The organism is Solimonas flava DSM 18980 (assembly GCF_000426685.1).
Taxonomy (GTDB): Bacteria; Pseudomonadota; Gammaproteobacteria; order Nevskiales; family Nevskiaceae; genus Solimonas; species Solimonas flava.
This window is the reverse complement of sequence record NZ_AUFV01000002.1, coordinates 169588-395999: the sequence shown is the minus strand read 5'-3', so window position 1 is coordinate 395999 and position 226412 is coordinate 169588. Positions and strand designations below refer to the sequence as shown.

Annotated in this window: 218 protein-coding genes and 3 tRNA genes (2 of these 221 only partly in view); 79 read left to right on the top strand and 142 right to left on the bottom strand. The window is 69.6% G+C overall.

Annotation, left to right across the window (positions count from 1 at the left end):
• A protein-coding gene (locus tag K343_RS0104555; RefSeq protein WP_028007042.1) for an efflux RND transporter permease subunit crosses the window boundary here: on the top strand, positions 1-605 show its 3' end. The gene continues 2506 nt to the left of window position 1, outside the view; only the last 605 of its 3111 coding nucleotides appear in the window; its start codon lies off the left edge, out of view; the stop codon is at positions 603-605.
• Between the two features lie 136 nt (positions 606-741).
• Here K343_RS0104555 and K343_RS0104550 read toward each other — a convergent pair whose 3' ends face one another.
• Positions 742-1194, bottom strand: a complete 453-nt coding sequence (locus K343_RS0104550; protein ID WP_028007041.1) for a helix-turn-helix domain-containing protein — start codon at positions 1192-1194, stop codon at positions 742-744.
• Positions 1195-1433: 239 nt separating this feature from the next.
• Here K343_RS0104550 and K343_RS0104545 point away from each other — a divergent pair, with 239 nt between their 5' ends.
• Both K343_RS0104545 and K343_RS0104540 read left to right on the top strand, forming a co-directional pair.
• Positions 1434-1745, top strand: coding sequence for a hypothetical protein (locus tag K343_RS0104545; RefSeq protein WP_028007040.1), 312 nt, complete (start codon positions 1434-1436; stop codon positions 1743-1745).
• Positions 1742-3001, top strand: coding sequence for an NAD(P)/FAD-dependent oxidoreductase (locus K343_RS0104540; protein ID WP_028007039.1), 1260 nt, complete (start codon positions 1742-1744; stop codon positions 2999-3001). The genes K343_RS0104545 and K343_RS0104540 overlap by 4 nt, the downstream gene beginning before the upstream one ends.
• Before the next feature lie 238 nt (positions 3002-3239).
• Here K343_RS0104540 and K343_RS0104530 read toward each other — a convergent pair whose 3' ends face one another.
• The 11 genes from K343_RS0104530 to K343_RS0104485 all read right to left on the bottom strand — a co-directional run bounded on the left by K343_RS0104530 (position 3240) and on the right by K343_RS0104485 (position 14247).
• Positions 3240-3638: a hypothetical protein gene (locus K343_RS0104530; protein ID WP_028007037.1), complete on the bottom strand. Its 399-nt coding sequence runs from the start codon at positions 3636-3638 to the stop codon at positions 3240-3242.
• A 53-nt stretch (positions 3639-3691) separates the two neighbouring features.
• Positions 3692-4648: a quinoprotein relay system zinc metallohydrolase 1 gene (locus tag K343_RS0104525; RefSeq protein ID WP_028007036.1), complete on the bottom strand. Its 957-nt coding sequence runs from the start codon at positions 4646-4648 to the stop codon at positions 3692-3694.
• Entirely contained in the window at positions 4645-5397 is a 753-nt protein-coding gene (locus K343_RS0104520; RefSeq protein ID WP_043112116.1) for a quinoprotein dehydrogenase-associated SoxYZ-like carrier, read from the bottom strand. Before K343_RS0104520 ends, K343_RS0104525 begins: the two co-directional genes overlap by 4 nt.
• A gap of 11 nt (positions 5398-5408) precedes the next feature.
• Positions 5409-6284, bottom strand: coding sequence for a substrate-binding periplasmic protein (locus tag K343_RS0104515; RefSeq protein ID WP_028007034.1), 876 nt, complete (start codon positions 6282-6284; stop codon positions 5409-5411).
• The gene (gene pedF, locus K343_RS0104510; RefSeq protein ID WP_028007033.1) at positions 6274-6711 is read right to left on the bottom strand and encodes a cytochrome c-550 PedF; all 438 of its coding nucleotides are present in this window, start codon (positions 6709-6711) and stop codon (positions 6274-6276) included. The genes K343_RS0104515 and pedF overlap by 11 nt, the downstream gene beginning before the upstream one ends.
• A gap of 86 nt (positions 6712-6797) precedes the next feature.
• Positions 6798-8585, bottom strand: coding sequence for a methanol/ethanol family PQQ-dependent dehydrogenase (locus tag K343_RS0104505; RefSeq protein WP_051277947.1), 1788 nt, complete (start codon positions 8583-8585; stop codon positions 6798-6800).
• A gap of 238 nt (positions 8586-8823) precedes the next feature.
• Positions 8824-10041 (bottom strand): porin, encoded by a 1218-nt coding sequence (locus K343_RS0104500; protein ID WP_028007031.1) that lies wholly within the window; start codon positions 10039-10041, stop codon positions 8824-8826.
• Between the two features lie 214 nt (positions 10042-10255).
• Positions 10256-10450 (bottom strand): hypothetical protein, encoded by a 195-nt coding sequence (locus tag K343_RS24745; protein WP_161628856.1) that lies wholly within the window; start codon positions 10448-10450, stop codon positions 10256-10258.
• A 63-nt stretch (positions 10451-10513) separates the two neighbouring features.
• Positions 10514-11926: a histidine kinase gene (locus K343_RS20975; RefSeq protein WP_051277946.1), complete on the bottom strand. Its 1413-nt coding sequence runs from the start codon at positions 11924-11926 to the stop codon at positions 10514-10516.
• Positions 11923-12552 (bottom strand): response regulator, encoded by a 630-nt coding sequence (locus K343_RS0104490; protein WP_028007030.1) that lies wholly within the window; start codon positions 12550-12552, stop codon positions 11923-11925. The genes K343_RS20975 and K343_RS0104490 overlap by 4 nt, the downstream gene beginning before the upstream one ends.
• Positions 12553-12729: 177 nt before the next feature.
• Complete coding sequence (locus K343_RS0104485; RefSeq protein WP_028007029.1) at positions 12730-14247, bottom strand: aldehyde dehydrogenase family protein; 1518 nt, start codon at positions 14245-14247, stop codon at positions 12730-12732.
• A 399-nt stretch (positions 14248-14646) separates the two neighbouring features.
• On the opposite strand from K343_RS0104485, the gene K343_RS0104480 reads away from it, so the two are divergent.
• The 8 genes from K343_RS0104480 (at position 14647) to K343_RS23870 (ending at position 23922) form a co-directional block, all read left to right on the top strand.
• Entirely contained in the window at positions 14647-16683 is a 2037-nt protein-coding gene (locus tag K343_RS0104480; RefSeq protein ID WP_028007028.1) for a sigma-54-dependent Fis family transcriptional regulator, read from the top strand.
• 235 nt (positions 16684-16918) lie between these two features.
• Positions 16919-16996 (top strand): pyrroloquinoline quinone precursor peptide PqqA, encoded by a 78-nt coding sequence (pqqA, locus tag K343_RS25265; protein WP_084615702.1) that lies wholly within the window; start codon positions 16919-16921, stop codon positions 16994-16996.
• A 172-nt stretch (positions 16997-17168) separates the two neighbouring features.
• Positions 17169-18098, top strand: a complete 930-nt coding sequence (pqqB, locus tag K343_RS0104475; RefSeq protein ID WP_028007027.1) for a pyrroloquinoline quinone biosynthesis protein PqqB — start codon at positions 17169-17171, stop codon at positions 18096-18098.
• 1 nt (position 18099) lies between these two features.
• A complete protein-coding gene (pqqC, locus tag K343_RS0104470; protein WP_028007026.1) occupies positions 18100-18864 on the top strand; it encodes a pyrroloquinoline-quinone synthase PqqC in 765 nt (254 codons plus the stop codon).
• Positions 18865-18899: 35 nt separating this feature from the next.
• On the top strand, positions 18900-19178 hold the full coding sequence (pqqD, locus tag K343_RS0104465; protein WP_084615677.1) for a pyrroloquinoline quinone biosynthesis peptide chaperone PqqD: 279 nt from the start codon (positions 18900-18902) through the stop codon (positions 19176-19178).
• The gene (gene pqqE, locus K343_RS0104460) at positions 19168-20325 is read left to right on the top strand and encodes a pyrroloquinoline quinone biosynthesis protein PqqE (protein ID WP_028007024.1); all 1158 of its coding nucleotides are present in this window, start codon (positions 19168-19170) and stop codon (positions 20323-20325) included. Before pqqD ends, pqqE begins: the two co-directional genes overlap by 11 nt.
• A 100-nt stretch (positions 20326-20425) precedes the next feature.
• The gene (locus K343_RS0104455) at positions 20426-22804 is read left to right on the top strand and encodes a TonB-dependent receptor (RefSeq protein WP_028007023.1); all 2379 of its coding nucleotides are present in this window, start codon (positions 20426-20428) and stop codon (positions 22802-22804) included.
• A 497-nt stretch (positions 22805-23301) separates the two neighbouring features.
• Entirely contained in the window at positions 23302-23922 is a 621-nt protein-coding gene (locus tag K343_RS23870) for a YdeI/OmpD-associated family protein (protein WP_084615701.1), read from the top strand.
• 356 nt (positions 23923-24278) lie between these two features.
• On the opposite strand, the gene K343_RS24740 is transcribed toward K343_RS23870, so the two are convergent.
• The 4 genes from K343_RS24740 to K343_RS0104435 form a co-directional block, all read right to left on the bottom strand.
• Positions 24279-24596, bottom strand: a complete 318-nt coding sequence (locus tag K343_RS24740; protein WP_028007022.1) for an EthD family reductase — start codon at positions 24594-24596, stop codon at positions 24279-24281.
• 124 nt (positions 24597-24720) lie between these two features.
• Positions 24721-25644 (bottom strand): M48 family metallopeptidase, encoded by a 924-nt coding sequence (locus tag K343_RS23225; RefSeq protein WP_028007021.1) that lies wholly within the window; start codon positions 25642-25644, stop codon positions 24721-24723.
• 304 nt (positions 25645-25948) lie between these two features.
• Positions 25949-26035: transfer RNA gene (locus K343_RS0104440), tRNA-Leu, on the bottom strand.
• A 321-nt stretch (positions 26036-26356) separates the two neighbouring features.
• Positions 26357-27118, bottom strand: coding sequence for a putative outer membrane beta-barrel protein (locus tag K343_RS0104435; RefSeq protein WP_028007020.1), 762 nt, complete (start codon positions 27116-27118; stop codon positions 26357-26359).
• Positions 27119-27342: 224 nt separating this feature from the next.
• Here K343_RS0104435 and K343_RS0104430 point away from each other — a divergent pair, with 224 nt between their 5' ends.
• The 3 genes from K343_RS0104430 to fdxA all read left to right on the top strand — a co-directional run bounded on the left by K343_RS0104430 (position 27343) and on the right by fdxA (position 29643).
• Positions 27343-27942 (top strand): NUDIX hydrolase, encoded by a 600-nt coding sequence (locus K343_RS0104430; protein WP_028007019.1) that lies wholly within the window; start codon positions 27343-27345, stop codon positions 27940-27942.
• Between the two features lie 127 nt (positions 27943-28069).
• On the top strand, positions 28070-29209 hold the full coding sequence (locus K343_RS0104425) for a hypothetical protein (protein ID WP_028007018.1): 1140 nt from the start codon (positions 28070-28072) through the stop codon (positions 29207-29209).
• Between the two features lie 110 nt (positions 29210-29319).
• Entirely contained in the window at positions 29320-29643 is a 324-nt protein-coding gene (gene fdxA / locus K343_RS0104420; protein ID WP_020649802.1) for a ferredoxin FdxA, read from the top strand.
• Between the two features lie 99 nt (positions 29644-29742).
• Here fdxA and K343_RS0104415 read toward each other — a convergent pair whose 3' ends face one another.
• The 19 genes from K343_RS0104415 to lpdA all read right to left on the bottom strand — a co-directional run bounded on the left by K343_RS0104415 (position 29743) and on the right by lpdA (position 48532).
• On the bottom strand, positions 29743-33150 hold the full coding sequence (locus K343_RS0104415; RefSeq protein WP_028007017.1) for a UvrD-helicase domain-containing protein: 3408 nt from the start codon (positions 33148-33150) through the stop codon (positions 29743-29745).
• 67 nt (positions 33151-33217) lie between these two features.
• Complete coding sequence (locus K343_RS0104410) at positions 33218-35947, bottom strand: PD-(D/E)XK nuclease family protein (RefSeq protein ID WP_161628855.1); 2730 nt, start codon at positions 35945-35947, stop codon at positions 33218-33220.
• A gap of 98 nt (positions 35948-36045) precedes the next feature.
• A tRNA-Pro gene (locus tag K343_RS0104405) sits at positions 36046-36122 on the bottom strand.
• 29 nt (positions 36123-36151) lie between these two features.
• Positions 36152-36227, bottom strand: a tRNA-Lys gene (locus K343_RS0104400).
• A 49-nt stretch (positions 36228-36276) separates the two neighbouring features.
• Entirely contained in the window at positions 36277-36951 is a 675-nt protein-coding gene (gene queC, locus K343_RS0104395) for a 7-cyano-7-deazaguanine synthase QueC (protein WP_028007015.1), read from the bottom strand.
• A gap of 128 nt (positions 36952-37079) precedes the next feature.
• The gene (gene queE, locus K343_RS0104390; RefSeq protein ID WP_028007014.1) at positions 37080-37748 is read right to left on the bottom strand and encodes a 7-carboxy-7-deazaguanine synthase QueE; all 669 of its coding nucleotides are present in this window, start codon (positions 37746-37748) and stop codon (positions 37080-37082) included.
• Positions 37749-37767: 19 nt separating this feature from the next.
• Entirely contained in the window at positions 37768-38664 is an 897-nt protein-coding gene (gene ybgF / locus K343_RS0104385; RefSeq protein ID WP_084615670.1) for a tol-pal system protein YbgF, read from the bottom strand.
• A 46-nt stretch (positions 38665-38710) separates the two neighbouring features.
• Positions 38711-39229 (bottom strand): peptidoglycan-associated lipoprotein Pal, encoded by a 519-nt coding sequence (gene pal / locus K343_RS0104380; protein ID WP_028007012.1) that lies wholly within the window; start codon positions 39227-39229, stop codon positions 38711-38713.
• A gap of 60 nt (positions 39230-39289) precedes the next feature.
• The gene (tolB, locus tag K343_RS0104375) at positions 39290-40585 is read right to left on the bottom strand and encodes a Tol-Pal system beta propeller repeat protein TolB (protein WP_028007011.1); all 1296 of its coding nucleotides are present in this window, start codon (positions 40583-40585) and stop codon (positions 39290-39292) included.
• A gap of 52 nt (positions 40586-40637) precedes the next feature.
• The gene (tolA, locus tag K343_RS20965; protein WP_043112115.1) at positions 40638-41594 is read right to left on the bottom strand and encodes a cell envelope integrity protein TolA; all 957 of its coding nucleotides are present in this window, start codon (positions 41592-41594) and stop codon (positions 40638-40640) included.
• Complete coding sequence (locus K343_RS0104365; RefSeq protein ID WP_245585118.1) at positions 41594-41995, bottom strand: ExbD/TolR family protein; 402 nt, start codon at positions 41993-41995, stop codon at positions 41594-41596. The genes tolA and K343_RS0104365 overlap by 1 nt, the downstream gene beginning before the upstream one ends.
• A gap of 43 nt (positions 41996-42038) precedes the next feature.
• Positions 42039-42719 (bottom strand): protein TolQ, encoded by a 681-nt coding sequence (tolQ, locus tag K343_RS0104360; protein WP_028007009.1) that lies wholly within the window; start codon positions 42717-42719, stop codon positions 42039-42041.
• 75 nt (positions 42720-42794) lie between these two features.
• A complete protein-coding gene (gene ybgC / locus K343_RS0104355; protein ID WP_028007008.1) occupies positions 42795-43238 on the bottom strand; it encodes a tol-pal system-associated acyl-CoA thioesterase in 444 nt (147 codons plus the stop codon).
• Positions 43235-44266, bottom strand: a complete 1032-nt coding sequence (ruvB, locus tag K343_RS0104350; RefSeq protein ID WP_028007007.1) for a Holliday junction branch migration DNA helicase RuvB — start codon at positions 44264-44266, stop codon at positions 43235-43237. The genes ybgC and ruvB overlap by 4 nt, the downstream gene beginning before the upstream one ends.
• A gap of 130 nt (positions 44267-44396) precedes the next feature.
• Positions 44397-44984, bottom strand: coding sequence for a Holliday junction branch migration protein RuvA (gene ruvA / locus K343_RS0104345; RefSeq protein ID WP_028007006.1), 588 nt, complete (start codon positions 44982-44984; stop codon positions 44397-44399).
• Positions 44981-45505, bottom strand: a complete 525-nt coding sequence (ruvC, locus tag K343_RS20960; protein WP_043112114.1) for a crossover junction endodeoxyribonuclease RuvC — start codon at positions 45503-45505, stop codon at positions 44981-44983. Before ruvC ends, ruvA begins: the two co-directional genes overlap by 4 nt.
• A gap of 150 nt (positions 45506-45655) precedes the next feature.
• On the bottom strand, positions 45656-46375 hold the full coding sequence (locus K343_RS0104335) for a YebC/PmpR family DNA-binding transcriptional regulator (RefSeq protein ID WP_028007005.1): 720 nt from the start codon (positions 46373-46375) through the stop codon (positions 45656-45658).
• Positions 46376-46408: 33 nt separating this feature from the next.
• The gene (locus K343_RS0104330) at positions 46409-47011 is read right to left on the bottom strand and encodes a YfaZ family outer membrane protein (RefSeq protein ID WP_028007004.1); all 603 of its coding nucleotides are present in this window, start codon (positions 47009-47011) and stop codon (positions 46409-46411) included.
• 75 nt (positions 47012-47086) lie between these two features.
• The gene (lpdA, locus tag K343_RS0104325) at positions 47087-48532 is read right to left on the bottom strand and encodes a dihydrolipoyl dehydrogenase (RefSeq protein WP_028007003.1); all 1446 of its coding nucleotides are present in this window, start codon (positions 48530-48532) and stop codon (positions 47087-47089) included.
• 152 nt (positions 48533-48684) lie between these two features.
• On the opposite strand from lpdA, the gene K343_RS0104320 reads away from it, so the two are divergent.
• Positions 48685-49557, top strand: a complete 873-nt coding sequence (locus K343_RS0104320; RefSeq protein WP_028007002.1) for a class I SAM-dependent methyltransferase — start codon at positions 48685-48687, stop codon at positions 49555-49557.
• A gap of 9 nt (positions 49558-49566) precedes the next feature.
• Here K343_RS0104320 and K343_RS0104315 read toward each other — a convergent pair whose 3' ends face one another.
• The 15 genes from K343_RS0104315 to ccmA form a co-directional block, all read right to left on the bottom strand.
• On the bottom strand, positions 49567-50439 hold the full coding sequence (locus tag K343_RS0104315) for a metal-dependent hydrolase (RefSeq protein ID WP_028007001.1): 873 nt from the start codon (positions 50437-50439) through the stop codon (positions 49567-49569).
• Positions 50440-50642: 203 nt separating this feature from the next.
• Entirely contained in the window at positions 50643-51674 is a 1032-nt protein-coding gene (locus tag K343_RS0104310; RefSeq protein ID WP_028007000.1) for an AraC family transcriptional regulator, read from the bottom strand.
• Positions 51675-51842: 168 nt separating this feature from the next.
• On the bottom strand, positions 51843-53069 hold the full coding sequence (gene odhB / locus K343_RS0104305; protein ID WP_028006999.1) for a 2-oxoglutarate dehydrogenase complex dihydrolipoyllysine-residue succinyltransferase: 1227 nt from the start codon (positions 53067-53069) through the stop codon (positions 51843-51845).
• Between the two features lie 91 nt (positions 53070-53160).
• Positions 53161-56013 carry a 2-oxoglutarate dehydrogenase E1 component gene (locus tag K343_RS0104300; RefSeq protein ID WP_028006998.1) on the bottom strand — a complete coding sequence of 951 codons (2853 nt, stop codon included), beginning with the start codon at positions 56011-56013 and terminating at the stop codon, positions 53161-53163.
• 96 nt (positions 56014-56109) lie between these two features.
• The gene (gene galU / locus K343_RS20955; RefSeq protein ID WP_020649826.1) at positions 56110-57015 is read right to left on the bottom strand and encodes a UTP--glucose-1-phosphate uridylyltransferase GalU; all 906 of its coding nucleotides are present in this window, start codon (positions 57013-57015) and stop codon (positions 56110-56112) included.
• Between the two features lie 25 nt (positions 57016-57040).
• A complete protein-coding gene (locus K343_RS0104290) occupies positions 57041-57907 on the bottom strand; it encodes a MaoC family dehydratase (protein ID WP_028006997.1) in 867 nt (288 codons plus the stop codon).
• A gap of 71 nt (positions 57908-57978) precedes the next feature.
• Positions 57979-59199 carry a c-type cytochrome biogenesis protein CcmI gene (ccmI, locus tag K343_RS20950; RefSeq protein WP_154662438.1) on the bottom strand — a complete coding sequence of 407 codons (1221 nt, stop codon included), beginning with the start codon at positions 59197-59199 and terminating at the stop codon, positions 57979-57981.
• Positions 59196-59699: a cytochrome c-type biogenesis protein gene (locus K343_RS0104280; protein WP_028006996.1), complete on the bottom strand. Its 504-nt coding sequence runs from the start codon at positions 59697-59699 to the stop codon at positions 59196-59198. The genes ccmI and K343_RS0104280 overlap by 4 nt, the downstream gene beginning before the upstream one ends.
• The gene (locus tag K343_RS0104275; RefSeq protein WP_051277943.1) at positions 59696-60220 is read right to left on the bottom strand and encodes a DsbE family thiol:disulfide interchange protein; all 525 of its coding nucleotides are present in this window, start codon (positions 60218-60220) and stop codon (positions 59696-59698) included. The genes K343_RS0104280 and K343_RS0104275 overlap by 4 nt, the downstream gene beginning before the upstream one ends.
• On the bottom strand, positions 60220-62202 hold the full coding sequence (locus K343_RS0104270) for a heme lyase CcmF/NrfE family subunit (RefSeq protein ID WP_028006994.1): 1983 nt from the start codon (positions 62200-62202) through the stop codon (positions 60220-60222). The genes K343_RS0104275 and K343_RS0104270 overlap by 1 nt, the downstream gene beginning before the upstream one ends.
• Before the next feature lie 23 nt (positions 62203-62225).
• A complete protein-coding gene (gene ccmE, locus K343_RS0104265) occupies positions 62226-62690 on the bottom strand; it encodes a cytochrome c maturation protein CcmE (RefSeq protein WP_028006993.1) in 465 nt (154 codons plus the stop codon).
• Complete coding sequence (ccmD, locus tag K343_RS23860) at positions 62687-62833, bottom strand: heme exporter protein CcmD (protein WP_245540505.1); 147 nt, start codon at positions 62831-62833, stop codon at positions 62687-62689. The genes ccmE and ccmD overlap by 4 nt, the downstream gene beginning before the upstream one ends.
• Positions 62823-63584 carry a heme ABC transporter permease CcmC gene (gene ccmC, locus K343_RS0104255; RefSeq protein ID WP_028006992.1) on the bottom strand — a complete coding sequence of 254 codons (762 nt, stop codon included), beginning with the start codon at positions 63582-63584 and terminating at the stop codon, positions 62823-62825. The genes ccmD and ccmC overlap by 11 nt, the downstream gene beginning before the upstream one ends.
• 18 nt (positions 63585-63602) lie before the next feature.
• Positions 63603-64268, bottom strand: coding sequence for a heme exporter protein CcmB (gene ccmB, locus K343_RS0104250; protein ID WP_028006991.1), 666 nt, complete (start codon positions 64266-64268; stop codon positions 63603-63605).
• A complete protein-coding gene (gene ccmA, locus K343_RS0104245; RefSeq protein ID WP_028006990.1) occupies positions 64265-64849 on the bottom strand; it encodes a heme ABC exporter ATP-binding protein CcmA in 585 nt (194 codons plus the stop codon). Before ccmA ends, ccmB begins: the two co-directional genes overlap by 4 nt.
• Before the next feature lie 191 nt (positions 64850-65040).
• Between ccmA and ubiM the strand changes: the two genes are divergently transcribed.
• On the top strand, positions 65041-66249 hold the full coding sequence (gene ubiM, locus K343_RS0104240) for a 5-demethoxyubiquinol-8 5-hydroxylase UbiM (RefSeq protein WP_028006989.1): 1209 nt from the start codon (positions 65041-65043) through the stop codon (positions 66247-66249).
• Positions 66250-66349: 100 nt separating this feature from the next.
• Positions 66350-67216 carry a bifunctional methylenetetrahydrofolate dehydrogenase/methenyltetrahydrofolate cyclohydrolase FolD gene (gene folD, locus K343_RS0104235; protein ID WP_028006988.1) on the top strand — a complete coding sequence of 289 codons (867 nt, stop codon included), beginning with the start codon at positions 66350-66352 and terminating at the stop codon, positions 67214-67216.
• A gap of 95 nt (positions 67217-67311) precedes the next feature.
• Here folD and fliD read toward each other — a convergent pair whose 3' ends face one another.
• The 3 genes from fliD to K343_RS0104220 form a co-directional block, all read right to left on the bottom strand.
• Entirely contained in the window at positions 67312-68658 is a 1347-nt protein-coding gene (gene fliD, locus K343_RS0104230) for a flagellar filament capping protein FliD (RefSeq protein WP_051277942.1), read from the bottom strand.
• Between the two features lie 13 nt (positions 68659-68671).
• Positions 68672-69013, bottom strand: a complete 342-nt coding sequence (locus K343_RS20945) for a flagellar protein FlaG (RefSeq protein WP_028006986.1) — start codon at positions 69011-69013, stop codon at positions 68672-68674.
• A gap of 138 nt (positions 69014-69151) precedes the next feature.
• Positions 69152-70306 (bottom strand): flagellin, encoded by a 1155-nt coding sequence (locus K343_RS0104220; protein ID WP_043112113.1) that lies wholly within the window; start codon positions 70304-70306, stop codon positions 69152-69154.
• A 314-nt stretch (positions 70307-70620) separates the two neighbouring features.
• On the opposite strand from K343_RS0104220, the gene K343_RS0104215 reads away from it, so the two are divergent.
• The 6 genes from K343_RS0104215 to K343_RS23850 all read left to right on the top strand — a co-directional run bounded on the left by K343_RS0104215 (position 70621) and on the right by K343_RS23850 (position 75808).
• Positions 70621-71106 (top strand): Csu type fimbrial protein, encoded by a 486-nt coding sequence (locus K343_RS0104215; RefSeq protein WP_028006984.1) that lies wholly within the window; start codon positions 70621-70623, stop codon positions 71104-71106.
• A gap of 7 nt (positions 71107-71113) precedes the next feature.
• Positions 71114-71845, top strand: coding sequence for a fimbrial biogenesis chaperone (locus K343_RS20940; RefSeq protein WP_051277941.1), 732 nt, complete (start codon positions 71114-71116; stop codon positions 71843-71845).
• A gap of 37 nt (positions 71846-71882) precedes the next feature.
• Entirely contained in the window at positions 71883-74162 is a 2280-nt protein-coding gene (locus tag K343_RS20935) for a fimbria/pilus outer membrane usher protein (RefSeq protein ID WP_051277939.1), read from the top strand.
• Positions 74153-75166: a Csu type fimbrial protein gene (locus K343_RS0104200; RefSeq protein WP_028006983.1), complete on the top strand. Its 1014-nt coding sequence runs from the start codon at positions 74153-74155 to the stop codon at positions 75164-75166. Before K343_RS20935 ends, K343_RS0104200 begins: the two co-directional genes overlap by 10 nt.
• 225 nt (positions 75167-75391) lie before the next feature.
• Positions 75392-75559, top strand: a complete 168-nt coding sequence (locus tag K343_RS23855; RefSeq protein ID WP_211226159.1) for a spore coat protein U domain-containing protein — start codon at positions 75392-75394, stop codon at positions 75557-75559.
• Between the two features lie 132 nt (positions 75560-75691).
• Positions 75692-75808, top strand: coding sequence for a spore coat protein U domain-containing protein (locus K343_RS23850; protein ID WP_245585116.1), 117 nt, complete (start codon positions 75692-75694; stop codon positions 75806-75808).
• A 44-nt stretch (positions 75809-75852) separates the two neighbouring features.
• Here the strand turns inward: K343_RS23850 and K343_RS0104185 are convergent, their stop codons facing one another.
• The 14 genes from K343_RS0104185 to K343_RS0104120 all read right to left on the bottom strand — a co-directional run bounded on the left by K343_RS0104185 (position 75853) and on the right by K343_RS0104120 (position 93681).
• On the bottom strand, positions 75853-76626 hold the full coding sequence (locus K343_RS0104185; protein ID WP_028006982.1) for a hypothetical protein: 774 nt from the start codon (positions 76624-76626) through the stop codon (positions 75853-75855).
• A gap of 14 nt (positions 76627-76640) precedes the next feature.
• Positions 76641-81128: a phosphodiester glycosidase family protein gene (locus tag K343_RS20930; RefSeq protein WP_043112112.1), complete on the bottom strand. Its 4488-nt coding sequence runs from the start codon at positions 81126-81128 to the stop codon at positions 76641-76643.
• Positions 81129-81394: 266 nt separating this feature from the next.
• Entirely contained in the window at positions 81395-82591 is a 1197-nt protein-coding gene (flgL, locus tag K343_RS0104175) for a flagellar hook-associated protein FlgL (protein ID WP_028006981.1), read from the bottom strand.
• A gap of 14 nt (positions 82592-82605) precedes the next feature.
• A complete protein-coding gene (gene flgK, locus K343_RS0104170) occupies positions 82606-84474 on the bottom strand; it encodes a flagellar hook-associated protein FlgK (protein ID WP_028006980.1) in 1869 nt (622 codons plus the stop codon).
• 10 nt (positions 84475-84484) lie between these two features.
• Positions 84485-85432 carry a flagellar assembly peptidoglycan hydrolase FlgJ gene (gene flgJ, locus K343_RS0104165; RefSeq protein WP_028006979.1) on the bottom strand — a complete coding sequence of 316 codons (948 nt, stop codon included), beginning with the start codon at positions 85430-85432 and terminating at the stop codon, positions 84485-84487.
• Positions 85433-86114: 682 nt separating this feature from the next.
• Positions 86115-87254 (bottom strand): flagellar basal body P-ring protein FlgI, encoded by a 1140-nt coding sequence (locus tag K343_RS0104160; RefSeq protein ID WP_051277937.1) that lies wholly within the window; start codon positions 87252-87254, stop codon positions 86115-86117.
• 19 nt (positions 87255-87273) lie between these two features.
• Positions 87274-87948, bottom strand: coding sequence for a flagellar basal body L-ring protein FlgH (flgH, locus tag K343_RS0104155; protein WP_028006977.1), 675 nt, complete (start codon positions 87946-87948; stop codon positions 87274-87276).
• Positions 87945-88730 carry a flagellar basal-body rod protein FlgG gene (gene flgG / locus K343_RS0104150; RefSeq protein ID WP_028006976.1) on the bottom strand — a complete coding sequence of 262 codons (786 nt, stop codon included), beginning with the start codon at positions 88728-88730 and terminating at the stop codon, positions 87945-87947. Before flgG ends, flgH begins: the two co-directional genes overlap by 4 nt.
• Before the next feature lie 314 nt (positions 88731-89044).
• Complete coding sequence (locus tag K343_RS0104145; protein WP_028006975.1) at positions 89045-89788, bottom strand: flagellar basal body rod protein FlgF; 744 nt, start codon at positions 89786-89788, stop codon at positions 89045-89047.
• A gap of 155 nt (positions 89789-89943) precedes the next feature.
• The gene (gene flgE, locus K343_RS0104140) at positions 89944-91158 is read right to left on the bottom strand and encodes a flagellar hook protein FlgE (protein ID WP_028006974.1); all 1215 of its coding nucleotides are present in this window, start codon (positions 91156-91158) and stop codon (positions 89944-89946) included.
• A gap of 18 nt (positions 91159-91176) precedes the next feature.
• A complete protein-coding gene (locus tag K343_RS0104135) occupies positions 91177-91848 on the bottom strand; it encodes a flagellar hook assembly protein FlgD (RefSeq protein ID WP_028006973.1) in 672 nt (223 codons plus the stop codon).
• An 8-nt stretch (positions 91849-91856) separates the two neighbouring features.
• Positions 91857-92264, bottom strand: coding sequence for a flagellar basal body rod protein FlgC (gene flgC / locus K343_RS0104130; RefSeq protein WP_028006972.1), 408 nt, complete (start codon positions 92262-92264; stop codon positions 91857-91859).
• Between the two features lie 22 nt (positions 92265-92286).
• Entirely contained in the window at positions 92287-92664 is a 378-nt protein-coding gene (flgB, locus tag K343_RS0104125; RefSeq protein WP_028006971.1) for a flagellar basal body rod protein FlgB, read from the bottom strand.
• An 87-nt stretch (positions 92665-92751) separates the two neighbouring features.
• Positions 92752-93681 (bottom strand): chemotaxis protein, encoded by a 930-nt coding sequence (locus K343_RS0104120; RefSeq protein WP_028006970.1) that lies wholly within the window; start codon positions 93679-93681, stop codon positions 92752-92754.
• A gap of 102 nt (positions 93682-93783) precedes the next feature.
• On the opposite strand from K343_RS0104120, the gene flgA reads away from it, so the two are divergent.
• The 6 genes from flgA (at position 93784) to rlmKL (ending at position 99281) form a co-directional block, all read left to right on the top strand.
• A complete protein-coding gene (gene flgA / locus K343_RS0104115; protein WP_028006969.1) occupies positions 93784-94467 on the top strand; it encodes a flagellar basal body P-ring formation chaperone FlgA in 684 nt (227 codons plus the stop codon).
• Positions 94468-94549: 82 nt separating this feature from the next.
• The gene (gene flgM / locus K343_RS0104110) at positions 94550-94852 is read left to right on the top strand and encodes a flagellar biosynthesis anti-sigma factor FlgM (protein WP_028006968.1); all 303 of its coding nucleotides are present in this window, start codon (positions 94550-94552) and stop codon (positions 94850-94852) included.
• Positions 94849-95301 (top strand): flagella synthesis protein FlgN, encoded by a 453-nt coding sequence (locus K343_RS0104105; RefSeq protein WP_028006967.1) that lies wholly within the window; start codon positions 94849-94851, stop codon positions 95299-95301. Before flgM ends, K343_RS0104105 begins: the two co-directional genes overlap by 4 nt.
• A 50-nt stretch (positions 95302-95351) precedes the next feature.
• Positions 95352-95870: an O-acetyl-ADP-ribose deacetylase gene (locus K343_RS0104100; RefSeq protein WP_028006966.1), complete on the top strand. Its 519-nt coding sequence runs from the start codon at positions 95352-95354 to the stop codon at positions 95868-95870.
• An 80-nt stretch (positions 95871-95950) separates the two neighbouring features.
• On the top strand, positions 95951-96919 hold the full coding sequence (locus tag K343_RS0104095) for an alpha/beta hydrolase family protein (protein ID WP_028006965.1): 969 nt from the start codon (positions 95951-95953) through the stop codon (positions 96917-96919).
• A gap of 79 nt (positions 96920-96998) precedes the next feature.
• A complete protein-coding gene (gene rlmKL, locus K343_RS0104090; protein ID WP_028006964.1) occupies positions 96999-99281 on the top strand; it encodes a bifunctional 23S rRNA (guanine(2069)-N(7))-methyltransferase RlmK/23S rRNA (guanine(2445)-N(2))-methyltransferase RlmL in 2283 nt (760 codons plus the stop codon).
• A gap of 63 nt (positions 99282-99344) precedes the next feature.
• On the opposite strand, the gene K343_RS0104085 is transcribed toward rlmKL, so the two are convergent.
• The gene (locus K343_RS0104085) at positions 99345-100058 is read right to left on the bottom strand and encodes a hypothetical protein (RefSeq protein ID WP_028006963.1); all 714 of its coding nucleotides are present in this window, start codon (positions 100056-100058) and stop codon (positions 99345-99347) included.
• 97 nt (positions 100059-100155) lie between these two features.
• Positions 100156-101295 (bottom strand): hypothetical protein, encoded by a 1140-nt coding sequence (locus K343_RS0104080; RefSeq protein ID WP_028006962.1) that lies wholly within the window; start codon positions 101293-101295, stop codon positions 100156-100158.
• Between the two features lie 164 nt (positions 101296-101459).
• Between K343_RS0104080 and K343_RS0104075 the strand changes: the two genes are divergently transcribed.
• Positions 101460-102728: a TCR/Tet family MFS transporter gene (locus K343_RS0104075; protein ID WP_028006961.1), complete on the top strand. Its 1269-nt coding sequence runs from the start codon at positions 101460-101462 to the stop codon at positions 102726-102728.
• A gap of 13 nt (positions 102729-102741) precedes the next feature.
• Here K343_RS0104075 and K343_RS0104070 read toward each other — a convergent pair whose 3' ends face one another.
• The 3 genes from K343_RS0104070 to K343_RS0104060 all read right to left on the bottom strand — a co-directional run bounded on the left by K343_RS0104070 (position 102742) and on the right by K343_RS0104060 (position 104117).
• A complete protein-coding gene (locus K343_RS0104070) occupies positions 102742-103242 on the bottom strand; it encodes a GNAT family N-acetyltransferase (RefSeq protein ID WP_028006960.1) in 501 nt (166 codons plus the stop codon).
• Between the two features lie 72 nt (positions 103243-103314).
• On the bottom strand, positions 103315-103521 hold the full coding sequence (locus K343_RS0104065) for a ChaB family protein (RefSeq protein ID WP_028006959.1): 207 nt from the start codon (positions 103519-103521) through the stop codon (positions 103315-103317).
• A 56-nt stretch (positions 103522-103577) separates the two neighbouring features.
• Positions 103578-104117, bottom strand: a complete 540-nt coding sequence (locus tag K343_RS0104060) for a flavin reductase family protein (RefSeq protein ID WP_028006958.1) — start codon at positions 104115-104117, stop codon at positions 103578-103580.
• 236 nt (positions 104118-104353) lie between these two features.
• Here K343_RS0104060 and K343_RS23220 point away from each other — a divergent pair, with 236 nt between their 5' ends.
• The 4 genes from K343_RS23220 (at position 104354) to K343_RS20920 (ending at position 106448) form a co-directional block, all read left to right on the top strand.
• Positions 104354-104752, top strand: a complete 399-nt coding sequence (locus K343_RS23220) for a DUF6763 family protein (protein WP_051277933.1) — start codon at positions 104354-104356, stop codon at positions 104750-104752.
• A 29-nt stretch (positions 104753-104781) separates the two neighbouring features.
• Positions 104782-105360, top strand: coding sequence for a SagB/ThcOx family dehydrogenase (locus K343_RS0104045; RefSeq protein ID WP_028006957.1), 579 nt, complete (start codon positions 104782-104784; stop codon positions 105358-105360).
• Between the two features lie 125 nt (positions 105361-105485).
• Positions 105486-105941: a CBS domain-containing protein gene (locus K343_RS0104040; RefSeq protein WP_028006956.1), complete on the top strand. Its 456-nt coding sequence runs from the start codon at positions 105486-105488 to the stop codon at positions 105939-105941.
• A 30-nt stretch (positions 105942-105971) separates the two neighbouring features.
• A complete protein-coding gene (locus tag K343_RS20920) occupies positions 105972-106448 on the top strand; it encodes a host attachment protein (RefSeq protein WP_043112111.1) in 477 nt (158 codons plus the stop codon).
• A 19-nt stretch (positions 106449-106467) separates the two neighbouring features.
• Here K343_RS20920 and K343_RS0104030 read toward each other — a convergent pair whose 3' ends face one another.
• Both K343_RS0104030 and K343_RS0104025 read right to left on the bottom strand, forming a co-directional pair.
• Positions 106468-107067 (bottom strand): MarC family protein, encoded by a 600-nt coding sequence (locus tag K343_RS0104030; RefSeq protein ID WP_028006955.1) that lies wholly within the window; start codon positions 107065-107067, stop codon positions 106468-106470.
• Positions 107068-107251: 184 nt separating this feature from the next.
• A complete protein-coding gene (locus tag K343_RS0104025) occupies positions 107252-108136 on the bottom strand; it encodes a phosphoribosylaminoimidazolesuccinocarboxamide synthase (protein WP_028006954.1) in 885 nt (294 codons plus the stop codon).
• A gap of 295 nt (positions 108137-108431) precedes the next feature.
• Between K343_RS0104025 and rpe the strand changes: the two genes are divergently transcribed.
• The 5 genes from rpe (at position 108432) to K343_RS0104000 (ending at position 112609) form a co-directional block, all read left to right on the top strand.
• Positions 108432-109121, top strand: a complete 690-nt coding sequence (gene rpe, locus K343_RS0104020; RefSeq protein ID WP_028006953.1) for a ribulose-phosphate 3-epimerase — start codon at positions 108432-108434, stop codon at positions 109119-109121.
• Positions 109122-109310: 189 nt separating this feature from the next.
• A complete protein-coding gene (trpE, locus tag K343_RS0104015) occupies positions 109311-110765 on the top strand; it encodes an anthranilate synthase component I (RefSeq protein WP_028006952.1) in 1455 nt (484 codons plus the stop codon).
• A gap of 51 nt (positions 110766-110816) precedes the next feature.
• Positions 110817-111239 (top strand): FxsA family protein, encoded by a 423-nt coding sequence (locus K343_RS20915; protein ID WP_051277930.1) that lies wholly within the window; start codon positions 110817-110819, stop codon positions 111237-111239.
• Positions 111239-112081, top strand: a complete 843-nt coding sequence (locus K343_RS0104005) for a class I SAM-dependent methyltransferase (protein WP_051277928.1) — start codon at positions 111239-111241, stop codon at positions 112079-112081. The genes K343_RS20915 and K343_RS0104005 overlap by 1 nt, the downstream gene beginning before the upstream one ends.
• Before the next feature lie 102 nt (positions 112082-112183).
• Positions 112184-112609, top strand: coding sequence for a hypothetical protein (locus K343_RS0104000; RefSeq protein ID WP_154662436.1), 426 nt, complete (start codon positions 112184-112186; stop codon positions 112607-112609).
• Between the two features lie 61 nt (positions 112610-112670).
• On the opposite strand, the gene K343_RS0103995 is transcribed toward K343_RS0104000, so the two are convergent.
• Positions 112671-113144 carry a MaoC family dehydratase gene (locus K343_RS0103995; RefSeq protein ID WP_028006949.1) on the bottom strand — a complete coding sequence of 158 codons (474 nt, stop codon included), beginning with the start codon at positions 113142-113144 and terminating at the stop codon, positions 112671-112673.
• A gap of 147 nt (positions 113145-113291) precedes the next feature.
• Here K343_RS0103995 and K343_RS23845 point away from each other — a divergent pair, with 147 nt between their 5' ends.
• The gene (locus K343_RS23845) at positions 113292-113750 is read left to right on the top strand and encodes a hypothetical protein (RefSeq protein ID WP_211226158.1); all 459 of its coding nucleotides are present in this window, start codon (positions 113292-113294) and stop codon (positions 113748-113750) included.
• Positions 113751-114020: 270 nt separating this feature from the next.
• Here K343_RS23845 and K343_RS20910 read toward each other — a convergent pair whose 3' ends face one another.
• Both K343_RS20910 and K343_RS0103980 read right to left on the bottom strand, forming a co-directional pair.
• On the bottom strand, positions 114021-115841 hold the full coding sequence (locus K343_RS20910) for an ATP-binding response regulator (RefSeq protein WP_084615661.1): 1821 nt from the start codon (positions 115839-115841) through the stop codon (positions 114021-114023).
• A complete protein-coding gene (locus tag K343_RS0103980; RefSeq protein ID WP_211226157.1) occupies positions 115838-116512 on the bottom strand; it encodes a LuxR C-terminal-related transcriptional regulator in 675 nt (224 codons plus the stop codon). The genes K343_RS20910 and K343_RS0103980 overlap by 4 nt, the downstream gene beginning before the upstream one ends.
• A 123-nt stretch (positions 116513-116635) precedes the next feature.
• On the opposite strand from K343_RS0103980, the gene K343_RS23215 reads away from it, so the two are divergent.
• A complete protein-coding gene (locus K343_RS23215; RefSeq protein WP_161628854.1) occupies positions 116636-119386 on the top strand; it encodes a DUF8696 domain-containing protein in 2751 nt (916 codons plus the stop codon).
• A gap of 250 nt (positions 119387-119636) precedes the next feature.
• Here K343_RS23215 and K343_RS0103970 read toward each other — a convergent pair whose 3' ends face one another.
• The 9 genes from K343_RS0103970 to K343_RS0103930 all read right to left on the bottom strand — a co-directional run bounded on the left by K343_RS0103970 (position 119637) and on the right by K343_RS0103930 (position 130378).
• Positions 119637-121061, bottom strand: a complete 1425-nt coding sequence (locus K343_RS0103970; protein WP_028006946.1) for a M20/M25/M40 family metallo-hydrolase — start codon at positions 121059-121061, stop codon at positions 119637-119639.
• Between the two features lie 105 nt (positions 121062-121166).
• On the bottom strand, positions 121167-121874 hold the full coding sequence (locus tag K343_RS0103965; protein WP_028006945.1) for a glutathione S-transferase N-terminal domain-containing protein: 708 nt from the start codon (positions 121872-121874) through the stop codon (positions 121167-121169).
• A gap of 20 nt (positions 121875-121894) precedes the next feature.
• On the bottom strand, positions 121895-123364 hold the full coding sequence (locus tag K343_RS20900) for an efflux transporter outer membrane subunit (RefSeq protein WP_051277924.1): 1470 nt from the start codon (positions 123362-123364) through the stop codon (positions 121895-121897).
• Positions 123361-124449, bottom strand: coding sequence for an alkene reductase (locus K343_RS0103955; protein WP_028006944.1), 1089 nt, complete (start codon positions 124447-124449; stop codon positions 123361-123363). The genes K343_RS20900 and K343_RS0103955 overlap by 4 nt, the downstream gene beginning before the upstream one ends.
• A gap of 38 nt (positions 124450-124487) precedes the next feature.
• Positions 124488-124829, bottom strand: a complete 342-nt coding sequence (trxA, locus tag K343_RS0103950) for a thioredoxin (RefSeq protein ID WP_028006943.1) — start codon at positions 124827-124829, stop codon at positions 124488-124490.
• Positions 124830-124864: 35 nt separating this feature from the next.
• Complete coding sequence (locus K343_RS0103945; protein WP_154662435.1) at positions 124865-125149, bottom strand: Rossmann-fold NAD(P)-binding domain-containing protein; 285 nt, start codon at positions 125147-125149, stop codon at positions 124865-124867.
• Between the two features lie 54 nt (positions 125150-125203).
• Positions 125204-125932, bottom strand: coding sequence for an SDR family oxidoreductase (locus K343_RS0103940; protein WP_028006942.1), 729 nt, complete (start codon positions 125930-125932; stop codon positions 125204-125206).
• Between the two features lie 16 nt (positions 125933-125948).
• Positions 125949-129128: an efflux RND transporter permease subunit gene (locus K343_RS0103935; RefSeq protein WP_028006941.1), complete on the bottom strand. Its 3180-nt coding sequence runs from the start codon at positions 129126-129128 to the stop codon at positions 125949-125951.
• A 38-nt stretch (positions 129129-129166) separates the two neighbouring features.
• Positions 129167-130378, bottom strand: a complete 1212-nt coding sequence (locus tag K343_RS0103930; RefSeq protein ID WP_051277923.1) for an efflux RND transporter periplasmic adaptor subunit — start codon at positions 130376-130378, stop codon at positions 129167-129169.
• Positions 130379-130573: 195 nt separating this feature from the next.
• On the opposite strand from K343_RS0103930, the gene K343_RS0103925 reads away from it, so the two are divergent.
• On the top strand, positions 130574-131233 hold the full coding sequence (locus K343_RS0103925; RefSeq protein WP_028006939.1) for a TetR/AcrR family transcriptional regulator: 660 nt from the start codon (positions 130574-130576) through the stop codon (positions 131231-131233).
• A gap of 105 nt (positions 131234-131338) precedes the next feature.
• Here K343_RS0103925 and K343_RS20895 read toward each other — a convergent pair whose 3' ends face one another.
• Entirely contained in the window at positions 131339-132517 is a 1179-nt protein-coding gene (locus K343_RS20895) for a lipid A deacylase LpxR family protein (protein WP_051277922.1), read from the bottom strand.
• Between the two features lie 217 nt (positions 132518-132734).
• Between K343_RS20895 and K343_RS0103915 the strand changes: the two genes are divergently transcribed.
• Positions 132735-133370 (top strand): TetR/AcrR family transcriptional regulator, encoded by a 636-nt coding sequence (locus K343_RS0103915; RefSeq protein ID WP_028006938.1) that lies wholly within the window; start codon positions 132735-132737, stop codon positions 133368-133370.
• Between the two features lie 148 nt (positions 133371-133518).
• Here the strand turns inward: K343_RS0103915 and K343_RS0103910 are convergent, their stop codons facing one another.
• Both K343_RS0103910 and K343_RS20890 read right to left on the bottom strand, forming a co-directional pair.
• Positions 133519-134151 carry a response regulator transcription factor gene (locus K343_RS0103910; protein WP_028006937.1) on the bottom strand — a complete coding sequence of 211 codons (633 nt, stop codon included), beginning with the start codon at positions 134149-134151 and terminating at the stop codon, positions 133519-133521.
• Positions 134148-135368: an ATP-binding protein gene (locus K343_RS20890; protein ID WP_161628853.1), complete on the bottom strand. Its 1221-nt coding sequence runs from the start codon at positions 135366-135368 to the stop codon at positions 134148-134150. The genes K343_RS0103910 and K343_RS20890 overlap by 4 nt, the downstream gene beginning before the upstream one ends.
• A 252-nt stretch (positions 135369-135620) precedes the next feature.
• Between K343_RS20890 and K343_RS23210 the strand changes: the two genes are divergently transcribed.
• Genes K343_RS23210 through K343_RS0103865 form a run of 8 tightly spaced genes read left to right on the top strand, consistent with a single transcriptional unit; the run spans position 135621 to position 143566 of the window.
• A complete protein-coding gene (locus K343_RS23210) occupies positions 135621-136220 on the top strand; it encodes a helix-turn-helix domain-containing protein (RefSeq protein WP_051277920.1) in 600 nt (199 codons plus the stop codon).
• The gene (locus tag K343_RS0103895) at positions 136211-136864 is read left to right on the top strand and encodes a hydrolase (RefSeq protein ID WP_043112110.1); all 654 of its coding nucleotides are present in this window, start codon (positions 136211-136213) and stop codon (positions 136862-136864) included. Before K343_RS23210 ends, K343_RS0103895 begins: the two co-directional genes overlap by 10 nt.
• Before the next feature lie 55 nt (positions 136865-136919).
• Positions 136920-137228 (top strand): XapX domain-containing protein, encoded by a 309-nt coding sequence (locus K343_RS20880; RefSeq protein ID WP_043112109.1) that lies wholly within the window; start codon positions 136920-136922, stop codon positions 137226-137228.
• Entirely contained in the window at positions 137225-139114 is a 1890-nt protein-coding gene (locus K343_RS0103885; RefSeq protein WP_028006935.1) for an amidohydrolase, read from the top strand. The genes K343_RS20880 and K343_RS0103885 overlap by 4 nt, the downstream gene beginning before the upstream one ends.
• Positions 139115-139122: 8 nt before the next feature.
• Entirely contained in the window at positions 139123-139557 is a 435-nt protein-coding gene (locus tag K343_RS0103880) for a DoxX family protein (RefSeq protein WP_051277967.1), read from the top strand.
• Positions 139554-141179: an MFS transporter gene (locus K343_RS0103875; protein ID WP_028006933.1), complete on the top strand. Its 1626-nt coding sequence runs from the start codon at positions 139554-139556 to the stop codon at positions 141177-141179. Before K343_RS0103880 ends, K343_RS0103875 begins: the two co-directional genes overlap by 4 nt.
• Positions 141180-141201: 22 nt before the next feature.
• Complete coding sequence (locus tag K343_RS0103870) at positions 141202-142122, top strand: hypothetical protein (protein ID WP_028006932.1); 921 nt, start codon at positions 141202-141204, stop codon at positions 142120-142122.
• Between the two features lie 34 nt (positions 142123-142156).
• On the top strand, positions 142157-143566 hold the full coding sequence (locus tag K343_RS0103865; RefSeq protein WP_028006931.1) for an alginate export family protein: 1410 nt from the start codon (positions 142157-142159) through the stop codon (positions 143564-143566).
• A 7-nt stretch (positions 143567-143573) separates the two neighbouring features.
• Here K343_RS0103865 and K343_RS0103860 read toward each other — a convergent pair whose 3' ends face one another.
• From K343_RS0103860 to K343_RS0103850, 3 genes are read right to left on the bottom strand one after another with little or no spacing between them, the layout of a single operon-like run.
• The gene (locus tag K343_RS0103860) at positions 143574-144023 is read right to left on the bottom strand and encodes a DUF6691 family protein (protein ID WP_028006930.1); all 450 of its coding nucleotides are present in this window, start codon (positions 144021-144023) and stop codon (positions 143574-143576) included.
• A complete protein-coding gene (locus K343_RS0103855; RefSeq protein WP_028006929.1) occupies positions 144020-144439 on the bottom strand; it encodes a YeeE/YedE family protein in 420 nt (139 codons plus the stop codon). Before K343_RS0103855 ends, K343_RS0103860 begins: the two co-directional genes overlap by 4 nt.
• Before the next feature lie 48 nt (positions 144440-144487).
• Complete coding sequence (locus K343_RS0103850; protein ID WP_245585114.1) at positions 144488-146884, bottom strand: TonB-dependent receptor; 2397 nt, start codon at positions 146882-146884, stop codon at positions 144488-144490.
• A 329-nt stretch (positions 146885-147213) separates the two neighbouring features.
• Here K343_RS0103850 and K343_RS0103845 point away from each other — a divergent pair, with 329 nt between their 5' ends.
• Genes K343_RS0103845 through trpC form a run of 3 tightly spaced genes read left to right on the top strand, consistent with a single transcriptional unit; the run spans position 147214 to position 149667 of the window.
• Entirely contained in the window at positions 147214-147798 is a 585-nt protein-coding gene (locus tag K343_RS0103845) for an anthranilate synthase component II (protein WP_028006927.1), read from the top strand.
• Positions 147795-148835, top strand: coding sequence for an anthranilate phosphoribosyltransferase (trpD, locus tag K343_RS0103840; RefSeq protein ID WP_028006926.1), 1041 nt, complete (start codon positions 147795-147797; stop codon positions 148833-148835). The genes K343_RS0103845 and trpD overlap by 4 nt, the downstream gene beginning before the upstream one ends.
• 13 nt (positions 148836-148848) lie before the next feature.
• A complete protein-coding gene (trpC, locus tag K343_RS0103835; RefSeq protein ID WP_028006925.1) occupies positions 148849-149667 on the top strand; it encodes an indole-3-glycerol phosphate synthase TrpC in 819 nt (272 codons plus the stop codon).
• Positions 149668-149766: 99 nt separating this feature from the next.
• Here the strand turns inward: trpC and K343_RS0103830 are convergent, their stop codons facing one another.
• Positions 149767-150399, bottom strand: a complete 633-nt coding sequence (locus K343_RS0103830; RefSeq protein ID WP_020651251.1) for a cyclic nucleotide-binding domain-containing protein — start codon at positions 150397-150399, stop codon at positions 149767-149769.
• A 91-nt stretch (positions 150400-150490) separates the two neighbouring features.
• On the opposite strand from K343_RS0103830, the gene K343_RS0103825 reads away from it, so the two are divergent.
• Entirely contained in the window at positions 150491-150913 is a 423-nt protein-coding gene (locus K343_RS0103825; RefSeq protein ID WP_028006924.1) for an OsmC family protein, read from the top strand.
• Positions 150914-151084: 171 nt separating this feature from the next.
• Positions 151085-151906: an adenosylmethionine decarboxylase gene (speD, locus tag K343_RS0103820; protein ID WP_051277919.1), complete on the top strand. Its 822-nt coding sequence runs from the start codon at positions 151085-151087 to the stop codon at positions 151904-151906.
• 816 nt (positions 151907-152722) lie between these two features.
• Here the strand turns inward: speD and K343_RS0103815 are convergent.
• From K343_RS0103815 to K343_RS20835, 36 genes are all read right to left on the bottom strand, one after another.
• Positions 152723-153862 carry a methyl-accepting chemotaxis protein gene (locus K343_RS0103815; RefSeq protein WP_028006922.1) on the bottom strand — a complete coding sequence of 380 codons (1140 nt, stop codon included), beginning with the start codon at positions 153860-153862 and terminating at the stop codon, positions 152723-152725.
• A gap of 71 nt (positions 153863-153933) precedes the next feature.
• Positions 153934-154956 carry a protein-glutamate methylesterase/protein-glutamine glutaminase gene (locus K343_RS0103810; protein WP_028006921.1) on the bottom strand — a complete coding sequence of 341 codons (1023 nt, stop codon included), beginning with the start codon at positions 154954-154956 and terminating at the stop codon, positions 153934-153936.
• Positions 154956-155558, bottom strand: coding sequence for a chemoreceptor glutamine deamidase CheD (cheD, locus tag K343_RS0103805; protein ID WP_028006920.1), 603 nt, complete (start codon positions 155556-155558; stop codon positions 154956-154958). The genes K343_RS0103810 and cheD overlap by 1 nt, the downstream gene beginning before the upstream one ends.
• A 4-nt stretch (positions 155559-155562) precedes the next feature.
• Positions 155563-156402 (bottom strand): CheR family methyltransferase, encoded by an 840-nt coding sequence (locus K343_RS0103800; RefSeq protein WP_028006919.1) that lies wholly within the window; start codon positions 156400-156402, stop codon positions 155563-155565.
• Between the two features lie 2 nt (positions 156403-156404).
• A complete protein-coding gene (locus K343_RS25150) occupies positions 156405-158762 on the bottom strand; it encodes a methyl-accepting chemotaxis protein (protein ID WP_028006918.1) in 2358 nt (785 codons plus the stop codon).
• Between the two features lie 73 nt (positions 158763-158835).
• Positions 158836-159345: a chemotaxis protein CheW gene (locus K343_RS0103790; RefSeq protein ID WP_051277918.1), complete on the bottom strand. Its 510-nt coding sequence runs from the start codon at positions 159343-159345 to the stop codon at positions 158836-158838.
• A 13-nt stretch (positions 159346-159358) separates the two neighbouring features.
• Positions 159359-161350: a chemotaxis protein CheA gene (locus tag K343_RS0103785; protein WP_028006916.1), complete on the bottom strand. Its 1992-nt coding sequence runs from the start codon at positions 161348-161350 to the stop codon at positions 159359-159361.
• A 12-nt stretch (positions 161351-161362) separates the two neighbouring features.
• Positions 161363-161728 carry a response regulator gene (locus tag K343_RS0103780; RefSeq protein ID WP_020650243.1) on the bottom strand — a complete coding sequence of 122 codons (366 nt, stop codon included), beginning with the start codon at positions 161726-161728 and terminating at the stop codon, positions 161363-161365.
• On the bottom strand, positions 161725-162045 hold the full coding sequence (locus K343_RS0103775; RefSeq protein ID WP_051277917.1) for an STAS domain-containing protein: 321 nt from the start codon (positions 162043-162045) through the stop codon (positions 161725-161727). Before K343_RS0103775 ends, K343_RS0103780 begins: the two co-directional genes overlap by 4 nt.
• Positions 162046-162122: 77 nt before the next feature.
• Positions 162123-164582 carry a methyl-accepting chemotaxis protein gene (locus tag K343_RS25145; protein ID WP_281169371.1) on the bottom strand — a complete coding sequence of 820 codons (2460 nt, stop codon included), beginning with the start codon at positions 164580-164582 and terminating at the stop codon, positions 162123-162125.
• A gap of 246 nt (positions 164583-164828) precedes the next feature.
• Complete coding sequence (locus K343_RS0103765; RefSeq protein WP_028006913.1) at positions 164829-165293, bottom strand: chemotaxis protein CheW; 465 nt, start codon at positions 165291-165293, stop codon at positions 164829-164831.
• The gene (gene motD, locus K343_RS0103760) at positions 165290-166270 is read right to left on the bottom strand and encodes a flagellar motor protein MotD (protein WP_028006912.1); all 981 of its coding nucleotides are present in this window, start codon (positions 166268-166270) and stop codon (positions 165290-165292) included. The genes K343_RS0103765 and motD overlap by 4 nt, the downstream gene beginning before the upstream one ends.
• Complete coding sequence (locus K343_RS0103755; RefSeq protein WP_028006911.1) at positions 166270-167010, bottom strand: flagellar motor protein; 741 nt, start codon at positions 167008-167010, stop codon at positions 166270-166272. The genes motD and K343_RS0103755 overlap by 1 nt, the downstream gene beginning before the upstream one ends.
• Complete coding sequence (locus K343_RS20870; RefSeq protein ID WP_043112108.1) at positions 167003-168781, bottom strand: chemotaxis protein CheA; 1779 nt, start codon at positions 168779-168781, stop codon at positions 167003-167005. Before K343_RS20870 ends, K343_RS0103755 begins: the two co-directional genes overlap by 8 nt.
• Positions 168782-168832: 51 nt before the next feature.
• Entirely contained in the window at positions 168833-169507 is a 675-nt protein-coding gene (locus K343_RS23205) for a protein phosphatase CheZ (RefSeq protein ID WP_051277916.1), read from the bottom strand.
• 4 nt (positions 169508-169511) lie between these two features.
• The gene (locus K343_RS0103740; protein ID WP_028006910.1) at positions 169512-169904 is read right to left on the bottom strand and encodes a chemotaxis response regulator CheY; all 393 of its coding nucleotides are present in this window, start codon (positions 169902-169904) and stop codon (positions 169512-169514) included.
• 52 nt (positions 169905-169956) lie between these two features.
• Complete coding sequence (locus tag K343_RS0103735; RefSeq protein WP_051277915.1) at positions 169957-170691, bottom strand: RNA polymerase sigma factor FliA; 735 nt, start codon at positions 170689-170691, stop codon at positions 169957-169959.
• On the bottom strand, positions 170688-171572 hold the full coding sequence (locus tag K343_RS0103730; protein ID WP_028006908.1) for a MinD/ParA family protein: 885 nt from the start codon (positions 171570-171572) through the stop codon (positions 170688-170690). The genes K343_RS0103735 and K343_RS0103730 overlap by 4 nt, the downstream gene beginning before the upstream one ends.
• Positions 171559-172749, bottom strand: coding sequence for a flagellar biosynthesis GTPase FlhF (gene flhF, locus K343_RS0103725; RefSeq protein ID WP_028006907.1), 1191 nt, complete (start codon positions 172747-172749; stop codon positions 171559-171561). Before flhF ends, K343_RS0103730 begins: the two co-directional genes overlap by 14 nt.
• A 20-nt stretch (positions 172750-172769) precedes the next feature.
• Complete coding sequence (gene flhA, locus K343_RS0103720) at positions 172770-174827, bottom strand: flagellar biosynthesis protein FlhA (RefSeq protein WP_028006906.1); 2058 nt, start codon at positions 174825-174827, stop codon at positions 172770-172772.
• 15 nt (positions 174828-174842) lie between these two features.
• The gene (gene flhB / locus K343_RS0103715) at positions 174843-175985 is read right to left on the bottom strand and encodes a flagellar biosynthesis protein FlhB (protein WP_028006905.1); all 1143 of its coding nucleotides are present in this window, start codon (positions 175983-175985) and stop codon (positions 174843-174845) included.
• A 652-nt stretch (positions 175986-176637) separates the two neighbouring features.
• Positions 176638-177408: a flagellar biosynthetic protein FliR gene (gene fliR / locus K343_RS20860; RefSeq protein WP_051277914.1), complete on the bottom strand. Its 771-nt coding sequence runs from the start codon at positions 177406-177408 to the stop codon at positions 176638-176640.
• A gap of 138 nt (positions 177409-177546) precedes the next feature.
• Positions 177547-177816 (bottom strand): flagellar biosynthesis protein FliQ, encoded by a 270-nt coding sequence (fliQ, locus tag K343_RS0103700; protein WP_028006904.1) that lies wholly within the window; start codon positions 177814-177816, stop codon positions 177547-177549.
• Between the two features lie 6 nt (positions 177817-177822).
• Positions 177823-178593: a flagellar type III secretion system pore protein FliP gene (fliP, locus tag K343_RS0103695; RefSeq protein WP_051277913.1), complete on the bottom strand. Its 771-nt coding sequence runs from the start codon at positions 178591-178593 to the stop codon at positions 177823-177825.
• On the bottom strand, positions 178590-179024 hold the full coding sequence (gene fliO, locus K343_RS23200) for a flagellar biosynthetic protein FliO (RefSeq protein WP_051277912.1): 435 nt from the start codon (positions 179022-179024) through the stop codon (positions 178590-178592). The genes fliP and fliO overlap by 4 nt, the downstream gene beginning before the upstream one ends.
• Complete coding sequence (gene fliN, locus K343_RS24990; protein WP_020650224.1) at positions 179021-179362, bottom strand: flagellar motor switch protein FliN; 342 nt, start codon at positions 179360-179362, stop codon at positions 179021-179023. Before fliN ends, fliO begins: the two co-directional genes overlap by 4 nt.
• A 97-nt stretch (positions 179363-179459) precedes the next feature.
• Positions 179460-180461: a flagellar motor switch protein FliM gene (gene fliM, locus K343_RS0103680; RefSeq protein WP_028006902.1), complete on the bottom strand. Its 1002-nt coding sequence runs from the start codon at positions 180459-180461 to the stop codon at positions 179460-179462.
• Positions 180458-180988 carry a flagellar basal body-associated FliL family protein gene (locus K343_RS0103675; protein WP_028006901.1) on the bottom strand — a complete coding sequence of 177 codons (531 nt, stop codon included), beginning with the start codon at positions 180986-180988 and terminating at the stop codon, positions 180458-180460. The genes fliM and K343_RS0103675 overlap by 4 nt, the downstream gene beginning before the upstream one ends.
• A 225-nt stretch (positions 180989-181213) precedes the next feature.
• Entirely contained in the window at positions 181214-181954 is a 741-nt protein-coding gene (locus tag K343_RS24335; RefSeq protein ID WP_154662434.1) for a flagellar hook-length control protein FliK, read from the bottom strand.
• A 434-nt stretch (positions 181955-182388) separates the two neighbouring features.
• Positions 182389-182838 carry a flagellar export protein FliJ gene (gene fliJ, locus K343_RS23195; RefSeq protein WP_051277911.1) on the bottom strand — a complete coding sequence of 150 codons (450 nt, stop codon included), beginning with the start codon at positions 182836-182838 and terminating at the stop codon, positions 182389-182391.
• Between the two features lie 17 nt (positions 182839-182855).
• Positions 182856-184214: a flagellar protein export ATPase FliI gene (fliI, locus tag K343_RS0103660; protein WP_028006899.1), complete on the bottom strand. Its 1359-nt coding sequence runs from the start codon at positions 184212-184214 to the stop codon at positions 182856-182858.
• Entirely contained in the window at positions 184211-184825 is a 615-nt protein-coding gene (locus K343_RS20845) for a FliH/SctL family protein (protein ID WP_161628852.1), read from the bottom strand. The genes fliI and K343_RS20845 overlap by 4 nt, the downstream gene beginning before the upstream one ends.
• Before the next feature lie 31 nt (positions 184826-184856).
• Positions 184857-185840 (bottom strand): flagellar motor switch protein FliG, encoded by a 984-nt coding sequence (gene fliG, locus K343_RS0103650; protein ID WP_028006898.1) that lies wholly within the window; start codon positions 185838-185840, stop codon positions 184857-184859.
• Between the two features lie 49 nt (positions 185841-185889).
• On the bottom strand, positions 185890-187518 hold the full coding sequence (gene fliF / locus K343_RS0103645) for a flagellar basal-body MS-ring/collar protein FliF (RefSeq protein ID WP_028006897.1): 1629 nt from the start codon (positions 187516-187518) through the stop codon (positions 185890-185892).
• Positions 187519-187531: 13 nt separating this feature from the next.
• Complete coding sequence (gene fliE, locus K343_RS0103640) at positions 187532-187855, bottom strand: flagellar hook-basal body complex protein FliE (protein WP_245585113.1); 324 nt, start codon at positions 187853-187855, stop codon at positions 187532-187534.
• A 390-nt stretch (positions 187856-188245) separates the two neighbouring features.
• Positions 188246-189175 (bottom strand): MBL fold metallo-hydrolase, encoded by a 930-nt coding sequence (locus K343_RS20835; RefSeq protein ID WP_051277910.1) that lies wholly within the window; start codon positions 189173-189175, stop codon positions 188246-188248.
• A gap of 143 nt (positions 189176-189318) precedes the next feature.
• Here K343_RS20835 and K343_RS0103630 point away from each other — a divergent pair, with 143 nt between their 5' ends.
• Positions 189319-189765 (top strand): MerR family transcriptional regulator, encoded by a 447-nt coding sequence (locus K343_RS0103630; protein WP_028006895.1) that lies wholly within the window; start codon positions 189319-189321, stop codon positions 189763-189765.
• A 79-nt stretch (positions 189766-189844) separates the two neighbouring features.
• Here the strand turns inward: K343_RS0103630 and K343_RS0103625 are convergent, their stop codons facing one another.
• From K343_RS0103625 to fliS, 6 genes are all read right to left on the bottom strand, one after another.
• A complete protein-coding gene (locus K343_RS0103625) occupies positions 189845-191326 on the bottom strand; it encodes a sigma-54 dependent transcriptional regulator (protein ID WP_028006894.1) in 1482 nt (493 codons plus the stop codon).
• The gene (locus K343_RS0103620; RefSeq protein ID WP_028006893.1) at positions 191319-191702 is read right to left on the bottom strand and encodes a response regulator; all 384 of its coding nucleotides are present in this window, start codon (positions 191700-191702) and stop codon (positions 191319-191321) included. The genes K343_RS0103625 and K343_RS0103620 overlap by 8 nt, the downstream gene beginning before the upstream one ends.
• 37 nt (positions 191703-191739) lie before the next feature.
• Positions 191740-193188, bottom strand: coding sequence for an RNA polymerase factor sigma-54 (gene rpoN / locus K343_RS20830; RefSeq protein ID WP_043112153.1), 1449 nt, complete (start codon positions 193186-193188; stop codon positions 191740-191742).
• A 129-nt stretch (positions 193189-193317) separates the two neighbouring features.
• Complete coding sequence (locus tag K343_RS20825; RefSeq protein ID WP_039748963.1) at positions 193318-193953, bottom strand: response regulator; 636 nt, start codon at positions 193951-193953, stop codon at positions 193318-193320.
• A 51-nt stretch (positions 193954-194004) separates the two neighbouring features.
• A complete protein-coding gene (locus tag K343_RS0103605; RefSeq protein WP_154662432.1) occupies positions 194005-194550 on the bottom strand; it encodes a PilZ domain-containing protein in 546 nt (181 codons plus the stop codon).
• 1 nt (position 194551) lies between these two features.
• Positions 194552-194959 (bottom strand): flagellar export chaperone FliS, encoded by a 408-nt coding sequence (gene fliS, locus K343_RS0103600; protein ID WP_043112101.1) that lies wholly within the window; start codon positions 194957-194959, stop codon positions 194552-194554.
• A gap of 168 nt (positions 194960-195127) precedes the next feature.
• On the opposite strand from fliS, the gene K343_RS0103595 reads away from it, so the two are divergent.
• The 7 genes from K343_RS0103595 (at position 195128) to rhaT (ending at position 202218) form a co-directional block, all read left to right on the top strand.
• The gene (locus K343_RS0103595) at positions 195128-196096 is read left to right on the top strand and encodes a LysR substrate-binding domain-containing protein (RefSeq protein ID WP_028006890.1); all 969 of its coding nucleotides are present in this window, start codon (positions 195128-195130) and stop codon (positions 196094-196096) included.
• A 204-nt stretch (positions 196097-196300) separates the two neighbouring features.
• The gene (locus K343_RS0103590; RefSeq protein ID WP_028006889.1) at positions 196301-197149 is read left to right on the top strand and encodes a fumarylacetoacetate hydrolase family protein; all 849 of its coding nucleotides are present in this window, start codon (positions 196301-196303) and stop codon (positions 197147-197149) included.
• Positions 197146-197898 (top strand): SDR family NAD(P)-dependent oxidoreductase, encoded by a 753-nt coding sequence (locus K343_RS0103585; protein WP_028006888.1) that lies wholly within the window; start codon positions 197146-197148, stop codon positions 197896-197898. Before K343_RS0103590 ends, K343_RS0103585 begins: the two co-directional genes overlap by 4 nt.
• A gap of 46 nt (positions 197899-197944) precedes the next feature.
• Positions 197945-199129 carry an L-rhamnonate dehydratase gene (gene rhmD, locus K343_RS0103580; protein ID WP_028006887.1) on the top strand — a complete coding sequence of 395 codons (1185 nt, stop codon included), beginning with the start codon at positions 197945-197947 and terminating at the stop codon, positions 199127-199129.
• Positions 199130-199190: 61 nt separating this feature from the next.
• On the top strand, positions 199191-199982 hold the full coding sequence (lra1, locus tag K343_RS0103575) for an L-rhamnose 1-dehydrogenase Lra1 (RefSeq protein WP_043112098.1): 792 nt from the start codon (positions 199191-199193) through the stop codon (positions 199980-199982).
• Between the two features lie 186 nt (positions 199983-200168).
• Positions 200169-201044 carry an amidohydrolase family protein gene (locus K343_RS0103570; protein WP_028006885.1) on the top strand — a complete coding sequence of 292 codons (876 nt, stop codon included), beginning with the start codon at positions 200169-200171 and terminating at the stop codon, positions 201042-201044.
• Between the two features lie 106 nt (positions 201045-201150).
• Entirely contained in the window at positions 201151-202218 is a 1068-nt protein-coding gene (rhaT, locus tag K343_RS0103565) for an L-rhamnose/proton symporter RhaT (RefSeq protein ID WP_028006884.1), read from the top strand.
• Between the two features lie 37 nt (positions 202219-202255).
• Here the strand turns inward: rhaT and K343_RS0103560 are convergent, their stop codons facing one another.
• Entirely contained in the window at positions 202256-202891 is a 636-nt protein-coding gene (locus K343_RS0103560; RefSeq protein ID WP_028006883.1) for a bifunctional 4-hydroxy-2-oxoglutarate aldolase/2-dehydro-3-deoxy-phosphogluconate aldolase, read from the bottom strand.
• A gap of 27 nt (positions 202892-202918) precedes the next feature.
• The gene (gene edd / locus K343_RS0103555) at positions 202919-204778 is read right to left on the bottom strand and encodes a phosphogluconate dehydratase (protein WP_028006882.1); all 1860 of its coding nucleotides are present in this window, start codon (positions 204776-204778) and stop codon (positions 202919-202921) included.
• Between the two features lie 275 nt (positions 204779-205053).
• Between edd and zwf the strand changes: the two genes are divergently transcribed.
• From zwf to K343_RS0103535, 4 genes are all read left to right on the top strand, one after another.
• Positions 205054-206514: a glucose-6-phosphate dehydrogenase gene (gene zwf, locus K343_RS0103550; protein WP_028006881.1), complete on the top strand. Its 1461-nt coding sequence runs from the start codon at positions 205054-205056 to the stop codon at positions 206512-206514.
• Positions 206515-206518: 4 nt separating this feature from the next.
• Positions 206519-207244 carry a 6-phosphogluconolactonase gene (gene pgl / locus K343_RS0103545; protein WP_043112095.1) on the top strand — a complete coding sequence of 242 codons (726 nt, stop codon included), beginning with the start codon at positions 206519-206521 and terminating at the stop codon, positions 207242-207244.
• A complete protein-coding gene (locus K343_RS0103540) occupies positions 207241-208143 on the top strand; it encodes an SIS domain-containing protein (RefSeq protein ID WP_020650195.1) in 903 nt (300 codons plus the stop codon). The genes pgl and K343_RS0103540 overlap by 4 nt, the downstream gene beginning before the upstream one ends.
• A gap of 123 nt (positions 208144-208266) precedes the next feature.
• A complete protein-coding gene (locus K343_RS0103535; RefSeq protein ID WP_028006879.1) occupies positions 208267-210405 on the top strand; it encodes a TonB-dependent receptor family protein in 2139 nt (712 codons plus the stop codon).
• 249 nt (positions 210406-210654) lie between these two features.
• Here K343_RS0103535 and K343_RS0103530 read toward each other — a convergent pair whose 3' ends face one another.
• The 3 genes from K343_RS0103530 to K343_RS0103520 form a co-directional block, all read right to left on the bottom strand.
• On the bottom strand, positions 210655-211554 hold the full coding sequence (locus K343_RS0103530) for an NAD(P)/FAD-dependent oxidoreductase (protein ID WP_028006878.1): 900 nt from the start codon (positions 211552-211554) through the stop codon (positions 210655-210657).
• Positions 211544-211999 carry an Rrf2 family transcriptional regulator gene (locus tag K343_RS0103525; RefSeq protein WP_028006877.1) on the bottom strand — a complete coding sequence of 152 codons (456 nt, stop codon included), beginning with the start codon at positions 211997-211999 and terminating at the stop codon, positions 211544-211546. The genes K343_RS0103530 and K343_RS0103525 overlap by 11 nt, the downstream gene beginning before the upstream one ends.
• A gap of 81 nt (positions 212000-212080) precedes the next feature.
• Positions 212081-214429: a Tex family protein gene (locus K343_RS0103520; RefSeq protein ID WP_028006876.1), complete on the bottom strand. Its 2349-nt coding sequence runs from the start codon at positions 214427-214429 to the stop codon at positions 212081-212083.
• Between the two features lie 320 nt (positions 214430-214749).
• Between K343_RS0103520 and K343_RS0103515 the strand changes: the two genes are divergently transcribed.
• Positions 214750-215340, top strand: a complete 591-nt coding sequence (locus tag K343_RS0103515) for an LON peptidase substrate-binding domain-containing protein (RefSeq protein ID WP_028006875.1) — start codon at positions 214750-214752, stop codon at positions 215338-215340.
• Between the two features lie 493 nt (positions 215341-215833).
• Here the strand turns inward: K343_RS0103515 and K343_RS0103510 are convergent, their stop codons facing one another.
• Positions 215834-216169 (bottom strand): hypothetical protein, encoded by a 336-nt coding sequence (locus K343_RS0103510; RefSeq protein WP_028006874.1) that lies wholly within the window; start codon positions 216167-216169, stop codon positions 215834-215836.
• Positions 216170-216251: 82 nt separating this feature from the next.
• On the opposite strand from K343_RS0103510, the gene K343_RS23840 reads away from it, so the two are divergent.
• The 4 genes from K343_RS23840 (at position 216252) to K343_RS0103500 (ending at position 219050) form a co-directional block, all read left to right on the top strand.
• Positions 216252-217163, top strand: coding sequence for a helicase RepA family protein (locus K343_RS23840; protein ID WP_084615645.1), 912 nt, complete (start codon positions 216252-216254; stop codon positions 217161-217163).
• Positions 217163-217933 carry a hypothetical protein gene (locus K343_RS24330; RefSeq protein ID WP_093283644.1) on the top strand — a complete coding sequence of 257 codons (771 nt, stop codon included), beginning with the start codon at positions 217163-217165 and terminating at the stop codon, positions 217931-217933. The genes K343_RS23840 and K343_RS24330 overlap by 1 nt, the downstream gene beginning before the upstream one ends.
• Positions 217934-218301: 368 nt before the next feature.
• Complete coding sequence (locus K343_RS24885; RefSeq protein WP_177188878.1) at positions 218302-218679, top strand: helix-turn-helix domain-containing protein; 378 nt, start codon at positions 218302-218304, stop codon at positions 218677-218679.
• On the top strand, positions 218679-219050 hold the full coding sequence (locus K343_RS0103500) for a HipA N-terminal domain-containing protein (protein ID WP_028006872.1): 372 nt from the start codon (positions 218679-218681) through the stop codon (positions 219048-219050). The genes K343_RS24885 and K343_RS0103500 overlap by 1 nt, the downstream gene beginning before the upstream one ends.
• A gap of 82 nt (positions 219051-219132) precedes the next feature.
• Here K343_RS0103500 and cadR read toward each other — a convergent pair whose 3' ends face one another.
• Positions 219133-219588 (bottom strand): Cd(II)/Pb(II)-responsive transcriptional regulator, encoded by a 456-nt coding sequence (gene cadR, locus K343_RS23830; RefSeq protein WP_084615644.1) that lies wholly within the window; start codon positions 219586-219588, stop codon positions 219133-219135.
• A 108-nt stretch (positions 219589-219696) separates the two neighbouring features.
• On the opposite strand from cadR, the gene K343_RS24325 reads away from it, so the two are divergent.
• The 6 genes from K343_RS24325 to K343_RS20810 form a co-directional block, all read left to right on the top strand.
• Positions 219697-220092: a hypothetical protein gene (locus K343_RS24325; protein ID WP_143068868.1), complete on the top strand. Its 396-nt coding sequence runs from the start codon at positions 219697-219699 to the stop codon at positions 220090-220092.
• A gap of 89 nt (positions 220093-220181) precedes the next feature.
• A complete protein-coding gene (locus tag K343_RS20820) occupies positions 220182-221465 on the top strand; it encodes a TolC family protein (protein ID WP_084615642.1) in 1284 nt (427 codons plus the stop codon).
• Between the two features lie 15 nt (positions 221466-221480).
• Positions 221481-222458, top strand: coding sequence for an efflux RND transporter periplasmic adaptor subunit (locus tag K343_RS20815; RefSeq protein ID WP_043112093.1), 978 nt, complete (start codon positions 221481-221483; stop codon positions 222456-222458).
• Between the two features lie 26 nt (positions 222459-222484).
• Positions 222485-225622 (top strand): efflux RND transporter permease subunit, encoded by a 3138-nt coding sequence (locus K343_RS0103475; protein WP_028006870.1) that lies wholly within the window; start codon positions 222485-222487, stop codon positions 225620-225622.
• A 58-nt stretch (positions 225623-225680) separates the two neighbouring features.
• On the top strand, positions 225681-226019 hold the full coding sequence (locus K343_RS0103470) for a P-II family nitrogen regulator (protein WP_028006869.1): 339 nt from the start codon (positions 225681-225683) through the stop codon (positions 226017-226019).
• 76 nt (positions 226020-226095) lie between these two features.
• Positions 226096-226412: the 5' end (the start) of a heavy metal translocating P-type ATPase gene (locus tag K343_RS20810; RefSeq protein ID WP_084615640.1), read on the top strand. It continues 1876 nt past the right edge of the window; 317 of the gene's 2193 nt are visible here — the first part of the coding sequence; it begins with the start codon at positions 226096-226098; its stop codon lies off the right edge, out of view.

Below are 226412 nucleotides of genomic sequence, written 5' to 3'. Positions count from 1 at the left end.
TCGGCGGCTTCGTCACCGAAGCGCGCACCGCGGTCGAATCCGGCATCAAGCTGCCGACCGGCTACTACGTGAGCTGGGGCGGCACGTTCGAGCAGCTGTCTTCGGCGGCCAACCGCCTGATGATCGTCGTGCCGATCTCGCTGCTGATGATCTTCGGCCTGCTGTACCTGACGTTCTCGTCGGTCAAGGACGCGCTGCTGGTGTTTTCGGGCGTGCCGCTGGCGCTGACCGGCGGCATCATCGCCCTCTGGCTGCGCGACATTCCGCTGTCGATCTCGGCCGGCGTCGGCTTCATCACGCTGTCCGGCGTCGCCGTGCTGACCGGCGTGGTGATGGTCGCGATGTTCCGCAACCTGCTGTCGCAGAGCCGGCCGCTCAACGAAGCGATCACCGAAGGCGCGCTGTCACGGCTGCGGCCGATCCTGATGGTGGCGCTGGTGGCGTCGCTGGGCTTCCTGCCGATGGCGCTCAACACCGGCACTGGCGCCGAAGTGCAGCGGCCGCTGGCGACGGTCGTCATCGGCGGCATCATCTCGGCGACGATCCTGAGCCTGCTGGTGCTGCCGGCGCTGTATCAGGCCGCGCACCGCCGCGATACGGACTGACGGCCGCAAGCGGGCCGGTGCAGCGCCGAGGGCCGCAAGGCCGCCGACGCTGCACCGGCCTTTTTCGTTTTGGTCGAGCTTCGCGGGCGACGGGCGCCGCCCGCGATAGGCTCCGGACTCTCCGGAGCCGGGCCGATCAAGCCTCGGCCGCTTCGCCTTCCAGCGCGGCGAGCCGCGCGCGCACTTCCTTCTTGCCGACGCCGCGCAGTTCGGCGATCTTCTCGAGCTGGGCGGCGCGCGGCGTCGCCCGGCGCGTTTCCCAGTTGTAGACCGCCTGCTCGCTGACGCCGATCAGCAGCCCGAACTCGCGGGCGCTGACGCCCAGGCGCGTGCGCAGCGGCTTCAGCCCCTTGGCGACGAAGCGCAGCTTGCGCCCCGGCGCGTCGGCCTCGACGTCCGGCACAGCGTTCGCCGCAGCGCGGCGCAGCCGCGTCACTTCCTTCTGAAGGTCGCCGACCTGCTTCTTCAGCGCCGCGAGCTGCCGCCGGTGCGCCGTGCTGGCCTTCTGCAGCGACGCCGCCTGCTGGCGCACGACCTTCTTCGACAGGCGGGTGATTTCGCTCTTCAGCAGAGCCGCGATATCCGACATAAGTTTCTGGAACCAAAGGGTGAAACGGGGGGACGCGCCGGCGGTCGCCGGCCGAGAAATGAAAAACATTACCGATGCTGGCCGGCAGGGGCAACTGCGAGCCGTCCCCCGTCCGGGCGGCTCGGCCCCGCGCGCGGCCCGGCGAAGCACCCGGTACTGTCCCGTTTACGCGACAGCGCCGGGCGTACCGCCGGCGGCATGCGTTGCGCCGGAGCGCCGATTCCGCAAGCATCCCGGCCATGCTGTTGCGTCTGCCTGCCGCCCTGCTGTTCGGAAGCTGTGCGCTGGCGCCGCTGCCGGCGGCGGCCGCGTCCGGCGCCTGCCCGAACCCCGAGCTGAGCCTCGGCTGCGGCAGCTGCCATGGCGCGGCGCCGGACGCACTGCCGGCACTGCCGCGCGCTCCGGCCCCGGCCTTGTACGCGCGGCTCGCACGCCTGCGCGACGCGCCGTACACCGGCACGGTGATGCCGCGCCTGCTCGCCGGCCTCGACGATCAGACCCTGCAGGCGCTCGCCGCCGCGATCGCCTGCGAGCGCGGCGGCGCGCCGTGACGACCCGGCGCCAGCTGCTCGGCGGCTTCGCGGCGCTGGCGACGGTGGCGCTGCCGGCCGCCGTGCGTGCAGCCTCGGCGCGCGTCGTGATCGTCGGCGGCGGTTTCGCCGGCGCCAGCTGCGCGCTGGCGCTGCGCCGCATCGCGCCGGCGCTGGAACTCGCCGTCGTCGAGCCGCGCGGCACGTTCCTGACCGGGCCGTTCTCCAACGCCGCGCTCGCCGGCCTGATCGGCCCCGAGCGCATCCGCGCGCGGCCCGGCGACGGCCTGCGCCGCCACGGCATCCGCTGGTTCGCGCAAGCGGCGGTCGCGCTCGATCCGGTCGCGCGCGAGCTGCGCCTCGCCGATGGCCGGCGCCTGCGCGCCGAGCGCATCGTCGTCGCCCCCGGCATCGACTTCGTCTACGAGGCCATCGACGGACTCAGCGCCGCGAACAGCGATGCCGTGCCGCACGCGTGGCGGATCGACGGCCAGTTCGCGCGGCTGCGCGCGCAGCTCGACGCGCTGCCCGACGGCGCGACCGTGCTGATCGCCGCGCCGCCGAATCCGTACCGCTGCCCGCCCGGCCCCTACGAGCGCGCCAGCCTGTTCGCCTGGCACGCGCAGCGACGCGGCCTGCGCCGCCGCATCGTCATCGCCGACGCCAAGGACGACTTCTCCAAGCGCGCCGCCTTCATGGCGAGCTGGAACGCGCTGTATCCAGGCATGATCGAGTGGTGGCCGCGCGCGCAGGGCGGCGCCGTCGTCGCCGTCGACGTCGCGGCACGCCGCGTGCACCTGGCCGGTGGCGAGACGGTGCACGCCGCGCTGCTCAGCCTGATCCCGCCGCAGCGCGCCGCCGCGTTCGCGCGCGACGCCGATCTCGCCGACGCGTCGGGCTGGTGTCCGGTGGAGCCGCTCGGGTTCGAGTCGACGCGCCATCCCGGCATCCACGTGCTCGGCGACGCCTGCATCGCCGCGCCGATGCCGAAGTCGGCGTTCGCCGCCAACAATCAGGGCAAGGCCTGCGCGCTGGCGATCGCGCACCGGCTCGCCGGCGAAACGCCGCCGGCGGCGCTGCTGCTCAATACCTGTTACAGCCTGCTCGCTCCGGATTACGCGCTGTCGATCTCCGGCAGCTATCGCGCCGTCGGCGGCCGTCTCAACGAGCTGTCGTCAGGACTGAGCCCGGCGCACGCCGACCCGGCGCTGCGCGAACTCGAGGCGCGCCACGCCGAGGGCTGGCAGGCACAGCTGTTGCGCGACAGCTTCGGCTGAAAGCACGCCCGGCGCGTGCCGCCCAGGCCCGGGCGATACCGGTGCAGGCAACGTCCGCCGCCAGCCGGGCCGGCCCGATCATCGAGCAGACGTCGCTCCGGCGGCGCCTGCAGTCCTCGACGATCGCGACTGCGGCGCCCCGGACGGTCGACACAGGCGCCGTAGCCGGGTTCGTTGCGGCTGCCGTCGCCGGCAGCGGACAGCGCCGCGACGGCCGCCCGACGCCGGCGATGCCGGATCAGGTCGCCAGCGGATAGAACAGCACGCTGAGCGCGAACAGCCCGGCGTAGAAGCCGATCTCCAGCGTCTCGGTCCACGGCTGGATGCGGCGCAGCGCGCCGTAGATGTGCACCAGCACCATCGAACCGGTGATCGCCAGCAGCATGCGGAACACGACCTCGATGTCGTGGCCGTGCGCGGCGCGCCAGGCCAGCCATTCGAAGATCAGGATGAAGGCGCCGAGGCAGCGCCCGAAGTAGACGGCCAGATCGGTATGCTCCGGGATGCGCCACTGCATGGCGCGCGCCCAGTGCAGCGGCACCAGGAAGATCGGCAGCGCGAACGCCAGCGTCGTGCCGATCACCAGCACCTTGAGGTAGACGGGCGCGTAAGCGCCCCACAGTCCCAGCCATTGCATCGTTTCCCCTCCTTGTGACACCGGCGCAGCGCGGCCGGCGATGTTGTCGTTTTCTACTCGCGCACGTCCGGCGCCAGACGCCGCAAGGCCTGCGTCTCCAGCGCCGGGTACAGATGTGCCGCCGAGCGCGACAGCTCGGCGCGCAGCACCGCGAAATCGCCGAAGCGCGCCGGCACCGGCAGCTCGGCGAGTTCGGGCAGGTCGACGCCGCGCGCAGCCGCCTCGCGCAGCATTGCGTCGAGCCAGTGCAGGTAGTCGCGCGTCTCGCGAATCGCCTCCGGGCCCTGCAGCACCGGTCCGTGGCCGGGCACCAGCGTCTTGTACGGAATCATTTCGAGCCTGTCGAGCGCGGCCAGCCAGCGCGCAAGATCGGCGTTCGGCGTGCTCGGCGTGCGCCGGTGGAAGACCAGATCGCCGGCGTAGAGCGTGGCGCTGCGCTCGTCGAACACCGCGAGATCGGCGTCGGTGTGCCCGGCCAGCGCGATCAGCTGCAGCGCGCGACCGCCGACCTCGACGCGTCCGGCACCGGCCGGCAGACCCGGCGCGACCGCCTGCGTGCCGCGCATCGCGTCGCCGACGAGGCGGTACAGATTGTCGGCCAGCGCATCGCCGTTGGCAGCAATCGCCTCGCGCGTCGCCGGCAGCGCATAGACCGGAACGCCGGCATAAGCCTGATCGCCGAAGAAATGATCGGGATGCGCGTGCGTGATGTAGACGCGCGCGACCGGCCGGCCGCTGCGCCGCTCGATCAGCGCGCGCTGCTGCTCGCCGTACAGGCGCGACGGTCCGCTGTCGATGACGATGGCGCCGGCCGGCGTATCGATGTAGCCGGTGTTGACGATGTTGCCGCCGTTGGCACGTGTGAAATGTTCGAGCGCGCCGACGAAAACGTAGGCGCCGTTGCCGAGCGCCTGCGGCGCGAGGCGGTAGTCGTATTGCGCAGGCGCCGCGCCGACGGCGAGCAACGCCAGCAGCGCCAGCAGCGCGCTGGAACCCGGCAGACACCTCATGGCGCCACCGTGCCGGCGAAGCGGTTGGCCTGGGTGTCGCGGCCGCGGATCGAGACCACGCCGCGGCCGCCCAGATCGAAACTCAGCAGCGGGTTCTCGGCCACCGGCTCGAAGGTCTGCAGATGCGCGAGCGTGCGGCCGTCGGCGTCCCGCAGATCGAGCGTTTCCAGATAGAACGCCGGAATGCCGCCGGCCAGACCGGTGTCCATCGGATGGATCAGCTGCAGACGCAGGCGGCGCCAGCCATCGGCGCGCGGCCACAGGCGCGCGTCGATCTCGCCGAAGCGATCCTTCCACAGACCGCTGCCGCTGGCCTGACTCGGCGTTGTGCAGCCGCCACCGGAAGCGTCGAGCCAGGCGCCGCCGAGGTGCCAGACGCCGTCGCCGGTGCGGACCGCGGCCCGCAGCGGCGTCGCCTGCTGGACCTTGAAGCGAAAGCCGATCGCCGGCCGCGCCAGCTCGCTCGGCTCGTAACGCAGGATGGTCGTGATCGGATTGAGGTCGGCGAACACGAGGATCTCGCGCACGTCGGCGAGCGCGTCGGCATCGACGTGCACCGGCACCGCCAGCGGGTCCTCGGCCGCGCCCGCCATCAGCACCCGCACCGCCGCATCGAAGCGCACCGTCTGCCCGGCGAAGTAGCGCTCCGCCATGTACGGCCAGGCCGGCGAACGCAGCGGATCGTCGGGCGGCGCGGCGAGCGCCGGCGCGACCCATGCGGCGGCGAGCAGCCAGGCCCGGCATCGCATGCGCAAAAGCCTCAGTGCCCGGCGAGCGCGAGCGGCGCGTCCGCCTGCGTCAGGCCGTAAGCGGCGTAGATCGTCTGCAATCGGCCGTCGCGGCGCAGCGCGGCGAGCGCGTCGACGAGCGCGGCCTTGAGCTGCGGGTTGCCGGCCTTGATCGCCATACCGACGTCCCAGGACGTCCGGAACAGCCCGGTGAACTCGCTGATCTCGAAGCGCGGCGCCTCGGCGCCGGTGCGGAACAGCGCGCCCTCGAGCTGGCCGCGCGGCGCCATCACCGCGTCGACCTCGCCCTTGATCCAGGCGTCGATCGCCTCGCCGACGTTCAGCTTGCGCACCGCGCTGTCGCGCAGACGGCCGTTGAATGCGCCGCTCAGGTAGTAATCGCTGATCGAGTCGACCTCGACCGCGACCTTGTGCCCGGCGAGCGCCAGCGGCGAGTCGAAGCGCGCGAAACGCCCCGGCCGATAGATCACGCCGACGGTCTCGCGCTGGTAGACGTTGAACAGTTCCGCCTTGTCGTTGCGCTTGACGTACTCGGGGTCGAGGCCGACGTGCAGCATCAGGTCGGCGACGCCGCCGCCGAGGTAATGCCCTTTCCAGACCTGATTGCGCAGGTCGTCGTCGCTGTTCTCGTCGGCGTAGAACGGCCGCAGCGACAGGCGCACGCCGAGCCGCTCGGACAGCGCCTGCGCCAGATCGACGTCGACGCCGACATAGCGGCCGCCCTCGGCGTACGAGTACGGCGGAAAGTCGCGATAGACCGCGACCGACAGCTCGCCGCGCTCGCGAATCTCGTCGAGCCGGTCGCCGGCCATCGCCGGCGCGGCGAACATCAGCAGCAGCGCCGTCAGCAGCGCGCCGAATCCACGGTACCGGCGTTCAGTCGACATGGACCGAGTCCAGGTAGCTGCGGATGGCCCAAATCGCCGGCTCATTGAAGGTCGCTTCGAACGGCGGCATGTAGGTCACGCCGTTGCGCACCGAGCCGTGCCGCACGCGCATCTGGAAATACTCGTCGCCGTCGCTACCGGCCGGCAGGTTGCGCAGGTCCGGCGCGATACCGCCGGAAACGGCTTCGAGGCCGTGGCAGCGCGCGCAGTTCTGGTTGTAGGCCGAGGAGCCGATCTCGATCGCCTTGGCGTAGACCTTCTTGTCCTGTCGGTACGGATTCTCGGTCAGCGGCCCCTGCAGGGCCGGCAGGCCGTCGGTGTTGACGCCCTGCGGCGTGACGTTGCCGTGCGCGAGTGCGGCGCCGGCGGCGAGCACGGCAGCCGACGGCAGGACGACGATGGCGGTTTTCAGAATGGGGAAACGCATGGTGAACCTTCGATTTCGTGTCGTGATGAATCGCGGGAGAACCCGCTTCGGCACGGCGGGCCGCGAGGGCCCGCCGTGCCGAGCCCTTACTGCGCGGCGAGCTGCGTGCGGTGCAGCTTGAACACCCAGAGCATGCCGCCCTGGCTGATGTCCTTGATCTTCTTGGCGACCTCGCCGCCCCACAGCGGCACGGCGCCGCCCCAGCCCGAGGCCACGGCGACGTACTGCTCGCCGTCCTGCTCCCAGGTGATCGGCTGGCCGACGACGCCGGAGCCGGTCTGGAACTGCCACAGCTCCTTGCCGGTCCGGGCGTCGAACGCCTTGAAGTAGCCTTCCGGCGTGCCGGTGAAGACCAGATTGCCGGCGGTCGTCATCACGCCACCCCACAGCGGCGCCGGGTTCTTGTATTCCCAGACGATCTTGCCGGTGGCCGGATCCATCGCGCGCAGCGCGCCGATGTAGTCCTCGTAGAGCGGATGGATCGTGAAGCCGGCACCGAGATAGGCCGCGCCTTTCTTGTAGGTGATCGGCTCGTTCCAGATGTCCATGCCCCACTCGTTGGCCGGCACGTAGAACAGGCCCGTGTTGGCGTTGTAGGCCATCGGCATCCAGTTCTTGCCGCCGAGGAACGACGGCGCCGAGAACACCTGCTTGCCACGCTCGGCCTGCGCCGGATCGCCGGGACGCGTGTCGGCCTCGATCGGCCGCGCGGTCTTCGGATCGATGCCCTGGGTCCAGGTCTGCCTGGTGACGAACGGCGACGCGCTGATGAACTTGCCGTTGCTGCGGTCGAGCACGTAGAAGAAGCCGTTGCGGTCGGCCTTGGCGCCGGCCTTCACGGTCTTGCCGTCCTTCTTGAAGTCGAACGGAATGAACTCGTTGACGCCGTCGAAATCCCAGCCGTCGTTCGGCGTCGACTGGTAGCTCCAGACGATCTTGCCGGTGTCGGCGTTGATCGCCAGCGTCGAGCTCGAATACAGGTTGTCGCCGGGACGCAGATGCGAATTCCACGGCGCCGGATTGCCGGTCCCGCAGTAGATCAGCTTGGTGTCGCCGCCGTAGGTGCAGCCGAGCCAGGTCGCGGCGCCGCCGTACTTCCACATATCGCCCGGCCAGCTCGCGTTGAGCTTGCCGGTGATGCCGTTCTCCTTGCCGTTGAGATAGCCCATGTGACCCTCGACGGTCGGACGCGTCCAGACCAGCTTGCCGGTCCTGGCGTCGCGCGCGTCGACGCGGCCGACGATGCCGAACTCGCCGCCCGACACGCCGGTGATGACCTTGCCGTCGACGATCAGCGGCGCGGCGGTGTTCGAGTAGCCGGCCTTGTAGTCGCCGAGCGTCTCGCTCCACGCTACCTTGCCGGTGTCCTGCCTGAGCGCGACCAGCTTGGCGTCGAGCGTCGCGAAGATCACCAGATCGTCGTACAGCGCGGCACCGCGGTTGACGACGTCGCAGCACGGCATGATGCCGTCCGGCAGACGCTGCTCGTAGGCCCACAGGCGCTTGCCGGTGCGCGCGTCGAGGGCCCAGATGCGCGAGTACGAACCGGTGACGAAGATCTTGCCGTTGTAGACCAGCGGCTGCGTCTCCTGGCCGCGCTGCTTCTCGTCGCCGAACGAGAACGTCCAGGCCGGCACCAGATCACCGACGTTGGCCGTGTTGATCCGCGTCAGCGGGCTGTAGCGCTGGCCGCCCTGGCCCATGCCGACGGTGACGACGTCATCCGTCGTCGTCGCGTCGTCGGCGATCATCTTGTCGGTGACGGCGGCCGTCGCGGCGCCGCTGCCGATCAGCGCGGCCAGTGCCGCGAAACGGCCGAACCGGCGCCACGCACCGGCGCCCTGCGGGTTCCCCCGACGATGTTCGTCTTTCATGTGCTGCTCCTCTCTTCAGTTATCGATGCGGCAGATCGCCGCGTGTTATGGCTTGCTGCGAACGCAACGCCGATGCCAGCCGCGATGGCTGACGTGCCGGCCTGGCATGCGTGCGCTATCACCATGATTCGCTGCTGTTTTCCTCGCGGGCTTCGCGATCGCTCGCGTAGCCCGGACCGCGGCGCTGTCACAGCCCCGTGACAGCGCCGCCTCCGTGCTGACACAGCCCCGCGCCGGCCTAGAACGACAGATAGGCGCCGACGTTGAAGTTGCTGCTCTGGTTCTCGGCGCCGTCGTGGGCCTCGGTCTTCACGTCGCTGAACTCGCCGAGCAGCGTCAGGTTCGGCGTCAGCGCGTGATAGACGCCGAGCGTGTACTTGCTGTTCTTCTCGACCAGGTTCGGCACCGCGGCGGCATCGGCGGCGTTGGCGTAATCGAGCTTGGAGACGCCGTAGTTCGCGCCGATCTTGGTCTGGGCGATCGTCCAGGTGGCCTGCACGAAGTAGCCGTCGGAATCGCGCTTGTGGCCGTTGCCGTCGTCGCCGAGCACGAACAGGCCGGTGGTGCCGACGCCGCTGGCGTCGTAATAGCTGGCCAGCAGTTCGACCGGGCCGAACTTGGCCTTGCCGGTGACGTCGACGCCGAAGCTGTTGTAGTCGCCGGCGTCGTTCGGCAGCTGCTGTTTCTGGCTCAGGAAGCTGGTCGACAGGTAGTAGTCGCCGTAGGTCCACGCCAGCTTGCCGTGAAAGCCGGGCGTGCTCTCGGCCGTCGCCGTGCCCTGCAGCAGCGGCTCGACCGGATCGAAGATGCCCAGCGTCAGCGTCGCGCCGTAGAAGCTCGGCGTCGTGTAGTTCATCTGCGCCAGCGTGTCGGTGTAGATGTAACCGAAGCCGATCGAACCGAGCGAAGTATTCGACGGCGATGCGTAGTTGCCGTTGCCGGCGCCGACGCCGGGCAGCGTCATGTCGTTGATGATCGCGTCGAACTGGAACAGACCGAAGTTGCGACCGAATAGGAAGGTGCCCATGTCGGCGTTGCCGAACGTCATGAACACCTGGCGCACGTCCAGGCCAGTGGTGCCGAGCGCGGTGTTGGTCCCGCCGAGATTCGGACTGCCGCCGTCGTTGGTGCTGACGCCCGGATAGAAGCCGAAGTGCACGCCGATGTCGTAGCCGAGCTGCGTGGTGGTCACGCCGAACTTGATCGACGCCGGCAGCAGGCCGTTGCTGATCGACGAGGTGTTGTCCTCGCCGCCGGAGTCCGGCGTGCAGGCGCCGCCGACGGTGACGATCGGCGCCGGATGGCGCTCGCACGACGAATGGATGTAATGGACGTTGACGTTGCCGTTGACGGTGAAAGTCCAGTCGCCGGATTTCAGCTCGACGGCCGCAGCCTGCGCCGACGCCAGCACCGCACCGGCGCCGAGGACCCACGACAGATGAATGGTCTTGCTCATAAAACCCCCTGCTCTCCTCATGTTTGACGGATGTCGCCGCGCTGCCGGCGGGGAAGCCGGCGCGAGGTCGGAAGCCGCAGGCGCAAGCCACATGCCATTCGAAACAGCGCTGCAGCGCCTTGATGCACATGAGGTTTTTCTGAGGCCTCAGGAGAATCCCGACGACCATGCGAGCGATGACACGCGGCTGTCACGAACACGCCACGCGGCACTGTCACGGCGACGGTGCCGTGCGCGGCCGCGCGATCCGGCGCGCGCCCCCGCCGCGGAGCGCGCGCAGCTTTGGCTTGGCCGGCGACGGCGGGATGCGGGATGCGGGATGCGGGATGCGGGATGCGGGATGCGGGATGCGGGATGCGGGATGCGGGATGCGGGGCGTCATCCGCGGCGTGCGCAGACGCAGCGCCATGAGGAACGCCCGCACGCTGCCGCAGCGGGCCGCCGCGGCAGAACGTGAAGCGAACGCGAAACGCTACGTCCGGCGCAGCGTGAACGGCAGTCCGACCTGCAGGCGGCAGCCGAGGCCGCGGCCGCTGTCGACCTGCAGACGTCCGCCGAGGGCGTCGACGCGCTCGGCGAGGCCGACGATGCCGAGGCCGGCCGCACGCAAATGCACGTCGAAGCCGCGTCCGTTGTCGGCGACCAGCAGCTGCAGCGCACGCCGGCCGCGCGCATCGGGCTCGCCGAATCCGACGCGCACCGCGACGTGGCTGGCGTCGGCATGGCGCGCGACGTTGGACAGGCCCTCCTGCACGATGCGGAAGACGTGGATCGCCAGCTCGTCGGCGGCCACGTCGCAGTCCGGATCGAGCTCTGCCTGCAGCGTCCAGTCGGGACGCCGCTGCCGCCACTGACCGAGCAGCGATTCGAGACTGGCGACGAGCCCGAGCGCGTCGAGCGTCGGCGGCCGCAGGCGCTGGATCATGCGCCGGCTGATGTCGTGCACGTCACCGGCCAGCGTGCGAATGCGGCCGAGGCCGGCGCGCAGCGCGGCATCGTCGACGCGGCCCGGAGCGGCGACCAGCGTCGCCGCTTCGACCTCGATCGCCGCGACGTGCTGGCCGATCTCGTCGTGCAGCTCGCGCGCGACATAGCGCCGCTCCTCCTCCTGCACATCGAGCCGCTGCAGCAGCAGGCGCCGGTTCTGCTGGCGCATGCCGGCGAGCTGACGCGCGAGCGCCTCGACCTGTGTCAGCAGACGGCGCAGCTCCGGCGTGCCGCCGCGCGGCAGGTGCGTCTCGAACTGACCGTCGCGCAGGCGTTCAAGCGCGGCAACCGCCTGCGACAGCGGCCGCAGCGAGCGCGACAGCCAGGCGAATACCAGCAGGTTGATCGCGAAACCCATCGCGACCAGCACGACGAGCACACCACGCACGTCGCTCCAGGCTTCGTCGATCTCGTCGTCCGGCATCGGCACGATGCGCACCGCATAGCGCGCCGCGCCGTGCGTCCAGACGCGCTCGACCGCTGCCGGCGCGCCGACGATGCCGGCGGCGAACCAGTCCGGCGCCCGGCGCGGTGCACGCGGCGCGCAGTCTGCGGCCCGGCGCGCGTCGGCCCGCGGATCGGCGACGGCGATGCATAGATGGCGGCTGCCGGCATAGGCCTGCGCCCATGCGCGCAGCGCCGCGCCTGCGGCCGGGTCCGGCATGGCGTCGAGCAGGTCCAGCGTCAGATCGAGATGGCCGGCGGCGGCGCTGACGCCGGCACGCAGCTCCAGCGCGACCGAGCGACGCGCCTCGCGAATCGCCAGCACGCTGGCCAGCGACAGGCAGGCGAGCAGGATCAGGCCGATGCCGGCCGACAGCCGCCAGCGCAGATCGAGCGCGCGCAAACCGCGGCACTCGCGGCGCGGCGCCGCGACGCTCGGCGCGCTGACGCTCATGGCAGCGCCGGCAGCAGGCCGGCGGCGATCGCGATGCGCGCCAGCTCGGCACGGTTGCCGGCGCCGAGCTTGTGGCGGATCGTGGTGTTGTAGTTGGCGACGGTCTTGTCGCTGAGGCTCATCGCCAAGGCGATCTGCGCGACGGCGCGGCCCTCGGCGAGCTGGCGGAAGATCTCCAGCTCGCGCAGCGACAGGCGCGCCAGCGTCGGCGCCAGCCGCTGCGGCACGATCTCGAAGCGCGGATCGAGAAAGCGCCGGCCGGCGGCGACCGTCTCGATCGCGCCGAGCAGGGTCTCCGGACCGGAACGCTTGCACAGATAGCCGAGCGCACCGGCCTCGAATGCGCGATCGGCGATGACGCGCTCCTCGTGCATGCTGAACGCCAGCGCCCGCAGCGCCGACTGGCGCTGCCGCATGCGGTGCAGCACTTCGAGCCCGCCGATGCCGGGCAGCGACAGATCCATCACCACCACGTCGACGCCGCCTTTGAGCAGGCGGCGATAGGCCTGCGCGCCGTTCGCGGCCTCGGCCACGACGCGAATGCGCGCCTGCGTTTCGATCAGATGCCGGTAGCCGGCGCGGACCACGGCGTGGTCGTCGACGAGCAGGACCCGCACGTATTCCATGGCGTTCTCCTCCGGCCGCTTCGCGGCGGCTCGACGGCTGCGAACGGCGCGGAACGACAACGGGGCCGCCGCGTCTGGCCGGCGGCCCAGGCTCCGCTCCACGATCCGTTCGCCCCGCTCTTTTGCGTACATCGAAGCGGCGACCGCCGGCGCCGACGCGCCGGCGGTCGCAAGGCATCAGCCCTGGCCGAGGCCGACGCAGACCGACTTCGTCTCGAGGTAGTTGTTGAACACCTCGACGCCCATCTCGCGGCCCCAGCCCGACTGCTTGTAGCCGCCGAACGGTAGCGCCGCGTCGAAGATGTTGTAGCAGTTGATCCAGACGGTGCCGGCGCGCAGCTTCGTCGCCAGACGATGCGCGCGCGTGATGTTGCTGGTGTAGATGCCGGCAGCGAGACCGTAGATGGTGTCGTTGGCCTTGCGCACCAGATCGTCATCGAGTTCCTTGAAGCGCACCGCGGCGACCACCGGCCCGAAGATCTCTTCCTGATAGACCTTCATGTTCTCGTGCGCGTCGACGATCACCGTCGGCTCGACGAAGTAGCCCTGTTCGCCGAGGCGCTTGCCGCCGGCGGCGAACGTCGCGCCCTGCTCCTTGCCGGATTCGAGATAGCCGCAGACGCGGTCGAGCTGGACCTGCGAGACCAGCGGGCCCATCTGCGTCGACGGATCGAGGCCCGGACCGACCTTGAGCTTGCGCGCATACTCGGCAACACCCTCGACGACCTTGTCGTAGATCTTGTCCTGGATGAACAGGCGCGAACCGGCGCAGCAGCACTGGCCGTGATTGAAGAAGATCGCGCTGGCGGCGCCGGGGATCGCCTGCTCCAGATCGGCGTCGTCGAGGATGATGTTCGGCGACTTGCCGCCGAGCTCCAGCGTCACCTTCTTGAGATCGTTGGCGGCGGCCTTGACGATCAGCTTGCCGACTTCGGTCGAGCCGGTGAACGCGACCTTCGACACGTCGGGATGCGCGGCCAGCGGCGCACCGCAGGTCTCGCCGAAGCCGGTGATGACGTTGACGACGCCGTCCGGCACGCCGGCCTTCTGGATCAGCTCAGCGAGCTTGAGGCCCGACAGCGGCGTCTCCTCGGCGAGCTTGAGTACCACCGTGCAGCCCGAGGCAAGCACCGGGCCGAGCTTCCAGGCCGCCATCAGCAGCGGGAAGTTCCACGGAATGATCTGCGCGACGACGCCGACCGGCTCGCGGCGCGTGAAGGCGTGGTACTCGGAGCCCGGCGTGTACGGCACCGACAGCGTCAGCGAGCGGCCGTCGAGCTTGGTGCACCAGCCGGCCATGTACTGGAACAGCTCGGCGGCGAGCACCACGTCGGCGGCGCGCGCCACCGTCACCGGCTTGCCGTTGTCGAGCGATTCGATCTGCGCCAGTTCTTCCTGGTGCTCCATGATCAGCTCGCCGATCTTCCAGACGATCTTGCCGCGCTCGGCCGGCGTCATGCGCGACCATGGGCCGGACTCGAACGCGCGCTTGGCGGCGGCGACGGCGACATCGACATCCGGCTTTTCGGCGGCCGGCACGTGGGCGATGACCTGGCCGGTCGCCGGGTCCAGCACTTCGAAGCTCTTGCCGCTCTTGGCGTCGACCCACTTGCCGTCGATCAGCATGCGGCGCTTTTCGCCGATGAAGGCCTTGACGTTGGGGTGCAGCGAAACGAGGGGTGCATCTTTGGTCATCGCAAATCTCCTCACTGGGATGAAATATCGGTACGGCCTTGGGCCGTGTTCGGGGCGCCGCCGCGCGGTGCGCACGGAAGGCTGCGGGGCAAGGACCCTGCCAACCCGAAGTGCGCCTTCAGATCCATGAATGAAAAGAACTTTTCAGAACGGACCCGCGGCCGCCGCAGCCGGCTGTCACGCCCCGGGCGCAGCGCTGCGGCGCGCCGCTGTCACGGCCCTGACACAGTCGGACGACACAGCGGTGGGCAGCGCCCCGGCATTCGCATTGACGAACTTTTGCGCAGCGGAGTACGGTCACCCGCAATAGAGCCGGGGCAAGGCCTGCAGGGCCTTCGCCAGCACACCGCGACAAGACGGACCGGCAACCGCAACGGCGCCTGAGCTTTGAGGAGAGACATGGGCGAACCTGTGAACTACGTGCAGCACGCACGTGAAGTCATGACCCTGATCGACGGCTTTCCACGCATGCCGGCGCAGGTCGACAAACCGGTCGCCTATTCCTGGTTGCGCTGCGCCAAGGAACACCGCCTGCGCCCCGACGGTCCGCTCGATCCGGCGGTGGTCGAGAACCGTCATCTGCGCGAACGCCAGCAGCGTCTCGACGACCTCGTGCTGATCGCCCGTGCCGAGATGGACTCGCTCTACGAGCAGATCTCCGGTTCCGGCTACGCGCTGCTGCTGACCGACGCTTCCGGCGTCATCCTCAGCGAGAAGGTCGATCCGACGCTGCGCGACAGCTTCCGCAAGGCCGGCCTGATCGCCGGCGCCAACTGGAGCGAGCAACACGAAGGCACCAACGGCATCGGCACCTGCATCACCGAGCGGCGGCCGATCACGATCCACCGCAACGACCATTTCCGCGCCCGCCACATCGGCCTGTCGTGCTCGGCGGCGCCGATCCGCGACACCGGCGGCGAGCTGATGGCGGTGCTCGACGCTTCCTGTGTCGGCTCCGATGACAGCAAGGCCAGCCGCATGCACACCGTGGCGCTGGTCAGCATGTCGGCTCGGCTGATCGAGAAGTGCCTGTTCCTGCGCCGCTTCCGCAACCGCCGCGTGATCCGCTTCCACAGCCGTCCGGAATTCGTCAACCTGCTGCACGACGGCGCGCTGGCGCTCGACGACGACGGCCGCATCGCCGCCGCCGACGACATGGCGGTCGCGCTGCTGTCGGCCGATTGCCGCGGCGACCTGATCGGCCGGCCGCTGACCGAGATCTTCGACGTCAGCGCCCGCGAACTCGACTCCAGCCTGTCCGGCCCGCGCCAGCCGATCCTGCCGGTGCGCGACATCGAGCACGGCCGCCGCTACTACATGAGCGTGCACGCCGCGCAGCCGGAGACGCGTACGCCGCGCACCATCGCCGGCGCCGGCCAGATCATGGCGATCGAACCGGCCACGCAGACCGAGGCGCGCGCGCACACGCTCGACGAGCTGGCCGGCCACGATCCGTCGATGCAGCGCAACGTGCGTTGCGCGCAACGCATCGCGTGCTCGCGTGTGTCGGTGCTGATCCAGGGGCCGACCGGCTCCGGCAAGGAAGCGTTCGCGCGTGCGCTGCATCTCGCCAGCGAGCGCGCCGCACAGGCCTTCGTCGCCGTCAACTGCGCGGCGATCCCGGAATCGCTGATCGAGAGCGAGCTGTTCGGCTACCGGCCCGGCGCCTTCACCGGCGCGCGCAAGGAAGGCATGCGCGGCCGCATCGCGCAGTCCAGCGGCGGCACGCTGTTCCTCGACGAGATCGGCGACATGCCGCTGATGCTGCAGACGCGCCTGCTGCGCGTACTCGAAGAACAGGAAGTCACCCCGCTCGGCGGCGAGACGCCGGTCAAGGTCAACCTGCGCATCGTCAGCGCCTCGCACCGCAACCTCAAGGACATGATCGCCCGCGGCGAATTCCGCGAGGATCTCTACTACCGCCTCAACGGCATCACGATGACGCTGCCGGCGCTGCGCGAGCGCGCCGATCTCGAAGCGCTGATCCACCGCATCCTCGGCGAGGAAACGGCGCTCGGCCGCCCGGCCGGCATCGAAATGGAAGCGTTCCGCAGGCTCGCTGCGCACGACTGGCCCGGCAACGTACGCGAACTGCGCAACGTGATCCGCACGGCACTGGCGATCGCCGAGGGCGGCGTGATCCGCCTCAGCGACCTGCCATCCGACCTGCTGCAGCCACGCAGCGCGCCGTCGACCGGCACGCCGGTGACGCTCGCCAGCATCACGATCGCGACCGGCGACAGCGGCGCCGCGCCCGGCAATCCGCTGGAGCGCGCCGAGCGCGAGGCCCTGCTGCGCGCGATCGCCACCAACCGCGGCAACATGACGCACACCGCGCGGCAGCTCTGCATGAGCCGCAACACGCTCTATCGCAAGCTCAAGTCGCACGGCATCGCGCCCGAGACACTGCGCGGCGACGGACTGTCACAAGCCTGAGACAGTCGCGCGACAACTGTCGCGATTCGAGACACCACGAGCGCCGCCCTAGCGGCGCTTCTGGTTTCTGCCGATATCCTCGAAACCGCTTCACAGCGCGCTTTGCACGGCGTCGCGCCGCCCCGCGCGGCGGGCGGCGCCGGGCTGGCACGCTCGCTGCTTTAACGGTGATGCCGACGCGCCAAGCGAGCGGCCACGAGTTCCAAGCCAACGACGAAACGAGGAGATATTCAGCATGTGGACCAAACCGAGCTTCCGTGACCTGCGCTTCGGCATGGAGATCACGATGTACATCCTGAACCGCCAGGCCTGAACGCCCGGCGGTGTGGTGTCCGCGGCGCGGTCCTTGCGGGGCCGCGACGCGGATGGCCGTCGCGCCAACTCCCCCTCCCAGCGCGCGACCGCCACGGCGACTGGCCCCCTGCCCGGGCGATCCTCGGCCGGGGGTTTTTTCTGCCCACTGCCCGCGTCTTTCCGTCCCAGCCATGTCCGGCGAAACACTTACCGTCCGCGTTCTCGGTTCCGCCGCGGGCGGCGGCTTTCCGCAGTGGAACTGCAACTGCGCGATGTGCGACGGCCTGCGCCGCGGTCGCGTCCGCGCCAAGCCGCGTACGCAGTCGTCGATCGCCGTCAGCGCCGACCGCACGCACTGGCTGCTGATCAACGCCTCGCCCGACCTGCGCGCGCAGATTCTGGCGACGCCGGATCTGCAACCGGCCCGCACGCGGCGCGACAGCGGCATCGCCGCCGTGCTGCTGACCGACGCGCAGATCGACCACGTCGCCGGCCTGGCGATGCTGCGCGAAGCGACGCAGCCGCTGCCGGTCTACTGCACGAACCGCGTACGCGACGACCTGCGCTCCGGCCTGCCGATGCTGCCGCTGCTGGAGCCCTACTGCGGCAGCCGCTGGCACGAGATCCGGCCCGACGGCGAAGCCTTCGCGGTCGATGGCGTGCCCGGCATCCGCCTGCGCGCGCTGCCGCTGCACAGCAAGCCGCCGCCGTACTCGCCGCACCGCGCGCGGCCGGCGCCCGGCGACAACCTCGGCCTGCTGATCGAAAATCCGGCGAGCGGCCAGCGCCTGTTCTATGCGCCGGGCCTCGGCGTGTTCGACGAGGACATTGATGCGGCGATGCGCGCCGCCGACCTGATGCTGGTCGACGGCACCTGCTGGACCGACGACGAAATGAGCCGTCGCGGCGTTGGCCACAAGCGCGCCACCGAAATGGGCCACCTGCCGCAGAGCGGCGCCGGCGGCATGCTCGAATGGCTGCAGCGGCACCCGGACAAGCGACGCGTGCTGATTCACATCAACAACACCAACCCGATCCTCGACGAGGACAGCGCCGAGCGCGCGCAGCTGCGGCTGCTCGGCATCGAAGTCGCCGAGGACGGCATGGAGCTTTCGTTCTGACATGGCCGGATTTCCCGAACCCCGCTTCGATGCGCGCGACGATGCGCCGGGCGATGCGCCGGCGCGGTTCGCCGAGCGCCTGCGTGCGCTTGAACCGCGCTATCACATCCACCACCCGTTCCAGCGCCTGATGAACGACGGCCAGCTCGATGCCGACGCGATCCGCGGCTGGGTGCTGAACCGCTATTGCTATCAGGTGCACATCCCGATGAAGGACGCGGCACTGCTCAGCAACTGCCCGGACCGCGACGTGCGACGGCGCTGGATCCAGCGCATCCTTGATCACGACGGCGACAGCCGCGACGAAGGCGGCATCGAATGCTGGGTGCGGCTCGGCATCGCCTGCGGCCTGACGCGCGAGGAAATCGAATCGCAGCACCAGGTGCTGCCGGGCGTGCGCTTCGCGGTCGAGGCCTACGTCAACTTCGTGCGCCGCGCGTCCTGGCAGGACGGCGTCGCCTCGTCGCTGACCGAGCTGTTCGCGCCGACCATCCACCGCGAACGCCTTGCCAGCTGGCCGCAGCACTACCCCTGGATCGAACCGTCGGGACTCGACTACTTCCGCAAGCGCCTGACGCAGGCCCATCGCGACGTCGAACACGGCCTCGAACTGACGCTGTCGCACTTCCGCACGCGTGCCGCGCAGGATCGCGCGGTCGCCATCGTGCGCTTCAAGCAGGACGTGCTGTGGAGCATGCTCGACGCCATGCACCTGGCCTACGTCCACCACATGCCACCGTACGCCGCGGTGCCGGGCGTGCCGTGAATCCGATGCCACCATCCGCAACCCAAGGTGCTCCGGTGAGTCCGATCCCGATCGACGCCCATGTCCGTCTCGCGCCCGCGCTGCGCCTGCAATGGGAAGCCGCGCAGGAATGCCACGTGCTGCTCTATCCCGAAGGCATGGTGCAGCTCAATCCGTCCGCCGCCGCGATCCTCGAACTGTGCGACGGCCTGCACACCTTCCGCGACATCGTCGGCACGCTGGCCGCGCGCTTCCCGGAGGCCGGCGATCTCTCCGACGACGTCGCCGAATTCATCGACGTCGCCAGCCATCGGGGCTGGGTCCGTGTCCGCTGACGGCGCCACGGCGATCGCCGGACCGCGCTGGCTGCTCGCCGAGCTGACCTATGCCTGTCCGCTGCAGTGCCCTTACTGCAGCAACCCGCTCGACTACGCCACGCACGGCGAGGAACTCGGCACCGAGGACTGGCGCCGCGTGCTGCGCGAAGCCCGCGCGCTCGGCGCGCTGCAGCTCGGCCTGTCCGGTGGCGAGCCGCTGGTGCGGCCCGATCTCGACGCGCTGGTGCGCGAGGCGCGCACGCTGGGCTACTACAGCAACCTCATCACCTCCGGCTACGGACTCGACGACGCGCGCGTCGCGGCCCTGCGCGAAGCCGGTCTCGACCACATCCAGATCAGCTTCCAGGCGCCCGGTCAGGAACTCAACGACCGCATCGCCGGAACCCGCACCTGGGCGCACAAGGTCGACATGGCGCGCGCGGTGAAGCGGCACGGTTTCCCGATGGTGCTGTGCTTCGTCATCTACCGCGACAACATCGCGCAGATCGGCGAGATGCTGGCGCTCGCCGAGACGCTGGAAGCGGACTACGTCGAGCTGGCGACCGTCCAGTACTACGGCTGGGCGGCGCGCAACCGTGCGCGCCTGCTGCCGACACTCGAACAGGTACGCGAGGCCGAGACCGCAGTGCAGGCCTGGCGCGCGGCGCGCTCAGGCAGCGCGACCAAGGTCTACTTCGTGGTGCCCGACTACTACGAGAAGCGGCCGAAGCCGTGCATGAACGGCTGGGGCTCGGTGTTCCTGACGGTGACGCCCGACGGCCTCGCCCTGCCCTGCCACGCCGCACGCCAGCTGCCGGGTCTCGCGTTTCCGGATCTGCGCACGAGCAGCGTGCACGAAGCCTGGTACGCGTCCGATGCGTTCAACCGCTTCCGCGGCCGCGACTGGATGCGCGAGCCGTGCCGCTCGTGTCCGGAACAGGAACAGGACTTCGGCGGCTGCCGCTGCCAGGCCTATCTGTACACCGGCGATCCGGCCAACACCGACCCGGTCTGCGAGCATTCGCCGCTGCGCGGCCGCATCGACGCGGCGATCGCCGAAGCGGCCGCCACGCCGCGCGAGTTCCCGCTGCTGTTCCGCAATGCGCGCAACAGCCGTCGCGGCGCCGCCGCAAGCGGAAGCGGAGCGGGCGTCACGCCGGCGTGACAGCGCATCTCGGGAACTTCTCCCGTCGTTAGCGCGCCGGCGGCGTGCGAGGCTGCCGCATCGGCGCACAGACGCCGCAGCCACGAACGAGGAGAAGCCCATGAACCCCGCGCGCCGTCTCGCGCTCGCCTGCCCCTTGGTGCTGCTTGCCGCGCCGGCCTGCGCCGTGGCGTCGGCCGCGACCGACGCCGACCCCGCCGCCGATCCGGCGCTGCTGGCCGCGCTGCCGACCGTCTACGTGATCGGCGCGGCGCCGTTCGGCGACGACGCGCGCGACGCCGACACGCTGCCCTATCAGGCTCAGCGCGCCGACGCCGGCGCACTGATCGGCCCGCGCGCACAGAACCTCGGCGACGCGCTGCTGCGTGAGTTCGACGGCGTGCAGGTCAACGACGTGCAGGGCAATGCCTACCTCGGCGACCTGAGCTTTCGCGGCTACCGCGCCTCGCCGACGCTCGGCGCTGCGCAGGGCCTGGCGGTGTTCCTCGACGGCGTACGCGTCAACGAAGCGTTCGGCGACGTCGTCAACTGGGACCTCGTGCCGGAAGCCGCGCTCGACGACGTGCAGCTCGCGGCCGGCTCGAATCCGCTGTACGGCCAGAACGCGCTCGGCGGCGCGCTGAGACTGCGCACGCGCTCGGGCCTCGACCAGCAGGGTCTCGCGGCCGAACTCAGCGGCGGCAACGACGCACGGCGCCGCGCCGACCTCTCATACGGCTGGCGCGACGATGCCGGCTGGCATGCTTTCGTCGCCGGCACCGGCTACGCCGAGGACGGCTGGCGCGACCATTCGGCGAGCCGGCTCGGCAATGTCTTCGCCAAGGCCGGCCGTCACGGCGCGCGCGACGATGTTTCGCTGTCCGTCCTCCATGGCCGCAGCCGCCTGCTCGGCAACGGCCTGCTGCCAAGCTGGCGGCTCGAAGACGGCGCACGCGACAACGGCCTCTACGAGTCCGACCGGCGCGCCGTCTACACCTATCCGGACCGCAGCGAGAACCGCCTGACGCAGCTGACGCTGCAAGGCGAGCACCGCTACGGCGATGCCCTGCACGTCGCCGGACTCGCCTATCTGCGCCGCGGCACGCGCGACACCGTCAACGGCGACGTCGGCGAGGACTATGAGGAATACGTCGAACTGTGCGAAGACGGCTTCGCCGCCGACGGCAGTCCGCTCGACGACGGCTGCCCGTACACACGCGCCGAAGGCGCGGCGATACCGAGCGGCACGCTCAACACCACCCACGCAACACAGCGGCGTGGCGGCGGCGCGCTCAACCTCGCGGGGCGGCTCACGCGGCATCGCTGGCTGTTCGGCGCCAGCGTCGACCTCAGTGACATCGACTACGCGCAGTACGAACAGGACGGCACGATCGGCGCCGATCGCGGTGTGCGCGCGCTCGACGGCAGCGCGCGCGCGTTCTTCTCCGGCGTCTCCGGCGACACGCATGCAGTCGGCGTCTACGGCAGCGACACCTGGTCGCCGTGGTCACGCACGCACCTGACGCTATCGCTGCGCTGGGATCGCAGCACCGTCGCCAACCGCATCGAGACCAACGCCGGCGCGCAGCCGCGCGAGCGCTTCCACTACGTGCAGATCAATCCGGCGATCGGCTTCGCGCAATCGCTCGGCGACGGCTTCAAGCTGTTCGGCGGCTGGTCGCAGAACAGCCGCACCCCGACCGCGATCGAACTCGGCTGCGCCGATCCCGCGCGGCCGTGCCGCCTGCCGACCGGCCTGCAGGCCGATCCTTATCTCGATCAGGTCGTCTCCCGCACCACCGAGCTCGGCGCACGCTGGCAGCCGGGCGAGCGTTGGCGCGCGTCGCTCGCGCTGTACCGCACCGACAACCGCGACGACATCCTGTTCCTGCGCGCCGCCAGCACCCAGCAGGGCTACTTCGCCAATGTCCCGCGCACGCGCCACCAGGGCGCCGACCTCTCGCTGCGCGCCACACTCGGCGCGCTGGCACTGCGCCTCGGCTACAGCTGGCTCGATGCCCGCTACCAGGCGGCGACCACGCTGGCCTCCGGCGAACGCGACGTCGCCGTGCGCAGCGGCACGCGCATCGCCGGCCTGCCGGAACACAGCGCGCGCCTCGGCCTCGACTGGACGTTGCGCGAGAACCTCGGCGTCGGCGCCGATCTGCTCGCCTTCTCCTCGCAGCGCAGCAGCGGCAACGAGGACGGGCGCATCGACAACGAGGACGATACCCGCCACGACTGGCGCACCGCCGGCTACGCGCTCGTTGACCTGCGCGCGCACTGGCAGCCGCATCCGGCCGTGGAGCTGTACACGCGCATCGACAACCTGTTCGACCGCCGCTACGAGACCTTCGGCGCGATCGCCGCCGACCTGTTTCCGAACGGCGAGCTGCTGCAACCCCATCTCGCTGCCGGGGACGCCGCGCCGGCACGTTTCGTCGCGCCCGGCGCGCCTCGCACCTGGGTGCTCGGCCTGCGCTACCGCTACGGCGCCTGAACGCCCGCCCGCACAAGCGTCGGCCCGGCGCGCACGACAGGACAAAGTCCCGGGACACCCGCCCACCGCGGCGCCGATCCTGCAAGCGCTGCCTCTTCGTATCAGGATTCGGCCCGCCGTCACGGGCCATTTTCTTTGCGCGCCAGGCCAGCAACCCGGCACCTCGCGTCGTCAAATCCGCAGCAGAAGGCGAGCCTCAGAACTTAAGGCATCACTGTTTTCACTCGGCGTCGTTGCTCTGGCAGCAGTCTTACTTATTGCGACGGCATTTTTTGGAGCTTCACCTGTTTCACCGGCGGAGGAAATCGCAAGCGCCGGCAACCGCCCTGCATCGCAGGAGCACTGCCTGTTGCAGGAGCGGCTGCAGCAGCGGCGACTCCATCGGCAGGCGTTGGGCAAAACAGTCAGTTCAGGGAACACTGTGAGCAATGCACAACCTCGAACCCGCAAAGTTCATGTATGGTCATTCGTCGGACGCAGTGGGGTTGAGCATGACGATGATCACGGACGTCGAAGATTTTTTCGCACAGGGATGCGGCCGTTGTGAACGGTTCTCCACTCCGGACTGCTCCGTCCGCAAATGGAACGACGGCTTGAAGCGGCTTCGTGCGATTTGCACCGCAGCCGGCCTGATCGAAACGGTCAAGTGGGCACACCCCTGCTACCTGCACGCAGAACGCAACATCGCGCTTATCAGTGCGTTCCGAGGCGATTATCGAATCATCTTCTTCAATGCCGCGCTGATGCGAGACCCTGACAACGTGCTTGAGAAACAGGGGCCCAATACTCGGCACGCTGACATGATTCGCTTCGCCGATAACGCAGCAGTCGACTCCTTAGCCTCTACGATTCATGCTTACCTGAAAGAGGCAATGGCGTATGCCGAGAAGGGAATCAAACCTCCCAGAAATGAGGCAGCTATCGAATGGCCGGAAGAGCTGGCTGATGCGCTCGATTCCGATCCGGAGTTGGCGGAGGCCTTTCACAATCTGACGCCGGGCCGACAAAAAAGCTACCTGATCAATCTCAATTCCGCGAAGAAACCTGAAACCCGGATTTTGCGTCTAGCCAAATATCGGAATCATATCCTCGCCGGCAAGGGTGCTTTGGAGAGGTAAGCACACACGTTCAGCGATGTGCATCGCTCGTTCGCCGCACCGACGGGGCGTTACCGAACAGCCCATGACCGGCGACTTTTGGCCTGCTGCTCACCTTTCCGACCAAAGGCCGAACGCCGCCGCCATGCACCTGGCAACCGTTTCCGCTTTTCCGATCTGGTCGCCGTGGCATGCACTCATGCAACGCCGCGTCGCGGCGTCGAGCCCCCTACGCTGCAGCGTGTCGAGTTCCCAGGCGACGGCGCCAAAGCTGAGTGCGGCGACGCGCACCGGCTCGGCGGCCGACGCCCGCAGCGGCGAGCGCCAGCCACAGGCCGATGGCGCGGCGCAGCGCGCGCGGCGCGCACCGCATCGTCTCAGGCCTCGACGACGATGGTGGAAATCTGCAGCTGCGGCTGCAGATCGGTGTAGTTCGGCACGTCGGCGAGCACGGCGGCACCAGCCGCCGCGAACGCCGCCTCGAAACGCTCCACCGATGCGAAATACAGATGCGCGGCAGCGACGAACGGCGCTTCGCCGCCACCGCCGCCGGCGAGGCCGCGATCGGCCTCGACACGCAGCAGCCCGTGCGGCGTCAGCTGCTCGCGCACCAGCGCGATATGGCGCAGCGCGTAATAGGCATGGTCGAAACGGGCGCCGGCCCGGTTCGCATACAGCGCGGATACGCGGATCATCTCTCTCCTCCGGTTCTTGTCGTGTGCCGCTTGTGGAAGCGGACGCGCAAGACAGGTGCCACCGATGAGGCGACGCGGAATCAGCGACTTGGCTGCGGACGCCTGCGCCGCGCGTGACACAGTGTCACGTCGTCGTGACGGTTTGCGACGGACGCAGGCGACGCAGCCGCGACTGCGGCGCCGGATGAGTGTCGCAGCAGGCGCCGAGCCAGCGATCGGTGACGATCGCCGCCGCCTCGCCGTAAAGCGCGCACAGAGCCGCATGCAGCGGCGCGGCGCCGACCTGCGCGACCGCGAAGGCGTCGGCCTCGTGCTCGAAGCGGCGCTGCTGCGCCGCGAGCACGCCGCGCGCGACGAAACCCAGCACCGGCAGCAGCGCGAGCGTCGCCGGCGGCCAGGTCCCGAGGCCGGCCGCGGCGAGCATCGCCACGAGCGGAACCGCGAGCAGCGCCAGCATCACGCGACGACGGCGATGATGGTGCAGCCGCCCATGTGCCAGCTCGTGCGCGACGACTGCCCGCAAGCCGTCGCGATCGAGCGCGTCGAGCAGGCCCTGCCAGAGAAAGACCTCGGTGCCACCGCGCGCCGGCAAGGCGCGCGCATTGCGGCGATCGCCGCCGTCGTCGATGGCGACGAAGCGCGCGCCGGCACAGCCGCAGCGCTGCGCCAGCGCGTCGAGCATCGCCGCGGTCTCCGCCGGCAACGCGCGCCGGTGCGCGGCGCCGGGCCGCAGCGGCCCGCGTTCCGGGACACCGAACAGCCATCGCGGCAGCCCCCACTGCACGAGCGCGAAGCCCGCGAGGGCGAACGCCGCACCCGCCCAGGGCCGCCATCCCGGCCCGTACAGCGAGGCTGGCGCCAGCCAGGCCAGCGCCGCACCGCTGGCCATTAAAGCCTCGGCCCGCCAGCGCTGCGCGCGCCGCCGGTAGGTCGCCACGAGCGCTGTTGCGCGCGCGGTCTGCGCGCGCAACAGGCGCGACTCGCGCGCATGCAGCGGCAGGGCGACGAGCATCGGCAGCAGCGCACAGATCAGCAGAGCAAGGGTCATCGCGGACGATTGCGCTCCGGACATGAAAACACGTGAGAACGCGGCGAGCTTACGGCAACGCGGGCGGACATCGAATTGCTGCCGAGCGTTTCGCGGCACGGCCGCGGTCCGGCCGGATCGCCGCGCCGCGCGCCGGCGTCGCGTGATCCGCGTCGGCGGCGCCGTGCGAAGCCGGGATCGGCGGGGCGCCCGGGCGCGGGCGCGCCGGCGCCATCTCGGAGACGGGCTTGTCGCGAACCGCATGAGAAGAGCGGGAACGGGCATCGCAGATGCCATCGCCGACCGCGCCGGAACGGCGCGGGGCTGGTGCCGAAGGTGGGACTCGAACCCACACGCTTTTCAGGGCGGCGGATTTTGAGTCCGCTGCGTCTACCGATTCCGCCACTTCGGCGCGGCCGGCGATTATAGGGGCGTCGCGGCGCCACGACCAATGCGCGGACCGTCGCAATCGATCGCCGGCGCCGCAAATAGGCGAGCCCCAGGGGGACTGGGGCTCGGGGGGTGACCGTCCGGCATCTTCAGGGGTGACCCCGGACGGCTGGGTCGAGCGCGCGAAGCGTCGATCCGGTATCGATACTAGGCCCGCGCCGGCCGCTGCGCCGTCACCGACGCGCACCGAATTGTTTCACTCGGTAACTTGCGCCCGCGAACGGCGCCCGGAAACACGAAAGCGGCCCGCAGGCCGCTTTCGCGCATCACCGCCGCGACAACTTCAGATCTTGAAGTCGAGCCGCACGCCGGCGTGGTAGCCGTAGGTGCGCGCTTCACGCTCGGCGTAGAACACCGTGCCGCCGCCGCCGATGCGGACGTCCGGCCAGCGGCTGTCCGGGTTCACGTAGACCGGCACTTCGAGATTCAGGCCGAAGCTCAGCGAGTCGAAGTCGACCTTGCCGTTGCTGTTTTCGAGGCGCAGATGCGAATAGCCGATCGGCGCCGACACTTCGAGGAAGCGGAACAGATTGCCCGTCGGCACGACGTAGAGGCCGTACATCTGGCTGGTCTCGACCTTGCCCGCGGACTTGCCATCCTCGTTCTTGATGCCGAACTGCGCTTCGATACCGATCGACGGCAGCAGACGCGTGCCGACGCGCAGGCGGTAGAAGTCGGAATCGAAGTCGTCGCCGCCGAGCGAGTTCTTGAGGCTGTCCTTCGACAGCGAGGTGCTCAGCGCCGCGTAGTCGATGCCGCCGTAGACGTAGAGCGATTCGCGGCGCGGTGCGCTGGCGGTCTCGTCGCTGCCGCTGTCTTCGGACGCCGAGGTTTCGACCGCTTCGCTGCCCGTTTCGCTGCCCGTCGCCTCGGCGCCGGCAGCGCCGCTGTCGGTCGCGAGCGGATCGGCGACGGCTTCGGCCGGCGCGGCTTCGACCGGCGCGCTTTCGTCAGCCGGCGCAGCCGATTCCTGCGCATAAGCCGGGACGATGAAACCTGCGGCCAGCAGCGCAGCGCCGACAGGCCAATAACGACGATAATTCATGAGCTATCCCCTTCCCATTCCATGGCCCGGCTTTTCGCCGGTTCGTTTGAATTGCGCCCGGAATGTTCGTCGATTTCCCCCCTCAAATCCAGTAAAGCGGCGGCCCGTCGCCCTGGGCATGCAGGATGCCCGAGCCCCGGCGCGCGCCCGCGCTACGCAGAGCGGACGAGCGCAATCGGCCGGCGCATTCTCTATAGTGCGGGCTTCATCCGCTGACCTTCCCCATGTACGCCGAGACCCGCTACTGCAACGCCTGCGGCCACGAAATCGAGTTCCGCGTGCCGGACGGCGATCACCTGCCGCGGCACGTCTGCCCGAACTGCGGACACATCCAGTACCGCAACCCGAAGGTCATCGTCGGCGTCATTCCGGAGAATGCGGACGGCCGCGTGCTGATGTGCCGGCGCAACATCGAGCCGCGGCTCGGCCTGTGGACTTTCCCGGCCGGCTTCATGGAACTCGGCGAGACCAGCGGTCAGGGCGCCGCACGCGAGGCGCTGGAGGAAGCGCAGGCCGACGTCGAGATCGATGACCTGCTGATGGTCATCAACGTCCCGTACGTCAGTCAGGTCTACATGATCCATCGCGGCACGCTGCGCACCGAACACTACGGCCCGACTTTCGAGAGCTCCGAGGTGCGGCTGATGCGCGAGGACGAGATCCCCTGGGACGACATCGCCTTCCCGACGATCTGGCACAGCCTCAAGCAGTTCTTCGCGGACCGTCGCGCCGGCGCCTATGCGACGCACAGCCTCGACCTCGCCTACCGCCCCAAGCCGCCGCAGCGCGCCGAAGTCGCCGGCGACGATCCGCTGACGCCCTGAGCGCAGCGGGCACGACGCGCGCTCCGCCCCCAGAACGGGTATCCCCGTATAGGGAGCGGACAGCCCGGTTCCCGACCGCCAAGCTTGGCGCCGCCCGATCTGCGGGCCTACGTCACCGGGGACCTCGATGCCATACACGATTACTTCCGGCCGGCCGCTGCGCTCGGCCGGCTTCGCCCTCACGCTGCTGGCCGGCACGCTGCTCGGTGCCTGCGGTGGCGACGACAACGGCAATGGCGGCGGTGGCGCCGCCGACGTCGGCACCGCCGATCTCAGCGCCGCCGGCACCAAGGCCCAGGTCGGCACCTTCGCACAAATGATCCAGGCGCTCGGCGCACTCGATGCGCTGGAGGCGCCGGCACCGGCGACGGTACGCGTGCGCCCGCTCGCCAAAGCCGCGCGCGTGCCCGCCAAGTCCAGCGAAGCCTGCCCCGACGGCGGCACCATCGCGTCGAGCGGCCCGACCAGCAAGAACGTCGGCTCGCCGTTCACCAACCAGGCGATGTCGGTAAGCGGCTCGCAGGCCAGCGACTGCCGCTACCACGAGACCTACAGCGAGGACGGCACCAACGTCGATCTGACGCTGCTCGTCAACGGCAGCCTCGAGGGTGGCAGCGTCGAGGACGCCGGCCAGTACGTCGAGTACACGCGCGTCGGCAGCAGCTCGCAGCCGTTCAGCTTCGACTACAGGATCAAGACCAGCAGCTCGCAGCAGGGGTACAGCATCAGCGCCGATCTCGATCTGGGCATTGGCGTCGACTACCGCGACGACTATCGCGAAGGCGCCAGCGACAACGAAGACCGCTTCGCGCTGGCGATGGACGGCGACTACACAGCCCGCGCGTCCGCCAACGGCCAGAGCGGCAGCAACAGCGGCGACTTCACGTACTACATCGGCACGCACGATGCGCCGTTCACGGCGAAGTCCGACGCCGACGGCACCGTGATCGCCGGCCAGTACGGCTTTCGCATGACCGGTGTGCAGGCGCAGACCTGCCCGAGCGGCGCCGTCGACGTCGCCACCGAAACGCCGCTCGTCGACAGCGACGGCCAGATCGCCAGCCCGTTCGCCGGCGGCAAGCTGACGTTCGCCAGTGGCGGCAAGACCGCGAAGGTGACGTTCAACGCCGACGGCACCGTCACGGTCGACGGCTCGGACGGACAGAGCGAGACCTTCGACTACGCGCAGGCGCTCGCCGCCGCGGCGCCCTGCGCCGGCTACGGCCTCGCCGGCCTGTACCTCGCCGCCGGCCTCGGCGCGCGCTGACGACGGCGGCGGAACGGGGGACGCCTCCCCCGTTCTGCCGACGTCACGCCACGGCAATGGTTTAAACTATGCGCCCCGTAGAACCGACCGCTTCAAGCCGCGAGCGCATCATGACCTTCGTCGTTACCGAGAACTGCATCAAGTGCAAGTACACCGACTGCGTGGAAGTCTGCCCGGTCGACTGCTTCCATGAAGGCCCGAACTTTCTCGTGATCGATCCCGAAGAGTGTATCGACTGCACGCTGTGCGAGCCGGAGTGCCCGGCCAACGCGATCTTCGCGGAAGACGATCTGCCGGCGGATCAGGCCGACTTCAAGGCGCTCAATGCCGATCTCGCCAAGAAATGGCCGGTCATCACCGAGAAGAAGGACATGGCGCCGGATGCCAAGGAATGGGACGGCAAGCCGGGTAAGCGCGACCTGCTCGAAACCTGAGCACCGCTCGCGCGGTGCCCGAAGCGCGGCAGGCCGAGCAGCCTGCCGCGCTTTTCTTTTGCCCGCCGCCCCGCCAGACGCGGCGCGCGCCGGCGCCGTTCAGACCTCGATCGGCTGCCAGCGCAGCGCCGGCTCGTCGAGCAGCGGCAGGTACAGCGCCGCGCGCACCGGCTGCGGTCCGTGGCGACGCAGCAGGTCGGCGTAGGTCTGCAGCTGGCGCTGATAGCGGCGCCGTTCCTCGGCGACGAAGGCGTCGAGTTCGCCGCCCTCGTGGCGGCTGGTCTTGAAGTCGACGATCCAGCGCACGCCGTCGGCGTCGATGAAGCTGCGGTCGATCACGAAACGCTGCGCGCGGCCGTCGAGCCAGGCCGTCAGCGCCCATTCGCTGCGCGCCTCGCGATGGGCCGGATCGAACAGCCAGCGCCCGCGCGGATCGTCGAGCAGCGCCTGCAGCGCACGCTGCACGAGCTGCGCCGCGCCGCCCAGGCTCGCCGCCGGCACGCCGGCCTCGGCCAGCTCCTGCGGCAGACCGTGCGCGAGCGCCGCCAGCCGCACCGCGTCCCATTGCGCCAGATCGCCCATGGCGAGCCGCTCGGCCCAGCGGTGGAAGACGACGCCGATCAGGCGCGCAACTTCACCGGCCCATTCGAAGGCCGGCGTCAGCGCCGGCACCGGCGCTTCAGCGGCGGACAGCGACCAGGCCGGCAACGGCGGCGCCTGCCAACCGGCGACGAGGCGGCGCAGCGGCGGCGGCGGCGCGGCCCCGAGGGCGTCGAACGTGGCCGCTGCGGCCGGCGCCGGTGGCGGTGCGCCGGCGGCCGCAGCGACGTAATCGGCGGCGACGGCCGGCCACAGCCGCGCCAGCAGGCTGCTCGGCGGCGGCGCCTTGGGCGCGCCGTCGGCATCGCGCGCGACGCTGCCGAGCAGATGCAGGCGGCGCCGCGCGCGCGTCGCCGCGACATACAGCAAGCGCCCGTCCTCGTGCAGCTGCTTGTCGGCGGCCAGGCTGCGGATATAGGCGTAGGTCGCATCGCTCTCGTCGCCGCGCGCGTGGATCGGCGCGAGCACCAGCTGCGCGCGTCCGTCGGCGTCGATGCGGCGATCGAAGACGATCGGCGGCGGCGTATCGCTGCGCGTCGTGCGGCCGAGGCCGGGCACGATCACGGTGTCGAACTCCAGGCCCTTGGACTTGTGGATCGTCATCAGGCTCAGGCGCCCGTCGGCGAGCGGATCGGGCGTCGCCTTGAGATTGGCGAGCGCCAGATCGAGCGCGTCGAGATCCGCCAGCGCCGGTCCCTGCGCGAGCGTTTCGAGCCGCGCGAAGAACTGCTGCGCATCGTTGAGATCGCGCGTCTCGCGCACCGCGGCCGGACCGCCGAGGGCGAGCCAGACGCCCTCGACCCAGCGCCGCAGGGGCTTGCGTCCCTGCTGCGCGAGCGCCGCCTCGAGCACGTCGAGCGCGCGGGCCAGCCGGCCGCGACCATCGGCGCCGAGCCGCGCAAGGCGCTGCGGATCGCGCAGCGCCGTCAGCAGCGGCTGACGCGGCGGCACGCCGTCGGCGAGCGCATGAAGATCGGCGAGGCGCAGGCCGCACCACGGCGCGCGCAGGATCGCCAGCCAGGCGACGCGATCCATCGGCAGCAGCAGCGCGCGCGTCAGGGCGCGCAGGTCTTCGATCACCGCACGGCTGGCGAGACTTTCGAGATCGACCGCCTGGTAGCGCAGCCCGGCCGCACGCAGCGCCGGCATCAGCTCGTCGAGATGCGTGCGGCTGCGCACCAGCACGGCGATGCTGCCGTCGGCGTCGGTGGCGCGCGCCTCGCGCACCAGCTCGACGATGCGGCGTGCTTCGCTGCGCGCGTCGTCCTCGCCCGATGGCCCGGCGAACTGCGGATGGACGACGACCGCCGGGCCCACCTCGGCCGCGCGCGTCGCAGTCGCCGCGCTGTACGGCACGGCGCTGCGCCCGACGTCCTCGCGCGGCGGCAGCACCTGCGCGAACGCGGCGTTGACCCAGTCGACGATGCCGGCGCGCGAGCGGAAATTGCATTGCAGGCGCAGCGCCTCCAGCGGCAGCGCGGCGACGCCGTCGCGGCGCGCGCGCAGGTACAGGCCGACGTCGGCTTCGCGAAAACGGTAAATGCTCTGCATCGGATCGCCGACCACGAACAGCGTGCGGCCGTCGCCGTCCTGCCAGCCGGCGGTGAGCCGCGTCAGCAGGCGGTATTGCGTCGCCGAGGTGTCCTGGAATTCGTCGACCAGCAGATGATGGATGCGGTAATCGAAGGCCAGCGCCAGATCGGTCGGGGCTTCGTCGCTGCCGAGCGCGGCGACCGCCTGCGCGGCGACTTCGGCGAAATCGACTGCGCCATGCGCCGCGAACACGACACGCAGCTGCGCGGCAGCGAGCTTGAGCACGTCGAGCAGCGCCTGCAGTACCTCCCACTGCGCATCGTCGTAGGCCGGCGCCGGCAGGTTGCGCAAACGCTGCAGCAGGTCGAGCAGGCCGTCCTGCGCGGCGAGATCGGCGATCAGCTGCAGGTGCGCGTCGCGCGGCGGGCCGAGCTGCTCCTTCTCGGCCTTGCTCTTGCCGGCGGGGAAACCACAGCGCGCGTCGATCTTCTGCCGCCAGTCGCCATCCTTCTTCAGCACCAGCTCGACCAGCGCGAGCCAGCGCGGCAGCTGTGCCGGCGCGACCGGCGGCCATGTGCCGTCGCGCAGCGCGTGCAGCGCCAGCTCCGGCTGCGCGGCGTAGAGCTGCGATGAGGCGTGCGCGGCGGAGGCCAGCCAGATCTCGCGCTGTGGCGCGGCGATCGCCGCGTCGGCCGCGCCGAGCGCGGCGCGGACGATCGCCTCCAGCGCGGCTTCGAGTTCGACGCGTGCGGCGCGGCCGCCCTCGGTCGCGAAGTGCAGCCACTGGTCGCGACGGCCGAGCAGCGCGACCAGCTGTTCCTCGAGCAGGACGGTGCGGTTGTCGAAATGGCGCAGCACGCGCGCCAGCGGTTCGCGATACGGCGTCTCGGCCTCGAGCATCGCCAGCGTCGCGCGCGCCGCCTCGCGGTACAGCGGCTCGGCTTCGGCGGCGATCTGCACGCGGCCGCCGAAGCCGGCGGTCAGCGGCATCTGCTGCGTGATGTGCATGCACAGCGCGTCGATCGTCATCACCCGCAGGCGCTGCGGATTGTCCTCCAGCCGCCAGCCGCGCTGCCGCGAGCGTTCGAGTGCGGCGCGCGCCAGCCGCCAGGTCTGCGCGCGATGCGCGTCGTCCGGCTCGGTCATCGTCGCCGCGTCGCGGATCGCGCGGAACACGCGCGCGCGCATTTCCGCGGCAGCCTTGCGCGTGAAGGTGATCGCGACGATCTCCTCCGGCTCGTCGACGCCGGCCAGCAGCACCAGCAGGCGCTGCGTCAGCAGCTCGGTCTTGCCGGAGCCGGCCGGCGCCTGGACGATGAAGCTGGTCTGCGGGTCGAGCGCGCGGGCGCGCGCGGCAGCGTCGATCACGCTCATCGCGTCGCCCCCCGCAGCGCCTGCGCGCGCGTCAGCGTCGCGCCCTGCCCCTCTTGATGGCGGCCGCTCATGTCGCGACCTCCTCGCCCTCGTCGAGCGAGACGTCCTCGCGGATGCGGCACAGCGCATGCAGGCCGCAGTCGCGGCAGCTCTGGCGTGGATGCTTGGGCGCGACCGCCGCCCAGCCGTCGCGGATCTCCCGGGCGAGCGTCGCAAGCTCCCCGCGCCACTGGCCGTGCAGCGCCGCCCAGCTCGCCGCCTCGCGCGTCGCCGGATCGGCGGCATAGTCGGCGATGCCCGGCGCGAAGCGCTCGTCGCAGCCGATGCCCTGCAGACCGATGTCGCCGGCGGCAAGGCGCGCGAAAGCCAGCGCACCGATGTCGGCTTCGGTCAGCGCATAGAGCAGCAGCTGCGGGTCCTCGGGCCGGCCGTCGGCCCACGGCGGCGTCTTGCGCGCGCCGGTCTTGTAGTCGAGCACGATGCGCCGGCCGTGCGCGTCGACGTCGACGCGGTCCGGCCGCAGGCGCAGGCGCAAGCCTTCGAATTCGGTCGTGGCTTCGGCGGCGACGCCCTCGCCGGCCTCGCCGTCGAGCGCGCGATTCTCGACGCTGAGCACGCGAAACGGCGCGCGCGCGCGCTCGACGTCGAGCCAGGCCCGGATCAGCGCCGTCAGGCGCTGCGACTCCAGCGCGCGCAGCACCGGCCGCAGGCGCTGCGGCGCGCGGCGCTGCAGCTCATCGAGCGCCGCCTCGACGGCGCTCGCGACCTGGGTGCCGGCGCTCGCGTCGTCGAGCGCGAGCAACGCACGCTGCTCGCGCCAGTCGCTCCACAGGTGTTCGAGCACGCGGTGCACGAGCACGCCGCGATCGATCGCGGTGATGCCGTAGCCGGCCGCCTCGAGCGGTCGCGCGCCGAGCCGATGCACGGCATAGCCGCGAAACGGACAGCGCGCCTGATCGCCGAGTACGCGGGTGCCGCCGCCGAGCACCGCGCCGTCGGCCGGCGGCGGCGCATGCGCGTCGTCGAGCGTCTCGATGCGCGCCGCCGCGGCGCTGTCGCGCCAGGCCTGCGGCAGCGCGTCCACCGCCAGCATCTCGGCGGGTAACGCCAGCTCGCTCAGCAGCGGACTCGGCGCGCGCTCGCGACCGTCGCCGCTGCGTGCGTAGCTCAGGACCAGCTCGCCGCTGCGGCGGCGCCAGCCGTCGAACTGCGCCTGCGCGTAGGCCAGCTCGCGCTGCGCCGAGGCGTGCGGCAAGCCGTGCCGGCGCTGCAGACGGTGCGGAATGAACGGATGCGGCCGGCTCGCCGCCGGCCAACGCTCGTCGTCGACGCCGCAGACCCACAGCGCGGCGAACGTCAGGCCCTGCGCTTCCAGCACCCCCATCACGAGCAGACGGACGTCGCCGGCCTGGGGCTGGAACAGCGTGCGCTCGGCCAGCTCGCGCAGCGCCGACACCGCCGCCGACAGCGGAATGCGGCCGAGCACGCGATCGAGCGCGGCGAACTGCAGCAGCACCTCGCGCCAGCGCGACAGCATCTGGAATTCCTCGCTGTCGACCGCACGCGTACCGGGCCAGCGTGCGGCGGCGAGCGCGGCGGTGAACAGCTCCGCCCACTCGCCCGGCGTCTGGCGACGCGGCGGCAGGGCGGCGGCGTACGCGCGCCAGTCCTCGCGCAGCGGCGCCGGCGCCAGCGCCAGCAACGTCGCCAGCTCGGCGTCGAGCCAGCCTTCGGCGGCGAGCGTCGCGTCGAACGCGGCGCGCTGCAGGCGCGCGGCCTCATCGCCCCAGTAGGGAGATGCGAACAGCGCGCCGCGCGTCGCCGCGTCGCAGCCGAGCGCGGCGAACTGCAGCAGCTGCAACGCCGTCTGCACCGGACCGCATGCCGACAGCGGCACGCCGAGCGTGAGGTCGTACGGACGCGCCACGCTGTGCGCACCGGGCGCGTCGAGCGGCGGGCACAGCTGCTCGTCGAAGATGCGCTGCACGGCGGCGCGGCGCGCGCCGAGATCGGGCACGACGACGGCGACGCGGCGAGGCGGCTCGGCCTGCAGCTGGGTCCGCGCCCAGGCCGCGGCGGCGCGCAGCTCCAGTTCCTCGTCGGCGGCCGCAACCAGACGCGGCGTCAGCGGCGCGCCCGCGTCGGCCAGCCGTGACAGCGTCGCGCCACGCGCCGCGAGCGCCGCCAGCCAGTCGTCGAGGCGCGGCGTGGTCTCCTCGAAACCGGCCAGCACGATCGCCTCCGGCACGGCGAGCACGCCATCGCGGACGCATCCGAGCAGCGCGCGGTCGAACAGCGCGGCGTCGATCACGCCGAGCCGATCGAGGCGCCGGCGATACGACTGCGCCCAGCCGTTGAAGCGCTCGACGTCAGCGAAGCCGCCGGCCTCCAGTGGCAGCGGCAGGCGGTACTCGTGGCACAGCGCCCAGGCTTCCGCGGCCAGCGCGGCGGCATCGCCGGCGCGCAGCAGGGGCAAGGGCTCGCGGCTTTCGTCGATGCACAGGCGCCACAGCACGCGCGCCTCGGCGGCGGCGATGCACGGCGGCAGCGCCGCGTCGGCCAGCGCCAGCGCCGGCCGCGCCTGCGTGTACAGGTGCTCGACGAAGGCGTCGAAGCTGAGGATCTGCGGCGTGTCCCAGACCGCAAAGCCGGCGGCGACGCGCCAGCGCGCGTGGGCTTCGTGCAGCGCCTGCGCCTGGCGGTGACTGGCGCAGACCAGCACGGCCGCCGGCGGCGCGGCCGCGGCGAGGCGGGCGTGCAGCTCGTCCGCCGGACAGGCAGCGAGAGAGTCGAGCATCGGCAGGATCGGCATCGTCGGACTGGCGCGCAGTATGCCGGGCGCGAGGCTCGTATTCCGAGCCCGGACGCACCGCGCAACGGCAGCGGCGGAAGGAATGGTCGGGGCGACTGGATTCGAACCAGCGACCCTCTGCTCCCAAAGCAGATGCGCTACCAGACTGCGCTACGCCCCGACGGGACTGCGGACGCATCGCGGCGAGGATGGTGGGTCGTGCTGGATTCGAACCAGCGACCAACTGGTTAAAAGCCAGCTGCTCTACCGACTGAGCTAACGACCCGGCGACCGTCGATACGTCATGAGGGCGCGCATGATAAACGAATGGCGCTCTAGCCGCGATAAGGCGTCGGGTCCGGCACGCCGGCCTCGGCGAAGCCGGCGGCGCGCAGGCGGCAGGAATCGCAGCGGCCGCAGGCGCGGCCCTGCTCGTCGGCCTGATAGCAGGACACGGTCAGCCCGTAGTCGACGCCGAGCCGCGCGCCTTCGCGAATGATGTCGGCCTTGCTCATCGTCAGCAGCGGCGCATGGATCTTGAAGCGCGCGCCTTCGACGCCCGCCTTGGTCGCGACATTGGCGAGCGCCTCGAAGGCCTCGATGAACGCCGGCCGGCAGTCCGGGTAACCGGAATAGTCGACGGCGTTGACGCCGATGAACAGATCCCGGGCGCCGAGCACCTCGGCCCAGCCGAGCGCCAGCGACAGGAACAGCGTGTTGCGCGCCGGCACGTAGGTGACCGGAATGCCGTCGACCGGCGCTTCCGGCACGGCGATGTTGCGATCGGTCAGCGCCGAACCGCCGACCGCGTCGAGGTTGACCTGCATCTGCTGCAGGCGTGCGGCACCGAGCGCGGCGGCGACGCGTTGCGCGGCGGCCAGTTCGGCGACGTGGCGCTGGCCGTACGACACGGCGAGCGCGTAGCACTCATAGCCCTGGCTGCGGGCGAGCGCCAGTACGGTCGTCGAGTCGAGGCCTCCGGACAGCAGGATGACGGCTTTCTTTTTCATGCGCGATACCAGGGATTCAGCACGCGACCGGCTTTCGGCCGCGCGAACGAAAGCGAAAAGGATACGCCGTGCGGGCGTGGCGCCCGGCGTCCGCAACCGGGGCAGCAAGATGCGCACCAGATGCGGCGCTAGCGGCCCGGCGCGTTACCCCACAGCACCTTGTGCAACTGCATCTGGAAGCGGACCGGCAAGCGGTCGGCGACAATCCAGTCGGCGAGCTGCGTGGCGTCGAGCTGACCCTGGCTCGGCGAGAACAGCACCGCACAGCGTTCGGCGAGGCCGTGCTCGGCGACGCAGGCCCTGGCCCATTCGTAGTCCTCGCGGCCGCAGAGCACGAACTTGATCTCGTCGTGCGGCTGCAGCAGCGCCAGGTTCTCCCAGCGGTTGCGCGCCACTTCCGCGGAGCCCGGCGTCTTGATGTCGAGTACGCGGATCACACGCGGGTCGACGCCGGAGATGTCGATCGCGCCGCTGGTCTCCAGCGAGACGCGATGGCCGGCGTCGCACAGGCGTGCCAGCAATGGCAGTGCGTTCTTCTGCGCCAGCGGCTCGCCGCCGGTCACGCAGACATGGCGCGCGCCGAGGCGCTGCACTTCGTCGACGATCGCATCGAGGCTCATCCATTGGCCGCCGTGGAACGCATAGGCGGTGTCGCAGTACTGGCAGCGCAGCGGACAGCCGGTCAGGCGCACGAAGACCGTCGGCCAGCCAACCGACGAGGATTCGCCCTGCAGCGAAAGGAAGATCTCGGTGATCTTGAGACGAGGCGGCGTGGCCGGCGACGGCGTGAGGTCCAACGCAGCTCCCGCAGCCCGCTTACTTCTTGGCCGGCTCGAGGCGCTGCTGGGCCAGACGGGCGGCGTTCGAGTTCGGGTAGGTCTTGATCACGCGCTGCAGCGTGGCGCGGCCCTGCGCATCCTGCCCGAGGTCCATCTGCACGAGACCGGACTTGAGCAGCGCGTCGGCGCTCTTGCCGCTCTGCGGAAAGCGCTGGCCGACGGCCTGGAAGGCCGCGAGCGCCGACTTGTAGTCGCGCTTCACGTAATAGGCTTCGCCGCTCCAGTAGAGCGCATTGTCCGCGTAGCGGCCCTGCGGCCACTTTTCGAGCTGGGCGCGGAAGCCCTTGAGCGCGTCGTCGTACTTGCCGTTCTTGAGCTGGTCGAAGGCGGCGAGATAGGCCGCTTCCTCGTCCGGCGAGGGCGCGCTGCCCTGCGAAAGCGTGGTCGCAGCCGACGCCGTGACAGCAGGCGGCGGCGTGGCGACGGGAATGCTGGTGCTGCCCGCGGCAGCGCTGGCCGGTGCCGTGACCGGCGCGGTCGCCGGCGCCGGCATCGTCGACGGCAGTGCCGGCGTCACGCCCGCCTCGCCACCGACGGCCGCTGCGGCAGCGCCACCTGCCTCCAGACGCGCGACGCGCGCCTCGAGATCACGGCTGCGCTGCTGCGACTGGTCGAAATCGTAACGCAGCTTCTCGACGTCGCCGCGCAGTGAGCGCACGTCGTCGCGAAGATGCTGGTTCTGCTCGTCGGCGCCCGCGAGGTTGGCCGCGTCGAGCCGCCGCTGCAGCACGGCGACGCGGCCTTCCACCGCCTGCAGGCGCCGCTCCTCCGGAGACAGCACGTCATTGCCGCCCGAAACCCTGCCGCCATAGTCGGACGCGCAGGCCGCGAGGCTCGCAACGATCGCGATGAGGGCAAGTCGGGATTGGCGCATGAAGGCTGCTCCGGAGGTGGCGGCGGGTCAGGTCTGCCGTAACGGCTTACTGACGGATGATCTGCGCGCGACGGTTCTGCGACCAGGCCGATTCGTCGTGGCCTTCGGCAACCGGGCGCTCTTCACCGTAGCTGATCACCGAGATCTGCGCCGAGGTCACGCCCTGGGCGGTCAGCGCGTCCTTGACGGCATTGGCACGGCGCTCGCCGAGGCCGATGTTGTACTCGCGGGTGCCGCGCTCGTCGGTGTGGCCTTCGATGCGGACCTTGGCGACCGGGTTGGCGGTCAGGTACTTGGCGTACGCGCCGACGACCGAAGCGTATTCCGGCTTGATCGCGCTGGAATCGTAGTCGAAGTACACGAGGTTGTTGCTGAGGGCGCGTTCCGCGGCGGTACGGGCATCTTCGTCGCCGAGCTGATTGCCGGTGCCGGAGGTGTCGCTGTAGGCCGAGCTGGGCGTCGACGGCGGGGGCGTGCTCGCGGTCTTGTCGCCCTTGGAGGCGCAGGCACCGAGCGTGAGCATGGAAGCAACGGTCAGCGACAACAGCAATTTATTCTTGATCATCTTGAACTCCTACTACGGAGAACAACTTGGGTCGGGTGTTGAGAGAGGGATTTTGAACAGCTAACGCATCAAGGGGGACCACGAAGGCTCCTGGACGTCGCCACCGGCCTGCCTCATCGTCAGACGCACGCGTCCGTCGACTGACACGGTTTCGAGTTGTCGCCCTCGGGGACCTTGCGACGAATAGATTATCACGGCGCCACCCGGAGCGAACGACGGACCTTCGTCAAGAGGACCGCTGCTGAGGTAGCGCACAGCGCCGCTTGCTAGATCCTGAACGGCGATACGCTGACCGCCATCTGTCGTCACGTACAGGATCGACTTGCCGTCCGGCGAATAGCTCGGACGCGAGTTCTGCGAACCCTGAAACGTGAGCCGCCGCGGCTCGCCGCCATTGGCGCTCATCTCGTAGACCTGCGGCTTGCCGCCGCGGTCCGAGGTGAAGAGGATCTTGCTGCCGTCCGGCGACCAGGCCGGCTCGGTATCGATCGCGTAGTGATCGGTCAGGCGCTTGCGCTGCTTGGTCGCCAGGTCCATCACGTAAATATCCGGATTGATCTCGAACGACAGCACGAACGCCAGCTTGGTACCGTCCGGCGACCACGCCGGCGAACCGTTGATGCCCTTCTCGCTGATCAGCTTCTGCACGCGGCCGGTTTCGGTCGAATAGAGGTAGATCGCCGAACGGCCGCGCTCGTAGCCGACCAGCGCGATCTGCTTGCGGTCCGGCGACCAGGCCGGCGACATGATGGTCTCGCGCGAGTTGATCGGGTACTGCGGGTTCTCGCCGTCGGAGTCGGCGATCACCAGCTGGTAGGTGCGCTGGAAGCCGAGCCCCTTGGCCGCCACGTAGGCGATCTTGGTATTGAAGTAGCCCGGGATGCCGAGCAGCTGCTCGTAAATCTTGTCGGCAATCCAGTGCGCGGCGTAGCGCGCCTGCGAGGCGCTCTTGATCGGATAGTCGTAGGCGATGACCTGCTTGCCGGACAACGAGTCGAGCAGGAAGAAGCGCACGACAAAGCCGCCCTTGCCATCGTCCCAGACCTTGCCGATGACGACGTTGTCGAAGCCCTGCGCGCGCCACGGCGCAGCGTCGAACGACGCCAGCTCGCTCGGACGCTGGCGCATTTCGGCGCGCGGCATGGTGCGGAAGCGGCCGCTGCGCGCCAGATCGTTGTCGATGACCTGAGCGAGATCGGTCGGCAGGCCCGGCACCTGCGCGAACGGCACAATGGCGATCGGCAGCGCGCCGATGTCGCCGCCGGTGACGGTAATTTCGAGCTGAGCCCGGGCCGGTGCCGCCGCCAGTGCGCAGACGACGACGAGCAGGGCCAGGATGCGTTGATAGACGTTCATAGACGCTGAAGGATGAGACGGGAGAATGAGCCCACGATGAACGGCACCTGACTCACTGGCAACCGCTCGCCGACGGGCAGAAGTTGATCGTCACGTTCGGCACGAAAGCGCGCGGATCGGGCGGCAGCGGCATCGGGCTGGCCTTGAGCACCGCGGCCTCGACCGAGCGGTCGAGCGGCGCGCTGCCGCAGCTCGAGACCACGCGCGCATTCTGCACCTCGCCGTTGGTCGCCAGCTGCATCGCCACCACGCAGCGGAAGCTGTCCGGCGACGCCGGCGGACGGATCCAGAACTTGCGGATGCGCGCGGCCATCACCTGCCCCCAGTCGGCCTGCGCCTGCTGGATGCGGCCCTGGACCTCGGCGGCCATCGCCGCCTCCATTTCTTCCTTGCGGCGCTTGGCCTCGGCCGCCTCGCGCTCGCGCTTCTGGCGCTCGAGTTCCTGACGCTCGGCTTCGGCCTGGCGCTTGAGCTCGGCCTCGGCCTCCTTGCGGCGCTGCTCTTCCTGGCGCTTCTGCTCGGCCTCTTCCTGCTTCTTGCGCAGCTCGTCCTGACGCTGCTTCTCGGCCTCGGCCTTCTTCTGCAGCTGATCCTGACGCTTGCGCTCGGCCTCGGCCTTGAGCTCGGCTTCCTTCTGCTTGCGCTGCTCGGCTTCGACGCGCTTGCGCTCTTCGTCCTGCTGCGCCTTCTTCTGCCGTTCGACGTCGGCCTGCTTGGCCTTTTCCTGCTCCTGCTGGCGCGCGAGGGCCTGCTGCTGGCGCGCCTGTTCCTGCTGCTGCTCGAGCGCTTCCTGCTGCTTCTGCTGCTCAAGCTGGCGCTGCCGCTCGATCTCCTGCTGGCGACGGACCTGCTCGGCGCGCGCCTCGCGCGGGTCCTGGGCGATCAGCACCGCCTCGATCGGCGGCGGTGCCTGGATCTTGCGATGGAAGATCGCGCCGACGAACAGCAGTGCGAAGAGGACGAGGTGCAGCGCGAAGGCCGCAATCAGATAGCGACGCTCGAAGATCATTAGGGCCGCTTGCGGGGAGTCGCCTCGTCGGCGGATTCAGTGACGAAACCGATCTTGGTGGCGCCGGCGCTGCGCAGGATCGCCATGCCGCGCGCGACGTACTCGTACGGCACCTTCTTGTCGCCGTTGACCAGTACCATCTGGTCCGGCTTGGCTGCCATCAGCTCCTGCACCTTGGCGCCGAGCGCCGATTCGTCGAGCACCTCGCCGTTCAGCTTGTAGCGGCCGTCGGCGAGGATCTGCAACGTTGGCGGGTCCTCCGGCACCGTCATCGACTCGGCGTTGGCGTCCGGCAGGTCGACATCGATGCCCTGCGTCATCAGCGGCGCGGTCACCATGAAAATGATCAGCAGCACCAGCATCACGTCGATGTACGGCACGACGTTGATCTCGGCGTTCATGCGCCGTTTCTTGCCGCCGCGACCCTGCACCGGCGCACCCATCTCAGTGCTTCCCGCTGCGCAGGCCGCGCTCGATGATGCCGGTCAGCTCGTCGGCGAATACCTGGAAGCGGGTGTCGAGCTTCTCGACGCCGCGCGTGAAGAAGTTGTAGGCGATGACCGCCGGGATCGCCGCGAACAGGCCCATCGCGGTGGCGATCAGCGCCTCGGCGATGCCCGGCGCGACGGTGGCGAGCGAAGCCTGCTTGACGTTACCGATCGAGATGAAGGCGCTCATGATGCCCCACACCGTGCCGAACAGGCCGACGTAGGGGCTGGTCGAGCCGATCGTGGCCAGCGTCGCCAGTCCGCCTTCGAGCTTCTCCAGTTCGCGGGTCTGCGTCACGCGCATCTGCCGCTGCACGGCGGCCAGGACGTCGTCCGGATCGGCCCGCCCGGTCGTCTGCTGGCGGACGAATTCCTCGTAGCCCGCCTTGAAGATCGCCGCCGTGCCGCGCGTATCCTCGTCGCGGCGCACCGATTCGTAGAGATCGGCGAGATTGCCGCCGCTCCAGAAGCGCTCTTCGAACTGGCTGGCTTCCTTGACGGTGCGCGACAGCAGCGCGCGCTTGCCGAGGATCACCGCCCAGGACAGCACCGAGGCGATGACGAGCAGCAGCAGCACGATCTGCGCGAGCGCGCTGGCCTGCAGGATCAGGTGAGTCAGCGAAAGATTGGCATTCATGGAAAGCGTATGGCCTGGAAAGCGGATACGGAAAATAGCGGGCGAACCTTAACATTCCCCGTCTGGCAGATCATGTCATCCAATGCCGTTGGGCTGGATTTGCGCGGCGTCGCGCCAGCGCGCGATCGCCTGCTCCAGCGGCTCCGGCAGCGGCGCCGGCCGGAAGTCGGCGCTGCCGACGCAGCCGATGCGCACACGGGCGCGCGCCAGCAGGGTCGGCTCGCCGGCCCGGAACAGGGTCTGCTCGAAGACGATGCTGGCGCGGCGGATCTGCTGGACCTCGGTGCGGATCTCCAGCGCGTCGTCGAGCCGCGCCGGCGCGCGGAAGTCGATCTCCAGATTGGCGACCGTGAAGGCGATGCCGAGATCGCGCATCAGCCGCTCCTGGCCGAGGCCGAGCGCGCGCAGCCATTCGGTGCGGGCGCGCTCGAAGAAGCGCAGGTAGTTGGCGTGGTAGACCACGCCGCTGGCGTCGGTGTCCTCGTAGTAGACCCGTAGCGGCAGGACGAAGCGGCTCATTCGGCGAACAGGTCCGGCGTGCCGAGCCGATCCGGCATCTTCAGTCCGTAGTGCTGGTACGCCAGCTTGCCGGCAATGCGGCCGCGCGGCGTGCGCATCAGATAACCCTGCTGGATCAGGTAGGGCTCGATGACGTCCTCGATCGTGTCGCGCGCCTCGCCGATCGCCGCGGCGAGGTTGTCGACGCCGGCCGGCCCGCCGTCGAAACGCTCGATCAGGGCCATCAGGAGCTTGCGATCCATGAGATCGAACCCCTGGCTGTCGACCGCCAGCAGCTGCATCGCCTCGCCGGCGAGCGCCGCGGTGATGCGGCCGTCGCCGCGCACCTCGGCGTAATCACGGGCACGGCGCAGCAGGCGATTGGCGATGCGCGGCGTGCCACGCGAGCGACGCGCAATCTCGCCGGCGCCTTCGGCGTCGATCGGCGCACCGAGGATGCCGGCCGAGCGCAGGACGATGTGCGTCAGATCGGGCACCGAATAGAATTCGAGGCGCTGCACGAGGCCGAAGCGGTCGCGCAGCGGACTGGTCAGGCTGCCGGCGCGCGTGGTGGCGCCGACCAGCGTGAACGGCGGCAGGTCGAGGCGGATCGAGCGCGCCGCCGGCCCCTCGCCGATGACGATGTCGAGCTGGTAGTCCTCCATCGCCGGATACAGCACTTCCTCGACGATCGGCGACAGGCGATGGATTTCGTCGACGAACAGCAGATCGCGCGGCTCCAGATTGGTCAGCAGCGCGGCGAGATCGCCCGGCCGCTCCAGCACCGGACCGGAGGTCTGGCGCAGATGGACACCCATTTCCTCGGCGAGGATGTGCGCGAGCGTGGTCTTGCCGAGGCCCGGCGGACCGAAGATCAGCACGTGGTCGAGCGCGTCGCCACGGCGGCGGGCCGCCTCGATGGCGATGCCCATCTGTTCGCGAACCGCCGGCTGGCCGACGTAGTCGGCGAGCCGGTGCGGACGGATCGCACGCTCGACGCGCTCCTCGTCGCCGCCGGCTTTCGCCGAGACGATGCGTTCCTCGCTCACCTGCAAAACCTCGCAGCATCCTTGCGAGGAACGCAGCAACGAACCGATCCAGCGACACGGCCGGATCGGGACGCGCAGCCGGGTTGCTTCGTCGGCCGAAGGCCGCCTCGCAATGACGGGATGCGCACGCTCATTTCACGGCGCGCTTGAGCGCTTCCTGGATGATCTGCTCGGTCGTCATGCCGTCCTTATACACGGCTTCGGTGAAGCGCTGGATCTCGGCCGGCTTGTAGCCGAGCGCGGCGAGCGCGCTCTTGGCCTCACCGAGCGCCGAGGCATCGGCAGCCAGCTTGATGCCCGTGCCGCTTTCGCCTTCGGCGCCAGCCTTGTCGCGCATCTCGACGACCAGACGCTCCGCGGTCTTGCGGCCGACGCCGGGCAGCTTGGTGAGCCGCGCGACGTCGCCGGCACGCACCGTGTTCCAGAAATCCTCGACGCTGACGCCGGACAGCACGGTCAACGCCAGCTTGGGACCGACGCCGGAGATCTTGATCAGCTCGCGGAACAGGTTCTTCTCGGTACTGCTCGCGAAGCCGAACAGCAGGTGCGCGTCCTCGCGCACCGTCAGATGCGTCTGCAGGCTGACGGTCTCGCCGAGCGGCGGCAGCTTGTAGAAGGTCGACATCGGCGCTTCGATCTCGTAGCCGACGCCGCCGACGTCGACCAGCAGCAGCGGCGGCTGCTTGAGTACGAGCTTGCCGGTGATGCGCCCGATCATGCGCGGCTCCAGCTGCGGCTGCGCGCGCCGACGACGACACCGGTGCGCTCGCGCACGCCGCGCACCTGCGCGTGCGTCAGCGCGATCGCCAGCGCATCGGAAGCGTCGACCGCCATGCGGCCCTGCAGGTTCAGCAGCACTTTCACCATGTGTTGGACCTGCAGTTTCTCGGCGCGGCCGCTGCCGGTCAGCGCCTGCTTGACCTGGGCGGGCGCGTATTCGGCGATGTCGAGCCCGACCTGCGCCAGCGCGCAGAGCGCCACGCCGCGCGCCTGCCCGAGCACCAGCGCGGTCTGCACATTCTTGTTGACGAACACTTCCTCGATCGCCGCTTCCGCCGGACCGAACTCGACGAGCAGCGCGGCCAGCTCGCGCTGGATCTGCAGCAGTCGCTGCGGCATCGTGCCGGCGGCGGTACTGATGCGACCGGCCGCGATCATGCGGGCGCGGCCGCGATCCGACTCGATGATGCCGTAGCCCGTATGCCGCGAGCCGGGGTCGATGCCGATGATGCGGATCACGACGCGGGCCCGGCCGGCCAGCCGCGGCGCGAGCGCGGCGCGCGATGCCGCGCCTGCCGTCCCGTCTCCCGCTCAAGTCCGTCGAGCACCCTCGCTCTCCCCGTCGCCTGCGTGGCGGCCCGTCGCCGGGCCCGCCGTGACCGCCCCGGATCAGCCGAGGTCGGCGTTCGAATAGACCTTCTGCACGTCGTCGAGGTCTTCGAGCATGTCGATCAGCTTCTGCACCGACTCGCGCGCGTCGCCGGCGACGTCGACCATGGTGCCCGGACGCAGCGTGACGTCGGCCTGCACCGGCTTGAGACCCTTGGCCTCCAGCGCCTGCTTGACCGCCTCGAAGCTGTCCGTCGCGCAGAGCACTTCGGTCCAGCCATCCTCGCTGAGAACGTCGTCGGCGCCCGCTTCGAGCGCCGCCTCGAGGATCTTCTCCTCGAGCGCGGCATCGCCGCCGGTCTCGAAGAAGATCTGGCCGACGCGCGCGAACATATACGCCACCGCCCCGGACGTGCCGAGATTGCCGCCGTGCTTCGAGAAGGCGTGGCGGACCTCAGCGACGGTGCGGACCGGGTTGTCGGTCATGCAGTCGACGATGATCGCGACGCCGCCCGGGCCGTAGCCTTCGTAGCGGATTTCCTCGAACTGATCGCTGCCGCCCTCGCCGGTGCCGCGCTTGATCGCGCGCTCGGCGGTGTCCTTCGTCATGTTGGCGGCGAACGCCTTGTCGAGGACCAGGCGCAGGCGCGCGTTGGTCTTCGGATCGCCGCCGCCGGCACGCGCGGCGACCGTGATCTCGCGGATGAACTTCGTGAACAGCTTGCCGCGCTTGGCGTCCTCGACACCCTTGCGCGCCGCAATACTCGGACCTCGACCCATATACCCTCGTCTGCCCGGAAACCAGGCGCGATCTTAGAACGTCAGTGCGATGCCGCCATAGAGGCCGGTGTCGAGCGTCACGTCGCGGCCGTGTTCGACGCCGAACTTGACGTTGCGGGCGCCGACATAGACCGCCGCATTGCGGTTCAGCTCGTAGCTCAGCACCACGCCGATGTCACGATAATCGTCGATGTCGCCGAAGCTGACCACGCTCGGCGCGTAGTACGCGTAGCCGCCGAGGCCGAGGCGCTCGTAGCCCGGCAGGCGCGCGTCGAAGCGGAGGCCCGGCGCGATCGCCCCGCCGTTGTCGCCGTCGCCGCCGACATAGACGCCGCGCAGGCCGGCGCCGATGGTGAGATTGAGATCGCGCAGGCCGGCGTCGCCGCTGACCAGGAAGCCCGCGTGCACGGCGTAGCTGTCGTCGCCGTGATCGCGGTGCTGCAGATAGCCGAGGTCGTACTGGCCCTGCGCGCCGCCGATCAGGCGCGACAGCGGACCGGTCAGGCCGAAGCGGAACGAATCGTTCGACAGGCCGAAATCGACCGTCTCGGCCTGTGCGGCACCCGCCGTCAGGACCAGGCCAGCGGCGGAAATGCGGGCAAGCCGGCGAAAGGACTGCGATACCGGGAACATCATGCCGGAGAACTCCTGAAAGTGTGGGCGCGGAGAAACGCGAACGGCGCCCCGCTTGCGCGGGGCGCCGCCGGCCGTTTACTTCTTGACCTTGTTGACCGCGTGGATCGCGCGGCCGTCGACCGCGAGCACGGCCTCGTGGAAGTTCTCCGACAGCGTCGGATGGCCGTGCATCGTCAGCGCGATGTCCTCGCAGGTCGCCGCGAACTCGAGCGCCAGCACCGCCTCGGCGAGCAGCTCCGAGACGTACGGACCGACCATGTGCACGCCGAGGATGCGGTCGGTCTTGGCGTCGGCGATGATCTTGATCGTGCCCTGCGCCGCTTCCATGGCCTTGGCGCGGCCGTTGGCGGCGAACGGGCCGGTGCCGATCTTGACCTCGTAGCCCTTGGCCTTGGCCTGCTCTTCCGACAGGCCGGTCCAGGCGATCTCCGGGGCGGTGTAGACCACACTCGGCACCGCGTTGTAGTTGACCTGGGTGTGCTCGCCGTGCAGCTGCTCGGCCAGCGCCACGCCTTCCTCGATCGCCTTGTGCGCGAGCATCGCGCCGCCGATCACATCGCCGATCGCGTAGATGCCCGGAACGTTGGTCTTGTAGTTGGCGTCGACCTTGACGAAGCCGCGCTCGTCGAACGCCACGCCGATTTCCTTGGCATTGAGGCCGTCGGTGTTCGGACGGCGGCCGACGGCGACGATCAGCTTGTCGAAGACTTCGGTCTTCTTCTCGCCGCCCATCTCGTACTCGACTTCGACGGCCTTGGTCTTCGTGCCGGTGACCTTGGCGGTGCTGACCTTGGCGCCGAGGCGGATGTCGAGCCCCTGCTTGGTCAGGTGGCGCAGCGCTTCCTTGGCGATCTGCGCGTCGACCATCGGCAGGAAGTTCGGCAGCGCTTCGAGAATGACGGTCTTGGCGCCAAGGCGGCTCCAGACGCTGCCGAGCTCGACGCCGATCACGCCGGCGCCGATGATGCCGAGACGCTGCGGCACTTCGGTGAAGTCGAGCGCGCCCCAGGAATCGACGATCGACTCGTTGTCGAACGGCGCGATCTTGAGATTCACCGGCGACGAGCCGGTGGCGATGACGATGGTCTTGGCCGACAGGACCTGCTTCTCGCCCTTGTGCGAGGTGAACTCGACCTTGCCGTCGCCGAGCAGCTTGCCGAAGCCTTCGAGGCCGGTGACCTTGTTGGCGGCGAACAGCTGCTTGATGCCCCCGGTGAGGCCGCGCGAGACCGCGGTCTTGCGCGCCTGCATCTTGGCCAGATCGAGCTTCAGCTCGCCGACGCCGATGCCGTGCGCCGAGGCCTCGTGCTGCATGCGGTGCCACAGCTCCGACGATTCGAGCAGGGCCTTGGAGGGAATGCAGCCGGCGTTCAGGCAGGTGCCGCCGAACGCGGCGGTGTTGTCCTTGTTGAGCCAGGCGTCGATGCAGGCGGTCTTGAAACCGAGCTGCGCGGCGCGGATCGCGGCCGGGTAACCGGCGGGGCCACCGCCGACGACCACGACGTCGTATTGGTCAGTCATGATGCTCCTTCTCTGTTTGCGCGCATTTTAGCCCCGGCGGTTCGTCATCGCACGGCATTCGCTACAATTTTCATTTGCGGACGGCGCCCCCGGCCCCGCACGGCGCGCACGATGCGAATCGGCCGCTTCGCGATGCATTCTTGTGATGGACCATGAACCCGGCTGCCGACCCTACTCCGGCGCCGCGCGAGCCCGGCCCCGCGTGGCGTGACCTCGACCTGCCCGACGCCTGGCCGGACCGCCTGCGCTGGCGGCGGCCGCGCGATCTCTGGCAGCTGCTGCGCAAGCTCGTCCTGCGCCGCGTCGGCCGCGTCGAGCTGCCGCCGGCGCTGCCGCTGCGCGTCGCGCTGCCGAAGTACCTGCTGCTCGAATTCCACAACCTGCCGAACGGCAATTACTCGAAGCGCATCACGCACGGCTACAGCACCGGCTTCGACCGCGTCATGCTTGGCGAGATGCGCCGGGCGCGCGCCGCCCTCGCCGCTTGCTTCACCGGCAGCCGGCGCGTGCTCGACCTGGGCTGCGGCGCAGGCTATTCGTCGCAGGCGCTGGTCGCCGCGGGCGTGCCCGAGGTCTGGGGTCTGGATGCCTCGCCGTACCTGCTGCAGCACGCGGCGCGGCAGTTCCCGCAGCCGCGCTTCGTGCAGGGACTCGCCGAGCGCACCGAACTGGCGGATGCAAGTTTCGACGGCGTCGCTGCGTGCTTTTTGTTCCACGAGCTGCCGCCGCGCTACGCGCGGGCCGCGCTCGACGAAGCCCGGCGCCTGCTGCGCGCCGGCGGGCGGCTGGCGATCCTCGAGCCGGCGCCGGAACAGTTCATCGGCCCGCCGTATGCGCTGTGGCGCGCACACGGCTGGCGCGGACTCTACTTCTGGGGGCTGGCGCGCTTCGTCAACGAACCGTTCATCCGCGCCTGGCACCGCACTGACGTGCCGGCCTGGCTCGACACCGCCGGCTTCACGCTGATCGAGGAACGCACGCTGTTTCCGGCGCGGCTGATCGTCGCCGAACGGCGCGGCGGATAGCGGCGCCGTTCAGGCCGCGCGCGTCGCCGCCATCACCGCGTCGGCGGCGGCGAGCGCATTGCTGCCACTGCGCTCGTAGCTTTCGCGCCAGAGCCGGTAGGTGTCCAGCTCGCCCTGCTGCCAGGGATGAAAACCCGGCTTGAAGTACGCAAGGTAATGGCGCATCAGCCGCGGATACAGGCCGCCGGGGCCGTACAGCCACCACAGCCCCTTGGTCCAGACGCGAAAGCGGTCGCGCACGCCGTCGACCTCGAACATGTGCCGCATGATCGCGAAGACGTGCAGCGGAAACGTCAGCGAGACCTGCAGCATGCTGAGCACGCGTGTGAAGTAACCGCCGTGCGCGACTTTCTGGAAAACATCGAAGGCGACCGCCTTGTGCTCGATCTCCTCGACCGCGTGCCAGGCGTACATCGCCCGCACGCGCGGATCGGCGTCGTCGAACATGCCGGTCGAGAAGAACCCATGCGCCATCAGCGCCGTCATGTGCTCGGCCGCGGCGGTCTGGCCGAGCGTGTAAACCTTCGGCAGGCGCCGGCGGAAGACGTCGAACATGATCTGCCGCTGCCGCGTCAGCACTTCATCGACCGCGATGCCCTGCGACTTCAGGTGGTTGTTGAACGAGGTATGGACGACCCCGTGCTGGCCTTCCTGGTACATGAAATCCTTGACCGCCGCGCGCAGCTCCGGATCGGCAATGCTGTCGCGGTAATCGCGCACGCAGGCGATGAAGAACTTCTCGCCTTCGGGAAACAGCAGCGACATGGCGTCGAAGAAACGGGTACGGAACGGGTCGCCGCCGAACCACCAGCGCGGCAGATCCTGCCACGCGAACTCCGGCCCCTTGCGCGGCACGATCGCCTGCGGACTGCCTCCATCCATGTTCCCTCTCCTCGATCTGCGCCGATGCCCGCACTGTAGGCAGTAGCGCCGGCGCCGCCTATGACTGGCGACGACCTGCAGGGAACATTTGACGACAATCCGGCCTGTACCTTCCGCCAGTCGTCACGCGAGGACGACCGCGACGCACCAGCTTCTGGGCTCGCCGGAAGCCCCGCGGCGACGCCGTTCGCGCCGACGCGCGCTTAGCGGCCGCGCAGCCGGTAGCGGCTCGGCGTCACGCCGGCCCAGCGCGCGAACGCGCGCGTGAAGCTGCGCCGGTCCGAGAAGCCCAGGCGCTCGCTGATCGTTTCGAGATCGAGCCGCGGATCGTCGAGATCGCGCAGCGCCAGCCGGTAGCGCACGCGGTCCTGCAGCTCGCCGTAGACCTCGCCCTCCTCGCGCAGCCGGCGCTGCAGCGTGCGCTCGTGCAGTTCGAGCCGCCGCGCCATTTGCGCGATGCCGAGGCCGAGCAGATGCGGCTCGCGCTCGAACTGCGCTTCGACCGCGGCGATCAGGCCACTGCGCCGCGGCAGGCGCGCGAGGCGCTGTTCGACGCGCACCTCGGCCTGGCCGTGCAGTGCCGGAAAGCCGCCGTCGAGCGGCACGTCGAGCTGGGCGCGCGGCAGTTCGATCGCGTTGTACGGCTGCCCGAAGGCCACCGGAATGCGGAAATGGCTTTCATACGCGAGCGCGTACGCCGGCGCCGGATAACGGAAGCGCAGGCGGCTGAAGCGCTCGACGTCGCCGTTCAGCATGCGTCCGAATCGGGCGATCGCGGCGAAGATCGATTCGATGAAGTAAACCCCGGCCGGCCCGCCGCCGCGCGGCTCGCCGTCGCCGCGCAGCGTCAGCCGCGCCAGATCGCCGTCCTCCTCGAGCTGCACGTCGATCAGCGGATTGATCAGCGTGCGCACCCAGTCGAACACGCGCGCTGCGTCGCGCAGCGTCGGACTGGTCGCCAGGAAGGTGCCGATGTCCGGCAGATAGTCGAACGCGAACGTCTCGCCGAGCACGAACGGAAAGTGCTGGCTGCGCGCGCGTTCGACACAGGCGACCATCGCCCGCTCCAGCAGCGGCCGGCTGACGGTCGCGTCTTCGAGATGAATCAGGTCGGTCTCGATGCCGAGTTCGTCGAACACCGGCTGGATGTTGAAGCCGCACAGCGCCGCCGCCTTCACCCAGTTCGGCAGGGTGATGAACGGAATCGGTTCCTCGTGCAGCGGCGCGCGGTTCATGGCCCCGCAGTATGCCGGACGCCCGCGCCGGCAGCGGGCACGCAAGAACCCGCACGACTGCCGCAAACGCATCGGGCCCGCATCAGCGGGCCCGATGGCCTACGACGGAAGCGCTGCGGCCGGCAGGCGTCGCGGGCGACGGCCTGCCGGCTGCAGCGCGCGGCCGCTTTACAGCTGCAGCAGCAGCTTGGCCGGATCCTCGAGGCACTCCTTGATCGTGCGCAGCGCCAGCACGGCTTCCTTGCCGTCGATGATGCGGTGATCGTAGGACATCGCCAGATACATCATCGGACGGATGACGATCTCGCCGTTGACGACGACCGGGCGCTCGGTGATGCCGTGCATGCCGAGGATCGCCGACTGCGGTGGGTTGAGGATCGGCGTCGACATCATCGAGCCGAAGATGCCGCCGTTGGTGATCGAGAACGTGCCGCCGGTGAGGTCTTCCATCGTCAGCTTGTTGGCCTTGGCGCGCACGCCGAAGTCGACAATCGCCTTCTCGACGCCGGCCAGCGACAGCTGGTCGGCGTCACGCAGGATCGGCACCACCAGACCGCGCTCCGACGAAACGGCAATGCCGATGTCGTAGTAGCCGTGATAGATGATGTCGCTGCCGTCGATCGACGCATTGACGACCGGGAACTTCTTCAGCGCCTCGACCGCCGCGCGCACGAAGAAGCTCATGAAGCCGAGCTTGACGCCGTGCGCCTTCTCGAACTCGGTCTTGTACTTGGCGCGCAGGTCCATCACGGCCTTGAGGTCGACCTCGTTGAAGGTCGTCAGCATCGCCGTCGTGTTCTTGGCTTCGAGCAGGCGCTCGGCGATACGCGCGCGAATGCGCGTCATCGGCACGCGCTGCTCCTCGCGGGCGCCCAGCGCCTTCGGCGCGGCCGGGGCCGCGGCCGCCGGGGCCTTGGCCGGCACAGCCGCCTTCGGCGCGGCAGCGTAGGCCTTGACGTCCTCGACCGTCAGGCGGCCGCCCTTGCCGGTGCCGGCAATCTGGCTCGCCGACAGACCCAGCTCCGAAAGCAGCTTGCGCACGGCCGGGCTCTGGCCGTCTTCCGACGACATCGCCGCTTCGCTCGCCACCGCCTTGGCCGGCACCGACTCGTTCTTGGCCGGCTCGCTCTTGGCCTCCGCCTTCGGCGCGGCTGCCGCGCCTTCCTCGAGGATGCCGAGGATGTCGCCGGCCTGCACCGTGGCGCCGGCCTCGATGCGGATTTCCTTGATCACGCCGTCGGCCGTCGCCGGCACTTCCAGCATGACCTTGTCCGTTTCGAGGTCGAGCAGGTTCTGCTCGCGCGACACGGCGTCGCCGGCCTTGACGTGCCAGCTCGCGACGGTCGCCGAGGAGACCGATTCCGGAAGATTGGGGACTTTGATTTCGATGGCCATTGTTTGGGGGTTCCTGTCCGTTCTTTTCTAACTGTCTCTTAGTACGCGAAGCCGGCTTGCGCCGGCTCCGTGCTGCCCTCGCGGGCCTTGGTCAAATCCGCTTGCCGCCGGTCAGCGCTTCCTGCACGACCTCGGCCTGCTCCTTCTGGTGGACCTTCAGGTAGCCGACCGCGGTGGTCGAGGCGCCCTTGCGCGTCGAGTACAGCAGCTGATGCTGCGGCTGCAGGTACGCGGCGAGGCGGTGCTTGATCTGGTACCAGGCGCCCTGGTTTTCCGGCTCTTCCTGGCACCAGACGACGTCCTTGGCGTTCGGGTAGCTCGCCAGCACCTGCTCGTAGCCGGCGCGCGGGAACGGATAGAGCTGTTCGATGCGCACCAGCGCCACGTTGTCGAGCTTGTCCTTCTGGCGCGCCTGGAGCAGGTCGAAGTAGACCTTGCCCGAGCAGAACACGATGCGGTTCACCTTCTTCGCGTCGAGCGCCTCGACTTCCGGGATCACGGTCTGGAAACCGCCCTTGGTGAGGTCGTCGAGCGTCGACACCGACAGCGGGTGGCGCAGCAGCGACTTCGGCGTGGCGACGATCAGCGGCAGACGCAGCGAACGCTTCATCTGGCGACGCAGCATGTGGAACATCTGCGCCGGCGTCGACGGCACGCAGACCTGCTGGTTGTTCTCGGCGCAGAGCTGCAGGTAGCGCTCGATGCGCGCCGACGAGTGCTCCGGGCCCTGGCCTTCGTAGCCGTGCGGCAGGAACACCGCCAGACCGCAGAGGCGGCCCCACTTGGCCTGCCCCGAGGAAATGAACTGGTCGAACAGCACCTGCGCGCCGTTGGCGAAGTCGCCGAACTGCGCTTCCCAGATCACCAGCGAATCCGGATCGGTCGTCGAGTAGCCGTATTCGAAGCCGAGCACGCCCTCTTCCGAGAGCAGCGTGTCGTTGACGACGAAGCCGTACTTGTCGTCGACCAGATGGCGCAGCGGCGTGTAGCGCTGGCCGTTCTTGTAGTCGTGGATCGTCGCGTGGCGGTGGAAGAAGGTGCCGCGGCGCGCATCCTGACCGCACAGGCGGACGTGGAAGCCGTCCTTGATCAGCGAGGCGTAGGCCATGGTCTCGGCGAAGCCCCAGTCCATCGGCAGATCGCCGGCCGCCATCTTGGTGCGGTCTTCCCAGATCTTGATGACGCGCGGGTGCAGCGTGAAGCCTTCCGGCGTCTTCAGCAGCTGCTCGGACAGCGCCTGCAGCGACTTCTGGGTGATCGTCGTGTCGACCGGCGTGTCCCAGGTGCCTTCCTTGTACTTGGCCCAGTTGACGGTGTGCTTGTTGCCGACCAGACCCAGCGTCACGCGCGCCGGATTCTCGCCCTTGTCGAGACCTTCGCGGTATTCCTTGACCAGAGACTCGGCGTCGCCCTTGGCGATCGTGCCTTCTTCCTCGAGCTTCTTGGCGTACAGCGTCAGCGTCGTCGGCTGCTTCTTGATGACTTCGTACATCACCGGGCTGGTGACGCTCGGCTCGTCGGCCTCGTTATGGCCGAGGCGGCGGTAGCAGCAGATGTCGACGATGACGTCCTTGTGGAACTCGTTGCGGAAGTCCATCGCCAGACGCGTCACGAAGGTCACCGCCTCCGGATCGTCGCCGTTGACGTGGAACACCGGCGCTTCGAGCATCTTGGCCAGGTCCGTGCAGTAGCGCGAGGTGCGCGCTTCCTTGAGCCGCTGCGCCTCGATCGGGTCCGGCGTGGTGAAGCCGATCTGGTTGTTGACGATGATGTGCATCGTGCCGCCGGTCGCGTAGCCCTTCGATTGCGACAGCTGCAGCGTTTCCATCACCACGCCCTGACCGGCGAACGCCGCGTCGCCGTGGATCAGCACCGGCACGATCTTCTGTCCGGCCTCGTCGCTGCGCCGCGTCTGGCGGGCCTTGACCGAGCCTTCGACGACCGGATTGACGATCTCCAGGTGCGAAGGATTGAAGGCCAGCACCAGATGCACGCGCTTGCCGTCGACCTCGACGTCGGTCGAAAAGCCCATGTGGTACTTGACGTCGCCGGCGCGCGACAGCGCCTCGACCGAGTACTTGCCCTCGAACTCGGCGAACAGATCCTTCGGCGACTTGCCGAGGGTGTTGATCAGCACGTTGAGGCGGCCGCGGTGGGCCATGCCGATGACGATTTCCTCGACGTCGCGCGCCGCGCAGGCACGCAGGATCTCGTCCATCGCCGGGATCAGCGAATCGCCGCCTTCCAGCGAGAAGCGCTTCTGGCCGACGTACTTGTTGTGCAGATAGCGCTCGAGACCTTCGGCGGCGACCAGCTGCTTGAGGACGTCACGCTTGCGCTCGATGCCGATCTTCGGCTGGAACGCGACCGATTCGAGGCGCTTCTGGATCCAGCGCTTCTCGGAGGTCTCGGTCAGGTACATGTACTCGGCACCGATGGTGTCCGTGTACACGCTCTTGAGGATGCGGATGATCTCCTTGAGCGGCAGGCGGTCGGCGTTGGCCGCCAGCGTGCCGGTGTTGAAGACCGTTTCCATGTCCTCGGGACCGAGGCCGTGGAAGGCCGGATCGAGGTCCGGAATGATGTCGACCGGCGCGAGACCGAGCGGGTCGAGCTTGGCGGCCTGATGGCCGCGCACGCGGTAGTAGTTGATCAGCCGCAGCACGCCGGCCTGCTTCTCGGCGGCCTTGGCGTCGAAGCCGGCTTCGGCGGCGACCACGCGGCGCGGCTCGCGCGCCAGGCGCTCGAAGCGCGCGATCACCCCGCTGTGCGGCGTCTCGCGCGGCGCGCTCTGATCCTGGATCAGGCGGAAGTACGCCCGCCAGCTCGGATCGACCGATTCCGGGTCTTCGAGGAACTGCTCGTAGAACGCTTCGACGTAGGGTGCGTTGGCACCGTTGATCGAAGACGACTCAATGAAGTTCTGGTACTTGCTGGTCGCCATGTCTGTTACTGCTCTCGTCTGTGTGTTCGTGTCACCCCGGCGTCCCCAAGCTTGGGCGGCTTCCCCCATCGAGTCGTTTGTGGATCCGCCGCCGTGCTACGCCTTGGCCCTCTTCTTGTCCTGCTCGTGCCAGCCGGCGGTGAGTTCGCTCAGGTAGGCGCGGAAGTCGTCGGCCAGTTCCGGATGCTTGAGGCCGAACTCGACGTTCGCCCGCAGATAGCCGAGCTTCGAGCCGCAATCGTGGCGCACGCCTTCGAATTCGTAGGCGAGCACGGTCTGCTCGTTGAGCATCAGGCTGATCGCGTCGGTCAGCTGGATTTCGCCGCCGGCGCCGCGCTGCGTGCGCTCCAGCAGCTTGAAGATGCGCGGCGTCAGGATGTAGCGGCCGACCACGGCGAGATTGCTCGGCGCGTTCTCCGGCTTCGGCTTCTCGACCATCTTGCGGATCTCGGACAGTCCCGGGCCGATCGGCTGCACGTCGACGATGCCGTAGCTCGACACGTCCGCCTGCGGCACGCGCTGGGTCGCCAGCACGCTGGTGCCGTACTGCTGGTAGACGCGGTGCATCTGCGACAGGCAGGGCTGCAGACGGCCGTCGATGAGGTCGTCGGCGAGGATCACGTAGAAGTCCTCGTCGCCGACTGCCGGCCAGGCCTGCAGCACGGCGTGGCCGAGGCCGAGCGCCTCGGCCTGGCGGATGTAGATGCAGGTGACGCCCGGCGGCACGATGTCCTGCACGGTCTCGAGCAGCTTGTTCTTGCCGCGGGCGGCGAGCTCGGCTTCGAGCTCGTAGGCCTTGTCGAAGTGATCCATGATGGAATTCTTCGAACGGCCGGTGATGAAGATCAGCTCCTGAGCGCCGGCGCTGATCGCTTCCTGGACCGCATACTGGATCAGCGGCTTGTCGACGACCGGCAACATTTCCTTGGCGCTGGCCTTGGTGGCCGGCAGGAAGCGGGTGCCGAGACCGGCGACCGGGAAGACCGCTTTGCGAATGCGCATGAGAGCTCCTTTAAGCCTGACGATTTTAGCGCAGTAGGCCGGTCAAATGGACCTTGTCCGAGTTGCGCGCCAGCAGCGCGAATTCGATACCGTTCCCGCTGCCGTGCTCGCCGATGCCGTGGGCGAACTTCAGCGCCGCCCGGCCCGGCAGGAACAGCGGCTGGCGGAACTGCACGTCGAGCATTCGCGGCTCGCCTTCGAGGTGGTCAGCGAGCAGGGCCGCGCAGTGCGCCGCCGACCACATGCCGTGGGCGATGTGGCGCTTGAAACCGAACAGCCGGGCCGGCAGCGGCGCGAGGTGGATCGGGTTGAAATCCTTGCCGACCTTGGCGTAGCGGCGGCCGATGTCGGCCGGCGCGTCGACGGCGATGTAGTCCGACAGGCTGGCCGGCACCGGCGCCGGCTTGGCGGCCGGCTTCTTCGGGCCCGGGATGCGGTAGAGCGTGGTCATCACCTCGTTCCAGACCTCGGCGCCGTCGACCGTGACGCTGGAGACGATGTCGAACTCCAGGCCCTGGCGGACTTCGCGCGCCTCGGCCAGGCGCACGTCGAAATCGTAGCTCTCGCCGGTGCCGAGACCGCGCAGCTGCTCGATGCGGTTGCGCACGTGCACGAGGCCGAGCAGCGGCAGCGGGAACTGCGGCTGCGTCATCAGGTGCAGATGCAGGGCCGCGGCCATCACGTGCGGGAAGGTGATCGGCAGCGTGTGGCTGTCGGCGAAGCCGCAGACCTGGCGGTAGTCGGACAGCTGCTGCGCCGAGACGCGCACGCCCTTGACCTGCACGCCGTACTGCGGAATGCGCGGCTTGCCCTTGGGCCGGCGCAGCACGGTGGTCGCCGCCTTCAGATAGAGGCCTTCCGCCGAGGGCAGCCGGGCGAGCGTCGCGTTCATCAAAATCCCCTTGTTTTTCAATTAAATGCTGTTGGTTCGATGCGCCGGCCGCAAGCTTCGCAGGATGCCACTCAGGGCACTTGCCGGTCGATCACCAGTTCGAGCGGTGAGCCGGCCTCGGCGCGGCTGGCAGGATGGCTGCCCTCGAGATCGCCGGACAGCGCCTGCGCGCCAGCGCCGCTCGTCAGGCGGGCCGTGACGACCCAGCGCTCGAAGGCCGACAGCTTCATTGCCGGCATCATCGCCTGGCTGTCGTCGAGCGTGACGCTCAATGGCAGCTGCGGCGACTCGATGCGCTGCACCGCCAGCGGCATCGGCGGGCCGTTCTCGGCCTTGGCGAACACCATCAGCGTCATGCCCGGCTTGAGCTGCGCGCGCAGCGCGTCGGCCAGGCGCACATGCACCGTCAGCTGCACGCCGGACGGCGCGGCCGCCGGCTTCGGCGGCAGGGTCTGGCCGGTCTTGGCGGCGAGCGCCGGCAGCTGCTGGTCGAGGATCGCGGCCAGATCCTCCGGCGGCGACAGCTCGCGCAGCTTGAGCCAGTGCGCGTAGGCCGCCGCCGCGTCGTCGGCCTGCAGCGCGGCGAGGCCGGCGTACCAGAGCGCCTCGACATTGCCCGGATCGAGCGTCAGCGCCTGCTCGAACAGCGGGCGCGCCGGGCGCAGGTCGCGCTGCGGATTGGCCATGCCCTGCGCCGCGCCGGCCGCGATCAGCCACTCGGCCTGCGGCTGGGCGACGCTGAGGGCGTTGGCGCGGCTGTAGGCCTGCGCCGCGTCGGAGTAACGCTGCAGCACCAGATAGGCGCGGCCGAGCATCGCCCAGCCCTGCGCGTCGTCCGGCGCCGACTTCAGGCGTCGCTCGAGCTGCGCGACCATGCCGTCGATCATCTGCTGCTCGGCGGCCTGCGGATCGCGCTGCGCCAGCTCGATCAGCGCCCGCGTCCGCCAGCTGCCTTCGAGCCAGTAGCCAAGGCCGGCCAAGGCGCCGAGCAGCAGCACCAGCGCGAGCGCCAGCCCACGCCGCCGCGGTGCCGACTCGCCGGTCTCGGCGGCGGCGCCGGCGTCATCGAGCAGGCGCGCGCCGGCCTCGTCGCGCAGCTGCTGCGCCGATTCGGCGTCGAGCGTGCCGGCGGCGACGTCGGCGTCGATCTCGGCGACGCGCGTTTCGTAGGCGATCACATTGGCGCGCTTGCGGCGCAGCGTGGCGGCGGTCGCCCGCGCCCACAGCGGCCGGGTCAGCCACAGCCCGGCGGCCACGGCGATGGCCACCATCACGACGATGAGCAGAGTCACGAACGGTTTTCCGGTGGTCGGCGCGCGTCGTCGCCCGCCTCGTCGGCGAGCACCTGGCGCAGCGCGGCGGCGTCGACCGCGGTCGCGGCCGGCGCGGCGCGGCGCGCGCGCACGAAGCGCAGCGCGACCCCGAGCGCGATCAGCAGCACGACGAACGGCCCGCCCCACAGCAGCCAGGTCTTGGCCTTGAACGGCGGCCGGTACAGCACGAAGTCGCCGTAGCGGTCGGTGAGGTAACGCTTGATTTCGGCATCGCTGCGCCCGGCGCGGATCTGCGTCTCGACCTGCTGGCGCAGGTCGGCGGCGAGCGGCGCGTTGGAATCGGCGATCGTCTGGTTCTGGCAGACCAGGCAGCGCAGCTCGTTGATCAGCGTCTGGTAGCGCGCCTGCTGCTCGGCGTCGAGCTCGGCGGCGCGCAGCGGCGCGCCGGGCAGCGCCAGCAGCAGGCCGGCGAGCAGCGCCACCGGTGCGAGCCGGGATTTCAGCGTCCCGCGCTTCACGGCTTGGCTCCCTGCAGCAGCGGCGCGACGCGCTCGCGCCAGACCGCTTCCGACAGCGGACCGATCTGCTTGTAGACGATAGTCCCCGCCGTATCGAGCACGAAGGTCTCCGGCGCGCCGTAGACACCCCAGTCGAGGCCCATCGCGCCCTGCGGATCGGCGATCACGGTGCGGTACGGATTGCCGTGCCGGGCCAGCCAGTCGGCGCCGTCGGCGTCGGTGTCCTTGTAGTCGACGCCGACGATCTCGACGCCCTGCGCCGCCAGCTGCATCAGGAACGGATGCTCGACGCGGCAGGCCGCGCACCAGCTGGCGAAGAAATTGACGAGCACCGGCCGGCCCTTGAGGTCGGCGAGCGTGTAGGTCTGCTGCGGCGCCCCGAGCACCGCCAGCGAGAACGCCGGCGCCGGCTTGCCGATCAGCGGGCTCGGCACTTCGCGCGGATCGTGGCGCAGGCCGACCGCGAACAGCACGACCAGGCCGATCAGGACCAGCGCGGGAACCAGGTAGCGCAGGCGCATCAGGCGAGCGCCTCGGCGCGCACGGCGACGGTCTCGCGCGCCTGCGCGAGCCGGTAGCGGCGGTCGGACGCGGCGATCAGGCCGCCGAGCGCCATGATGAAGCCGCCCCACCAGACCAGACGCATCATCGGCTTGTAGTACAGGCGCAGTGCCCAGTCGCCGTCGGCCCGCGCCTTGTCGATCGGCTCGCCGAGGGCAACGTAGAGATCGCGCAGCGCATTGTGGTCAACGGCCGACTCGGTCATGACCTGGCCGCTGGCGCGATAGCGCCGCTTCTCGGGCTCGAGTTCGGCGATCACGCGGCCGCCGCGCGAGACCTCGACGCGGCCGTGGTCGGCGTCGTAGTTCGGGCCGGCGCGGCCTTCGACGCCGTCGAAGCGGAACGCGTAGCCGGACAGCTCGGCGGCCTGTCCCGGACCGAGGCGCACATCCTTCTCGACGCTGTAGAGGCTGACGAAGCTGACGCCGAGCACCCAGATGCCGAGCCCGGCGTGGGCCAGCGTCATGCCCCAGACCGCACGCGGCACCTGCAGCAGACCCTGCACGCGATCGCGCTTGGCGAGCACGCGGCGTCCGATCTCCTGCGCCGCCGTCAGCAGCACCCAGATCGCGAGCATGCCGCCGGCGATCGCCGCCAGCAGCGTGCGATGGCCGAGCGCCCACGGCAGCGCCAGACCGGCGACGACGGCGAGCGCCGCCGGCACGCGCACGCGCTTCCAGACCTCGGCCGGCTTGGCGCGCTTCCAGCCGACTGCTGCCGCCAGACCGACGAGCACCGCCAGCGGCGCGGTCAGCGGCAGGAACACGGCATTGAAGTACGGCGGTCCGACCGAGACCTTGCCGAGGTTCAGCGCCTCGGCGAGCAGCGGATACAGCGTGCCGAGCAGCACCGCGAACGCGGCGACGACGAGGAACACGTTGTTGAGCAGCAGCAGGCCCTCGCGCGAGAACAGCGCGAAGTCGGCCTGCGAGACGAACTTCGGCGCGCGCCAGGCATACAGCGTGAAAGCGATGCCGAGCACGATCGCCAGGAACGTCAGAATGAACACGCCGCGCGCCGGATCGGTGGCGAAGGCGTGCACCGACACCAGCACGCCGGAACGCACGAGGAAAGTACCGAGCAGCGACAGCGCGAACGCCAGGATCGCCAGCAGCACGGTCCAGGCCTTGAGCTGGCCGCGCTTCTCGGTGACCGCCAGCGAATGGATCAGCGCGGTGCCGACCAGCCACGGCATGAACGAGGCGTTCTCGACCGGGTCCCAGAACCACCAGCCGCCCCAGCCGAGCTCGTTGTAGGCCCACCACGAGCCGAGCGTGATGCCGCAGGTCAGGAACAGCCAGGCGGTCGTCGTCCACGGCCGCGTCCAGCGCGCCCAGGCGGCGTCGAGCCGGCCCGAGATCAGCGCCGCGAGCGCGAACGCGAACGCCACCGAGAAGCCGACGTAGCCCATGTAGAGCATCGGCGGATGGATGACCAGGCCGGGGTCTTGCAGCAGCGGATTCAGGTCGCGGCCGTCCGCCGGCACCGGGAAGCTGCGCTCGAACGGATTCGAGGTCAGCAGGATGAACAGCAAAAAGCCGACGCCGACCGCGCCGAGCACCGCCAGCGTGGTGGCCGCCAGATCCGGCGGCAGGCGACGGTTGAAGACCGACACCGCCGCCGCCCAGCCGCTCAGCATCAGCACCCACAGCAGCATCGAACCCTCGTGCGCGCCCCAGACCGCGCTGATCCGGTAGGCCAGCGGCAGGTCCGAATGGCTGTTGGCGGCGACATAGGCGACCGACCAGTCGCGCGTCACGAAGGCCCAGCTCAGGCACAGGTACGCGAACAGGATCAGCAGGAACTGCGTCTGCGCCGCCGAGCTGGCGACCGCCATCAGGCGCCGGTCGCGGCGCCACACGCCGAACGCCGGCAGCGCAACCTGCAGCAGCGCCACGAGCAGGGCCGCGACCAGCGCGAAGTGACCGAGTTCCGGAATCATGCTGGCCTCTGGCACAGGGGCGTTCAGTTGGCGGCCTGCATCACCGACTTGAACGGTGCGCAGGAATGCCGGCCGTCGGCGGTCTTCAGTGATTTCGCCAGTTCCGGCGGCATGTAGTTCTCGTCGTGCTTGGCGAGCACTTCATCGGCGACGAACACGCCGTCCTTCATCTGTCCGGTGGCGACGATGCCCTGCCCCTCGCGGAACAGGTCCGGCAGGATGCCGTCGTAGCGCACCGGCAGCGACTTCTCGCAGTCGGCGAGCGTGAACTCGACGTTCAGGCCGTCGCCGCGCTTGAGACTGCCGACGGTGACGAGGCCGCCGAGGCGCAGCCGCGCGTTGTCGGCGACCTTGTGCTCGACGATGTCGGTCGGCGTGTAGAAATACATCATGTTCTTGCGGAAGGCCGTGAAGCCGAACACCGCCGCGAGCGCGAGGCCCGCGACCAGCGCGGCCACCGCCGCCATGCGTTTCTGCCGTTTGGTCATTCGTCGTCGAGCAGCGTCTCGAGGATCGCGCGGCGGCGCAGCCGCGGTGCGATCAGGTTCCACAGGTAAATGCCGGCGGCGATGCCGAAGCTGCCCCAGACATACAGCGCATACCCGCCCATCTTCCAGAACTCAGGAGACACGCGCGCCTCCGCCAAGTTCCGTCGCCAGCTCACGTACCCAGCGCGTGTTGCGCTCGCGCAGCAGCAGCTCGTTCTGGGCGCGGCGCAGGATCGCGTGACCGCAGAGGCAGTAGGTGGCCAGCAGGCCGGCATAGAGCGGCCAGGCCATGTCGGCGCTGATCGCCGGCTTGCCGAATTTCAGGATCGTCGAGCCCTGGTGCAGGCTGTTCCACCACTCGACCGAGAAATGCACGATCGGCACGTTGACCAGGCCGACGATCGCCAGCAGCGCACAGGCACGGGCGCCGGCGCGGGCGTCGTCGAAGGCCGCGTTGAGGCCGATCACGCCGCAATAAAGGAACAGCAGCACCAGCTCGGCGGTCAGGCGCGCGTCCCAGACCCAGTACGCACCCCACATCGGCTTGCCCCAGAGCATGCCGGTGACCAGCGCCAGCGCCGTGAAGCTGGCACCGACCGGCGCAGTCGCCACCATCACCGCCTCGGCCAGCTTCATCCGCCAGATCAGCGCGACCGCGCCGGCCAGCGCCATCAGCACATAAAGCGACAGCGACACGGCGGCGGCCGGCACGTGGACGTAAATGATGCGGAACGCGTCCTTCTGCTGGTAATCCGGCGGCGCCAGCACCAGGCCCGCATACCAGCCGTAGGCCAGCAGCAGCAGACCGAGGCCGCCCAGCCACGGCGCGAGCCGTCCGGCGAAGCGGTAGAAGCTCGGCGGCGAGCCGAGGCGGTGGAACCACGTCCAGTTCATGGGCCGGAATGTCCGGAGCTATTCGAAGGCATTGCGCAGCGCCGCGGCGGCGAGCCAGGGCAGGAGGGTCAGCGTCAACGTCAAAATGGCGGCCAGGAAGTATAGCGGAGCCCCTGCATCGAGGCCTTGCTGGGCAGCCCGCACGCTGCCGGCGCCGAAGATCACGACCGGCACGATCAGCGGCAGTACCAGCACCGGCAGCAGCGCGCCACCACGCGGCAAGCCCACCGTCAGCGCCGCGACGAAGCCGCCGATGAAGCTCAGGCACGGCGTGCCGAGCGCCAGTCCCAGCACCAGCGGGCCGAGATGCGGCGGCGCCAGCCCGAGCATCAGGCCCAGCGGCGCCGCCAGCAGCACGATCGGCAGGCCGCTCAGCAGCCAGTGCGCCAGCCCCTTCACGAACACCGCGAAGCTCAGCGCCGTGCGGCTGACGAGCAGCTGTTCGAGCGTGCCGTCTTCCTGATCGGTGCGATACAGGCGTTCCAGCGACAGCAGCGCCGCCAGCAGCGCGCCGACCCAGAGCACCGCCGGCGCGAACGCCGCGAGCTGCGGATCGTTGGGCCTGGTGCCGAAGCTGAACACGGTGACGACGATGACGAAGAACAGCGGCGGCATCAGCCACTCGGCCTTGGCGCGCGCCGCCAGCCGCAGCTCGCGCGCGAAGATCGCGGCCAGCGCCTTCACAGGATCAGCTCGCGCGCCGCCAGCGGCGCCGGCAGCGTCTGGTGGCTGGTCATCAGCACCGCCCCGCCCTGCGCCAGATGCGCCTGCGTCAGCGCCGCGAACAGGGCGAGACCGCCGGCGTCGAGACCGTCGAGCGGCTCGTCGAGCAGCCAGACCGGTCGCGGCTGCAGCAGCAGGCGGGCCAGCGCGCTGCGCCGCTTCTGGCCGGCCGACAGGCTGCGGCAGGCGCGGCGGCGCGCGCGGGCCGGCAGCTCGACGCCGGCCAGCGCGGCGTCGATGCCGGCCGGCGACGCGCCGTTGATGCCGCACCAGAAGCGCAGGTTGTCGATCGCGCTGAGCTGCAGGTTCAGACCGTTGCGGTGACCGAGCCAGTGCAGGCCGGCGGCTTCGTCGGCGAGCCGGCACTGCCCGGCCGCCGGCCGGCGCAGGCCGGCCAGCGTCTCCAGCAGCGAGGTCTTGCCGATGCCGTTGGCGCCGCGCAGGTGCAGCAGCTCGCCGGCCGCCAGACGCAGATCGAAATCGCGCAGCAGCGCGCGGTCTCCGCGCTGGATCGTCAGTTGGTCGGCGCTCAGCAGGGGCACGCGAAGCTCGTCGGCTGCAGTTTGCGGCGGCTGGCGCCCGGCCCGCCGCCGGTCACGCCACCCTGTTTCGAAAAAGGTCGCCTAGTGTACGGGAACACCCGGCGCGCCGGCCGGCCCGTAGCCGATGCCGGCCGCAGTGTCCTTGACCGCGATCAGTTCCCGCCGGCCGGCGCCTGCCTAAGGTGCCGGCCATGAACGACCAGCCCAGCGCAATCCATGATCTCGTCATCATCGGCGCGGGACCGGCCGGACTGGCCCTGGCCCGCGCGCTCGGCGAGGACGAGCTGAACGTCGCGATCGTCGACCCGACGCCGCGCGAGGCGCTGGCCGAGGCGCCGTTCGACGGCCGCGAGATCGCGCTGAGCACGGATTCGGTGGCGCACCTGCGCGACTACGGCATCTGGCCGTACATCCCCGATGAAGACATCTCGCGCCTGCGCGACGCACGCGTGCTCGATGGTGGCACGCGCAGCGCGCTGCATCTGCAGGCCGACGGCGCCGGCGAGCTCGGCTGGCTGGTGCCGAACTACCAGCTGCGCCGCGCCAGCTACGCCAGCCTGGCCGACGCCGCGCAGCTCAGCTGGTACACCGCCCGCGTCACCGCGCTGCAGACCGCGCCCGGCCACGCCGAAGTCCAGCTCGACGACGGCCGCCGGCTACGCGCGCGGCTGGTGGTGGCCGCCGACAGCCGTTTCTCCGAGACGCGGCGGGCGATGGGCATCGCCGCGCGCATGCGCGACTTCGGCAAGAGCATGCTGGTCTGCCGGCTCGAACACGAACTGCCGCACCGGCAGACCGCTGAGGAATGGTTCGTCTACGGCGCGACCCTCGCGCTGCTGCCGCTGAACGGATCGCGCAGTTCGCTGGTGCTGACCCAGCCGCATCGCCAGATCGCCGCGCTGGCGCAGGCCGCGCCCGAGGATTTCGCAGCGCGCATCGGCGACTGGACCGGCCACCACCTCGGCCGCCTGAGCCTCGCCAGCAGCCGCCACGTCTATCCGCTGGTCGCGGTCTGGGCCGAACAGTTCTGCAAGGAACGCTACGCCCTGATCGGCGACGCCGCGGTCGGCATGCACCCGGTCACCGCACACGGCTACAACCTCGGCCTGCGCAGCGTGGCGACGCTCGCCAACGCGGTACGCGCGGCGCAGCGGCGCGGCGCCGACATCGGCGCGCTGGCGCTGCTGCGCGGCTATGAGGCCGAGCACCGGCGCGCGGCGCGGCCGCTCTACGAACTGACCAACGCACTCGTCGGCCTGTATACCGACGAGCGGCTGCCGGCGCGCCTGGCGCGCCGCGCCGCGCTGCAGCTGACCGAGCACCTGCCGCCGCTCAAGCGCCTGATCGTCGCGCCGCTGCGCCGGCGCGGCGAGCGCCGGCCCGGCATCGCGCCGGGCTAGCCATCCGCGGCAGTCTCGCCGGGGTGCGCAAGGGCATTCCGGCCGCACCGCGCGGGCGCGCTTTTCCTACAATACGCGCCCCGCCGAGACCCGGATTCCCATGAGCGCCCAACTGATCGACGGCAAGGCCGTCGCCGCCGCCGTCCACGAACGTGTCCGCAGCGCGATCGCCGCGCGCGTTGCCGCCGGCCAGCGCCGGCCGGCCCTGGCCACGGTCCTGGTCGGCGCCGACCCGGCCTCTGAGATTTACGTGCGCAACAAGCGCCTGACCTGCGAAAAGGTCGGCGTGCGCTCAGTGCCGATGCACTTCGACGCGACGATCACCGAGGCCGAACTGCTCGGCGCGATCGACCGCCTCAACGCCGACGACGACATCGACGGCATCCTCGTGCAGCTGCCGCTGCCGGCGCAGCTCGACGCCACGCGCATCACCGAGCGCATCCGCGCCGACAAGGACGTCGACGGTTTCCATCCGTACAACATCGGCCGCCTCGCCCAGCGCCTGCCGGCGCTGCGGCCGTGCACGCCGTTCGGCGTGATGGAGCTGCTGCGCTCGACCGGCGAGACCTTCAAAGGCAAGCGCGCCGTGGTCGTCGGTGCCAGCAACCACGTCGGCCGGCCGATGATGCTGGAACTGATGCTGGCCGGCGCCACCGCGACCTGCTGCCACCGCTTCACCGCCGACGTCGCCGGCGAAGTCGCGCGCGCCGACATCCTGGTCGCCGCAGTCGGCAAACCGGGGCTGGTCAAGGGCGCCTGGATCAAGCCCGGCGCGACGGTCATCGACGTCGGCATCAACCGCCTCGCCGACGGCAAGATCGTCGGCGACGTGGAATTCGAGGCTGCCCGCGAGCGCGCCGCATGGATCACGCCGGTGCCGGGCGGCGTCGGCCCGATGACGGTGGCGATGCTGATGCACAACACCCTCGCCGCCTGCGCGGCGCGCGAAGGCCGCGCCGTCGATTGAGCCCGGCGCACCGCGCGCGCCGCCCGTTCGCCGCCACGCCGGATCGGCGGCGGCCGGCAACGCACATCGAAGCGCGCGACGCGCGCGGCGGGCGCTCAGCCGGACGAGGATGAAGACGAGGAGCTCAGCTTCGACAGCGCGCTGAGCTGCTGGGTCAGATAGGTGCTGGTGCTCTGCATACTGGCGAGCAGCGTATCGAGCGAGGTGTACTGCTGTCGGTAGCGTGCCTCGACCTTGACCATGCGCGCGTCGAGATCGTCGAGCTGCCCGGAGATCGTATCGAGCCGCGCCTGCAGCGCGTCGTTGCGCGCCTCGACCTGGCCGTCGTCGCCGACGATCTTCTCGATCGCCGCGTCGAGCTGCGTCGCGTAGCCGGTGTCGCCGGCGAACAGTTTCTGCACCGCGGCGCTGTCGTTGGCGAGCGCGTCCGAAAGCTTCTCGCTGTCCAGCTCCAGCGTGCCGTCGGCCTTGGCAGTGATGCCGATCTGCGCCAGGTACTGGTAGCTGCCGCCGGACGCGCCGGCGCCGGCGAGAATGCCGCGCAGCGTGCTTGCCGCACCGCGCACCATGGCGTCGCCGTTGAGCACCGCGGCGGTCTTGGTGCCGGCGTCGTATTTGGTCAGCGAGGCCATCGTGCCGATCGCCGAGTTGTAGGCGCTGACGAAGCTCTGCACGGTCTTGGCCGCCGCGTCGGTATCGAGCGCGACGTCGAGCGACAGCGTCGTGCCCGGCTCGGCCTTCTGCAGCTTGAGCGTGACGCCGTCGATGGCGTCGCTGACGCTGTTCGAAGCCGAGTAGACGTCGTAGCCGTCGACGCGCACGTGCGCGTCCTGCGCGGCCTGCTGCTCGGTGAAACCGAGCAGCGACGAGGACACGGTAACGGTATTGTCGGCGCCGGTTTCGTTGCTGCTCAGCACCAGGCGCGTGCCGCCGCTCTCGCTGATCAGCGTCGCCGTCACACCGGTGTTGTCCGAAGCCTTGTTGATCGCGTTCTTGAGATCGGCGAGCGTGTTCTGCGTATCGCCGAGCGTGACGGTGAAGCTCTTGCCGGCCACGCCGATCGTCACGTCGCCCGCGCCGAGCGACGTGTCGGCGCCGGCGAGCGCCGTGCTGGCGAGCTTGTGCGCCTTGGCCAGACTCAGCACCTCGACCTGGTAATTGCCGCGCGTCGCCGCGCTGCTGGTCGAGACGCCGAGGATGTCGGTGTCGGACGAAGTCGCCGACAGCGTCATCAGATCGCCGTCGGACTTGAGCGCGGCGAGCTTGGTCTGCAGCGTCGACAGCACCGACTTGAAGGTGCCGACCGCCGACAGCTGCGTATTGAGCACGCTCTGCTTGGTCGTCAGGCGCGTCTCGGTCGGGCTGCGCTCGGCCGTGACCAGCTTGGTGATCAGCGACTCGATATCGAGCCCGGAGCCGACGCCGGCGGAAGTGATGGCCATCTTCAGTCTCTCCTCATGCCTCGGCCTGCAGCAGGCCACCGTTGCCGTCTTTCATCAGCCGCGCCAGGCGCAGCACTTCCTCGCCCGGAATCTGCCGCAGCACGGTGCCGTCCTGACGGTCGACGACCTCGACGATGACGCGATTCAGTTCCCTGTCGACGCGGTAGGTCAGATCGACGCCGGCACCGGCCAGCATGTCGCGCACGTCGCCAAGCGCCTGACGCAGTTCGTCGACATCGACCGCGCGCGCGTGTGACGCGTCGGCCGTCGTTTGTTCGCGCGCGACGGAAACGCCGAAACGGCCGCTGCCAGCCGGCGCGGCCACCGCTTCGATTGCCTTGATCGTGTCGCTCATCACCGGATGCTCCGGTCATGGCCCGCCTCGAACCACGCTGGCCGCGCGTCCTCCGCCGGGCCGTTCGTCACGCCGCGAATCCGTTCGCGAGGCGGCCCTCCGGCGCATCGCGCCGGAGGGCCTCACCCCGGAACCGCCTCAGCCCTTCAGCAGGCTGAGAACGTTCTGCGGCACCGAGTTGGCCTGCGCCAGCATCGAGGTGCCGGCCTGCTGCAGGATCTGCGAGCGCGTCATGTTCGCCGTTTCGACCGCGAAGTCGGCGTCCTGGATGCGCGAGCGGGCGGACGACAGGTTCTCCGACGTAGTCGCGAGGTTGGACACCACCGACTCGAAGCGGTTCTGCACCGCACCGAGCGTGGCGCGCGCCGAGTTGATCTGCGACAGCGCGCTGTCGGCCTGCTGGATCGCCAGCGAAGCGCCCGAGAACGAGCTGAGATCCAGCGAGGTCAGGCCGGTCGTGGTGGCCGCCGTCGCCGAGCCGTCGCCGCCGGCGATGTTGAAGCCGGTCGCGGTGCCGTCGTCGGTGCCGGTGACGGCGATGTCGGCGGCCGAGCTGAGCACGATGCGACCGGTGGCGCTGTCGAACGCGGCGTTGACGCCGGTCGTCGTCGCGTAGTTGTTGATCGCATCGACGACCTGACCGACGCGCTGCTGCGAGGTGCCCGCGGCGCCGATGCTGGCGCCGACGTCGACGCCGTTGATGACCAGCGCGCCGGCGCCGACCGCGCCGAGCGCGGAGATGCCGGAGACCGCGCTCGACTGGCCCGAGGCGGAGGTCACCGACCCGAGCGCCGCGGTGTTGGCGTCGACCAGACCCGAGACGGTGATCGTCTCGCCGGCGTTGGCGCCGACCTGGAACACCGACGAGGTGAAGCTGCCGTCGATCAGCGCGACGCCGTTGAACTTGGTCTGGTTGGCGACGCGGTCGATTTCCTGCAGCAGCTGCGTGGCTTCGGTCTGCAGCGCGGCACGGTCGGTCGAGGAATTGGTGGCGTTGGCCGACTGCACGGCCAGCTCGCGCACGCGCTGCAGCGAGTCGGAGATCGAGCTCAGCGCGCCGTCGGCGGTCTGCGCCAGCGAGATGCCGTCGTTGGCGTTGCGCTGCGCCTGATTGATGCCGGTGATCTGGCTGGAGAAGCGGCTCGAGATCGCCAGGCCCGCGGCGTCGTCCTTCGCGCTGTTGATGCGCAAGCCCGACGACAGGCGCTGGATCGAGGTGGCCAGTGACGACTGCGACGACTGCAGATTGCGCTGCGCGTTCAGCGACATCACGTTGGTATTAATGCCTTGCATGAATGCACTCCTGATGAGGAAGGGTTGAAGTCCGGGCCGGCGGCCACTGCGGCTTTCGGTCCTGCCTCAGCAGATCCGTGAGCGGATTGCCGTTGCTGAAGTGCTTATCGGAAGGCTCCCGAGAAACTTGAGCGAATCGTCCTACACGGGATGAGCGGCAGCGCGAAAACGACCAGCGGCAGCGGTAACGAGCCGCACTTTGTCGCTGGAGCCATTCGTCTTTCCGTATCCACCGCCGGGAGGCAGAATGCCCGCGGCATGCGGCGGCACTGCGAGCATGGCTCGCCCATATCGGGGCACAAATAGGCGGACACATGAAAGCGATCGCGGCAGCACTCCTGGTGACCGGTCTGGCGGCGTCGCTGCCGGCAGCCGCCACCGACATCACGACGACCTTCCAGGCCAAGATCGTCATCGTCGACGCCTGCACGGCCCTGTCGGCCAACGATCTCGACTTCGGGACGCAGGGCGTACTCGGCAGCACGGTCGATCAGAGCTCGACGCTCAGCGTCACCTGCACGTCGGGCGCGTCGTATTCGATCAAACTCAGCGCCGGCGCCAACCCGTCGACCGCCGGCGACGTCAACACGCGCCGGATGAAGCACGGCACGAGCGATTACGTGAGCTATAACCTTTACAGCGACTCGCCGGGCGGTACGGTGTGGGACAACACCACGGGCGTTTCGCGCACCGGCACCGGCAGCGCGGAGACCGTCACCGTCTACGGCCGCGTCCCCGCCCAGGCCACACCGCCGGCCGGCTCGTACGCGGATACCGTAACGGTCACCGTCACTTACTGAACCGCACATGCGCGACGCTCCGGGTCACAGACGTTTCGCGGCCCGGCTCCTCGGCGTCGCGCTGCTGCTCGCCGCCGCACGTGCGGGCGCTGGCGGCCTCGGCGTCTCGCCGATCCTTCTCGAATTCGACGCACGCTCACCGGCGCAGGCGCTGTGGCTGCGCAACGCCGGCGCGCAGCCGCTGCGCGGCCAGCTGCGCGCTTTTGCCTGGACCCAGGAGAGCGGCGAGGATCACCTGACGCCGACGCGCGAGCTGGTGCTGAGCCCGCCGATGCTGGAGCTCGAGGCAGGACAGCAGCAGCTGGTGCGCGTGATCCGCACGGGCGCTTACCCCGACCACGAACAGGCCTACCGCATCCTCGTCAACGAGCTGCCGGCATCGGCCGAGAACGGACACCAGGGCCTCAACTTCGTCATGGAATTCTCGGTGCCGGTCTTCGTCGGCGGCCGCGGGGCGCCCGCGCTCGACTGGTCGCTGCGTGCCGACGGCGGCGCGAGGCTGGGGGTGCGCAACAGCGGCAGCACCCGCGCGCAGCTCTCCGAACTCACGTTGCTCGATGCGGCCGGCGGCACCCTCCTGCAACAACCGGGACTGCTCGGCTATGCGCTCGCTGGCCAGGCACGCCAGTGGCCTTTGTCGCTCACGCCGCAAGCGCTGGCCGCCGTGCGGACGCTTGAAGTACGCCTCAACGGCGAGCGTGTCCGTGCCGACCTTCGCGCGCACGACAGCGCTCCTTAGCGTTTTCGCCGTCACCGTCAGCTTCGCCGCCGGGTCCATGACGCCGGCGCCGGCGCGCGACGTGCAGGCGCTCGGCCTGCTCAGTGGACCCGGCCTTGCCGACGCTCGGCTGGAGCTCTATCTCCAAGTCGACGTCAACGGCGCGCCGATGCCGCGCGTCATGCAGGTGCTGGTCGGCGCCGACGGCCGCGACTATGCCTGGTCCGACAATCTGCGCGAGCTCGGCATCGGCGACCTGCCGCCGGCACAGTACGTCGAACTCGGCACGCTCGCCGGCGTCGACTACCGCATCGACCGGCTCACGCAGCGCCTTGAACTTCAGGCTTCGGCCGAGCGCCTGCGCCGGCCGACGCAGACGTTCAGCACCGAGCTCGATCACTACCACCCGGCCGGCACCGCCGACGGTGCGCTGCTCAACTACGTGCTCGCCGGCGGTGGCGGCGCCCACCAGCGCGACGCATCCGCCTACAGCGACGCACGCCTCTTCGGCGCCTGGGGCGTCATCGACAGCACGGCGCTGTCGAGCTGGCATCGCGACGGCGAGGCGATCGCTTACCGCCGCCTCGACAGCACCTACAGCTGGTCCGCACAGGAGTCGCTGTGGACGCTGAGCGTCGGCGACGTGGTCAGCGGCGCGCTCGCCTGGTCGCGGCCGACGCGGCTCGGCGGCCTGCAGTGGCGCCGCGATTTCGGGCTGCAGCCGGGCCTGATGAGTTTTCCGCTGCCGGCTTTCTTCGGTCAGGCGGCACTGCCGTCGACACTCGAGCTCTACGTCAACGGCATGCGCGAGTTCAGCGGCGAGGTACAGCCGGGCCCGTTCCGCATCGATGCCGTTCCGCACATCGACGGCGCCGGCAGCGCGCAGCTCGTCGTCACCGATGCGCTCGGCCGGCGCGACGTCATGGATCTCGATTTCTATGCGGCCGAGCAGTTGCTCAAGCCGGGGCTCGCCGACTACTCGGTCGAGATCGGCGCCGTGCGCCGCGACTACGGGCTGTCCTCGTTCGCCTATGACGACCGTCCGGCCGCCAGCGGCAGCCTGCGCTACGGCCTCGGCCGCGCGCTGACCGCCGAGGCACACGCCGAGGCGAGCGACGATCTCGCACTCGCCGGCACCGGTCTCAGCCTGCGTCTCGACACGCTCGGAGTTGTCCATGGCGCCTACGCGTGGAGCACAGGCGACGGCCGGCACGGCGCGCAGACTCTGCTCGGCTACAGGTGGTCGAACGGACGCGTCACGGCCACGATCGACAGCCTGCGCGCTGGCGCCGGCTACCGCGATCTCGCCTCCCGCGAGGGCCGCGCGCCGCCGCGCGTCAGCGAACGCGCGCTGCTCGGCCTCGGTCTCGGCGTCGCCGGCAGTGTTTCGCTCGGCTACACGCGCCTGGTTGCCGGCGACGACAGCCGCTACCGCACAGCCAATCTGCAGTACAGCGTGAACGTCGGCGAGCGCCTGTCGGCCTACCTCGGCTACGCGCACGATCTCGATCAGGGCCGCGACAACCTCCTCTTCGCCGGCCTCAGCTGCACGTTCGGCGCGCGTCTCAACGCCAGCCTCGACATGCAGGCACACGACGGCACGCTGCGCAGCGGCGCGAGCCTGGTACGCCCCCTGCAGCCCGACGGGGGCCTGGGCTGGAATCTGCGCGCGCAGCAAGGCGACGGCGCCGACGCCGCGCAAGGTGAAATCGCCTGGCGTGCCGGCTGGGGCCAGCTCAATGCCGGCCTGCGCCACTTCGACGGCAATGAGCAGCTCTACGGCTCGCTCGAAGGCAGTCTCGTTTTGATGGACAGCGATCTGTTTGCGGCACGACGTATCGACGACGCCTTCGCGCTGATCAGCACCGATGGCGTCGCCGGCGTGCCGGTTTCGCTCGAGAACCGGCCGATCGGCGTCACCGACGCGCACGGCCACTACCTGCTGACCGGCCTCAAGGCCTGGCAACCGAACCGGCTGTCGATCGACACGCTGGCGCTGCCGGCGCAGATGCAGGCCGACGCAGTGCGCATCGACGCCGTGCCGGCCGGACGGCGCGGCGTGCGGGTCGACTTCGGCCTGCAGGCGAGGCACGCCGCGCTCGTCGTGCTGCGCGACGCCACCGGCCAGCCGCTGCCGCTCGGCAGCCGCATCCGGCGCCGCGACGACAACGGCAAGACGGTATTCGTCGGCTACGATGGCCAGGCCTATCTTGAGGATCTCGACATGCACAATGCCTTCGTCGTCTTCACGCCCGACGGCGCGCGCTGCGAAGCTGATTTCGAGCTCGACGCCGGACATGGCGACCTGCCGTACATCGATCCGCTGCCATGCCGCTGAACGCCCGCCGCCTCGCCGTCGCGATCCTGATGCTCAGCGTCGCTGCGCCGCTGCACGCCGCGTCGACGAGCTGCAGCGCGTCGATGTCCGATCTGAGCTTCGGCGCGGTCGATCCGGACGGCGGCGCGGTCAGTACGAGCACAACCATCAACTACAGCTGCACCTACAGCTGCAGCGGTCTGCTCGACTGCCTGGTCGGCGGACTTTCGGCCGCTTACGTCAGCATGTGCTTCAACATCGAAAGCGGCGCCTCCGGCGGCGGCAACTGCAATCCGCGCCGCCTGCTCAGCGGCAGCAACGCCATGCAGTTCCAGATTTACAAGGATGCCGGCTATGCGAACAGCTGGGGCTCCGACTCCGGCTGCGGCGGCACCAACGTGCAGGTCGATATCAATTTCGCGCTGTTCGGCAACAACACTTCGCAGCCGGGCAGCCTCACCGTCTACAGCCGCGTACCGGCCGGACAGACGGCGCTGGTGCCCGGCGCCTACAGCAACGCGTTCAGCGGCAGCGCGACTAAGCTGTCCTATCAGTCGACGACGGCGCTGCTCGGCCTCGGCACCTATCCCGGCTGCGGCACGGCCAGCAAGGGTACGTTTCCGTTCACCGCCACCGCGAGCGTCGCCAAGCAGTGCACCGTCAGCGCCACCGACATCGATTTCGGCGCGCAGGGGCCACTCATGAGCGACGCGCTCGCGACTTCGACGATCACCGCCAAGTGCACGAACACGACGCCGTATCAGATCGGCCTCGACGACGGCAGCAACGCCAGCAGCGGAACGCGGCGCATGAAGCGCAGCAGCGCCGGCAACTACGTGAGCTACGAGCTGTACCGCGACAGTGGCCGCACGCTGCGCTGGGGCGAAACGCTCAACGTCGACCGCGTCGGCGCGACCGGCAGCGCAACGAATCAGAGCTTCACCGTCTACGGCCGCGTGCCGGCGCAGACCACGCCGCCGGCCGGCAGCTACGCCGACACCGTCAAGGTCACGGTCACGTACTGAAGCGGCAGACGGAAGCACCGCAGACCGGGGCAGCCGGAATTCGCCGCGGGGTCGTCATTCCCGCTTGCCTGCATGGGCCAGTCCAGAGCGATTCATCTATCCCGGCCGCAAGACCCTTGCGGCATCCCCTCTCCCGGAAGCGAGAAAGAGAAAACCATCGCAGTCCGTACAACAGCGCGCTTACGCAGGAAAAGACGACGTCGCGCGAGCCTGCGCGAAACGTTCGTGGCGAAGATATTCGAACAGCAAAACTTCCTGCAGCTGCGTGTAAACCGGTTGCTCGGCGCGCTGATCGTGACGCGCAACTGCGCCGTCTACGGACGCCTGCCGGGGCGACAGAACGCCGCGCCGGGCGTCTACAGCGACACGGTGGTCGTCACCGTCGAATACTAGAAGGCGCACACGGCGGACGAGCGCCGCCGCGCGCGCCGGCTCGATCAGCGGCAGAACAGATCGGCCTCATCGCTGTCGGCGACGCGCAGCAGCTCGAGCAGTCCGCACTTCCTGCAGCTGCGTGTAAACCGGTTGCTCGGCGCGCTGATCGTAACGCGCAACTGCGCCGTCTACGGACGCCTGCCGGGGCGACAGAACGCCGCGCCGGGCGTCTACAGCGACACGGTGGTCGTCACCGTCGAATACTAGAAGGCGCACACGGCGGACGAGCGCCGCCGCGCGCGCCGGCTCGATCAGCGGCAGAACAGATCGGCCTCATCGCTGTCGGCGACGCGCAGCAGCTCGAGCAGTCCGCTGAAATGCTCGCGGGTCGGCGTGTCCGGCCGCGCGCCGAGCATCAGGCCGGCCGCGTCGCGCGACAGCAGCGGCGCGCCGGCGGCCTTGGCAAAGCCGGCGACCGCCGTGCAGTCGAGCTCGACGCGCACGTTCTGACCGTCGGCGGCCACGTACAGGTTCGTCCAGTCGCCACGGCCGTCGAGCGGCAGCAGCAGACGCTTGTCCTGCGCCGGGAACTCGACGACCACGCTGTCAACGCTGGCCTCGACGTTGAACACCGCGCTGCCGAGCGACAGCACCGTCTGCAGGGCGTCGCCGGCGGCCGGCTTGAAGCGCAGGTGGATCGCGAACACATCGCCGATCGGCGTATTCGCGAACACCGAGTTGTCGGCCGTGCGCAGCTGCGCCGGCACGGTCTCGCCGTCGGCGTTGAGCTGGATGATCTGGCCGCCGGTGTCGGCGCTGTCGCCGCGCACGAGATCGCGCGTGGCGAGCGGCTGCAGGCCGGCGTCCTCGAGCACGAGATCGTTGCCGTACGGCGCGTTGTCGTTGACGCAGAGCGCGGCGACATCGGTGCAGGCGCGCGTCTGCATGGTCCAGAAGCCGAGCGTGTGGCCGTCGACCGGCATGACCTCGACCGGGACGTCGCGGTCGACCACCTGGTGCTCCGTCTCGGTACAGGCGGCCAGCGGCGCGGCGAGCGCCAGCAGCGGCATCAGCAGTTTCTTCATGGGCGTTCTTCCGTTCAGTGCGCGGCGGCCGCGCGCGGCTGCAGCACGATGTCGTCGACCACCTGACCGTCGAGGGTCTTGGTCAGTACGTGCATCTGCGCGCCGCGGATCGACAGCGTCGTGTAGGTGTTGAGGTTGTCGTCGAACAGCACGTCGGCGAGCCGGGCGATGCCGGTGCCGTTGCTGTCGTAGTACTTGGCCGAATCCGAACCGGCGATCAGGTAGGTCGCGCCACCGGCGCGCGGCGAGCCGCCCGCGAGCGGCACCGAGCGCGAGTACATGTGGTCGTGGCCGCTGATGACCAGATCGATGCCGGCGGCGTCGACGACCGGCGGAATGTAGGCGGCCGAACGCCCGTTGCCGGACGCCGGATTGCCGTTGTACGGCGGCCGGTGCAGCATCAGGATCTTCCAGGTCTTGCCGCTCGCCTTCATGTCGGCTTCGAGCCAGGCCATCATCGCCTGCCAGTCCGCCTCGTCCGGCGGCTCGCTGCTGAGCACGGCGATGTGCGCGTTGCCGTAGTCGAAGCTGTAGTTGGCACGGTCGTAAGGCGCCACGCTGCTGCCCTGCGCATACGGCAGCGGGAACAGCGAGGCGAACTTCACCGCACCCTCGTTGAGCACCTCGTGGTTGCCTTCCGCCGGCACCAGCAGCTTCGACGCCAGCTGGCCCTCGCCCTGCATCGCGTCAAAGAACAGGCGCACCAGACGGTAGTCGGTGATGTCGTCGGTGAAATCGCCGACGTGCAGGATCAGCTCGCCGCCCGGCAGCTGCGCCTGCATCTTGCGGTACAGCTCGCGGACCAGGCCGTTGCCGTTGAAGATGTTTTCGTCGGACAGCGTCTGCGTATCGCCGAACAGGAAGATGTCGACCGCGTCGTCGCCGTCGTCGGTGCGCAGCGAATAGGTCGGGCTCATCTGCAGCGTGCCGTCGCCGACGCTGTAGTAGTACGTCGTGCCCGGCTGCAGGCCGCTGAGCTGGGCGTGATGCACGCGCACCGCGCCGGATTCGGTGCCGTAGAAGAACGGCACGATCTCCGAGTAGCCCTGCGCGCTGCGCGACAGCGCGCCGCTGGTGCCGTAGCGGACAAGCGAGGCCTGCGCGCCGAGCGACGTGAACCAGGTGACGTTGACCACCGACGGATCGCCGGTCGGCGTCAGGAACGCATAGCGCGGCGCGTAGTCGAGGCGGTCGACGAGCGCGAGCACCTTGCTCATCAGCGACGAACCGCTACTGTCATAGGCGCGGAAGATCAGTTCCTTGGTCGCACTCGCCGCCGGCAGATCGACCTTGAGCAGGCCCTGCGCGTCGGTGGTACCGAGCGGCGTGACGTTGCTGACCGCGTCGGTGGCGCTGTTGTAGACCAGCGACTCGACACTGACGCCGGCCGCCGGACGGCCGTCGCCGCTGACCACCAGCAGGTCCGCCGCCTGACCGCCGACGCCCCAGTTGGTCATCAGCACGTAGCGGCCGCCGACCGGCTTGCGGATCACCGGGTGGTAGTAGGGCTGGCCGTCGAGCTCGCCGCCGACCGTCACCGAGATGTCGGTGTTCTGGATGTAGTCCTTGACCTTCAGGCGCAGCGTCGCCAGCGTCTGCGTGGTCGCCGCGAAGCCCGTGAAGCTGCCGCTCCAGGTGCCGTTGCCGGCGACCACGCCGCCCGGCGCCAGATCGCCCGGGATCACTTCCATGCTGGCCTTGGTCGCGTCGTAGCCGAGGCGCAGGTTCAGCGTGCCGAAGTGCGCGCCGCCCTCGACGCGGATCGGCAGGTCGAAGCTGCCGCCCGGGTAGAACGTGACGTTGCTGCTGTCGACGTAGATGCGCGACGCGCCGGTGACGACGTTGAACAGCAGGTCGCCGGCCGAGACGTTGCCGTTGACGTCATGCACGCGATAGTCGACGCGGTGCCAGCCGTCGGCGAGGTTCTGCGTCTGGTAGTCGAGGCGGTCGCGGCCATTGCCGACGACCTGGGCGCTGACATCCTGGCCGTCGAGCTGCAGCTCGAAGTCGTGGAAGTCGACGCCGGACGCATCGTTGAGCTGCAGGCTGATCTTCGGCGCGGCGTTGTCGACGGTCGTGCCGCTGGCCGGCGTCACCGTCACGCCCGGCCCCTGCAGGTCGGTGTTGTCGCTGTAGACGGCGGTGAAGTTGTCGAGCAGCACGTGCGAGTCGATGCGCTCGGCCGTCTTCAGCACCAGGAAGCGGAACGGCTGCGAGAAGCGCAGCGGCTCGCGGAAGCCTTCCGGGATCTGCGCCTTCATGAAGTGCCAGCCGCGCTCGGGCAGCGGCTCGCCGTCGTTGTTGTAGTTGATCGTGACCTGCTTGTTGTCGGCATCGACGAGCAGGCCGCGCACCCACCAGACCTTGCCGGCCAGTTCGTCCGGAATGTAGACGTTGACGCCGAGGTACTTCGGATAGCCCGGCAGCGTCTTGGTCTTCGACGGATCGGTCAGATACGCGCCGAACGTGCCCGGCTGCTTCGGATCGGTCTCCCAGCTCAGCTGCATCGAATAGCGCCCGGCGAACACCGGCTCGCCGACCTTCTCGATGCTGACCTTCTTGTGGCGGGCACCGGAGGCGGCGTACAGACTGGTGTCGCCTTCGAAATCTTCCATCACGACCGGCGGCACGCCGATGTCGACCTGCACCGAAGCGGACTGCTCGCCGACGCTGACCGTCACCGTGCAGCGACGGCCCTGCACGAAGCCGGCGGTCAGCACGCCGCTCGCCGCATCGAGCGAGCAGTCGGCCGGATTGTCGACGCTGTAATGCAGGATGCTGTTGTCGTAGCTCACCGCACGGCCGCCGCTGCTCAGCACCGGCTGCAGCTGCAGCGAGGCGCCGCCGTCGAGCGTGTAGACGCTGCGCGCGAAGCTGATCGCGTCGATCTGCGAGATCACGCGCACCCGGGCGACGCCCTTCTTGTCGCCGGCGCGCACCACGACGTAGCCCTGCGCGTCACCGCTGGCGGCGCGGAAAGCGCCGGTGACCGGATCGATCAGACCGAGCGCCGCATCGCTGAGGCCGTACTCGACCGGCAGGCCGTCGCGTTCCCACTGCCCGGCGTCGAAGCCGACGCCGCGGAACCGGCGGTAGGTCGAACCGGCGAGCAGCGTCAGCTCGCGCGGATAGACGGCGACACCATTGGCCGACGGCGCGTGCTCCGGATCGATCGTCAGCGCCCACTTGGTCGCGACCACGCGTTCGGCGCCGTCTGACGGCGTGTTGAGCAGATGCGTGTAGCGCTCGCCCGGGAACCGGCTGACCAGCGTCGTCGAGCCGCCGCCATCGAAGTTCACCGCCTTGACCGCGCCGTAGGCGCGCATCAGCTGGCCAAGCTTGGTCCGCGAGATGCCGTCGCCGGTCGAACCGACCGGCTTGTCGGCGATCAGGAAGAAGGCGCTGCCGTCGGCGCGAATGCCGAAGGCGGTGCGGCTGCTGATCTCGTTCTCGTCGACGTCGGCCGCCAGTTCGCCGTTGTCGACCAGCAGGCCGCGGCCGAAGCCGGCGCCGAGCGCATAGCGCACCGTGGACCAGTTCGCATCGTCGGTCTCGTAGCGCAGCGCGATCTGGCTGCCGGCCGGAATCGCGTCGGCGCCGACGATCAGCGCATGGCCGGCCGGAATCACATAGCTGGCATCGCCCTGCACCAGGCCGACGACCTCGCCGGAGAACGGCGCGAACTGCACGCTGTTGCTGCCGTCCTTGCGCGCGATGACGGTGACGCCGTTGGCCTGCGGCCGCACCAGCACGCCGGTCTTGCCGCTGAGGTCGATCGTGCCGCGGTAGTTCTCGGCCGTGTAGACGGCGACCGGCGAGCTGCCGCGCGAGAACGACACGTTCTTCTGCTGCGAAGCGTCGTAGCGGTAGACGCTGCCGACTTCGCTCGCGTATTCACCGGCGACATAGAGCTTGAGCGTGAAGCTCGGCACGTGCTCCAGAATGTCGACGCGGCCGTCGTCATAGACCACCACCGCCTCTTCGTTGCGGTCGCTGAAACCCGTGTAGGTGACGCCGCCGGTCTTGATCAGGCCGACGTTCCAGCCGTTGACCATGTCGTACGGGTCGGCGTTGACCGCCAGCACGATGTTCTGGCCGGCGTCGATCGCGCGGTCGGCCGAGCGCGTCGTGCGCTCCATCGTGAACTGCCCGCCGGAGCGCTGCACCGGCACCATCGCCAGGCCGGCGCCGGGCTTGAAGTCGGCGACGATCAGCGCTTCGTTGCGGGTGTGATTGAGCTTGCCTTCAGTGATGCTCAGCGCGTCGTTGACCTGATACTTCTGCAGGTCGCTGATGACGGTCGGCTCCGGTTCCTTGCTGGTCGTGCCTTCGACCACCGGCGCGACCGGCGCCTCGAACTGCGCATCGGCGTCGGCCGGCGCGGCGATGACATTGGCGACGAAGTTCTCGCCGGCCGACTGGTCGTCGACATAGCGGACGGCATGGTCGCGGTACGTGGTCTCGGTGTCCTTGTTGCAGGCACTGAGCCATCCGCACAGCAAGAGAGATCCGCAAGCGATCCTTGTTATCGCTACCAAACGACGTGACATGTGAGCCCCTGACTGGTGTTCCGGCGGTGGCGACGTGCACAGCCGCAGCGCCGCGCGCCGACCATCGAGGCGGCGGTGCGGCAACGGTTGCGTCGCGCGGCGCTACGGCATGCGCGCGAACATCGCGGGGCGCAAGGTAAGCGGGGGCTGTTTCAGCTTCGTGGCGAAGCCGTGAAAGCGCGACCGGCGCGCATGAAGATCCGGTCAGGCGCGCGACATCAACGCAGGTAGTCGAACAGCGACAGACCCTGGACCTTGGTGTAGACCTGCTGCGCGGCTTCCAGCGTCGTCATCTGCAGCTGCAGGCGCGCGATCGCGTCGGCGTAGTCGAGGTCGCGCAGATCGGACGCGGCGCTGGTGGCGTGCTCGCCGACCGCGGCGGACACGTCGAGCGCGTCGTCGATCGCATTGAGACGGATGCCGATGCCGGAACGCACGTCGCCGAAGTGATCCTCGGCGCCCTGCAGCGCCGTCAGGCCTTGCTGCAGCGCCGTCTGGATCTGCGCGCGCTGCGCCTCGCTGTCCTGCGGCTGGGCAACGAGCGTGGCGAGACCGTCGACCAGCGCGAACACGTCCTGCGTCGTCGACGGCCCGAGCGTGAACTGATCGCCGGCCGCCGGCGTGCCGCTGAAGCCCAGCGTCGTGCCGCGAAAGCCGATCGACGCACCGTCGGCATAGCTGCCGCTCTGCAGCACCGCACCGCCGCCGTCGACGATCTCGTAGTGGCCGGCGTCGCTGAAGCGCAGCGTGTACGAGCCGCCGTCCCAGGCCGCGGCGTCGCTGACGCTGGCCTTCGTCAGCGCCGCGCCGCCGGTATTGCCGGCCGCGGCGCTGACCGCGAAGCGGCCGTTGCCGGTCTTCAGGCCCATGAAGACGGCATCGCCCGGATCGTTCTGGGCAACATAACGCGTGCTGCCGATCTGCGCGCTGACCGTGGTCTGGTCGCCGGCGTAATCGGCGCTGCTGCCGTTCCAGCTGAACGGCAGCTCGGCGTCGTCGGCGCCGCCGAACAGGTAGCGGCCCTGCCCGTCGCTGGTATTGGCCAGCGCCAGCAGCTGGTCGCGGATGCTGACCAGCTCCTTGGCGATCGCCTGCCGCGAGCTGTCGGACTGCGACGCGGTGTTGGCCTGCACGACCAGCTCGCGCACGTGCTGCAGCAGGCCGATGCCGCTGGCGAGGCTGTCTTCGCCGAGCTGCAGGCGCGCCTGCGCGCTCTGCGCCGCCTGCGTGTACTGCTGGTTCTGCGCGAGCAGCTGATCGTAGTTCTGCGCCGCCGCCCAGCCGGCCGGATCGTCGGCGGCGGTGCGCCACTTCTGGTTGGCGCTGAGCTGTGTCTGGGTCCTGGCCAGCGCGTTCTGCTGGCGCTGCATCTCGGCAACGCCCTGCTGGTAGTGCCACGCGGTCGAGATTCTCATGCCGGTTCTCCGCCTCAGCCGCGCGCCGCCTGCAGCAGCGCCTGGAAGGTTTCGTTGGCGGTGGCGATCACTTGCGCCGCCGCCTGGTAGGCCTGCTGGAAGCGGATCAGGTCCGCCGCTTCCTCGTCGAGATTGACGCCCGACACCGACTCGCGCGCGGCCTGGGCCTGCGTCTGCACCGCGCTCTGCGCATCGAGCGCGAGGCTCGCCTGCTGGGCGGCGGTCGCCGCGCGCGTGGTCAGCGCCGACTGCGCCGCGTTCAGCGAGTCCATGCCGAACAAGGCCCGGCCGCCGAGCGCGGCGAGCGCCTGCGCGTTGCGGTTGTCGCTGCTGTTGGCGCCGGTCTGCTGCACCGAAAAGCTGTCGCCCGCCGCCGGCGTACCGCTTGGCGTCAGCGACCAGCCGTTGACGCTGATCGCGCTGCCGGCGCTGTACGCATAGCTGCCGCTGCCGTTGATCTGATAGGTGTTGGCGTCGATAAAGCGGATCGTCACCGGATCGGTCAGCGCCGCATTCGACGCGTCGCTGACCGCGATCGCGCCGAGCCCGGCGCTGTTGCCGCTCGCCGCGCTGGCGCTGACGGCGCTGGCCGCGGCGATGCGGCTCGGATCGCCGGTCGTCAGCGCCAGCTGCGCGGCGGCATCGGCGGTCGGCTGCACGAGAAACTTGTCGCCGGCCTGCGCGCTGCCGCTGACGGTGATCGCCACGCCGCCGAGCCTCAACGGATCGGCGGCACTGCCGCTGCCGCTCAGCGCCACGCTGGCGCCGCTGCGCGCGTCGGTCGCGGTCCAGGCGCTGCCGTCGAACTTCAGCACGTAATCGGAGGTGCCGAGCTGGCCGGCGTCGGCGATCGCGACCGAGAGGCCGGCATTTCCGGCGTTGGCGCTGGCCGGCAGCGCCTTGCCCGACGGCATCGTCAGCAGATCGCTGCCGCGATTGCCGTCCAGATCGACACCGGCCGCGTTCTGCGCGTTGACCGCCTGCGCGAAACCGGCGGCGAGCCGGCCGAGTTCGTTGCGCGTCGGATCGATCAGCTCGCGCCGCGTATCGAGCAGGCCGCCGATCGTGCCGCCGCTGAGCTGCGCGGTGACCGGCTGGCCGTTGTAGGTGACGTCGAGCCGGCCGCTGCCGTAGGCGTCGGCCGCGGTGCCGAGCGCCGTCGCCTTGCTGCCGAGCACCAGCGCCTGGCCGCTGGCGACGTAGACGTTGAGGCTGCCGTCGTCCTGCGTCACCGTCGAGATGCCGACGCGGCTGGCGATCTTCTGCACCAGCGCGTCGCGCTGGTCGAGCAGGTCGTTCGGCGGCTGGCCGCCGTACTGCGCCTGGGCGTTGACGATCTGCTCGTTGAGCTTGGCCAGCGCGCTGCCGTAGTCGTTGATCTCGGCGACCGTCGACTGCAGCGACTGGTCGACCTGCGCGTCCAGCGTGTCGAGCTGCGACTGCAGTGTCGAGAAGCGGTCGACGACGCTTTGCGCCGCGCCGAGCACGGTCTGCCGCGCGGCACTGGACGCCGGCGTCGACGCCAGCTGGCTGGCGGCGCTGAAGAAGGACTTCAGCGGCGTCGTCAGACTGGTGCCGCTGTCCGACAGCAGCGTGTCGATCTGCGCGGCGTAGCTGTTGTAGGCGTCGATGCGCGCATAGGCCGAGTTGCTGGTCTGCAGCCGCGCGCTGACCAGCGCGTCGGTGATGCGCTGCACCGACTGCACGCTGACGCCGGAGCCGACATAACCGCTGCCGGCGCCCGAGCCGAGTCGCGAGACCAGATCGACGCGCTGGCGCGAATAGCCTTCGGTATTGGCATTGGCGATGTTGTGGCTGGTCGTGTTCAGCGCCGTCTGGTAGGCCAGCAGCGCCGACACGCCGGTCGAAAGCAGATCGCTCATCGGCGGCTCCTCAGGCGCTCAGCGTGTCGCCGGCATCGCCGAGCGCGAGCTGCATCGCCGGCCCGTTGGCGATGCGCAGGATCTTGCTGGCGTAGGCCGGATCGGTCGCATAGCCGGCCTGCTGCAGGCCGTGCACGAAATTGGCGGCGCTGCCGCCATGACGCAGCGCCTGCGTGTAGCGCGGGTTCGACTTGAGGAAATCGACGTAGTTGTCGAAGGCCTCGCCGGCCGAGGCGTAGGTGCGGAAGTCGGCGCGCTGGCGCTGCGCCTGGCCGTCCACGTATTCGGTCGTCGTCGTGCGCACTTCGCCTCCCTCCCAGCGCTTATCGGCCTTGATGCCGAAAAAGTTGAACGTCGGCTGCCCGTCGGCGCCGCGCATCGCGTGCCGCCCCCAGCCGGTCTCGAGCGCGGCCTGGGCGATCAGCACGCGTGCCGGCACGCCCAGCTCGCGCGCCGCGCGCTCGGCGTGCGGGCGGATCGCCTGCACGAAGGCGCTGCGCGCGTCGCTGCCGGAAGCGGCGCCGCTCGCCGGCGGCGCGGCGGTCGCGGCCGGCGCCGCGCTCGTCGCCGGCGTCGACGTCGACGTCGATCTCGATGTCGATGTCGATGTCGATGCCGACGGCAGCGAGCCGCTCGACTGCGCATCGTCGCCCGCCGCCGCGTCGTGGCCGCGCAGCTGGCGCACCAGCAGATCGGCCAGGCCCAAACCCTTGCCGGACGACAGGTGCACGGCCATCTGCTGGTCGAACAGGTCCTGATAGAAATCGGTCTGTCCGCCGCCGGTCAGCGGATCGCCGGGCAAAGCCGCACGCGCACTCTTGAGCATCTGCTGCGTCAGCAGCGCCTCGAACTGCTGCGCGGCCTTGCGCACCGCCGCCTCGTCGTTGGCGCGCGCGCCGCGGCGCAGGGCGTTGAACTGGCCGAAATCGGTGATGCTGTCGGTGGGGCGGGCGCTCATGCGGCGACTCCGCGCGCGTTCGCCCGCAGCCGCCGCACATGTGGACGCCGCGCCAGGTGTACGGCCTGATCGGGCTTTTGATTTCGCGCTGAGGCGCGAGTCACTTCTCTTTGCTTGTGCAAAGAGAAGTAACCAAGAGAAAGCACACCCCTGGGTCGGCGCCGGCGCTGCGCGCCGGTCCGCTGCGATGCTCGGCACGAAGGGCGCGGCCGAAACTCGCATCGCTGCGCGATGCTCAGACACTCGGCCGCTTGTTTCCCTTCGCGCCTGCGCTTCTCGCCGCCTCCCAAGGGGACCCGTACGGCAAAAGCAACGACAGAGCTTCGCGGCGAGCACGCTTTGCTGTTCGCCTTTGGGTCCCCTTTGCGTAGCGCCGAGAAGCGCAGCCGGTCCGGGGCTGTCCGGCGCTGACTGTTTGAGCGGTGCGCAGCACCGCGAGTTTCAGCGCCGGCCGGGCCGGCGAGCATCGCAGGGAACCCCGCGTAGCGGGGCGCGTGAGCCAGGGGTGCATTTCTTTTGCCTACTTTTCTTTGGGCACGCAAAGAAAAGTAGGTCGCCGTCAAGGCGAAAACGCCGACGGATCGAGCGACGGCGTGTGCGGCGCCAGCCACACACATGCCGACCCGCCGAAGCTCCGCACCGTGCCGAATGTCCGCCGCCCGCACTGTCCTGCGCGCGCCCATCAGATCACCACCAGCTCCGCCCGCAGCGCGCCCGCTTCCTTCAGCGCCTCCAGGATCGCGACCAGATCGCCCGGCGCGGCGCCGACCTGGTTCACCGCCTTGACCAGATCGTCGAGGCTGACGCCGGCGTCGAACACGAACATGCGGCCGGCGCCGTCCTGCGTCACCTCGATCTGCGAACGCGGCACGACCACGGTCTGGCCCTCGCTGAACGCACCCGGCTGACTGACCTGCGGCTTCTCCGAGATCGTCACCGCCAGCGAACCGTGCGCGACCGCCGCCGGCATCACGCGCACGCCGCTGCCGATCACGACCGTGCCGGTGCGCGAATTGATGACCACGCGCGCCGCCGCCTCGCCCGGCGCCACCTCGATGTTCTCGAGCACCGACAGGAAGGCGACGCGCTGGCTGGGATCGGCCGGCGCGGCGACGCTGATCGTCACCGCGTCCTGAGCCCTGGCGAATTCGCCGCCGAGCACGGCGTTGATGCTCTTGGCCATGTGTGCGGCGGTGGTGAAATCCGGAGCATGGAGGTTGAAGCGCAACTCCGGCGCGGCGGCGAAACTGCTGGCGACGACGCGCTCGACCTGCGCCCCGTTCGGGATGCGGCCGGCGCTCGGCACGTTGATGGTGACGCGCGAGCCGTCCTTGCCGGAGACGCCGAGGCCGCCGACGACGACATTGCCCTGCGCGATCGCGTAGACCTGGCCGTCGGCGCCCTTCAGCGGCGTCATCAGCAGCGCGCCGCCGCGCAGCGAGCCGGCGTTGCCGAGCGAGGACACGGTGACGTCGATCTGCTGGCCCGGCTTGGCGAACGCCGGCAGCTCGGCGCTGACGGCGACGGCGGCGACGTTCTTGAGCTGCGGATTGACGTTGCTCGGCACGGTGATGCCGAGCTGCGCGAGCATCGACTTCAGGCTTTGCGTCGTGAACGGCGCCTGCGTGGTCTGGTCGCCGGTGCCGTCGAGGCCGACGACCAGGCCGTAGCCGATCAGCGGATTGCTGCGCACACCCTCGACCGCCGCCAGATCCTTGACGCGCTCGGCGCGCGCCGGGTCCGGCACCAGCAGCAGCGTGCCGAGCAGCAGACGGGCCACGCACAGCTGGCGTTGATGGCGGCGGGCGAGCAGGAAGCGCATGGCGGTCTCCGGGCGATCTCTAGAACGGGAACAGCACCGAATTGAAGAAGCGTGCCAGCCAGCCCATCGCGTTGGCGTCGGCGACCGCGCCGCTGCCGGCGTAGCGGATGCGCGCGTTGGCGACGCGATCCGAGCTGACCGTGTTGCCGGCGCCGATGTCGACCGGCCGCACGATGCCTTCGAGCATCACGCGCTCGGTGCCCTGGTTCAGCGACAGCTGCTTCTCGCCGCGCACGACCAGATTGCCGTTCGGCAGCACGCGCGTGACGACCACCGTGACCGAGCCCGACAGCGTGTTCGACTGCGTCGATGCGCCGCCGCCGGCGAACGACTGATCCGAGCCCAGATCGAAGCCGAGCACGCCGGTGCCGTTGACCGTCAGCGGCCGGCCGAACAGCGTCGGGTTGGCGATGCTGTCGCTGGTTTTCTTGCTGGTGCTGGTGTTGGCCTTCTTCTCGGCGCTGGTCTTCTCGACCAGCTGTACCGTCAGCAGATCGCCGACGCGGCGCGCCTTCTGATCCTCGAACAGGCTGATGCCGGCGCCGGCGGCATAGATCGCCCCGTCGCTCGCCGGCTGCGGCGCGACGGCGGCCTCGGGCGGCACCTCGAGCGGCTCGCGCGACGGTGCGCCGGCGCAGGCCGCGAGCAGGAGCGGCAGCAGCAGCGCTGCGGAGCGGCGCGTCACGGCGTTCACAGGTTCTGGGTGACGAACTGCAGCATCTGATCGGTGGTCGCGATCGCCTTCGAGTTCATCTCGTAAGCGCGCTGCGTCTCGATCATGTTGACCATCTCCTCGACGACGTTGACGTTCGAGGCTTCCAGCGAACCCTGCACCAGCGAGCCGAAGCCGCTCTGCGACGGCGCGCCGGTCTGCGGCGAACCGCTGGCGGCGGTTTCGGTGTAGAGGTTCTCGCCCTTCGGCTGCAGGCCGGCCGGATTGATGAAGTCGGCGGTCAGCAGCTGGCCGACCTGCTGCGGCTGCGCGTCGCCGCTGATCTGCACCGAGACGATGCCGTCGGCGCTGATCGAAATGCTCTGCGCGCCGGTCGGAATCTGGATGCCCGGCTGGATCGGATAGCCGCTGGACGTGACGAGCTGGCCCTGGCTGTCGAGCTTGAGACTGCCGTCGCGCGTATAGGCCAGCGTGCCGTCCGGCATCTGCACCTGAAGAAAGCCGCGGCCGTCGATGGCGACGTCGAGGGCGTTGCCGGTCTGCGACAGATTGCCCTGCGTGAAGCTCTTCTCGGTGGCGACCACGCGCACGCCGGTGCCGAGCATCTCGCCGGTCGGCGCCTGCGTCTGCTGCGAGGTCTGGGCGCCCGGCTGGCGTACCGTCTGGTACAGCAGATCCTCGAACGCGGCGCGGCCCTTCTTGAAGCCGGTCGTGTTGACGTTGGCGAGATTGTTGGACACGACGCTCATGCGCGTCTGCTGCGCATCGAGTCCGGTCTTGGCGACCCACAGGGCCTGATTCATGGCTGAGCTCCGACGGGATTTCGTCTGCTGTCACCGGCTCTACAAGTTCCGGACCAGCGCCGCGCGTGCCGGAAAGCCGGCGCGGCGCGCAAAAAGCGCAAAGTGGATAGCGGAGAGCGGCGCGGTGATCCGCGGCGCAACGGACGGGATCGGGTTGGCGGCGCGGGTCCGCCGCGCGGGTCCGCCACCGTGGCGCCGGAACGCCGGAGCGCCGGAGCGCCGGAACGCCGTGCCGGCGGCGCTTGCCGCCGGCGGCAGGCGCGAGGCGCCCGGCCGGGACGGTCCGCCGCCCGGGGCGCCGACGGTTTGCCGGTTCAGCCGGTCATCCGCGCCAGCGTCGACGACGCGGCGGCGTTGTCCTCGGCGGTCTTCATCAGCTTGGTCTGCAGCTCGAACTGCCGCGCGAGGCTGATCATGTTGACCATCGTCTCCGGCAGATTGACGTTGCTGCTTTCGAGCGCGCCGCTGCTGACGACGTTGCCGCTGGCCGGCGCCAGCGGCGTGCCGTCGCGGCTGCGCATCAGGCCGTCGTCGCCGCGCTGCAGCTGCTCCGGCGTGGCGCGCACGACGCGCAGGCGGCCGACGGCGGCGAGCGTCTCGCTGCCGCTGCCGAGCGGCTGGATGCTGATCGTGCCGTCGCCGCCGATCGTCAGGCCCTGCGCCTGCGGCAGCGCGATCGGACCGCCGTCGCCGAGCACGGCGAGCCCGGACGCGGTGCGCAGCTGGCCGCTGGCGTCGAGCTGCAGGTCGCCGGCCTTGGTATAGGCCTCGCGGCCGTCGCGGCCCTGCACCGCCAGCCAGGCGTCCTCGGCGAGCGCGACGTCGAGTTCGCGGCCGGTCTGCTGGATGCCGCCGCTGCGCGAATCCCAGCCGGCGGTGCCGGCCGCGGCGTTGACGCGCGTCGGCAGGCCCGGCCCCTGCACCGCCGCCGCGGCGCTGGCCAACAGCTCGGCGCGAAAGCCGGTGGTCGAGGCGTTGGCGAGATTGTGGTTGTTGATCGCCTGCTGGCGCAGCGTTTCGCTGGCGCCGGTCATCGCCACGTAGAGCGCGCGGTCCATGGGAGTTCTCCGTCAGCGGTCCGCGACCGCGGCGCCGCCATGGCGCCGCGAGCCGGATGCAGCGCCGGCGCGCGCCGCCGCGGAACCGCGGCGGACGGCGCTCGGTGAGGATTTCGCGGTGGCGGGCGACGTCGTCATCGTCAGCGCGTCTGTCTTCAGCGGATGTTGATGATGGTCTGCGTGATCTGGTCGGCCGTCGAGATCATCTGCGCGTTCGCCTGGTAGTTGCGCTGCGCGGTGATCATGTTGACGAGCTGCGCCGACAGATCGACGTTCGAGCCTTCGAGCGCGCCGGACTGGATCGCGCCGAAGTTCGGCGAATCGCCGCCGCCGCGGATCGGCTGGCCGGCGGCGAAGGTCTCGCCCCAGCCGGTGTCGCCGAGCTGCTGCAGGCCCTGCGGGTTCGGGAAGCGCGCCAGCGCGACCTGACCGAGCGGCGTCGCCTGACCGTTGGTGTAGCGCGCCTGGACGATGCCCTCGGCGGTGATTTCGATCGTCGTCAGCGAGCCGGTCGTGTAGCCGTCCTGCGTCAGGCTGTTGACGGCGAAGTCCTCGCCGTACTGCGTCGACTTGCCGAGATCGAGGCTCAGGTTCATCGCCGCCGCGCCGCTCGTCGGCGTGTACGTCGGCAGTGCGATCTGGCCGTTGGCCGGCGTCAGCAGGGTGCCGGAATCCGAGTACGTCAGCGTGCTGGAGCCGGCGTCGGCGCCGTCGATCTGCACGTGCACGTCCCAGCTGTTGGCGGTCGCGCCCTTCACGAAGTACAGCGCCGCCTGGTGCGCGGTGCCGAGCGAGTCGTAGACCTGCGTCGAGCGCGTGTAGTTGTAGCTGGCCGGATCGGTCGCGTCGAACGGCGTCGTGGTCGGCGCGCTGGCGCTCGACGGCAGGTTGACGTTGGCGTCGATGCCGCTCGTCGCCAGCGGCGGATTGGTCGAGGTCGACAGCTGCAGATCGGCGAGCCGCGCCGTGTCGAAGCTGCCGTTCGAGGTCGGCGGGAACACCTGCAGGCGCTGGCCGGCGGCGTTGACGACATAACCGTTCTTGTCGGTGCCGAAGGCGCCGGCGCGCGTGTAGACCATCGAGCCGTTGTCGGACAGCGTGAAGAAGCCTTCGCCGGAGATCGCCAGGTCGAGCGTGTTGCTGGTCGTGTTGATCGGCCCCTGCGTCATCTGCTGGGCGACGCGCGAGGTGCGCACGCCGACGCCGGTCGCCGTCGACGACAGGCCGTAGGCCGAGATCGGGAACAGGTCCGCGAACTCCGCGCGCGAGGACTTGAAGCCCGTGGTGTTGACGTTGGCGATGTTGTTGGCGGTGACGTTGAGGTCGGACGAAGCGGCGTTGAGGCCGGACAGCGCGATCTGGAAAGGCATTTTCGGTGTTCCTCTCGTTTAGAGAATCTGCAGGACGTCGGAGAGCGAGAACGCGCCGAGCCCCTGCAGGTCGAGCGTCAGGCCGCTGGCGCCGAGCTGCACGCTCTGCACGGCGCCGGTGGCGTAGGTGGTCAGCGCGCTTTCGCTCGTGCCCTGCACGAGGCGCGCCTGCAGCTTGTAGGTGCCGGCGTCGAGCGTCTCGCCGGCATTGTTCTTGCCGTCCCACGAGAAATTGGCGACGCCCTGGCTCTGCGTGCCGAGGTCGAGGGTGCGGATCACGCTGCCGCTGGCGTCGAGCACGTCGACCAGCACCTGGCCGCTGCTGCCGACCGCGACCGCGCCGTCGAGCGTGCCGCCGGCCGGCAGATAGCCGGCGCTGCTCGGCACCAGCACGTCGTGGCCGACCAGCTGCGCGGCCTGCAGCGTCTGGTAGCTGCTCAGCGAGCTGGACAGCTCGGCGAACGAATCGTTGAGCTTCTCGACGCCGGACACCGTGCTGATCTGCGCGAGCTGGCCGAGGAACTCGGTGTTGTCGACCGGCTTGAGCGGATTCTGGTTCTGCAGCTGCGTGGTCAGCAGCTTGAGGAAGGCGTCCTGGCCGAGCGCGTTGCTGCCGCTCTGGCTGCTGCTCTGCAGGCCGAGGCCGAGCGCGCTGTAGGGATTGTCGGCAACGTTGCTGGTGGCGGTCATGGCGGGGCTTACTTGCCGAGCGTGAGCGTGCGCAGCGCCAGTTCCTTGGCGGTGTTCATCACGTCGACGCTGGATTGATAGGAACGCGAGGCCGAGATCATGTTGACCATCTCCTCGACGACGTTGACGTTCGGCGCGTAGACGTAGCCGTCGGCGTCGGCGAGCGGATGGCCCGGCTCGTAGCGCTTTTCCGGCGCCGCCTGGCTTTCGACGATGCCGAGCACCTGCACGCCGGCGCTGTCCTGGCTGCCCGGCTCGCTCAGCGTCTTGAAGACCGGCAGGCGCGCCTTGTAGACCTCGTCCGGATTGCCGGACACGGCATCGGCGTTGGCGAGGTTGCTGGCCACCGTGTTGAGCCGCGCCGACTGCGCGCTCATCGCGCTGCCGGCGATATCGAAGATGCGGAACGAGGACATGGTCGGTCTCCTGCGCCGCCGGCTACTGGCCGGTGATCGCGGTGATCAGGCTCTTGATCTTGCCGTCGAGGAAATTGAGGCTGGCCTGATAGCGCAGCGCCGCGTCGGCGTACTGGCCCTGCTCGACCTGCACGTCGACGGTATTGCCGTCGACCGCCGGCTGCAGCGGCACGCGGTACTGCGGCTGCGCCTGGGTCAGCGTCTGCGTCACCGCGCCACCGTCGGCACCGCCGGCCGCGGCTTTCTGCGCGCCGGCGAGCACGCTGCGGAAATCCAGATCGCGCGCCTGGAAGCCCGGCGTGTCGGCATTGGCGATGTTGGCGGCGATCAGCTCGAGCCGGCGCCGCTGCACCTGCAGCGCCTGCTCCTGGATTCCGAACGATGCGTAGTCGATGGCCATCGGCGACGGCTCCTCGTGGGTCTGCACCCCCGAGGCAAGCCATGTGCCAGACGCCGCGCCGGCCGTCGCGCGCGGCGCAAACGCCGCTCAGGCCGAGGCCAGGACCTCGTGCAGGCGCGCGAGCACCGCACCGGCCAGTTCGTCGGCGCTGAACTTGGCGATGAAGCGGTCGGCGCCGACCTTGTCGACCATGGCATTGTTGAAAACGCCCGACAGCGAGGTATGCAGCAGCACGTACAGATCGCGCAGCGCGGCGTCGCGCCGGATTTCCGTCGTCAGGCGGTAGCCGTCGAGCGTCGGCATCTCGATGTCCGAGATCACCATCAGCAGCTGTTCGGCGAGCGGCGCCGCGGCCGCCATCTCGCGCAGCCGGGCCAGCGCCTCGGCGCCGTCGGCGGCCTCGATCGAGGCCAGGCCCAGCTCGCGCAGCACGCGTTCGACCTGCGCCCGCGCGACGCGCGAATCGTCGACCACCATCACCTTGAGGCCGCCGGCGTCGAGCTGGCGGGCGCTGTCGCCGATCGACGCCGTCAGCGCGCGCGGGCCGCCGAGAATCTCGGCGAGCACCTTTTCGACGTCGATGATCTCGACCAGCTGGTTCTGGTAGTGCGTGACCGCCGTCAGATATCCGTCGCCGGCGCCTTCCGGCGGCGTGCGCAGCTCGGCGACGTCGAGGTGGGCGATGCGCTCGACCTGGGCGACGTGAAACGCCTGCACCGAGCGGTTGAACTCGGCGACGATCAGATGGCCGGCGGCGGCCGACTCGCCCTCGGCGCCGATCGCCGCGCGCAGGTCGATGACCGGCACGATGCGGCCGCGCAGGTCGGCGACGCCGAGGATGTGCGGATGCGCGCCCGGCATGCGCGTCAGCGGCGGCGTGCGCACGACTTCCTGCACCTTGAAGACATTGATGCCAAAAATCTGGCGCGGGCCGAGCCGGAACAGCAACAGGGCCAGCCGGTTGTGGCCGGCGAGCTGGGTACTGCGGGCGATGCTTTCGAGAAGTCCGGTAGCCATGACGTCGAGCCGGGAAGCGCTGTCCCGGGTATCGGCGCCGGCGCTTCCGACTTGAGCGCGGCACGGGCGCGGCGCGGGCACGGCACTTGCCTCGCCCCGGCCATGAACCGTCCGCGCTTCCTCCTCGCCGCCGTCCTGCTGCTGGTCGCCGCCGCGCCGGCCGCCGCGCAGGATGCGACCGAACCGCTCGAACGCATCCGCCAGCTCGCCGAAGCCGCCGCGCGGCGCGGCCTGCCCGCCAGCGCCGAGGTGCAGGCCGACGCGCTCGACCCGCGCCTGCGCCTGCCGGCCTGCGCGCGCACGCCGCAGGCCGAGGCCGGCGACGCGCGCGGCGCCGCGCTCAGCGTCACGCTGCGCTGCGCGACGCCGAGCGCGTGGACGCTGTACGTGCCGGTGCGGGTCCGCGACCTGCGCCCGGTGCTGGTGCTGACGCGCGCCGTGCGCCGCGGCGAGCCGGTCGAGGCCGGCCTGTTCCGCACCGAGACGCGCGATGTCGCGCAGCTGCCGTTCGGCCATCTCGCCGCGCTCGACGCCGACGCGCCGGCCGAGTTCCGCCGCCCGCTCGCCGCCGGCCAGGCGCCGGGCCCGGACGATCTGGCGCCGGCGCGCTGCATCCGCCGCGGCGATCCAGTCACGCTGATCGGACGCAGCGCCGGCATCGAGGTGCGCGCCGAAGGCAAGGCGCTCGCCGACGGCGCTCGCGGCCACCGCATCCGCGTCGAGAATTCGCGCTCGCGGCGCGTCGTCGAGGGCACCGTCACCGCCCCCGGGATCGTCGAGCTGTGACGCCCGTCGAGCGGCACCTAAAGTTTCACCACGGCCCGCCGCTACCCGGACCAGAACCGGATTTTCGAGGCAGGGCGCGGCGATGACCAGCAAGATCAGTGGCAGTCCGATGGACGCTTATGCGGCGCTCGCGCGCCCGGCCGCCGCCGGCGCCCGCAGCGGCGCGACGACGCCGACCGCGGCGCCCGGCGCCACGGACTCGGTGCAGCTCACCGACCGGGCCCTGCTGCTGCAGGACGCCAGCGCGCTCGCGCACCAGGCCAGCGGCATCGACACGGCCAAGGTCGAAACCGTCAGCCGCGCGCTGCGCGACGGCAGCTACCGCATCGACCCGCAGGCGATCGCCGCCAAGATGCTGCAGAGCGAACGGGAGATCTACGGATGAGCGAAAGCCTCGCACAGCAGCTGCGCGGCAACCTGGAGGCACAGCGCGACTGTGCGCAGCGCCTGCTCGGTCTGCTGCAGGAGGAACGCACGGCGCTGATCGCCAGCGACGTCGAGCGCCTGGAAACGATCACCCGCACCAAGGCCGAGGCCGCCGGCCTGATGCAGACGCTCGGCCAGGCGCTGCAGCAGCTGCGCGGCGCGGCGAGCATCGAGCGGCTGCTGGCCTCGCTGCGCGAGCACGCGCCGGCCGCGCTGTGGCGCGAACTGCTGGGCCTGGCCGCGCAATGCCAGCGCGCCAACGACGACAACGCCGTACTGCTCGGCACGCGCGAAGCGCAGCTCAAGCAGACGCTGCGCGCGTTCCGGCCGCCGGAATCGCCCGAACTCTACGGCCGCAGCGGCTATGCCGCGCTCGGCCTGCCGGCACGCGACTTCGGCAGCGCCTGAGGCGCGGCGGCAGCCTTGCGTCCGCGACGCCGGCGACGTGCAATGCCGGCATGAATCCGCCGTTGCTCGAAGCCCGTCGCGTCGACATCACCACGCTGGCCGTCGACGCCATCGTCAACGCCGCCAATGAAAGCCTGCTCGGCGGCGGCGGCGTCGACGGCGCGATCCACCGCGCCGCCGGTCCGCAACTGCGCGCCGCATGCCGCACGCTCGGCGGCTGCCCGACCGGCGAGGCGCGGGTCACCGCCGGCTACCGCCTGCCGGCGCGGCGGGTGATTCACACCGTCGGCCCGGTCTGGCAGGGCGGCGGCGCCGGCGAGCCCGAATCGCTCGCCCGTTGCTATCGCAACAGCCTGGCGCTCGCCGAGACGCTGCAGCTGCGCACGCTGGCCTTCCCGGCGATCTCCTGCGGCGTCTACGGCTATCCCTGGGCAGCGGCGACCGCGATCGCGGTGCGCGAGGTGCGCGCGCAGCTGCAGCGCACGCGCACGCTGCGCGCGGTGCTGTTCGCCTGTTTCTCCGCCGACATGCTGGCGCTGTACGAGCGCGCGCTGGCCGCGCCGCCGTGAGCGGGCGTTACGCGGCGTTACGGACGCCGGACGGCGCGACGTAGTACAAGACGCGCCTGTTCCATCGACCGTCCACCGCCGTGCGCCCTCTGCTCCGCCGCCTCGCCCTCGTCCTCTTCCTCGCGTCGCTGCAGGCCTGCGGAGGCGGCGGCAGCGGCGATGGCGGCGAGCCGCCGGCAGCCGCCCAGGCACTGACGCTGGACGCCACGCTCGCCGGCTATCCGCAGGCCTACGACGTCTACGATCCGGGCAACGCGACGCGCGCCGTGGTCTTCCTGCACGGCGGCATGGGCGACAAGGCCTCGTTCGCGTACAAGCTCGGCCTGCTCACGCAGTCCGGCACGCCGAGCAGCGCCACCGTGAACTGGAACTGGCTCGCCGCGCATCGCCTGCTCGCCGTGTTCCCGCAGGGCCAGCATCGCGCCGACGCGCCGAAGGCGACGACCTGGTCGAACTACGTGATGGATTCGGGCGCCGACGATCGCGCCTTTCTCGCCGCACTCGCCGGCACGCTGGCCTCGCGCAGCGGCATCGCCGCCGTGCACTTCGTCGGCCACTCCAACGGCGGCATGATGGTCAACCGCCTGTGGTGCGAGGCACCGCGCGCGGCGTCGGTCTACGTCGCGCTCGCCGGCCCGGCCTCCGAGCACTTCCTGGCCGCGGCGACGCCGTGCGCGCCGTCGCTGCAGCGGCCCTACCTCGGCATCGTCGGCGCGCAGGACGACGTGCTGCAGGCCAAGGGCCACTGGAGCGACGCGACCTGGACGATCACCCCGGTGCTGGCCGACACGCCGGCCTTCCTCGACCCGGTGCTGATCGGCGAGTGGGCGCAGTTCCAGGCCCGCGTCGCCGCCGTCTGCGGCGAGAACCCGACGCTGGCCGGCGCCGTGACCGTCGACCAGACCGAGATCTGGACGCACTGCGGCGGCCGCCTCGAAGTGCGGCGTCCGCTGCAGCTCGACCACAGCCTCGGCCTGCCGGAGGCGAACGGCGGCACCTCGCTGCTCGACACCGTCGTCGACTTCATCGACGCCCAGAACGCGCCCTGATCGCCCCTGATCGCCCCCTGATCGCGCCGCGCCCGATGCGCAGGCCGCCGCGCCACGCGGCGGTCTGGGATAATGGCGCATGCAAGAAACCCCCGCGGATACCTTTCCCCTCTTCGTCACCTGCTCGCGCGGCGTCGAGCCGCTGCTGGTCGCCGAGCTGACGGCGCTCGGCGCGATCGGCGCCGGCGAGAAGCGCGGCGGCGTCGCCTGCAGCGCGACGCTCGAAACCGCCTACCGCGCCTGCCTGTGGTCGCGGCTCGCCAGCCGCGTGCTGCTGCCGCTGAAGACCTTCGCGCTCGGCGACGCGCAGGCGATCTACGACGCCGCCGGCGAAATCGTCTGGCCGGACCTGTTCGCCTCGCACAGCCGCTTCGCGATCGAGGTCGCCGGCCGCACGCCGGGCATCGCCAATACGCATTTCGCCGGCCTCAAGCTCAAGGACGCGATCGTCGACGGCTTCCGCGCCGCCGGCTTCGAGCGGCCGAGCGTCGACACCGACGATCCCGACATCCGCCTGCACCTGCACCTCGACCGCGAACAGGGCACGCTGAGCCTCGACCTCGCCGGCGAAAGCCTGCACCGCCGCGGCTATCGCGCGCGCGGCGTCGAGGCGCCGCTGAAGGAGAACCTCGCCTGCGCGATCCTCGTGCGCAGCGGCTGGCCGGAGCTGATGACGCAGGCCGACGCGCCGCTCGTCGATCCGATGTGCGGCTCCGGCACCTTGCTGATCGAAGGCGCCTGGATGGCCGCCGACATCGCGCCCGGTCTGCTGCGCGAGCGCTGGGGTTTCGAAGCCTGGCTCGACCACAAGCCGGCGCTGTGGCAGCGCCTGCTGACCGAAGCCGGGCGCCGCCGCGCCGCCGGCCTCGCCGCGCTGCAGGCGCGCTTCTATGGCCGCGACCTCGAACCGCGCGCGATCGCGGCGGCGAAAGCGAACGCCGAGCGCGCCGGACTTGCCGGCAAGCTGCAGCTCGAGATCGGCGACGCGATCGATCTGCGCGCGCCGGGCCCGGTGCCGGGCCTGGTCGTCACCAATCCGCCGTACGGCGAGCGCCTCGCCCACGAGGCCGAGCTGGTCAAGCTCTATTCGCTGCTCGGCGTGACGCTGCAGCAGCACTTCGGCGGCTGGCGCTTCGGCTTCTTCACCGCGCGCGACGATCTCGCGCAGCGCCTGGGCCTGCGCGCGACCAAGATTTCCTCGCTCTACAACGGCGCGATCCCCTGCAAGCTGCTGCGCTTCGACATTCCCGGCGGCGCGGCCGCGACCGCCGAGGGCGCGACGCCGCCGGCCGCCGCCGAACCGGCCGAGGACTTCGCCAACCGCCTGCGCAAGAACATCCGCCATCTCGGCAAATGGGCCAAGCGCAGCGGCGTGAGCTGCTGGCGCGTCTACGACGCCGACCTGCCCGAGTACGCGGTCGCCGTCGACCTCTATGAAACCGTCGACGGCGAGCGCCACGCGCACGTGCAGGAATACGCGGCGCCGAAGACCGTCGATCCGGCGCGCGCCGAGAAGCGCCTGCGCGGCGCGCTGGCCGGCGTGCAGTCGGTGCTGGAGATTCCGCCGGCACGCCTGCACTACAAGCTGCGCCAGTCGCAGAAGGGCACGAGCCAGTACCAGCGCCAGAGCGAGGCCGAGCGTCTGCACGTGATCGACGAGTACGGCTGCAAGCTGTACGTGAACTTCGACGACTACCTCGACACCGGCGTGTTCCTCGACCACCGGCCGATCCGCCTGCGCATCCAGAAGGAAGCCGCCGGCAAGCGCTTCCTGAACCTGTTCTGCTACACGGCCTCGGCCAGCGTGCACGCGGCGCGCGGCGGCGCGGCGAGCACGCTGTCGCTGGACATGTCGAACACGTACCTCGACTGGGCGCAGCGCAACCTGCTGCTCAACGACTTCCACTCGCAGCAGTACGAGCGTCCGCCGCTGCCCGGCACCAAGCTGCCGAAGCACGCGCTGGTGCGCGCCGACTGCCTCGCCTGGCTCGAAACGCGCGCCGAACTGCCGACGCCGCCGCAGTTCGATCTGATCTTCCTCGATCCGCCGACCTTCTCGAACTCGAAGAAGATGGAAGGCACGCTCGACATCCAGCGCGACCACGGCCCGCTGATCCGCTACACGATGGCGCTGCTGGCACCCGGCGGCACGCTGTACTTCTCGACCAACCGCCACGGCTTCAAGCTCGATGCGCTGCTCGAAGGCCAGTTCGAAGCGCGCGACATCACCGCGCAGACGCTCGACGAGGACTTCAAGCGCCCGCCGCCGGCGCACAAGTGCTGGGCGATCCGGCGCCGCGAGGGCGGCAGCCTGCCGAGCTTCACGAACGTCGCGGTCGGTGCCGACGAGGACGAAGACTGAAGACCCCGTCGGGCCGGCACGCCGCTGCCGCCAACGGCGGTAGCGGCGCCCGACCGCAAGCGGCTACAGCTTGCCGCTGATGCGCTGCGCGTAGTCCTCGGTATCGTCGCCGACGCAGCGTGCGTGCCGCGCCAGCTTCTGCAGCGCGGCGGCGATGGCGCTGCGCTGCGCGTCGTCGAACAGCGTGCGGCCGTTGCGCGCGTCGAGCTTGACGATCTCGTCGACCGCCATCAGCAGCCGGTAGATCGTCTTCAGGCGAAAGCCGCGCAGGTCCGGTGTCTGCGCGAGCGCGTCGAGCAGGCGGACGACGCCGTCGATCGCCTGGAACTGCGGCCGCACCTGCAGCGCGCAGGCGGCGCCGAAGGCGAGGCCCTGGTCGCCGGTCTGCGCCAGATCGGCGAACAGGAAGTCGATCGACGCGAGCCCCTTGGCCTTGGCCTTGAGGCGCGTCGCGAGGCGGTTCAGTTCGGCGGCCGGGGCGTCCGGATCGAAGGCCTTGCAGTCATCCAGGTAATCGTCCTGCATCACCTGGTAGGTGGCCTTGATCTCGTCGAGTTCCTTCTTGGTCGCGTCGACGGTCTGCTGCAGGGCGCGGAACTTGGCTTCGAAGTCGCCGACGCGAATGCTTTCGAGCCAGGACGAGGCCCAGGGCACCATCGCCAGGCCGATCAGCGCCATGCCGGCGGCGTCGATGGTGATGGCGCGGCTGACGTGCGCCACCGCCAGCAGCGCGATGACGATCGAAAAGACTGCCTTGCCCGCCGTTTTGCCCTGCACGCCGCGTCTCTCCCCGGTCCGAAGCCGGCAGCCTACAAGGCGGCGACCGTCGGCGTCACGCTCGCGCGGGGCGGGCACTCGCCCGCCCCGCGTCCGCTCACTGCCGGGCCTGCCCGATCAGGTGAAAGATCATCGACAGCTGCGCGTCGGTGATCTTGCGGAAGTCCTCGGCCAGCACCTGCGGCTCCGGCTTGAGCACCCAGCGTCCGTCGGTGCCGGTGCCGACGACCGGGCCGTAATGGCCGTCCATCTCGATCCACGGGAAGTCGCCGTGCTTGGGACGGCCGAACACCGTCGCCAGCGGCTGCACGCCGAAGCCGTCGTAGTTCATGCCGGCGAACAGGCGGCCGCCGCCCATGCCGACCGCGACCGCCTTGAAGCCGCCGTCGTCCGGTACCAGCTTCAGCCCGACCAGACGCGTGCGCAGCACCGGCTCGGCCTTGATCGTCGCGCCCTTGCCCATGAAGCGGCCGCGCTCGAAGGCCATCTTCTCGAGTCGGACTTCCATCGCCAGCGTGAGGATGCCGGTGCCCATGGCCTTGCCGATCTTCAGCGTGCTCCTCGGCATCTGCGGCAGCTCGGCCTCGCGCAGCCAGCTCATGAACGGCGGCATCGCCTCGGACATGCCGCTGAAGGCCACGGCGGTGACGTCGCTCGGATAGTGGATCGCCCAAGGATAGAACCAGGAATCGCTGTCCTTCTTGTCGCTCTTCGACGTGCGCTGCTCGACGTTGGTCAGATCCTCGACATGACCGCTCGGCGGCATCGCCTTGATGCCGGCCTGCAGTTCCGGGATCGGCGCATCGCGCGGCACCGGCACCACCTCGACGCCCAGCGCCTGCAGGCGCTGCACGACGCGCTGGTAGAGATCGTCGGTGAGCTGCTGGCGCACCTCGTCGGGCAGATCGACGCTGACGCCGGCGCTTTTGGTGCTCGTCATCGTGTAGTTCTGGCCGGAATACGATGAGGTACGCGCGACGTCGTCCGACAGGCAGAAGCGGACCTGGAATGCCGGGATGATGACGCGCTTGAGCCCGGCGAGGTTCTGCGTCATGTGCGTGGCGAAGTAGTCGCCGGCGATGCTGCCGGGGTTATTCATCGCGGCGTCGAAATCGAACGGCTCGGCCTCGACCTTGTCCGGATCGCCGCCGCCGAACAGACCGGCATGCGCCGGCAGCGCGGCGGACAGGGACAGGACGGACAGCGCGAGCGCGAAGGTACGGCGGTTCAGGAGCATGGCGGGAACTCGGCAACGGGATCGCCGCATGTTCGAGCCGCAGCGCCGGCGCGGGCAGTCCCTATCTGCGGACGGTCGGCGGCGGACGCCGGGTCCGTCACCGGCGCGGCATCTCGCTTCAGGCATCATGTCGCCCCGTCGAGTTGCACCCGCAAAGGCTTCCCGTGTCATCCGTCCCCTTCCACGGCCGTCGCGCCGCGATCGCGTTCATCTTCGTCACGGCGGTGCTCGACATCGTCGCGATGGGCATCGTCATTCCGGTGCTGCCGCAGCTGATCGAGCAGTTCACCGGCTCGAACGCGCGCGCCGGCGAGATCAACGGTCTGTTCGTCGCGCTGTGGGCGCTGATGCAGTTCGTCGCCTCGCCGGTGATCGGCTCGCTGTCCGACCGCTACGGGCGGCGGCCGGTGATCCTGCTGTCGACGGCCGGGCTCGCCTGCGACTATCTGCTGATGGCGCTGGCGCCGAACCTGTGGTGGCTGGCGCTCGGCCGCATGATCGCCGGCGTGACCTCGGCCAGCTTCACCACGGTCTACGCCTACATGGCCGACATCACGCCGCAGGAAGGTCGCGCCCGCGCCTACGGCCTGATCGGCGCGGCCTTCAGCGGCGGCTTCGTGCTCGGCCCGCTGCTCGGCGGCGTGCTCGGCGAAATCTCGCCGCGCGCGCCGTTCTGGGCGGCGGCCGTGCTGTCGGGCCTGGCCTTTCTGTACGGCCTGTTCATCCTGCCGGAGTCGCTGCCGCAGGAGCGACGCATGGCCTTCGCGTGGCGGCGCGCCAATCCGTTCGGCTCGCTGCGCCTGCTGCGTTCGCACCCGGAGTTGTCGGGCCTGGCGATCGTCAACTTCCTGCTCTACTTCGCCCACCACGTGTTCTCGGCGGTGTTCGTGCTGTACGCCGGTTACCGCTACGGCTGGAGCGCCTGGGAAGTCGGCGTGCTGCTGGCGCTGGTCGGCGTGCTCGACATGCTGACGCAGGGCGTGCTGGTCGGCCGCGTCGTCAAGCGGCTCGGCGATCGCGCGACGATGGTCGTCGGCCTGTTCGGCGGCGCGCTCGGCATCGCGGTCATGGGCCTGGCGCCGACCGGCATGTGGTTCACGCTGGCGATGCTGCCGAACGCGCTGTGGGGTCTGGCGATGCCGACGCTGCAATCGCTGATGACGCAGCGCGTCTCCGAATCCGAGCAGGGCCAGCTGCAGGGCACCAACATGAGCGTCGCCAGCATCGCCGGCGTCGTCTCGCCGCTGTTCTTCGGCTGGATCTACGCGCAGTCGGTCGGCGCGGCGCCGGCCTTGCCGACGCCGGGCGCACCCTTCCTGATCGCCTCGCTGGTGCTGCTCGCCGCGGCGCTGCTCGGCTGGGCGGTCGCGCGCCAGGCCGGACGCCACGACGGCGACGGCCCGGCCGCGACGACGGACAGCGCGGCCGTCTGATCCGGAGCGCGGCTCAGGCTGGCGCGTCGAGCACGCACTGCAACAGCCAGACGTCGAGCACCTGGCCGTGCTTGACGCCGCAGCGCCGCATCAGGCCGATGCGTTCGTAGCCGAGCGCCTCGTGCAGCGCGAGACTGGCCGGGTTGCCGTCGACGATGCGGGCGACCAGCGTCAGCACGCCAACCTCCGGCGCGAGCCGCAGCAGTTCGGCGAGCAGGCCGCGGCCGATCCCGCGCCGGCGCGCCGTGGCGCGCACATAGACGGCGTTCTCGGCGCTGCGCTCATAGGCCGGCCGTGGCGACCACGGATACAGCCGCCCCCAGCCGGCGACACCGGCCCCATCCTCGGCGACGACGATCGGGTAGCGGCCGCCGGGATTGAGGTGGAGCCATTCGAAGCGCTCGGCTTCGGTCTTCGGCACGGTGTCGAAGGTCGCGGTGCCGTGCAGCACCTGTTCGTCGTAGATCTCGAAGATGGCCGGCAGATCGGCCTCGGTGGCGGCGCGCAGCTTCATGGCGACGGAGGATGAGAGAGCGAGCTGCCATTGTCGCGCCGCCCGCGCCGCGCCGCGCGACCGGGTGCGCGCTCAGCGCGCGGCCCACTGCCCGTCGATTTTCTCGTACTGCTTCTTGACCGCGGCCCAGGCGACGCGGAAGGCGATTTCCTCGCGGCGCCCGTCCTCGGCGTACTCGTGCCAGGCGTTGTTGAAGGCCTTGCGGAAGATGTCCTGCGCGTGCGGCGGCAGATGCTCGCGCACGCCTGGCGGCAGGTCCTCGTTGCAGGCGTAGGGCATCGGCGGCTCCGGACGGTTCAGGACATCTTCTCGGGGCGCCTTCTCAGCGCGCCCGCTCAGGGCATCTTCGAGGCCAGCTTGATGGTCTCGCCGGCGACCATGAAACGACCGTAGCCGCGATGGTGCAGCGTGCGCGGGTCCTTGACCGCCGGATCGGCCCAGACCTTGAGCGCTTCGAGCACGAAGAAGTTGTAGCGCGACATCAGGCGCCGGTCGCGCACGCGGCATTCAAGGCTGGCGTAGCACTCGTCGATCAGCGGCGCACCGACCGTCGCGGCCGGGCGCGGCGTCAGGCCGAAGCGCGCGAACTTGTCGACCGTGCGCCCCGAGCAGTTGCCGCAGCCGACGACCTGCCGCGCGAGCTCGACGGTCGGAATGTTCAGCACGCACTCGCGGCTGGCGTCGAGCAGACCGTAGCTGTAATCGCCCGCGCTCATCACGAAGCCGACCAGCAGCGGCTCGAATTCCATCACCGTGTGCCAGGACAGCGGCATCACGTTCGGGCGGCCGTCGCGGGCGACCGTCGTGACCAGCAGCACCGGCCCCGGTTCGAGCAGTCGGTAGGCGCGCGACATCGGCACGGCACGCTTGGCCATGGCGCTCAGCCCGCGAACGCGGCCGCGCCGCGGACCGCGTCGCCTGCCGTCATGAGATCGCTGCCGGCCCCAGCCCTTGCCTCGCCCATTTCCGTCCTCCCGATTGCGTACTGCGACGCTACGCCGTAGCGCCTCGCGCACATTGACGCGCATCAATCGCCATGGCGGCCTGACCTGGGTCAATGCGCGGCAACGGCGGCGGACGCAGGCTGCCTCACACCTCGCAGGGGCAGGACATGGGATTCGAAGGCACTCCGCAGGTCGGCGAGTGGTACCGGCGCGCCGATCGCCCGCAGGCATTTCAGGTCGTGGCCTTCGATGCATCGCAAGGCCTGGTCGAGATCGAATACTTCGACGGCACCATCGACGAGTGGCCGCTCGCGCACTGGCATGCGCTCGAAATCGAACCGAGCGCGGCGCCGCAGGACTGGACTGGCGCCTACGACGAGGTCGACCGCAGCGATTTTCCGGACGATGTCGAGTCCGGCATGCGCCCCGAAGACTGGCACGAACCGCTCGAAGGCCGGCGCAGCGCGGCGGCGCGCCTGACGCTGGAATCCGAGGCGCGCGCGGTGCCGCCGGCGAAGATGCCGGCGCCGCGTCAGCGCAAGAAGCCGCGCCCGCCCGAGAAGTGATCGCCGCTTCGGCCATGGAGAATGCTTCGATGCCCGCATCCACCGACACGCCGCTGCCGCCGCCGCGTCTCAACGACTGCACGCTGCGCGACGCGCTGCGTCTGCGCCGCAGCACGCGCAGCTTCGGCCCGCAACCGCTCTCCGATCAGGAGCTGTCCGATCTGCTGTGGGCGGCCAGCGGCATCAACCGTGCCGACGCGGCCGGCCGCACGGCGCCATCGGCGCGGCACTGGCAGGAGATCGACGTCTACGCCGCGCTGCGCGGCGGCCTGTATCGCTACGAGCCGGCCACGCATGCGCTGCGGCGCCTCATCGAAGCCGACCTGCGCGCGCTGACCGGCGAGCAGGACTTCGTCGGCCGCGCGCCGCTGAACCTCGTCTATGTCGCCGACCTGTCGCGGGTCGACGCCGGCGACGAGCAGGAGCGGCGTTTCTACACCGCCGCCGACGCCGGCTTCATCGCGCAGAACGTCTACCTGTGCTGCGCCGCGATCGGCCTGGCGACCGTCGTGCGCGGCCTCGTCGACCGGCGCCGGCTCGCCGCGGCGATGGGCCTGCGCGCCGAACAGCGCGTACTGCTCGCGCAGACCGTCGGCCATCCGCCGTGAATCGGACTCATTGACGCATGTCATGGCTCGCGCCGGCGGACGCGCGGACGATGCATCCATGTCGATCGAACACCGCGGATGATGGCGGGCGCCGCCCCGGTCCGCAGAACCCAGGAGGAGATGCCATGTACGTTGGCGAAGCCTGCAGCAAGAGCGTCGCGGTCGCCGACCGTTCGACGTCCGTCGCCGCCGCCGCGCGGCATATGCGCGACTACCACGTCGGCTCCGTCGTGATCGCCGAACCCGATGGCGAATCCGGCGAAGTGCGCCCGCTCGGCATCGTCACCGACCGCGATCTGGTGATGGACGTGCTCGCCGCGGGCCTGCCCGCCGATCGCGTGACGCTCGGCGACATCATGGACGAAGGCCTGCTCACCGCCGAGGAGACCGACGATCTTTTCGAGACGCTGGAGCGCATGCGCGACAGCGGCATCCGTCGCATGCCGGTGATCGACGGCGCCGGCCAGCTGTCCGGCATCCTCGCCGTCGATGACGTGCTCGAGCACCTCATCGCCGCGCTCGGCCAGATTCCCCAGCTCATCCGTCGCGAGCAGCAGACCGAAGCGGTCCGCCGCGTCTGAGCCTCATTCCACTCCCCCCGAGAATCCGTCATGACCTATCCGCGCAACACCGGCCCGGTGCCGCAGAAGCCTTTCACCGTCTGGGTCGTCGTCGCCGACGCGGCGCGCGCCCGCATCCTCGAAGCGCATCACCACGACGGCGAGCTGCGCGAGATCGGCGATCGCATCAACGCCGAGGCGCGCCTGCAGCCGCACGAGGCGCAGGCCGACCGCGCCGGTCAGGTGATGCAAGGCAGCCACGGCGGCGCGCATGCGTTCGAACCGCGCCAGTCCTACGAGGAGCATGTCGCCACTGCCTTCGCGCGGCAGCTCGGCCACGAGCTGTGCGAGGCGCGTCAGAAAGGCGCGGTGCAGCGCCTCTACCTGCTCGCCGATCCCGCGTTCCTCGGCCATCTGCGCGCCGAACTCGACGCGCCGACACAGGCGCTGGTGGTGGAAGAGCGTGCGACCGATCTGGTACGGCGGCCGCTGCAGGACATCCGCAAGTCGCTGCCGGAACGGCTCTGACGGCTGCCGCGCGCCGGCCTCAGGGCCGGTGCGCGGTCCAGAACTCGACGACGCCGCCCATCATCATCTCGACGGCGATCGTCACCAGCAGCAGGCCCATCAGGCGTTCGACCGCGGTCAGGCCGCGCGTGCCGAGCACGTTCCGCAGGCCGGTGCTGGCGAGCATGATCGGCAGGCACGCGCACCAGGCCAGCAGCACGGCGCCGATCCAGGTCAGCCAGCGCTCCGGCTCGCGGCTCATCATCAGCAGCACCGTCGCCAGCGCCGACGGACCGGCCACATAGGGAATCGCCAGCGGCACGAGGAAGGGTTCGGCCATCGCCGTGTCTTCCTCCAGCGAATGTTCGCGCGACGGAAAGATCATGCGCAGCGCGATCAGCATCAGGATCACGCCGCCGGCCACGGTCAGCGCCGGCTGCGAGAGGCCGAGCAGGCGCAGCATGTGGCCGCCGCCGAGCAGGAAGATCAGCAGGATCGCCAGCGCGAACAGCATCTCGCGCAGGATCACCGGGCGCTGGCGCTCGGGCGGTACGTTCTTCAGCGCCGACAGGAACAGCGGCACGTTGCCGAGCGGGTCCATGACGAGGAACAGCAGCACGGCGGCGGAGAGGAAGGTCATGCCGCCTATGGTAAGGCGCGACCCGCGGCGCAGAAACGGGTGAAGACCTCAGTCCCGTTCTTCCGCCGGCGCGAGAAAGCCATGCCGCCGACCCAGCCATCCACCGCGAGGGTCCGATCCGGCGGCGCGGCCGGACGGCTTCGTCACTGCACGCCTGCTGGCCCCGACGACGGCCAGCGACGCCTTACGTCCCCGTCAGCAGGCGCTGCGCTTCGCGATACTTGGCGGCGGTCCTGTCGATGATCTCGGCCGGCAGCTGCGGCCCCGGCGCCTGCTTGTTCCAGTCCAGCGTCTCGAGGTAGTCGCGGACGAACTGCTTGTCGAAGCTCGGCGGGCTGATGCCCGGCCGATAGGTCGCGGCCGGCCAGAAGCGCGAGGAATCCGGCGTCAGCACCTCGTCGATCAGATGCAGGCGGCCTTCGGCGTCGAGGCCGAACTCGAACTTGGTGTCGGCGATGATGATGCCGCGCTCGGCCGCGTAGGCCGAGGCTTCGCGGTAGATCGCCAGCGTGGCGTCGCGCACCTGCGCGGCGAGATCCTCGCCGATGCGCTGCTCGACTTCGGCGTAGCTGATGTTCTCGTCGTGCTGGCCGACCGGCGCCTTGTCGGCCGGCGTGAAGATCGGCTCGGGCAGGCGGTCGGCCAGCTGCAGGCCGGCCGGCAGCGCGATGCCGCAGACCGCGCCGGTCTTCTGGTAGTCCTTCCAGCCGCTGCCGATCAGGTAGCCGCGCACGACCGCCTCGATCGGCAGCGCCTTGAGCTTCTTGACGACCACGAAGCGGCCTTCGATCTGCCGGATCTCGTCCGGCGTCAGGTACTGCGCCAGGTCGACGTCCGGCGCGAGATGGTTCGGCAGGATGTGCGTGAAGCGCGCCATCCAGAAGTTCGTCACCGCCGTCAGCACCGCGCCCTTGCCGGGGATCGGCTGCGGCAGGATCACGTCGAACGCCGACAGGCGGTCGGAGGTGACGATCAGCATGTGCGCATCGCCGAGCGCGTAGATGTCGCGGACCTTGCCCTTGTGCAGGCGCGGAACGCTGGTGATCGACGATTCGTAAAGGGCTTGCATGGGCGTGACGGGAGTCTGGCGGACAAACAGGCGCGCATTGTGGAGAAGCCGCGCTGGGGGGTAAAGCCGGCCGATCGCCCCGGCCCGACCCGACCCGGCGGCGTCCGCGGCGGACGACCCCGCCGGCCCACCGTCCGCCGCGCCGGCAAGCCGGCGCCGGCCCGCGATCGGCCCGCACGATTGCCCACGCGGTCGGCCTATACGATCGGCCCACACGATCGGCCCACACGATCGGCCTACACGATCGGTGATAATGGCACCCCTCCCGCCCTACCCGACGCGCACGGTTTCCCGCATGGCCAAGCTCGCCCCGCTGATCGCCCCCAGCATCCTGTCCGCCGACCTCGCCCGCCTCGGCGAAGAAGTGACGAACGTGCTGGCCGCCGGCGCCGACATCGTCCACTTCGACGTGATGGACAACCACTACGTGCCGAACCTGACCTTCGGCCCGGCGATCTGCGAGGCGCTGCGCAAGTACGGCGTCAGCGCGCCGATCGACGTGCACCTGATGGTCGAGCCGGTCGACGAGCTGGCGGCGATGTTCGCCAAGGCCGGCGCCAGCTACATCACCTTCCATCCGGAAGCGAGCCGCCACATCGACCGCAGCCTGCAGGCGATCAAGGCCGTCGGCTGCAAGGCCGGGCTGGTGTTCAATCCGGCGACGCCGCTCGACGCGCTCAAGCACGTGATGGACAAGGTCGACATGGTGCTGCTGATGTCGGTCAACCCAGGCTTCGGCGGCCAGAGCTTCATTCCGGCGGCGCTCGACAAGCTCGCCGAGGCGCGGGCGCTGATCGACGCCTACGTCGCCCGGAACCCGGGCCGCGAGATCCGCCTCGAGATCGACGGCGGCGTGAAGGCCGACAACATCCGCGCGATCGCCGCCGCCGGCGCCGACACCTTCGTCGCCGGCAGCGCCATCTTCGGCGCCAAGGACTACGCGGCGACGATCGCGGCGATGAAGGCCGAGATCGCCAGGGCCTGAGGGCTGCGGCGCGGCGCCGAACTCGCGTATAGTTCGGCGCCGAGATTTCATTCGTTCACGAGAACCGACGCATGCTTCAGTCTCCGCAATGGACCGCGTCTCCGCGCGGATGGTGGCGATGGCGCTGATTCGCGCCGCGGCCCTGCGCCGCCCGTCCCCCATTCCATTTCCGATTCCCGACTGAAGACCATGACGCACTACAACCGCATCGCGCTGTCGCGCGAGCTGCCCGGCGACCTCGATACGCCGGTCGGCGCCTATCTCAAGCTCGCCCACAAGCCGCACGCCCGGGGCTATTCGTTCCTGCTCGAATCGATGGTCGGCGGCGAGCAGTGGGGCCGCTACTCGTTCATCGGCCTGCCGTCGCGCGAGGTGCTGCGCGTGGTCGGCCACGAACTCAGCGTGAGCCGCGACGGACAGGTCGTCGAGACCGCGCAGGTCGACGATCCGCTGCCGTGGATCCGCGCCTACGCCGCGCGCCACCGCGTGCGCCCGGACCCGGCGCTGCCGCGCTTCTCCGGCGGCCTGGTCGGCTACTTCGGCTATGACTGCGTGCGCTACTTCGAGCCGAAGCTGGCCGGCACCGTGAAGCCGGACCCGATCGGCGCGCCCGACATCCTGCTGATGCGTGCCGAAGAACTGGTGGTGTTCGACAGCCTGCGCGCGACGCTGACGATCATCACGCACGCCGATCCGGACGATGCCGCCGACGTCGAGCGCGCGCGCCAGCGCCTCGACGAGATCGAGGCCCTGCTCGCGCGCCCGCTCGCGCACAAGCCGGCGCTGCCGATCGCCGCCGGCCGCGAGCTGCCGTTCACGTCGAGCTTCGGCGAAGAGCCGTTCAAGGCGGCGGTGCGCCGGATCCAGGCGTACATCGCCGCCGGCGACTGCATGCAGGTCGTGCCCTCGCAGCGCCTGTCGGCGCCGTTCGCGGCCGATCCGCTGCAGCTGTACCGCGCGATCCGCCGCCTGAACCCGTCGCCGTACCTCTACTGCATGGACCTCGGCGACCACCACGTCGTCGGCGCCTCGCCGGAAGTGCTGGCGCGCGTCGAGAACGGCCTGGTCACGGTGCGGCCGATCGCCGGCACGCGCAAGCGCGGCAAGAATGCCGACGAAGACGCGGCGCTGGCCGCCGACCTGCTCGCCGATCCGAAAGAGATCGCCGAGCATCTGATGCTGATCGACCTCGGCCGCAACGACGTCGGTCGCGTCTCCGGCATCGGCTCGGTGCAGCTCACCGAGAAGATGGTGATCGAGCGCTACAGTCACGTCATGCACATCGTCAGCAACGTCACCGGCCAGCTGAAGGAAGGCCTCGACGCGCTCGACGCGCTGGCCGCGATCTTCCCGGCCGGCACGCTGTCCGGCGCGCCGAAGGTCCGCGCGATGGAAATCATCGACGAACTCGAACCGGTCAAGCGCGGCATCTACGGCGGCGCCGTCGGCTATCTCGGCTGGGACGGCAACATGGACACCGCGATCGCGATCCGCACCGCCGTCATCAAGGACGGCCGCGTCCACGTGCAGGCCGGCGCCGGTATCGTCGCCGACTCCGATCCGCAGTCGGAATGGGACGAGACCATGAACAAGGCCGCGGCGATGCTGCGCGCCGCCGGCGCCGTCTCCGGCGCCGCGGACTGAGACCAGGCCGCCGGCGCGGAACGTTTCGCGCGCGCCGGCGGTCTTACACCCATGCCTCTGATCGTTCTTTTCCTGCTCTGGTCCGGCGCCGAACTGCTGCTGGCCGCCCGGCTCGCCCAGCTGATCGGCGTCGGCGGCGTACTGCTGTGGCTGGTCGCCGCCGCCGCGCTCGGCGTCTTCATGATCCGCCGCCAGGGCCTGCAGACCCTGCGCGAACTGCAGCAGGCCAGCCTCAGCGGCGAGATGCCCGGCGAGGCGCTGCTGCGCGGCGGCCTCGTCATCGGCGCCGGCGTGCTGTTCATCATTCCCGGCCTGCTCACCGATCTGTTCGCGCTCGTGCTGCTGTTGCTGCGCCTGCGCCGCGGCGGCCTGCGTTTCGCTGCGCGCGTCGCGCGGCCGATGATGCGCCGCGGCCCGGTCACGCTCGACGGCGAATACGCGGAAGTGCCGCCGTCGCAGCTGCCGAAATCCTGATGCCGGCCGGGCCGCTGCTGACGCTCGCCGTCTACGAGGCACTGCTGGCAGCGCGCGAGGCGGGTCACGCCGAAGCCGAGGTCTCGCTCGACCTCGGCCGCACGCAGAGCCGGGTCGAGATCGGCGCCGGACACTGGCGCTGGGCCGGCGCCGACTATCCGTATCCCGAACGCTGCCGCGAGCGCACCGTCTACCACTGGAGCGGCGCGGCCTTCGAACCCGTGCAGCGCTACGGCAGCGCGCTGATCAAGCTGGTGCCGACCGACTGGGGGCCGCCGACCTTCGAGATCGACGGCATCAAGATGCTGCCGACCGCCAGGGTCTCGCCGCTCGCCGATGCACAGACCAAGGTCGGCTACGTGCAACCGCGCGGCAAGCGCATCCTCGACACCTGCGGCGGCCTCGGCTACTTCGCCGTCTGCGCGCTGCAGGCCGGCGCCGCCGAGATCCGGTCGTTCGAGAAGAACGCCGACGTCATCTGGGTGCGCGGCCTCAATCCCTGGTCGCCGGAAACGCAGCCGGAACTCGCCGATGCCGCGCGCTACTCGCTGACGCACGCCGACGTCACGCAGGCCCTGCCCGCGCTGCCGAGCGCGAGCGTCGACGCCGTGCTGCACGACCCGCCGCGCTTCGGCATCGCCGGCGAGCTGTACTCGCAGGCCTTCTACGACCAGCTCGCCCGCGTGCTCAAGCCGCGTGGCCGTCTGTTCCACTACACCGGCACGCCGAACAAGCTCACCAGCCGCCGCGACGTCCCGCAGGAAGTCTCGGCGCGCCTGCAGAAGGCCGGCTTCCGGACACGGATCGAGGGCGACGGCGTCGTCGGCGAAAAAACTCGCTAGGCGCGCGCACGCCGGGACGCAGCGCACGAATCGAGCGTCCGGCCGCCTCGACGCCGGCACCGTGAACTGCGAAGCTGCCCTCGACCACACGAGGGGGAAACCATGCGACGACTGCTTGCGGGTCTGATGCTGCTGACGGCGTTCTGCGCACCCGTCGTCCACGCGGCGAGTGCGCCGTCGCCGGACGAAATGGCGGACGCGCTGTTCGGCAAGATGATCAAGGGCGACAGCGGCCAGGCTGTCGACGAGTTCTTCTCAGCCAATCCGCTGGTTCTGCAAAAGGCCCAGCAGATGCAACTGCTGAAGGGCCAGCTCGGCACCGTCATGCAGATCTACGGCAAGCCGTTCGCGTACGAGAAGATCTCGACCGAAGACATCACGCCGTCGCTGCAGCGACGGCTGTACCTGACCAAGCACGAATATCACCCGGTGATCTGGGAGATGTACTTCTACAAGCCGAAGGACCGCTGGCTGCCGGACCAGCTTCTGTTCGTCGACCAGTACCAGGTGCTCGGCCCGAGGAAGTAGAAACGCGGGCGCGCCGCGTCGCGCCGGCCGACGGTCCGGCGCAGCGCGCCCGGCCCCGGCTTCAGTCGCTGCGGCCCGCCAGCATCCGCTTCGCCGTGTACGTCAGCACGCGCTCGTTGCGCGTGTTGTAGACCTCGATCTCGCTGCTGACGACGGCGCGGTTGTGCTTCGACGTCGGCTTGACCTCGGTGACGGTGACGACGGCCCAGATCGTGTCGCCGACGCGGACCGGCGCGATCGCCTTCAACGACATTTCGAGCAGCGCCAGGCCGGTGCCCTGGATCATGGTCTGGAACAGCAGGCCCTCGATCAGGCACTGCGTCAGCGCCGCCGGCACCGGGCGCCCGCCGATCGCGCCGCCTTCGAATTCGGCGTCGATGAAGATCGCTTCGAGCATGCCGGTGACCGAGATGAAGTTGACGAGGTCGGTCTCGGTGACGGTGCGGCGGATCGTGCGGAAGCGCTGCCCCGCCTGGATATCCTGCCAGTAGAAACCCTGCCCCAGCAGGGCCGCGTCGTGTCCGGGCGTGCTCATCGCGTGTCTTCGCTCCTGATGTGAAAAGGGCCGGCGCTGCTGCCGGCCCGGTCGTCGGGAGGCGATCTTAACGGCTGCCGGCGCCGCGGCGCCTTCCTGATCCACTGAACCGATGATATGGCACCTGATCAGAGGTGGATGGGAAAGATGAATCTGAGTGACGGCGAGCGCTCGGAACTGATGGCGATGCAGCGCAGCCGGCGGCGTGCGGCCGGAGAGGTTCGCCGCGCACGCCTGGTATTGCTGCTGGACGAAGGGCTTTCGCTCGAAGCGATCAAACGGGTGTTGGGTTGTGATTCGCGCGTTATCGGCACGTGGGGCAGCCGGTTTGCGTCTGACCGACTGGCCAGCCTTCACGGGCGCCATCCCGGGCGCGTGGCACGCCGCGATCTGGCTCGGCTGGAAGCACGTGTTCCGGACTACACGCTCAAGCGCAAGCCCGCCGACGGCTCGACGCATTGGAGCAACCGCAAGCTGGCGAAGCGGTTGAAAGTGCCGCGCATGACGCGCAGAGGATCCGGCGCAAGCACGATATTCGTCCGCATCGGCTGGATACCCATATGGGGTCCAAAGATTCCGACTTCGCGGCCAAGGCAGCGGATGTGATCGGCCTGGACCTGAATCCACGGCTCACGCTGCAGCATTCTGCGTCAACGCGAAGACCGCGATTCAGGCGCTGGATCGCAAGGACCGGATGCTACCGCTGTCGCCGGGCCGCGCGCGGAGTCATGGCTTCGAGTACAGGCGCAATCGCGCCCGGCATGCCGGTGCTGTTTCCGGTGCTGGCGGGGGCTGAGTGACAAACGGAACGCCGTCGGGGCGCATTGACAGCCATGGGAATCAGAATCAGGAGTCCGGGTCTGTTGACAGGATGGTTCACCTCAGGGCTGCCGTCATCGCCTGAAAGAGACGTTCGGCGTTAACGGGTTTAAACAGCACCGGCACGCCAGCCTCGCGCACGCGCTGCAGACGTTCCGGCGCGGTTTCACCCGTGATCAGCAGCAACGGCATGTTGCGAAAGCGCTGCGACAGGGTTTGACCGACTTTCAAACCATCGACGCCGTTGGCGAGACGGAAATCGCAGATCAGCAAGGCGAACGGATTCAGTTCTTTCGTCGAAGCTTGCAGGGCCATCGCGGCTTCGGCTTCAGTGGCCACGGCGTCTGCTTCGATGCCATATGCGTGCAACAGCTGGCTCATGGCTTCGCGGACATCGGCTTCGTCATCCAAGACCAGAACGCGCTTGGGCAAGCGTGCCGGCGGTTGCAGCCGCAACAGTGGCAGGGGCTGATCATCGCCAAACAGTGCGGCGATTCTCGGACGTGCCATCGGCAGCCGCAGACGGAAGCGCGACCCGCGCCCGACAACAGAGCGCAATTCGACCGGGTGTGCGAGCAATATCGAAAGCCGCTTGACGATGGACAGGCCGATGCCAAGGCCAAGCGAACGGTCACGACCGGGATTGCCGACCTGATAGAACTCTTCGAATACGCGCGCCTGTTGTTCCGGCGCAATGCCAATGCCGGAGTCGTAAATCTCTATCCACACTTCCGCTTCGTGCACGCCCTTCTCTCTACGAGGCCGACGCAGGCGCGCCACCACCAGCACGCCGCCGTGCTGGGTGTATTTGATGGCGTTGTCGATGAGATTGGACAGCATGCGGTGCAGCAGTTGCGGATCACTATTCACCCACAGCGGACTGGAGCGCAGACGAAGCTGAATGTCTTTCTCGCTGGCCGTGCTGACAAAGCTTTGGTTGAGCGACTGGAAGAGGCCATGCAGTGCCACCGGCTGCCGTTCCGCGACGACCACACCAGCATCCAGCCGTGATACATCCAGCATGGTGTCGAGGGAATGGCGCAGTGTGTTGACCGCACGCATCAACCGTGTCGCGTTGCGTTGTTCAGGGCGATCGGTGAGTTCTTTTTCCAGCGCCGCGCCGAGCAGGGCAATGGCGTGCAGTGGCTGGCGCAGATCGTGGCTGGCAGCGGCGAGGAAACGGGTTTTTTCCTGGCTCGCCAGTTCGGTCGCGCGCACCTGTTCTTCCAATCGTTCCGCCAGCGCCGCTTTTTCGAAGCGTGCGCGCAGCGCGTTGGTGAGCAGCTCGTGCTGGGCCTTGGTAAAACGAAGCACGGCAATCAGAAAAGCTACGCAGAAACTCGCCAGAGACAGGTTCAGCAGGCTGGGCCGCAGCAGCAGGCCCAGAATCAGCCCCAGCATCATCGGCAGAACGAGGCTGTACGTGGCGCGCCGCAGCGGTGCGACGGCGATTCCGCCACCCATGCAAAACCCCATGATGACCAGCGTTACGATCGAGGTAAGCGGCACGCTATCCGGTAGAAAGAGAATGGGCGCCAAGCCCCACCCGGCGGTGTTGAGGCGCAGCTCTCGGCAATAGGTGTCGATCCAGTGCTGTATGTTCTTGTCAGCTTCGGCATCCGCGAAGTACGCCGTCATCAGCGGCATGCGCAGCAGCGTGCAAAGATGCAGCGCCATCCACGGGAAAATCACCAGCTGGTGCGTCTGCCAGTACATGAGCAGGCCGAAAACCACCGTGACCACGCCGTCGCTATAAGTGGCCGGGCGAATGGTGGAAAACAGCGAGTCCGCCTGCTCTCGCAGGATCAGTGCATCGAGATCAAGGACATCGAACGTGCCGCCGGTCTTGCGCGTATCGATGCGCGAAGGCTGGCTCATGTGTGCAGCTTGCTGATGAGTTGCGCGCGTGAGCGCACCCCGAAAGACAACAGCAAGGTCGAGACATGGTTCTTCACGGTGCCCTCGGACAGCAGGGCGAGTTGACTGATCTCGCGGTTGGATTTGCCCTGCAACAGCCATTGCAGAATCTGCAGCTGGCGTGTGGACAGCGTCTGCCCGGCGATCGGCGCAAATTCTCCCGCATCGGTTGCGGAGCCGATCCCGGCGAAGGCCGTTGCAGGACCGGGCAGTCGCTGGCGAGCGGCTTCCGGTCCGTGCAGCAGGCAGACGTGCACAAAGCCCACCATGTTTCCGAGATCACCGGATTTTGAAAAGAACGCCACGGCGCCCAGCGCCAGGGCGCTCTGCACCGTGGCGGGATGGTCTGTGCCAGACAGAACCACCACGGCAGCAGTGGGAAAGTGCCGGCGGAAAGCCACCAGGCCGCCAAGCCCATCGCTATCAGGCAGGTTCAGATCCAGCACGACCACCGCGATCCTGGCGTGATGCTCGCGATACAGCGTCAGCGCTTCGGCGAGCGTGTGGGCCTCGAAAAGAACCATCGGTGACTGTCCCGGCACCATAGCCCGCGACTCCACCAGCGCACGAAACCCCAGACGTACAAGTTCGTGATCGTCGACGAGCAGAATGCCGCCAGTCGATGGCGTCACTGAACGGCTCCCGACGGGTCCCGTCGTATCGGTATCAGTCCTTGCCGTGCTCATGTCGGGAGAAGAAAGGCCTCACCAGCATTCATGCCATGGATGTTAGGAGTTGTCACCCGTGTTCGCCCAGTGGCGAAAGTCATTTCCCGGGCGCTGACCTTCGGCGATGAATCTGCAAATTGCGCTGTCGCGACAATTTCTTACGCGTTTCCGGATGAGGGCATGACTTTCGGCACTGCTGCTGGCGCCGTTTTTTTTGAATGCTGTGGGTGCAACTGGCTGCGAGCGTGGTGGCCATGCAAGACACGGGCAAAAGAAATGAGCGGATTCAACCCATCTAAAAATGGATGGCGCCGGATGGTGGCGCTGCTTGGCGTGACGTTCTTGCTGGCGGCCTGCGGCAGTGACCACAACGCCCCGCCGCCCACGCCCGTGATCACCGCGCAACCAGCGGACTTGTCCGTGGTCGCGGGCAGTGCCGCCAGCTTCAACGTCACGGCAACGGGCGACGCGCCAGGCTATCAATGGCAAACCAGTGCCGATGGCGGGACGAGCTGGTCGGACATTTCCGGCGCCACGGCCACCAGCTACACGCTGGCGACGACGACGCTCGGCGACTCCGGCCGCTGGTTTCGCGTGCTGGTGACGGCGGCAGGCGCAACGGTGGCGAGTTCGCCGGCTCAGCTCACGGTTACTACCGCAGTGCAGGCGCCGGCCATCACCGTGCAGCCCGCCAACCAGACGGTGACCGAACCCGCTACGGCCACATTCAGCGTCACGGCGACGGGCACATCGCTGCAGTACCAGTGGCAGCTATCGGCGAATGGCACCGCCTGGAGTGATATCAGCGGGGCCACCGCCGCCAGTTACACCACGCCGGCGACCTCAGTCTCGGCCAGTGGTACGCAATTCCGCGTCCAGATCAGCAACACGGCTGGCAGCATGACCAGCAATGCCGCGGTGCTGACCGTCGAGGCTGCGCCATCGACAAATGTGGCGCCGTCCTTCACCGCACAACCCGCCAGTCAGAGTGTCACCGCAGGCAGCAGCGCCACCTTCAGCGCCAGCGTCGCCGGCACACCGACACCCACTCTGCAGTGGCAACGCTCCGACAATAGCGGTGCGAGCTGGACGGACATCGTCGGCGCGACCAGCAGCCACTACACCACTCCGGTCACGGTTGCAGGCGACAACGGTGCGCAGTTCCATCTCATCGCCACGAATAGCGAAGGGAGTGCCACCAGCAATGCCGTCACGCTGACCGTGACCGCAGCCAACGCTGCACCGGTCTTTACCACGCAGCCGCAGGACGCAAGCGTGGCGGCAGGCGACAGCGCGCATTTCAGCGCGGCCGCGAGCGGTATACCCACGCCGACTTTCCAGTGGCAGTTGTCGGCGGACAACGGGTCCAGCTGGACCAACATCAACGGCGCCACTTCGGCCAGCTACGACACACCGGCCGCGGCCGCAGGCGACAACGGCAAACAGTTCCGCGCCATCGCCAGCAACAGCGAAGGCACGGTGTACAGCAGTGCCGCGACCTTGACCGTGAGTCAGCCGGTCTCCGGTTGGCAGGGCGTACAGGAACAGGGCATGGGAGACATGTCTTCGCTCCGTCTGGTCCGCAATGCCAACGGACAGGCCGCTCTGCTTTGGACCGGCGACACCGGCAATGGCCATGGCTTGTTCCTGCGCCGCTATGACCCGACGACCGGCTGGAGTGCAGCAGAAAGCGTCGTTGCCAATGCCTACGATATCGATGCCGGCATGGACAATCAGGGCAATATCACGGCGGCGTGGGTGTTTGCAGATGTAGACACCTACAACAATCCGAAGCGGGCCTGGGCCATCCGCTACACCGCCGGCAGCGGATGGGGAACGCCGGCAAGGCAACCGCTCCCCGACCCCGCTCAGGGCGGGCCGGGCAATGGTCAGGCGTCTGTGCTGGGTGGCGTTGCGGTGAATCCTGCGGGCGGCGTCACGGTGCTGTGGTCGCAGCACGATTCCCCGTGCAATTGTGGAAATTTCAACATCGTTGCCGCCACGTTCGACGCCGGTGCTTGGGGTGATCTGCACGTCTTCTACGCGCAGACCGTTGAAAACGGCCTGACCTATCAGCCTGCGGGAATGCAGGTGGCCGTCGGTGCCGGCGGTCATGCCGTGCTCCTGTGGACGCGTCGTTCGGATGCCGGCCCCGGTGATGTCTTGGCAAGCCATTTCACTGCGGGCAGTGCCAGCGGCAACTCCGTCTCCATCGCTTCCATGCCAACCGGCACGGACATCGGCGCGAGCATTAGTGATATTGCCGTGGATGCCGCCGGCAACGCGATCGCCGCTTGGGAAACGTATGACGACGCAAACAGGCGGCGGGTGCAGGTGAGCCGCTATGACGGCGCCTGGGAAGCGCCACACTGGATGAGCAGCGACAGCACCGAAATCACCAGTGGACCGAAAGTGGCGTTCGCCACCAACGGCGATGCGCTGGTCAGCGCCGCCAGTTTCCTCAGCAGTGCATCGAGTGTCGATTGGCGCGTGGTCGCGCTGCCTTACAGCGCATCCAGCGGATGGGCAACCATGCAGCTGGTGCAGGACACTGGCAGCAACATCCGGCCTCTGACGTTCGGCGCCATCGATCCTCACGGCATCTCTACTGTGGTTTACCAGGACGGCAGCGGCTTCATCAGGGCCGGCCAGCGTACACCCGGCAATGCCTGGACCACGCCGGAGATCATCTCTGCAATGCCGAACAATAATGGCGTCGGCAACAGCAGTCTCCGCGTCATCGGCCTGCCCGACGGCGACTTGCTGGCCGCCTGGACGGCGCCCAACACTCAGACTCCGTACCGTGTCCGGACCAATGTCTTCAAGGCCGCGCCTTGATGCTCCGAAGGGCCGCTCGCATCTGCTCCGGATCGGCTCGGCCCGACTGATAACAGCGGCTCTACAACGGATCACCACTCTGCCGTGCAAGGAATCGCTGCACGTGGGCTCTCAATCCGGGCGATGCCGCGAGCACCGGCGGCGATAACGCAGATCTTCACACCGAAGCGCATCGCCCGGATCGCCGCGGCGAATCGAAGTATGCCGATCCAACACGCCGAACCCGGTGCCATTCACCAGGTTCAGTGGATTAGTCCTTCTGGCTGGCGTAGACCTTGACGATCTCGTAGAGGAACGCGCGGCCGTCCAGCAGCGATTGCACGCGTATGCGCTCGTCGAGACCGTGCGCGTGGCTGCCCTCGGCGTCGTGGAACATGCCGGACAGGCCGTAGCTGGGAATACCGGCGCCGATCAGGAAGCGGCTGTCGGTGGCGCCGGTCGACATCGTCGGCACCACGGTCACGCCCGGCCACATCTTCTGCGCGAGCTTCTGCACCGGGCCGAGGATGGCGGCCGTCAGCGGCGGCGGCGCGCCGACGCCGGTCGAGGGTTCCGCTTCGGCGCTGACGACGACCTGTTCGTCGCCGATCAGCCCGACCAGCGTCTGGCGCACGGTCTCGGGGGCAACGCCGGGCAGGATGCGACAGTTGACGTTGGCGGTGGCGCGCTGCGGCAGCGCATTCGGCGCGTGGCCGGCCTCGACCTGGGTGGCGACGCAGGTCGTGCGCAGCATGCTGTTCCAGCCGGGGTTCTTCGCCCACAGGCGCGCGGCGGCGGCCTGGTCCTGCGGATCGGCGAGGATCGCGCGCATGTCGGCGGCGACGTCCGGCGGCGAAAGCCTGGCCTGCTGCGTGAAGTAGCCGAGCGTGGCGTCGTTGAACCGGGTCGGGAACGAGTACGCGCCGATCCTGCCCAGCGCCGCGGCGAGACGATAGATCGCGTTGTCCGGCACCGGCCGCGAGCTGTGGCCGCCGGGATTCGTGACCTCCAGCTTGAAGTCCTGATAGACCTTCTCGCCGGCCTGGATCTGCAGCGCGCGCGGCCTGCCGTCGCCGTCGAGTTCACCGCCGGCGCCTTCGTTGATCGCGAACGCAGCGTCGAGCACCTCGGGCCGGGTCTTGAGCAACCAGTAGACGCTGTTGAAGGTCTGCGGCGTTTCCTCGCCGCAGGTCAGCGCCAGCTTGAGACCGCGGCGCGGCTTGAAGCCTTCCTGGCGGTAGCGGATCAGGCTGTCGGTGAAGACCGCCGCCATCGCCTTGTCGTCGCTGGCGCCGCGTGCGTAGAAAAAGCCGTCTTCCTCGACGAGCGTGAACGGATCGCGCCGCCAGTCCTCGCGCTTGGCCTCGACGACGTCGATGTGCGCGAGCAGCAGGATCGGCTTGAGCGAGGCGTCGCGGCCCGGCAGCGTGGCGATCAGCGCGCCGTCCTGCGGCCGGTCCGGCGGCGCGAGGATCTGCAACTGGGCATCGCCATAGCCGGCGTTCCTGAGCCGCGCCGCCATCTTCCCGGCGGCGGCCGTGCAGCTGCCGGCCGACAGCGCGGTGTTGGTTTCGACCAGCTCGCGGTACAGCGAGCGGAACGCCGCTTCGCCGGCATCGCCGGCGGCTTCGGCGACGGGCTGCGCGGCGGCGGCCAGCGCGGCGAGAACAAAGGAAGCACTGCGAAGGGCGCGCATGCCGGTCTCCGGGGTCGGGAATCTGCAGAAAGACCCGAGCCTAGAAAGTGCATGCCCACTCGCGCAAGGGGGCGCGACGTATCGCGCCGGCGCGGGCCGTGGCGTTCAGCCCGCCGCCTGGCGCACCGAGCCGGCATCCTGGCCGAACAGCACGCGCCGCGCCTCCTCGTCGACCGTCGCCGCGGTGTTGATCTCGCGCGCGCGGGCATAGGCGCGCTGCACCGCCGGGCGCGCGGCGATCGCCTCGAACCAGCGCCGCAGGTTCGGGAACTCGGCCAGCGTCTGGCCCTGCGCCTCGTGCGGGACGATCCACGGATACGCCGCCATGTCGGCGATCGTGTACGGGCCGGCGATGAACTCGCGGTCGGCGAGCCGCCGGTCGAGCACGCCGTACAGGCGGTTGGTTTCCTTCACGTAGCGCTCGATCGCGTACGGGATCTTCTCGGGCGCGTAGTTCCGGAAATGGTGGTTCTGGCCGAGCATCGGGCCGAGGCCGGCCATCTGCCAGAACAGCCATTGCATCGTCTCGTAGCGACCGCGCCGATCGGCCGGCAGGAAACGGCCGCTCTTCTCGGCGAGGTACTGCAGGATCGCGCCGGACTCGAACAGCGTCAGCGCTGCGCCGCCGTCGGCCGGCGCGTGATCGACGATCGCCGGAATGCGGTTGTTCGGCGCGATGCGCAGGAAGTCCGGCCGGAACTGTTCGCCGCGGCCGATGTGCACCGGCACGATGCGGTAGTCCAGGCCGGCTTCCTCCAGGAAGATCGTGATCTTGTGGCCGTTCGGCGTGGTCCAGTAATAGAGGTCGATCATCGTCGTGCTCCGTGCCCCGTTCAGTCCTTGCGCGACAGCGTCTGCGGCGCCGCGCCCTGCCAGCCGCCGCCGAGCGACTTGTAGAGCGCGACCAGCGAGGTCGCGGTCTGCGTGCGCGCCTGCGCCCGCTGATCCTCGGCGTCGAGCAGGCTGCGCTCGGCGTCGAGCACGTCGATGAAATCCGCCGCGCCGGCTTCGAAGCGTACCCGCGCCAGCTGCACCGCGCGCGCGCTGGCCTGCGCCCCCTCGTCGAGCAGATCGAGCTTGCGGCGGTTCTGGCCGTAGCCGACCAGCGTGTTGGCCGTCTCCTCCAGCGCGCGCAGCACGCTCTGCTCGTAGCGCGCGAGCGCGGCGTCGGCGCCGGCGCGACGCTGCGCGACGCGCGCCTGCACGCGGCCCAGATCGAAGGCCGCCCAGCTGATGCTCGGTCCGAACGCGTAGCGATCGCTGCCGCCGTCGCCGACCGAGCCGAGATGCGCGACCGAGAAACCCGCCTCGCCAGTGAAACTCACGCGCGGGAAGTAGTCGGCGACCGCGACGCCGATGCCGGCGGTCGCGGCGGCGAGCTGACGCTCGGCGCTGGCGACGTCCGGACGCCGGCGCAGCAGCGCTTCCGGCTCGCCGATCCGCACCAGACGCGGCAACGGCGGCAGCGCCTGCGGCGCGTCCAGCTCGTCGCGCAGCGCGCTCGGCACCAGCCCGGCGAGCATCGCGAGACGGTGCTCGGCGTTGGCGACCGCGGTGCGCAGATCCGGCACGCGCGCGCGCGTCGCCGCCAGCTGCGCGCGCGCGCGTTCGCGGTCGAACTCGGTGCCGCGGCCGTAGGCCAGACGCGCCTCGGTGTAGTTCAGCGTGCCGAGCTGGTTGTCGGCGTTGCGTTCGGCGACCGCCAGCCGCGCCTGCGCGCCGCGCAGCTCGAAATAAGTGCGCGCGACCTCGGCGGCGACCGACAGCTGCGCGGCGCGCAGGTCGGCGGCCAGCGCCTCCTCGTTGGCGCGGCTGGCCTCGTTGAGACGCCGCACGCGGCCGAACAGATCGAGCTCCCAGGACGCGTCGAAGCCGGCGTCGTAAAGCTCGCTGTGGCGGTCGTCGCGGCTGTAGCCCGGCGCCTGGTCGGCGCTCTGCTGCGCGACCGTGTAGCCGGCGCCGGCCGTCACCGTCGGCAGATAGTCGAGGAAGGCCTCGCGGCGCAGCGCGCGCGCCTGGTTGAGATTGGCGAGCGCGATGCGCAGATCGTGATTGGCGGTCAGCGCGCGCGCTTCGAGCGCCTCCAGGCCGGCGTCGCCGAAGCTGGCCCAGAACTGCGCCGGCGGCGCTTCGGCGCTGTAGAACGCGGGGTCGAGGCCGATGTCGGCGACCGCCTGCGCGGCCGGCAGCGGCGGCGCCCGGTAATCCGGGCCGACCGCGCAGGCCGTCAGCGCCGCCGCGCCGAGCGCGATCAGCAGGGGCTTGAGCGCCGCGCGGCGCCGTGAAAAACGTGAGGTGTTCATGCGAGTGCGGGTTCGTCGATCACGGCCGGCTCCAGCGCGGGGTAGTCGATGTAGCCGCGCGGGCCCGGCGTGTAGAGCAGCGAGAAATCCGGCTGCGCGAGCGGCGCCTGCTTGCGGAAGCGCTCGACGAGGTCGGGGTTGGCGAGGAACGGCTTGCCGTAGACGATGCCGTCGGCACGGCCGCTGGCGAGATCGGCGGCGCCGCTGTCGCGGTCGTAGCCGCCGTTGCGCAGCAGCACGCCGCGGTAGTGCAGACGCGCGATGTCGGCGAGCGCCTCTTCCTCCGGCGCATCGTGCTGCTCGTGGCGCAGGTCGAGAAAAGCGACGGCGCGGCGCTCGATCTCCTGCGCCACGTACTGCACCAGCGCGCGCGGATCCGAGTCGCTGATGTCGTTGTAAGCGACCAGCGGCGAGATACGCAGGCCGACGCGACCGGAGCCGAACACGGCGATCGCCTCGTCGAGCACCGCGAGCAGCAGGCGCGCGCGGTTTTCGAGCGACCCGCCGTACGCGTCGCTGCGGTCGTTGACGCTGTCGCGCAGGAACTGGTCGAGCAGGTAGCCGTGCGCACCGTGGATCTCGACGGCGTCGAAGCCGGCGCGGTGCGCGTTCTCGATGCCGCGGCGGAATTGCGCGACGACCTCGCCGATCTCGGCGAGCGTCAGGCGCCGCGGCGCGGCGACGACGCGGTCGTCGCCCTGCGGCAGGCGGATCGCGCGGTCGGTCGACGACACCGGCTGCGCGCCATCGTTGAGGCCCGGCAGCGCGGCGCGGCCCGGATGGAAGACCTGCAGCGCGATGCGGCCGCCGGCGGCGTGCACGGCGTCGACCACCTGCCGCCAGCCGGCGACCTGGGCCTCATCGTAGACGCCCGGATCGGCGCCGAAAGCGCTGGTCCGCGGCGCCACCGAGGTCGCCTCGGCGATCAGCAGGCCGGCGCTGGCGCGCTGCGCGTAATGCGTGGCCATCAGCGCGCCGGGCACGTGACCCGGTTCGGCGCGCGTGCGCGTCATCGGCGCCATGATGATGCGGTTCGGCAGGTGGAGGTCGCCGAGCTGCAGCGGGGAAAAGAGTGAAGCGCTCATGAGGATGCTCCTGTTTTTCTTGTTGGACGGCGGCGTCTTCAGACGGCGGCGAGATGCGGCGCGACGAAGGCCGCGAGCTGTGCCTTCGGCACCGCGCCGACCTGGGTCGCCGCCAGCTCGCCGTCCTTGAACAGCATCAGCGTCGGTATGCCGCGAATGCCGAGTGCGGCGGCCACCTGCGGGTTTTCGTCGACATTGAGCTTGACGATCTTCAGGCGTTCGCCGTTCTCGACGGCGAGCTGGTCGAGCACCGGCGCGACCATGCGGCAGGGGCCGCACCACTCCGCCCAGAAATCGACGAGTACCGGCTGCCGGCCGCTCGCCTGGCGGACGTCCTGCTCGAAGCTGGCGTCGGTGACATGGGAAATGCGTTCATTCATGACAGATATCTCCTTGGACGATGGAGGGACGGCGCTCAGGCGAGCGCCGGCTCGTCGACGACGATGTCGAGCTGGCCGCGGCGACGGATGATCTGCTGCTTGGCGGCCGCCAGCGTGGCGGCATCGCGGCGTTCCAGATGCAGCGCCTCGGCCGACAGGCCTTCGAGCTGCAGACGCAGCGCGGCATCGACCGCCCTCGCCCACTCCGTCGCCGCGACGACGACGTGCAGGCCCTGCTGCGCGAGGGCGCGTGCCTGCGCGTAGCGCTCGGCGCGCTGCACCTCGGTGATCAATGCGACCCGTTCCTGGGGAAATGCCATCGTGGACTCCTTTGCGGCCGCGAGGCCGCCTTGCGTACCGCCCGGCAGCGACGGCTACCAGGGCAAGACCTGACCGAGGTGGATGAGCTTGCCGCTCGGCCCGTCCGGGCCGAGCAGCGCCAGCGCGACGCTGGTGCGCGCGCCGTCCGGCACGTCGAGCTCGCCGGCGCCGGCGTTCATCTCGGTCTTCACGTAACCCGGATGGGCGGCGTTGACCTTGATCGGCGTGTCGCGCAGCTCGTAGGCCAGATGCACGGTGTAGCTGTTGACCGCGCTCTTCGACGCGCTGTAGGCCGGCACCGCCTTGAACTCGTAGATCGGCGAGCCCGGCGTCTCGTGCAGCGTGTTCGAGCCGAGAATGCTCGACAGGTGCACGATGCGGCCTGCCTCCGACTTCTTCAGCAGCGGCAGGAACGCCTGCGTGGTCTCGACCAGGCCGAACAGATTGGTCTCGAAGATGCGCCGCCATTCGGCGACCGGCTGCGACGACGGCCGGCCGTCCGGACTGCTGCTGATGATGCCGGCGTTGTTGATGAGGATGTCGAGGCGGCCGTGACGACGCGCGACCTCCTCGGCGGCGGCGGCGATGCTCGCCGCGTCGGTGACGTCGAGCTGCACGGCCTCGGCCTGGTGCGCGCCTTTGCGCAGCGCGCGCGCCGCCTCGACGGCCTTGCCGTAGTCGCGCGCGGCGACGATCACTAGCACATCCTGATCGGCGAGCTGGCGCGCGGTCTCCAGACCGATGCCGCGGTTGCCGCCGGTGACGAGTGCGATCTTTGCCATGGTGTTGCTCCTGTCTCTAGTGCTGGCCCGCGGGCGCGGTGGCCGGCGTGGCGGGAAGGTTGGAAGCCGTCGCGCGGCGCAGGGCGAGCCGGCGCAGCGCGACATAGAACAGCGGCGTGAAGAACAGACCGAAGAAGGTCACGCCGATCATGCCGAAGAACACGGCGATGCCCATCGCCTGGCGCATCTCGGCGCCGGCGCCGCTCGCCGTCACCAGCGGCAGCACGCCGAAGATGAAGGCGAACGAGGTCATCAGGATCGGCCGCAGGCGCAGGCGGCAGGCTTCGAGCGCGGCGTCGAGCGTCGCCATGCCGCGCGCTTCCAGCTCGCGGGCGAACTCGACGATCAGGATCGCGTTCTTGGCCGCCAGGCCGACCAGCACGAACAGGCCGATCTGCGTGAAGATGTTGACCTCGCTCTTCATCAGGAAGATGCCGGCGAGCGCCGACAGCAGCGTCATCGGCACGATCAGGATCACCGCCAGCGGCAGCATCAGGCTCTCGTACTGCGCGGCGAGCACGAGGAACACGAACAGCACTGCCAGCGGCAGCACGATTGCCAGCGCCTGCGCCGCGCCGATCTGCTGGAAAGCCAGATCCGTCCATTCGATATGCACGCCGTTGGGCAGCGTTTCCTTCGCCACGCGCTCGACCGCCGCCATCGCCTGGCCGGAACTGAAGCCCGGCGCCGTCGCGCCGTTGATGTCGGCGCTCGGGAAGCCGTTGTAGCGCGCCGCGGTGTTCGGCCCGAAGTGCTCCTCGAGCCGCAGCACCGAGGCCAGCGGCACCATCTCGCCGTCGGCGTTGCGCGTCTTCAGCAGCAGCACGTCCTGCGGCCGTGCGCGATAGGCCTCGTCGGCCTGCGCGACGACGCGGAAGGTGCGCCCGAAACGATTGAAGTCGTTGATGTAGTACGAGCCCAGATAGACCTGCAGCGTGCGGAACACGGCGTCGAGGTCGATGCCCAGGCGCTTGGCCTTGACGCGGTCGATGTCGGCGTAGAGCTGCGGCGCGTTGACGTCGTAGGTCGAGAACACGCCGGCCAGCTCCGGCTGCTGGCGCAGCGCGCCGACGAAGTCCTGCGTCATCTGGTACAGGCGCGCCGGGCCGGCGTCGGTGTGATCTTCGAGCTGCGCCTTGAAGCCGCCGGCGGTGCCGATGCCGAGGATCGGCGGCGGCATCACCGTGAAGATCATCGCGTCGTCGATCGCCGCCAGCTTCTGGTTCAGCTCGGCGGCGATCTGCGGACCACGCAGGCCGCGGCGCGCGTCGAAGGACTTGAGCGGGAAGAACACGATCGCCGAATCCGACGCGCGCGTGAAGCCGTTGACCGACAGGCCCGGAAACTGCACGGCGTGCTCGACGCCGGCCTGCTGCAGGCCGATCTCGCCGACCTTCTTGACGATCGCCTCGGTGCGCTCGATCGACGCGCCGGCCGGCAGCTGGATGATGCTGATCAGATAGCCCTTGTCCTGCGCCGGAATGAAGCCGTTCGGCGCCTTCATGAAGCCGACGCCGGTCAGCAGCACGAGGCCGCCGTAGACGACGAAGCTGAGCGCGCCGACGCGCAGCACCTTGCGCACGCCGCGCTGGTAGCCGGACGCGCCGCGCGCGAAGACGCGGTTGAACGGCCGGAACAGCCAGCCGAAGGCTCCGTCGATCAGGCGCTGCAGGCGGTCCGGCTTGGCGTCGTGGCCGCGCAGCAGCAGCGCCGCCAGCGCCGGCGACAGCGTCAGTGAATTGAACGCCGAAATGATCGCGGCGAAAGCGATGACCAGCGCGAACTGCCGGTAGAACTGGCCGTTGAAGCCGCCGACGAAGGCCGGCGGCACGAACACCGCGCACAGCACCAGCGAGATCGCGATGATCGGTCCGGCGACCTCGTCCATCGAGCGGTGCGCGGCGGCGCGCGGCGCCAGGCCGTCGGCGATGCCGCGCTCGATGTTCTCGACGACGACGATGGCGTCGTCGACGACGATGCCGACCGCCAGGACCAGACCGAACAGCGTCAGCGTGTTGATCGAGAAGCCGAAGACCTGCATCGCCGCGAAGCTGCCGATGATCGCCACCGGCACGGCGACGATCGGGATCAGCGCCGCGCGCCAGGTCTGCAGGAACAGGATGACGACGATGACGACCAGCAGCAGCGCTTCGAGCAGGGTCTCGATCACGGCGCGAATCGACTCGCGCACGAACACCGTCGGGTCGTAGATGATCGAGTAGTCGACGCCCTGCGGAAACGTCTGCTTGAGCTCGGCCATCGTCTTGCGCACGTTGTCGGCCAGTTCGAGCGCGTTGGCGCCCGGCTGCAGGAACACCGGCAGCGCGACCGCGGCGCGGTTGTCGAGCAGCGAACGCAGCGCGTACTGGCCGGCACCGAGCTCGATGCGGGCGACGTCGGCGAGCTGCGTGATCTCGCCGTCGGTGCCGGTCTTGATGACGATATCGCCGAACTGGCGCTCGTCGTTGAGACGGCCGCGCGCGTCGATCGCCAGCTGGAACGCCGGATTGTGTTCGAGCGGCGGCGCGCCGACGCTGCCGGCAGCGACCTGCACGTTCTGCTCTCGCACGGCGCGCACCACGTCGTCGACCGTCAGGCTGCGCGAGGCCAGCTTCTGCGGGTCCAGCCACAGGCGCATCGCGTAATCGCCGGAACCGAACATCTGCACGTCGCCGGCGCCCGGCAGGCGCGCGAGGCGGTCGCGCACCTGGATCACCGCGAGATTGCGCAGATAGAGGCCGTCGTAGCGACCGTCCGGCGAGTACAGATGCACGACCATCGTCAGGTTCGGCGAGCTCTTGCGCGTCGTCACGCCGGCGGCGCGCACCTCTTCCGGCAGACGCGGCAGCGCCTGCGCGACGCGGTTCTGCACCTGCACCTGGGCGCGGTCGATGTCGGTGCCGAGACGGAACGTCACCGTCAGCTGCAGCGTGCCGTCCTGCTGCGCCTGCGAGTTCATGTAGATCATGTCCTCGACGCCGACGATCTCCTGCTCCAGCGGCGTGGCGATGGTGTCGGCCAGCGTCTGCGCGGTCGCGCCCGGGTACTGGGCGGTGACGACAACGGTCGGCGGCACCACTTCCGGATATTCGGCAACCGGCAGGCGGAACACCGCGATCAGGCCGGCGACGAGCACCAGGAACGAGAGCACGCCGGCGAAGATCGGCCGCTCGATGAAGAAATGGGTCAGTTTCATGGCTTCCTTTCGAAGCGCGTGCGTGCCCGCAGGCGCCTTCAGTTGATGGCGAAGGCCATCGCGTCGCGCGCGTCGGCCGTCGGCTGCGGCGCGTCCTCGACCTTGGCCGCGACGCTCATGCCCGGCCGCACGCGCTGCTGGCCGGCGACGATCACGCGTTCGCCCGGCTGCAGGCCGTCGCGCACCACGCGCAGGCCGTCATGCGTGTCGCCGAGCGTCACCGCGCGGTACTGCACGGCGCCGTGCTCGTCGACGACGTAGACGAACTTCTTGCTCTGGTCGGTGCCGATCGCACGCTCGTCGAGCAGCGTCGCCGCATAGCGGCCGCTGCCGGCCAGCTGCAGGCGCGCGAACAGACCCGGCGTGAGGCGGCCGTCCGGGTTCGCCAGCACGGCGCGGGCGCGGATCGTGCCGGTCTGCGGATCGAGCGCGTTGTCGATGAAGTCGATGCGGCCGGCGTGCGGGTAGCCGTCCTCGTTGGCGAGGCCGACGTAGACCGGCAGCGCCGCGTCACGCTCGCTCGGGCGCTCGCCGCGGCTGGCCAGATCGGCGTACTTGAGGTAGCTCTGCTCATCGCCATCGAAATAGACGTAGATCGGATCGACCGAGACCACCGAGGTCAGCACCGTCTGGCCGGCCGCGACGAAGTTGCCGGCGGTGACGGCGGCGCGCGACACGCGTCCGGCGATCGGCGCGGTGACGCGCGTGAACTCCAGGTCCAAGCGCGCCGCCTCGACTGCGGCGCGCGCCGCGCGCAGACCGGCGCTCGCCTGGCCACGGTTGCTGGCGCGGGCGTCGTACTCCTCCTTGGAGATCGCGTGCGCCTGCAGCAGGCTTTCGGCGCGCGCCGATTCGCTGGCGGCGAGCTCGTCCTGCGCGCGGGCGCGGGCCAGCTCGGCCTCGGCCTGATCGAGCCGCGCCCGATACGGCCGCGGATCGATCTGGAACAGCAGCTCGCCCTTCTTGACCAGCGCGCCTTCGGTGTAGGCGACGCGATCGATGTAGCCGGTCACGCGCGGACGCAGCTCGACATGCTCGACCGCTTCGAAGCGGCCGGTGTAACGGTCCCAGTCGACGATCTGCTGCTGCACGACGGCACGGACGGTGACTTCCGGCGCCGGCGGCGCGGCGGCGGCGCTGGCGTCCTGCGCGCTGCAGCCGGACAGGCCGGCGGCGGCCAGCACGAACAGCGCCAGCGGCAGCAGGCTCAGCGTAGAATTGCTGATGAACGGACGGGTCTGCGAGGCCATGAAACTTCTCCGAACGGTCGGCCCGCCTGACGGCGCGCCGAGGGGGATGAGATGCCAGCACCCCGTCCGTCCGGTTGACGTCCGTGTCGAATCGGGGGAAGCTGCGTGCGTTACCGGTCAGTAACGTTGGAGCGTAAGTTACCGGTCAGTAACATTCGCTGTCAAGAGGTTTCGTCGTGGTCGAGGTAAACGTTTATGAGTGAAGGCAAATCGCGGTCGTCGCCGGTGCCTGCAGCGGCGCCGGAATGCGGCGGCGGAGGCCGCGTCCGCGACCGCATCTTCAAGACCGCGCGCGAGCTGTTCTACCGCCAGGGCATCCGCGCCGTCGGCGTCGATGCCATCGCCTGCGGCGCCGGCACCAACAAGATGAGCTTCTACCGCAGCTTCCCGTCCAAGGACGATCTGGTCGCCGAGTGCCTGAAGGCGCAGGTCGCCGAGTACTGGGAGCGCTGGAACGCGTCGATCGCCCCCTATGCCGGCAACCCGCGCCGCCAGATCGAAGCGATCTTCGAATCGACGATCGCCAAGTCCTGCGGCGAGGACGCCTGCGGCTGCCCGCTGAGCAACGCCGCCGTCGAGCTGCGCGAGGCGGAACACCCGGGCCATGAGGTGATCCGCGACTACAAGGCCGAGGTCCGCCGCCGCCTGCGCCAGCTCGCCGCCGAAGCCGGCGCACGCGAATCCGATGCGCTCGGCGACGCGCTGATGCTGCTGCTCGAAGGCAGCACGGTCACCCGCCTGACCTTCGCCGGGCACAGCGGGCCGCTGGCCAATTCGCTGGTCGCGGCGCGCACGCTGCTCGATGCCTACCTGCCGGCGCCGGCGAAGAAGCGCGCCGCCAAAGGCGCCGCCTGAGACGCTTCGCGCCGGACCCGCGCCAATCCCGTCAAGACGACGAAAGCCGGCCGCTCACGCGGCCGGCTTTTTTCATGCCCGCCGATCGCGATGCCGCCCGCACCTTCAGAGATCGTGCGAGAGCACCAGCCCGCCCCACAGCAGCGAGCGGTCGCCGGGTTCGGTCTTCAACTCCGAGCTCTGGTAGCGCATCACCCACGACAGGCGGTATTCGCCGGCGAGTTGCGCGGTGACGCCGATCCAGGCTTCGGCGATCAGCGGCCGCAGATCGGCGGGGCCGTAGTCGAGATCGCTGTCGCGGAACTGGCCCTGCAGGAATGCGTTGTAGAGACGCGCGTGCGCCTTGACGCCGCCCCACAGGTACAGCTCGCGTGAACCCGGATCCAGCACGCTGCCGCCGGTCGCCGGCGCCGGCTCGGCGATGTACTCGACGCGATCCGGCGGCCCCGCCCACCACGGCGTATTGATGCGGCCCCAGCGCCACGACAGCGCCACGCTGCCCTCGCTCAGATAGCCGACGCTGCCGGCGACGGCGCTCTTGATCTCGTAGCGCGCGCGGCTCCCCGAGCGGCCGGCGAGGCGCAGATCCTGCCGCGTCAACGTGTAGCGGAACGTCGGCTCGCCGCCGTCGGCGATCTGGTGGTTCCAGCCGCGCGGCCGGCGCGCGCCGATCGCGCGGTGGAACGTGCGCTGGAACGCCGGCACCAAGCCGGAGCCGAGCACGCCCAGCGAGAAGCTCGTGTGGTAGACCGTCGTGCCGCCGCTGACGTAGCTGCGCCCGTTGGCGACGTAGGCGAGGCTCGCGTAAGGGCGGTCGCCGGCGCGGATCGGCGCCGAGGTGATGCTGCCCGGCGTGAACGCCAGCGCGCCGAACTGGAGGCTGTGCAGTTCGAACGCCGCGCCGGCGGTCGGCACGAACAGGCGGTCGATCCAGCCGAGCGGCGCGTCGAGCGACACCGCCAGGTCCTGCGCCCGCCGGCCGGCGAGCGTCACGGCGACGCCGCCCGTGTAGTCCTCGTCGCGCTGCGTGGGCGTCAGCGTGTCGTTGTCGAAGTAGAAGGTCCAGCCGCTGTCTTCGCGCTCGCGGCCGCTTTCGTCGAGGACCACGCCCGGCAGCGGCTCGCGCAGAACCTCGGCCGCCCCGCCCGCCGTCGCGGCGGCCGGCCCGCCGCCGAGCACCAGCGCCGCGACGATCCCCGCCATCCGGATCAGGCGCCGCGCCGCGGCGCGCGCCGATACTGCCCGCGCTTCTTCCTTTTTCGTCTGCCCCGTCTGCCACGCCATGACTTCGATCTCCCGACTTTCCGGAAGACCCGTTCCGCGGTCCGGTGCGACGCCAGGCCGCGGGCGAGCCGCCGCCTCCGCGTCTTGACGCCCGGACCGATCGGCGGAACTTTACAGTGGGTGACCGGTCAGTAACATTGTGATATAAAGTTACCGATCGGTAACAACGAAGTCAACGGGCTGGCATGAACAGGCATTTGCCGGAGGTATCGCCGCCATGAGCCACGACAAGCGGACAACGGACCGCCAGACGCCGGAAGGCGGCACGCGCGTGCGCGACCGCATCTTCAAGACGGCGCGCGAGCTGTTCTACCGCCAGGGCATCCGCGCCGTCGGCGTCGACGACATCACCTCCGGCGCCGGCACCAACAAGATGAGCTTCTACCGCAGCTTTTCGTCGAAGGACGAGCTCGTCGCGCAATGCCTGCGCGCGCAGGAAGGCGAGTACTGGACCTGGTGGGACGAGGTCATCGCGCCGCACGCCGGCAATCCGCGTGCGCAGATCGAAGCGATCTTCGACGCCAGCGCCCGCAAGGCGCGCGACGTCGAGCGCTGCGGCTGCGCGATCAGCAATGCCGCGGTCGAGCTGCGCGACGACGCGCATCCCGGCCACGCCGTCATCCACGAACACAAGATGGAGAAGCGCCGCCGTCTGCGCGAACTCGCCGCCGCCGCCGGGGCTCGTGACGCCGACGCGCTCGGCGACGCGCTGATGCTGCTGCTCGAAGGCAGCGCCGCGACCCGGCTGACGTTCAGCGATTGCGAGACCGCCCCGCTCTGCAACGCGCTCGCCGGCGCCCGCGCGCTGCTCGACGCCCAGCTGGCGCCGCCGCGCGCCGCGCGCCGCGGCTGAACGGCGGGCGTCCCTGCCCCGGCGCGGCGATCGCCGCCCGCCGCCGACTCGGTTCGCGGTCGCAGCGCGACGCCGCCGCCGGCGCAGCGCGCCGTTCGCGAGAGCCGGCGGCCGGCACAATCCCCGACGGCGTCCGGACCGGCGCCGGCTACATTTCGATGAAGCCGCGCCGCAGCGCGATCGTCACCGCATGCGTGCGGTCCTTGGCCGACAGCTTGGCGAGCACGCTCTTCATGTGCGCCTTCACCGTTTCCTCGGCGATGCCGAGCTGCGCGGCGACCTCGCGGTTGGCGTTGCCGAGCGCGACGCAGCGCAGCACCTCGACCTCGCGCGCGCTGAGCGCATCGTCGGCGGCGTGCTCGGCGATGCCCGCGGCGATTTCCGGCGGCATGCGCCGCCGGCCGGCGTGGACGTCGCGAATGGTCTCGACCAGCTCACGGCGCAACATGCTTTTCAACAGATAGCCGGACGCGCCGGCCTTCAGCGCGCGCATCGCCTGCGCGTCGCCCTTGTAGGTGGTCAGCACGACGATGCGCGCCGACGGATACTCGCTGCGGATCTGCGTGATCGCCGCGGTGCCGCCGAGCCGCGGCATCTGCAGGTCCATCAGCGTCACGTCCGGCTGGTGACGGCGGAACTGCTCGACGGCATCCTGGCCGTCGACCGCCTCGCCGACCAGATCCATGTCGGCCTGCCCCGCCAGTACCGCGGCGATGCCCTCGCGCAGCAGCGGATGGTCGTCGACGATCAGCACGCGAATCGCCGCCCGTGGCTCGTTCATGGCATCACATCCTCGGCGACGGCCTTGCCCAGCAGCTTGCGCACGCGCGAAGCGGCAATGCCGTCGCAGTACACCACGTCGGCCGGCACACGCACGTCGATCGCGACGCCGAGGCCCGGCTGGCTCCACAGTTCGAAGCGCGCACCGAGGCGCGCCGCCCGTTCGCGCATGCCCGGCAGCCCCCAGTGGCCGGCGCGCGCGCCGGCGGCGAGCACCTCGGCCGGCAGGCCGACGCCGTCATCGCGCACGCGCAGCGCGAACTCTTCGCGACCATATTCGATTTCGACATCGATGTGGTGCGCGCGCGCGTGCTGGATGGCGTTGATGATCGCCTCGCGACCGATGCGATAGAGCTCGTCGCGCACCAGCGGATTGAGCCGCCGCGGCTTGAGCAGCGCCATCACGCGCAGCTGCGGACAGGGCTTGTCCTTGAACTCGCGGCCGACTTCGACGAAGGCCTCGTCGAGCCGTTCGATCGGCCGCGCCAGATCGCGCAGCTCGCGCACACGGTCGCGGCCCTCGACGAGCACCGCCTCGGCGCGATCGAGCGTCGTCTCCAGCATGCGGCGCGTGTCCGCGTCGGCGATGCGTTCGGCGACCGCCTGGAAACGCAGCAGCAGGCCCTGGATGCCCTGCAGCAGCGTGTCGTGCAGTTCGCGCGCGATACGCTCGCGCTCGCCGTAGCGCTCCTCGAGACGCACCCGCAGGCGCAGGGTCATCTGCCGCAGGCGCAACAGATACAGCAGCCACAGCAGCACGAACGCGAGCAGCCCGCACAGCGCGCGGAACCACCAGGTCTGGGTGAACGCCGGCGCGACCGAAAAACGCAGTGCCGCGCCGCCGTCGCGGGCGCCGGCGACGACAAAGCGATACGCGCCGGGCGGCAGGTCGGTGTAGAAGGCTTCCGTTCGCGACCCGGCGTCCTGCCAGTCACGCTCCAGCCCTTCGAGCCGGTAGCGGAAGGTCTGCGGATCGCCGTCGGCGGCGTAGTCGATGCGCAGGCGATGCACGCTGCGCGGCAGGACCAGGCCGTCGCGCGCAGGATGCCGCACGCCGTCGGCATCGAGCCCGAGCAGGTGCGGCGCCGCACGGGCGACGAACGCCGGCCGCGGCCCGTCGTCCGCTGCGGCGCCGGCGTGCGGCAGGACGGCCAGCAGCAGCACCGCGCAACCCAGCTGCCACGCCGAACGCGCGTACCTCCCGTTACCTGCCTGCATCGCATCCCCCGGCCGATCGAGCGCGCAGTGTGGTCCGCGCCGGCAGCGCCGCATCCCCCGAAAGAGGAAGTCCGCTGTTCGTTCATGCGCCACCCGTCGCCCTTGCGGCGCCGCGATCCCCCGATCGGGGGAGCCGGCGCCTGCTCTTTCCGGGGTGGGCGGATCGCGCCCGGGATTTCAGCATGCCCTCGTCCCGGCGCATAGGAGCATCCCGCTCCGCGCCCGACGGACGACACGACCCGGGGAGCCCAGATGAACGAACTGCTGTCACAAGCCAGCTCGCTGTATGCCGCGCGCTCGATGCACGCCAGCGGCCTGGGCCCGTACGCGTTTGCACGCGCGGAACCGCCGCGGCCGCGGCCGGGCCTCAGCCCGCGCGCGCTGCAACGCGCGATCGCTTTCATGCAGGCCCACCTCGGCGAGCGCTTCGGCCTCAATGCGCTGGCCGCCGCCGCCTGCGTCAGCCGCGCGCATTTCGCGCGGCTGTTCCACGCCAGCACCGGCATGACGCCGATGGCCTGCATGCAGGCACTGCGCGTCGCCCGCGCGATCGAACTGCTGCGCGCCGGACAACTGAGCATCTGCGAGATCGCCGCCACGCTCGCGTTCTGCGACCAGAGCCATTTCACGCGCGTGTTCCGCCGCACCACCGGCCTGACGCCGCGCGCCTACCTGAGCGCCGGCGCGCGCGAAGCGGCGAGCCTCACCATCGCGCACGCGCATACAAGTCGCGCCGCGGTGCAAGCCCCTAGCCTCAGTGCAAGTCATCGCGCCGCCGCGGCTCCGGCACGCCGGAGCGTCGTCGCATCCCACCCTGCCGTCTGTCCGTCCCGAGAAACGCCATGTCCCTGAACGCCACGCCCACGCCCGGATCGAAGCTGCTGTCGCCGACCGACCACGCGCTGCTGATGATCGACTTCCAGTCGCAGATGTCGTTCGCGACGCACTCGATCGACGCCATCACGCTGCGCACCAACGCCGCGCTGGTCGCGCACGCCGCCGCCGGGTTCAAGGTCCCGACGATCCTCACCACGGTCGCCGAGAAGAGCTTCTCGGGACCGATGTTCGACGAAGTCACCGAGCCATTCCCCGGCCAGGCGCTGCTCGACCGCACCTCGATGAACACCTGGGAAGACGCCGCCGTCATCCGGGAAGTCAACCGCATCGGCAAGAAGCGCCTGGTGTTCGCCGGCCTGTGGACCTCGGTCTGCATCGTCGGCCCGACGCTGTCGGCGCTCGATCAGGGCTACGAGGTCTACGTGATCGCCGACGCCTGCGGCGACGTCTCCGCCGAGGCGCACAACCGCGCGATGGAGCGGATGATCCAGGCCGGCGTGCAGCCGATGAGCTCGCTGCAGTACCTGCTCGAACTGCAGCGCGACTGGGCGCGTACCGACACCTACGAGCTGACGACCGGCATCGCCAGGAAGTTCGGCGGCGCCTACGGCCTCGGCATCATCTACGCGAAGAGCATGTTCAACGCGCACGAAGGCTGATGCGAACCGGCGGCGCGCGCCGCGCGCCGCCGCCCCGAGCCCCGCGGAGAACGCGATGAAGCCTTACCTGATTTCCGCTGCCGCCGGCCTGCTGATCGGCGCGATCTACGGCCTGCTGCACGTGCGTTCGCCGGCGCCGCCGATCATCGCCCTCGTCGGCCTGCTCGGCATCCTGGTCGGCGAGCAGATTCCGCCGTATCTGCGCCAGCTGTTCTCGCGCGAACCCGCACAGGTCTCGTGGCTCTCGCAGCAGGTGCGGCCGCACATGTTCGGCGAGCTGCCCCAAGGTTCGAACTGCAGCGGTTCGAACTGCAGCGGTTCGAACGGCCGCACCACCGACGACCCCACCGGAAACCCGACATGAGCCCCGCCCGCGCACATCCCGACCTGATCCTGCACCACGGCCTGTTCGTCACGCTCGACCGCCGCAACCCGACCGCCAGCGCGGTCGCGATCAAGGACGGCCGCTTCGTGCAGGTCGGCCGCGACGAGGACATCGTGCCGCTGGCCGGAGCGATGACGCGGATGATCGACCTGCGCGGCCGCCGCGTGCTGCCGGGCCTGATCGACAACCATCTGCACATCATCCGCGGCGGTCTGAACTTCAACCTGGAGCTGCGCTGGGACGGCGTGCGCTCGCTCGCCGACGCGATGGCGATGCTCAAGGCGCAGGTCGCGATCACGCCGGCGCCGCAATGGGTGCGCGTGGTCGGCGGCTTCACCGAGCACCAGTTCGCCGAGAAGCGCCTGCCGACGATCGAAGAGCTCAACGCCGTCGCGCCGGACACGCCGGTCTTCATCCTGCACCTGTACGACCGCGCGCTGCTCAACGCCGCCGCGCTGCGCGCGGTCGGCTACACGCGCGACACGCCGCAGCCGCCGGGCGGCGAGATCACGCGCGATGCCAACGGCAACCCGACCGGCCTGCTGCTCGCGCGGCCGAACGCCGGCATTCTCTATGCGACGCTCGCCCGCGGCCCGAAGCTGCCGTTCGAGTATCAGCTCAACTCGACGCGCCACTTCATGCGCGAGCTGAACCGGCTCGGCCTCACCGGCGCGATCGACGCCGGCGGCGGCTTCCAGAACTACCCCGAGGACTACGCGGTCATCGAGCGCCTCGCCCGCGACGGCCAGCTGACGATCCGCCTCGCCTACAACCTGTTCACGCAGAAGCCGCAGCAGGAGAAGGAAGACTTCCTGCGCTGGACGCAGTCGGTGCGCTACCAGCAGGGCGACGATTACTTCCGCCACAACGGCGCCGGCGAGATGCTGGTGTTCTCGGCCGCCGACTTCGAGGACTTCCGCCAGCCGCGCCCCGACCTGGCGCCGGAGATGGAAGGCGAGCTCGAAAGCGTGGTGCGCATCCTCGCCCAGAACCGCTGGCCGTGGCGCCTGCACGCGACCTACGACGAGACCATCAGCCGTGCGCTCGACGTCTTCGAGCGCGTCAACCAGGACATCCCGCTGGCCGGCCTGAACTGGTTCTTCGATCACGCCGAGACGATCTCGGATGCGTCGATCGAGCGCATCGCCGCGCTCGGCGGCGGCGTCGCCGTGCAGCACCGCATGGCCTACCAGGGCGAGTACTTCGTCGAGCGCTACGGCCCCGGCGCGGCGGCCAATACGCCGCCGGTTTCGCGCATGCTGCGCGCCGGCATCAAGGTCTCGGCCGGCACCGACGCGACGCGCGTCGCCTCGTACAACCCCTGGGTGTCGCTGAGCTGGCTGATCAGCGGGCGCACCGTCGGCGGCCTGCAGATCTATCCGCGCCAGAACTGCCTCGACCGCGAGACCGCGCTGCGCATGTGGACCGAGAACGTCACCTGGTTCAGCAACGAGGACGGCAAGAAGGGCCGCATCGAGGCCGGCCAGCTCGCCGATCTGGTCGTGCCCGACCGCGACTTCTACGCCTGCGCCGAAAGCGAGATCGCCGACACGAGCGCGCTGCTGACGCTGGTCGGCGGCAAGGTCGTCTACGCCGCCGGCGAATTCGCCGGCGAGGACGACAGCGACGTGCCGCCGCCGATGCCGGACTGGTCGCCGGTGCGCGCCTACGGCGGCTACGCGGCCTGGGCCGCCAGCGCCGCCGAGCGCCGCGCGCCGGCGCCGCCGATGGCGGCCGCCTGCGGCTGCGCGCAGCAGTGCGGCGTGCACGGCCACGACCACGCGCGCGCCTGGGCGAGCCGCGTACCGGTGGCCGACTTCAAGGATTTCTGGGGCGTGCTCGGCTGCAACTGCTGGGCGATCTGATGAACGCGATGCCGCGCGCAGCGCAGATCCTCCGCCCGCTCGCCGCGCGCGCGCTGGCCCCGCCGGCGGTGCGCGGACTGGCGCTGCTCGCGCTGTGCGCCGCCTACCTTCAGGGCGGTCTGGTCAAGGCCTTCGACTTCGGCGGCGCTGTCGCCGAGATGCGGCATTTCGGCCTGGCGCCGGCGGCGCCGCTGGCGGCGCTGGTCATCGTTCTCGAACTCGGCGCGGCGCTGGCGATCCTGTCCGGCCGCGGCCGCTGGCTCGGCGCGCTGCTGCTCGCCGGCTTCACGCTGGCGGCGAGCGTCGTCGCCAACCGCTGGTGGGACGCGGCGCCGGCGGCGCGCGCAGCGCTCGCCAATGCCTTCTTCGAGCATCTGGGCCTGGCCGGCGCCTTCGTGCTCGTCGCCTGGCACGAGCTGGCGCGCGCGGAGCCGCGGCGATGAGCGCGCCCGGCGGCAGTTTCGCGCCGCTGCGCCAGCCGGTGTTCGCCGTGCTGTGGGCGGCCACCGTGCTCGGCAACACCGGCACGTTCATGCGCGACGTCGCCAGCTCGTGGATGGTCACCGAGCTGTCGGCGAATCCGACCGCGGTGGCGCTGATCCAGACCGCGGCGACGCTGCCGGTGTTCCTGCTGGCGATCCCGGCCGGCGTGCTGTCGGACATCCTCGACCGCCGCCGCTTCCTGATCTTCGTGCAGCTGGTGCTCGCCGCCGTCAGCGCCGCCCTGCTCGCGCTCACCGCCAGCGGCCAGCTCAGCGTCGCCGCGCTGATCGGCCTGACCTTCGTCGGCGGCGTCGGCGCGGCGCTGATGTCGCCGACCTGGCAGGCGATCGTGCCGGAGCTGGTGCCGCGCAGCGATCTGAAGGCGGCGGTCGCGCTCAACTCGCTGGGCTTCAACATCGCCCGCGCGATCGGCCCGGCGGTCGGCGGCGCGCTGCTCGCCGCGTTCGGCGCCGCCGTCACCTACGGCGCCGACGTGCTCAGCTACGCCTTCGTGATCGCCGCGCTGCTGTGGTGGCGACGCCAGGCCGACGCCGGCGACGAACTGCCGGAGCAGTTCATCGGTGCGTTCCGCGCCGGCCTGCGCTACGTGCGCGCCAGCGCCGAGCTGCATGTGGTGCTGCTGCGCGCCGCGGTGTTCTTCCTGTTCGCCAGCGCGATCTGGGCGCTGCTGCCGCTGGTGGCGCGCCAGATGCTCGGCGGCTCGGCCGGCTTCTACGGCGTGCTGCTCGGCGCCGTCGGCGCCGGCGCGATCGGCGGCGCACTGCTGCTGCCGTCGCTGCGCGAGCGGCTCGGCAACGACGGCGCGGTGCTGTGCGCGTCGCTGATCGCCGCCGCGGTGATGGGCCTGCTCGCGCTGGCGCCGCCGAAGCCGCTGGCGATCGTCCTGCTGCTCGCGCTCGGCGTCGGCTGGATCATCGCGCTGACCACGCTCAACGGCGTCGCCCAGGGCGTGCTGCCGAACTGGGTGCGCGGCCGCGGGCTCGCCGTGTACCTCACCGTCTTCAATGGCGCGATGGCCGCCGGCAGCCTGATCTGGGGCCTGGTCGCGCAGCAGATCGGCGTGCCGGCGACGCTGCTCGCGGCGGCCGCCGGGCTGGTCATCGTCGCGCTGCTGCTGCAGCGCGTGCGCCTGCCGGGCGGCGACGCCGATCTGCAGGCCGCGCACCACTGGCCGGAGCCGCAGCTCGCCGCGCCGGTCGAGCGCGACCGCGGCCCGGTGATGGTGCAGATCGAGTACCGCATCCGCGCCGGCGACCGCGCCGCCTTCCTGCGCGTGCTGTCGACGCTGTCGCGCGGCCGCCGCCGCGACGGCGCCTACCTGTGGGGCGTGCACGAGGACACTGCCGAGCCCGAGCGCGTCGTCGAGTGGTTTCTCGTCGAATCCTGGGCCGAGCATCTGCGCCAGCACCGCCGCGTCTCGCACGCCGACGCCGACCTGCAGCGCGAGGCGACCCGCTTCCACGTCGGTACCGCGCCGCCGGTCGTGCGCCACTTCATCGCGCTCGATCCGCGCCAGCCCGGCCCGCCGGAGCCCGCGGCCGGACTCGAGCCCCGTTCCTGATCCCGCCATCCCGGAGACCGCCATGCCGCCGTTCCTGCGCCGCGCCGCCCGCCCCGCCCTGCTCGCGCTCGGCCTCACCGCCGCACCCGTGTTCGCCGCGCCCAAAGCGGCGCCGATCGCCGTCGGCCCGCAGTACGACACCACGCATGTCTACGTCGCGCCGGCCGACTTCGACGCCTTCGTCGACAGCTTCACCGCGACCTTCGGCGGCCAGCCGTCGAAGCGCGTCACTGCGACGATCACGCCGACGCCGAGCAGTGCCGAGCTGCAGTACGTGTGGACGCCGGCCGGCACGCTGTCGACCTTCGCCTTCACGACGCCGATCCCGCAGCCGTTCGGCTCCGAACGCAGCGGCTATCTGGTGCGCGACATGGACGCGGCGATCCGCGCCGCGCGCGCGGCCGGCGCCTCGATCGTCGTCGAACCGTTCAAGGACCCGATCGGCGTCGACGCCGTGATCGAGTGGCCGGGCGGCGTGCGGATGCAGCTGTACTGGCACTTCGAGGCGCCGCATTACGCGCCGCTCGCCTCGGTGCCGGAGAACCGCGTCTACGTGCCGGCCGATCGCGCCGACGCCTTCGTGCGCGCCTTCCTGCGCTTCTCCGGCGGCCGCGTGCTCGGTGACGAGGCCCGCGCCGACGCCGGCGAGATCGGCCGCACGGGCGAGACCTTCCGCCGCATCGCGCTCGAATCGGATTTCGGCCGGATGCTGGTGCTGGTCAGCGACGGCCATCTGCCGTATCCGTACGGCCATGAGCTGACCGGCTACGCCGTCGACGATCTCGCCGCGACGCTGAGCCGCGCGCAGGCCAGCGGCGCCGCGCTGCTCGCCGGCCCGTACCGCGCGGCGACCCGGCAGAGCGCGATCGTGCGCTTCCCCGGCGGCTACATCGCCGAGATCCACGCCGTGCCCGCCGCCGCGCCCGCCGCGGCGCGCGGCTGAAGTCGTCGCGCCGCAGCGCCGGCGAGGCTGCGCGATGACGCCGCTGCGCATCGCCGCCGCGCTGCTCGGCCTGGGCTGCGCCGGGCTGGCGGCACCGGCGCTCGCCGATGACGGCCCCGCGCCGCGGCCGGTACCGCTGAGCAATCGCTGGCAGGAGGACTGGTCGCCGCTCGCCGATCCGGCCTTGCGCGACGAAGCCTTCGACGCCCTCAAGTACGTCGCGCTGCCCGGCGGCGACGCGCGACGCTTCGTCTCGTTCGGCGCCAACCTGCGCGAGCGCTACGAGGCCAGCGACGCGCCGCGGCTCGGCAGCGGCGAGCGCGACGCCGACCGCTACCTGCTGCAGCGCGCGCAGCTGCATGCCGACCTGCGCGTCGAGCGCTGGCGCGCGTTCGCGCAGCTCGAGGACGTGCGCGCCTACGGCAAGGACGAGGTCGGACCGGCCGACGCCAACCGCCTCGATCTGCGCCTCGCCTTTCTCGCCTACCGGCAGCCGCTGGCCGGCGGCGTGCTGAACGCGCGCGTCGGCCGCCAGGATTTCGCGTTCGACCTGCAGCGCTTCGTCTCGCTGCGCAACGGCCCCAACGTGCGCCAGTCCTTCGACGCCGCCTGGCTCAACTTCGAGCGCGGCCGCTGGCGGCTGATCGGCTTCGTCAGCCGGCCGGTGCAGTACCGCGACGGGCGCGACTTCGACGACCGTTCCAACGGCCATCTCGTGTTCCACACGCTGCGTGCCGAGCGCCAGGTGCTCGGCGACAACGAGCTGTCCGCGTACTACTCGCGCTACGGCCAGGACGATGCGCGCTACGGCGACGCCGCCGGCGACGAGCATCGCGACATCGTCGACCTGCGCTTTGCCGGCACGCTGCCGCAGGCCTCCGACCGTCTCGACTGGGATCTCGAAGCGATGGGCCAGCGCGGCCGCGTCGGCGCCGCCGACGTGCGCGCCTGGGCGCTGGGCGCGCGCGGCGGCTGGCGTTTCGGCGCGCTGCCGTGGACGCCGCGGCTGGGCCTGCAGGGCGAAGCGGCGTCGGGCGACCGCCGCGCCGGCGACGGCCGCCTCGAAACCTTCAATCCGCTGTTCCCGAACGGCAGCTACTTCACGCTCGCCGGCTATACCGGCTACGTGAACCTGCTGCACCTGCGCCCCTCGCTGAGCCTGAGCCCGGCCGCCGGCCTGACGCTGGCCGCGGCCTGGGGATTGCAATGGCGGCAGACGCGCGCCGACGCGGTCTACCTGCAACCGGATCTGCCGGTCGCCGGCACCGCCGGCCGCGGCCATCGCTGGACCGGCAGCTACAGCCAGCTGCGCGCCGACTGGCGCGTCAACGCGCACGCCAGCCTCGCGCTGGAATACGTGCACTACGCGGCCGGCGCGAGCCTGCGCGCCGCCGGCGCGCACGACAGCGACTATCTCGGGCTGGAGCTCGGTCTGGCCTGGTGAGGCGCGCTCAGCCGCGCAGCGGCGCGTCGGCGAGCGCCGCGTCCGAGCGCCGGCGCGACCACTGGAACGCCAGCCACATGCCGGCGCCCATCGCCGCGACGAACACGATCGCGCCCAGGCTGCCGCCGCTGGCCGAGATCAGCGCCGGCCCCGGGCACAGGCCGGACAGGCCCCAGCCGAGCCCGAACAGCGCGGCGCCGCCGACCAGTTGCGGCGTGATCGGCGCGCGCGCCGGCAGTTCGATCGGCGCGTCGCCGAGCAGCGTGCGGCCGCGGCGGCGCGCATAGACGAAGGCCGGCATCGCCGTCAGCAGCGCGGCGCCCATCACGAAGGCCAGCGACGGGTCCCAGGCGCCGGTGACGTCGAGGAAGGCCAGCACCTTGTGCGGGTCGGCCATGCCGGAAATCAGCAGGCCGACGCCGAACAGCAAACCGGACAGCAGCGCGGCGAGCTTCATGCCAGGCCTCCGAAACCGAAGGCGACGACCAGCGCCGCGACGCCCATGAACACCGCGGTCGCGGTCAGGCTGCGCGGCGAGCGGTTGGCGAGTCCGCAGACGCCGTGGCCGCTGGTGCAGCCGGAACCGAGCTGCGTGCCGACGCCGACCAGCAGGCCGGCGAGCAGCAGCTTCGGCCAGGCCGGCGCGGCGAGAAAATCCGGCCGCGACCAGGCGCCGAGCGCGCCGGCCAGCCACGGCGCGGCGAGCAGACCGGCGAGGAACAGCAGCGCGACCGGCGTGGCGCGGCCGGTCAGCAGATTGCCGAACATGCCGCTGATGCCGGCGATGCGCCCGCTGCCGAGCAGCAGCAGGCTGGCGGCGGCGCCGATCAGCGCGCCGCCGAGCAGGGCGTGAAACAAAGATTCCTGGGACATCGGTCCCTCCCGGTGGTGTCGAGCGCGCGTATGGTCGGGGCAGCGCGCTCAGAAATCCAGATTGAGGCGCAGGCCCCAGGTCCGCGGCGGCGCCAGCGAGTCCTGGCGGCCGAAGTCGGTATGGAACTGCGCGAGGTCGTAGCGCTCGTCGCCGAGGTTGTCGCCGAATACCGTGACCAGCAGGCCGTAGCGGCGATACAGGTAGCTGATGCGCGCGTTGACGACGTCGTAGGCATTCTCGAAGGTCTCCGGCGTGTTCTGCGCCAGATAGTAGTAGCCCGAGTTGTAGTACCAGTCGCCGGCGATCTCGAAGCGCCCGCCCGGCACCTCGAAGCCCTGGCTCAGGCTCAGCGTGCCGCTGAACTTCGGCGTGCGCACGATCTGGTTGCCGGAAAAGTCGCCGTTGCCGTAGGCGATGCCGTCCGGCAGCACGTTGCAGCTGGTCGGGCTGTGCGGGTCGCCGCGCACGCAGAAGCCGCGGGCGTTGTCGTAGCTGAGGTACTTGGCATCGAGCCAGCTGGCGTTGCCGCCGATCTGCAGGCCCGGATCGAGTTTCGGCAAGGGCCGCCAGACGGTCTCCAGCTCGAAGCCGCGGATGCGCGCCTTGCCGGCGTTCTCGAGGTTGATCGCCCCGCCCGAGGTGAACGACATGAAGCCGGTCTGCAGATCGCGAATATCGTTCTGGAACACGGCGGCGTTGACGCGCAGCGTACGGTCGAACCACTCGCTCTTCACGCCCAGCTCGTAGGCCGTGACCTTCTCCGGCTTCACGTACTCGGGCTGCACGAAGATGTTGATGATGTTGTACGTGCCGCTCTTGAAACCCTGCTGGAACGAGGCGTACGCCAGCAGATCCGGCAGCGGCCGCAAGTCGAGCGAAACCTTCGGCGAGAAATTGGTGGCGCTGGTTTCTTCGGGCAAGAACGAATAGTGGAGCAGCGCATCGTGCGCGCCGATGTCGACGTCGGACTGCGCGAGGCGCCGCCGCTCGCGCTGCCAGCGGCCGCCGAGCGTGATGTCGAACCAGTCGGTGACGCTCGCCGTGCTCTGCAGGTAGGCCGAGTACGACTCGGTCTCGAGCAGGCCGGTGAAGTAGAACGTCAGCGACTGCGGCAGCCCGAGCCGGTCGATCAAGGTGTTGAGCGGATTGCGGATGATCGGCGGCAGCCGCGACACGAGACCGGGCAGCTGCACGGAATCGAGCAGGCGCAGATAGCCCGGATCGTAGCCGCCCTCGCTGTTCAGGTAGTACAGGCCGCCGACCCATTTCAGCCAGTCCGCACCCCAGCTGTCGGCGTTGGACGTGAACTGGAGCTCGCTGGTCACGAAGCGCTGGTATTCGTCGTCGGCGCCGTAGGTGGCGATCGGCTGGCGCGTGTCGTCGAAGTCGTAGACGTAATCGTAGGCGCGCACCCGGTAGTAGCTGCCGAGCAGCTTGGTGTCGACGCCCGGATGGTTCCAGTTGAGGATCGCGTAGGCGGCGCGCGAATCGGTCGTCAGACTCGGCTCCGAGTTGGCGGTGACGACGTAGTCGCGCGTCTCCGCCGGCAGGGTCGCACCGAGCAGCGCCGACGGCCGCACGTTCGCCGACGCCGTCGTGCTGGTGCCGCGCTGCTGCGCGGCGAAGCCGGCGAGCTGCAGCGACACTTCGTCGCTGAAGTCGATGCCGACCTTCAGGCGCGCGCCCTTGCCGATCTCGGCCGGCAGCTGATCGCCGCTGCCGTTGTCGAGCGTGTAGATGTTGTCGGCATGGTGGTAGTAAGCCGACAGGCTGGCGGCGAGATTCGAGGCCAGCGGCACGTTGGTGTAGACGCGCGTGCGGCTGTCGTCGAAGCGCGGCGCATAGCTGGCCTGGATCGAGGTCTCGGCCTGCGGCCCGGGATTCTTGCTCCAGATCGACACCGCGCCGCCGGTCGAATTGCGGCCGAACAGCGTGCCCTGCGGTCCCTTGAGCACTTCGACGCGCTCGATCGCGCCGAACGACTGCGCCAGGCTGTGCCCGGACGGGAAATAGACGCCGTCGATGTAGGTGGCGACGCTCGGCTCGGCCGACGGAATGAAGATGTCGGTGCCGATGCCGCGCAGGTAGATCAGGTTGTAGCCGCCCAGATCGGTGACGGTCAGACCCGGCACTGCGAGGCTCAGGTCGCGGACGTCCTGGATGCCGCGCGCGTCGAGCTGCTCGGCCGAGAACGCCTGCACCGAGACCGGCACGTCCTGCAGGCGCTCGGCGCGCTTGCGCGCGGTGACGATCACCTCGCCGAGCGCAGCGTCGGCCGGCTCAGCCCCGGCGGGCGGCAGCGGCGGCGGCGCCTCGGCCGGCAGCGCGATCGTTGGCAGCGTTTCGGGCGCGTCGGCCGGCGCCACATCCTGCGCCCAGGCCGATGCCCAGCCCCACGACAGCAACAGCACGACGCCCCGACCACGGACCGATCCCCGAACCATGCGCAACCCCTGATGTCTTGTCGATACCCGCAGCGGCGCGCCGCGCCGCGCGGAAAATGGCGCGGACTGTAAGGAATCGCCCCCCGGCGACGGAAAGAACATCTGGCCCTGTCCTTATTCCAAAACCGGCGGGGCGAAGCGGACGGCGCGCGTGTCGGCGCCGGCGCGGCCGGCTACAATGGCGGCCTTTCGTGCACCGGGAACGGTCGAGACATCATGAATCGCTGGCGTCGCTGAAATGGCAGCAGCACCCCCGCCCCGCGCCTGAGCGCCGGGCCCGCGGCCGGTTCCCGGCCCCGCCGTTTCAAACTGCAAAGAGGCACGACGCCATGATCCTGATGATCGACAACTACGATTCGTTCACCTACAACCTCGTCCAGTATTTCGGCGAACTCGGCGCCGAGGTCGAGGTCCACCGCAACGACCAGATCACGGTCGACGCGGTCGCCGCCAAACACCCCAGCCACATCATCCTGTCGCCGGGACCGTGCACGCCGAACGAGGCCGGCATCTGCCTGGAGCTGATCGAGCGCCTGCAGGGCCGCTTCCCGATCCTCGGCGTCTGCCTCGGCCATCAGTCGATCGGCCAGGCCTTCGGCGGCGTCGTCAAGCGCGCCCGCGAGGTGATGCACGGCAAGACCAGCGCGATCCATCACAACGACCACGGCGTCTTCCACGGCCTGCCGTCGCCGTACCAGGCGACGCGCTACCACTCGCTGGTGGTCGAGCGGGAAACACTGCCGGACTGCTTCGAGATCACCGCCTGGACGCAATACCCGGACGGCACGCAGGACGAGATCATGGGCCTGCGCCACAGGACGCTGCCGATCGAGGGCGTGCAGTTCCATCCGGAATCGATCCTGACCGAGCACGGCCACCAGCTGCTGAAGAACTTCCTGGAGCTTTACCGATGAGCACGCTGAGCCCGCAGCAGGCGCTGCAGCGCACGATCGAACACCGCGAGATCTTCCACGACGAAATGGTCGGCCTGATGCGGCAGATCATGCGCGGCGAAGTCTCGCCGGTGATGACCGCGGCGATCCTCACCGGCCTGCGCGTCAAGAAAGAGACGGTCGGCGAGATCGCCGCCGCCGCGCAGGTCATGCGCGAGTTCGCGCGCAAGGTCGAGACGCCGGCCTACGCGCATTTCATCGACATCGTCGGCACCGGCGGCGACGGCGCGCACAGCTTCAACATCTCGACGGCCTCGATGTTCGTCGCCGCCGCCGCCGGCTGCCGCATCGCCAAGCACGGCAACCGCAGCGTGTCGTCCAAGTCCGGCAGCGCCGACGTGCTCGAAGCGCTCGGCGCGGTGATCGACCTCGCCCCGGAGCAGGTCGCCGCCTGCATCGCCGCATGCGGCATCGGCTTCATGTTCGCGCCCAACCACCACCCGGCGATGAAGGCCGTCGCCCCGGTGCGCAAGGAAATGGGCGTGCGCACGATCTTCAACATCCTCGGCCCGCTGACCAATCCGGCCGGCGCACCGAACATCCTGATGGGTGTGTTCCACGCCGACCTCGTCGGCATCCAGATCCGCGTGCTGCAGCGCCTCGGCGCGCAGAACGCGCTGGTGGTCTGGGGCAAGGACAACATGGACGAGATCACGCTCGGCGGCGCGACGCTGGTCGGCGAACTGCGCGACGGCACGCTGCGCGAGTACGAGATCCATCCGGAAGACTTCGGCTTCGCGATGGCCGGCAGCCAGAACCTGCGCGTCGCCGATGCCGAGGAATCGAAGGCCCGCGTGCTGGAGGCGCTCGACGACCGGCCGGGCATCGCCCGCGACATCGTCACCTTCAACGCCGGCGCGGCGATCTACGCGGCGCGCCGTGCCGATTCGATCGAGGGCGGCATCGCACTCGCCCGTCTGGCGCTCGCCGACGGCTCGGCGCGCGCGCGCCTCGACCAGTTCATCGCCACCACGCAGCGCCTCAAGGCCGCCGCCTGACCGCCCCCTACCCATGGCCGCCCCGCAAACCGCTCCGACGGACATCCTCGGCACGATCCTCGCCCGCAAGCGCGACGAGATCGCACTGCTCAAGCAGCGCTACTCGCGCGCGACGCTCGAAGCGCTGGCGCGCGACGCCGACGCGCCGCGCGGCTTCATCGCCGCGCTGGCCGCCAAGGTCGCGGCCGGCGGCGCCGGCGTGATCGCCGAGGTCAAGCGCGCTTCGCCGAGCAAGGGCCTGATCCGCGAGGACTTCGATCCGGCCTGGATCGCCCGCGAGTACGTCGCCGGCGGCGCCGCCTGCCTGTCGGTGCTGACCGACGAGAAGTTCTTCCAGGGCCACAACGCCTTTCTCGTGCAGGCGCGCGCCGCCTGCGCGCTGCCGGCGATCCGCAAGGATTTCCTGATCGACGAGATGCAGGTGATCGAGGCCCGCGCGATCGGCGCCGACGCCGTGCTGCTGATCGCCGCAGCGCTGGCGCCGGCGCGGCTGAAGGCGCTCTACGAAGAAGCGCGCCGCTGGCGGCTCGACGTGCTGGTCGAGGTCCACGACGGCGCCGAACTCGATGCCGTGCTCGGCGCCGGGCTCGGCGACGGCTGGCTGCTCGGCGTCAACAACCGCAGCCTGCGCACCTTCGAGACCCGCCTGGAAACGACGCTGGACCTGCTGCCGCGCGTACCGGCCGGCGTGCCGGTCGTCACCGAAAGCGGCATCGGAACCAAGGCCGACGTCGCCCGCATGCGCGCGCACGGCGTGCACCACTTCCTGATCGGCGAGTCGCTGATGCGCCAGGCCAGCCCGGCGGCGGCGCTGCGCGCGCTGCTGGCCTGAGCGCGACGCTCACCGTCAGGTGCGCGCCGCTGCGGCGGCGTCTGGCGCGGGTCCGGCCCGCGCGCTTGCGATCGAGGAAGCCCCGCGGCGCGGCGCGCCTCAGGCGGCAGCCGGTTTGTAGACGCCGAGAATCAGAATGCTGCGGCCCTGCGTCGCGACCATGCCGTCCTCTTCGAGCTTCTTCAGCACGCGGCCGGCCATTTCGCGCGAGCAGCCGACCAGCCGCGCCAGCTCCTGGCGGCTGGTGCGGATCAGCGTGCCGCGCGGATTGGCCTGCGCCTCGCGCTTCTTCGACAGGTCGAGCAGGATGCGCGCCATGCGGCCGGCGACATCGAGGAACGCCAGGTCGGCGAGACGCCGCGTGGTGTCGCGCAGGCGGCTGGCGAGCTGGCCGGCGATCTCGAACATGATGTCCGGGTTCTGCCGGTAGAACGTCAGGAAGGCCTGATAGCTCAGCTCGCAGGCCAGGGTCGGCGTGCGCGTGCGGACGATCGCGGTGCGCGCCTGCTGCTCCGGGAACAGGCACAGCTCGCCGAAGAAATCGCCGGGGCCGAGATAGGCCAGCACGATCTCGCGGCCGTTCTCGTCTTCGAGCAGGATGCTGACCGAACCTTCGAGGATCAGGTACAGCGACTGCGGTGAATCACCGGCATGGATGAGCGTGTGCTTGGGCGCGAAGCTGCGCTTGTGCGCCTGCTGCACAAAAGCTTGGACGACCGGCTTGACCAGCATGGACATCGACTCGCTCCCTGAAACGTTTGCCGAATGCTTGATTGCGGCGAAAATAACACAATGTTGCACCGATCAATGTGGAGAAAAGCCCTTGAAAGCACGCGTCAAATGGACCGAGAACGCCGCCTTCGTCGCGGAAAGCGGCAGCGGCCACGCGCTCGTCGTCGACGGCCCGCCTGAAATCGGCGGCCGCAACCTCGGCCCGCGGCCGATGGAACTGGTACTGATGGGCGTCGGCGCCTGCTCGGCGGTCGACGTGACGCTGATCCTCAAGAAATCGCGCCAGGCGGTCGACGACTGCTGGGTCGAACTCGAGGCCGACCGCGCCGAAACCGAGCCGAAGGTATTCACCGCGATCCGCATGCACTTCGTCGTGGTCGGCAAGAACCTCGCCGAAAATCACGTCAAGCGCGCCGTCGAGCTGTCGGCCGAAAAGTACTGCTCGGCGTCGATCATGCTCGGCCGCGGCGGGGTGGCGATCAGCCACAGCTACGAGATCCGCGAGAGCGCCTGAGCGGGTGTCCGGGGCGGCTCCGGCCGGTCATCGGACGGTCGCCGCCGCGTCACGCAACGGTTACCGTTTTGGCGCATAATCCGCCCCCTCAAAAATGGGCCGCGCCGCCGGAACCGCTTCCGGAGGCGCGTTCGGCGTTTGCGCAGTGTGTGGTTACCCGGGAGTACTGAATTGGCCAAGGCCAAGCCGAAACGGACCGACAATCCGAAGCTGAAGCTGCTGGGCTTCAACAACCTGACGAAGTCGCTGTCGTTCAACATCTACGACATCTGCTACGCGCGCACCAAGCAGCATCAGCAGGAATACATCGAGTACATCGATGAGGCCTACAACGCCGAGCGCCTGACCGCGATCCTCACCGAGGTCGCGCGCATCATCGGCGCCAACATCCTCAACGTCGCCCGCCAGGATTACGATCCGCAGGGCGCGTCGGTGACGATGCTGATCTCGGAAGGCCACCTCGACGGCCTGCCGACGCCGGGCAAGAAGAAGGAAAAGGTCGACAAGGATTCGGTCGTCGCCCACCTCGACAAGTCGCACATCACGGTGCACACCTATCCGGAGACGCACCCGGACAACGGCATCTCGACGTTCCGCGCCGACATCGACGTGTCGACCTGCGGCAAGATCTCGCCGCTGAAGGCCCTGAACTATCTGATCAAGTCCTTCGAGTCGGACATCGTGGTGATGGACTACCGCGTGCGCGGCTTCACGCGCAACGTGCGCGGCATGAAGCACTTCATCGACCACTCGGTGGAGTCGATCCAGGACTTCCTGTCGGCGGACATCAAGAACCGCTACCAGATGATCGACGTCAACGTCTATCAGGAATTCATCTTCCACACGAAGATGCGCCTGAAGGAACTCGACCTCGACACCTATCTGTTCGGCGAAGGCGCCTCCGAGCTGCCGCCGCGCGAAGCCAAGAAGATCCGCGAGAACGTCAATCACGAGATCAGCGAAATCTTCTACGGCATGAACATCTCGCGCTAAAAGCGGGCAACACGCCGTCCACGAAAGGGCCGCAGCGATGCGGCCCTTTTTCGTCGCGGCGGCCCGCATGCGGCTGGCGGTGACGCAGCCACGGATCGCTCACTGCCTTGCCTCGCCGGGCGCTTGATCGGGCCTTTTGATTTCGCCTGTCGGCGCCCTGCTTCTGCGGCCCTTTCGTTGCTGTGCCCTCATGTGGCTGGCGATGGCGCAGCGGCGGTTCGTTCTTTGTTCTGCCTCGAGGGGCGCTTGATCGAGCCTTAGATTTCGCGCTGAGGCGCGCCTCACTTTTCTTTGCTTGTGCAAAGAAAAGTAAGCAAAAGAAAGCACACCCCTGGGGCCGCACTTCGCTGCGCGAAGTGCCCTGCGCTGCTCACGTGCTCGGGACCGTCGCCGACGCGGCGTCCCTGCCGCGGCGGCGACTTGGCCGGCCGTCCTGGCCGGCCATTCCCTGCGCGCGCTGCGCTGCTCGGTGCGGCCCAAGGGGACCCGAACGTCAACGGCAACGGCAGAGTGTGGCGGCGAGGAGGCTTTGCTGTTTTCTTTTGGGTCCCCTTTGCGCAGCGCCGAGAAGCGCAGCCGGTCCGGGGCTGTCCGGCGCTGACTGTTTGAGCGGTGCGCAGCACCGCGAGTTTCAGCGCCGGCCGGGCCGGCGAGCATCGCAGGGAACCCCTGCGAAGCAGGGGCGCGTAAGCCAGGGGTGTGTTTCTCTTGCCTACTTCTCTTTGCACAAGCAAAGAGAAGTAGGGCGCGCGTCAGCGCGAAAGCAAAGCCAGCTACAAAAACCGCGCGCGAAATAAGGACAGCCGCCCTGCCCGCCTAGAACAGATCGACCGTCCCCGCCTGCATCGACACCTGCGCCACCGGCTTGTGCGCCGGCGCGCGCCAGTCCGCCTTCCCCGCCGCCTCGTGCGGGTTCGCGCCGCGCTCGCCGTCGAGCTCGGTGCCGATCGCCTCGACGCGCCGGGCATGCTCGTGGGCGACGCTCAGGGCCTGCGTCGAGATGTCCTCGAACTGCAGGCAGCGCACCGCGCGGCCGACCGCTTCGCTGATCTGCGAGCGTGCATCGGCGACCGTGCGCAGGCTCTGCGTCAGACCGTCGTTGACCAGCTCGACCTGCGTCAGCAGCTGGCGCACCTCGTCCTGCGCGCCGTCGCTGAGGCTGCTGTCGCGCGTCGCCATGTCGCCGACCGTGTCACGCACCTTGGCGATCGCCTCCTTGGACACCGACACCAGCTTGCGGATCTGCTCGTTGAAGCTGGTCGAGCGCTCCGACAGCGAGCGGACTTCCTCGGCGACGACCGCGAAACCGCGCCCGGCCTCGCCGGCGCGCGCCGCCTCGATCGCGGCATTGAGCGCCAGCAGATTGGTCTGGTCGGCGATGGTCTTGACGTCGCCGAGCAGCTCGAAGATCGCGTCGAGGTGCTTGACCATGTCGTCGATCTGGCGGACTGTCGCCACGCTCTGCTGGCTGACCGAGGCCAGCGATTCGGCGAGGCCGCGCATCAGTTCGACGGCCGCCTCGGCGAAGCGCCGCACGTCGAGCCCGGCGCCGGCGCTGCCGTTCTGCGCGAGGATGCCGGCGACCGCGTGCTCCTGGATGCGCGCCTGGCGATCCATGTCGGCGAACGCGGCGCCGAGCTGGCGCACCGCGTCGTTGATCAGCCCGCGCACGCGCTCGACTTCCTGGCCGGTCGCCAGCGCCTCCTGCAGCAGGCCGCCGCGCAGCTCGGTGATCGCGCGCGAACGCTGCTCGCTCTGCAGCGCCAGCCGCGCGATCTCGCGTTCCTGGCGCTGTGCGCGCTGCGTCTGCAGCAGCGCCAGCGAACCCCAGGCCAGGGCCGCGACCAGACCGCTGAGCCAGACCGCGACGTCGCCGGGCGCCAGCAGCAGCGTGGCGATGTGCAGGACGGTCAGCACGGCGGGGATCGCCAGCGGCTTCCACGGCAAGGAACGCATCGGGTACTCCTGAAAAAAGATGAGGAAGCTGTGGGCTTTATCGGCAGCGTGCTGCGGCGCTTGAGCGCCGCTCACCCGGCGGCATCGTGGAGCAGCTGAGCGGCGATCGCGTCGAGCGGCAGCAGGCGCTCGGCGGCGCCGAGCTTGTAGGCGGCGCCGGGCATGCCCCAGACCACGCTCGACGCCTCGTCCTGCGCCAGCGTGCGCGCGCCGGCCTCGCGCAGCGCCAGCAGGCCGCGCGCGCCGTCGTCGCCCATGCCGGTCAGCAGCGCGGCGACGACATTGGCGCCGGCATGCCGCGCCAGCGCGTTGAACATGGCGTCGACGCTCGGCCGGTGCCGGTTCTCCGGCGGCGCGTCGGACAGCCGGCAGACATAGCGCGCGCCGTTGCGTTCGATCAGCAGGTGACGGTCGCCGGGCGCGACATAGGCGTGGCCCGGCAGCACCGGTTCGCCGTCGGCGGCCTCGCGCACCGACATCGCGCTGGCGCGGTCGAGGCGCGCCGCGAACGGCGCGCTGAACGCGGCCGGAATGTGCTGGGTGACGACGATCGCCGGCGCGTCGGCCGGCATGCGCTCGAGCACGGCGCGGATCGCCTCGGTGCCGCCGGTCGAGGCGCCGATCGCGATGATGCGCTCGGTGGTGCGAAACGGCCGGCGCAGCGGCGGCTGTACGGTGCGGCCGCCGCCGCGCGGACGCGCGCGGCCGAGGCTGCGCACCTTTTCGCGCAGTTCGTCGGCGTAGGCCGACAGCCCGGCACGCACGTCGAGCTTCGGTTTGGTGACGAAGTCGACGGCGCCGAGTTCCAGCGCCTGCAGCGTCACCTCGGCGCCGGCCTCGGTCAGCGACGACACCATCAGCACCGGCATCGGATGCAGGCGCATGAGGTTGTCGAGGAAGGTCAGGCCGTCCATGCGCGGCATCTCGACGTCGAGCGTCAGCACGTCCGGCCTGAGCTGCTTGATCTTGTCGCGCGCCACGTAAGGATCGCTGGCGCTGCCGAGCACCTCGATCTGCGGGTCGGCCGACAGGATTTCGGTCATCAGGCTGCGCACCAGCGCCGAGTCGTCGACGATCAGGACACGCGTCTTCATCAGAACAGCTCCACCGAGCCCTGGGCCGGTCCGGACGTGAGGCGATGCAGATAGCGGTGCTCGTCGGCCGCGACCGCCGCGCGCTGCGCGGCCGGCAGGCGCTTGATGAACGCGCGGCCGGTCGCCGGGAAGTAGTGGACGCGGCGCGGCACGATGTCGCCGAGATCCTGCGCCAGCACCGCGATGCGCTCGGCCGCCAGGTAGTCGAGCACGAAGCGCGCGTTGCGCTCGCCGACGTTGCCGACCGTCAGGCTCGGCAGCACGGCGCCGCCGCCGAACACCTTGGCCTGCAGGCGCGCGCGCGTCGCGCCGCGCTTGAGCAGTTCGTTGATCAGCACTTCCATCGCATAGCTGCCGTAGCGCGCCGATTCGCCGGCGGCGCCCTCGCCGCCCGGCAGCAGGAAGTGGTTCATGCCGCCGACCCGGGCCAGCGGATCGTGCAGGCAGGCGGCGACGCAGGAACCGAGCAGCGTCACCAGCATGCGGCCGTCACCGGCGACGGCGTAGTCGCCGGGCAGCACCTTCTGCGCCTGCACGCCGAAGCGCGGGTCGTAATAGCCGCCGTCGGTGGCTGCCGCGAGGCCTTTCTTCCGTGCGTTCATGGCCTCAGGCTCGCCGGTAGACCGTGCGTCCACACGGCCGGACCAGCTCGGCGGCGTGGAAGAAGCTCTCCGAATGGCCGGCGAACAGCAGGCCGTCGTCGGCCAGCAGCGGCACCAGATGCGACAGCACGCGGTGCTGGGTCGGACGGTCGAAGTAGATCATCACGTTGCGGCAGAAGATCGCCGTGTAGGGGCCGCGCAGCGGCCAGCGCTCGTCGAGCAGGTTCAGCGGCCGGAAATGCACCAGCGCGCGCAGTTCGTCGACGACCCGGCAATAGCCCTCGCGGCTGCCGACGCCGCGCCGGAAGAAGCGCTGCCGCCGCGCGGCGTCGAGGCGCTCGATCCGTTCGAGCGGATAGACGCCGCGCTCGGCGGTCTGCAGCACCTGGGTGTCGAGGTCGGTGGCGAGAATGCGCACCGGCGGCCGCAGCGTGCCGAACGCCTCGCAGGCACTGATCGCGATCGAGTACGGCTCCTCGCCGGTCGAAGCCGCCGCCGACCACAGCAGCAGCGGCCGCGGTCCGCGCGCCTCGCGCAGCAGCGTCTGCAGAGTCTCGAAATGATGCGGCTCGCGGAAGAACGCCGTGAGGTTGGTGGTCAGCGCGTTGGTGAACGCCTCCCATTCCGGATGCCGCGGCTCGTCGAGCAGCTGCAGATACGCGGCGAACGAATCGAGGCGCAAGGCGCGCAGGCGACGCGACAGGCGGCTGTAGACCATGTCGCGCTTGCTCGGCGCCAGCGCGATGCCGGCGCGCGCGCGAATCATCGCGCAGACGCGTTCGAAGTCGCGAGCCGTGAACGCGAACTCGCGCGCCTCGTCGGCCGCCGTCACCGGTTCGGGCATCGCTAGAACTCGGTCCACTGTCCTTCGGCCGCCTGCGGCTGGCCCTTGCCGCGCGTGCGCGCGTTCCTCGGCTTGGCGGCGGGCGCGCGCGGCGCGGCGCCCGCCGCCGGACGCGCCGGCTCGCTCGCCGCGGCCACGGCCGGCGCGCCGGCCAGCCGGAAGCGCGCCACCGACGACGCCAGACCGCCCGCCTGCTCTTCCAGCGAGCGCGCCGACGCCGACGCCTCTTCCACCAGCGCCGCGTTCTGCTGCGTCACCTCGTCCATCTGCGTGATCGTCTGGTTCACCTGCTCGATCCCCTGGCTCTGCTCCTGCGACGCCGCCGTGATCTCGCCCATGATGTCCGTCACCCGCTTCACGCTGCCGACGATCTCGTCCATCGTCCGCCCCGCCTGTTCCACCAGCTTCGCGCCCGTGCCGACCCGGTCCGTCGAGTCGCTGATCAGCGATTTGATCTCCTTGGCCGCCGACGCGCTGCGCTGCGCCAGACTGCGCACTTCGCTCGCCACCACTGCGAAGCCGCGCCCTTGCTCGCCCGCCCGCGCCGCTTCCACCGCCGCGTTCAGCGCCAGAATGTTGGTCTGGAACGCGATGCCGTCGATCACGCCGATGATGTCGGCGATCTTCTTGCTCGCGTCCGAGATCGACGCCATCGTCGTCACCACTTCCGCCACCACCGCGCCGCCCTTCACCGCCACGTCCGACGCGCCGATCGCCAGCTGGTTCGCCTGCCGCGCGTTCTCCGCGTTCTGCTTCACCGTCGACGTCAGCTCCTCCATCGACGAGGCCGTTTCCTCCAGGCTCGCCGCCTGCTGCTCGGTCCGTGCCGACAGGTCGCTGTTGCCCGCCGCGATCTCCCGCGCCGCCGTGTTGATGGTGTCGCTCGCCGCCTGGATGCCGCCGATGATCTGCGTCAGCTGCGCGATCGTCGTGTTGATGCTCGTCATCACCTCGCCGACCGTGCCCTTGAAGCCGGTGCCGACGGTCTGCGTCAGATCGCCGTCGGCGATCGCGGCGAGCACGCGCGCCGTCTCCTGCAGTCCGGCGTTCGTGGTCTCGAGCAGGCGGTTGGTGTTCTCGGCGAGTTGCAGGAAGAAACCGCTCTTGCCCTCGGCCGGGATGCGCTGCGAGAAATCGCCGTCGGCAGCGGCGGTGACAATCGCGGCGATCTCGTTCTCGATGCCGAGCTCGACCGTGATGTCCTTCCACTCCACGACATAGCCGATGCGCGCGTCGTGCTCGTCGCGGATGACGTTGATCTGCTGCGTGAAGGTGCGCGCGCCGATCGTGATGCGTGCCGCGTGCTGGCGCTCGACGCGCGCCAGCAGGCCGCGCTGGTGCGAGGGATTGCGATGGAACTGGTCGATGTTGCCGCCGACCAGTTCGTCGGCCTTGAACTGCGGGAGCACTTTCTGCAGGTCGGCCTCGGCGTTGCGCAGCGTTGCCAGGATCGCCGGGTTGACGTAGAGGATGTTGAGATCGTTGTCGGCGATCATCACGTTGGTGCTGACCGCGTCGAGGCCCTGCTTGATGCGCGCCAGCTGCGCCGCCTTGACGCGATCGGCCTCGGCGCGTTCGCGCAGCAGCTGCTGCATGTCCTTCAGCGAGCGCAGCAGCTGGCCGGTCTCGTCGCCGCCGCCGTCGCGGATCTCCAGATCCAGACGGCCGTGCGCGACGCCGTCGGCGATCTCCACTGCGCGCCGCAGTGGCCGCACGATGCCGCGCGTGATCCACCACGCGCAGCCGCACCCGACCAGCAGCGCGATTGCGGCGAGCATCAGTTCGAGGCCGGCCGCCTGCGTGCCACGCCGCTCGACCTGCGCAGCGGTGGCGTCGAGCCGGACCTGCTGCGCGTCGAGCAGCTGGCGCACGCTTTCGCTGTAGCGCTCGGCATACGGCACGACTGTCGAGAAGAAATAGGTGTCGAGCTCGCCCGGCTTGGCGCCCATCAGCGCCTCGACGAACTCGTCGCGCTGGTCGATCCAGGCCTTGCGCCTGTCCTTCAGCGATGCCAGCAGCGCCTGATCCTGCTCGGACTGCAGCAGCGGCTCGATGGTCGACAGCAGTTCCTGATTGTGCTGCTTGATGCCGTCGATCTCGGCCGACAGGCGTTTCACCTCGTCCTTGTCGCGGACCACGAGCAGCATGTTGGCGACCCGGCGCTGCTGATCGAGATTGCCTTCGAGCAGTTCGTGGGCGACGCGCATGGTGACAACGTCATCGTCGAGCATCGAGCGCGTGCTGTCGCCGACCACGCGCTGGAAATAGATCGCGGCGCCGACCGCGACGACCAGCAGCGACAGCACTGCACCGAAGCCGAGCGCCAGGCGCTGGCCGACCTTGAGCCGGAATCGCAACATCACAGATCTCCGCGGCAGCCTCGCAGTCATCCGTGACCGGACTGCACGTTCTTGGGGGGAATGGAATCGTGGATCAGGCAGCCTGCGCGACGGCCTCATTGAGCACACCGATGTCGGCGGCGCTGAGCAGCTTCTCGATGTCGAGCAGGATGATCATGCGCTGGTCGCGCGTGCCGAGGCCGGTGATGAAGCGCGTGTCGATCGCGCCGCCGAACTCCGGAGCCGGCCGCACGTCGCCGGCGTCGAGCGCGACGACGTCGGAGACGCCGTCGACGACCATGCCGACGATGCGCTGGCCGACATTGAGGATCACCATCACGGTGAAGGCGTCGTAGCGCGCGTCGTCGAGCCGCAGCTTCAGGCGCAGGTCGATCACCGGCACGATGGTGCCGCGCAGGTTGATGACGCCTTTCATGAAGTCCGGCGCGCCGGGCATGCGCGTGACGGTGTCGTAGCCGCGGATTTCCTGGACTTTGAGAATGTCGACGCCGTACTCCTCGCCGCCGAGCGTGAAGGTCAGGAACTCGGCGGCCGGCGCGGCGATGGCGGACGCGGCGGACGATGCGGATGGCGGGGCTTGCATCGGACAACTCCTCTCAGGCGGCGGCGGCGCGGGTCGCCAGGCGCACGATCTCGCCGACATCGGCGATCAGCGCGACCCGGCCGTCGCCGAGGATGGTCGCGCCCGAGATGCCGGGCACGCGCTTGTAGTGGGTTTCGAGACTCTTGATGACGACCTGCTGCTGGCCGAGCAGGGCGTCGACCTGCAGCGCCAGCTTGCGGCCCTCGGCCTCGACGATGACGAGGATCGCCTCGTGCGCGGCGCGCGGCGCGGCCGGCAGCGCGAACCATTCGTGCAGCGCGACCAGCGGCAGGTACTCGTCGCGCACGCGCGCGACCTGGCCCTGCGTGGCGACGCGCTTGATCTGCTCCGGCTGCGGCTGCAGCGACTCGACGATCGCCGACAGCGGCAGGATGAAAGTCTCCTCGCCGACCGCGACCGACATGCCGTCGACGATCGCCAGCGTCAGCGGCAGGCGGATCGTCACCGTCGTGCCCTGGCCCGGATGCGAGGCCAGCTCGACGCGCCCGCCGAGCGATTCGATGTTGCGCTTGACGACGTCCATGCCGACGCCGCGGCCAGACACGTCGGTGACCTGCTCGGCGGTCGAGAAGCCGGGCGCGAAGATCAGCTGCCAGACCTCGGCGTCGCTCATCGCCGCATCGCAGGCGATGCCGCGCTCGGCGGCCTTGGCGAGGATGCGCGCGCGGTCGAGGCCGCGACCATCGTCGGCGACTTCGATGACGATGTGGCCGCCCTGGTGCGCGGCGCGCAGCGTCAACGTGCCGGCGGCGTCCTTGCCGGCGGCGACGCGCGCCGCGGCGGTCTCGATGCCGTGGTCGAGGCTGTTGCGGACCAGATGCGTGAGCGGATCGGCGATCTTCTCGATCATGCTCTTGTCGAGTTCGGTGCTCTCGCCGCTGCTCTGCAGGCGCACCTGCTTGCCGAGCCGCGCGGCGAGATCGTGGACCACGCGCGGAAAGCGCGAGAACACGGCCTCGACCGGCAGCATGCGCGTCGACATCACCGCCTCCTGCAGCAACCGCGTGTTGCGGTCGAGCTGCGCGAGCCCTTGCTGCAGGACTTCGCTGGTCGCCGGGTCGAGGCGGTCGGCGAGCTGCTGCAGCATCGCCTGGGTAATGACCAGCTCGCCGACGAGGTCGATCATCGCGTCGATCTTGGCGGTGGCGATGCGGATCGACGCGCCGTCGCCGCGCGGTTCGCTGCGCGCCGCGCCGTCGGCGGGCGCGCGCGGCGGCGGCACCGCGGCCGCGAGCGGCGCCGGCGCGGCAACGCCGGTCGCAGCGGCAGCGCCGTCAGTCAGCGGCTCGATGCGCAGCTCGCACTCGTCCTCGACCCAGGCGAACTGCTCGGCGACCGCGGCGCGATCCACGGCGCCGCGCAGCTCGATGTCCCAGGCCAGGTAGCAGGTCTCCGGCGCCAGCGCCGCGAACGCCGGCAGCGCCGCGTCGCGCACGCTGATGCGGGCGTCGCCGAGCGTGGTCAGTTCGCGCAGGATGCGCAGCGGATCGTTGCCGCTGGCGAACAGGTCCGGATGCGGCGCGAAATGGATCGCCCAGCCCGCCGCCGGCGCCGCGGTGGCCGCCGCGGCGTTGCCGGTTGCGGTCGGCGCCGCGCCCTGCAGGCACTGCGTCAGCTCGGCATGGATGGCGTCGGCGACCGTGCGCTCGGCGACGCGCTCGTCCTGCGCCGCCTGCAGCAGGCCGCGCAACGCGTCGCTCGCGCGCAACAGCAGGTCGACGTCGGCGGCGCAGATCGCGCGGCGACCGGCGCGCATCTCGTCGAGCAGCGTCTCGAGCACGTGCGTGTACTCGCTGATCGCGGCGAAGCCGAAAGTGCCGGCGCCGCCCTTGATCGAGTGCGCGGCGCGGAAGATGCCGTTCAGCGTCTCGGCGTCGGGCTGCGCCGGATCGAGACGCAGCAGCGCCGCCTCCATCGCGTCGAGGCCCTCGAAGCTTTCCTCGAAGAACGCGCGGTGGAAGCGCTTGAGATCGATGCCGGCCATGGTTAGGGCCCGTTAGCCCAGCACGCGCTGCACGGTGGCGACGAGCTGCTCCGGATTGAACGGCTTGACCAGCCAGCCGGTCGCGCCGGCCGCCTTGCCTTCCTGCTTCTTCTCGGGGCCCGACTCGGTCGTCAGCATCAGCAGCGGCGTGAACTTGTAGGTTGGCAGCTGGCGCAGCTGGCGCACCAGGCCGATGCCGTCGAGGCGCGGCATGTTGACGTCGCAGAGCACCAGCCGGAACGGCTCGCGCTGCGCCATCTCGTAGGCCTCCTGGCCATCGGCCGCCTCGGCGACGTCGAAGCCGGCGTCGCGCAGCGTGTAGGCGACCATCTGCCGCATCGAGGCGGAATCGTCGACCGCGAGGATGCGCGCGCTCACGGCCGCACCTCGGCGAGGCACAGGCCGGCGTCGAGGCCGAGCAGGCGCGCCGCGTCGCGCAGCGTCGCGCTCGGCTCGCGCCAGACGGTCGCCAGACCGGCGCGCGCGCGGTCGCGGCAGAACGCCGCGCACAGCTGCAGGCCAGCGGTATGCACGCGCGTCACCGCGCCGCCGTCGAGCGTCAGCGGCGCGGCGTCGGCGACACGCGGCGCCAGCTGCGCGTGCAGCGCGGCGAGCTGTTCGATGCCGAGATCGGCGGGCAGTTCGAGCGTCGCGGCCGTCGCGTCGCTCGCGGTGCGGATCGGATCAGTGGACATGCGTTTCCTTGGTCAACAGCCGGCGGGGGCCACGTTGCCGATAGCGGCGGCGCGGACCCGTTCTTGAGGACGCGGACTCAGAACTCGGTCCACTGGTCCTCGGTCGCCGTCGCGGCGGCCGGGCGGCTGCCGTTGAAGCCGGGGCGGCGCGGCGCCGGCCTGGCGGGCGCGCGCGGCGCCGGACGCGCCGGCTCGCTCGCCGTGGCCAGGGCCGGCGCACCGGCCAGCCGGAAGCGCGCTACCGACGACGCCAGACCGCCCGCCTGCTCTTCCAGCGAGCGCGCCGACGCCGATGCCTCTTCCACCAGCGCCGCGTTCTGCTGCGTCACCTCGTCCATCTGCGTGATCGTCTGGTTCACCTGCTCGATCCCCTGGCTCTGCTCCTGCGACGCCGCCGTGATCTCGCCCATGATGTCCGTCACCCGCTTCACGCTGCCGACGATCTCGTCCATCGTCCGCCCCGCCTGTTCCACCAGCTTGGCGCCCGTGCCGACCCGGTCCGTCGAGTCGCTGATCAGCGATTTGATCTCCTTGGCCGCCGACGCGCTGCGCTGCGCCAGGCTGCGCACTTCGCTCGCCACCACCGCGAAGCCGCGCCCCTGCTCGCCCGCCCGCGCCGCTTCCACCGCCGCGTTCAGCGCCAGAATGTTGGTCTGGAACGCGATGCCGTCGATCACGCCGATGATGTCGGCGATCTTCTTGCTCGCGTCCGAGATCGACGCCATCGTCGTCACCACTTCCGCCACCACCGCGCCGCCCTTCACCGCCACGTCCGACGCGCCGATCGCCAGCTGGTTCGCCTGCCGCGCGTTCTCCGCGTTCTGCTTCACCGTCGACGTCAGCTCTTCCATCGACGAGGCCGTTTCCTCCAGGCTCGCCGCCTGCTGCTCGGTCCGCGCCGACAGGTCGCTGTTGCCCGCCGCAATCTCCCGCGCCGCCGTGTTGATCGTGTCGCTCGCCGCCTGGATCTGACGGATGATCTGCGTCAGCTGCCCGACGGTGGTGTTGGCGTCGTCCTTGAGCTTGCCAAACGTGCCCTTGAAATCGGCGTCGATCTGCTGCGTGAGATCGCCGCGCGCCAGCGCGCCGAACACGCGGCCGACCTCGGTCAGGCCAGCCTCGCTGGTTTCGAGCAGCTGGTTGATGTTCTCGGCGAGCTGGCGGAAGAAGCCATCCTTGCCGTCGAGCGCGACACGCCGCGAGAAGTCGCCGTCGGCGGCGGCCTTGACGATGCCGCCGACCTCGGCCTCGACCGCGACTTCGGCACTGCGGTCGAGCCATTCGACGACCGTGCCGAGACGCTGGCCCTGCTCGTTGACGATCGGGTTGACGGTCAGCGAGAAGCTGCGGCCGCCGACCTTGATCTGCGCGCGATGCGTGTCGCGCAGGCTTTCCAGCACGCGCTTCTGATGCTCCGGCGCCTTGTGGAACTGATCGATCGAGCCGCCGAGCAGCTTGCGCACGTCGAAGCTCGGCAGATCGCGGCGCAGATCGGCCTCGGCGCGCGTCAGCATCTGCACGATCGATTTATTGACGTACATGATCTCGCGGTCGTTGTTGGCGATCATGACGTTGGTGGTGACGTTGTCGAGCGCGTTCTTGATGCGCAGGTTCTCGTCGGCGAGCCGCTTCTCGGCGTCGGCGCGCTCCTGCTCGCGCGCCTGCGCGGCGAGCTCGGCGGTCATGTCCTTCCACTCGACGACGTAGCCGACGCGCGCGCCGTCGCTGTCGATCGGGTTGACGATCAGCGAGAACGCGCGGCCGCCGACGGCGATGCGCGCCTTGTGCGTCTGCGTCATGCGCGCCAGCAGGCCGCGCTGGAACGCCGGGTTCTTGTGGAAGATGTCGATGTTGGCGCCGACCACGGCGGCGGCGTTGAAGCTCGGCACGTCCTTGCGGATGTCGGCCTCGGCGGCCGCCAGCATGATGCGGATCGACTGGTTGACGTAGACGACGTTGAGATCCGCGTCGGCGACCATGACGTTGGTCTCGGCGACGTCGAGGCCCTGCTGGATGCGCGCCGTCGCCACCGCCGCCTCGCGCTCGCGCGCCTGCGTCGCCGCGACGTCGTCGAGCAGGGCGTTGATCGCTTCGCACAGCGCGCTCTCGGCGCCGCCCGCGGTGCCGCTGGCGACGCGGCGCGACAGGTCGCCGGCGCGCGCCGCCGACAGCACGCCCTGCGTCTGCTCGACCAGCGCCTGCAGGCGCGCGCGTTCGTCGCTGCGCTGCCGGCGCAGCGCGGCGAGCATGGCGCCGAGCGTCTCGCCGAGCGCGCCGGCGTCGCCGACGGCGACCTCGAGCTCGCCGCGTGCGACGGCGGCGGCGACCGCCGCGGCGCGCTGCGCCGGCCGCAGCGCCGCGCGCAGCAGCGCCGCGCCGGCGAGCGCGCCGAGCGCCACGGCGAGCGCGCCGAGCAGCAGCAGCGGCGCGCCGAGCGGCAGGCCGCCCGGCAGGGCGGCGGCGGCGATGCCGGCCAGCGGCAGCACGCCGCCGAGCACGGCACCGCGCAGCGTCGGTTGAACGGAATCGAAGGACATCGGCAACTCCTCGTATGGGTACGGCGACTCGGATCGGGCGGCCGGCGCATCTGCGCGCCGGCACGCGGGGCACCGCGAAAAGGGGTTCGAGGCGGCCGCCGCCGGCGCCACCGCGGCGCCCGGCATCGCCCCCCGACGACTCGCGGCCGCCTCGAATCCCACCCTCTTCAGCGGCGCGGGCGGGGCTTTCCTGTGGCCTCGGGGGATGAGCGGCCGCGCGGCGGCAGCCGAACGGTCAGCGCCGCGTCAGCGGGCGCCGATCCTGAAGGCGCCGAGCAGGGCGTCGACGTCGAGCAGCGTCAGCAGCCCGTGCTCGCCGGCGACGACGCCGACGAAGCGGAACGGATCGCCGTCGCGGTGCAGGTCCGGCAGCGGCTTGATGGCGTCGGCGGCGATCTTCGAGACCTGGCCGATGCGATCGACCAGCAGGCCGAAGGTCTCGCCGTCGTGGACGACGACGACGATGCGCGCATCGGCGCTCGGCGCCGGCGCCGGCAGCCGCAGATAGCGGCGCAGGTCGATCACGGTGACGACCTGGCCACGCAGGTTCATCACGCCCGGCACCACGTCCGGCGCGCCGGGCACCGGCTCGATCGGCGCCAGGCGCAGCACTTCGTGCACCTGCGTGATCGGCAGGCCGTAGTCCTGCGCGCCGAGCCCGAAGCAGACCCAGCGCGCGACCGCGTCCTCGCGCTTCGCCGCTTCGCTCACGAGGCCTGCCCCGCCGGCGCCGGCGTCGGTGCCACCGCTCCGGACACCGCCGACGCGGCCGACGCGGCCGGCACCGGTGCGGTTTCGGCCGCCGGTCCGGCGGCCGGAGTTGCCGCCGCCGGCGGCGGCAGCGCATCGGCCGGCACGCCGCCGTCGTCGGCCGCCATCACCACGACCACGACACGGCGGTTGCGGTTGCGGCCTTCGGCGCTGTCGTTGCCGGCGACCGGCCGGTATTCGCCGAAGCCGGCGACGCTCATCCGCGCCGGCGCCACGCCGGCCTGCATGAACAGGTGCACGACGCTGGCCGCGCGGGCCGCCGACAGCTCCCAGTTCGACGGGAACACGCTGGTCGCGATCGGCCGGTCGTCGGTGTAGCCCTCGATGCGCAGCGGATTCGGGAACGGCGCGAGAATGCCGGCGAGCTGGTCGAGGATCGGCACCGCCTCCGGCGCGATCTGGGCGACGCCGCTGGCGAACAGGATGTCGGTGCGGATCTCGATCTCCAGCCAGTGCTCGTTGCGGCGCACCGTCACCAGCTGTTCGCGGATCAGATCCTGCATCGCCCGCTGCACGGCTTCGGACATGCGCTGGAGCGCTTCCGGCGGCCCGCCGGCGGCTTCGCGCCCGCCACCGGCATCCGGCACCGGGCGGCCGCCGACGCGCGTGCCGGCGCGGCCGTTCTGCAGGCGCGACGGCTCGGTCTCGAAGCCGCGCATGCTCGGCGAGGTGAACATGGCGTCGGCCTGCGTGCCCTTCTCCGGCTTGTCGCCGAGCTGGATCGGGCGCACCGATTTCGGCGGTCCGCCGAAGGCCTGCGACAGCGAGTCGGCGAGCACGCGATAGCGCCCTTCGTTGACCGAGGAGACCGCGTACATCACCACGAAGAAGGCCAGCAGCAGCGTCAGCAGGTCGCCGTAGGGAATCGCCCAGGCTTCGTGATTGACGTGGTCTTCGTGCGCCTTGCGCCTGGCCATCAGTGAAAGTACCCGCGCAGCTTGCTTTCGATGTTGCGCGGATTCTCGCCCTGCGAGATCGAGATCAGGCCCTCGATCAGCATCTCGCGCACGCGCGTCTGGTCGGCGACCACGGCCTTGAGCTTGGCCGCCATCGGCAGGAAGAAGAGATTGGCGCTGCCGATGCCGTAGATCGTGGCGACGAACGCGGCGGCGATGCCGTGGCCGAGCTTGCTCGGATCGGCGAGATTCTTGAGCACCGCCATCAGGCCCATCACCGCGCCGATGATGCCGAGCGTCGGCGCGTAGATGCCCATGCCCTCGAAGACCTTGGCGCCCTGCAGATCGAGGTGCTCGCGCGTCTGCACCTCGACTTCGAGGATGCTGCGGATGGCGTCCGGCTCGGCGCCGTCGACCAGCATCTGCAGCCCCTTCTTGACGAACGGATCGCTCTCCGCCTCGACCTCGCCTTCGAGCGCCAGCAGGCCCTGCTTGCGGGCCACGCCGCTCCAGCCGACGATGCGCTCGATCAGCGCCTGGGTGTCGTGGCGCGGCGGCATCAGCACCATCTTCGCCATCTTCATGCCGTGCATGAACACGCTCATCGGCGTGTGCAGGAAGATCGACGCCAGCGTGCCGAGGATGACGATCGTGAACGCCGCCGGCGACAGCAGCGCCTCGACGCCGGCGCCCTTGAGGATCGAGCCGCCGATCACCGCGACCAGCGCCAGCGCGATGCCGGCCAGCGAGAGCTTATCCATGCGCCGCGCCCTCCACGGTCTGCGCGCGCGCCGCGGCGACCAGGCCGGTGGCATCGACGATCAGCGCGATGCCGCCGTCCGGCATCACCGTGGCGCCGGCGACGCCGGCCAGGCCGCGCAGGCTGGCGCCGAGCGGCTTGACGACGATCTCCTCGCGGCCGAGCACTTCGCGCACGACGAAGCCGTAGCGCTCGTCGCCGTCCTGCATCACCACCACGTGACGCGGTCCCGGCAGCGGCGCGAGACCCAGCCAGCGGTCGAGATGGACCAGGCGCAGCGGCTCGCCGCGTACGCGCAGCACATCCCAGCCGGCGTCGCGCGCCAGCTGCGATTCGTCGAGCAGCAGCACGTCGCTGACCGGCGCCAGCGGCAGCGCCAGGCGGCGGCCGTCGCAACGCACGATCAGCACCGCCAGCACCGCCAGCGTCAGCGGCACGCGGATGCGCAGCGTGGTGCCGCCGCCGACCACCGAATCGAGCTCGACGCTGCCGTTGAGGCGCTTGATGCGCGACATCACCACGTCCATGCCGACGCCGCGTCCGGACAGGTCCGAGACCTGCTCCTTGGTGCTGAAGCCCGGCAGGAAGATCAGCTGCAGGCAGTCGGCCGGCGACAGCATCGCCGCCGTGTCGGCGTCGATCAGGCCCTTCTCGACCGCCTTGTCGCGCACGCGCGCGGCGTCGATGCCGGCGCCGTCGTCGCGGATCTCGATGCGGATGTGGTCGCCGGTCTGGCTGGCGCGCAGCCACAGCCGTCCGACCTGCAGCTTGCCGGCCGCCAGGCGCCGGTCCGGCGTCTCCAGGCCGTGATCGACGCTGTTGCGCACCATGTGCACGAGCGGATCGGCGAGCGCGTCGACGAGGTTCTTGTCGAGCTCGGTGTCCTCGCCTTCGAGCACCACCTCGACCTGCTTGCCGAGCTGGCGGGCGATGTCGCGCGCCAGCTTCGGAAAGCGCGAAAAGACCTTGCCGATCGGCTGCATGCGCACCTGCGCGACGGTGTTCTGCAGGCTGCGCGTGATGAAGTCGAGCTCGCCGACCGCGCGCGCCGCGGGCTCTTCGAGCAGCGGCTTGACCGCCTTGAGCCGGTTGCGAACCAGCACCAGCTCGCCGATCAGGTTCATCAGCTGATCGAGCTTGTGCGTCTCGACGCGGATCGTCTCGGCCTCGGCGCGCACCATGACCGGCGCCGGCGCGGCGGCCGGCGCAGCAGACGGCATCGCGGGCGGCGGCGCGATACGCGGCGCGGTCGGCGCGGACGGCAGCGGCGGTGCGCCGGCCTTGCCCTGCAGCTGGTCGAGCAGCGCTTCGAATTCGTCGTCGCTGATGGTGTCGGCGGCGGACACCGCCGGCACGGTCGCGGCCACGGCGGCCGGAACGGCCGGCGCCTGCCCGTCGAGCAGGCCGTGCAGCGTCATCAGCAGCTCCGGCGCCGCTGCCGACGGCGCCGCGCCGGCCTGCAGCTCCGCCATCATCTGCTGGACCGCGTCGACCGCCTGCAACACCGCATCCATGACGGCGGCGTCGAGCACGCGGCGGCGGCCGCGCACCGCATTGAGCACATCCTCGGCGGCGTGGCAGACGTCGACCAGCGGCGCCAGCATCAGGAAGCCGGCGCCGCCCTTGATCGTGTGGAAAGCGCGGAACACCGCGTTGAGCAGCTCGGCGTCCTGCGGCTCGCGTTCCAGCGCGATCAGCTGCGTGGCCAGCTGCTCGATGAGCTCGCCGGCCTCGGCGAGAAAATCGGCACGGATGTCGTCGTCGCTGCTCATGCGCTCACGTTGCCCTTGCGCGGCGATCGCGCGCGGCCGTGGACTGTCGGGTCAGACGCCGAGGCTGGCGAGCAGCGCGTCGGCGTCCTGCTGGCTGGTTGTCTCCTGCCCCGGCAATGCGGGACCGGCCAACGCCGCCTTCGTTTCGGGTATCGGCATCGGCGCCGGGGTCTTGAGGGCGCCGGCGTGCGCGCCGAGCAGTTCGAGCAGCGCCGCCTCGACATCCTCGACCAGGGTGATGATGCGCTTGATGATCTGGCCGGTGAGGTCTTGGTATTCCTGCGCGGTCGCCAGCTCGCTGAGCTTGCCGCGCAGCGCCTGCGCGTCGGCCTGCAGCGCCGCGGCGAGCGGCGCGGTGCCCTGATCCTGCAGCGCCGCGGCGCCTTGCGCGATATGCGCGGCGATGCCGCGCATCTGGTCGACCAGATCGAGCGTGCGGTGCGCCGCCGCCTCGGTCATGTGCACGACGTGATGCAGGCGCGAGCGCGCGTCGGGAATCGCGTCGCCGGCCAGCCGCGACAGGCGCTCGTCGAGGCGCAGCTCGACGACCGCCGTATGCAGACGCCGCGTCAGCTCGGCGACCTGCCGGTAGAAGGCGTGATCCTGCATCTGCAGCAGCTCGGCCAGCGCCGGCGGCGCGTCGATGCTGCCGCCGCTTTCGAGCCGTTCGAGCCAGGCGCGCAGGGCGCCGATCAGCAGCTCGCGATCTTCGCTGGGCGCGCTCATGGCCTCAGGCCGTCTCGCCGATGCGCTGGAAGATCTTGTCGATCTTCTCCTTGAGCGTGACCGCGTTGAACGGCTTGATGATGTAGCCGTTCACGCCGGCCTGTGCGGCCTCGATGATCTGGTCGCGCTGCGCCTCGGCAGTCACCATCAGCACCGGCGTCTTGCCGATGCGCGCGTCGGCGCGGATCGCACGCAGCAGCTCGATGCCGGTCATGCCCGGCATGTTCCAGTCGGTGACGACGAAGTCGAAGCTGCCGGCCTGCAGCAGCGGCCAGGCGGTCTTGCCGTCGTCGGCTTCGGTGATCTGGCTGTAGCCGAGATCGCCGAGCAGGTTGCGCACGATGCGGCGCATCGTCGAGAAGTCGTCGACGACGAGGATCTTCATGTTCTTGTCCATCGGTCCCTTTCCGTGTTGGGGGAAACGGCGGCGCGCCGCGGACGCCGTTTTGCTAGATAGCGGCCGCCTCACGCCATAACTTGAGCCGCGCGCGCAGACGCAGCAGCGCCTGGCCGTGGATCTGGCAGACGCGGCTCTCGCTGACTTTCAGCACCGCGCCGATCTCGCGCAGGTTCAGCTCGCGCTCGTAGTACAGCGACAGCACCAGACGCTCGCGTTCCGGCAGCTCGGCGATCGCCCGCGCCAGCTCGCGCTGGAACTCGGCGTGCTGCAGGTGCTGCAGCGGCCCGTCGCCCGGATCGTGCGCATCGAGCGTCTCGTCGCCGTCCTCGCCGCCGTCATCGAGGCTCAGCACCTGGCAACGGGCGGCGTCGTGGACGATCGCGTGGTATTCGGCCAGGCCGATCTTCAGATGCTCGGCGATCTCCTGATCGCGCGCCTCGCGGCCGCGCGCCTGCTCGATCTCGCGGATCGCCTCGGCGACCTCGCGGTCGCGGCGGTGCACCGAGCGCGGCGCCCAGTCGGTCTGGCGCAGCTCGTCGAGCATCGCGCCGCGGATGCGGATGCCGGCGTAGGTCTCGAACGAGGCGCCGCGCGTGCCGTTGTAATGGCGCGCCGCCTCGATCAGGCCGATGACGCCGGCCTGGATCAGATCGTCGACGTCGACACTCGACGGCAGCCGCGCCGCCAAGTGGTGGGCGATGCGCTTGACCAGATCGGCGTGCTGGCGCACCAGCTCGCCCTCGTCCATCGGCGCCGGCCGTGCCGGCATCGCTGCGCCGCTCATGCGCTCACTCCCGCCGGCGCGTTGCCGGAGCCGATCAGGCGTTCGACGAAGAACTCGAGATTGCCGCGCGCGCCGAGCGGCGGTCCCCAGCTCGCGGCGACGCGCGCCAGCTCGCGCAGCGCCACCGCGCTCGGTGCGGCCGGATAGGCCGAGACCACTGCGCACTGGCGGCGCACCGCACGCTTGAGCCAGTCGTCGTGCGGCACGAAGCCCATCGAGCTCAGCGTGATGTCGAGGAAACGCTCGGACACGCGGCGCAGGTTCTCGAAGATCTCGCGCGCCTCGCGCGGCGAGTGCACCTGGTTGGCGAGCACGTGGACGCGGTAGATGCCGTGATCGCGGCTCAGGACCTTGATCAGCGCGTAGGCGTCGGTCAGCGATTGCGGGTCGCTGGTGACGACGACGATCACCTGCTGCGAGGCCTGCGAGAAGGTGATGACGCTGTCGGCGATGCCGGCCGCGGTATCGACGATCAGCGTGTCGAGCGGCCGGTGCAGGTCCGAGAACGCGCGCACCAGGCCGGCGTGCTCGGCACCGGACAGCTCGGCCATGTTGCGCTTGCCGCTCGACGCCGGCACCACCATGACGCCGGCCGGGCCCTCGATCAGCGTGTCGTCGAGCGAGCACTGCCCGGCGATCACGTGCGAGAGGTTGTACGAGGGCTGCAGACCGAGCATGACGTCGACGTTGGCGAGGCCGAGGTCGCCGTCGAGCAGCATCACGCGCTTGCCGTCGAGCGCCATGCCGACCGCCAAGTTGACCGATACCGAGGTCTTGCCGACGCCGCCCTTGCCGCTGGTGACGGCGATGACCTGTACCGGCTTGGGCGTGCGCAGGCGGCGCAGGCCGGCGGCCTGACCCGTGATTTCACTGTGCGGCATGGACGGCTCCGAACTGCAGGGCCAGCGTCGCGTCGTCGACGCGGGCCGGCGTGGTCCGCGCGAGCTGCATCGCACGCAGCACGAGGGCGTTGGCGCGTGCCAGCTCGAGGTCTTCGGGCACACGCTGGCCGTCGCAGCAGTAGGCGATCGGCAGATGGTGGCGCACCGTCGCCGACAGCACGCCGCCGATGCGCAGCGTTTCGTCGAGCTTGGTCAGCACGCAGGCGTTCGGCGCGGCCGGCGCATAGCGGCGGATCACGGCGTCGAGATCGGCGGCCTGCGTGGTCGCCGACAGCACCAGCCAGTTCTGCACGCCGTGGCCCTTGACCGCGAGCTGGGCCTGCAGCTGCGCGTCGCGCGGACCGACGCCGGCGGTATCGATCAGCACCAGCTTGCGGTCCGACAGCCGCGCCAGCACCGCACGCAGCTCGTCGGGACCGGCCGCGGTCTGCACCGGCACGCCGAGCAGGCGGCCGTAGGTGAACAGCTGCTCCTGGGCGCCGACGCGGAAGTGGTCGGTCGTCACCAGCGCCAGGTCACGCGTGCCGTGGCGCTCGGCGTAGCGCGCCGCGAGCTTGGCGAGGGTCGTGGTCTTGCCGGCGCCGGTCGGCCCGACCAGGGCGATGACGCCGCCGTCGAGCAGCACGTCGTGGCGGACCACCGGCAGGCGCCGGGTCAGCAGGCCGAGCGGCAGGAAGCGCGCGCGCTCGTCGTCGCTGGCCTCCGGCAGCTCGGCGGCGATCTCGCGCGCCAGCGTCGGCTCGACGCCGAGCTGGATCATCGTCTGCAGCGCGCGCAGGCGCTGCGGATGCTCGCGCAGCTCGCGCCAGGCCATGCCGGCCATCTGCGATTCGAGCAGCTTGCGCATGCCGCCGAGTTCGCGGCGCAGCTGCTGCAGTTCCGGCGACGGCGGCGGCGCCGGAGCCGGCAGCGGGTCGTGACCGCCGCCCGCCGGCGGCGACGGTGCGGGTGCCGGTGACGACGGCGGCTCCGGCGGCGGCGCCGCGCGGCGCACGGCCTGCTGCATCAGCGCGGCGTCGTAGTCGGTGGCGGCGACGACTTCGATGCCGTCGCCGGCGCGGTGATTCGACAGGATCACCGCCTCCGGGCCCAGCTCCTCGCGGACGAGGCGGATCGCCTCGCGCATGTTCTTCGCCAGGAATCTCTTGATTTTCATGCGAGCTCTTCTTCGCGACCTCAGGCGATGGCGCCGACCATGCGGATGCGCTTGTTGTCGGGAACTTCGTCGAACGACAGCACGTGCAATCCGGGTACGGTCTGGCGGGTGAATCGGGCGAGCAGCGGTCGCAGGCCGGCGGGCACCAGCAGCACGGCCGGCTGCCCGGCCTCTTCCTGCTTGCGTGTGCTTTCAGCCAGCGAGCGGTGCATGCGTTCGGCCAGCCCCGGCTCGATCGCCGCACCGCCGCTCTTGAGCGAGTCCTGCAGGACCTGTTCCAGCGGCGCGCCCAGCGTCAGCACCGGCAGCTCCGGCGCCATGCCGTTGATTTCCTGAACGATCTGCCGCCCGAGCGCGACGCGCACATGGCCGGCGAGCGCGACGGGATCCTGACTGCGCGCGGCGCCCTCCGCCAAAGCCTCGGCGATCACGCGCAGATGGCGGATCGGCACGCGCTCGACCAGCAGCGCCTGCAGCACGCGCGTGAACACGGTCAGCGGCAAGAGCTTCGGCACCAGATCCTCGGCGAGCTTCGGCGCCTGCTTGGCGAGCTGCGCGAGCAGCGCCTGCGCCTCGTCGTGGCCGAACAGCTCGTGCGCGTGGTTCTGGATCACCTGCGACAGATGCGTGGCGACCACCGTCGAGCAGTCGACGACGCTGTAGCCGAGCGTCTGCGCGTGCTCGCGCGCACCGCGCTCGATCCACACCGCCGGCATGCCGAACGACGGATCGGTGGTCTGGATGCCGTCGAGCGTGCCGAACACGCGGCCGGGGTTCAGCGCCAGATCGCGGTCCGGATAGACCTGGCTTTCAGCGACCGGCACGCCGTGCACCAGCAGGCGGTAGCTCGACGGCTGCAGTTCGAGGTTGTCGCGGATGTGCACCGGCGGGATCAGAAAGCCGATGTCCTGCGTGAGTTTCTTGCGCACGCCCTTGATGCGCGCCATCAGCTCGCCGCCCTGGCGCGCGTCGACCATCGGGATCAGGCGATAGCCGACTTCAAGGCCGATCGCGTCGGTGCGGCCGACGTCGTCCCAGCCGAGTTCGGCCGGCGCGCTCGGCGCGGCCGGCGGCGGCGGCGCGGCAGCGGCGCTGCGCTGCCGCTTGGCGAGCAGATACGCAAGCCCGCCGCAGCCGGCGGCGAGCAGCAGGAAAACGAGGTTCGGCATGCCCGGCACGAAGCCGATCAGCGCCAGCACCAGCGCCGCGATCGCCAGCACGCGCGGCTGGCCGAAGACCTGGCCGACGACCTGCTGCGACATGTCCTGCGACTTCGACATGCGCGTCACCAGCACGGCGACCGCGGTCGACAGCAGCAGCGACGGCACCTGCGCGACCAGACCGTCGCCGATCGCCAGCAGCGTGTAGTTCTTCAGCGCGTCGGCCAGACCGAGGCCGTGCTGCATGGTGCCGATCAGCAGGCCGCCGATGACGTTGATGACCAGGATCAGGATGCCGGCCAGCGCGTCGCCGCGAATGAACTTGCTGGCGCCGTCCATCGAACCGTAGAAGTCGGCCTCCTCGCGCACCTCGTTGCGGCGCTCGCGCGCTTCCTCGCGCGTCATCAGACCGGCGTTGAGATCGGCGTCGATCGCCATCTGCTTGCCGGGCAAGGAATCCAGGATGAAGCGCGCCGAAACTTCCGAGACGCGCTCGGCACCCTTGGTGACGACCATGAAGTTGACGATCGTCAGGATGATGAAGACGACGAAGCCGACCGCGTAGTTGCCGCCGACCACGAAGTTGCCGAAGGCCTCGATGACGCGGCCGGCGGCGTGCGTGCCCTCGTGGCCGTGCAGCAGCACGACGCGCGTCGAAGCGACGTTCAGCGCCAGACGCAGCAGGGTGACGAACAGCAGCACGGTCGGGAACGCCGAGAAGTCCATCGGCCGCAGCACATAGACGACGCCGAGCAGCACGACGATGGCGATCGCGATGTTCAGCGTGAACATCAGATCGAGCACCGGCGTCGCCAGCGGCACGACCATCATCGCCAGCACCATCAGCAGCAGGATCGGTGCGGCGAGGCCCTTGCGTTCGAGGCCACGCAGGTTCTGCAGGAAGGCGCTGAGGTTCATCGTGTACGGGCGGTTTTATTCGTCGGGCTGCCCGTCCGGCACCTCGCCGAGGTCGGGCTGCGACGGCGGTGCAGGCCGTGTGCCAGGCGTGGCGCCGTGGCCGGCCGCGTACTGGCGCAGCTGATAAACGTAGGTGAGCACCTGCGCGACGGCGGCGTAGAGGCCGACCGGGATCTCCGCGTCGAGCGCCGCGCTGCGGTACAGCGCGCGCGCCAGCGGCGGCGCCTCGACGATGGCGACTTTCGCGTTGCGCGCCGCCTCGCGGATCGCCAGCGCCACCTCGTCGATGCCCTTGGCGACGACGCGCGGCGCGCGCATCTTCGGCGCGTCGTACTTGAGCGCCACCGCGTAGTGCGTCGGGTTGACGACGACCACGTCGGCACCGGGCACCGCGGCGATCATGCGGCGCCGCGAGCGCTCGGCTTGCAGGCGGCGGATGCGCCCTTTCACTTCCGGACTGCCTTCGGCCTGCTTGAACTCGTCGCGCACTTCCTGGCGCGTCATGCGCAGGCGCTTGAGCGACGCGAACCATTGATACGGCGCGTCGATCGCGGCGATCACCAGCAGACCGCCGGCCAGCCACAGCAGCGCATCGAGCGCGAGCGCGAGGCCGTCGCCGATGCCGGCGGCGGTATCCATGCGCACCAGCGCCAGAAAGCCGTCGCGGTGCCGCCACAGGAAAGTCGCGGCCAGCGCGCCGAGCAGCGCCGACTTGATGACGCCCTTGCCGAGCTCGACCAGCGCCTGCGACGAGAACACGCGGCCGAGGCCGGTGATCGGGTTGATCTTGCCGGCGTCGAAACGCAGCGCCTTGACCGAGAAGTTCCAGCCGCCGAGCAGCAGCGGCCCGACGATCGCGGCGACCAGGCCGGCGACCAGCAGCGGCAGCACGATCAGGAAGCCCTGCGCGAACAGGGTACCGGCCCAGGCCAGCAGGCGCTGCGGATCGTCGAGCAGCGCCGCATCCGGCTGCAGCGCGCGCTTGAGCCAGCTCGCGCTGCGTGCGGCGATGCCCGGTCCCGCCGCCATCAGCAGCAGCACGCCGGTGCCGACGACGACCGCCGACGCCAGCTCGCGGGAGCGCGGCAACTCGCCGCGTTCGCGGGCTTCGCGCAGGCGTTTGGGTGTGGGGCGTTCGGTGCGCTGCGGATCGCTCATGGCCACCGCCGCCCGGACAAACCTCCGGCGACGCAGGCGCTTGAACCAACCGCGGGTTCATTCGCTCGTTCTGCTACGCGGGGTGCTGGATTCCACCTTGGATTTCGCGCTGACGCGCGCCCTACTTCTCTTTGCTTGTGCAAAGAGAAGTAGGCAAGAGAAACACACCCCTGGCTTACGCGCCCCTGCTTCGCAGGGGTTCCCTGCGATGCTCGCCGGCCCGGCCGGCGCTGAAACTCGCGGTGCTGCGCACCGCTCAAACAGTCAGCGCCGGACAGCCCCGGACCGGCTGCGCTTCTCGGCGCTGCGCAAAGGGGACCCAAAAGAAAACAGCAAAGCGTGCTTGGCGCGAGACTCTGCTGTTGCCTTTGATGTTCGGGTCCCCTTGGGCCGCACCGAGCAGCGCAGCGCGCGCAGGGAATGGCCGGCCAGGATGGCCGGCCAAGTCGTCGTCGCGGCAGGGATGCCGCGTCGGCGACGGTCCCGAGCACGTGAGCAGCACAGGGCACTTCGCGCAGCGAAGTGCGGCCCCAGGGGTGTGCTTTCTTTTGCTTACTTTTCTTTGCACAAGTAAAGAAAAGTGAGGCGCGCGTCAGCGCGAAATCAAAAGCCCGATCAGGGACCCCACGCAGCAACATGAGAGCAGCAGCCCTCACTGCAGCCATCCCGCCAACGCCATCCAGCCACCGTCGAACAAGACCTCGATATGTTCGAGCATCGCCGGCATCGCCAGATACAGCAGCACCAGACAGCCGATCAGGCTCAGCGGAAAGCCGACCGCGAACAGGTTCAGCGCCGGCGCCGAGCGGCTGATGACACCGAGCGCGAGATTCACCGTCAGCAGCGCGATCAGCAGCGGCAGCGCCAGCGCCAGACCGCCGGCGAACAGCTGGCCCGAGAAGCGCAGCACGCTGCCGACCTGCGCGATGCCGACGCCATCGTCGGCGACCGGCATCAGGCTGAACGAGCGCGCCAGCCAGCCGACCAGCTGCAGATGGCCGCCGAGCGCGAGGAACAGCAGCGTCGCCGAGATCGTCAGGAACTGGCCGATCACCGGCGTCGACACGCCGCGCAGCGGATCGGCGAGCGTCGCGAAGCTCAGGCTCGCGCTCGCCGAGATCAGCTCGCCGGCCAGCGTCACCGCCTCGAACACCAGCTGCAGCGTGAAGCCGATCAGCAGGCCGATCGCCAGCTGCTGCAGCAGGATCGCCCACCAGTCGGCGCCGAACAGTCCCACCGGCGCCGCGGCCGGCAGCTGCGGCGCGATCAGCAGCGTCAGCAACAGCGCCAGCAGCATGCGGATGCGTGCGCTGACGCGCGCCGAGCCGAGCACCGGCGCGATCAGCAGCGCCGAGCTGATGCGCGCCAGCGGCCACGCGAACTGCTGCAGCCAGGCGATCAGTTGCGCGTCGGTGAAGCGCATGCGCTCACGCCCGGGACGCGGCGGCCGTCGTCGCGGGGCGCGCGGCGACGAAGCAAGCCGGCGGCAGCGCCCGATCGGACAGCGCAATGGACAGCGCAACGGACGGCTGCGCGGCGCTCGCCATGACGGGCTTCGCCATCAGTTCAGCAGCCCCGGAATCGACTCGATCAGCTGGCGCGTGTACTCGACCAGCGTGTGCAGCATCCACGGTCCGGCGACGATCAGCACCGCGGCGAGCGCGATCAGCTTGGGAATGAAGCTCAGCGTCATCTCGTTGATCTGCGTCGCCGCCTGCACGATGCCGACCAGCACGCCGACGGCGAGCGCCGCCAGCAGCAACGGCGCCGCCAGCAGCAGCGTCAGCCACAGCGCGTCGCGTGCCAGCGTGAGAACGGTCTCGGGCGTCATCGCGCGTCAGCCGGCGGCGTGGAACGAGGCGGCGAGCATGCCCATCACCAGCGACCAGCCGTCGACCAGCACGAACAGCATCAGCTTGAACGGCAGCGATACCAGCATCGGCGACAGCATCATCATGCCCATGCTCATCAGCACGCTCGACACCACGAGGTCGATGACGACGAACGGAATGAACAGCAGAAAGCCGATCTGGAAGGCCGTCGTCAGCTCCGAGGTGACGAACGCGGCGGCCAGCACCGTGAACGGGATATCGTCCGGCGTCGCGTAGGCCTCGTGTCCGGCGATCCGGGTGAACGTCATCAGATCGGCATCGCGCACCTGCGCGAGCATGAAGCCACGCAGCGGCCTGGCGCCGGCGGCCAGCGCCGGCTCGAACGCGAGCTGGCCGTCCATGTACGGCCGCGCGCCGTCCTCGTAGACCTTCTGCAGCACCGGCGCCATCACGAAGAAGCTCAGCAGCAGCGCCAGGCCGACGAGGATCTGATTGCTCGGCGTCTGGTTGGTGCCGAGCGCCTGGCGCAGCAGGCCGAGCACGACGATGACGCGCGTGAACGCCGTCATGCACAGCAGCAGCGCCGGCAGCAGCGTCAGCAGCGTCATCAGCAGCAGCACTTCGACGTTGACGCTGTACTGCGTCGCGCCGCCGCCGATCGGCGTCGCCGTCACGCCGGGCAGGCCGGCGGCGGCGGCCGCGCCGGACCCGCCGGCGCACAGCAGCGCGAGCAGGGTCAGGCCGGCGCGCACGCGCCCGTTCGGGGTCCGGCTCATGGTGCGCTCCGCGGGCCGAGCAGTTCGCGCAGGCGCGTCGCGAACGCGCCTTCGGCCGGCATCGCCGCACCGGCGTCCGGCGCGACGTCGGGCGCGACGTCGGGCGCGGCGTCGAAGCGATGCAGCAGGCTGACACCGCCCGGCGCGACGCCGATCAGGAAGTGCGCCTCGCCGGCGCGCAGCACGACGACGCGCTCCTTGCCGCCGAGCGAGGCGCCGCCGAGCACCTGCAGCAGGCCGCCGCGCGCACCGCGCCACTGCTGCAGGCGCCGCGCCGCCCAGCCGAGCGCGACGATCAGCAGCAGCACCACGACCAGACTGCCGAACGCGCCGGCGACGCTCGCCGGGCCCGGCGCGTGCGGCACGCCCGGGGCGGCCGCGACCGCGGGCGCGACGGCCCCGGCCGGCGCGGCGCTGAGGGTCTCGCTCACTTGAGCTTGCGAATGCGTTCGGCCGGGCTGACCACGTCGGTCAGGCGGATGCCGAACTTCTCGTTGACGACGACGACCTCGCCGTGCGCGATCAGCGTGCCGTTGGCGTAGACGTCGAGCGGTTCGCCGGCGGCACGCTCCAGCTCGACGACCGAGCCCTGGTTGAGCTGCAGCAGATTGCGGATCGGCACGCGCGCGCGGCCGACTTCCATCGACAGCGTCACCGGCACGTCGAGAATGACATCGAGATTGACGTCGCCGCCGCCGCTCGGCAGCGGGCGGTCCTCCAGCGTCTGGAAGGTGGCGCGCGCCGCTTCCGGCGCCTTGGTGGTGCTCACGGATGATTCTCCACGGTGAAGACAGTCAGCGGGGGGCGTGCCGCGCCGGACGACGGCGTGCGCGCGGGCAGGATCGGACGACGGCAGGGCCGCGCGCTCATACGGCCTCGCGCAGGCTGGCCGGCATGCTGGCGCGGCGGATCACTTCCTGGACGCGGACGGCGTTGCGGCCGTTGGCGACGCCGAAGCTGCCGCGGAACAGCGGCACGTCCTCGACGCACAGCTCCAGCGTGCGCGGCAACGTCACCGGAATCACGTCGCCGGCCTTGAGCTGGGTCAGCTGGCGCAGGCTCATCGTCGCGCGCAGCAGCTCGCAGCTGGTCTCGACCTCCAGATCGCGGACCTGCTCGCGCAGCGCCAGCGGCCAGCGCTCGTCCTTGTCGCCGCGGTCGGACTGGATGCCGGCGTCGAGCAGATCGCGGATCGGCTCGAGCATCGAGTACGGAAACGTCAGGTGCAGATGACCGCCGCCGCCTTCCAGCTCGATCTTGAACTTGCAGACGACGACGATTTCGCCGGGCGAGACGATGTTGGCGAAATGCGGATTGACCTCGGAGTTCAGGTACTCGAAGTCGAGACCGAGCACCGGGCTCCAGGCTTCCTGCTGATCGGCGAACACCTGGCGCAGCAGCAGCTGGATCACGCGCATCTCGGTCGGCGTGAACTCGCGGCCCTCGATCTTGGTCGGCAGACGGCCGTCGCCGCCGAAGAAGTTGTCGACCACGGTGAACACCAGACGCGGTTCGAAGATGCACAGCGCCGTGCCGCGCAGCGGCTTGACGCGGATCAGGTTGAGGCTGGTCGGCACGAACAGCGAGTGCGTGTACTCGGAGAACTTCACCGTCTCGATGCCGACCACCGTCAGCTCCGGCGTGCGGCGCAGCATGTTGAACAGCGAAATGCGGAACAGGCGCGCGAAGCGCTCGTTGACCATTTCCAGCGTCGGCATGCGGCCGCGCACGATGCGTTCCTGCGAGGTGAAGTCGAAGGGACGCGCCTCGCCCGGCGCCGCCGGTGCCGGCGTGGTATCGACCTTGCCGGAGTCGACGCCGTGCAGCAGCGCGTCGATCTCGTCCTGCGAGAGAAGATCGTTGCTCATTGCGTGACGAAGCTCGTGAAGTAGACCGCCTCGACCAGCGGCTTGCCGGTTTCCTCGCTGAGGATCTTCTGGATCTCGGCGAGCACCGTGGCCTGCAGCTTCTCCTTGCCGGCGCGCGTGGCGATGTCCTGCTGCTGCTGTTGCGAGAACAGCAGCAGCAGGGTGTTGCGGATGCGCGGCTCGTGCAGCTTGATGAGGTCAACGGCATGCGCGTCGCGCGTCATCAGCTGCACCTGTACCTGCAGGAAGCGGGTGTCGTCGCTCTCCAGATTGACGACGAAGGCCGGATCGAGCGGTACGTAGTTCGGCGGCTCCTTCTTGGCCGCCGCGGCGGCGGCCTCGCCGCCTTCGGCCTCGGCCTGCGCGGCCGCGTCCCGCGCCGCCAGCTCGTGGCGCGTCAGCATGAAGCTGATGCCGGCGCTCGCGCCGGTCGACAGCACGACGGCGATCAGGATCGCCGGCAGCGGCGATGCGCTTTTCTTCGGGGATGCAGCGGACTTCGTTTCGTCGGTGGCGGCGCTGGCCATCTCGGGTCCTGGAACGGCGTTGCGATGCCGACGCCGAGCAAGACGTGTTCCAGACCCGGCGCCTTCGCCGCGAACGGTCGCCGCGCGGCGCCGGATGGCGACGAGCGCCGCTGCCGCGCTGGTTTCCCGTCATCGCGCCGGTCTGCGGCGCGATCGGCCAGGTCCGCAAACCGACACAGCGCGCCGGAAATCCGGCAGCGGCGCGCGCATGCGGCGCGACGGATTTCAGGCGTAGGCGTCGACCAGTTCGAGACGACCGACGCGGCGCACGCGCGTGGCCGTCGCACCCGCCTCGTGCGGCGCGTCGAAGGCGGCCTCGCCGCCGCGTTGCGGCGCGACGCGCGCGTCGACCTGCGCGCGCAGCAGCTGCAGGCCCTGCACGCTGAGCAGCTCGCGCAGCTGCGGCAGCGCGTTCTGCAGCAGCGCGCGCGTCGCCGGCTGCGCCGCGGTGAAGGCGATCTGCGCCTCGTCGCCGCGGATCTGCACGCGCACCGTGAGGCTGCCGAGATCGAGCGGATGCAGCTCGATGCGCGCCTCGCCCAGACCGCTGTCGGTGATCCAGACGATGCGCTCGCCGAGCGCGTCGGTGAACTCGGGGTGATCGGGCGGCAGCGTCATCGGCGGCGGACCAGCCGCTGTCGATGACGCGTCGGCCAGCTGCGGCGCGCCGGCGAGCGCGCCCGGCAAGGCGGTCGCAAGGCCGCCGAACGGCGCGGGATCGGGCGCCGCCACCGCGGCCGGCGGCGCGTCGGAATCCGGCGCGTCGCCGCCGTCGTCCGCCGGCGCGGCAAGGGCAAACAGCGGCGGCGGCGCGCCGTCGGGCCGCGCCGGATTCAGATCCGCGCCGGACGGCAGCACTGCGGCGGCAGCCGGCTTCGGCGCCGCGGTCGCCGTCGCGGCAGCGGTCGCCGCCGATGCCGGCGCGGCGGGCATGGCGCCGCCGCGCACGGCCTCGTCCGTCGCCACCGCCGGCGCCGCGAGCGCCGCGCCGGTCGCGAGTCCGAGGCTTTGCCGCAGCAGCGCGAGCCAGTCGCCGGGTCCGGCGGCAGGGGCCGCAGCCGCATCCGCAGCCGCAGCCGGAGCGGCCGCGGACGCGTCATCCGCGGCACGGGCCGGGTCCGCGCCGTCCGCCGCTGCCGCAGCGTCGGCGTCGGCGTCGGCTTTGACTTCGGGTGGCGTGACGCAGGGCGCGGCGGATGACCTGGCCGGTGGCGGCGCGGCCGCTGCCGTCGCGCGTGGCGTGGACGACGGGGACGACGTCGCCGGTGCGGCCTCGCCGAGCAGCGCCGCGAAGGTATCGCGCGTGGCTGCCGCAGCGCGATCCGCCGCCGGCGGGCCCTCGCCGCGGGCCGCAACGGCCGGCGCGGCGGCAGCCGGCGACGCCGTCGCGGGCGCTGCGTTCAATCGGCCTCCGCGCGCCGCGTGCGCCAATGGTTCTGCGTCGCCAGCTCGTCGTGGTGGCGCTGCTCACGGCGCGCTTCCTCGCGCTGCTCGCGGGCGACGTAGCAGGCGGTCAGCTCGGCGACGGTGCGCGTCTCGCGCTGCTGCAGCAGCCATTGCGCGCGGCCCTGATCGACGCCGCGCTGGGCCTGCTCGACCAGCTGGCGCTGGAAGCGCTCGGCTTCGCGCAGGCGTTCGAGGAAAGCCTGGCGGTTGCGCAGCAGCTGCGGCGTCGCCGCGGCCGGCTGACGTTCGTATTCCTCACGGTAGCGCGCCAGCTCGGCGAGGCGCTGTTCGCGCTCGGCCTTCAGGCGCTGCGCGTCGAGCAGGCGGCGCGCCGCCTCGCTCTCGCGCGTATCGGCGAGCTGCTGCAGCGGCTGCAGGCGCGCGGACGGAAAATGACTGGCCACGGCGTTCTTCTCCTCGGCTAGGCGAGCAGTTCCTCGAGCCGGCGGCGGCTGTCGTCGAAGGCGGCCGCCTCGTGCACGGACTGCTTCAGGAAATCCTCGATGCGCGGCCAGCGTTCGAGCGCCGCGTCGACTTTCGGATCGGCGCCGCGCTGGTAGGCGCCGATGTTGATGAGATCGCGGTTGCGCTGGTACGCCGAGAACAGCGTGCGCAGCGCGCGCGCCTTCTGCATCTGCGCGTCGCCGACGACGTCGTGCATGACGCGCGAGATCGAGGCTTCGATGTCGATCGCCGGATACAGGCCGGCATCGGCGATCGCGCGCGACAGCACGATGTGGCCGTCGAGGATGCCGCGCGCGGCGTCGGCGATCGGGTCCTGCAGATCGTCGCCCTCGGTCAGCACCGTATAGAACGCGGTGATCGAGCCCTGCCCTTCGCGGCCGTTGCCGGCGCGCTCGACCAGCGCTGGCAGGCGCGCGAACACCGACGGCGGATAGCCGCGCGTGGTCGGCGGCTCGCCGACCGCCAGGCCGATCTCGCGCGCCGCCTGCGCGAAGCGCGTCAAAGAATCCATCAGCAGCAGCACGTGGCGGCCGCGGTCGCGGAAGTGCTCGGCGATCGCCGTCGCCGTATAGGCCGCGCGCAGGCGCAGCAGCGGCGAGCGGTCGGCCGGCGTGGCGACGACCACCGCGCGGCGCAGGCCTTCGGCGCCGAGGCTCTTGTCGAGGAATTCGCGCACTTCGCGGCCGCGCTCGCCGATCAGGCCGACGACGACCACATCCGCCTGCGTGAAGCGCGTCATCATGCCGAGCAGCGTCGACTTGCCGACGCCTGTGCCGGCGAACAGGCCGAGACGCTGGCCGCGCCCGACCGTCAGCAGCGCGTTGATCGCGCGCACGCCGACGTCGAGCGGCGTCGTCACCGGCGCGCGCGCCAGCGGATTGATGCTCGGCGCGTCGAGCCGCGCATGGCCGTCGGCCTGCAGGCGGCCGCCACCGTCGATCGGCGCGCCCTCGGCGTCGAGCACGCGGCCGAGCAGGCCGTCGCCGGCGACGATGCCGGCGCCGCCGGACAGCGGATGCACGCGCGCCTGCGGCGTCAGGCCGCGCATGTCGGCGGTCGGCATCAGGAAGGTGCGCTCGCCGGCGAAGCCGACGACTTCGGCTTCGAGGCCGTGGCCGTCGGCGGTGTCGACGCGCACGCGCGCGCCGATCGGCAGTCGGCAGCCGACCGCCTCCAGGGTCAGGCCGACGACACGCTGCAGGCGGCCTTCCGGACGCAGCGTGGCGAGATCGGCGACGGCGCCGTGCTGGCGCCGCAGGCCAGCGCCGAGGCGCTGCGCCGCGGCACGGCGCCACTCGCCGGTCGCCGCGCTCACGACGCCGCTCCGGCCAGCGCCGCGGCGGCCAGCGCCAGACGCGTGTCGAGGCGCGCGTCGAGATAGCTCGACTCGGTCTGCACGCGGCAGTCGCCGCGCTGCAGCTGCGCATCGTCGAGCACGCGGAACTGCTGCGCTTCCGGCGGCGGCTGCAGCTGTTCGCGCAGCAGCACGGCGTCGTCCGGATGCGCATACAGGCGGATGTCGCGCAGATCCGGCGGCAGCGCCGCCAGCGCCGTGCGCGCCAGCGTCACCACGTGCTGCGGCTCGCACTGCAGGCTCTCGTCGACGAGCTTGCGCGCCAGCGCGCAGGCCAGATCGACGAGCGCGCGCTCGACGTCCTCGTCGAGCTGCGCGAGCGGCCGCGCGATCTGCTCGATCAGCGCGCGCAGCCGCGCCGCCTCGCGGCGCATGTCCTCGCGGCCGGCCTGCACGCCGTCCTCGTAGCCGCGGCGCTTGCCTTCCTCGTAGGCCGCGGCCTCGATGTCCTCGATCGCCTGCGCGGTCGGCGGCGCGGCGTCGGCCGGCGCGTCGAACACCGGCAGCGACCAGCGCGTCAGACGGGCGTCTGGATCGGCGATGAACGCGCCACCCGCTTGCGGCTCGCTCATCATCGGCGCGCTCCGCCGGCCGCGGCGCGCATCAGACGAAGGCCTCGCCGTTGCCGAGCACGATCGCGCCGCTCTCGGCGAGGCGGCGCGCGACGGCGAGGATGTCCTTTTGCGCGCCCTCGACGTCGGCGAGCTTGGCCGGACCCTTGGCTTCCATGTCCTCGACCAGCATCTCGGCGGCGCGCTTCGACATGTTCTTGAGGATCTTGTCGCGCACGCGCGGGTCGGCGCCCTTCAGCGCCAGGCCCAGCGTCTCGGTCGAGATCTCGCGCAGCAGCGTCTGCACGCTGCGGTCGTCGACCGCGGCGAGGTCGTCGAACACGAACATCAGATCCTGGATGCGCTGGCTCAGGTCGGCGTCGACCTCGCCGATCTTGGCGACGATCGCCTGCTCGGCGGCCGAATCCATCAGGTTGAGGATGGTGGCCGCGACCTTGACGCCGCCGACGCTCGACGACTTCAGGTTGCTGCCGCCGGAGAACTGCTTCTCCATGATCTCGTCGAGTTCGCGCAAGGCCTGCGGCTGGATGCCGTCGAGCCGGGCGATGCGCATCAGCACGTCGCCGCGCATGCGCTCGGGCAGCAGCTGCACGATCTCGGCGGCCTGGTCCGGATCGAGATAGGCGAGCACGATCGCGACGATCTGCGGATGTTCGTTGCGCACCAGATCGGCGACCGCGCGCGTCTCCATCCACTTCAGCGCTTCCAGGCCCTTGCTGTTGCGGCCGAGCAGGATGCGGTCGATCAGGCCCGAGGCCTTGTCCTGGCCGAGGGCGTTGACCAGCACGCGGCGCACGTAGTCGTCGGCACCGACGCCCAGCGAAGTCTGGTCGTCGAGCTCGCTGACGAAGCGCTGCATCACGTCGGTGGCGCGGTCGCGCGTGACGCTGGTCAGCGACGCCATCGCCGCGCCAACCTTCTGCACGTCCTTGGCGCTCATGTGCTTGAGTACCTCGGCGGCCTCGGCCTCACCGAGCGACATCAGCAGGATCGCGGCGCGTTCGACGCCGGACACGGCGGCCTCGCTCATCGGCGGCACTCCGGCGGGCGTGACGGGTGCGGTTTCATGCGCCCTCCTGGCCGATCCAGCTCTTGACGACCTGGGCGACGCGCTTCGGATCTTCGGCGACCGCCTTGCGGGCGAGCTGCAGGCGCTGCTCGTACGGCGACGGCGGCGGCGGCTCGCTGCTCAGCGTCACGCGATCGTCGACCAGCGGCGCCGCCGCCGGCGTATCCTCGACCGTGCCTTCGAGCGCCGGCGCGCGCGTCGAGGCGCCGAGCAGCTGGCGCAGCGCCGGACGCAGGATGAAGACGATCAGCGCCAGCACCAGCAGCACGCCGCCGGCCTGACGCGCGATCGACAGCACCTGCGGCTGCTCCCAGACCGGCAGCGCCTCCGGCACCAGCGTCTCGCCGGCGACGAACGCGGAGTTCTGCACCGATACCGAGTCGCCGCGCGCGGCGTCGAAGCCGACCGCCTCCTTGACCAGCGATTCGACCTTGGCGAGTTCCTCCGCGCTCAGCGGCTTGAGTACGGTCTTCTGCTCCTTGCCCTCGCCTTCGAGGCGCGGCACATGATCGACCAGCACCGCGATCGACAAGCGCTTGAGACGGCCGACCGACTGCCGCGTATGGCTGACGGTGCGGTCGAGTTCGTAGTTGCGCGTCGCCTGACGGCTCTGCGACTGCACGTCGCCGTCGGCGCCGGCCGCGGCGCCGCCGGCAAGCTGATTCAGCGGCGGATTCGCGGTCTGCGGCGGCGGCTGGTTGCTGGTCGCGCCGGGCACGCCGGCCGGCGTCTTGGCGGCGCCGCGCTGGATGTCCTCGGCAGTCTGCTCGCTGCGCAGCTTGGCCGGATCGGCGCCGTACTGTTCGCGCGCCTCCTCGGTTTCGGCGAAGTCGAGATCGGCAGCGACCTGGGCGTTGACGCGGCCGGCACCGACCATCGGCGTCAGCAGCTGCTCGATGCGCCGCTGGTAGTCCGACTCGACGCGCCGCGTGTAATCGAACTGCTCGGCGGTCTTGGCCAGCGCGCTGTCGGCGTCGTTGGTCAGCAGATGCCCGAACTGATCGATCACCGTCACCGCCGCCGGCAGCAGGCCCGGCACGCTGGCGGCGACGAGGTGCACGATCGAAGCGACCTGATCGCCTTCGAGCTGGCGGCCCGAGTACAGCTCGATGAACACCGAGGCGCTCGGCGCGTCGCTCTTGCGCGCGAACGCCGAGGGCTTGGGGATCGCCAGGTGCACGCGCGCGGCGCGCACCGGCTGCAGATTGCCGATCGTGCGCGCCAGCTCGGTTTCGAGCGCGTGCTGGTAGCGCGCGTTCTCGATGAACTGGCTGGTGCCGAAGCCCTGCTCCTGCTGGATCAGCTCGAAACCCTGACTGCTGCCGCGCGGCAGGCCCTGCGCAGCGAGCTTGAGGCGCGCGTCGTAGAGCTGCGCCTGCGGCACGGTGACGGTGCCGGCTTCCAGCTTCATCGGAATGTCGGCGGCGTGCAGCGCGTCGGCCAGTTCCGCCGCATCCTTGTCGGACAGGCCGGCGTAGACCGGCACGTAGCCCGGCTTCTGCGACCAGGACCAGATCGCCAGGCCGATCGCGACGGCGATGGCGATGCCGGCCAGCACCGCGAGCTGGCGCAGGGCCGGAATGTCCTTGAGCTGGCGGGCGGCCGGCAGCGAAAGCGTAGCCATGGCGGGCGGCCCCTTACAGCGGCATGTTCATGATGTCCTGGTACGCCGCCACCAGGCGGTTGCGTACCTCGGTCATCGCCTTGAACTGCACCTGCGCCTTGGCGCTGGCGAGCATCACCGACGACAGCTCGGTGTCGCGGTCACCGAGCGCAAACGACTGCTGCAGCTGCGCCGCGCTGTTCTGCGACTGGTTGACCTCGCCGATCGCGGTCTTCAGCAGCGTCGCGAAGCCGCCGCCGTCCTGCGCCGCCGGCGCCACGGCGGCGGCGCGTGCCGGCGCCGCGCCGGCCTGGGCCTGCAGCGTGCGGATCTGCGCGAGCACGCGACTGACGTCCATCTCGTTCATCGTGCGAAAGTTGGTGACGGTTCGCGGCCATCGAGGCAACTTCCGTTCCCGCCCGGATGCGTCAAAGGCCCGACGCGCGTGCGCGGCCCCGACCGCCCTTCGCCGCTCTTCGGCCGGCCGCGACGGAATCGTGGCGCGGCATCGGCCGCAGCCACTGCCGGCATCACGGCGACGGTCCGCGGCCGGCAGCAGGGCCGGCACGGCGGCGCGCCAAGGCAGCGCCGGTCCGCCAAGGAAGGCCTGAAAGATTCCGCCATCGCGAGGCCACGCCGCGGCCGCGGCGATCCAGAGCATCCCTTGCGTCGTGCGCCGCTGGCTTCGTCGCCGACGGCGCCTCGCCATGACGAGGTATGCGCTTTTTTTCAGAAGCTCCGGCGACGCTCAGGACTGCGCCGGCGCCAGCCGCGGCAGCGTCGAGGTCACGCGACGATCGTGCGACGGCACGATGAGCAGACGCGGATTGGCCTGCTGCAGGCGATGCAGGTCGACGAGGTTATGGCGCACGCCGGCCGCGTCGGCGTCGACCATCAGCCGCGACAGCCACGGCTTCTCGGCGGGAATGTCGACGCCCTCGCGCTGCCAGGCCTGATCGCCGATCAGCGCGTAGTCGTGCTCGGCGCCGCGGATGAAGGCGACGACGGCGCCGGGCGTATGCCCGCCGGCCGGCACGATGACGACGCTGCCGTCGCCGAACACGTCATGGCTCGCCGCGAAGCCGGCGTACGGCGGCCCCTCGAAGTCGTACAGACGGTAGTTCAGCGCGCCGAAGCTGCGCAGCAGCGCGGTGGCCTCGCCGCCGTGCGCGATGAAGTCGCGCTCGACGCGCGGCACGTACACCGGCACGCCGGGCAGATCCTGCAGCGCACCGACGTGGTCCCAGTGCGTGTGCGTCAGAAACACGCCCGCCAGCCGCTCCGGCGGCAGGCCGGCGGCCTTCAGCTGGACATCGAGCGGCGTCGCCGGATGCACCGTCGACAGCACGCGCATCAGCCACGGCACGCTCTGCAGATGCTCGCGCAGATGGCGGCCGAAGCCGGCCTCGAACAGCAGCGTGCCTTGCGGATGGCGGACGACGAAGACGTCCATGCCGAACTGGCGCGGCTCGAACCCGCCGCCGCGGTAGGCGAACAGCGCATTCGAATCGAGCGCGCCGGTCTCGGCGACCGCGATCGTCGCGCGCACCGCCGGCGGCGGCGGCAACTGCGCACCCGGCACCGCGGACACCGGCAGCGTCTGCGGCGTGAAAGTCCAGGCAAACGCCAGCATGGCGGCGAGCAGCACGACGGCCGCGGCCCCCGACAGCTTCTTCATGATGTCCTCCTTCTGTGTTCTCGTGGCAATGGGCGTGTCCATCCCGCGCGGCACCGGAGAAGTTCGGGCGCGGCGATTGGTCAGGCCGAGGCGCCGACGCTAAGCTTGAAGTCAGCTTGAAGGTCAACAGGCGCGCGAAGTCCATGAAGATCGGTGAACTTGCCCGGCACAGCGGCCTCGCCGCTTCGCGGATCCGCTTCTACGAGGCCAGCGGACTGCTCGATTTCGCGCGCCGCGGCGCGAACGGCTATCGCCAGTATCCGCCCGAGGCGCTGCAGGTGCTGGAGATCATCACCAGCGCGCAGAGCTGCGGCTTCACGCTCGACGAGATTCGCGCGCTGCTGCCGCAGTCGTCGGGGACCCGGCAATGGCAGCAGGACGAGCTGCTCGCCAGCCTCAGGCGCAAGGTCGGCGAGATCGAGCGCCTGCAGCACCGGCTGGCCGGCAATCGCCAGCGGCTGCTGGCGATCATCGGCGGCATCGAGGCCAAGCCCGCCGGCGTCAGCGGCACGACGAACCTCGAGCGGGTGCTACAGCAGGTGCGCGGCACCGAAGCGGTCGACGACAGCGTGCCCGTGCCGGCGCGCTAGGGGCTTCCGGTAGCACCAGTAGCGCTAACAGAAGCCCTGACTGGCGCCTTCAGCGAGGCGCGCCGGCAGCCGGCGTGCGCTAGGAAGCCAGCTCGATGTCGTTGCCGGCTTCGCGCGTGAGGCCGTACTTGCGCAGCTTCTCGACCAGCGTCGTGCGTCGCGTGTTGAGCAGCTTCGCCGCGTGCGCGACCACGCCGCCGGCCTGCGCCAGCGCCTGGCGGATCAGCGACAGCTCGATCGCCTCGATGTGGTCCTTGAGATTCATGCCTTCGGCCGGCAGATCGCCGAGCGACAGCGCCGACGATACGAGCGAAGCTTCCGGCGGCGGCAGCATCGCCGCGATCGAGGTCGTGCCGTAGTAGTGCTCGCCGGCGCTGTCCGCCATCGCGGCCGTGGCCGGCGCGGCGAGCGGCGCGTCGAGGCAGTAGCGCTTCGGCAGGCTGGCGGCGTCGACCAGCGCGCGCGGATGCAGCACCGCCAGACGCTCGATCAGGTTCGACAGCTCGCGCACATTGCCCGGCCAGTGGTAGCTGCGCAGCGCATGCACCGCGTCCGGCGCCAGCCGTACCGAGCCGTGGCCGCCTCGTTCGAGCGTCTGGATCAGATCCTCGATCAGCAGCGGCAGGTCTTCGGTGCGCTCGCGCAGCGGCGGCGTCTCGATCGGGAACACGTTGAGGCGGTAGAACAGATCCTCGCGGAACGCGCCCTTGACGATGGCATCCTCGAGGTTGCGATGCGTGGCGGCGATGATGCGCACGTCGCAGTGCGAGCTGCGGTTGGCGCCGACACGCTCGAAGGTGCGCTCCTGCAGCACGCGCAGGATCTTGACCTGCATCGGCAGCGGCATGTCGCCGATCTCGTCGAGGAACAGCGTGCCGCCGTCGGCCATTTCGAAGCGGCCGCGGCGCGCGGTGATAGCGCCGGTGAAGGCGCCCTTTTCGTGGCCGAACAGCTCGCTCTCGAGCAGCTCCGACGGAATCGCGCCGCAGTTGACGGCGACGAACGGCTGGTCGCGGCGCACCGAGCGATCGTGGATCGCGCGCGCGACGACTTCCTTGCCGGTGCCCGACTCGCCGGTGATCAGCACCGTGGTGTCGAAGGCGGCGACCTGCTCGATCAGCTTGCGCACGCGGCGGATCGCCGTCGAGTTACCGCTCGGGCCGTTCAGACGCTTGGCGCCGATCTCCTGCTCCATCTGCAGCAGGCCGGCCCGCTTGAGATGCTCGGTGAGCTGCGCATAGCGCACCGGCACATCGAGCGGCAGGCAGGCACTGGCGTCGAGCCCGTAGCGGTTGAGCAGCGCCTCGTGCTGCGGCTGCAGCACGATCAGCGGCGGATGGCGGCGATCACGGCGCAGCCAGGCGACGAAGGCGTCGAGACTGTCCTGCGGACTGTCGCCGACGATGACCGCCAGCCAGTCCTGCGGCTTCTGCGCGGCCAGCGTCAGCTCGCCGGCGTCGGCGACCACGCTGGCGCGATAGTCGATGAATTCGAGGACCGCGCGCAGAACCTCGGCACGCGCGGCGTCCGCTTCGATGACCAGCACGCGAGACTCAGACATCACCCCTCTCCCGCAACAGACGACGTACCAGCTGGATGACGTCGTTTTCGTAGTTGCGCTTGTTGATGAACCCTTCGGCGCCCACCTGGGCGACGAATTCCCGATGCGCGGCGTCGTCGTAATGCGAGGCGATGACGATGACCGGCGGTGCGTCCTGCGCCTTGATCAGGCGCGTCGCCTGCAGCCCGCCCATGCGCGGCATCGCCAGATCCATGATGATCAGCTCGGGCTGCAGTTCTTCGGCGGCGCGCACGGCTTCCTCGCCGTCGTAGGCCTCGCCGACCACCTCGATCTCGGCGAAGCCGGCGAGCAGATGCCGCGCCAGGATCAGGAACGGCCGATTGTCGTCGACCAGCAGCGTCCGCACTTTCGTCACCGCCCCGCCCCCCGAGACTCGCGTCCCCGTTGTTCGATCAGCCCGCCAGCGGCAAACGCCGTGCCACGTTCTGCGCGCCGCGCCCTTTGACCGGCGGGATGCGCATCGCCTCGCGGTACTTGGCCACGGTCCGGCGCGCCACTTCGATTCCCTGTCGCGCGAGCAGCGCGGCGATCTCGCCGTCGCTCAGCGGCGCCTGGCGGTTCTCGGCATTGACGATCTTGCGAATCAAGGCCTTGACCGCCGTGCCCGAGCTTTCCTGCCCGCGTCCCGCGATCTGTGACGGGAAGAATGCCTTCAATTCATAGACGCCCCACGGCGTCGCCACCCATTTGTTGCTGCTGACCCGACAGACGGTCGATTCGTGCATGCCGATGCTGTCGGCGATCTCGCGCAGCGTCAACGGCGCCATGCCCTCCTCACCGCGTTCGAGGAAGCCCTGCTGGCGCTCGAAGATCGCGCGGCCGGCGCGCAGCAGCGTGTCGTGGCGCATTTCCAGGCCGCGCACCAGCCAGCGCGCCTCCTGCAGCTGCTCGCGCAGCGCGCGATGCGCGACGGCGCCGAGCATGCGCTCGTAGGCGGCGTTGACGCGCACGCGCGGCAGGCGCTCGGCATTGAGCTCGACGCGCCAGTTGCCCGAGGTGCCGGTGACGATCAGATCCGGCAGTGCGGCCTCGGCCGGCGCGGCCAGCGCGCTGGCCGGCTTCGGATTGAGGCTCAGGATCAGGTCGAGCGCGTCGTGCAGCGCGGCGTGGTCGGCGTCGAACGCGGCGGCCAGCGCGGCGTAGTCCTGCGCGGCGAGCCGTTCGAGGCCGGTGTCGACGATGCGGCGCGCCAGCGTCAGGCCCGGCGTCGCTGCCGGCTGCGCGTCGAGCTGCAGCGTCAGGCATTCGCGCAGGTCGCGCGCGGCGAAGCCGCTCGGCTCGACATGGCGCTGCACCAGCTGCAGCGCCGCCGCCATCTCGGCGTCGCCGGCGAGCGGTTCGACGCCGCATTCGCGGGCGATGCCGTCGAGCGGCTGTTCGAGATAGCCGTTGTCGTCGACGGCGTCGACGATCGCAGCGCAGAGCGCGGCCTGGCGGCGGTCGGCGACGACCAGACGCAGCTGTTCGAGCGCGGCAAGGCGCGCATCGGTCTGCGGCGCCGCGGCAACGCGCGCTTCCCAGCGTTCGCCGTCCTCGTCGACCGGCTCGCCGCCGCTCCACGATTCGCGCACCGACCAGTCGAAATCGGCCTCGACGCGGCCGGTCGCGGCGGCGTCGCAGCCGCTGACCTCGACGTCCTGGCGCTCATCCTCGGCCGGCGCCGGCTCGGCGTATGCGGGTTCGTCGTCCTCGCCTTCGAGCATCACGTTCTGCGCCAGCGCCTGCCGCAGTTCCTGCTCGAGCTCCAGCGTCGACAGCTGCAGCAGGCGGATCGACTGCAGCAGCTGCGGCGTCATCGCGATCTGCTGGCCCATGCGGGCCTGCACATTCATCTTCGTCATCGGCATGTCCCCTGTTCGCGACCCTGAACGAATCGGCTGACACACTGTTACGAATTCAGCGATATCTCCAAAGAAAATTATTCCCCACCGCAGGTCGGGGTTGCCCCGACCTGCGACGAGATTCCGCCATCACACCAGCATGTGATCGAGGCCGCTGCGGATCGCATGGCGCATCAGCGCGTTGGTGCCGTAGAGGCCCAGCGCCTGCATCAGACGCGCGCGATGCGTCTCGACGGTCTTGATGCTGATGCCCATCAGCGCGGCGATTTCCTTCGTCGACTTGCCGCGGCCGATCAGCTGCAGCACCTGCCGCTGGCGCGGCGTCAGCACCGCCGCGTCTTCGAGGCGCTGGTCGGCGCGACGCTCGATCGCCTTGTGCGAGATCGCCGGACTCAGATAGATCTGATGGCGCTCGACGGCGCGCAGCGCCAGGCTCAGCTCCATCGGCTCGGCATCCTTGGCGATGAAGCCGGCGGCGCCGCTGCGCAGCGCGACGCGCACGTGATGCCCATCCGTCGGCGACGAAAGGATGATGACCGCGACCTCCGGGTAATGGCGGCGGATCTGCGCCAGTGCCTCGAGCCCGGAAATCTGCGGCAGGTTGAGCTCGGTCAGGACCACTTCGGGCCGCAGGCGGCCCGTCAGTTCGAGCAGCTGGGACCCGTCGGCGGCTTCACCGACGATCTCGGCGTGGGCATGTTCTTCCAGCAACCGGCGCAGGCCGGCGCGGACCAGGTTCTGCGGCTCCGCCAGTACCACTCGCATCGGCAGGCTCCGTTCCTCATTGAATAGGGTGTAACACTGAGGTAACGGATTTTATGTGCGCGTTTCGCCGTCTCCGCGCTGAACTGGCGAACGTGCACCAGCGACAGACCGACGGTGCCGGGTGAACACGTGGCGCTCCACGGCGGCGGCCAGCGCCTCCGGCCACGGCGCGAACTGCAGCAGCACGTCGCCCTCCTCATGCGCGAGGACCCGGCCGCGCCATTGCAGCGGCGCCGGCAGCGAAGGATGCAGGTAGAGACGGACGTCGACGCAGGCGCCGGGCTGCGGCGCGTCGGCATCGAGCGGCCAGGCCAGACCTTCGGCGCCGACGCACACGGGGCGCGGCGCCGGCAGCGGCTGCGCCGCGCGCAACAGCGCGCCGAGCAGCTCGATCATCAGGTCGAACTTGTGATGCAGGCGCTCGAATTCCTGGGCGCCCGGCGTCTCCGGCTCGATGCGCGTGCGCTCGTCGAGCGTGGCCAGCGCCGTCAGCATGCGTTGGTTCTGCACGGCCCAGTCGGCCGGTAATCCGTCCGTTTCGGCCGTCTGCCAGGTCAGCGGCAGCCGGTCGCGATAGCTGAGGCCGGGCAATGGCACGTCAGCGCTCGCCGATCGCGTCCCAGGCTTCGCGCAGCGGCCGCAGCAGGCCGATCACCTCGTCGACCGCGGCGACGTCGTTGCTGGCGTTGGCGTGCACCAGACGGCGCAGCATGTAGTCGTACAGCGCATCGAGGTTGCGGGCGACAGCGCCGCCGGCCTGATGGTCGAGGCAGGCGCGCAGATGCTCGACGATCGCCAGCGCGCCGGACATCGTGCGCAGCTTGATCGCGAGCTCGCCGCGCGCCATCGCGCCGCGGCCCGTCGCCAGGCGCGCCAGCGCGCCGTCGAACAGCATCGCCGTCAGGCGATGCGGCGACAGCTCGGCGCTGACGGTGCTGGTCGAGGCATCCTGGTACTGGCGGACGGCGGCATACGACACGGCGGCTTCCTCGCTGGCGGGGTGCATCGCACCCGATGCTGCGGGTATCGGCGCGACCGGCGGCTTCTTGAATGGGCGAGGCGCTGGCATCCGCCCGCGGCGCGCTGCGGGCGGCGCGATGCGGGACCTGACTATAATCGGGCGATCGATATCAGACCCATGCGATATTCTCGCCAATCGATACATAAAACGTATATGAGCACTTCCCGCTCCGTGCTGGCGCTGGTCAACCGCCTACGCTTCAAGCATCTGTCGCTGCTCGTTGCGCTCGACGAAACGGGCAACCTTCATCAGGCCGCCGCCGAGATCAACGTCGCGCAGCCGAGCGCGAGCCGCATGCTGGCCAACATCGAGGAAGCTTTCGGCTTCCTGCTGTTCGAGCGCCGCGCTCGCGGCCTGCATCCGACGCCGCTCGGTCAGGTGACGCTGGCCTATGCGCGCCGTACCCTCACCGATCTGCAGCGCTTCGCCGAAGGACTGGAGGTGAAGCGCCGGGGCGGCCACGGCCAGCTGACGGTCGGCGCGATCATGGGCGCGGCGCCGGATCTGCTGGCGATGGCCGTCGCCGACCTGAAGGCCGAGCGGCCGCTGCTGAACGTGCGCATTCTCGGCGAAACCAGCGACCAGATCGTCGAACTGCTGCAGCGCGGGCAGATCGACTTCGCGTTGGGCCGCTTCACGCATCCGCTGCAGCACAACGAATTCGACTTCGAACCGCTCGCCAACGAATCGATGCGGCTGATCGTCCGCGCAGGCCATCCGCTCGGCAGCCGGCACAGCCTGCGCCTCGCCGAGCTGATCGAGCTGCCGTGGGTCCTGCAGCCGCTGACGAGCCCGGCGCGCCGCCTGTTCGAAGAGGAACTGGCGCACGCGCGCCTGGCCTCGCCGGGCAACGTCGTCGAATGCGGCTCGATCTTCGCGACGCTGCAACTGGTGCAGAACAGCGACGCGATCGCGATGCTGCCGGAGCCGGTGGTGCGCGACCATCTGCGCGCCAAGCTGCTGGTGATGCTGCCGATCGAGATCGGCCGCAACCTCGAAGGCTTCGGGATTCTGACGCGCAAGCACGAGACCCTCGCCGAACCGGCGGAGCGCTTCGCGGCGCTGCTGCGCCAGTACTCGCAGACGCCGCGCGTCGCCGGCGGCGCGGCCACGGAAGCCTGACGCGAGTCCCCTGCGGCGGCGCGCCACCGTCGGCATTCCTGCGATCGATCGAAACGGCGCGACCGAGCCTCGTCGCGGCGCCCATGCGCGCGCATGCATCGTGTTTTGCTATCGACCGGAGCTTTTTTTCAATTGGATCGTCATCGATCGCTCGGCGATCATGCATCGTCACATCCGAATCACAAGCGGCACCGGAGGAATCGCATGAAGCTCGCACGCTACGGCCGGCCCGGACAGGAACGGCCCGCCCTGGTCGACGCGCAGGGACAGTTGCGGGACCTGTCGGCGCACGTGCCCGACATCGCCGGCGCGGCTCTGTTGCCCGACACGCTGGCGCGCCTGCGTGCGCTGGATCCGGCCAGCCTGCCGGCCGTGACCGGCACGCCGCGCTACGGCGCCTGCGTCGGCGGCGTCGGCAAGATCGTCTGCATCGGCCTCAACTACAGCGACCACGCCGCCGAATCGAACATGGCGATACCGACCGAACCGGTGCTGTTCATGAAACCGTCGAGCGCGATCGTCGGCCCGCACGACGACGTCGAGATTCCGCCGGGCGCCGAGAAGACCGACTGGGAAGTCGAGCTCGGCGTCGTCATCGGCAAGACCGCGAAGTACGTGCCGCCCGGGCTGGCCCTCGAGCACGTCGCCGGCTACTGCGTCGTCAACGACGTGTCCGAGCGCGCCTACCAGCTCGAGCGCGGCGGCCAGTGGGACAAGGGCAAGGGCTGCGATACGTTCGCGCCGCTCGGCCCCTGGCTCGTCACCCGCGACGAGATCGACGACGTGCAGAATCTCGACATGTTCCTCGAGGTCGACGGCCGCCGCTACCAGAGCGGCAACACGCGGACGATGATCTTCGACGTCGCCTATCTGGTCGCGTACGTCAGCCAGTTCATGAGCCTGCAGCCGGGCGACGTCATCTCGACCGGCACCCCGCCCGGGGTCGGTTTCGGCCAGCGCCCGCCGGTCTACCTCCGCGCCGGGCAGACGATGCGCCTCGGCATCGAAGGCCTCGGCGTCCAGCAGCAGCGCACCGTGCAGGCGCGACCGTGAACCGCATCGATCTCGAAGGCCGCGTCGCCGTCATCACTGGTGGCGCGCGCGGCATCGGCTACGCCACCGCCGAGCGCATGCTCGCTTCCGGCGCTGCGGTCTCGCTGTGGGACATCGACGCCGAGCGCCTGCAGCAGGCGCAGACGGCGCTCGCGCAGCCGCAGCGCGTCGCGATCCGGACCGTCGAGCTGACCGACGAACACGCCGTGGATGCCGCGGCGCAGGCGACGCGCGAGCGCTTCGGCAAGATCGATATCCTCGTCAACAACGCCGGCATCACCGGCGGCAACGGTCCGACCTGGGAACTCGATCCGGCCGTCTGGCGCCGCGTACTCGACGTCAACCTGATGGGCCCGGTGCTGACCGTGCGCGCGATCGTGCCGTCGATGCTGGCGAACGGCTACGGACGGATCGTCAACATCGCCTCGGTCGCCGGCAAGGAAGGCAATCCGAACGCATCCCATTACAGCGCGTCGAAGGCCGGCCTGATCGGCCTGACCAAGTCGCTCGGCAAGGAGCTGGCGACGAAGAACATTCTCGTCAACTGCATCACGCCGGCGACCGCCAACACCGAGATCCTCACGCAGATGAAGCCCGAGCACATCGAGTACATGCGCTCGCGCATCCCGATGGGCCGCCTCGGCGAGCCGCAGGAGACCGCGGCGATGATCTGCTGGCTGTCGAGCGAGGACTGCTCCTTCACGACGGCGAGCACCTTCGACATCTCTGGCGGCCGGACGACGTACTGACGCCCCCGCCATCGGAATCACTCTCGCAAGTTCAGGAAGCTCCTCGATGCGTTTGACGACCATCAAGCAGGTGCGCGCCTACGTCGTCCGCGGCGGCGGCGCCGACTACCACGACCAGGGCGACGGGCACTGGATCGACGACCATATCGCCACGCCGATGGCGCGCTATCCGGAGTATCGCCAGAGCCGGCAGAGCTTTGGCATCAACGTGCTCGGCACGCTGGTAGTGGAGATCGAGGCCAGCGACGGCACGGTCGGTTTCGCCGTGACGACCGGCGGCGAGCCGGCCGCCTACATCGTCGAGAAGCATCTGGCGCGCTTCGTCGAGGGCGCGCGCGTCGCCGAGATCGAGAAGATCTGGGATCAGATGTACTTCTCGACGCAGTACTACGGACGCAAGGGGCTCGTCGTCAATGCGATCTCCGGCGTCGATCTTGCGCTGTGGGACCTGCTCGGCAAGCTGCGCGGCGAACCGGTGCACCAGCTGCTCGGCGGCGCGGTGCGCCCGGAACTGCAGTTCTACGCGACCGGTGCCCGTCCCGACCTCGCCAGGAAGCTGGGCTTCATCGGCGGCAAGATGCCCCTGCATCATGGTCCGGCCGAGGGCGAGGAAGGCCTGAAGAAGAACATCGCCGAGCTCGCCGAGATGCGCGCCCGTGTCGGTGAGGATTTCTGGCTGATGTACGACTGCTGGATGAGCCTGGATCTCAACTACGCGATCAGGCTCGCGCAGCACGCCCACGCGCACGGCCTGAAGTGGATCGAGGAGGCGCTGTCGCCCGACGACTATTGGGGCTACGCCGAGCTCAAGCGTCAGGCGCCGCGCGGCATGCTGGTGACGACCGGCGAACACGAGGCGACGCGCTGGGGCTTTCGCATGCTGCTCGAGATGGGCTGCTGCGACATCATCCAGCCGGACGTCGGCTGGTGCGGCGGCCTGACCGAGCTGATCAAGATCTCGGCACTCGCCGACGCACGCGGAGCGCTGGTGATTCCGCATGGCTCGTCGGTCTACAGCTATCATTTTGTCATCACGCGCCACAACTCGCCGTTCGCCGAGTTTCTGATGATGGCGCCGAAGGCCGATGAAGTCGTGCCGATGTTCCATCCGCTGCTGCTCGACGAGCCGGTCCCGGTGAACGGACGGCTGAGCCTCGCCGCACTCGACAAGCCGGGTTTCGGCGTGCGCCTGAATCCGGCCTGCACCTTGCACCGGCCGTACCCGCGCTGAGCGCGCGCACGGCGCAGACCTGACCCCGCGGCACGCAGATCAGACGGGGACCACGGAGGAGATGCTGGTGAAACTGCTCGAGAACAAATCGGTCGTCGTGACCGGCGGATCACGCGGCATCGGCCGCGCGATCGCCGTCGAAGCGGCGCGCCATGGCGCCGACGTCGCCCTCAACTACTACCGCGACAACGACGCCGGCTACGGCCGGAAATCGGCGGTCGACAGCGTCGTTGACGAAATCGAGGCCCTCGGCCGTCGCGTCGTCGTGCTCGAAGGCGACGTCGCCGATCCGGCCACCGGCGCACAGCTGGTCGCGGCGGCGGTACAGGCCTTCGGCAAGATCGACGTGCTCGCCGCCAACGCCGGCATCTGTCCGTTCCATGCCTTCCTCGACATTCCGCTCGAAACGTTGCGGCGCACGATGGAGGTCAATCTGCACGGCGCGTTCTACGTCACGCAGGCGGTCGCGCGGCAGATGAAGGAACAGGGCCACGGCGGGGCGATCGTCGCGACCAGCTCGATCAGCGCGCTGGTCGGTGGCGGCATGCAGGCGCATTACACGCCGACCAAGGCCGGCCTCCACTCGCTGATGCAGTCCTGCGCGATCGCGCTCGGCCCATACGGCATCCGCTGCAACTCGGTGCTGCCCGGAACGATCGCGACCGACCTCAACGCCGATGATCTTTCGTCGCCAGAGAAGCTCGCGTACATGAAGGGACGCATTCCGCTCGGCCGACTCGGCCAGCCGGTCGACATCGCCAACGTCGTCGTCTTCCTCGCCTCCGAGATGGCGGCCTACGTCAACGGCGCCGCGCTGCTGGTCGACGGCGGTCTGTTCGTCAATCTGCAGTGAGTGCCGCGATGGAACGCATCCGCGCCCTGCGCATGCCGCCCGAACAGGCCGCGGCTGACGCATATCCCCGGCGCCGTGACAGCGGGACGCGCTTCGTGCCGCTGCACCTGCATCCCGGTCCTCGGCCGGCGAAGCGGTCATCGCGGCCGATGGCCCGTCTGCACTGAGCCGCCGCCCGGAGCCGTCGTGAAAATCGTCGATCCGCACGTCCATCTCTGGGATCTCGAGATCGTGCCGCTGCCGTGGCTGATGCCGGCCGGCGAGGCCTACTCCGGTGACAACCGCAAGCTGCCGCGTCGCTATACCGACCGCGAACTGCTGGCCGGCGCCGGCGACATCGAAGTCCTCAAGATCGTCAACGTCGAAGCCAATCCTAGCGACGCACTGGCGGAGACGCGCTGGCTGCAGTCGCTGGCCGCGCGCGACGGCTATCCGCAGGGCATCGTCGCAATGCTCGATCTGTCGCGGGACGACGCCGCCACGCAGCTTGCCGCACTCGCCGAAACGCCGAACCTGCGCGGCATCCGCCAGATTCTCAACGTACACGCCGACCCGCGCTACGACTACGTCGGCCGCCACTACCTGAACGAGCCGCAGTGGCGCGCCAACCTGCGCCTGCTGGCGCGATACGGATTGTCGTTCGACCTGCAGATCTATCCGTCACAGGCCACGCTCGCCGCCGACGTCGCCGCCGGCCACCCCGACACGCTGTTCATCCTCGACCACGCCGGCATGTGCGTCGACCGCGACCGGGCTGGCCAGCGCGAATGGCGCGAAGGACTGCGCCGGCTCGCCGCACGCGAAAACGTGGTCGCCAAGATCAGCGGCCTGGCGATGTTCGACCATCGCTGGACCTCCGCAAGCCTCCGTCCGTACGTGCTCGAAACGATCGAAGCCTTCGGCGCGTCGCGCTGTCTGTTCGCTTCGAACTTTCCGATCGACGGCCTGCATTCGAGCTACGGCGCGCTGTGGCACGCCTATGCCGAGATCGTCGCCGGCGCTTCGGCCAGCGAACGCGCGGCGCTGTTCGTCGGCAACGCCGAACGCTGTTACCGGATCTAGGGAGCGGTCCGCCGCCGGCGCTCCGGCGGCGACCGCCCCTCACGCATCATCCGAGGCGCGCGACCACGTATCGCACGCCCGCATCGTCAGCTGAGAGGAGCGACTCGTGGAAGTTCTGCTGGGCGTGTTCTATCACTTCGTCGGCGGTTTTGCGTCCGGCAGCTTCTACCTGCCGTACAAGAAGGTGCGCGGCTGGGCCTGGGAGAGCTACTGGATCGTCGGCGGTCTCTGCTCGTGGCTGATCGTGCCCTGGCTCGCGGCCTGGCTGACGATCGACGGCTTCGCCGCGATCATCGCCGCGACGCCCGCCGCGACGCTGTTCTGGACCTATCTGCTCGGCGTGCTCTGGGGCATCGGCGGCCTGACCTTCGGTCTGACGATGCGCTACCTCGGCCTGTCGCTCGGCATGTCGGTCGTGCTCGGCCTGTGCTCGGCGTTCGGGGCGCTGATCCCGCCGATCTTCCGCGATCTCGCCGGCGTCGATGGCGAGACCTTCACGCACATGCTGCATACGGCCGGCGGCCGCTGGGTGCTCGCCGGCGTGGTCGTCTGCCTGGCCGGCATCGCGATCTGCGGCAAGGCCGGGATGATGAAGGAAAACTCGCAGCCCGAAGCCGACAAGAAAGCCAGCATCGGCGAGTTCAATCTCACGCTCGGCCTCGCCGTTGCGATCATCTCCGGCGTGCTGTCGGCATGCTTCAACTTCGGCATCGAAGCCGGCCAGGCGATGGCCCGCGCCGCGGTCGCCGGCGGCGCCAATCCGCTGTTCCAGAACAATGTCGTCTTCGTCGTGCTGCTGTGGGGCGGGCTGACGAGCAATCTCATCTGGTGCGTGCTGCTGAACCTGCGCAATCGCAGCTGGCATGACTACGCGCGGCGCGGCGTGCCGCTCGCCGCCAATTACACGTTCTCGGCGCTGGCCGGAACGATCTGGTTCTTGCAGTTTTTCTTCTACGGCATGGGCGCCAGCAAGCTGAGCAACGGCGCCAGCTCGTGGATCCTGCACATGGCGTTCATCATCGTCATCGCCAACGCCTGGGGCTTATTGCTGCGGGAATGGAAGGGCAGCAGCCGCGCCACGCTGGCGACCGTGCTGCTCGGCATCGCCGTGATCCTTCTGTCGGTGCTGATCGTCGGTTACGGCAACGCGCTGCAGGCCGCGCCGGCACGCTGAGCGGCCGCGCCGCCGCTTTCAGCGGCGCAACACCTGCTCAGGCACCGAGCGCCGCGGCCTGGCGTGCGAGCGCGGTGATCGCCGGCCAGTCGCCGGCCTCGACCCGCGCCTTCGGCGCCAGCCACGAGCCGCCGATGCAATCGACGTTCGGCAGTGCCAGGAAGTCGCGCGCGTTCGCGGCGCTGATGCCGCCGGTCGGGCAGAAGCGCAGCTGCGGGAACGGCCCGGCGAGAGCCTTCAGCATCTCGACGCCGCCGGCCGGCACGGCCGGGAAGAACTTCACCGCCGAAAAACCCTCGCCGAGCGCGGCGACGATATCCGACGGCGTCATCACGCCCGGCAGGAACGGCAGGCCACCAGCGCGGACCGCGCGCAGCAGCGACGGCGTCGCGCCGGGGCTGACGCCGAAGCGCGCACCGGCCGCCTGCGCGTCGGCGAGGTCCTGCTCGTTGAGGATCGTGCCGGCGCCGACGATGGCTTCCGGGACCGCCGCGGCGATCTCGCGAATCGCCGCCAGCGCGACCGGCGTGCGCAGCGTCACCTCCAGCACGCGCACGCCGCCGTCGACCAGCGCGCGCGCCAGCGGCACCGCCGATTCCAGCCGGTCGATCACGATCACCGGCATCACCGGCCCCGCGTTCATCACTTCGGCGATCGTCGCCTGCTTGTTCATCTGTCTTTCCTTGAAGGAAGCGGCGCGCTAGAACGGCGCGCCCATGGCGGTGTTGAAGGAGATCGCGCCCTGTTCGGCGCCAGCGGCCTGCGCGCGCGCGTTGGCGAACAGTTCGCGGCCGAGGCCCCAGCCGTTGGTTTCGAGCGAGGGGTGCTCGACGGCGCGCGCGGCCAGCTCGGCGGCCCCGACCTTCACCTCGAGCACGCCGGTCTCGGCGTCGAGGCGGATCAGATCGCCGCTGCGCACGCGCGCCAGCGGCCCGCCGGCGAGGCATTCGGGCGTCACATGGATCGCCGCCGGCACCTTGCCGGACGCGCCGGACATGCGGCCGTCGGTGACGAGCGCAACGTGAAAGCCCTCGTCCTGCAGGCTGCCGAGCGCCGGCGTCAGCTTGTGCAGTTCCGGCATGCCGTTGGCGCGCGGGCCCTGGTAGCGGATCACGGCGACGAAATCGCGATGCAGTTCGCCGCGCTTGAACGCCTCCAGCATCTGGTCCTGGCCGTCGAAGACGATCGCCGGCGCCTCGACGATTCGATGCCCCGGCTTGACCGCCGAGACCTTGATGACTGCGCGACCGAGATTGCCCTGCAGCAGCTTGAGGCCACCGTCGGCGCTGAACGGTTCGGCGACGCCGCGCAGCACCTCGCGATCCAGGCTCGTGCGCGGCGCCGGCCGCCAGACGAGGCGATCGCCGTCGAGGAACGGCTCCTGCGTGTAGCGCGACAAGCCCGGACCGGCGACCGTCTGCACGTCCTCGTGCACGAGGCCGGCCTCGATCAGCTCGCGAACCAGGAAGCCCATGCCGCCGGCGGCGTGGAAGTGGTTCACGTCGGCGTCGCCGTTGGGATAGATGCGCGCCAGCAGCGGGACGATGGCGGACAGCGCGTCGAAGTCGCCCCAGTCGATCAGGATGCCGGCGGCGCGCGCGATCGCGACGAGGTGAATGGTGTGGTTGGTCGAGCCGCCGGTCGCGAGCAGCCCGACGATGCCGTTGACGATCGCGCGCTCGTCGACGATCTCGGCGATCGGTGTGTACTCGGCCTCGCGGCGGCCGTCGCGCAGGCTGCCCTGCGTCGTGATGGCGGCGGCGCGCTGCGCGGCGGCGCGCGTCAACGCGTCGCGCAGCGGCGTGTTTGGATTGACGAAGGCGGCGCCCGGCAGATGCAGGCCCATCAGCTCCATCAGCATCTGGTTGCTGTTGGCGGTGCCGTAGAACGTGCAGGTGCCGGGGCCGTGATACGACTTCATCTCCGATTCGAGCAGGGCCTCGCGGCCGACCTTGCCCTGCGCGTAAAGCTGCCGCGTCTTGGCCTTCTCGGCATTGGCGATGCCGCTGGTCATCGGCCCGGCCGGCACGAACAGCGTCGGCAGGTGGCCGAACTGCAGTGCGCCGATCAACAGCCCGGGCACGATCTTGTCGCAGACGCCGAGGCACAGCGCCGCGTCGAAGACTTTGTGTGAAAGCGCGACCGCGGTCGCCATCGCGATCACGTCGCGCGAGAACAGCGACAGCTCCATGCCGGTCTGGCCCTGCGTCACGCCGTCGCACATCGCCGGCACGCCGCCGGCGAACTGCGCGACCGCGCCGACCTCGCGCACCGCCGCCTTGATCAGCGCCGGGAACCGCTCGTACGGCTGGTGCGCCGACAGCATGTCGTTGTAGGCGGAGACGATCGCCAGATTCGGCCAGGCGTTCGCGCGCAACGCGTCCTTGTCGCCTTCGCCGGCGGCGGCGAACGAATGCGCGAGATTGGTACAGGAAATGCGGCCGCGCGCAGTGCCTTCCCGGCGCGCCGCCTCGACGTGCTGCAAATAGGCCGAGCGGCCCGGCCGGCTGCGGGAACGGATGCGCTCGGTGACTTCGGCGACCAGCGGATGCAGGCTCATGGCGTTTCCTCTTGCGGCGGCGCGGGGCCGCGCAGTTCATGCCCGGATTTGTATGAATACTACAAGACTCGCCGGGCGCGGGCCAGCCGCAGAACACCGCGTCGCAGCAGATTTCCTTGTGAATTTGCGATGACGGACCCGTGACCCGGGCGTGAAAGCCGCCGGCCGGAACTTCTCGCCGGCCGGCCGTTTATGTAGTATTCATACAAATCACGATCACCCCGGCCGCCCGGCGCGGCCTCGAGACGGAGCCGCCTCCCGCAGGCGCGACAGCGATGGCAGCACTCGGCGCATTCGATTTCATCCTTTTCGGCGGCAGCGGCGACCTGGCGATGCGCAAGCTGCTGCCGGCGCTCTATTACCGGCATCGCGACAGCGACAGCACCGAAGGCTGGTGCGTGCTCGGCATCGGCCGCCAGGCGATGACGCGCGAGGCCTACGTCGCGCTCGCGCTCGAACACTGTCGCCGGCATGTCGCCGCCAAGGACTTCAGCGACGAAGCCTGGGCCGCGTTCGCGACCTGCCTCGACTACGTGCGCCTCGATGCGCAGCAGCCGGGCGACTACGCGGCGCTCGCCGAGCGGCTCAAGGGCTGCGAGCAGCGCACCCGCGTGTTCTATCTGGCGACCGCGCCAAGTCTGTTCGCCGGCATCTCGGCGAATCTCGGTGCCGCGGCACTGGTGACGCCGCTGAGTCGCGTCGTGCTCGAGAAGCCGCTCGGCCGCGACCTCGCCTCGGCGCGCGCGATCAACGACGACGTCGGCCGCGTGTTCGCCGAACAGCAGATCTTCCGCATCGACCATTACCTCGGCAAGGAAACGGTCCAGAACCTGATCGCGCTGCGCTTCGGCAACGTGCTGTTCGAACCCCTGTGGAACCGCAGTTGGGTCCGCGACGTGCAGATCACGATCGCCGAGACGGTCGGCGTCGAAGGCCGCGGCGAGTTCTACGACTCGACCGGCGCGCTGCGCGACATGGTGCAGAACCACCTGCTGCAGCTGCTCTGCATCGTCGCGATGGAACCGCCGGCGAGCATCGATGCCGACATGGTGCGCGACGAAAAGCTCAAGGTGCTGCGCGCGCTGCGTCCGTTCGGCGTCGAGGAAGTGGCGAGCCGCACCGTGCGCGGCCAGTATCGCGCCGGCGCGATCGGCAACAAGCCGGTGCCCGGCTATCTGGAGGAAGACGGCATCCCGGCGTCGAGCCGCACCGAAACCTTCGTCGCGATCAAGGCCGAGCTCAACAACTGGCGCTGGGCCGGCGTGCCGTTCTATCTGCGCACCGGCAAGCGCATGCAGCAGCGCCTCGCCGAGATCGTCATCACCTTCCGCGGCGTGCCGCACCCGATCCTGCGTGCCACCTGCGGCGAGCCGGTCAACCGCCTGGTCATCAGCCTGCAGCCGAACGAGGGCCTGCGCCTCGACCTGATGGCGAAGATTCCCGGCCAGAGCATGGACATCCAGCCGATCTTCCTCGACGTCGCGCTCGCCGAGACCTATCGCACGCGGCAATGGGACGCGTACGAACGTCTGATCGTCGACGTCATCGAGGGCCGGCTGACGCTGTTCATGCGCCGCGACGAACAGGACGCGGCCTGGCAGTGGGTCGAGCCGATCATGAACGCCTGGGAGCGCAGCGGCCAGCCGCCGCGCTCGTATCCGGCCGGCACCTGGGGGCCGACCGCCGCGAGCGCGCTGATCGCGCGCGACGGCCTGGCCTGGCACGAGGAGAGCTGAAGCCGTGCCGGAACCGCAAGCGCTCGCCCTGCCCGCCACGGTCGTCCAGCACCTGCTGCCCGACGCCGACGCCGCGGCACGGGCGCTCGCCGGCTTCGTCGCCGACGCGCTGCGCGACGCGCTCGCCGCCCGCCAGTCGGCGCAGCTGCTGGTCTCCGGCGGCCGCAGTCCGCTGCCGTTCTTCGCCGCGCTGTCGCGGCAGCCGCTCGACTGGGCGCGCGTGCGCGTCGGCCTCGTCGACGAGCGCTGCGTCGCCGCCGACAGCGAAGACAGCAATGCCCGCGCGGTGCGTGCGCATCTGCTGCAGAACCTGGCGGCGTGCGCCGACTTCCAGCCGCTGTATGCGGCGCCGCTCGATGCGCAGGCCGCGGCCGACGCAGCCGACGCGCGCGTCGCGCAGTGGCCGCGACCGTTCGATGTCGTCGTGCTCGGCATGGGCGACGACGGCCATACCGCCTCGCTGTTCCCGCAGGCGCGCGGCACCGCAGCCGGCCTCGATCCGCAGACGCAGCGCAGCGTGGTCGCGACCTACCCGACGACCGCCGCGCACGCGCGCCTGACGCTGACGCGACGCGCGCTGCTCGGCACGCGCTGCCTGATCCTCGCGATCCAGGGCGAGCGCAAGCGCGCCGTGCTCGAAGCCGCGGCGCTGGGCGCCGAGACGGCGGCGCCGATCGCCGCGTTCGTGCACCAGCCGGTGCCGCCGCTGCAGCTGTTCTACAACCCATGAAGACACCGCCCCGCTTCAGCGCCGCCGTCGGCGAGCACCTGCAGAGCTCGCTGCTCGCCCGCATCGCGGCGACCCGCGAAACGCTGCGCAAGTCCGAACGCGCGGTCGCCGCATTCGTGCTCGCGCAGCCCGGCGAGGTGCTGCATCTGTCGATCGCCGAGCTCGCGCATCGCGCCGGCGTCAGCCAGCCGACGGTCGCGCGCTTCGCCGCCGCGCTCGGCTTCTCCGGCTACCGCGAGTTCAAGCTGCGTCTCGCGCAGAGCCTCGCCTCGGGCGTGCCCTTCGTGCATCAGGACGTCGGCCCGGACGACAGCCTGGAGCTGGTCGCACCGAAGGTCTTCGATCGCACGATCGGCGCCCTGCTCGACGTCCGCAATCATCTCGACGGCGGCGAACTGGCGCGTGCCGTCAAGCTGCTCGCCAAGGCACGGCGTCTCGATTTCTACGGCATCGGCAACTCCGGCATCGTCGCGCTCGACGGCCAGCACAAGTTCTTCCGCTACGGCACGCCCTGCGTCGCGTACATCGACACGCACACGATGCTGATGGCGGCGACCGTGCTCGGCCGCGGCGACGTGGTCGTGGCGATCTCGGCGACCGGCCGCACCACCGACATGCTGGCCGCCGTCGAGATCGCACGCGAATCGGGCGCCGGCGTCATCGCCATCACCGCCAGCGGCTCGCCGCTCGCGCAACTGGCGACCGTCACGCTCGCCGCCGACGTCGCCGAGGACCCCGACGTCTACACGCCGATGATCTCGCGCATCGCCCATCTGGCGATCCTCGACGTGCTCGCGGTCGGCACCGCACTCGCACTCGGCCCGGCGCTGCTCAAGCGTCTCGAACGCGGCAAGCAGACGCTGCGCGACAAGCGCGTGCACCGCCCGGAAGGCGAATAACCCGCCGTGCGCCGGGGCGCACGGCTTGCGGCAGCGGCGCCGCGCACCGAGAATCGACCGCTCCGAACACAAGAACCAGCGGACCGCCGGCCCGGCGCGTGCGCAGCGGAGGATTTTCTCGTGATGCGTATTGCTTCCGGCCTGACGGCCGGCGCGCTGGCGCTGGCCTGCAGCCTCGACGCGACCGCCGCCCCCGAAGCCGGCGACGTCGAAACCGTGGTCGTCACCGCGACGCGCGCGCCGCTGGCCGCCTTCGACGTGCCGGCCTCGATCGACGTCATCGACGGCCGCCGTTTCCGCGACGACACGCTCGCGGTCAATCTGTCGGAAGGACTCGCCGACATTCCCGGCCTGCTCGCGCGCGATCGCCAGAACTACGCGCAGGACACGCAGCTGTCGATCCGCGGTTTCGGAACGCGCTCGGCGTTCGGCATCCGCGGCGTGCGGCTCTATGTCGACGGCATTCCGGCGACGCAGCCGGACGGCCAGGGCCAGATCTCGCACTTCAACCTCGCCAGCGCCGGCCGCGTCGAGGTGCTGCGCGGCCCGTTCTCGGCGCTGTACGGCAACTCATCCGGCGGCGTCATCCAGCTGTTCACCGCCGACGGCGGCACGCCGACCGTCTACGGCGGCTTCGCCGGCGGCAGCTTCGACAGCTATCGCGAAAGCCTCGGCGCCAACGGCACGTTCGGCGCCGCCGACTACAACCTCGCGTTCTCGAACTTCGAAACCGAAGGCTTTCGCGACCACAGCGCCGCCGAGCGCCGCTCGTTCAACGGCAAGCTGAATCTGCACGCCAGCGAACGCGACCGCGTCACGCTCGTGCTCAATGCCTTCGCTTCGCCCGAAGCGCTCGATCCGCTCGGCCTGACGCGCGCCCAGTTCGAGCAGAACCCGGCGCAGGCGGCGCCGCAGGCGCTGCAGTACGACACGCGCAAGCACGTCGACCAGACGCAGGGCGGCACGATCTGGGAACACCGTTTCAGCGACGCGCAGAGCCTGGAGCTAATGGCCTACGCCGGCGGCCGCGGCGTCGAGCAGTTCCTGGCGATCCCGGCCGCGACGCAGACGAACAACGCCGGACACGCCGGCGGCGTGGTCGATCTGTCGACCGACTACGGCGGCGCCGAGGCCCGCTGGCGCTGGCGCGGCGGCAGCCCCGAACGGCCGTGGACGCTGGTCGCCGGCCTCGCCTGGGACGATCTGCGCCAGCATCGCCAGGGTTACGAGAACTTCGTCGGCAGCGAGCTCGGCGTGAAAGGCCGCCTGCGCCGCAACGAGATCAACACGGTCTGGAACTTCGATCAATACCTGCAGGCGAACTGGCGCTTCGCCGAACGCTGGGACGTCAGCGCCGGCCTGCGCAACAGCCGCGTCGCCTTCAAGTCCGAAGACCGCTACATCGCCAGCGGCAATCCGGACGACAGCGGCAGCAAGGACTATGCGGCGGTCACGCCGGTCGCCGGACTGCTGTTCCGTGCCAGCGAGCGCGTGCATCTGTACGGCTCGTACGGCCGCGGCTTCGAGACGCCGACCTTCGCCGAGCTCGCCTACCGTCCGATCGAGCAGGCGACGACGCCCGCCGAGGCCGGACTCAACTTCGCGCTCAAGCCCGCGCGCAGCGACAACGCCGAACTCGGCGCCAAGTTCAAGCTCGGCGCGCAAACGCAGGCGCAGCTTGCGGTGTTCGACACCGAAACGAAGGACGAGCTGGTCGTGCTCAGCAACAGCGGCGGCCGCACCGCCTACGGCAACGCCGGCCGCACGCGACGCCAGGGCGCCGAGGCGCAACTGTCGAGCCGCTTCGCCGGGCGCTGGCGCTTGGACCTCGCCTACACGCTGCTGAACGCGCGCGTGCGCGAGGACTACCAGGCCTGCTCCGGCACACCGTGCACCGCGCTCAACACGACCATCCCGGCCGGCGCGCGCATTCCCGGCATTCCGGAATCGAATCTCTACGCGCGCCTCGGCTGGGGCGGCGAGCGCGGCTGGCACGCCGGCCTCGACGCGCGCTACCTGAGCCGCGTCGCCGTCGACGACCGCAACAGCGAATCCGCGCCCTCGTACGCAATCGTCGGACTCGACGGCGGCTACGTCTTCGATCTGCCGGCGCTGCGCCTGCGTACCTTCGTCCAGCTCGACAACCTGTTCGACCGCGACTACGTCGGCTCGGTGATCGTCAACGACGGCAACGGCCGCTACTACGAACCGGGGCCGGGTTTTGCGGTGCTCGCGGGCTTCGGTATCAGCTGGAAGGAATAGGGCGCCGCGGCATTCGCGCCGGCGCGGCGGTTCACCGCCCGCGGGGGCACTCGCGACCGAAGTCGGCACGCACCGGGCGATCCGACCCGCAGATCAATCGACCGCCGTCACGCCGCGGGCACGGCGGCGGCGAACCGCGACGTGCCGCCCGGGCGCCTCGGCTCCGCAGCGGCCTCCGGGCGATATCGACGCGCAGCCGTCATCGGCAATGACGCCGCGGCCATCCGGAAACTGCCGGCGCCCGGTTTCTCACCATCCGAACATCAGCGATTGATGCGCCGACACGCCGGCCATCGTGCCGTCACCGACGGCGAGCGCAATGCTGCCCGCCATGCGCGCCGCGTCACCGCAAGCGAGCACGCCCCGCACCGTCGTCCTCTTCGTCGCGTCGGTGCGAATCGTCCTCCCCAGAGGACCTTCGTCGAAGTCGCAGCCGAGCCATTCGGCCAACGCGCTGGCCATGCGCAGGCGGCTCGCCACGAACAGGCCGTCAAGCACGCATCGGCTTCCGTCGGCGAGCACGACCGTCGCCACCTCGCTCACGCACGCGATGCCGCGCCCCTCGAGGCTCACACCGCGTGCCGTCAGCGCCGCGCGCTGCGCATCGTCCGGCTCGAAGCTGCCGTTGACGAAGAACGTCACCCGTCCCCAGTCCGGCAGCATCAGTGCGTGATGCATCGACAGCGCGCCGACGGCGATCACCCCGATTCGCCCTTCGTGCAGTTCATAGCCGTGGCAGTACGGGCAGTGGAATACCGAGCGCCCCCAGCGTTCGGCCAGGCCGTCCACCGCCGGCAGTTCGTCACGCACACCGGTCGCCAGGATGAGCCGCGCGCCGCTCGCGCGAAATCCATCGCCGCACGACACGATGAAGCCTTCACTGTCGCGAAGCGCATCCTGTACTTCGCCGTCATGCCAATGCACATTCGGATAAGCAAGCAGCTGCGCCCGGCCATCCGCCACGATATCGCCCGGCGCGCGTCCGTCCTGTCCGAGGAAGCCGTGCGAAGTCGGTGCAAATCGATTGCGCCGGATACCGCCATCGATCACCAGTACGCGCCGGCGGGCACGTGCCAACTGCAGCGCCGCCGAGAGTCCGGCGTAGCTGCCCCCGACGACGATCACCTCGTATGCCGGCTCAATGGCCATGCGCGATCCTCCGTTGCGGACGCTGTCGGCAGCGCCGGCTGAAGTCGGCCGCCAGATCGGCGAGCGTGACGTGCGCCAGCCGCCCGATCAGCAGGGCCTCGGCCTCGCGGAACGCGTCGTCCAGCGCTTCGTTGACGGCCTGCTCGACCAGACACTGCGGCTCTTCGAGCCGATGGCCGAGCGCGAAAACCGGCGGGCAACCGACGGCGTCGTAGATATCGCGCAACGTCACGGTCTGCCAGTTCGCGCAAAGCATCCAGCCGCCGCCATGGCCTTTGGTCGCGCGCACATAGCCGAGCTCGCGCAAGCCGGACATCGTGCGCCGGACGACCACCGGATGGGTCTGCAGAAAAGTGGCGAGCTCTTCGGATGTCATCGACCGATCGCTGTGCGCCATGTGCAGAAGCACGTGCAGGATCGACGAAAGTCGGCTGTCCTTTTTCATGTAACAAATATTGTTACTTAAGATCGCGGAAGTAAAGTGCCGCCGCGCCCGCGCCGGCGCACGGAAGCATCTACCCCGCGTTTATTTGCGCTTCATCGCTTCCAGCAGCGCGGCGCCAAGCGAACCCTGCTGCGGCTTGGCGGCCGCCTGCGGCGGACGGCTGTTGCCGCCGCGCGCATTGCGCCCATCGTTCTGACCACGGTCGCGGCCGCGCGGCGCGTCGCCGCGCGGACCGGGCTGACGCGCAGCGCTGCCGTCATCTTTCTTCATCGACAGCGCGATGCGCTTGCGTTTGGCGTCGACGTCGACGACGCGCACCTTGACGACGTCGCCGGCCTTCACTACCTCGTGCGGGTCCTTGACGAAGCGGTCGGCGAGCTGCGAAACGTGCACGAGCCCGTCCTGGTGCACGCCGATGTCGACGAAGGCACCGAACGCGGCGACGTTGGTCACCGTGCCTTCGAGCACCATGCCCGGCTTGAGGTCGGCGATCTCGTGCACGTCGTCGAGGAAGCTCGCGGTCTTGAAGCCGGGACGCGGATCGCGACCGGGCTTCTCCAGCTCGCCGATGATGTCGCGCACCGTCGGCAGGCCGAACTTGTCGTCGGCGAACACGCGCGGGTCCAGCGCCTTGAGCGCCTTACTGTCGCCCATCAGCGTACGCACGTCGCGACCGCAGGCGGCGACGATCCGCGCGGCGACTTCGTAGGCCTCCGGGTGCACGGCCGAGGCATCGAGCGGCTCGTCGCCGTCGCGGATGCGCAGGAAGCCGGCGCACTGTTCGAAGGTCTTCGGCCCGAGCCGGGCGACCTCGAGCAGGGCCTTGCGCGTCCGGAACGGCCCGACCTGGTTGCGATGCTGGACGACCGCCTCGGCGAGCGAAGCGCCCAGACCGGAGACGCGCGCGAGCAATGAAGCCGATGCGGTATTGAGATCGACGCCGACCGCGTTGACCGCATCCTCGACGACGGCATCGAGCGCCTTGGCGAGCCGATGCTGGTCGACATCGTGCTGGTACTGGCCGACGCCGATCGACTTGGGCTCGATCTTCACCAGCTCGGCGAGCGGATCCTGCAGGCGGCGCGCGATCGACACCGCGCCACGCAGCGAGACATCGAGATCGGGGAACTCGGCCGCCGCGGTCGCCGACGCGGAGTAGACCGAGGCGCCGGCCTCGCTGACGACGATCTTGATCGGCTTTGGCGCCGGCAGCGCCGCGAGCAGTTCGGACACCAGCTTGTCGGTCTCGCGCGAGGCGGTACCGTTGCCGATCGCGATCAGCTCGACCTGGTGTCGGGCGATCAGCTTCGCCAACTCGGCCTGTGCGCCGCGCACATCGTTGCGCGGCTGGAACGGATAGACCGTGGCCGTCTCGACGAGCTTGCCGGTGCCGTCGACGACGGCGACCTTGACGCCGGTGCGAATGCCGGGATCGAGGCCCATCGTCGACCGCGAACCGGCCGGCGCCGCCAGCAGCAGATCCTTGAGGTTGCGCGCGAACACGCGAATCGCCTCCTCCTCGGCGCGCTCGCGCATGTCCATCATCAGATCGAGCGACAGCGAGAACTGCAGCTTCACACGCCAGGTCCAGCGCGCGACCTCCAGCAGCCAGGCGTCCGCGGCAACGCCCTGCAGCGGAATGCCAAAGGCTTCGGCGACCATCTTCTCGGCCGGCTTGACCGGCGACGCGTCGTCGGCGTCGATCTCGATCTCCAGCATCAGCACTTCCTCGTTGCGGCCGCGCAGCATCGCCAGCGCGCGATGGCTCGGCACGCTGGCCCAGCGCTCGCGATGATCGAAGTAGTCGGAGAACTTGGCGCCGGCCTCCTGCTTGCCGTCGACGACCCGCGCGCGCAGCTGCGCATGGTCCTTCAGGTACTGACGCAGCCGCCCGAGCAGTTCGGCGTTCTCGGCGAAGCGCTCCATCAGGATGTCGCGCGCGCCGTCGAGGGCGCTCTTCACGTCCGGCACCTGCTCGCCGAGATAGGCGGCGGCGGCCTGCTCGGGGACCAGCGCACGATCGTCGAACAGCGCGTCGGCCAGCGGCCCGAGCCCCTTCTCGCGCGCGATCTCGGCGCGCGTGCGGCGCTTGGGCTTGTACGGCAGATAGAGATCTTCGAGCTCGGCCTTGGTTTCGATCGCGGCGATCTTGCCCTCCAGCTCCTCGCTCAACTTGCCCTGCGCGCGAATCGATTCCAGCACCGTCTGCCGCCGCGCCTCCAGCTCGCGCAGATAGGCCAGCCGCTCCTCGAGCAGGCGCAGCTGCGTATCGTCGAGGCCGCCGGTCGCTTCCTTGCGGTAGCGGGCGATGAACGGCACGGTCGCGCCCTCGTCGAGCAGTTCGACGGCGGCGGCGACCTGGCGCGGCTGGGCGGCGATCTCGCCGGCGATCTTCAGGGCAATGCGGTCTTGGATGGACATGAAGGGCATTCGTGGCGGCGCGGGGGCGGGACGCACGTGGCGGCCGGCAGCGGCACCGGGGCGGGAAAAGGTTTCGATGGGCCGCGTCGCGGCGGCAGGCGTCGGTCACTGATGGTGGACGGGGCCTCGTCGCCCGCGTCCGCCGGGATTCCTCGATCGGCGGTCGTTCGTTCTTTTGTGGACGCGGGGCCGCGTCGCCGCCGGATTCTACCCACCGGGCGCCGGGCGGCTCAAACGCCGGGCCGATCGCATCGGTCCGCCAGCGGACACGCCGGCTTGCAGTGCCGCGCCGCGGTGCGATGATGGCAGCCCGGAGAACGACGCGTGCCATGACGACGACGCTGCAGATCCCGATCTTCCCGCTGGGCACCGTGCTCTATCCGGATGGCCGCCTGCCGCTGCGCATCTTCGAGCCGCGCTACGTCGACATGACCAAGGCCTGCCTGCGCGACGATGCGCCGTTCGGCGTCGCGCTGATCCGCGCCGGCTTCGAGGTCGGCCGTCCGGCGATCCCCTGCGAAATCGGCTGCACGGCACGCATCGCCGAATGGCAGGTGCCCTCGCCCGGCCTGTTCACGATCGTCGCCCAGGGCGTCTCGCCGTTCCGCATCGTCGACCGGCGCACGCAGCAGGACGGATTGATCGTCGCCGACGTCGAACTGCGCGATCCGCCCGCGCCGACGCCGCTGCCGAAAGCGCAGGCGCCCCTCGGCTCGCTGCTGCTGAAGCTGATCGAGGATCTCGGCGCCGAACGCTTCCCGCAGCCGCAGCGCCTCGACGATGCCGACTGGGTCGCCTACCGCCTCGCCGAGGTGCTGCCGATCGTGCCGGAACGCCAGCAGGCACTGCTGGAACTGCCGGATCCGTTGCAGCGGCTCGCCGCCGTCGAGCGCGCCCTGCAGGAACTGCGCGACACCTAGCGGCGGCGGCCCGCATCGCGGCCATGCGAATCGGCGAGGCCCGCCGCGGTTCGCTCGGACCACAAAAAAAGCCGCTGACGAGCAGCGGCTTTTTCATTCGAGTGGTGGAGCGGAAGGGGATCGAACCCTCGACCTTCGCATTGCGAACGCTTTCCACGTCTTACCAGAACATAATCGTTCAGCCTCACTCCGACAATAAAACAAAGACTTAGGAGTGATTGCTACGTCCCTATGGTACCGCCCATCCCGTGTTTGAGCAACGATCCTGCAACCAAAATTGCAACCATTCGGGATGCGCAGGACAACCGGGAGCGCCGGTAATTTCAGGGCGGCCAGGAAGAGAAAGTCGTTATCTCACAGTGAGCCGCAAGTCCCGGAACAATCGAGTTGTATAGCAACGGGAGCTATGGCAGATTGAGGGCGTCGCGGCTCAGTGAGCAGCGGCACAGGACAGTGAAAGACAACGCCTCTTCCCGCACGTCGGGGATCACTGTCAGGTGCCTATATGCAGTCGCCGCCAACTCCCACATCTCTTGCTCTTCTTGCCGAAATCGCGGCGGGGCGAGCGTTCGTCCCCGTCGGGGCAGTCGCCCATCTCGTGGGACTCGCACCACAGACGATTAGAAATCGCGCGCATCCGCGCTCCCCCGCACCGCTTGCGTTCGCAGTAGTGAAGATGGGCGGCAACCGCGGACGGCTCCAGGTTCATGTCGATAGCCTGCGCCGCTATCTGGTCGAGATCGAAGAACGCGTTCAACTTTCTCTCAATCAGCAGCCAGCCGATCCGGTCGAACCGGGAAACCAGCCGCGCGCCGAAGAGAAACCGCACGCAGGCCGGTCAAAAGAACGGATAGCACATGCTTTCGCCAAAGGGCGAAAAGCTGTGGCCAAGTAAGCAGATTGGGCACGCCATGACGCTTCGCTCACTGCAGTGGCCAGATTGGGATGAATCACCGCCACCCCTCGACTACGTGCTGCCAGGCCTGCTGGCTGGAACAGTCGGGGCTCTTGTTTCTCCGGGTGGCATGGGCAAGTCGATGCTGATCCTGCAGCTGTTGCTGTTGGTCGCCAGCGCGAACGATTTGATTGGGCTCGGCGGCGAATGGGGTACGGGACCGGTCACATATATGCCGGCGGAAGACCCGGACATCGCGATTCAACATCGACTGCACGCACTCAAGTCGCATCTGACTGCGGAGCAGTACGAAATGGCCCGCGAACGGATTTCGATTCATCCGCTTGTTGGGACGATGCCCGACCTGAATGATGACCACTGGCGCAGCGAGATTCGCAAGGTTGCTGATGGCCGTCGCCTGTTGGTGATCGACACGCTGCGGCGATTCCACCGTGCCGATGAAAATCACTCAGGGGAGATGGCGGAAGTTGTTGCCAGACTTGAAGCCATCGCAGCCGAGTCCGGCTGCACGATCATCTTTCTGCATCACGCTGCCAAGGCCGCAGCCCTGAACGGACATGGCGATCAGCAGCAGGCCAGCCGCGGTGCGTCAGTTTTGACCGATAACATCCGATGGCAGGCCTATCTGATCGGAATGACCGCAGAGACTGCAAAGGAACTCGACGTTGATCCTGAGCAACGCGGGCACTTCGTAAAGTTCGGGCTTTCGAAAGTGAACTATGGCGCGCCAACCGCTGAAAAATGGCTGCGCCGGCATCCGGGCGGGGTCTTACTACCTGATCCAAACCTGCAGCTGAAAGCAAGCTCAGGAAAACGACGGGTTAAGCATCACAGCGGCAGAGAGCCGTCCGCCCTCGACATTGCCATGCGATCGGAAAAGTATCGCACCGCATCACGAGGCACTTGATGGCAGCGCTGCGCGAACGGAATCCGACGACCACGGCAGTGCCGGCCAGAGTGCGGATGTTCCAAGCCACCATCCGGCCTCAGCGTCTCAACAAAGCCACCATCGAAACTGAGCATGGCCGCCTGATCGTTTCCGGCCGATTGGGACAACGACATGCCGACCTCTATGAAGGCATCTTGCGGCATGCAAAGCCGCATAGGAATCCCCAAACGAAGGAGATCGAAGCTCACGTCATTGATGTCGATGCGTCGCAGCTGCGGCGGGTACTTTCGGATCGCTACAGCCATCAGCAGATGTGGCAATTGGCAACAGAATTACGAGAAGCTGTCGTGGAGATTTACACTCCAAGAGTTCAAGCGCTTGGAGGCATCATCAACGATATCGCAAGGTACCGCGTTGATGGGGAAATCCTGACCGGCGCTCTCGCCGGTGAATGCCGAGTTCGGTGGACGATTCAGCTGGGGCGAGTCGTTCAAGAATTCCTCGACAAGGACATCCGGCGGTACTACGACCCCGGCCTTGTGGCGCGGCTCTCAACAGGGATTGGACAAGCGGTTGCACGATGGCTGCTCACCCATCATCGGCAACGGCAACCAACCGGAGGTTGGTACATCGATACTGTGATTGAAGCTGTCTGCGGCGCCCAGGCTGATGCAACGTTGAGAAAACGTCGCTATGAATTGCGCCGGGACGCCGATGGTCTCGCGCGACTTGGCATCTCGCTCCTCTCGGATCGAATCAACTTAGTGGATTTCAGTCCCGGAGACTAAGGGCCATATGATTCACGGCACGGCGTTCCGTTGACGCCCGACCTCATTCCATATCCGCCCGGACTGTTCTGTACCCGCCCGGATGCGTGCCGCAGCCGCCCGGCGCTTCAGAACATCTAGAGCAGTCCTACAGACTGCTCTAGCAGCAGGGGCTACCGCATCGCGGATGCCCCTGCCAGTCCAACAAAACCGTGGGGCTTTGCCCCACACCCCACACTCGCCGCCGTGAGGCTCGGGAGCTGGGCCATTTGCCCAGCTCCCGAGGCGAGGCTATTTTGACCGTCTCGGAGATCAACGACCGCCCGACGGCTCGCCAAAAAACGGCGAACCGACGGATCGATCATTGACCTCCGTTCCGGCCGATACTCATGAGCACGAAGGCCAATCGATTCGAGCGAATCGATTTTATTGACAGGCGTGTCGTGCGCGCCAAAAATCGATCAGAGGTGATCGATTTTATGCGCGTTCCCATTACCAATACACAAGATCTGGGTCTGCTGATCCGCGCCGCGCGGAAAGCGGGAAAAATCCGCATGGACGACTTGCCGACGGCGGGTCCCGTGTTCGTGCGCCATGTCGAACGCGGCAAGGAAACAGCACAGATCGGCCACGTCCTTCGCCTGCTCGATGAACTAGGGATTCGGCTGGCTGCAGACGTACCCGATAACGTAGAAGCCGTATTGAACCGCCTGCGGCAGGAAGATGCCAAGTCGGGTACAGCTTCCGTGCGCGAGAACAAGCGCTGATGGCGCGCGCCCTCGAAGTTTTCGCGGGCGGCCATAGGGTCGGCCAGCTACGCGAACAGGATGACATCTGGGAGTTTGAGTACGCCCCGGAATGGCAAGCCAGCGGCGAGGCGTTCGATCTATCGCCCGCGCTTTCGCGGCGAAGCTTGCTTCATCGCGACGGGTCCAGCCAGCGGCCGGTGCAGTGGTATTTCGACAACCTGCTTCCGGAAGAAGGGCTGCGCACGCTGCTGTCGAATGACGCAGGTGTTCCAGAGGCCGATGCATTTGGCTTGCTCGCCCACTTCGGCCGTGAATCGGCGGGCTCGCTGACCCTGCCGCCCCAGGGTGGTGCGTATTGCCAGCGGGTTGCGCAGCCAATGCCAAGCTAACTGCACCCCATTGCCATAGAAGCTGCGCAGCTTCTAGCAGCTGCTTGCGCGGTTGAACCCACAACGCACTCAAGCGCTCTTTTCAGTTCGCACAGCGCGTTCGCCCAACGTGACTTTTCGAGGTGGACCGCGTAGGTGACGCGGCTGACAGCTCTCGGAGTACGCCACAGTCTTTGGTTGTAGTCGGCGTATCGCAGCGGGCTCGAATTGCCTTTAGCTCCGATTGCAGTCGGCGCAACACTCGCATGCGGTCTGCGACATGTTCGATGTGCGCATCCAGAAGGGCATTGACCTCTTCGCAACCGTGTTCGGGATCGTCCCGCAACTTCAGCAGGTGGCGGATTTCCTGAAGCGTCATGTCCAGCGCTCGGCAATGCAGGATGAATTCAAGCCGCTCCCGATCCTGCGGCGTGTAGAGTCGATAGTTGCCGCCAGTGCGGGCTGGCTTTTGCAGCAGTTGCTCACGCTCGTAATACCGGACGGTCTCCACGGGGACTTCCAGTGCCTGAGCCAGTTCGCCGATTTTCAGAGTGGTCATGAGGGGTTCCCAGTAGCGCTTGACCCTGAAGTTACTACAGGGTGTTTAATCCGCGCACGCCCAGCCCTTATGGGTACGAGTTCATACTGATCTGATAGCCTTGCCGACATGATCCGTGATCCCCGCCTCCAATCGTGGCTGCTGACGCTTCTCTGCGTCCTGCTGCTGCTGCGTGTGGAAGGGGCTCATCTGCACCTGTGCTTTGACGGCAATGAGCCGCCCGCCAGCATCCATCTGCTGGACATCGGCATCCATCACGGCAGTGAACCGGGTGTGTCAGCCCCGCATCAGGATCAGGACGTTTCCCTGTCGGATGAAGCGCTATTCAAGGCGAGTCAGCCCGGCTTCGATTTTCCGCCTGTACTGCTCGCCGCACTCCTGCTCTGGGCATTGCTGCGGACGCCAATTCGCCTCACTCCGCCCTCCTCGACGCCGGTTGCTCCGTCCGCGTCGCGCGTTCTGCTGCCGCCGCTGCGCGGCCCGCCGCCTCTTACCTCCCGCTGATTCCCTAAGCGTTCGCCGTCGCACTGCTGCTGGTGCGCGGCTCCATTCAGGCGCCGCCATTCCAAGCGCGGTGCCGACGGGAGGTTTCCATGAGGCTTTACCCCGCACGCGCATTGCGCGCGTGTTCGATGCTTTTGCTGTTCACGATGTTCTCCGCTCAGGCGGCAGAGCCTACGCAGGCGCTCACCTTGCGTCAGGCGATCGATGCCGCGCTGGCCGGCAATCCCGAGTTGCAGACCTTTTCGTTTGCGTTCAAGGCGCAGGATGCACGCAGCCAACAGGCTGGGCTGCGTCCCGCGCCGGAAGTTTCTCTTGGTGCCGAAAACATCTTCGGTTCGGGAGAGACGAAAGGCACCGATGCTGCCGAATACACTTTCGCGCTGTCTCAGGTCATTGAGCTAGGCGGTAAGCGCGATGCGCGCTTGGGCGCGGCGCAGGCCGGGCGCGGTTCGCTGGATATCGAGCGCCAAGCGCGCCAGCTCGACGTTCTGGCCGAGGTCACGCGCCGGTTCATCGCTGTGGCGGCCGGGCAGGAACAGCTGCGGCTTGCCCGTAGCGCCGTCGAACTGGCGCAGAAAACGGTCGAGGGATCGGAAATGCGCGTCAAGGCGGCCAAGTCGCCGCATGCCGAATTCGACCGCGCGCGCATTGCGCTTGATCGAACGCGTCTCGACGAACGACGTGCCGTCGCCGAACTCGACAGCGCACGCAAGCAGCTCTCCGCGACATGGGGTGACTCACAGCCGATGATCGCCGGTCGCGTCATCGGCGACGTCCAGGCGAACCTATTTACGCTGCCAGACCCCGGCGAGTTCTCCACGCTCGTCGCGCGCCTGTCGTCGAATCCCGATCTGCTGCGGTTTGCCTCCGAGGCCCGCTTACGTGACGCCGAGCTTCGGCTTGCCGTGAGCCAGCGCCGGCCCGATGTCACGTTTGGCGCCGGCATCCGGCGTCTGGAAGCCACGAAGGATGAGGCCTTCGTCGCCTCGCTGTCGGTTCCACTGTTCAGCGGCCGTCGCGCAGAAAGCTTCGTGGCCGAGGCCAAAGCCAATCGCGAGCTGGTCGATGCCGAACGCCGCGTTGCGCAGGTAAAGGCGGAAGCGACGCTCTATGAGCTGCATCGCCAACTCGTCCGCACCGTCGCCGAGGCCGAGACGCTGTCTCGCGACATCGTGCCGCGAACCGAGGAAGCGCTGAAGGAAACCGAATATGCCTACCAGCGTGGGCGCTACAGCTACCTCGAACTGGTCGATGCGCAACGTGAGTTCCTTGCCCTGCAGGGCACCCTCATCGAAACCGCGGCTGATGCCCACGTGCTGCGTGCCGAAATCGAGAGGCTGACGAACGCTCCACTTATTGGCACGAACCCCTAATCGAGATTCCGAACCATGAACACCCACCTGTTTGCTGCAACGATGTTGTTGTTGACGCTCACCGCCTGTGGCCGATCCGAGCCGCAGGCCGCCGATGCGCCCGCTAAGTCTCCAGAAGCCGGTCAAGTCGAGAGCCAAGAGGCCGCCGGTCACGGTGAAGAAGGCCACGGGGATGAACACGGCGGACTGAAACTGACGGCGGAGCAAATCGCGACCGCCGGCATCGAATTGGCCGAAGCCCAGCCTGCGTCCATTCGCGAGACGCTGCCGCTGTACGGCGTGATCGCACCGAACGCCGAGCGCGTCCGCGAGGTCGCCGCGCGTTATCCCGGTGTGATCCGCAGCGTCGACAAGAAGGTCGGCGACACCGTGCGACAGGGCGAAGCCCTCGCCACGGTAGAAAGCAATGAGAGCCTGCAGACGTACGCGGTTGTTGCGCCGCTCGCAGGCGTCGTCACCACGCGGAATGCCAATCCCGGCGAGCAGACCGGCGACAAGCTGCTGTTTACCGTGGCCGATCTGTCGACCGTCTGGATCGAGCTGTCGCTGTTCCCGCGCGACGTGGCCAAGGTGCACGTTGGCCAACAAGTGAAGGTCCATAGCAACGATACGGGCATGTCCACCGACGGCAAAGTCGTCTATGTCGCACCGTTCGGCAGCAGCAGCAATCAGACGCTGACCGCACGCGTGCTGCTCGACAATGCGGATCGTCGCTGGGCCCCGGGCCTGTATGTAACGGCCGAGGTCACCTTGGCCGAAACGCAGGTGCCGCTGGCCGTACGCAACACAGCGTTGCAAACCCTCGAAGACCGCAGCGTCGTCTTTGTCAGCGAGGGCGAGGGTTTTGAGGCGCGCCCAGTACAGCTCGGCCGTAACGATAGCGAGTACACCGAACTCGTCGGTGGTCTTCGTGCCGGCGAACGCTATGCGGCACGCAACAGCTTCATTCTCAAGGCCGAACTCGGTAAGGGCGAGGCCGCACATGAAGACTAAAGCGCCCTCACATCCGGAGCACTCCCATGATTGACGCACTCCTGCGTTTTTCTATCGCGCGCCGCTGGGTCGTGATGTTTCTTGTTGTCGGCATCGTCGCGGCCGGCATCTGGAGCTACCAGCGGCTACCCATCGACGCCGTACCGGACATCACCAATGTTCAGGTGCAAATCAATACTCAAGCCGAGGGCTATTCACCGCTCGAAGTCGAGCAACGCATTACCTATCTCGTCGAGACAGCTATCGCGGGTCTACCGCATCTCGAATACACGCGCTCGATGTCCCGGTACGGCCTGTCTCAGGTGACGGTCGTCTTTGACGATGACACCGACATCTACTTCGCTCGCAATCTCGTCAACGAGCGACTGCAGCAGGCCAAGAGCCAGATGCCTTCGGGAATCGAGCCGCAGATGGGGCCGATTGCTACGGGTCTGGGCGAGATCTTCCTCTACACGGTCCACGCCGATGAAAAGGCGCGACAGGCAAACGGACAGCCTTGGGATGCCACCGCCCTGCGTACGTTGCAGGACTGGGTGATCCGGCCACAGCTTCGACAAGTGCCGGGCGTGACCGAGGTCAACACCATCGGCGGCTTCGAGAAGCAGTTCCATGTGACGCCCGATCCGGCGCGCTTGCTGGCTTACGGCTTGTCATTCGACGATGTGGTGCAGGCGCTTGAAAAGAACAACGCCAATATTGGCGCCGGCTACATCGAGAAGAACGGCGAGCAGTATCTGATCCGTGCTCCGGGGCAGGTCGCCGACATTCCAGCGATTGAGCGCATCATCGTCGCGCACCGCAGTGGCGTCCCGATTACCGTACGCGACGTCGCAGAGGTCGGCTTCGGCAAACAGTTGCGCACCGGCGCCGCCACGCGCGACGGCGAGGAGGCCGTGCTCGGTACGGCTGTCATGCTGATCGGCGAGAACAGCCGCACGGTATCGAGCGCGGTATCGGCCAAGCTCGCAGAGATCGACAAGACCTTACCGGAAGGTGTGACCGCCGAGCCGGTCTACGACCGCACCGTGCTGGTCGACAAGACCATCGCCACCGTACAGAAGAACCTGCTCGAAGGTGCGGTTCTGGTCGTTGTCGTGTTGCTGCTGATGCTCGGAAACGTCCGCGCCGCACTGCTGACCGCGATGGTCATTCCGTTGTCCATGTTGATGCTGATGACCAGCATGGTGGAGACGAAGGTCAGTGCCAACCTCATGAGTTTAGGTGCGCTCGACTTCGGCCTGATCGTCGATGGCGCAGTCATCATCGTTGAGAACTGCATCCTGCGCCTTGCCGAACGCCAGCATCGCGAGAAGCGTCTGTTGACGCTGGACGAGCGCCTGCATGCCGTCTTCACCGCGACACGCGAAGTGTTCACGCCAAGTCTGGTCAGCGTGCTCGTGGTCATCCTCGTCAATCTGCCGCTGCTCGCGCTGACGGGCGTCGAGGGCAAGATGTTCCGCCCGATGGCGCTCGCCGTGATCATGGCGCTGCTCGCGGCGCTCGCGCTGTCGCTGACCTTTGTTCCGGCCGCCGTCGCGCTGTTGTTGCGCGGGCACATCGAAGAGAAGGAAAACCTCATCGTCCGCACCGCAAAACGCGTCTATGCGCCGGTGCTGGAAACGGCGCTGCGGCTGCGCGTGGCCTTCCTCGCTGGTGCCGTCATGCTGGTGCTGCTCTGCGGCGTACTGGCGTCGCGCATGGGCTCTGAGTTCATTCCGAGCCTCGACGAGGGCGACATCGCGGTACAGGCCCTGCGTATTCCCGGCACAAGCCTATCGCAGTCGCTGGAAATGCAGTTCCAGATCGAGCACGCGATCAAGGCCATGCCGGAGGTGAAGACGTACTTCGCACGCGTCGGCACCGCAGAGGTAGCCACAGACCCGATGCCGCCGAATATCTCCGACGGCTACGTGATGCTCAAGGAGCGTAAGGACTGGCCAGACCCGAAGAAGACCAAGGCCCAGTTGGCCAAGGAAATCGAGGAGCGCCTGGAGAGCATTCCCGGCAATGCCTACGAAATCAGTCAGCCCATCCAGCTGCGCTTCAATGAGCTGATTTCCGGCGTGCGTTCGGACCTTGGCATCAAGGTGTACGGCGACGACCTCGACCAGCTACTGAAAGCCGGCAATGCGATTGCCAAGGTGCTCAACACCGTGCCCGGCGCGGAAGGCGTCAAGGTCGAACAGGTCGCCGGTCTGCCGGTGCTCTCGGTGGACGCCAATCGCGCCGCGCTGTACCGCTACGGACTCAACGTCGCCGACGTGCAGGACACGCTCGCCGCCGCGACGGGGGGCGAGGAAGCGGGACAGCTCTTCGAAGGCGATCAGCGCTTCTCACTGGTCGTGCGCCTGCCCGAGCATCTTCGCAGCGATCTGCGCGCGCTGGAGCGGTTGCCGGTACGGCTGCCGGAGGGCGGTTACGTGCCGCTCGGTGAAGTCGCCACGCTGAACCTCGCACCGGGACCGAACCAGATCAGTCGCGAGAACGGCAAGCGCCGGTTGGTCGTGTCCGCAAACGTACGTGGCCGCGATCTCGGCGGTTTCGTCACCGAGGTGCGTGAGAAGGTTGCGCAGCAGGTCAAGCTGCCCTCCGGCTACTGGCTCGACTACGGCGGCACATTCGAACAGTTGCAGTCCGCTACGCAGCGTCTGTCGCTACTGGTGCCGTTGACGTTAGTGATGATCTTCGCCTTGCTGATGATGACCTTCGGCTCCGCCAAGGACGCCACCCTCGTCTTCAGTGGCGTGCCCTTGGCCCTGACCGGTGGCGTGATTGCCTTGTGGTTGCGCGGCATTCCGCTGTCGATCACCGCGGGCGTCGGATTCATCACGTTGTCTGGCGTCGCAGTCCTGACCGGTGTCGTCATGGTCTCGGCCTTCCGCGACCGGCTTGCCAAGGGCGATACCGTGGATGAGGCGATTCGCGAAGGCGCGATGCTGCGTCTGCGGCCGATCTTGATGGTCGCGCTCGTAGCGGCGCTCGGGTTCCTGCCGATGGCGCTCAACACCGGCACCGGTGCCGAAGTGCAGCGCCCGCTGGCGACAGTCGTCATTGGCGGCATTCTTTCGTCGACGTTGCTAACGCTGCTGATCCTGCCGGGGCTCTATCGCATGGCGTACCGGCCGAAGCGCGCTGCGGTGACTGCCGAAGAACTGCCCGCATAGGCCCTCTCAAATTACGGCGGCGCTTGGCGCCGCCGCCTTCTTTCAAGGAGGTTTCACCATGAAACTGGTCAAGGCATTTATCCACCACGTCCGCGCTGCAGACGTGGTTCAAGCGCTGGCGGATGCCGGCTACCGCAACCTGACGCTGCAGGATGTCAGGGGCATGCTCAAACCCATCACCGAAAACGAACGGGACTACACCGCAGACGCCGGAGGCTTGGTGATTTCCGAGGTGCGGCTCTCGTTGGTCGTCGAGGATGAGGAAGTAGACGCGGTGACGTCGATCATCCGGACGGTCGGTCGCGTTGGCCATCATGCGCACGTCTGTGGATACATCTACGTCAGCCCGGTCGAGCAGGCATTGCCGATCGGCGGGCCGTCAGACCTCGCGCCTTAGCTGCTGCCGTCTTCCTTCGCGCGTTGCTTGCTACGAGCGTCTTCTCGTTATTCACGGTTTCTGGTCGGAATATTCAATGGACCATTCAACTGATACGTGCAAGAACTGCACGACCGAATCTTCGCAAGAAGTTGTGCCGGGCAACGCAACGGTGTTTCGCATCCCGACCATGGACTGCGCCTCGGAGGAGGCTGAGATACGGCGCGCACTTGAGTCGATTTCGGGCATTCAAGCGCTGCGGTTTCAACTTGGCACCCGCACGCTGGCCATGACGGCGCCTGAATCGGTTATCGCCGAAGCGCTGGCGGCGATCCGGCGCGCAGGTTTTGAACCGCAGCCTGTCGCGCCGCCGGGAAGCAGCACTGATTCCGGTCGCGATTCTCGCGATGCAGA

Coding starts and splice junctions, on each gene's coding strand:
- K343_RS24325 (WP_143068868.1), top strand. CDS start 219,697: ATGATCCGTGATCCCCGCCTCCAATCGTGGCTGCTGACGCTTCTCTGC.
- trpE (WP_028006952.1), top strand. CDS start 109,311: ATGACGCACTACAACCGCATCGCGCTGTCGCGCGAGCTGCCCGGCGAC.
- edd (WP_028006882.1), bottom strand. CDS start 204,778: ATGAGCCTGCATCCGCTGGTCGCCGAAGTCACCGAGCGCATCCGTTCC.
- K343_RS0104550 (WP_028007041.1), bottom strand. CDS start 1,194: ATGTCGGATATCGCGGCTCTGCTGAAGAGCGAAATCACCCGCCTGTCG.
- K343_RS20940 (WP_051277941.1), top strand. CDS start 71,114: ATGCGCGACGCTCCGGGTCACAGACGTTTCGCGGCCCGGCTCCTCGGC.
- K343_RS0103935 (WP_028006941.1), bottom strand. CDS start 129,128: ATGAAACTGACCCATTTCTTCATCGAGCGGCCGATCTTCGCCGGCGTG.
- pqqB (WP_028007027.1), top strand. CDS start 17,169: ATGTCCGGCGAAACACTTACCGTCCGCGTTCTCGGTTCCGCCGCGGGC.
- K343_RS0103535 (WP_028006879.1), top strand. CDS start 208,267: ATGCGTATTGCTTCCGGCCTGACGGCCGGCGCGCTGGCGCTGGCCTGC.
- pal (WP_028007012.1), bottom strand. CDS start 39,229: ATGATCAAGAATAAATTGCTGTTGTCGCTGACCGTTGCTTCCATGCTC.
- K343_RS0104315 (WP_028007001.1), bottom strand. CDS start 50,439: ATGGATGGAGGCAGTCCGCAGGCGATCGTGCCGCGCAAGGGGCCGGAG.
- K343_RS0104485 (WP_028007029.1), bottom strand. CDS start 14,247: ATGACCAAAGATGCACCCCTCGTTTCGCTGCACCCCAACGTCAAGGCC.
- K343_RS0103850 (WP_245585114.1), bottom strand. CDS start 146,884: ATGGTTCGGGGATCGGTCCGTGGTCGGGGCGTCGTGCTGTTGCTGTCG.
- rpe (WP_028006953.1), top strand. CDS start 108,432: ATGGCCAAGCTCGCCCCGCTGATCGCCCCCAGCATCCTGTCCGCCGAC.
- flgA (WP_028006969.1), top strand. CDS start 93,784: ATGAACCGTCCGCGCTTCCTCCTCGCCGCCGTCCTGCTGCTGGTCGCC.
- trxA (WP_028006943.1), bottom strand. CDS start 124,829: ATGAATGAACGCATTTCCCATGTCACCGACGCCAGCTTCGAGCAGGAC.
- K343_RS0104030 (WP_028006955.1), bottom strand. CDS start 107,067: ATGACCTTCCTCTCCGCCGCCGTGCTGCTGTTCCTCGTCATGGACCCG.
- cadR (WP_084615644.1), bottom strand. CDS start 219,588: ATGACCACTCTGAAAATCGGCGAACTGGCTCAGGCACTGGAAGTCCCC.
- K343_RS0103730 (WP_028006908.1), bottom strand. CDS start 171,572: ATGCCGCACAGTGAAATCACGGGTCAGGCCGCCGGCCTGCGCCGCCTG.
- K343_RS0104365 (WP_245585118.1), bottom strand. CDS start 41,995: ATGAACGCCGAGATCAACGTCGTGCCGTACATCGACGTGATGCTGGTG.
- K343_RS0104040 (WP_028006956.1), top strand. CDS start 105,486: ATGTACGTTGGCGAAGCCTGCAGCAAGAGCGTCGCGGTCGCCGACCGT.
- tolA (WP_043112115.1), bottom strand. CDS start 41,594: ATGATCTTCGAGCGTCGCTATCTGATTGCGGCCTTCGCGCTGCACCTC.
- lra1 (WP_043112098.1), top strand. CDS start 199,191: ATGCTGGTGAAACTGCTCGAGAACAAATCGGTCGTCGTGACCGGCGGA.
- K343_RS23225 (WP_028007021.1), bottom strand. CDS start 25,644: ATGACCCTTGCTCTGCTGATCTGTGCGCTGCTGCCGATGCTCGTCGCC.
- K343_RS0103530 (WP_028006878.1), bottom strand. CDS start 211,554: ATGGCCATTGAGCCGGCATACGAGGTGATCGTCGTCGGGGGCAGCTAC.
- flhF (WP_028006907.1), bottom strand. CDS start 172,749: ATGAAAATCAAGAGATTCCTGGCGAAGAACATGCGCGAGGCGATCCGC.
- K343_RS20835 (WP_051277910.1), bottom strand. CDS start 189,175: ATGAAGAAGCTGTCGGGGGCCGCGGCCGTCGTGCTGCTCGCCGCCATG.
- flhB (WP_028006905.1), bottom strand. CDS start 175,985: ATGAGCGATCCGCAGCGCACCGAACGCCCCACACCCAAACGCCTGCGC.
- fliS (WP_043112101.1), bottom strand. CDS start 194,959: ATGCACCCCGCCAGCGAGGAAGCCGCCGTGTCGTATGCCGCCGTCCGC.
- zwf (WP_028006881.1), top strand. CDS start 205,054: ATGGCAGCACTCGGCGCATTCGATTTCATCCTTTTCGGCGGCAGCGGC.
- K343_RS20920 (WP_043112111.1), top strand. CDS start 105,972: ATGACCTATCCGCGCAACACCGGCCCGGTGCCGCAGAAGCCTTTCACC.
- K343_RS20910 (WP_084615661.1), bottom strand. CDS start 115,841: ATGAGCCAGCCTTCGCGCATCGATACGCGCAAGACCGGCGGCACGTTC.
- K343_RS20945 (WP_028006986.1), bottom strand. CDS start 69,013: ATGAGCGACACGATCAAGGCAATCGAAGCGGTGGCCGCGCCGGCTGGC.
- ruvA (WP_028007006.1), bottom strand. CDS start 44,984: ATGATCGGGCGCATCACCGGCAAGCTCGTACTCAAGCAGCCGCCGCTG.
- K343_RS0103560 (WP_028006883.1), bottom strand. CDS start 202,891: ATGAACAAGCAGGCGACGATCGCCGAAGTGATGAACGCGGGGCCGGTG.
- K343_RS20820 (WP_084615642.1), top strand. CDS start 220,182: ATGAGGCTTTACCCCGCACGCGCATTGCGCGCGTGTTCGATGCTTTTG.
- lpdA (WP_028007003.1), bottom strand. CDS start 48,532: ATGACTGACCAATACGACGTCGTGGTCGTCGGCGGTGGCCCCGCCGGT.
- K343_RS0104320 (WP_028007002.1), top strand. CDS start 48,685: ATGAACCCGGCTGCCGACCCTACTCCGGCGCCGCGCGAGCCCGGCCCC.
- K343_RS0104070 (WP_028006960.1), bottom strand. CDS start 103,242: ATGAAGCTGCGCGCCGCCACCGAGGCCGATCTGCCGGCCATCTTCGAG.
- K343_RS0104410 (WP_161628855.1), bottom strand. CDS start 35,947: ATGCTCGACTCTCTCGCTGCCTGTCCGGCGGACGAGCTGCACGCCCGC.
- K343_RS0103595 (WP_028006890.1), top strand. CDS start 195,128: ATGAGCACTTCCCGCTCCGTGCTGGCGCTGGTCAACCGCCTACGCTTC.
- K343_RS0104545 (WP_028007040.1), top strand. CDS start 1,434: ATGCTGTTGCGTCTGCCTGCCGCCCTGCTGTTCGGAAGCTGTGCGCTG.
- K343_RS0104135 (WP_028006973.1), bottom strand. CDS start 91,848: ATGACCGCCACCAGCAACGTTGCCGACAATCCCTACAGCGCGCTCGGC.
- K343_RS20880 (WP_043112109.1), top strand. CDS start 136,920: ATGAAGCCTTACCTGATTTCCGCTGCCGCCGGCCTGCTGATCGGCGCG.
- ybgC (WP_028007008.1), bottom strand. CDS start 43,238: ATGAGCCGCTTCGTCCTGCCGCTACGGGTCTACTACGAGGACACCGAC.
- K343_RS0104215 (WP_028006984.1), top strand. CDS start 70,621: ATGAAAGCGATCGCGGCAGCACTCCTGGTGACCGGTCTGGCGGCGTCG.
- K343_RS0103785 (WP_028006916.1), bottom strand. CDS start 161,350: ATGGCCGGCATCGATCTCAAGCGCTTCCACCGCGCGTTCTTCGAGGAA.
- fdxA (WP_020649802.1), top strand. CDS start 29,320: ATGACCTTCGTCGTTACCGAGAACTGCATCAAGTGCAAGTACACCGAC.
- K343_RS20815 (WP_043112093.1), top strand. CDS start 221,481: ATGAACACCCACCTGTTTGCTGCAACGATGTTGTTGTTGACGCTCACC.
- K343_RS0103965 (WP_028006945.1), bottom strand. CDS start 121,874: ATGATCGACCTCTATTACTGGACCACGCCGAACGGCCACAAGATCACG.
- fliF (WP_028006897.1), bottom strand. CDS start 187,518: ATGGCTACGCTTTCGCTGCCGGCCGCCCGCCAGCTCAAGGACATTCCG.
- K343_RS0103940 (WP_028006942.1), bottom strand. CDS start 125,932: ATGGCAAAGATCGCACTCGTCACCGGCGGCAACCGCGGCATCGGTCTG.
- K343_RS0103855 (WP_028006929.1), bottom strand. CDS start 144,439: ATGTCCCAGGAATCTTTGTTTCACGCCCTGCTCGGCGGCGCGCTGATC.
- K343_RS20845 (WP_161628852.1), bottom strand. CDS start 184,825: ATGAGCGAGCCGCAAGCGGGTGGCGCGTTCATCGCCGATCCAGACGCC.
- K343_RS20890 (WP_161628853.1), bottom strand. CDS start 135,368: ATGCAGGCAGGTAACGGGAGGTACGCGCGTTCGGCGTGGCAGCTGGGT.
- K343_RS0103815 (WP_028006922.1), bottom strand. CDS start 153,862: ATGCGTTCCTTGCCGTGGAAGCCGCTGGCGATCCCCGCCGTGCTGACC.
- ubiM (WP_028006989.1), top strand. CDS start 65,041: ATGAACGACCAGCCCAGCGCAATCCATGATCTCGTCATCATCGGCGCG.
- odhB (WP_028006999.1), bottom strand. CDS start 53,069: ATGGCCATCGAAATCAAAGTCCCCAATCTTCCGGAATCGGTCTCCTCG.
- ccmE (WP_028006993.1), bottom strand. CDS start 62,690: ATGACCAAACGGCAGAAACGCATGGCGGCGGTGGCCGCGCTGGTCGCG.
- K343_RS0103515 (WP_028006875.1), top strand. CDS start 214,750: ATGACGACGACGCTGCAGATCCCGATCTTCCCGCTGGGCACCGTGCTC.
- flgL (WP_028006981.1), bottom strand. CDS start 82,591: ATGAGAATCTCGACCGCGTGGCACTACCAGCAGGGCGTTGCCGAGATG.
- K343_RS0103500 (WP_028006872.1), top strand. CDS start 218,679: ATGGCGCGCGCCCTCGAAGTTTTCGCGGGCGGCCATAGGGTCGGCCAG.
- K343_RS0103800 (WP_028006919.1), bottom strand. CDS start 156,402: ATGCCCGAACCGGTGACGGCGGCCGACGAGGCGCGCGAGTTCGCGTTC.
- K343_RS0104145 (WP_028006975.1), bottom strand. CDS start 89,788: ATGGACCGCGCGCTCTACGTGGCGATGACCGGCGCCAGCGAAACGCTG.
- K343_RS0103755 (WP_028006911.1), bottom strand. CDS start 167,010: ATGGATAAGCTCTCGCTGGCCGGCATCGCGCTGGCGCTGGTCGCGGTG.
- flgK (WP_028006980.1), bottom strand. CDS start 84,474: ATGAGCGATCTGCTTTCGACCGGCGTGTCGGCGCTGCTGGCCTACCAG.
- K343_RS20870 (WP_043112108.1), bottom strand. CDS start 168,781: ATGAGCAGCGACGACGACATCCGTGCCGATTTTCTCGCCGAGGCCGGC.
- K343_RS0104290 (WP_028006997.1), bottom strand. CDS start 57,907: ATGAACGCGACGCTCGCCCGGCTGCCCTCGGCGGAAGGCCTCTATCTG.
- K343_RS0104065 (WP_028006959.1), bottom strand. CDS start 103,521: ATGCCCTACGCCTGCAACGAGGACCTGCCGCCAGGCGTGCGCGAGCAT.
- K343_RS24745 (WP_161628856.1), bottom strand. CDS start 10,450: ATGGCGCTGCGTCTGCGCACGCCGCGGATGACGCCCCGCATCCCGCAT.
- rpoN (WP_043112153.1), bottom strand. CDS start 193,188: ATGACGAAGATGAATGTGCAGGCCCGCATGGGCCAGCAGATCGCGATG.
- K343_RS0104100 (WP_028006966.1), top strand. CDS start 95,352: ATGAATCCGCCGTTGCTCGAAGCCCGTCGCGTCGACATCACCACGCTG.
- K343_RS24740 (WP_028007022.1), bottom strand. CDS start 24,596: ATGATCCGCGTATCCGCGCTGTATGCGAACCGGGCCGGCGCCCGTTTC.
- K343_RS24330 (WP_093283644.1), top strand. CDS start 217,163: ATGGCAGCGCTGCGCGAACGGAATCCGACGACCACGGCAGTGCCGGCC.
- K343_RS0104490 (WP_028007030.1), bottom strand. CDS start 12,552: ATGGAATACGTGCGGGTCCTGCTCGTCGACGACCACGCCGTGGTCCGC.
- K343_RS20915 (WP_051277930.1), top strand. CDS start 110,817: ATGCCTCTGATCGTTCTTTTCCTGCTCTGGTCCGGCGCCGAACTGCTG.
- rhmD (WP_028006887.1), top strand. CDS start 197,945: ATGCGTTTGACGACCATCAAGCAGGTGCGCGCCTACGTCGTCCGCGGC.
- K343_RS0104120 (WP_028006970.1), bottom strand. CDS start 93,681: ATGGCTACCGGACTTCTCGAAAGCATCGCCCGCAGTACCCAGCTCGCC.
- K343_RS0104005 (WP_051277928.1), top strand. CDS start 111,239: ATGCCGGCCGGGCCGCTGCTGACGCTCGCCGTCTACGAGGCACTGCTG.
- K343_RS0103675 (WP_028006901.1), bottom strand. CDS start 180,988: ATGGCCAGCGCCGCCACCGACGAAACGAAGTCCGCTGCATCCCCGAAG.
- K343_RS0104105 (WP_028006967.1), top strand. CDS start 94,849: ATGAGCGAAAGCCTCGCACAGCAGCTGCGCGGCAACCTGGAGGCACAG.
- K343_RS0104515 (WP_028007034.1), bottom strand. CDS start 6,284: ATGTCGACTGAACGCCGGTACCGTGGATTCGGCGCGCTGCTGACGGCG.
- K343_RS23210 (WP_051277920.1), top strand. CDS start 135,621: ATGAACGAACTGCTGTCACAAGCCAGCTCGCTGTATGCCGCGCGCTCG.
- K343_RS25150 (WP_028006918.1), bottom strand. CDS start 158,762: ATGTTGCGATTCCGGCTCAAGGTCGGCCAGCGCCTGGCGCTCGGCTTC.
- fliR (WP_051277914.1), bottom strand. CDS start 177,408: ATGCGCTTCACCGACGCGCAACTGATCGCCTGGCTGCAGCAGTTCGCG.
- K343_RS0103525 (WP_028006877.1), bottom strand. CDS start 211,999: ATGAAAAAGGACAGCCGACTTTCGTCGATCCTGCACGTGCTTCTGCAC.
- K343_RS0104270 (WP_028006994.1), bottom strand. CDS start 62,202: ATGATTCCGGAACTCGGTCACTTCGCGCTGGTCGCGGCCCTGCTCGTG.
- K343_RS20895 (WP_051277922.1), bottom strand. CDS start 132,517: ATGGCGTGGCAGACGGGGCAGACGAAAAAGGAAGAAGCGCGGGCAGTA.
- K343_RS0103735 (WP_051277915.1), bottom strand. CDS start 170,691: ATGAGCGGCGCAGCGATGCCGGCACGGCCGGCGCCGATGGACGAGGGC.
- K343_RS0104425 (WP_028007018.1), top strand. CDS start 28,070: ATGCCATACACGATTACTTCCGGCCGGCCGCTGCGCTCGGCCGGCTTC.
- K343_RS0104200 (WP_028006983.1), top strand. CDS start 74,153: ATGCCGCTGAACGCCCGCCGCCTCGCCGTCGCGATCCTGATGCTCAGC.
- K343_RS0104455 (WP_028007023.1), top strand. CDS start 20,426: ATGAACCCCGCGCGCCGTCTCGCGCTCGCCTGCCCCTTGGTGCTGCTT.
- K343_RS0104080 (WP_028006962.1), bottom strand. CDS start 101,295: ATGCTCCTGAACCGCCGTACCTTCGCGCTCGCGCTGTCCGTCCTGTCC.
- K343_RS23840 (WP_084615645.1), top strand. CDS start 216,252: ATGACGCTTCGCTCACTGCAGTGGCCAGATTGGGATGAATCACCGCCA.
- tolB (WP_028007011.1), bottom strand. CDS start 40,585: ATGAACGTCTATCAACGCATCCTGGCCCTGCTCGTCGTCGTCTGCGCA.
- K343_RS0103845 (WP_028006927.1), top strand. CDS start 147,214: ATGATCCTGATGATCGACAACTACGATTCGTTCACCTACAACCTCGTC.
- K343_RS0104025 (WP_028006954.1), bottom strand. CDS start 108,136: ATGCAAGCCCTTTACGAATCGTCGATCACCAGCGTTCCGCGCCTGCAC.
- motD (WP_028006912.1), bottom strand. CDS start 166,270: ATGGCCAGGCGCAAGGCGCACGAAGACCACGTCAATCACGAAGCCTGG.
- K343_RS0103880 (WP_051277967.1), top strand. CDS start 139,123: ATGCCGCGCGCAGCGCAGATCCTCCGCCCGCTCGCCGCGCGCGCGCTG.
- trpD (WP_028006926.1), top strand. CDS start 147,795: ATGAGCACGCTGAGCCCGCAGCAGGCGCTGCAGCGCACGATCGAACAC.
- K343_RS0104045 (WP_028006957.1), top strand. CDS start 104,782: ATGCCCGCATCCACCGACACGCCGCTGCCGCCGCCGCGTCTCAACGAC.
- K343_RS0103540 (WP_020650195.1), top strand. CDS start 207,241: ATGAAGACACCGCCCCGCTTCAGCGCCGCCGTCGGCGAGCACCTGCAG.
- K343_RS0103630 (WP_028006895.1), top strand. CDS start 189,319: ATGAAGATCGGTGAACTTGCCCGGCACAGCGGCCTCGCCGCTTCGCGG.
- K343_RS0104275 (WP_051277943.1), bottom strand. CDS start 60,220: ATGCGCCTGCGCTACCTGGTTCCCGCGCTGGTCCTGATCGGCCTGGTC.
- K343_RS0104300 (WP_028006998.1), bottom strand. CDS start 56,013: ATGGCGACCAGCAAGTACCAGAACTTCATTGAGTCGTCTTCGATCAAC.
- K343_RS0104060 (WP_028006958.1), bottom strand. CDS start 104,117: ATGGCCAAGCGTGCCGTGCCGATGTCGCGCGCCTACCGACTGCTCGAA.
- trpC (WP_028006925.1), top strand. CDS start 148,849: ATGGCCGCCCCGCAAACCGCTCCGACGGACATCCTCGGCACGATCCTC.
- K343_RS0104520 (WP_043112116.1), bottom strand. CDS start 5,397: ATGCGATGCCGGGCCTGGCTGCTCGCCGCCGCATGGGTCGCGCCGGCG.
- K343_RS0103590 (WP_028006889.1), top strand. CDS start 196,301: ATGAAGCTCGCACGCTACGGCCGGCCCGGACAGGAACGGCCCGCCCTG.
- K343_RS0104415 (WP_028007017.1), bottom strand. CDS start 33,150: ATGAGCGTGATCGACGCTGCCGCGCGCGCCCGCGCGCTCGACCCGCAG.
- K343_RS23870 (WP_084615701.1), top strand. CDS start 23,302: ATGATCACGGACGTCGAAGATTTTTTCGCACAGGGATGCGGCCGTTGT.
- K343_RS0104330 (WP_028007004.1), bottom strand. CDS start 47,011: ATGATGTTCCCGGTATCGCAGTCCTTTCGCCGGCTTGCCCGCATTTCC.
- pqqC (WP_028007026.1), top strand. CDS start 18,100: ATGGCCGGATTTCCCGAACCCCGCTTCGATGCGCGCGACGATGCGCCG.
- cheD (WP_028006920.1), bottom strand. CDS start 155,558: ATGAACGCACGGAAGAAAGGCCTCGCGGCAGCCACCGACGGCGGCTAT.
- K343_RS0103865 (WP_028006931.1), top strand. CDS start 142,157: ATGACGCCGCTGCGCATCGCCGCCGCGCTGCTCGGCCTGGGCTGCGCC.
- ybgF (WP_084615670.1), bottom strand. CDS start 38,664: ATGCGCCAATCCCGACTTGCCCTCATCGCGATCGTTGCGAGCCTCGCG.
- K343_RS0104435 (WP_028007020.1), bottom strand. CDS start 27,118: ATGAATTATCGTCGTTATTGGCCTGTCGGCGCTGCGCTGCTGGCCGCA.
- fliD (WP_051277942.1), bottom strand. CDS start 68,658: ATGGCCATCACTTCCGCCGGCGTCGGCTCCGGGCTCGATATCGAGTCG.
- K343_RS0103470 (WP_028006869.1), top strand. CDS start 225,681: ATGAAACTGGTCAAGGCATTTATCCACCACGTCCGCGCTGCAGACGTG.
- K343_RS0103870 (WP_028006932.1), top strand. CDS start 141,202: ATGCCGCCGTTCCTGCGCCGCGCCGCCCGCCCCGCCCTGCTCGCGCTC.
- K343_RS0104500 (WP_028007031.1), bottom strand. CDS start 10,041: ATGAGCAAGACCATTCATCTGTCGTGGGTCCTCGGCGCCGGTGCGGTG.
- K343_RS0104000 (WP_154662436.1), top strand. CDS start 112,184: ATGCGACGACTGCTTGCGGGTCTGATGCTGCTGACGGCGTTCTGCGCA.
- K343_RS0104220 (WP_043112113.1), bottom strand. CDS start 70,306: ATGCAAGGCATTAATACCAACGTGATGTCGCTGAACGCGCAGCGCAAT.
- K343_RS25145 (WP_281169371.1), bottom strand. CDS start 164,582: ATGTCCTTCGATTCCGTTCAACCGACGCTGCGCGGTGCCGTGCTCGGC.
- K343_RS0103915 (WP_028006938.1), top strand. CDS start 132,735: ATGAGCCACGACAAGCGGACAACGGACCGCCAGACGCCGGAAGGCGGC.
- ccmC (WP_028006992.1), bottom strand. CDS start 63,584: ATGAACTGGACGTGGTTCCACCGCCTCGGCTCGCCGCCGAGCTTCTAC.
- flgC (WP_028006972.1), bottom strand. CDS start 92,264: ATGTCCTCGTTCCGCATCTTCGATATCGCCGGCAGCGCGATGAGCGCG.
- K343_RS0103625 (WP_028006894.1), bottom strand. CDS start 191,326: ATGTCTGAGTCTCGCGTGCTGGTCATCGAAGCGGACGCCGCGCGTGCC.
- K343_RS0103925 (WP_028006939.1), top strand. CDS start 130,574: ATGAGTGAAGGCAAATCGCGGTCGTCGCCGGTGCCTGCAGCGGCGCCG.
- K343_RS0104335 (WP_028007005.1), bottom strand. CDS start 46,375: ATGGGTCGAGGTCCGAGTATTGCGGCGCGCAAGGGTGTCGAGGACGCC.
- K343_RS0103810 (WP_028006921.1), bottom strand. CDS start 154,956: ATGAAGACGCGTGTCCTGATCGTCGACGACTCGGCGCTGGTGCGCAGC.
- K343_RS0104530 (WP_028007037.1), bottom strand. CDS start 3,638: ATGCAATGGCTGGGACTGTGGGGCGCTTACGCGCCCGTCTACCTCAAG.
- K343_RS0103475 (WP_028006870.1), top strand. CDS start 222,485: ATGATTGACGCACTCCTGCGTTTTTCTATCGCGCGCCGCTGGGTCGTG.
- K343_RS0103910 (WP_028006937.1), bottom strand. CDS start 134,151: ATGAACGAGCCACGGGCGGCGATTCGCGTGCTGATCGTCGACGACCAT.
- K343_RS23220 (WP_051277933.1), top strand. CDS start 104,354: ATGGGATTCGAAGGCACTCCGCAGGTCGGCGAGTGGTACCGGCGCGCC.
- K343_RS0104480 (WP_028007028.1), top strand. CDS start 14,647: ATGGGCGAACCTGTGAACTACGTGCAGCACGCACGTGAAGTCATGACC.
- fliM (WP_028006902.1), bottom strand. CDS start 180,461: ATGAGCAACGATCTTCTCTCGCAGGACGAGATCGACGCGCTGCTGCAC.
- K343_RS20935 (WP_051277939.1), top strand. CDS start 71,883: ATGACGCCGGCGCCGGCGCGCGACGTGCAGGCGCTCGGCCTGCTCAGT.
- K343_RS23845 (WP_211226158.1), top strand. CDS start 113,292: ATGAATCTGAGTGACGGCGAGCGCTCGGAACTGATGGCGATGCAGCGC.
- K343_RS0103790 (WP_051277918.1), bottom strand. CDS start 159,345: ATGCAAGCCCCGCCATCCGCATCGTCCGCCGCGTCCGCCATCGCCGCG.
- galU (WP_020649826.1), bottom strand. CDS start 57,015: ATGCGCATTCGCAAAGCGGTCTTCCCGGTCGCCGGTCTCGGCACCCGC.
- K343_RS24885 (WP_177188878.1), top strand. CDS start 218,302: ATGAGCACGAAGGCCAATCGATTCGAGCGAATCGATTTTATTGACAGG.
- K343_RS0103740 (WP_028006910.1), bottom strand. CDS start 169,904: ATGGACAAGAACATGAAGATCCTCGTCGTCGACGACTTCTCGACGATG.
- K343_RS0103930 (WP_051277923.1), bottom strand. CDS start 130,378: ATGGCCTCGCAGACCCGTCCGTTCATCAGCAATTCTACGCTGAGCCTG.
- K343_RS0103860 (WP_028006930.1), bottom strand. CDS start 144,023: ATGAAGCTCGCCGCGCTGCTGTCCGGTTTGCTGTTCGGCGTCGGCCTG.
- fliE (WP_245585113.1), bottom strand. CDS start 187,855: ATGGACGTCAGTCGCGTGCTCGCGCAGATCCGCACGCTGCAGGCCCAG.
- K343_RS0104185 (WP_028006982.1), bottom strand. CDS start 76,626: ATGAAGAAACTGCTGATGCCGCTGCTGGCGCTCGCCGCGCCGCTGGCC.
- flhA (WP_028006906.1), bottom strand. CDS start 174,827: ATGAACCTCAGCGCCTTCCTGCAGAACCTGCGTGGCCTCGAACGCAAG.
- K343_RS0103520 (WP_028006876.1), bottom strand. CDS start 214,429: ATGCCCTTCATGTCCATCCAAGACCGCATTGCCCTGAAGATCGCCGGC.
- K343_RS0104430 (WP_028007019.1), top strand. CDS start 27,343: ATGTACGCCGAGACCCGCTACTGCAACGCCTGCGGCCACGAAATCGAG.
- flgJ (WP_028006979.1), bottom strand. CDS start 85,432: ATGAGCGCCCGCCCCACCGACAGCATCACCGATTTCGGCCAGTTCAAC.
- K343_RS0103875 (WP_028006933.1), top strand. CDS start 139,554: ATGAGCGCGCCCGGCGGCAGTTTCGCGCCGCTGCGCCAGCCGGTGTTC.
- K343_RS0103830 (WP_020651251.1), bottom strand. CDS start 150,399: ATGCTGGTCAAGCCGGTCGTCCAAGCTTTTGTGCAGCAGGCGCACAAG.
- K343_RS20900 (WP_051277924.1), bottom strand. CDS start 123,364: ATGAACACCTCACGTTTTTCACGGCGCCGCGCGGCGCTCAAGCCCCTG.
- K343_RS0103775 (WP_051277917.1), bottom strand. CDS start 162,045: ATGTCCACTGATCCGATCCGCACCGCGAGCGACGCGACGGCCGCGACG.
- fliQ (WP_028006904.1), bottom strand. CDS start 177,816: ATGACGCCCGAGACCGTTCTCACGCTGGCACGCGACGCGCTGTGGCTG.
- K343_RS0103955 (WP_028006944.1), bottom strand. CDS start 124,449: ATGAGCGCTTCACTCTTTTCCCCGCTGCAGCTCGGCGACCTCCACCTG.
- tolQ (WP_028007009.1), bottom strand. CDS start 42,719: ATGAATGCCAATCTTTCGCTGACTCACCTGATCCTGCAGGCCAGCGCG.
- K343_RS23205 (WP_051277916.1), bottom strand. CDS start 169,507: ATGAGCGCGCCCAGCGAAGATCGCGAGCTGCTGATCGGCGCCCTGCGC.
- K343_RS20825 (WP_039748963.1), bottom strand. CDS start 193,953: ATGCGAGTGGTACTGGCGGAGCCGCAGAACCTGGTCCGCGCCGGCCTG.
- K343_RS0104525 (WP_028007036.1), bottom strand. CDS start 4,648: ATGAGGTGTCTGCCGGGTTCCAGCGCGCTGCTGGCGCTGCTGGCGTTG.
- K343_RS0103970 (WP_028006946.1), bottom strand. CDS start 121,061: ATGCGCGCCCTTCGCAGTGCTTCCTTTGTTCTCGCCGCGCTGGCCGCC.
- K343_RS0104310 (WP_028007000.1), bottom strand. CDS start 51,674: ATGAACCGCGCGCCGCTGCACGAGGAACCGATTCCGTTCATCACCCTG.
- K343_RS0104160 (WP_051277937.1), bottom strand. CDS start 87,254: ATGCGCTTCCTGCTCGCCCGCCGCCATCAACGCCAGCTGTGCGTGGCC.
- K343_RS0103995 (WP_028006949.1), bottom strand. CDS start 113,144: ATGAGCACGCCCGGACACGACGCGGCCCTGCTGGGGCAGGGTTTCTAC.
- pqqA (WP_084615702.1), top strand. CDS start 16,919: ATGTGGACCAAACCGAGCTTCCGTGACCTGCGCTTCGGCATGGAGATC.
- flgG (WP_028006976.1), bottom strand. CDS start 88,730: ATGAATCAGGCCCTGTGGGTCGCCAAGACCGGACTCGATGCGCAGCAG.
- rlmKL (WP_028006964.1), top strand. CDS start 96,999: ATGCAAGAAACCCCCGCGGATACCTTTCCCCTCTTCGTCACCTGCTCG.
- pedF (WP_028007033.1), bottom strand. CDS start 6,711: ATGCGTTTCCCCATTCTGAAAACCGCCATCGTCGTCCTGCCGTCGGCT.
- flgM (WP_028006968.1), top strand. CDS start 94,550: ATGACCAGCAAGATCAGTGGCAGTCCGATGGACGCTTATGCGGCGCTC.
- folD (WP_028006988.1), top strand. CDS start 66,350: ATGAGCGCCCAACTGATCGACGGCAAGGCCGTCGCCGCCGCCGTCCAC.
- fliP (WP_051277913.1), bottom strand. CDS start 178,593: ATGAGCCGGACCCCGAACGGGCGCGTGCGCGCCGGCCTGACCCTGCTC.
- K343_RS0103895 (WP_043112110.1), top strand. CDS start 136,211: ATGTCCCTGAACGCCACGCCCACGCCCGGATCGAAGCTGCTGTCGCCG.
- K343_RS0103945 (WP_154662435.1), bottom strand. CDS start 125,149: ATGGCATTTCCCCAGGAACGGGTCGCATTGATCACCGAGGTGCAGCGC.
- flgE (WP_028006974.1), bottom strand. CDS start 91,158: ATGCCTTTCCAGATCGCGCTGTCCGGCCTCAACGCCGCTTCGTCCGAC.
- K343_RS0103885 (WP_028006935.1), top strand. CDS start 137,225: ATGAGCCCCGCCCGCGCACATCCCGACCTGATCCTGCACCACGGCCTG.
- K343_RS0104505 (WP_051277947.1), bottom strand. CDS start 8,585: ATGAAAGACGAACATCGTCGGGGGAACCCGCAGGGCGCCGGTGCGTGG.
- K343_RS20975 (WP_051277946.1), bottom strand. CDS start 11,926: ATGAGCGTCAGCGCGCCGAGCGTCGCGGCGCCGCGCCGCGAGTGCCGC.
- flgB (WP_028006971.1), bottom strand. CDS start 92,664: ATGGCCATCGACTACGCATCGTTCGGAATCCAGGAGCAGGCGCTGCAG.
- queC (WP_028007015.1), bottom strand. CDS start 36,951: ATGAAAAAGAAAGCCGTCATCCTGCTGTCCGGAGGCCTCGACTCGACG.